209 protein-coding genes, 1 tRNA gene, 1 other RNA gene and 1 riboswitch (1 of these 212 cut by a window edge) are annotated in these 227,653 nt (G+C 55.9%); of the genes, 118 read left to right on the forward strand and 93 right to left on the reverse strand.

Annotated elements, in window-relative coordinates:
• The 11 genes from H151_RS15695 to H151_RS0106420 all read left to right on the forward strand — a co-directional run.
• The coding region (locus H151_RS15695; RefSeq protein ID WP_169336721.1) for an Ig-like domain-containing protein at positions 1–2,910 on the forward strand (2,910 nt) is incomplete at its 5' end.
• Between the two features lie 127 nt (positions 2,911–3,037).
• The gene (cobO, locus tag H151_RS0106375; protein ID WP_019960815.1) at positions 3,038–3,640 is read left to right on the forward strand and encodes a cob(I)yrinic acid a,c-diamide adenosyltransferase; all 603 of its coding nucleotides are present in this window, start codon (positions 3,038–3,040) and stop codon (positions 3,638–3,640) included.
• Between the two features lie 56 nt (positions 3,641–3,696).
• Positions 3,697–3,886: riboswitch (cobalamin riboswitch) on the forward strand.
• A gap of 167 nt (positions 3,887–4,053) precedes the next feature.
• A complete protein-coding gene (locus tag H151_RS0106380) occupies positions 4,054–5,889 on the forward strand; it encodes a TonB-dependent receptor plug domain-containing protein (RefSeq protein ID WP_019960816.1) in 1,836 nt (611 codons plus the stop codon).
• A 108-nt stretch (positions 5,890–5,997) separates the two neighbouring features.
• Positions 5,998–6,747, forward strand: a complete 750-nt coding sequence (locus H151_RS0106385) for an ABC transporter substrate-binding protein (protein ID WP_233354543.1) — start codon at positions 5,998–6,000, stop codon at positions 6,745–6,747.
• A complete protein-coding gene (locus H151_RS0106390) occupies positions 6,740–7,744 on the forward strand; it encodes a FecCD family ABC transporter permease (protein ID WP_026353868.1) in 1,005 nt (334 codons plus the stop codon). The genes H151_RS0106385 and H151_RS0106390 overlap by 8 nt, the downstream gene beginning before the upstream one ends.
• The gene (locus H151_RS0106395; RefSeq protein WP_019960819.1) at positions 7,737–8,510 is read left to right on the forward strand and encodes an ABC transporter ATP-binding protein; all 774 of its coding nucleotides are present in this window, start codon (positions 7,737–7,739) and stop codon (positions 8,508–8,510) included. Before H151_RS0106390 ends, H151_RS0106395 begins: the two co-directional genes overlap by 8 nt.
• Positions 8,511–8,539: 29 nt before the next feature.
• A complete protein-coding gene (locus H151_RS0106400; protein WP_040759031.1) occupies positions 8,540–10,000 on the forward strand; it encodes a cobyric acid synthase in 1,461 nt (486 codons plus the stop codon).
• A 2-nt stretch (positions 10,001–10,002) separates the two neighbouring features.
• A complete protein-coding gene (gene cbiB, locus H151_RS0106405) occupies positions 10,003–10,962 on the forward strand; it encodes an adenosylcobinamide-phosphate synthase CbiB (RefSeq protein WP_019960821.1) in 960 nt (319 codons plus the stop codon).
• Positions 10,959–11,957 carry a threonine-phosphate decarboxylase CobD gene (gene cobD / locus H151_RS0106410; RefSeq protein ID WP_019960822.1) on the forward strand — a complete coding sequence of 333 codons (999 nt, stop codon included), beginning with the start codon at positions 10,959–10,961 and terminating at the stop codon, positions 11,955–11,957. The genes cbiB and cobD overlap by 4 nt, the downstream gene beginning before the upstream one ends.
• A gap of 388 nt (positions 11,958–12,345) precedes the next feature.
• Positions 12,346–13,479 carry an efflux RND transporter periplasmic adaptor subunit gene (locus H151_RS0106415; protein ID WP_019960823.1) on the forward strand — a complete coding sequence of 378 codons (1,134 nt, stop codon included), beginning with the start codon at positions 12,346–12,348 and terminating at the stop codon, positions 13,477–13,479.
• On the forward strand, positions 13,476–16,601 hold the full coding sequence (locus H151_RS0106420; protein ID WP_019960824.1) for an efflux RND transporter permease subunit: 3,126 nt from the start codon (positions 13,476–13,478) through the stop codon (positions 16,599–16,601). The genes H151_RS0106415 and H151_RS0106420 overlap by 4 nt, the downstream gene beginning before the upstream one ends.
• Positions 16,602–16,651: 50 nt before the next feature.
• On the opposite strand, the gene H151_RS0106425 is transcribed toward H151_RS0106420, so the two are convergent.
• Entirely contained in the window at positions 16,652–16,951 is a 300-nt protein-coding gene (locus tag H151_RS0106425) for a GNAT family N-acetyltransferase (protein WP_019960825.1), read from the reverse strand.
• A gap of 190 nt (positions 16,952–17,141) precedes the next feature.
• On the opposite strand from H151_RS0106425, the gene H151_RS0106435 reads away from it, so the two are divergent.
• The 3 genes from H151_RS0106435 to H151_RS0106445 all read left to right on the forward strand — a co-directional run bounded on the left by H151_RS0106435 (position 17,142) and on the right by H151_RS0106445 (position 19,364).
• The gene (locus H151_RS0106435; protein WP_019960827.1) at positions 17,142–18,251 is read left to right on the forward strand and encodes an S-(hydroxymethyl)glutathione dehydrogenase/class III alcohol dehydrogenase; all 1,110 of its coding nucleotides are present in this window, start codon (positions 17,142–17,144) and stop codon (positions 18,249–18,251) included.
• Entirely contained in the window at positions 18,252–19,091 is an 840-nt protein-coding gene (fghA, locus tag H151_RS0106440; protein ID WP_019960828.1) for an S-formylglutathione hydrolase, read from the forward strand.
• A 75-nt stretch (positions 19,092–19,166) separates the two neighbouring features.
• Positions 19,167–19,364 (forward strand): CsbD family protein, encoded by a 198-nt coding sequence (locus tag H151_RS0106445; RefSeq protein WP_019960829.1) that lies wholly within the window; start codon positions 19,167–19,169, stop codon positions 19,362–19,364.
• Positions 19,365–19,413: 49 nt separating this feature from the next.
• On the opposite strand, the gene proB is transcribed toward H151_RS0106445, so the two are convergent.
• The 10 genes from proB to H151_RS0106495 all read right to left on the reverse strand — a co-directional run bounded on the left by proB (position 19,414) and on the right by H151_RS0106495 (position 26,264).
• Entirely contained in the window at positions 19,414–20,574 is a 1,161-nt protein-coding gene (gene proB / locus H151_RS0106450; protein ID WP_019960830.1) for a glutamate 5-kinase, read from the reverse strand.
• Between the two features lie 58 nt (positions 20,575–20,632).
• The gene (locus tag H151_RS0106455; RefSeq protein WP_026353871.1) at positions 20,633–21,889 is read right to left on the reverse strand and encodes a glutamate-5-semialdehyde dehydrogenase; all 1,257 of its coding nucleotides are present in this window, start codon (positions 21,887–21,889) and stop codon (positions 20,633–20,635) included.
• A gap of 44 nt (positions 21,890–21,933) precedes the next feature.
• The gene (gene proC / locus H151_RS0106460; RefSeq protein ID WP_019960832.1) at positions 21,934–22,722 is read right to left on the reverse strand and encodes a pyrroline-5-carboxylate reductase; all 789 of its coding nucleotides are present in this window, start codon (positions 22,720–22,722) and stop codon (positions 21,934–21,936) included.
• 338 nt (positions 22,723–23,060) lie between these two features.
• Positions 23,061–23,630 (reverse strand): type 1 glutamine amidotransferase domain-containing protein, encoded by a 570-nt coding sequence (locus H151_RS0106465; RefSeq protein ID WP_019960833.1) that lies wholly within the window; start codon positions 23,628–23,630, stop codon positions 23,061–23,063.
• A 236-nt stretch (positions 23,631–23,866) separates the two neighbouring features.
• On the reverse strand, positions 23,867–24,025 hold the full coding sequence (locus H151_RS17510) for a hypothetical protein (protein WP_019960834.1): 159 nt from the start codon (positions 24,023–24,025) through the stop codon (positions 23,867–23,869).
• A gap of 68 nt (positions 24,026–24,093) precedes the next feature.
• Positions 24,094–24,900, reverse strand: coding sequence for a formate/nitrite transporter family protein (locus H151_RS0106475; protein ID WP_019960835.1), 807 nt, complete (start codon positions 24,898–24,900; stop codon positions 24,094–24,096).
• 31 nt (positions 24,901–24,931) lie between these two features.
• Positions 24,932–25,315, reverse strand: coding sequence for a hypothetical protein (locus H151_RS0106480; RefSeq protein ID WP_019960836.1), 384 nt, complete (start codon positions 25,313–25,315; stop codon positions 24,932–24,934).
• Between the two features lie 10 nt (positions 25,316–25,325).
• Positions 25,326–25,610 carry a hypothetical protein gene (locus H151_RS0106485; protein ID WP_019960837.1) on the reverse strand — a complete coding sequence of 95 codons (285 nt, stop codon included), beginning with the start codon at positions 25,608–25,610 and terminating at the stop codon, positions 25,326–25,328.
• A gap of 109 nt (positions 25,611–25,719) precedes the next feature.
• The gene (locus H151_RS17325) at positions 25,720–25,896 is read right to left on the reverse strand and encodes a DUF1328 domain-containing protein (RefSeq protein WP_019960838.1); all 177 of its coding nucleotides are present in this window, start codon (positions 25,894–25,896) and stop codon (positions 25,720–25,722) included.
• A gap of 62 nt (positions 25,897–25,958) precedes the next feature.
• Entirely contained in the window at positions 25,959–26,264 is a 306-nt protein-coding gene (locus H151_RS0106495; protein ID WP_019960839.1) for a hypothetical protein, read from the reverse strand.
• Between the two features lie 258 nt (positions 26,265–26,522).
• Between H151_RS0106495 and H151_RS0106500 the strand changes: the two genes are divergently transcribed.
• On the forward strand, positions 26,523–28,970 hold the full coding sequence (locus tag H151_RS0106500) for a bifunctional diguanylate cyclase/phosphodiesterase (RefSeq protein ID WP_019960840.1): 2,448 nt from the start codon (positions 26,523–26,525) through the stop codon (positions 28,968–28,970).
• Here the strand turns inward: H151_RS0106500 and H151_RS0106505 are convergent.
• Positions 28,967–33,055: a translocation/assembly module TamB domain-containing protein gene (locus H151_RS0106505; RefSeq protein WP_019960841.1), complete on the reverse strand. Its 4,089-nt coding sequence runs from the start codon at positions 33,053–33,055 to the stop codon at positions 28,967–28,969. The genes H151_RS0106500 and H151_RS0106505 overlap by 4 nt on opposite strands.
• Positions 33,055–34,758 carry an autotransporter assembly complex protein TamA gene (locus H151_RS0106510; RefSeq protein ID WP_019960842.1) on the reverse strand — a complete coding sequence of 568 codons (1,704 nt, stop codon included), beginning with the start codon at positions 34,756–34,758 and terminating at the stop codon, positions 33,055–33,057. Before H151_RS0106510 ends, H151_RS0106505 begins: the two co-directional genes overlap by 1 nt.
• Positions 34,759–35,026: 268 nt before the next feature.
• Here H151_RS0106510 and H151_RS0106515 point away from each other — a divergent pair, with 268 nt between their 5' ends.
• On the forward strand, positions 35,027–35,320 hold the full coding sequence (locus H151_RS0106515) for an EF-hand domain-containing protein (RefSeq protein WP_019960843.1): 294 nt from the start codon (positions 35,027–35,029) through the stop codon (positions 35,318–35,320).
• 222 nt (positions 35,321–35,542) lie between these two features.
• Positions 35,543–35,833 carry an EF-hand domain-containing protein gene (locus H151_RS0106520; RefSeq protein ID WP_019960844.1) on the forward strand — a complete coding sequence of 97 codons (291 nt, stop codon included), beginning with the start codon at positions 35,543–35,545 and terminating at the stop codon, positions 35,831–35,833.
• A gap of 200 nt (positions 35,834–36,033) precedes the next feature.
• Here H151_RS0106520 and H151_RS0106525 read toward each other — a convergent pair whose 3' ends face one another.
• The 5 genes from H151_RS0106525 to H151_RS0106545 form a co-directional block, all read right to left on the reverse strand.
• The gene (locus H151_RS0106525; RefSeq protein ID WP_019960845.1) at positions 36,034–36,390 is read right to left on the reverse strand and encodes a YMGG-like glycine zipper-containing protein; all 357 of its coding nucleotides are present in this window, start codon (positions 36,388–36,390) and stop codon (positions 36,034–36,036) included.
• A 59-nt stretch (positions 36,391–36,449) separates the two neighbouring features.
• A complete protein-coding gene (locus H151_RS0106530; RefSeq protein ID WP_019960846.1) occupies positions 36,450–37,259 on the reverse strand; it encodes a metallophosphoesterase family protein in 810 nt (269 codons plus the stop codon).
• On the reverse strand, positions 37,256–38,152 hold the full coding sequence (locus H151_RS0106535) for a diacylglycerol/lipid kinase family protein (RefSeq protein ID WP_019960847.1): 897 nt from the start codon (positions 38,150–38,152) through the stop codon (positions 37,256–37,258). The genes H151_RS0106530 and H151_RS0106535 overlap by 4 nt, the downstream gene beginning before the upstream one ends.
• Before the next feature lie 15 nt (positions 38,153–38,167).
• On the reverse strand, positions 38,168–39,358 hold the full coding sequence (locus tag H151_RS0106540; protein ID WP_156823407.1) for a mechanosensitive ion channel family protein: 1,191 nt from the start codon (positions 39,356–39,358) through the stop codon (positions 38,168–38,170).
• Between the two features lie 77 nt (positions 39,359–39,435).
• A complete protein-coding gene (locus H151_RS0106545; protein WP_019960849.1) occupies positions 39,436–39,945 on the reverse strand; it encodes a Dps family protein in 510 nt (169 codons plus the stop codon).
• 205 nt (positions 39,946–40,150) lie between these two features.
• Between H151_RS0106545 and H151_RS17330 the strand changes: the two genes are divergently transcribed.
• Entirely contained in the window at positions 40,151–40,327 is a 177-nt protein-coding gene (locus H151_RS17330) for a DUF1328 domain-containing protein (protein ID WP_019960850.1), read from the forward strand.
• 29 nt (positions 40,328–40,356) lie between these two features.
• Positions 40,357–40,548 carry a hypothetical protein gene (locus tag H151_RS0106555; protein ID WP_019960851.1) on the forward strand — a complete coding sequence of 64 codons (192 nt, stop codon included), beginning with the start codon at positions 40,357–40,359 and terminating at the stop codon, positions 40,546–40,548.
• A 367-nt stretch (positions 40,549–40,915) separates the two neighbouring features.
• Here the strand turns inward: H151_RS0106555 and H151_RS0106560 are convergent, their stop codons facing one another.
• Positions 40,916–41,629 carry a PRC-barrel domain-containing protein gene (locus H151_RS0106560; RefSeq protein WP_156823408.1) on the reverse strand — a complete coding sequence of 238 codons (714 nt, stop codon included), beginning with the start codon at positions 41,627–41,629 and terminating at the stop codon, positions 40,916–40,918.
• 335 nt (positions 41,630–41,964) lie between these two features.
• On the reverse strand, positions 41,965–42,768 hold the full coding sequence (locus H151_RS0106565; RefSeq protein WP_019960853.1) for a response regulator: 804 nt from the start codon (positions 42,766–42,768) through the stop codon (positions 41,965–41,967).
• A gap of 176 nt (positions 42,769–42,944) precedes the next feature.
• Between H151_RS0106565 and H151_RS15700 the strand changes: the two genes are divergently transcribed.
• The 4 genes from H151_RS15700 to H151_RS17335 are packed head-to-tail and all read left to right on the forward strand — an operon-like array spanning position 42,945 to position 45,693.
• Positions 42,945–43,142 carry a NepR family anti-sigma factor gene (locus H151_RS15700; protein WP_019960854.1) on the forward strand — a complete coding sequence of 66 codons (198 nt, stop codon included), beginning with the start codon at positions 42,945–42,947 and terminating at the stop codon, positions 43,140–43,142.
• Between the two features lie 5 nt (positions 43,143–43,147).
• Positions 43,148–43,759, forward strand: coding sequence for a sigma-70 family RNA polymerase sigma factor (locus tag H151_RS0106575; protein ID WP_019960855.1), 612 nt, complete (start codon positions 43,148–43,150; stop codon positions 43,757–43,759).
• A gap of 47 nt (positions 43,760–43,806) precedes the next feature.
• A complete protein-coding gene (locus tag H151_RS0106580) occupies positions 43,807–45,516 on the forward strand; it encodes a sensor histidine kinase (RefSeq protein ID WP_019960856.1) in 1,710 nt (569 codons plus the stop codon).
• A gap of 39 nt (positions 45,517–45,555) precedes the next feature.
• Positions 45,556–45,693, forward strand: a complete 138-nt coding sequence (locus H151_RS17335) for an entericidin A/B family lipoprotein (RefSeq protein WP_083918466.1) — start codon at positions 45,556–45,558, stop codon at positions 45,691–45,693.
• 74 nt (positions 45,694–45,767) lie between these two features.
• Here the strand turns inward: H151_RS17335 and H151_RS0106590 are convergent, their stop codons facing one another.
• The 3 genes from H151_RS0106590 to H151_RS0106600 are packed head-to-tail and all read right to left on the reverse strand — an operon-like array spanning position 45,768 to position 50,465.
• On the reverse strand, positions 45,768–46,892 hold the full coding sequence (locus tag H151_RS0106590; protein ID WP_019960858.1) for an osmoprotectant NAGGN system M42 family peptidase: 1,125 nt from the start codon (positions 46,890–46,892) through the stop codon (positions 45,768–45,770).
• Positions 46,885–48,681 (reverse strand): N-acetylglutaminylglutamine synthetase, encoded by a 1,797-nt coding sequence (ngg, locus tag H151_RS0106595; RefSeq protein ID WP_019960859.1) that lies wholly within the window; start codon positions 48,679–48,681, stop codon positions 46,885–46,887. Before ngg ends, H151_RS0106590 begins: the two co-directional genes overlap by 8 nt.
• The gene (locus H151_RS0106600) at positions 48,678–50,465 is read right to left on the reverse strand and encodes an N-acetylglutaminylglutamine amidotransferase (RefSeq protein WP_019960860.1); all 1,788 of its coding nucleotides are present in this window, start codon (positions 50,463–50,465) and stop codon (positions 48,678–48,680) included. Before H151_RS0106600 ends, ngg begins: the two co-directional genes overlap by 4 nt.
• 255 nt (positions 50,466–50,720) lie before the next feature.
• Between H151_RS0106600 and H151_RS0106605 the strand changes: the two genes are divergently transcribed.
• Positions 50,721–51,203 carry a hypothetical protein gene (locus H151_RS0106605; protein WP_019960861.1) on the forward strand — a complete coding sequence of 161 codons (483 nt, stop codon included), beginning with the start codon at positions 50,721–50,723 and terminating at the stop codon, positions 51,201–51,203.
• Positions 51,204–51,242: 39 nt separating this feature from the next.
• Here the strand turns inward: H151_RS0106605 and H151_RS0106610 are convergent, their stop codons facing one another.
• Positions 51,243–52,013: a LytR/AlgR family response regulator transcription factor gene (locus tag H151_RS0106610; RefSeq protein WP_019960862.1), complete on the reverse strand. Its 771-nt coding sequence runs from the start codon at positions 52,011–52,013 to the stop codon at positions 51,243–51,245.
• Positions 52,013–53,146, reverse strand: coding sequence for a sensor histidine kinase (locus tag H151_RS16955; RefSeq protein WP_083918468.1), 1,134 nt, complete (start codon positions 53,144–53,146; stop codon positions 52,013–52,015). The genes H151_RS0106610 and H151_RS16955 overlap by 1 nt, the downstream gene beginning before the upstream one ends.
• A 159-nt stretch (positions 53,147–53,305) precedes the next feature.
• On the opposite strand from H151_RS16955, the gene H151_RS0106620 reads away from it, so the two are divergent.
• The 4 genes from H151_RS0106620 to H151_RS0106635 all read left to right on the forward strand — a co-directional run bounded on the left by H151_RS0106620 (position 53,306) and on the right by H151_RS0106635 (position 64,252).
• Positions 53,306–56,305: a TonB-dependent receptor gene (locus H151_RS0106620; protein WP_019960864.1), complete on the forward strand. Its 3,000-nt coding sequence runs from the start codon at positions 53,306–53,308 to the stop codon at positions 56,303–56,305.
• A 318-nt stretch (positions 56,306–56,623) separates the two neighbouring features.
• Complete coding sequence (locus tag H151_RS0106625) at positions 56,624–61,525, forward strand: alpha-2-macroglobulin family protein (protein WP_019960865.1); 4,902 nt, start codon at positions 56,624–56,626, stop codon at positions 61,523–61,525.
• Complete coding sequence (gene pbpC, locus H151_RS0106630) at positions 61,515–63,614, forward strand: penicillin-binding protein 1C (RefSeq protein WP_019960866.1); 2,100 nt, start codon at positions 61,515–61,517, stop codon at positions 63,612–63,614. The genes H151_RS0106625 and pbpC overlap by 11 nt, the downstream gene beginning before the upstream one ends.
• An 83-nt stretch (positions 63,615–63,697) precedes the next feature.
• Positions 63,698–64,252, forward strand: coding sequence for an SRPBCC family protein (locus tag H151_RS0106635; RefSeq protein ID WP_019960867.1), 555 nt, complete (start codon positions 63,698–63,700; stop codon positions 64,250–64,252).
• A gap of 9 nt (positions 64,253–64,261) precedes the next feature.
• Here H151_RS0106635 and cobU read toward each other — a convergent pair whose 3' ends face one another.
• The 4 genes from cobU to cobT are packed head-to-tail and all read right to left on the reverse strand — an operon-like array spanning position 64,262 to position 67,142.
• Positions 64,262–64,783: a bifunctional adenosylcobinamide kinase/adenosylcobinamide-phosphate guanylyltransferase gene (cobU, locus tag H151_RS0106640; protein ID WP_026353874.1), complete on the reverse strand. Its 522-nt coding sequence runs from the start codon at positions 64,781–64,783 to the stop codon at positions 64,262–64,264.
• Positions 64,780–65,298: a histidine phosphatase family protein gene (locus H151_RS16960; RefSeq protein WP_169336722.1), complete on the reverse strand. Its 519-nt coding sequence runs from the start codon at positions 65,296–65,298 to the stop codon at positions 64,780–64,782. The genes cobU and H151_RS16960 overlap by 4 nt, the downstream gene beginning before the upstream one ends.
• A gap of 12 nt (positions 65,299–65,310) precedes the next feature.
• Positions 65,311–66,063 (reverse strand): adenosylcobinamide-GDP ribazoletransferase, encoded by a 753-nt coding sequence (cobS, locus tag H151_RS0106650; RefSeq protein ID WP_019960870.1) that lies wholly within the window; start codon positions 66,061–66,063, stop codon positions 65,311–65,313.
• A 26-nt stretch (positions 66,064–66,089) separates the two neighbouring features.
• Complete coding sequence (cobT, locus tag H151_RS0106655; RefSeq protein WP_019960871.1) at positions 66,090–67,142, reverse strand: nicotinate-nucleotide--dimethylbenzimidazole phosphoribosyltransferase; 1,053 nt, start codon at positions 67,140–67,142, stop codon at positions 66,090–66,092.
• 293 nt (positions 67,143–67,435) lie between these two features.
• Here cobT and H151_RS15715 point away from each other — a divergent pair, with 293 nt between their 5' ends.
• The 3 genes from H151_RS15715 to H151_RS15720 are packed head-to-tail and all read left to right on the forward strand — an operon-like array spanning position 67,436 to position 71,709.
• A complete protein-coding gene (locus H151_RS15715) occupies positions 67,436–69,256 on the forward strand; it encodes a toll/interleukin-1 receptor domain-containing protein (protein WP_019960872.1) in 1,821 nt (606 codons plus the stop codon).
• Between the two features lie 3 nt (positions 69,257–69,259).
• Positions 69,260–69,901 (forward strand): hypothetical protein, encoded by a 642-nt coding sequence (locus tag H151_RS0106665; protein WP_019960873.1) that lies wholly within the window; start codon positions 69,260–69,262, stop codon positions 69,899–69,901.
• Between the two features lie 26 nt (positions 69,902–69,927).
• Entirely contained in the window at positions 69,928–71,709 is a 1,782-nt protein-coding gene (locus tag H151_RS15720; protein WP_083918472.1) for a tetratricopeptide repeat-containing protein, read from the forward strand.
• Here the strand turns inward: H151_RS15720 and H151_RS0106675 are convergent.
• On the reverse strand, positions 71,693–72,397 hold the full coding sequence (locus H151_RS0106675; RefSeq protein ID WP_019960875.1) for a Crp/Fnr family transcriptional regulator: 705 nt from the start codon (positions 72,395–72,397) through the stop codon (positions 71,693–71,695). The genes H151_RS15720 and H151_RS0106675 overlap by 17 nt on opposite strands.
• A 94-nt stretch (positions 72,398–72,491) precedes the next feature.
• Complete coding sequence (locus tag H151_RS0106680; RefSeq protein WP_019960876.1) at positions 72,492–72,863, reverse strand: hypothetical protein; 372 nt, start codon at positions 72,861–72,863, stop codon at positions 72,492–72,494.
• A gap of 159 nt (positions 72,864–73,022) precedes the next feature.
• Between H151_RS0106680 and H151_RS0106685 the strand changes: the two genes are divergently transcribed.
• A complete protein-coding gene (locus H151_RS0106685; RefSeq protein ID WP_156823409.1) occupies positions 73,023–74,627 on the forward strand; it encodes a peptide ABC transporter substrate-binding protein in 1,605 nt (534 codons plus the stop codon).
• On the opposite strand, the gene H151_RS0106690 is transcribed toward H151_RS0106685, so the two are convergent.
• Positions 74,624–74,806, reverse strand: coding sequence for a hypothetical protein (locus tag H151_RS0106690; protein ID WP_019960878.1), 183 nt, complete (start codon positions 74,804–74,806; stop codon positions 74,624–74,626). The genes H151_RS0106685 and H151_RS0106690 overlap by 4 nt on opposite strands.
• 71 nt (positions 74,807–74,877) lie before the next feature.
• Between H151_RS0106690 and H151_RS0106695 the strand changes: the two genes are divergently transcribed.
• The 10 genes from H151_RS0106695 (at position 74,878) to ccoS (ending at position 85,982) form a co-directional block, all read left to right on the forward strand.
• Entirely contained in the window at positions 74,878–75,795 is a 918-nt protein-coding gene (locus H151_RS0106695) for a peptidoglycan bridge formation glycyltransferase FemA/FemB family protein (RefSeq protein WP_019960879.1), read from the forward strand.
• 153 nt (positions 75,796–75,948) lie between these two features.
• Positions 75,949–77,862 carry a methyl-accepting chemotaxis protein gene (locus H151_RS0106700; RefSeq protein ID WP_019960880.1) on the forward strand — a complete coding sequence of 638 codons (1,914 nt, stop codon included), beginning with the start codon at positions 75,949–75,951 and terminating at the stop codon, positions 77,860–77,862.
• A gap of 352 nt (positions 77,863–78,214) precedes the next feature.
• Positions 78,215–79,702 carry a cytochrome-c oxidase, cbb3-type subunit I gene (gene ccoN, locus H151_RS0106705; RefSeq protein ID WP_324602830.1) on the forward strand — a complete coding sequence of 496 codons (1,488 nt, stop codon included), beginning with the start codon at positions 78,215–78,217 and terminating at the stop codon, positions 79,700–79,702.
• 9 nt (positions 79,703–79,711) lie between these two features.
• Positions 79,712–80,470: a cytochrome-c oxidase, cbb3-type subunit II gene (ccoO, locus tag H151_RS0106710; RefSeq protein ID WP_019960882.1), complete on the forward strand. Its 759-nt coding sequence runs from the start codon at positions 79,712–79,714 to the stop codon at positions 80,468–80,470.
• 5 nt (positions 80,471–80,475) lie between these two features.
• Entirely contained in the window at positions 80,476–80,685 is a 210-nt protein-coding gene (locus H151_RS15725) for a cbb3-type cytochrome c oxidase subunit 3 (protein WP_019960883.1), read from the forward strand.
• A complete protein-coding gene (gene ccoP / locus H151_RS0106720) occupies positions 80,678–81,613 on the forward strand; it encodes a cytochrome-c oxidase, cbb3-type subunit III (protein ID WP_019960884.1) in 936 nt (311 codons plus the stop codon). The genes H151_RS15725 and ccoP overlap by 8 nt, the downstream gene beginning before the upstream one ends.
• A gap of 64 nt (positions 81,614–81,677) precedes the next feature.
• On the forward strand, positions 81,678–83,156 hold the full coding sequence (gene ccoG / locus H151_RS0106725; protein WP_019960885.1) for a cytochrome c oxidase accessory protein CcoG: 1,479 nt from the start codon (positions 81,678–81,680) through the stop codon (positions 83,154–83,156).
• Positions 83,153–83,614, forward strand: a complete 462-nt coding sequence (locus H151_RS15730) for a FixH family protein (RefSeq protein WP_019960886.1) — start codon at positions 83,153–83,155, stop codon at positions 83,612–83,614. Before ccoG ends, H151_RS15730 begins: the two co-directional genes overlap by 4 nt.
• Entirely contained in the window at positions 83,602–85,797 is a 2,196-nt protein-coding gene (locus tag H151_RS0106735; protein ID WP_019960887.1) for a heavy metal translocating P-type ATPase, read from the forward strand. Before H151_RS15730 ends, H151_RS0106735 begins: the two co-directional genes overlap by 13 nt.
• Positions 85,794–85,982 (forward strand): cbb3-type cytochrome oxidase assembly protein CcoS, encoded by a 189-nt coding sequence (gene ccoS / locus H151_RS0106740; RefSeq protein WP_019960888.1) that lies wholly within the window; start codon positions 85,794–85,796, stop codon positions 85,980–85,982. The genes H151_RS0106735 and ccoS overlap by 4 nt, the downstream gene beginning before the upstream one ends.
• Here the strand turns inward: ccoS and H151_RS0106745 are convergent.
• The 4 genes from H151_RS0106745 to H151_RS0106760 all read right to left on the reverse strand — a co-directional run bounded on the left by H151_RS0106745 (position 85,979) and on the right by H151_RS0106760 (position 90,978).
• Positions 85,979–86,752, reverse strand: coding sequence for a DUF2189 domain-containing protein (locus H151_RS0106745; protein ID WP_019960889.1), 774 nt, complete (start codon positions 86,750–86,752; stop codon positions 85,979–85,981). The two genes, ccoS and H151_RS0106745, sit on opposite strands and share 4 nt — an antisense overlap.
• Before the next feature lie 127 nt (positions 86,753–86,879).
• A complete protein-coding gene (gene thrC / locus H151_RS0106750) occupies positions 86,880–88,169 on the reverse strand; it encodes a threonine synthase (protein ID WP_019960890.1) in 1,290 nt (429 codons plus the stop codon).
• A 13-nt stretch (positions 88,170–88,182) separates the two neighbouring features.
• A complete protein-coding gene (locus H151_RS0106755) occupies positions 88,183–89,127 on the reverse strand; it encodes a homoserine kinase (protein WP_019960891.1) in 945 nt (314 codons plus the stop codon).
• A gap of 24 nt (positions 89,128–89,151) precedes the next feature.
• Entirely contained in the window at positions 89,152–90,978 is a 1,827-nt protein-coding gene (locus H151_RS0106760) for a homoserine dehydrogenase (protein ID WP_019960892.1), read from the reverse strand.
• Positions 90,979–91,879: 901 nt separating this feature from the next.
• On the opposite strand from H151_RS0106760, the gene H151_RS0106775 reads away from it, so the two are divergent.
• Entirely contained in the window at positions 91,880–92,305 is a 426-nt protein-coding gene (locus H151_RS0106775) for a hypothetical protein (protein ID WP_019960895.1), read from the forward strand.
• Positions 92,302–93,171 carry a beta/alpha barrel domain-containing protein gene (locus tag H151_RS0106780; RefSeq protein WP_019960896.1) on the forward strand — a complete coding sequence of 290 codons (870 nt, stop codon included), beginning with the start codon at positions 92,302–92,304 and terminating at the stop codon, positions 93,169–93,171. The genes H151_RS0106775 and H151_RS0106780 overlap by 4 nt, the downstream gene beginning before the upstream one ends.
• Positions 93,172–93,905: 734 nt before the next feature.
• Here H151_RS0106780 and H151_RS0106785 read toward each other — a convergent pair.
• On the reverse strand, positions 93,906–94,727 hold the full coding sequence (locus H151_RS0106785; RefSeq protein WP_019960897.1) for a glutaminyl-peptide cyclotransferase: 822 nt from the start codon (positions 94,725–94,727) through the stop codon (positions 93,906–93,908).
• Positions 94,728–94,895: 168 nt separating this feature from the next.
• Here H151_RS0106785 and H151_RS15735 point away from each other — a divergent pair, with 168 nt between their 5' ends.
• The 5 genes from H151_RS15735 (at position 94,896) to H151_RS0106810 (ending at position 104,584) form a co-directional block, all read left to right on the forward strand.
• Positions 94,896–97,508: a valine--tRNA ligase gene (locus H151_RS15735; RefSeq protein WP_019960898.1), complete on the forward strand. Its 2,613-nt coding sequence runs from the start codon at positions 94,896–94,898 to the stop codon at positions 97,506–97,508.
• Between the two features lie 186 nt (positions 97,509–97,694).
• On the forward strand, positions 97,695–100,580 hold the full coding sequence (locus H151_RS0106795) for a M16 family metallopeptidase (protein WP_019960899.1): 2,886 nt from the start codon (positions 97,695–97,697) through the stop codon (positions 100,578–100,580).
• Positions 100,581–100,701: 121 nt separating this feature from the next.
• Positions 100,702–102,006: an FKBP-type peptidyl-prolyl cis-trans isomerase gene (locus H151_RS17690; protein ID WP_019960900.1), complete on the forward strand. Its 1,305-nt coding sequence runs from the start codon at positions 100,702–100,704 to the stop codon at positions 102,004–102,006.
• A gap of 3 nt (positions 102,007–102,009) precedes the next feature.
• Positions 102,010–103,161 carry an acetylornithine deacetylase gene (gene argE / locus H151_RS0106805; protein ID WP_026353877.1) on the forward strand — a complete coding sequence of 384 codons (1,152 nt, stop codon included), beginning with the start codon at positions 102,010–102,012 and terminating at the stop codon, positions 103,159–103,161.
• Between the two features lie 40 nt (positions 103,162–103,201).
• Complete coding sequence (locus tag H151_RS0106810; RefSeq protein ID WP_019960902.1) at positions 103,202–104,584, forward strand: Gfo/Idh/MocA family protein; 1,383 nt, start codon at positions 103,202–103,204, stop codon at positions 104,582–104,584.
• A 60-nt stretch (positions 104,585–104,644) separates the two neighbouring features.
• Here H151_RS0106810 and H151_RS0106815 read toward each other — a convergent pair whose 3' ends face one another.
• A complete protein-coding gene (locus H151_RS0106815; RefSeq protein WP_019960903.1) occupies positions 104,645–105,838 on the reverse strand; it encodes an NAD-dependent epimerase/dehydratase family protein in 1,194 nt (397 codons plus the stop codon).
• 251 nt (positions 105,839–106,089) lie between these two features.
• On the opposite strand from H151_RS0106815, the gene gap reads away from it, so the two are divergent.
• The 3 genes from gap to H151_RS0106835 all read left to right on the forward strand — a co-directional run bounded on the left by gap (position 106,090) and on the right by H151_RS0106835 (position 109,506).
• Positions 106,090–107,100, forward strand: a complete 1,011-nt coding sequence (gene gap / locus H151_RS0106825; protein WP_019960905.1) for a type I glyceraldehyde-3-phosphate dehydrogenase — start codon at positions 106,090–106,092, stop codon at positions 107,098–107,100.
• Between the two features lie 33 nt (positions 107,101–107,133).
• Complete coding sequence (locus H151_RS0106830; protein ID WP_019960906.1) at positions 107,134–108,321, forward strand: phosphoglycerate kinase; 1,188 nt, start codon at positions 107,134–107,136, stop codon at positions 108,319–108,321.
• Positions 108,322–108,465: 144 nt separating this feature from the next.
• The gene (locus H151_RS0106835) at positions 108,466–109,506 is read left to right on the forward strand and encodes a class I fructose-bisphosphate aldolase (protein WP_019960907.1); all 1,041 of its coding nucleotides are present in this window, start codon (positions 108,466–108,468) and stop codon (positions 109,504–109,506) included.
• Positions 109,507–109,565: 59 nt separating this feature from the next.
• Here H151_RS0106835 and H151_RS0106840 read toward each other — a convergent pair whose 3' ends face one another.
• From H151_RS0106840 to H151_RS17720, 4 genes are all read right to left on the reverse strand, one after another.
• On the reverse strand, positions 109,566–110,081 hold the full coding sequence (locus H151_RS0106840) for a hypothetical protein (protein WP_019960908.1): 516 nt from the start codon (positions 110,079–110,081) through the stop codon (positions 109,566–109,568).
• Positions 110,082–110,246: 165 nt separating this feature from the next.
• A complete protein-coding gene (locus tag H151_RS0106845; RefSeq protein WP_019960909.1) occupies positions 110,247–110,705 on the reverse strand; it encodes a hypothetical protein in 459 nt (152 codons plus the stop codon).
• A 423-nt stretch (positions 110,706–111,128) separates the two neighbouring features.
• Complete coding sequence (locus H151_RS0106855) at positions 111,129–111,581, reverse strand: hypothetical protein (protein WP_019960911.1); 453 nt, start codon at positions 111,579–111,581, stop codon at positions 111,129–111,131.
• 122 nt (positions 111,582–111,703) lie between these two features.
• The gene (locus tag H151_RS17720; protein WP_019960912.1) at positions 111,704–113,002 is read right to left on the reverse strand and encodes a hypothetical protein; all 1,299 of its coding nucleotides are present in this window, start codon (positions 113,000–113,002) and stop codon (positions 111,704–111,706) included.
• A 321-nt stretch (positions 113,003–113,323) separates the two neighbouring features.
• On the opposite strand from H151_RS17720, the gene thiE reads away from it, so the two are divergent.
• From thiE to rpmE, 8 genes are all read left to right on the forward strand, one after another.
• Positions 113,324–113,938: a thiamine phosphate synthase gene (gene thiE, locus H151_RS0106870; RefSeq protein ID WP_019960913.1), complete on the forward strand. Its 615-nt coding sequence runs from the start codon at positions 113,324–113,326 to the stop codon at positions 113,936–113,938.
• Complete coding sequence (locus H151_RS0106875) at positions 113,938–115,122, forward strand: tetratricopeptide repeat protein (protein WP_019960914.1); 1,185 nt, start codon at positions 113,938–113,940, stop codon at positions 115,120–115,122. The genes thiE and H151_RS0106875 overlap by 1 nt, the downstream gene beginning before the upstream one ends.
• 135 nt (positions 115,123–115,257) lie before the next feature.
• Positions 115,258–115,824 carry an elongation factor P gene (efp, locus tag H151_RS0106880; protein ID WP_019960915.1) on the forward strand — a complete coding sequence of 189 codons (567 nt, stop codon included), beginning with the start codon at positions 115,258–115,260 and terminating at the stop codon, positions 115,822–115,824.
• A gap of 32 nt (positions 115,825–115,856) precedes the next feature.
• Positions 115,857–116,624, forward strand: coding sequence for an inositol monophosphatase family protein (locus H151_RS0106885; RefSeq protein ID WP_019960916.1), 768 nt, complete (start codon positions 115,857–115,859; stop codon positions 116,622–116,624).
• A 272-nt stretch (positions 116,625–116,896) separates the two neighbouring features.
• Positions 116,897–117,667: an ORF6N domain-containing protein gene (locus H151_RS0106890; protein WP_026353879.1), complete on the forward strand. Its 771-nt coding sequence runs from the start codon at positions 116,897–116,899 to the stop codon at positions 117,665–117,667.
• A 119-nt stretch (positions 117,668–117,786) separates the two neighbouring features.
• On the forward strand, positions 117,787–118,833 hold the full coding sequence (locus H151_RS0106895) for a hypothetical protein (RefSeq protein WP_019960918.1): 1,047 nt from the start codon (positions 117,787–117,789) through the stop codon (positions 118,831–118,833).
• Complete coding sequence (locus H151_RS0106900; protein ID WP_019960919.1) at positions 118,830–119,846, forward strand: peptidoglycan -binding protein; 1,017 nt, start codon at positions 118,830–118,832, stop codon at positions 119,844–119,846. The genes H151_RS0106895 and H151_RS0106900 overlap by 4 nt, the downstream gene beginning before the upstream one ends.
• Positions 119,847–119,978: 132 nt before the next feature.
• Positions 119,979–120,200 carry a 50S ribosomal protein L31 gene (rpmE, locus tag H151_RS0106905; protein ID WP_019960920.1) on the forward strand — a complete coding sequence of 74 codons (222 nt, stop codon included), beginning with the start codon at positions 119,979–119,981 and terminating at the stop codon, positions 120,198–120,200.
• A gap of 204 nt (positions 120,201–120,404) precedes the next feature.
• Here rpmE and rcdA read toward each other — a convergent pair whose 3' ends face one another.
• On the reverse strand, positions 120,405–120,947 hold the full coding sequence (rcdA, locus tag H151_RS0106910; protein WP_019960921.1) for a protease adaptor protein RcdA: 543 nt from the start codon (positions 120,945–120,947) through the stop codon (positions 120,405–120,407).
• A gap of 126 nt (positions 120,948–121,073) precedes the next feature.
• Positions 121,074–121,292, reverse strand: coding sequence for a DUF1192 domain-containing protein (locus tag H151_RS15760; protein WP_083918476.1), 219 nt, complete (start codon positions 121,290–121,292; stop codon positions 121,074–121,076).
• A gap of 69 nt (positions 121,293–121,361) precedes the next feature.
• Here H151_RS15760 and H151_RS0106920 point away from each other — a divergent pair, with 69 nt between their 5' ends.
• Positions 121,362–122,348: an NAD(P)H-quinone oxidoreductase gene (locus H151_RS0106920; RefSeq protein WP_019960923.1), complete on the forward strand. Its 987-nt coding sequence runs from the start codon at positions 121,362–121,364 to the stop codon at positions 122,346–122,348.
• Positions 122,349–122,567: 219 nt separating this feature from the next.
• Entirely contained in the window at positions 122,568–123,266 is a 699-nt protein-coding gene (locus tag H151_RS0106925; RefSeq protein WP_019960924.1) for a DUF1013 domain-containing protein, read from the forward strand.
• 63 nt (positions 123,267–123,329) lie between these two features.
• On the opposite strand, the gene H151_RS0106930 is transcribed toward H151_RS0106925, so the two are convergent.
• The 3 genes from H151_RS0106930 to H151_RS15765 all read right to left on the reverse strand — a co-directional run bounded on the left by H151_RS0106930 (position 123,330) and on the right by H151_RS15765 (position 125,568).
• Complete coding sequence (locus H151_RS0106930) at positions 123,330–124,154, reverse strand: SDR family NAD(P)-dependent oxidoreductase (RefSeq protein WP_019960925.1); 825 nt, start codon at positions 124,152–124,154, stop codon at positions 123,330–123,332.
• 143 nt (positions 124,155–124,297) lie between these two features.
• Complete coding sequence (locus H151_RS0106935; protein ID WP_019960926.1) at positions 124,298–125,161, reverse strand: tetratricopeptide repeat protein; 864 nt, start codon at positions 125,159–125,161, stop codon at positions 124,298–124,300.
• Between the two features lie 236 nt (positions 125,162–125,397).
• Positions 125,398–125,568 carry a YdcH family protein gene (locus H151_RS15765; protein ID WP_019960927.1) on the reverse strand — a complete coding sequence of 57 codons (171 nt, stop codon included), beginning with the start codon at positions 125,566–125,568 and terminating at the stop codon, positions 125,398–125,400.
• A 93-nt stretch (positions 125,569–125,661) separates the two neighbouring features.
• Between H151_RS15765 and H151_RS0106945 the strand changes: the two genes are divergently transcribed.
• The 3 genes from H151_RS0106945 (at position 125,662) to H151_RS0106955 (ending at position 127,090) form a co-directional block, all read left to right on the forward strand.
• Positions 125,662–126,279, forward strand: coding sequence for a UbiX family flavin prenyltransferase (locus H151_RS0106945; RefSeq protein WP_040759076.1), 618 nt, complete (start codon positions 125,662–125,664; stop codon positions 126,277–126,279).
• Between the two features lie 11 nt (positions 126,280–126,290).
• Positions 126,291–126,779, forward strand: a complete 489-nt coding sequence (locus H151_RS15770; protein ID WP_083918478.1) for a TIGR02444 family protein — start codon at positions 126,291–126,293, stop codon at positions 126,777–126,779.
• Between the two features lie 101 nt (positions 126,780–126,880).
• A complete protein-coding gene (locus H151_RS0106955; protein WP_019960930.1) occupies positions 126,881–127,090 on the forward strand; it encodes a YdcH family protein in 210 nt (69 codons plus the stop codon).
• A 12-nt stretch (positions 127,091–127,102) separates the two neighbouring features.
• Here H151_RS0106955 and H151_RS0106960 read toward each other — a convergent pair whose 3' ends face one another.
• On the reverse strand, positions 127,103–127,834 hold the full coding sequence (locus tag H151_RS0106960) for a GGDEF domain-containing protein (protein WP_019960931.1): 732 nt from the start codon (positions 127,832–127,834) through the stop codon (positions 127,103–127,105).
• A gap of 209 nt (positions 127,835–128,043) precedes the next feature.
• Here H151_RS0106960 and purE point away from each other — a divergent pair, with 209 nt between their 5' ends.
• Together purE and H151_RS0106970 are read left to right on the forward strand one after the other, a co-directional pair.
• Positions 128,044–128,502, forward strand: coding sequence for a 5-(carboxyamino)imidazole ribonucleotide mutase (gene purE / locus H151_RS0106965; RefSeq protein WP_040759084.1), 459 nt, complete (start codon positions 128,044–128,046; stop codon positions 128,500–128,502).
• Between the two features lie 10 nt (positions 128,503–128,512).
• Complete coding sequence (locus tag H151_RS0106970; protein WP_019960933.1) at positions 128,513–129,613, forward strand: 5-(carboxyamino)imidazole ribonucleotide synthase; 1,101 nt, start codon at positions 128,513–128,515, stop codon at positions 129,611–129,613.
• Here H151_RS0106970 and H151_RS0106975 read toward each other — a convergent pair.
• Positions 129,610–130,086: a GNAT family N-acetyltransferase gene (locus H151_RS0106975; protein ID WP_019960934.1), complete on the reverse strand. Its 477-nt coding sequence runs from the start codon at positions 130,084–130,086 to the stop codon at positions 129,610–129,612. The two genes, H151_RS0106970 and H151_RS0106975, sit on opposite strands and share 4 nt — an antisense overlap.
• A gap of 3 nt (positions 130,087–130,089) precedes the next feature.
• A complete protein-coding gene (locus H151_RS0106980) occupies positions 130,090–130,758 on the reverse strand; it encodes a COQ9 family protein (RefSeq protein ID WP_019960935.1) in 669 nt (222 codons plus the stop codon).
• A 268-nt stretch (positions 130,759–131,026) separates the two neighbouring features.
• Here H151_RS0106980 and rpsU point away from each other — a divergent pair, with 268 nt between their 5' ends.
• On the forward strand, positions 131,027–131,263 hold the full coding sequence (gene rpsU, locus H151_RS0106985; protein WP_026353883.1) for a 30S ribosomal protein S21: 237 nt from the start codon (positions 131,027–131,029) through the stop codon (positions 131,261–131,263).
• Positions 131,264–131,383: 120 nt separating this feature from the next.
• On the opposite strand, the gene H151_RS0106990 is transcribed toward rpsU, so the two are convergent.
• Positions 131,384–131,920 (reverse strand): carboxymuconolactone decarboxylase family protein, encoded by a 537-nt coding sequence (locus H151_RS0106990; RefSeq protein WP_019960937.1) that lies wholly within the window; start codon positions 131,918–131,920, stop codon positions 131,384–131,386.
• Between the two features lie 137 nt (positions 131,921–132,057).
• Between H151_RS0106990 and H151_RS0106995 the strand changes: the two genes are divergently transcribed.
• Positions 132,058–132,639, forward strand: coding sequence for a TetR/AcrR family transcriptional regulator (locus tag H151_RS0106995; RefSeq protein ID WP_019960938.1), 582 nt, complete (start codon positions 132,058–132,060; stop codon positions 132,637–132,639).
• A 40-nt stretch (positions 132,640–132,679) separates the two neighbouring features.
• Here the strand turns inward: H151_RS0106995 and H151_RS0107000 are convergent, their stop codons facing one another.
• From H151_RS0107000 to H151_RS0107040, 9 genes are all read right to left on the reverse strand, one after another.
• The gene (locus H151_RS0107000) at positions 132,680–134,167 is read right to left on the reverse strand and encodes an ABC transporter permease (protein ID WP_019960939.1); all 1,488 of its coding nucleotides are present in this window, start codon (positions 134,165–134,167) and stop codon (positions 132,680–132,682) included.
• A gap of 2 nt (positions 134,168–134,169) precedes the next feature.
• A complete protein-coding gene (locus H151_RS0107005) occupies positions 134,170–135,126 on the reverse strand; it encodes an ABC transporter ATP-binding protein (RefSeq protein WP_019960940.1) in 957 nt (318 codons plus the stop codon).
• A gap of 77 nt (positions 135,127–135,203) precedes the next feature.
• Positions 135,204–135,701: a DinB family protein gene (locus H151_RS0107010; RefSeq protein WP_019960941.1), complete on the reverse strand. Its 498-nt coding sequence runs from the start codon at positions 135,699–135,701 to the stop codon at positions 135,204–135,206.
• Positions 135,702–135,801: 100 nt separating this feature from the next.
• Positions 135,802–136,782 (reverse strand): alpha/beta hydrolase, encoded by a 981-nt coding sequence (locus H151_RS15775; RefSeq protein ID WP_019960942.1) that lies wholly within the window; start codon positions 136,780–136,782, stop codon positions 135,802–135,804.
• A gap of 115 nt (positions 136,783–136,897) precedes the next feature.
• Positions 136,898–138,304, reverse strand: a complete 1,407-nt coding sequence (locus H151_RS0107020) for an NAD(P)(+) transhydrogenase (Re/Si-specific) subunit beta (protein ID WP_019960943.1) — start codon at positions 138,302–138,304, stop codon at positions 136,898–136,900.
• Positions 138,305–138,307: 3 nt separating this feature from the next.
• Positions 138,308–138,646, reverse strand: a complete 339-nt coding sequence (locus H151_RS0107025) for a proton-translocating transhydrogenase family protein (protein ID WP_019960944.1) — start codon at positions 138,644–138,646, stop codon at positions 138,308–138,310.
• A gap of 9 nt (positions 138,647–138,655) precedes the next feature.
• On the reverse strand, positions 138,656–139,780 hold the full coding sequence (locus H151_RS0107030; protein ID WP_019960945.1) for a Re/Si-specific NAD(P)(+) transhydrogenase subunit alpha: 1,125 nt from the start codon (positions 139,778–139,780) through the stop codon (positions 138,656–138,658).
• A gap of 129 nt (positions 139,781–139,909) precedes the next feature.
• Positions 139,910–140,203, reverse strand: coding sequence for an aa3-type cytochrome c oxidase subunit IV (locus H151_RS0107035; RefSeq protein ID WP_019960946.1), 294 nt, complete (start codon positions 140,201–140,203; stop codon positions 139,910–139,912).
• 97 nt (positions 140,204–140,300) lie between these two features.
• Complete coding sequence (locus tag H151_RS0107040; protein WP_019960947.1) at positions 140,301–141,236, reverse strand: alpha/beta fold hydrolase; 936 nt, start codon at positions 141,234–141,236, stop codon at positions 140,301–140,303.
• 270 nt (positions 141,237–141,506) lie between these two features.
• Here H151_RS0107040 and H151_RS0107045 point away from each other — a divergent pair, with 270 nt between their 5' ends.
• Entirely contained in the window at positions 141,507–142,976 is a 1,470-nt protein-coding gene (locus tag H151_RS0107045; protein WP_019960948.1) for a sigma-54-dependent transcriptional regulator, read from the forward strand.
• Positions 142,977–143,498: 522 nt separating this feature from the next.
• On the opposite strand, the gene H151_RS17725 is transcribed toward H151_RS0107045, so the two are convergent.
• The 7 genes from H151_RS17725 to ykgO form a co-directional block, all read right to left on the reverse strand.
• Complete coding sequence (locus H151_RS17725; RefSeq protein ID WP_019960949.1) at positions 143,499–144,110, reverse strand: hypothetical protein; 612 nt, start codon at positions 144,108–144,110, stop codon at positions 143,499–143,501.
• A gap of 25 nt (positions 144,111–144,135) precedes the next feature.
• Positions 144,136–144,420 (reverse strand): DUF2312 domain-containing protein, encoded by a 285-nt coding sequence (locus tag H151_RS0107055; RefSeq protein ID WP_019960950.1) that lies wholly within the window; start codon positions 144,418–144,420, stop codon positions 144,136–144,138.
• A 109-nt stretch (positions 144,421–144,529) separates the two neighbouring features.
• Positions 144,530–145,303 carry a hypothetical protein gene (locus tag H151_RS0107060; RefSeq protein ID WP_019960951.1) on the reverse strand — a complete coding sequence of 258 codons (774 nt, stop codon included), beginning with the start codon at positions 145,301–145,303 and terminating at the stop codon, positions 144,530–144,532.
• Between the two features lie 4 nt (positions 145,304–145,307).
• A complete protein-coding gene (locus tag H151_RS0107065) occupies positions 145,308–146,138 on the reverse strand; it encodes an alpha/beta fold hydrolase (protein ID WP_019960952.1) in 831 nt (276 codons plus the stop codon).
• 6 nt (positions 146,139–146,144) lie between these two features.
• Positions 146,145–146,735 carry a tetratricopeptide repeat protein gene (locus tag H151_RS0107070; RefSeq protein ID WP_019960953.1) on the reverse strand — a complete coding sequence of 197 codons (591 nt, stop codon included), beginning with the start codon at positions 146,733–146,735 and terminating at the stop codon, positions 146,145–146,147.
• A 78-nt stretch (positions 146,736–146,813) separates the two neighbouring features.
• Positions 146,814–147,443: an HAD family hydrolase gene (locus H151_RS0107075; protein ID WP_019960954.1), complete on the reverse strand. Its 630-nt coding sequence runs from the start codon at positions 147,441–147,443 to the stop codon at positions 146,814–146,816.
• Between the two features lie 5 nt (positions 147,444–147,448).
• Entirely contained in the window at positions 147,449–147,574 is a 126-nt protein-coding gene (ykgO, locus tag H151_RS0107080) for a type B 50S ribosomal protein L36 (RefSeq protein WP_019960955.1), read from the reverse strand.
• 304 nt (positions 147,575–147,878) lie between these two features.
• Here ykgO and H151_RS0107085 point away from each other — a divergent pair, with 304 nt between their 5' ends.
• On the forward strand, positions 147,879–149,105 hold the full coding sequence (locus H151_RS0107085; RefSeq protein WP_019960956.1) for a lytic murein transglycosylase: 1,227 nt from the start codon (positions 147,879–147,881) through the stop codon (positions 149,103–149,105).
• A gap of 5 nt (positions 149,106–149,110) precedes the next feature.
• Here H151_RS0107085 and H151_RS0107090 read toward each other — a convergent pair whose 3' ends face one another.
• On the reverse strand, positions 149,111–150,397 hold the full coding sequence (locus H151_RS0107090; RefSeq protein WP_019960957.1) for an MFS transporter: 1,287 nt from the start codon (positions 150,395–150,397) through the stop codon (positions 149,111–149,113).
• A gap of 159 nt (positions 150,398–150,556) precedes the next feature.
• Between H151_RS0107090 and motA the strand changes: the two genes are divergently transcribed.
• The 5 genes from motA (at position 150,557) to H151_RS0107120 (ending at position 155,553) form a co-directional block, all read left to right on the forward strand.
• Positions 150,557–151,426, forward strand: coding sequence for a flagellar motor stator protein MotA (motA, locus tag H151_RS0107095; RefSeq protein ID WP_019960958.1), 870 nt, complete (start codon positions 150,557–150,559; stop codon positions 151,424–151,426).
• A gap of 176 nt (positions 151,427–151,602) precedes the next feature.
• Positions 151,603–151,809: a PLDc N-terminal domain-containing protein gene (locus tag H151_RS0107100; protein ID WP_019960959.1), complete on the forward strand. Its 207-nt coding sequence runs from the start codon at positions 151,603–151,605 to the stop codon at positions 151,807–151,809.
• A 61-nt stretch (positions 151,810–151,870) separates the two neighbouring features.
• A complete protein-coding gene (locus H151_RS0107105; RefSeq protein ID WP_019960960.1) occupies positions 151,871–152,425 on the forward strand; it encodes an RBBP9/YdeN family alpha/beta hydrolase in 555 nt (184 codons plus the stop codon).
• Positions 152,426–152,428: 3 nt separating this feature from the next.
• Entirely contained in the window at positions 152,429–154,360 is a 1,932-nt protein-coding gene (gene mnmD / locus H151_RS15785; RefSeq protein ID WP_019960961.1) for a tRNA (5-methylaminomethyl-2-thiouridine)(34)-methyltransferase MnmD, read from the forward strand.
• A gap of 329 nt (positions 154,361–154,689) precedes the next feature.
• Positions 154,690–155,553, forward strand: a complete 864-nt coding sequence (locus H151_RS0107120; RefSeq protein WP_019960962.1) for a WecB/TagA/CpsF family glycosyltransferase — start codon at positions 154,690–154,692, stop codon at positions 155,551–155,553.
• A 42-nt stretch (positions 155,554–155,595) separates the two neighbouring features.
• Here H151_RS0107120 and H151_RS0107125 read toward each other — a convergent pair.
• A tRNA-Val gene (locus tag H151_RS0107125) sits at positions 155,596–155,672 on the reverse strand.
• A gap of 269 nt (positions 155,673–155,941) precedes the next feature.
• On the opposite strand from H151_RS0107125, the gene H151_RS0107130 reads away from it, so the two are divergent.
• The 3 genes from H151_RS0107130 (at position 155,942) to H151_RS0107140 (ending at position 164,538) form a co-directional block, all read left to right on the forward strand.
• Positions 155,942–159,223, forward strand: a complete 3,282-nt coding sequence (locus H151_RS0107130; RefSeq protein WP_019960963.1) for a TonB-dependent receptor domain-containing protein — start codon at positions 155,942–155,944, stop codon at positions 159,221–159,223.
• Positions 159,224–159,295: 72 nt separating this feature from the next.
• A complete protein-coding gene (locus H151_RS0107135) occupies positions 159,296–161,251 on the forward strand; it encodes an alpha/beta hydrolase family protein (protein WP_019960964.1) in 1,956 nt (651 codons plus the stop codon).
• Positions 161,252–161,559: 308 nt separating this feature from the next.
• A complete protein-coding gene (locus H151_RS0107140) occupies positions 161,560–164,538 on the forward strand; it encodes a TonB-dependent receptor domain-containing protein (protein ID WP_156823411.1) in 2,979 nt (992 codons plus the stop codon).
• A 156-nt stretch (positions 164,539–164,694) separates the two neighbouring features.
• Here H151_RS0107140 and cpdR read toward each other — a convergent pair whose 3' ends face one another.
• A complete protein-coding gene (gene cpdR / locus H151_RS0107145) occupies positions 164,695–165,063 on the reverse strand; it encodes a cell cycle two-component system response regulator CpdR (protein WP_019960966.1) in 369 nt (122 codons plus the stop codon).
• Between the two features lie 152 nt (positions 165,064–165,215).
• On the opposite strand from cpdR, the gene H151_RS15790 reads away from it, so the two are divergent.
• The 3 genes from H151_RS15790 (at position 165,216) to H151_RS0107160 (ending at position 167,499) form a co-directional block, all read left to right on the forward strand.
• Entirely contained in the window at positions 165,216–166,091 is an 876-nt protein-coding gene (locus tag H151_RS15790) for an N-formylglutamate amidohydrolase (RefSeq protein ID WP_019960967.1), read from the forward strand.
• 155 nt (positions 166,092–166,246) lie between these two features.
• A complete protein-coding gene (locus tag H151_RS0107155) occupies positions 166,247–166,651 on the forward strand; it encodes a helix-turn-helix domain-containing protein (RefSeq protein ID WP_019960968.1) in 405 nt (134 codons plus the stop codon).
• A gap of 50 nt (positions 166,652–166,701) precedes the next feature.
• Positions 166,702–167,499, forward strand: a complete 798-nt coding sequence (locus tag H151_RS0107160) for an inositol monophosphatase family protein (protein WP_019960969.1) — start codon at positions 166,702–166,704, stop codon at positions 167,497–167,499.
• Between the two features lie 46 nt (positions 167,500–167,545).
• Here H151_RS0107160 and H151_RS0107165 read toward each other — a convergent pair whose 3' ends face one another.
• On the reverse strand, positions 167,546–168,487 hold the full coding sequence (locus H151_RS0107165) for a class I SAM-dependent methyltransferase (protein WP_019960970.1): 942 nt from the start codon (positions 168,485–168,487) through the stop codon (positions 167,546–167,548).
• 277 nt (positions 168,488–168,764) lie between these two features.
• Between H151_RS0107165 and H151_RS0107170 the strand changes: the two genes are divergently transcribed.
• The gene (locus tag H151_RS0107170) at positions 168,765–169,238 is read left to right on the forward strand and encodes an Hsp20 family protein (protein ID WP_019960971.1); all 474 of its coding nucleotides are present in this window, start codon (positions 168,765–168,767) and stop codon (positions 169,236–169,238) included.
• A gap of 168 nt (positions 169,239–169,406) precedes the next feature.
• Here H151_RS0107170 and H151_RS0107175 read toward each other — a convergent pair whose 3' ends face one another.
• The 4 genes from H151_RS0107175 to gpmA form a co-directional block, all read right to left on the reverse strand.
• Positions 169,407–171,464, reverse strand: a complete 2,058-nt coding sequence (locus tag H151_RS0107175) for an NAD(+) synthase (protein ID WP_019960972.1) — start codon at positions 171,462–171,464, stop codon at positions 169,407–169,409.
• 90 nt (positions 171,465–171,554) lie between these two features.
• Complete coding sequence (locus tag H151_RS0107180) at positions 171,555–172,865, reverse strand: pentapeptide repeat-containing protein (protein ID WP_019960973.1); 1,311 nt, start codon at positions 172,863–172,865, stop codon at positions 171,555–171,557.
• 84 nt (positions 172,866–172,949) lie between these two features.
• Positions 172,950–173,537: a bifunctional diaminohydroxyphosphoribosylaminopyrimidine deaminase/5-amino-6-(5-phosphoribosylamino)uracil reductase RibD gene (ribD, locus tag H151_RS15795; protein WP_019960974.1), complete on the reverse strand. Its 588-nt coding sequence runs from the start codon at positions 173,535–173,537 to the stop codon at positions 172,950–172,952.
• Positions 173,538–173,563: 26 nt separating this feature from the next.
• Positions 173,564–174,292 (reverse strand): 2,3-diphosphoglycerate-dependent phosphoglycerate mutase, encoded by a 729-nt coding sequence (gpmA, locus tag H151_RS0107190; protein ID WP_019960975.1) that lies wholly within the window; start codon positions 174,290–174,292, stop codon positions 173,564–173,566.
• Between the two features lie 159 nt (positions 174,293–174,451).
• Between gpmA and H151_RS0107195 the strand changes: the two genes are divergently transcribed.
• From H151_RS0107195 to glmS, 4 genes are all read left to right on the forward strand, one after another.
• Positions 174,452–175,420, forward strand: coding sequence for a KpsF/GutQ family sugar-phosphate isomerase (locus H151_RS0107195; protein ID WP_019960976.1), 969 nt, complete (start codon positions 174,452–174,454; stop codon positions 175,418–175,420).
• A gap of 104 nt (positions 175,421–175,524) precedes the next feature.
• Positions 175,525–177,033, forward strand: coding sequence for a phosphomannomutase/phosphoglucomutase (locus tag H151_RS0107200; protein ID WP_019960977.1), 1,509 nt, complete (start codon positions 175,525–175,527; stop codon positions 177,031–177,033).
• 29 nt (positions 177,034–177,062) lie between these two features.
• Entirely contained in the window at positions 177,063–177,938 is an 876-nt protein-coding gene (galU, locus tag H151_RS0107205; protein ID WP_019960978.1) for a UTP--glucose-1-phosphate uridylyltransferase GalU, read from the forward strand.
• Between the two features lie 104 nt (positions 177,939–178,042).
• On the forward strand, positions 178,043–179,863 hold the full coding sequence (gene glmS / locus H151_RS0107210; protein ID WP_019960979.1) for a glutamine--fructose-6-phosphate transaminase (isomerizing): 1,821 nt from the start codon (positions 178,043–178,045) through the stop codon (positions 179,861–179,863).
• Positions 179,864–179,872: 9 nt separating this feature from the next.
• On the opposite strand, the gene H151_RS0107215 is transcribed toward glmS, so the two are convergent.
• Positions 179,873–180,640, reverse strand: a complete 768-nt coding sequence (locus tag H151_RS0107215; protein ID WP_026353888.1) for an alpha/beta fold hydrolase — start codon at positions 180,638–180,640, stop codon at positions 179,873–179,875.
• A 198-nt stretch (positions 180,641–180,838) separates the two neighbouring features.
• On the opposite strand from H151_RS0107215, the gene H151_RS0107220 reads away from it, so the two are divergent.
• From H151_RS0107220 to cysN, 4 genes are all read left to right on the forward strand, one after another.
• Entirely contained in the window at positions 180,839–181,966 is a 1,128-nt protein-coding gene (locus H151_RS0107220) for a DegT/DnrJ/EryC1/StrS family aminotransferase (RefSeq protein WP_019960981.1), read from the forward strand.
• A 2-nt stretch (positions 181,967–181,968) separates the two neighbouring features.
• On the forward strand, positions 181,969–182,994 hold the full coding sequence (locus H151_RS15800) for a glycosyltransferase family 2 protein (RefSeq protein ID WP_019960982.1): 1,026 nt from the start codon (positions 181,969–181,971) through the stop codon (positions 182,992–182,994).
• A gap of 227 nt (positions 182,995–183,221) precedes the next feature.
• A complete protein-coding gene (cysD, locus tag H151_RS0107230; RefSeq protein ID WP_051088967.1) occupies positions 183,222–184,073 on the forward strand; it encodes a sulfate adenylyltransferase subunit CysD in 852 nt (283 codons plus the stop codon).
• A 1-nt stretch (position 184,074) separates the two neighbouring features.
• Complete coding sequence (gene cysN / locus H151_RS0107235; protein WP_019960984.1) at positions 184,075–185,970, forward strand: sulfate adenylyltransferase subunit CysN; 1,896 nt, start codon at positions 184,075–184,077, stop codon at positions 185,968–185,970.
• Here the strand turns inward: cysN and H151_RS0107240 are convergent.
• The 4 genes from H151_RS0107240 to H151_RS0107255 form a co-directional block, all read right to left on the reverse strand.
• Positions 185,933–186,220 carry a hypothetical protein gene (locus H151_RS0107240; RefSeq protein ID WP_019960985.1) on the reverse strand — a complete coding sequence of 96 codons (288 nt, stop codon included), beginning with the start codon at positions 186,218–186,220 and terminating at the stop codon, positions 185,933–185,935. The two genes, cysN and H151_RS0107240, sit on opposite strands and share 38 nt — an antisense overlap.
• A 3-nt stretch (positions 186,221–186,223) precedes the next feature.
• Positions 186,224–186,562, reverse strand: coding sequence for a hypothetical protein (locus tag H151_RS0107245; protein ID WP_019960986.1), 339 nt, complete (start codon positions 186,560–186,562; stop codon positions 186,224–186,226).
• 65 nt (positions 186,563–186,627) lie between these two features.
• Entirely contained in the window at positions 186,628–187,671 is a 1,044-nt protein-coding gene (locus H151_RS16980) for a hypothetical protein (protein WP_019960987.1), read from the reverse strand.
• Positions 187,672–187,730: 59 nt separating this feature from the next.
• Positions 187,731–189,110, reverse strand: coding sequence for a hypothetical protein (locus H151_RS0107255; RefSeq protein WP_026353891.1), 1,380 nt, complete (start codon positions 189,108–189,110; stop codon positions 187,731–187,733).
• A gap of 188 nt (positions 189,111–189,298) precedes the next feature.
• On the opposite strand from H151_RS0107255, the gene H151_RS0107260 reads away from it, so the two are divergent.
• Complete coding sequence (locus H151_RS0107260; protein WP_169336723.1) at positions 189,299–189,994, forward strand: glycoside hydrolase family 25 protein; 696 nt, start codon at positions 189,299–189,301, stop codon at positions 189,992–189,994.
• Here the strand turns inward: H151_RS0107260 and H151_RS0107265 are convergent.
• Both H151_RS0107265 and cysQ read right to left on the reverse strand, forming a co-directional pair.
• Positions 189,989–190,429, reverse strand: coding sequence for a hypothetical protein (locus H151_RS0107265; RefSeq protein ID WP_019960990.1), 441 nt, complete (start codon positions 190,427–190,429; stop codon positions 189,989–189,991). The genes H151_RS0107260 and H151_RS0107265 overlap by 6 nt on opposite strands.
• A 125-nt stretch (positions 190,430–190,554) precedes the next feature.
• Positions 190,555–191,340: a 3'(2'),5'-bisphosphate nucleotidase CysQ gene (gene cysQ / locus H151_RS0107270; RefSeq protein WP_019960991.1), complete on the reverse strand. Its 786-nt coding sequence runs from the start codon at positions 191,338–191,340 to the stop codon at positions 190,555–190,557.
• Positions 191,341–191,477: 137 nt separating this feature from the next.
• Here cysQ and H151_RS0107275 point away from each other — a divergent pair, with 137 nt between their 5' ends.
• From H151_RS0107275 to H151_RS0107290, 5 genes are all read left to right on the forward strand, one after another.
• Entirely contained in the window at positions 191,478–191,819 is a 342-nt protein-coding gene (locus tag H151_RS0107275; protein WP_026353892.1) for a hypothetical protein, read from the forward strand.
• On the forward strand, positions 191,809–192,174 hold the full coding sequence (locus tag H151_RS0107280; RefSeq protein WP_019960993.1) for a cell division protein ZapA: 366 nt from the start codon (positions 191,809–191,811) through the stop codon (positions 192,172–192,174). The genes H151_RS0107275 and H151_RS0107280 overlap by 11 nt, the downstream gene beginning before the upstream one ends.
• A 33-nt stretch (positions 192,175–192,207) precedes the next feature.
• A non-coding RNA gene (gene ssrS / locus H151_RS17355) (6S RNA) lies at positions 192,208–192,367 on the forward strand.
• A gap of 5 nt (positions 192,368–192,372) precedes the next feature.
• Positions 192,373–192,984: a 5-formyltetrahydrofolate cyclo-ligase gene (locus tag H151_RS0107285; RefSeq protein ID WP_019960994.1), complete on the forward strand. Its 612-nt coding sequence runs from the start codon at positions 192,373–192,375 to the stop codon at positions 192,982–192,984.
• Between the two features lie 30 nt (positions 192,985–193,014).
• Positions 193,015–193,833: a TIGR00282 family metallophosphoesterase gene (locus H151_RS0107290; protein ID WP_019960995.1), complete on the forward strand. Its 819-nt coding sequence runs from the start codon at positions 193,015–193,017 to the stop codon at positions 193,831–193,833.
• Positions 193,834–193,850: 17 nt separating this feature from the next.
• Here H151_RS0107290 and glmM read toward each other — a convergent pair whose 3' ends face one another.
• The 6 genes from glmM to kdsB all read right to left on the reverse strand — a co-directional run bounded on the left by glmM (position 193,851) and on the right by kdsB (position 200,115).
• Positions 193,851–195,209, reverse strand: coding sequence for a phosphoglucosamine mutase (gene glmM / locus H151_RS0107295; RefSeq protein WP_019960996.1), 1,359 nt, complete (start codon positions 195,207–195,209; stop codon positions 193,851–193,853).
• 15 nt (positions 195,210–195,224) lie between these two features.
• The gene (gene fsa, locus H151_RS0107300) at positions 195,225–195,881 is read right to left on the reverse strand and encodes a fructose-6-phosphate aldolase (protein ID WP_019960997.1); all 657 of its coding nucleotides are present in this window, start codon (positions 195,879–195,881) and stop codon (positions 195,225–195,227) included.
• A gap of 86 nt (positions 195,882–195,967) precedes the next feature.
• Positions 195,968–197,371, reverse strand: coding sequence for an exopolysaccharide biosynthesis polyprenyl glycosylphosphotransferase (locus H151_RS16985; RefSeq protein ID WP_019960998.1), 1,404 nt, complete (start codon positions 197,369–197,371; stop codon positions 195,968–195,970).
• Between the two features lie 77 nt (positions 197,372–197,448).
• Positions 197,449–198,699 carry an O-antigen ligase family protein gene (locus H151_RS0107310; RefSeq protein WP_169336724.1) on the reverse strand — a complete coding sequence of 417 codons (1,251 nt, stop codon included), beginning with the start codon at positions 198,697–198,699 and terminating at the stop codon, positions 197,449–197,451.
• 4 nt (positions 198,700–198,703) lie between these two features.
• Positions 198,704–199,336, reverse strand: a complete 633-nt coding sequence (locus tag H151_RS0107320; RefSeq protein WP_019961001.1) for a histidine phosphatase family protein — start codon at positions 199,334–199,336, stop codon at positions 198,704–198,706.
• Positions 199,336–200,115, reverse strand: a complete 780-nt coding sequence (gene kdsB, locus H151_RS0107325) for a 3-deoxy-manno-octulosonate cytidylyltransferase (protein ID WP_019961002.1) — start codon at positions 200,113–200,115, stop codon at positions 199,336–199,338. Before kdsB ends, H151_RS0107320 begins: the two co-directional genes overlap by 1 nt.
• 186 nt (positions 200,116–200,301) lie before the next feature.
• Between kdsB and H151_RS0107330 the strand changes: the two genes are divergently transcribed.
• The 4 genes from H151_RS0107330 to tkt all read left to right on the forward strand — a co-directional run bounded on the left by H151_RS0107330 (position 200,302) and on the right by tkt (position 205,695).
• Positions 200,302–201,069, forward strand: coding sequence for a YebC/PmpR family DNA-binding transcriptional regulator (locus H151_RS0107330; RefSeq protein ID WP_019961003.1), 768 nt, complete (start codon positions 200,302–200,304; stop codon positions 201,067–201,069).
• 15 nt (positions 201,070–201,084) lie between these two features.
• The gene (locus H151_RS16990) at positions 201,085–201,918 is read left to right on the forward strand and encodes an aldo/keto reductase (RefSeq protein WP_019961004.1); all 834 of its coding nucleotides are present in this window, start codon (positions 201,085–201,087) and stop codon (positions 201,916–201,918) included.
• Between the two features lie 173 nt (positions 201,919–202,091).
• Positions 202,092–203,627: a glucose-6-phosphate isomerase gene (gene pgi, locus H151_RS0107340; protein WP_019961005.1), complete on the forward strand. Its 1,536-nt coding sequence runs from the start codon at positions 202,092–202,094 to the stop codon at positions 203,625–203,627.
• Between the two features lie 85 nt (positions 203,628–203,712).
• Positions 203,713–205,695 (forward strand): transketolase, encoded by a 1,983-nt coding sequence (gene tkt, locus H151_RS0107345; protein WP_026353893.1) that lies wholly within the window; start codon positions 203,713–203,715, stop codon positions 205,693–205,695.
• Positions 205,696–205,751: 56 nt separating this feature from the next.
• Here the strand turns inward: tkt and H151_RS16995 are convergent, their stop codons facing one another.
• Both H151_RS16995 and H151_RS0107355 read right to left on the reverse strand, forming a co-directional pair.
• A complete protein-coding gene (locus H151_RS16995) occupies positions 205,752–206,939 on the reverse strand; it encodes a cupin domain-containing protein (RefSeq protein ID WP_019961007.1) in 1,188 nt (395 codons plus the stop codon).
• A gap of 12 nt (positions 206,940–206,951) precedes the next feature.
• On the reverse strand, positions 206,952–207,686 hold the full coding sequence (locus tag H151_RS0107355; RefSeq protein WP_019961008.1) for a hypothetical protein: 735 nt from the start codon (positions 207,684–207,686) through the stop codon (positions 206,952–206,954).
• Positions 207,687–207,865: 179 nt separating this feature from the next.
• On the opposite strand from H151_RS0107355, the gene ruvC reads away from it, so the two are divergent.
• From ruvC to H151_RS0107440, 16 genes are all read left to right on the forward strand, one after another.
• Complete coding sequence (gene ruvC / locus H151_RS0107360; RefSeq protein WP_019961009.1) at positions 207,866–208,363, forward strand: crossover junction endodeoxyribonuclease RuvC; 498 nt, start codon at positions 207,866–207,868, stop codon at positions 208,361–208,363.
• Complete coding sequence (gene ruvA / locus H151_RS0107365) at positions 208,360–209,040, forward strand: Holliday junction branch migration protein RuvA (RefSeq protein WP_019961010.1); 681 nt, start codon at positions 208,360–208,362, stop codon at positions 209,038–209,040. Before ruvC ends, ruvA begins: the two co-directional genes overlap by 4 nt.
• Positions 209,041–209,078: 38 nt before the next feature.
• Entirely contained in the window at positions 209,079–210,116 is a 1,038-nt protein-coding gene (gene ruvB / locus H151_RS0107370) for a Holliday junction branch migration DNA helicase RuvB (RefSeq protein WP_019961011.1), read from the forward strand.
• Positions 210,116–210,574: a tol-pal system-associated acyl-CoA thioesterase gene (ybgC, locus tag H151_RS0107375; protein WP_019961012.1), complete on the forward strand. Its 459-nt coding sequence runs from the start codon at positions 210,116–210,118 to the stop codon at positions 210,572–210,574. Before ruvB ends, ybgC begins: the two co-directional genes overlap by 1 nt.
• A gap of 218 nt (positions 210,575–210,792) precedes the next feature.
• On the forward strand, positions 210,793–211,446 hold the full coding sequence (locus H151_RS0107380; protein ID WP_019961013.1) for a MotA/TolQ/ExbB proton channel family protein: 654 nt from the start codon (positions 210,793–210,795) through the stop codon (positions 211,444–211,446).
• Between the two features lie 2 nt (positions 211,447–211,448).
• Positions 211,449–211,883: an ExbD/TolR family protein gene (locus tag H151_RS0107385; protein ID WP_019961014.1), complete on the forward strand. Its 435-nt coding sequence runs from the start codon at positions 211,449–211,451 to the stop codon at positions 211,881–211,883.
• Positions 211,884–211,902: 19 nt separating this feature from the next.
• Positions 211,903–212,757 carry a cell envelope integrity protein TolA gene (locus H151_RS17000; protein ID WP_019961015.1) on the forward strand — a complete coding sequence of 285 codons (855 nt, stop codon included), beginning with the start codon at positions 211,903–211,905 and terminating at the stop codon, positions 212,755–212,757.
• 44 nt (positions 212,758–212,801) lie between these two features.
• Positions 212,802–214,142, forward strand: coding sequence for a Tol-Pal system beta propeller repeat protein TolB (gene tolB, locus H151_RS0107395; RefSeq protein WP_026353894.1), 1,341 nt, complete (start codon positions 212,802–212,804; stop codon positions 214,140–214,142).
• Between the two features lie 136 nt (positions 214,143–214,278).
• A complete protein-coding gene (gene pal / locus H151_RS0107400) occupies positions 214,279–214,794 on the forward strand; it encodes a peptidoglycan-associated lipoprotein Pal (protein WP_019961017.1) in 516 nt (171 codons plus the stop codon).
• 185 nt (positions 214,795–214,979) lie between these two features.
• Positions 214,980–215,906: a tol-pal system protein YbgF gene (gene ybgF / locus H151_RS0107410; RefSeq protein WP_019961018.1), complete on the forward strand. Its 927-nt coding sequence runs from the start codon at positions 214,980–214,982 to the stop codon at positions 215,904–215,906.
• 36 nt (positions 215,907–215,942) lie between these two features.
• Complete coding sequence (gene tilS / locus H151_RS17005) at positions 215,943–217,262, forward strand: tRNA lysidine(34) synthetase TilS (protein WP_019961019.1); 1,320 nt, start codon at positions 215,943–215,945, stop codon at positions 217,260–217,262.
• A 114-nt stretch (positions 217,263–217,376) separates the two neighbouring features.
• Positions 217,377–219,284, forward strand: a complete 1,908-nt coding sequence (ftsH, locus tag H151_RS0107420) for an ATP-dependent zinc metalloprotease FtsH (protein WP_019961020.1) — start codon at positions 217,377–217,379, stop codon at positions 219,282–219,284.
• A 140-nt stretch (positions 219,285–219,424) separates the two neighbouring features.
• On the forward strand, positions 219,425–220,762 hold the full coding sequence (locus tag H151_RS0107425; protein WP_019961021.1) for a DNA/RNA non-specific endonuclease: 1,338 nt from the start codon (positions 219,425–219,427) through the stop codon (positions 220,760–220,762).
• A 54-nt stretch (positions 220,763–220,816) separates the two neighbouring features.
• Positions 220,817–221,638 carry a dihydropteroate synthase gene (folP, locus tag H151_RS0107430; protein WP_019961022.1) on the forward strand — a complete coding sequence of 274 codons (822 nt, stop codon included), beginning with the start codon at positions 220,817–220,819 and terminating at the stop codon, positions 221,636–221,638.
• Between the two features lie 2 nt (positions 221,639–221,640).
• Positions 221,641–222,279 (forward strand): glutathione S-transferase family protein, encoded by a 639-nt coding sequence (locus H151_RS0107435; protein ID WP_040758928.1) that lies wholly within the window; start codon positions 221,641–221,643, stop codon positions 222,277–222,279.
• Positions 222,280–222,301: 22 nt separating this feature from the next.
• On the forward strand, positions 222,302–222,625 hold the full coding sequence (locus H151_RS0107440; protein ID WP_019961024.1) for a DMT family transporter: 324 nt from the start codon (positions 222,302–222,304) through the stop codon (positions 222,623–222,625).
• Positions 222,626–222,715: 90 nt separating this feature from the next.
• On the opposite strand, the gene H151_RS0107445 is transcribed toward H151_RS0107440, so the two are convergent.
• Complete coding sequence (locus H151_RS0107445) at positions 222,716–224,506, reverse strand: ABC transporter ATP-binding protein (RefSeq protein WP_019961025.1); 1,791 nt, start codon at positions 224,504–224,506, stop codon at positions 222,716–222,718.
• Positions 224,507–224,824: 318 nt separating this feature from the next.
• Between H151_RS0107445 and thiD the strand changes: the two genes are divergently transcribed.
• The gene (gene thiD, locus H151_RS15835) at positions 224,825–225,757 is read left to right on the forward strand and encodes a bifunctional hydroxymethylpyrimidine kinase/phosphomethylpyrimidine kinase (RefSeq protein ID WP_156823413.1); all 933 of its coding nucleotides are present in this window, start codon (positions 224,825–224,827) and stop codon (positions 225,755–225,757) included.
• Here thiD and H151_RS0107455 read toward each other — a convergent pair.
• Positions 225,754–226,653 carry a DMT family transporter gene (locus H151_RS0107455; RefSeq protein ID WP_019961027.1) on the reverse strand — a complete coding sequence of 300 codons (900 nt, stop codon included), beginning with the start codon at positions 226,651–226,653 and terminating at the stop codon, positions 225,754–225,756. The genes thiD and H151_RS0107455 overlap by 4 nt on opposite strands.
• Positions 226,650–227,653, reverse strand: partial view of an aminotransferase class V-fold PLP-dependent enzyme gene (locus H151_RS0107460; RefSeq protein WP_019961028.1) — the 3' portion only. 133 nt of this gene lie beyond the right edge of the window; only the last 1,004 of its 1,137 coding nucleotides appear in the window; the start codon falls outside the window, past its right edge; it ends in the stop codon at positions 226,650–226,652. Before H151_RS0107460 ends, H151_RS0107455 begins: the two co-directional genes overlap by 4 nt.

Genomic DNA, 227,653 nt, shown 5'->3' on the forward strand with positions numbered 1-227,653 from the left:
ACGGCAGCGACACAATTCTCGATTACATCGGATGGGACGGTGCCAAGCGTGGTGATCAGCTCCTCGGCGGCGGATCCGGTTAGTGGCACCTTTGATGTCACGATCACCTTCTCTGAAGCGGTGACGGGCTTTGATGTCACTGAGATCCTTGTAGGCAATGGCTCGGCCTCAGGCTTTGCCGGTTCAGGCGCGGCCTATACCGCCACGATCACGCCACAAGCGGATTATGAGGGCGATGTTGTTATCAGCGTGAGCGCCAATAGTGTTCAAGACGCGGCAGGCAATGGCAATGCGCCGTCCAATGAGCTACGCGTAGGCACAGATACCTTGTCCCCCGTTCTGACAATCACACGAGACGGTTCGGGTGTTCTCACCGGTGCCTTTGTGGCCAACTTCACTTTCTCTGAGCCTGTTGATGGCTTTGCCGTCTCTTCAATTAGTTCGACGAGTGCGATTAGCGTGAGTGATTTTACCGGCCCTGTCAGTGCGGGTGCGGGTGAGGTGTATAAAGCCACGATTACGCCTGAAGCCTCGGGCGCGGTCCATATAAGTGTGGGTGCGGATCAATTTAGCGATAAGGCGGGCAATCGTCCGGCTGCACCGAGTGAGCTTACCTTAAGCGCGGATCTTGATCCGCCGACTTTCACCTTCTCTCCTATTGAGGTGATCCAGACGCAAAATGACTTTACGGTTAACTTCACCGCGTCGGAAAATGTCAGTGGTTTGGAGCTTTCTGAGCTGGTCGCTGAAAACGCAACCCTGTCAGAGCTAAACATCAATGACACCGCCTATAGCGTTAAAGTCACGACCGCTGGAACGGGTGAGGTCAGCCTCTCTATTCCGGCTGGTGTGGCTGAGGATGCGGCAGGCAATACCAATGTGGCCTCGGACGCTTTGATCATCAAGGTGGATGTGGATGCGCCGACTTTAGAGATCACGACGGCTTCCAACCTGGTGACCGGTCCGTTTGTGGCGAGCTTTACCTTCTCTGAGGACGTCACTGGCTTTGAAGAGAGTGATATTGCTTTCACCAATGCCCGCTTGAGCAATTTTGCCGGTACAGGCGCAAGCTATAGCGCAACGATCACACCGGTTGAGCGTGGAGAGGTGAGCCTGAACGTCGCCGCTGGTGCTGCCAAAGATGCGGCCTTGCTCGACAGTGAAGCCGCCAGCCTTACCGTGGAAGCAGGGACTAAAGAGATCGAAGTCACCGTCGAGGTGGATGATAAGGTCGAAGACGTGACTGAAATCACCGCTCAGGCTGAGGTCTCTAACCCCGGTATTTCTGCGGTGCAGTTTGAAACGGCGACCAATATGAATTGGCTGTCGGTGACACCGGCCTTTGGTACGATCGAGCCGCAAAGCCAGGCCAATATCAATATCCAAGTCAATGAAAATGCCGAAGGTCTGGCCCCCGGCACCTATACCGGTGTGGTCACCGTGACCCAACGCAAGACTGGCCCGGTCAGCCTGTCCGCGCAATCGGTAAGCCAGGGCGTCAAGGCTCAGGCCTCCGGGGATGACACCCTTGTGGAAATCCCGATCACCTTCACGATTGCGGCGCGTCGCGGCACGATCACTCTGGTCACGACCACGCCCGGCGGTGAGCATGGCGATGTGGTGGCGAGCTTCACCTCGAGCGATAGCGATATCGACGGGTTGGAGCTGGTCACCGAGGGCGGTCAGGCCCGTTCTGAGGCTTATGATCGCCGCTTCGGCTCTTACACCGTGACCCAAAGCCTGCCGACGGGCTGGCGCTTGGATAGCTTGAGCTGTGTGGGCGATCTGGATGCGGGCTCGAGGATTGTTGAAAACGCTGGCCAGGTGGTGATTGATCTCGATCCGCAAGAAGCCATCGTGTGTACCTTTGCGGCGGTGCGCGATGAGGCATGGGTGCGTCAAATGACGATGACGGCGATCCGGTCCTTTATGGCCCAGCGCGCGGATCGGATTTTGGCGGCAAGCCCGGATCTCTCCGTGCGCTTGCGTCAAAGTGAAGGCGCGACGCCGGTTGGGTTCGCAGCCGATGTGCGCGGCGGCAATGCCAAGATCAATGGCAGTGTGAGCCTGTCGGCGCTGCGCGCAGCAGGGCGTGAGGGCGATCCCTTTGCGGGTGACAACACCAGCCCCTGGGATGTCTGGATGTCGGGTGATTATCAACGCGTCACGCTGGAGCGTGAAGGCCGCGATGAAAGCTCTGACTTCTCGCTGATCCAAATCGGTAGCGATTATCGGATGCGCGAAGATCTGTTGATCGGGGCCATGGTCCAGATCGACACTATGCGTACCGAAAACCTGGCTCAGGAAGATCGTCCGGCCAGCCTCGTCTCGGGGACCGGCTTCATGGTCGGGCCTTATGTGGCGGCACGCTTTGGCGAAGGGATCTATGTCGATGGCCGCGCGATGTGGGGTCGCTCTGACAATGATGTCAATCCGATCGGGCTCTATACCGATAGCTTTGAGACCACACGCTGGTTGATCGAAGGACATCTGCGCGGTGATCTCACTTGGGGCCGTTTGATGGTGACGCCGACCTTGGGCTGGCAGTATTTCCAGGAAACCCAAGAGGGTTACACCGACAGCTTGAATATCGCGATCCCAAGCCAGACTTTGACCATTGGTCGCGTCAGCTTTGGACCGAAACTGGCCTATCGCCTTATCGATACAGGCTGGGGCACGCTTGATCCCTATGCCGATCTGACGGCGGTGTGGGATTATAACGATGCGCAATTGCTCAATACGCGCGGTAGCTTGGTGGACTTTGGCCGTACCCGCGCCGATGCCCGCCTGGGCTTCACCTCGCGCTTCGTTAATGGCACCGAGCTCAATCTCGACTTCACCCTGTCTGGCCTGGGCCAATCCAACTTCCAAGCCACAGGTGGACAGCTGACTTTGAGAAAAGGCTTCTAAGTCCACACTGAAACCTCGAAGACAACACAACCCCATGCCCGCAAGGCATGGGGTTTTGTTTATGTCGCTCGAAGGTGACAGGCTTGGTCAGATCGCTTAGGGCTCGCCTTGAAAAGGGAGGCCCAAAATGAGCGAAGACCAAGATCATAAGGCGGCGATGAAGGCCTTACAGGCTGAGCAGAAAAAGAAAACCTCTGAGGCCAAGGATCCCGGTCGTGGCTTGGTTCTTGTGCATACGGGCGAGGGCAAGGGTAAATCCAGCTCGGCCTTTGGGGTGATTGCGCGGGCCTTGGGCTGGGGTCATAAAGTCTGTGTGGTGCAATTCATCAAAGGCAAATGGATCACCGGTGAGCGCCAATTCTTTGCCAAATTTCCTGATGATCTGACCTGGCACACCATGGGCGAGGGCTTTACCTGGGACACCCAGGATAAGGCGCGCGATATCGCTGCTGCCGAAGCCGCCTTCGCCAAGGCCTGTGAGGCAATGGCGAGCGGGGATTATGATCTGGTTGTCCTGGATGAGATCAATATCGCGCTACGCTATGATTATCTGGACATTGTGCGTGTGCTGGACGGGCTGGCGGCGCGTGATAGCCGCACCAGCGTCATTTTGACGGGCCGCGATGCCAAGCCTGAGCTGATGGATTATGCAGATCTGGTCAGTGAGATGCGTGAGGTCAAACACCCCTTCAAGGCCGGGATTAAAGCTCAGCGCGGTATAGATTTTTAGCCACACATGGGCGCGGACATACAGGTCACAGGCTTGACATCTATGCGCCTCTTCAGCCAAGAGTGCGCCCAGATGGTGCCTTCTTAGCCGAAGGGTAAAAGGGAAGCCGGTTTAAATCCGGCGCTGTGCCCGCAACTGTGCGTCGGGAGCTTTCAAATCACACGCCACTGGATCGCCAGATCTGGGAAGGCGATTTGAAAGCGCAGATCGACAAGCCAGGAAACCTGCCATCGCGTCGTTCGCCTGAAGGACCGGGGATAGTCCTATGCCGGCGGGAAATGCGTTTTCCTTTGAAACGACAGTGTCGACCCACCGTCACGCCCCTTGCGGGGCGGGGTCTTTGCTATGTCGTTAGGATCACTGGCCCTTAAAGCTTTAAGGGGGACGGCCAGGCGATCGGGGGATGTCGGGATATGACCCGGACCATGTTTCTTTTAGGGGCCGCTTTGGGCGCGCTCTCTACACCGGTTTTCGCTGCGCAAACCAATACCACCCATGAAGATGTTATCACGGTTGAAGGTCTGCGCATCGCGCAGACTTTGAGCGAGGTGGGCTCCAGCGTTTCTGTGATCACGGCTGAAGATTTAGAGCAATTGGGCTTTAGCTTTGCTGTGGATGCTTTGGCCCATGCACCGGGCGTCACCATCAACCAAAATGGCGGCTTTGGCGCCAGCGCCAGCGTGCGCATTCGCGGGGCGGCCAGCGAGCAGACCTTGGTGCTGATTGACGGTATTCCCGTCAATGACCCGACCGCGCCCGGGGGGGGGTATAATTTCGCCCGCGTCGATAGCGCCAATATCGAACGCATCGAAGTGCTGCGCGGGCCGCAATCGACCCTATGGGGCAGTGACGCCATTGGCGGTGTGGTTTCGATCACCACCAAGAAGCCGGATAATGGCCAGCAAATCAGTCTGTTTGGTGAATATGGCTCCTATAATACCGTGCGCGCCGGTGCTTCTGTCGGCGGCGGGTATGAGCGCGGCGATTTCCGCCTGGCCGCCATTCGCATGGACAGCGATGGCATCTCGAAGGCCGATGAAAATAACGGCAATACCGAGAAGGATGGCTATGAAGCCACGACCTTGAGCGCGCAGGCCGGTCTTAATTTCGATCATGATATTCGCTTGGATTGGGTGGCGAGCTATACCGATGCCTCTGCCGCGTTCGATAGCTATAGTGCCACCGCGCAAGGTAGCGTCGCCGATGGTGATGAGGTGAGCGATGTCAAAGAATTGTCCACCAATGTGAAATTGGTTGTGCCGACTTTTGACGGCCGTTTGACCCATACGCTGCAAGTGGGCTTGAGCGATATTGAGCGTGAAAATCTGACGAATGGGGCGCAGAGCTTCTTTGCAGAGGGCCAGCGCGAAACCTATCGCTATCAAGGCGCTTTCAGCTTCAATGACCAGAACGCGATTGTCTTTGGGGCCGAGCGCGAAGAGACCCAATCGGGCGGGGATAAAACGCAAATCGACAGCCTTTTCGGGCTGTATGAGTGGCAACCGCTTGAGGGCCTGACCCTGACCGGCGGGCTGCGTCTGGATGATCATGACGATTTTGGCTCTGAAACTACGGGCCGCGTGGCCGTGGCCTATAATCCAACGGCTCAATGGACATTGCGCGCCAGCTGGGGGGAAGGGTTTAAGGCCCCGACCTTGTTCCAGAAAACCTATGTGTGTTGCGGGGCGAGCGTACCTAATCCCAATCTGGCCCCAGAAACCTCCCAAGCCTTTGATGTGGGCGTTGAATGGCGCACTAAAGATGATCGCGCAGAGATCGGCCTGGTGTATTTTGATCAGGATACAGAAAATCTGATCAATTTCTCCTTCGCCGTGGGCGGGTATGAAAATATCGCCAAAGCCTCCAGCCAGGGCGTTGAGCTTTATGGCCGCTATCAGCTGAGCCCAGCCTGGGCCTTGCAAGCGAGCTATAGCTATATCAAGGCGGAAGATGGTGAGGGGAAAGCCTTGATCCGGGTTCCGGAGCATTCAGGCGACATCACTTTAAGCTATGATCCTGAAGGGCCTTTCCAGGGCGCGCTGCTTGTGCGCTATAATGGCGAAGAAACCGACCGGAGCGCCACTTTGGATGGCTGGACCCGTGTGGATCTGACCGGGTCTTATGAAGTGAATGCCAACTGGGACGTCTATGGCCGTATCGAGAATTTATTTGATGAGCACTATCAACAAATTCTGGGCTATGGCACGCCGGATCGGTCTGGAACAATCGGCCTGCGGGCGCGGTTTTAAATCCTGATGATGTCCAGGCTGATTCATAAAGGCTTGGGCCTTGCGATCGCGATGGGATTGGGGGGCTGTTTGCCCCCCAATCCTGCGCCCCTAGCCGAAGGCCGGGCGATGCGTATCGTTAGCCTGGATTATTGTTCAGATCAGTTCGTGTTGAAGCTGGTCGATCGGGAGCGGGTCTTGGCGATCTCGCCCGATGCGGTGAAAGACTTCTCCTATATGCGCGATGCGGCTGTGGGCTATCCCAGTGTGCGCCCGCGCGCGGAAGAGGTTTTGGCCCTGCATCCCGACTTGATCGTGCGCTCCTATGGCGGCGGACCCCAGGCAGTGGGCTTTTTTGAGCGCGCAGGGATCCCCGTTTTGCAAGTGGGCTATGCCCCTGACATTGAAACCATCAAATCTGTGATCACCAACATGGGGGAAGGGCTGGACGAGCCCGAACGCGCCGCAGCTGTCGTGGCCGAGATGGAGGCCCGCCTGGCCGCGATTGAGCCTCATCCGCCCGGCACCAGCGTGCTTTATATGACGCCTTCGGGTTTTACCTCGGGTGAGGGCTCTTTGGTGCATGAAATGATCCTCGCGGCGGGCCTTGAAAATTTCCAAGATCAACCCGGTTGGCGCAGCCTTCCGTTAGAGCGTCTGGCCTATGAGCATCCTGATCGGGTCGCGGCGGCCTTTTTCGGCAGTTTCACCAATCATCCCGATGCCTGGAGCCCGATGCGTCATCCCATCGCGCGCGCGCAATTGCGTGAACGCCCGAGCGTCGGCCTCGAAGGCGCTTGGACATCGTGTAGCGGCTGGTTCATTCTTGATGCGATTGAGGCCCTCAGCGCTCAGCCCGAAGGGGGCGACAATGAGTAAGGTAAGAGTTGTGCCGGGCTTGATCCCGGCCTTGGTCGCAGGATCCGTTCTCGTGATGGTGTTGGCGTGTTTCTTGGGGTCAACCGAATTATCGCCAAGCCGTATCATGATGGCCTTTATAGGCTTGGGCGATCGCGCCGACATGCTGGTGATCTGGCATATTCGGTTTCCGCGCACCCTTGCGGCCTTTCTGGTCGGGGCGGCGTTGGGCATCAGCGGCGCTGCGATGCAGGGCCTCTTGCGCAATCCTCTGGCAGAGCCGGGGGTCTTAGGCGTTTCTGCGACGGCGGCGCTGGGCGCGACCTTCGCGCTTTATTATGGCCTGGTGGGGCTTTGGCCCTTCATCTTGCCGATTTCAGCCATTTTAGGGGCCTTATTGGCGACGGGCGTCGTGGCGATGATGGCGTTTCGCACTCAATCGGTGGTGACGCTGATTTTAGTTGGGGTCGGCCTATCCAGTTTTGCCGCCGCGCTCATGTCACTGTTGATGAATCTGGCCCCGAACCCGTTTTCGCTGTCGGATATGATCAATTGGATGATGGGCTCGGTCGCCAATCGCAGCTTTGATGATATTGGTCTGGCCGCACCCTTCATTCTGGCGGGCTTAGCGCTTTTATTGTGGCAACGCAGGGGGTTGTCAGCCTTGACCCTGGGTGAAGAAGCCGCTGCAGGTTTGGGGCTTAATCTGAAACTTCAACGTCTCAGTGTCATTTTGGGCGCAGGGTTGGCCACCGGCGGGGCCGTTGCGCTCGCCGGGGCGATTGGCTTTGTCGGCATTGTCGCGCCGCATATTATTCGCCCTTGGGTGGGCCATGATCCGGCCCGGACCCTGATCCCTTCCGGCTTGATGGCGGGCATGATTTTAGTGCTGGCCGATATTGTCGTGCGCCTTCTCCCGACGGCGGCAGAGATGAAGCTGGGCGTCATTGCCGCGATCATTGGCGCACCGGCCTTTGCCTATATCGCGGCCCAGCGTAAGGGGGCGGTCCATGACTAAATTAAACTTACGCCGGGTCAGTGTACGCACCGAGGATCAAGCCTTGGTCAAGGGCGCGGATCTCGATTTTGGCCCCGGCGAATTGGTGGCGATTTTAGGGGCCAATGGTGCGGGGAAAACCACGCTGCTGCGCGCCGCCCTGGGCTTTATCCGGCCCGATAGTGGTGAAGCCCTGTTGGCGCAAAAGCCTAGCTATACTCTTAAACCTGCCGAGCGGGCGCAATGGGTGTCCTACCTGCCGCAGACCCGACCGTTAGCGTGGCCGCTGAGTGTGTTTGATGTGGTGGCTCTGGGGCGTTTCGCCCACGGGGCCAGCCTGGGGCGATTATTAGGCCCAGATCAACGCGCGGTGGATGCGGCCTTGGCGGCGTGTGATATTACGCATCTGGCCGATCGCTCTACCGCGACCCTTTCGGGCGGAGAGCTGGCGCGCACGCAATTGGCCCGCGCCTTCGCCGCGCAGACGCCCCTTCTGGTGGCGGATGAGCCGGTGGCCGCGCTTGATCCGCGCCAGCAAATCCGCGTGATGGAGCTGCTCCAAGGCTTTGTCGCTCAGGGCGGTGGGGCTTTGGTGGTCCTTCATGACATTGCCCTCGCTGCGCGTTATGCGGATCGCTTGGTGTGGATGGCAGAGGGCGAAATCATCGCCGACGGGCCGGTGCGCCAGACCCTGACGCCGGAGATTTTGCGCCGCGTTTATGGGGTCACAGCCGAGGTATTTGATCGCGCGGGTCATCTCAATATCCATATCGAAGGCGCGGCGTGAGCGCGCGCGCCATCAAAGCCAAAGCCTTGATGCTGCAGGGGACGGGCTCGGATGTGGGCAAATCCGTTCTGGTCGCGGGCCTGTGCCGGATTGCCCGGCGGCGCGGGCTAAGCGTGGCCCCTTTTAAGCCGCAAAACATGTCGAATAATGCTGCCGTGTGCCCTTCGGGCGGTGAAATCGGCCGGGCTCAAGCGCTACAGGCTCAGGCCTGTGGGCTCGCACCGCATGTGGATTTCAATCCGGTCCTGTTGAAGCCGCAAAGTGATCGCACCTCGCAAATTGTGGTCCATGGCCGGGTGCATAGCGCGCTGAACGCCGCCGATTATATGGCACGCCGCGAGAGTTTGATGGGCGCGGTGCGCGAGAGTTTTCATCGCCTCGCTGCGCGCTTTGATTTGATCATTGTTGAAGGCGCGGGCAGTCCTGCAGAGGTAAATTTGCGCGCCCGCGATATCGCTAATATGGGCTTTGCCCGCGCCCATGACGTGCCGGTCTGCTTGGTGGGCGATATTGATCGCGGCGGGGTCATTGCGGCCTTGGCGGGCACTAAGGCGGTGCTGGATGCGGGCGATCAGGCTCAGATTAAAGCCTTTCTCATCAATAAATTTCGCGGCGATCCAGCCTTGTTTGTCGATGGGCTAAAAGCCATTGAAGCGTACACGGGTTGGCCCTCTATGGGGGTGTTGCCCTGGCTCAGCGCGCCCTCGCGCCTTCCGGCCGAAGATGCGGTGATATTGGAGCGGGGCTCGCGCGCAGAAGCCTCGGGTAGAAAGATCAAAATCGCCGCGCCCATGCTCTCGCGCATGGCCAATTTCGATGATGGCGATCCCTTGCGTGCCGATCCGCGGGTGGAGTTTCACTTTATCCCGCCGGGCCAGCCCTTACCGCGCGATTGCGATGCCATTCTCCTCTTCGGGACGAAATCGACCGTGGGGGAGCTGGCCTTTATCAAGGCGCAAGGCTGGCACCATGATCTTCACGCCCATGCGCGCCAGGGCGGGGTGATTTTAGGGCTGTGCGGGGGCTATCAAATGCTGGGCCGCTGGGTTCATGACCCTGAGGGTTTGGACGGTGAAGCGGGAAGCGTTGAAGGTCTGGGCCTGTTGAATGTCGAAACTGTGATGCAGGGGCCAAAGACCGTGCGCCTTGCCCATGGCGTGGTGCGGGGGCTTAACCGAGTGGTTGAGGGCTATGAGATCCATTGCGGCAAAACCATAGGTTCGGATACGGCGCGGCCCTTTATTGATCTCGAACATGGCCCCGATGGCGCGCTGAGTGCTGATGGCAAGATTGGCGGAACCTATATGCACGGCTTGTTTTCTGCCAACGGTTTTCGCTCTGCCTGGTTGCAAAACTTAGGCGCATCCACAACGGGTGGGCTCGATTATCGCGCCGGGGTGGAGGCCGCCCTCGATAGCCTTGCCGATGAGATGGAAGCTTCCCTCAATATCGATGCGTTGCTGGGGCTCGCTCAGACGCCGCGGTTTTAATCATGGACTTCGCGGCGGGCTTTATCCTGATCGCCCTGGCCTGGCTGATCGAGGCCGTCTTGGGCTGGCCCGCATGGCTTTATGCCCGGATCAAACATCCGGTGGTTTGGATCGGGGCTTTGATCGCGCTCGCCGATAAAGCCTTTAATAAAGACCCTTTTTCTCACCAAACGCGCTATATCTTAGGGGCGTTGGCTTGCCTCATCCTCCTTGCGCTCACGACGGGGCTTGCCGTCCTTATCACCTGGGTTTTGCACCATTGGGCCTGGGGGGTGATGGTTGAGGCGGTGATCGCGTCGAGCCTGATGGCTTCGCGCAGTCTTTATGATCATGTGGATGCGGTCGCGCGGCCATTGCTGGCTGGAGATTTAGCGAAAGCACGCCAGGGCGTGGCGCAGATTGTTGGCCGCGATCCAGAGCGTTTGGACGCGGCGGGCATTGCGAGCGCCAGCCTGGAAAGCTTGGCGGAAAATGCATCAGATGGTGTGATCGCGCCAATGTTCTGGGGCGTCATATTCGGCCTGCCGGGCCTGGTTGCGTATAAGACGATCAATACGTTGGATTCCATGATTGGCCATACATCCGCACGCTATCACGCCTTTGGCGGCTTTGCCGCGCGTCTCGATGATGGGGTCAATCTGATCCCGGCGCGCTTGACGGGCGTGCTCTTTGCGCTTGCGGGATGGAGCGCTCAGGCCCTGCGTGTCATGATCCGCGATGCGCACCGTCATCGTAGCCCCAATGCCGGATGGCCAGAAAGCGCCCTCGCGGGCGTGTTAGGCATTCGCCTGTCTGGTCCAAGGGCTTATGGTGAGGGGGTGCGTGATGAGCCTTGGTTGAATGAAGACGCGCCGGATCCAGATGCTTCGCATGTGAAGCAAGGCTTGACGCTGTATGTGCGCGCCATGGTCTTGGGCTGGGGTATGGTGGCGGGCATGGCCGTTTTGGGTGGGGTGTTATGAGAATTGATCTTCGCCATGGTGGCCTTCTCGATGCCATGAAGCGCGATTTTGCCCATGCGCCGCAGCCTTGGCTCGATCTGTCTACGGGGATCAATCCTTGGCCCTATGCTCTTGGCCCCTTGCACCCGGATAGCCTCACCCATCTACCGACAGAGACAGCGAAGGCGCAATGCCTTGGCGCGATGGCACAGGCTTGGCAGGCAAAGGCCACCTCGATTACGCTGATTCCGGGCAGTGAGCTGATCATTCGCCTATTACCGAATCTGATCGCGCCCCGCCGCGTCGCCCTGACCCGGCCGATGTATAGCGATCATGAGCGGATCTGGAGGCGTGCCGGGGTTGAGATCGTGATCGCAGACGATCCCTTAGACGCCGTGGATGATGTGGATCTTGTCGTGATCTGTAACCCCAATAACCCCGATGGCCGGGCTTGGTCGCGTGAAGATTTGCGCGCGGCGCGGGTGCGCCTGGCCAAGCGGGGCGGCTTTTTGCTCCTTGATGAAGCCTATGGTGATCTGGATGAAGGGCGTTCGTTATGCCCGGAGGCGGGCGCGCAGGGGCTGCTCATTTTGCGCTCTACGGGGAAGTTTTATGGGCTGGCGGGCTTACGGCTAGGGGCGTTTCTGGCCCCGCCCGCGATCCAAGCCGCGCTAGAGGCTTATCTGGGCTTTTGGTCGGTCAGCGGTCCGGCGCTGGAGGCGGGCGCGCGCCTCTATCAAGACCTGGATTGGCAGGCACAAATGCGCCGGCGCTTGGCTGAGACGTGCAGCATGATGGATGCGGCGCTGGAGAGTGTTGGGATCAAAGCGGTCACAGGTAGCGACCTCTTTCGCTATCTGACCCTTGATAAAGCCCATGCGGTTTGGCAGCACTTGGCCGAAGCGGGGATTTATACCCGCCGGTTTAACGGCGATGATCACCATCTACGCTTAGGCCTGTGTGCAGGCGCGGACCTGGATCGCTTGGTCCAGGCGCTGGCAGATCGCCCCGCTTAATTGTCCGTACATGAATGACGCGCCTGTTTAAACCTATGTCATCTTCATCGGCGTAAAAGACGGATCAGCGAACATGCCTTCGTTTAACGATGTTGATGAGAGGCCAGCCCTCGGGCGAAGGGGCTCGGCGCAGTTTGGGTCATGCTTCAAGTTCATCTTCACGCTGAGGGTCTGATTTTAAAGTGTATTCTCTACCCCCTCCCCCCTTGGAGGATAAATGCACTATATCCCTATGTGTGCGAGACGGACGCGCTTCATAAGGTGTTGAAATGCCTAATCTAAACGAAAGTTAATGTTGCGATTATGAGTTCGCGAATTTGTGAACGGGCTTGGCATTTGCGTTTTGGCCGCAAGTGAACATAGTGCCGCCAAAGAGGAGATATGGGGTATGAAACGCGCTGGGTTTTTATGGGCTGTATTGGCCTTGTTTGTGGTGATGTCGGCGGTGGTGCTGGGCAAGATGGTTTTGACCCCTTCTGCGCCTCAGGGTGGGCCGCGCGGTGGGGCAATGCCGGTGGCGGCCTTTGAAGTGCCCAATTACCCCTTTGCCGATACGGTGGCGGCGCTGGGTACAGCGCGCGCGAATGAAACCGTGACGATTACGGCGCGGGTCTCCGATACGATTTCACGGATCAATTTTGAATCCGGCGACCAGGTTGCGCAAAACCAAATCCTGGTAGAGCTAACCGATACTGAAGAAGCTGCAGACCTTACCGAAGCGCGCACCACGGTGCGTGAAGCCAGCCGTGAGCTAGAGCGGATCCACGATCTGGTGAGCCGGGGTGTCGTCTCGCAATCGCGCCTGGATGAGGTTCAGGCCAGTGTAGATCGGGCGCGCGCGCGCGTTGCCTCGATCGAGGCGCGCTTGGCCGACCGGATTGTACGCGCGCCGTTTGCCGGCGTTGTCGGCCTTCGTGAAGTAAGCCTGGGTGAGCTGGTCGGGCCGGGCGATGCGATTGCCAATCTGGATGATACCGGGATCATCAAGCTGGATTTCACCCTGCCGGAGCGTTTTCTGGCGGTGGTGAGCGCGGGTATGGAGATCGCGGCCCAAACCTCAGCCTATCCTGATGAAGTGTTTGTGGGCCTGATCTCTCAGGTCGATACGCGCATTGACCCGGTCACCCGCACGGTGACGGTGCGTGCGCAAATCGATAATGCTGAGGGTCGTTTGTTGCCCGGTCAATTGATGACCGTCGAAGTGCGCCGCGATATGCGCAGCAATCCGGCTGTGCCCGGAGCGTCCTTGACCCGCTATCTGGATCAGACCTATGTCTTTGTGGTGATGCCGGGTGAGGGCGAGCGCCCCGCGAGCGTGCGCCGTCAAGATATTGAGATCGGCATGCGCGCCAATGGCCTGGTTGAAGTGACCCAAGGCTTGGAACCCGGCATGATGATTGTGGGCGAGGGCGTGCACCGCATTCGCGATGGCATGCCGGTTATGGTGACCCGCACTGATCATGTTGACGTGCCGCAAAGCCGTCAGGCGGCGGCCAGCCTTGGCACGGGGAGTGTACAATGACGCTCTCTGACATTTCTGTGCGTCGCCCGGTTCTGGCCGGGGTGTTCAGTGCGCTGATCTTAGTCTTCGGGATTTTGGGCCTGCAGAACTTGCCCCTGCGTGAGCTTCCCGATGTCGATCAGCCGGTCGTGTCGGTCTCGGCCAATTATCCCGGTGCCAATGCCGAGGTGGTTGAAAACCGCGTTACGCAAATCATCGAAGATCAGCTCTCAGGCATTGATGGCGTCGATACGATTTCCTCATCCTCGCGCGATGGCGGTTCACGCATTACCATCACGTTTAAGCTGAGCCGTGATATTGAAGCCGCCGCCAATGATGTGCGCGATGCGGTCTCACGCGTGCTCGATCGCCTGCCTGAAGACGTTGAAGAAGTGGAAGTGCGCAAACAAGATTCCGATGCGCGTCCTTTCATCTGGTATATGCTGCTCTCTGACCGTATGACCTCTGAAGAGCTGTCGGACTATGCCGACCGGGTCTTGCTTGATCAATTCACGGTGATTGATGGCGTGGCGCAGGTGCGCATTGGCGGCCAGCGCCGCTATGCGATGCGTATCTGGCTCGACCCGCAAGCGATGGCCGCACGCGGGGTCACTGTGGCTGATATTGATCGCGCATTGCGCACGCAAAATGTCGAAGTGCCTGGTGGTTCAGTGGAAACCAGCGACACCCAAATCGTGGTGCGCGTGCAGCGCCTGTTCTCTGATCCTGAGGCCTTCAGCCGTCTTCCGATTTCCAGCCGCTCTGAAGGTCATGTCGTGCGCCTGTCTGAGGTGGCTGATGTGGAGATTGCTGCCGAAGAACCGCGCACGCTATTTCGGGGCAATCGCCAGAATATGATCGGGTTGGGCTTTGTGCGGCAAAGTCAGGCCAATTCTGTTGAGGTTTCGAACGAGATTGAGAAGGCTGTTGATGTCATCAAGCGCGGCCTTCCTGAGGGGATGGAGCTGATCGTCGGATCAGACGATACCATCTTTATCGAACGCTCCATCAATGAGGTATGGCAAACCCTGGGCATTGCGGCGCTGTTGGTGATTGCCGTGATCTATCTCTTCTTGGGCAGTTTGCGCGCTGCTTTGATCCCGGCCGCCGTTGTGCCGGTCTGTCTGGTGGGCGTGTTCGCAGCCTTAGCGATTGCGGGCTTCTCCATCAATATTTTGACCTTGCTCGCCTTGGTGCTCGCCATTGGTTTGGTGGTGGACGATTCCATCGTGGTGTTGGAAAACATTCAACGCCGTATCGATCTGGGTGAAGCGCCTTTGATTGCGGCGCTACGCGGGGGTAATCAGGTCTTCTTTGCGGTGATCGCCACGACGGCCGTGCTGGTCGCGGTTTTCGTGCCGCTGGTCTTCCTGCCGGGCTTTATTGGGCGGATCTTTACCGAGCTTGCCTTGACCATTGCTGCGGCGGTGATCCTATCGAGCTTTATCGCTTTGACTTTGTCCCCGATGATGGCCTCCAAGCTTCTAAAGCCTGCCAGCGAAGCCAAGGGTATGGCGCGCCTGGTGGATAATTGGGTCAATGCCGGTCGGCGCAGCTATCAAAACAGTCTTGAAGTGGCATTGAAAGCGCCTTGGATGATGATCCCGGTCGTCATTGTAGCCCTTATTGGCTCTGGTTTTTTATTACAGCACATCCCCTCTGAGCTGACCCCGCCGGAAGATCGCGGATCCTTCTTCGGCATGTTCTCAGGGCCCGAAGGCGCAAGCTTTGATTATATGGCCGACCAAGCCGAACAGGTCGAAGATGTCGTGATGGACTTTGTCGAGGCCGGGGAGTTGCGCCGCGCTCTGGTCATTTCACCCGGTTGGGGCGGCAGCGGGTTTAACTCGGGCTTCGTGATCGGTTCGATGACGGATTGGAGCGAGCGCCGGGATGGCTTCCAAATTGTGGGCGAGCTGAATGGTCGTTTCGGTCAGCTGACCGGCGTGCGCGCCTTTGCCTCCATGCGCTCCTCGCTGGGCGGCGGCGGGGCTGGGGACGATATTCAATTCGTCCTGCGTGGTCCTGATTATGAGACGATTGACCAACAGGCAGAGCGCTTGTTGGCCGCGATTCAGGCCGAAAACCCTAATCTGTTACGTGCGCGCAAAAGCTATGAACCCAATAGCCCGCGCCTGCTCGTTGATATTGACCGTGAACGCGCGGCGGCGCTGGGCGTCAGCGTCGCTGAGATCGGTCAGACCTTGCAGACGCATTTGGGTTCACGCCGGATCGGGCAATATATGGACCGCGGTGAAGCCTATAATGTGATTATGGAAAACCGCCGCGAAGACCGCGAAAGCGTGGAAGATCTTGAAACGCTTTATGTCACAGGGCGCAACAATCAGCTAATTCCGCTGTCTAATCTGGTGAGCCTGCGCGAAGTGGGTGAAGCGTCTTCGCGTTCGCGCATTGACCGCCAGCGTGCCATCACCGTTTCTGCAACCCTGGCTGAAGGCTATACGCTGGGTGAAGCGGTCGATTGGCTGGATGGGTGGGCGTTTGATAATTTGCCCCAGGATGTGAACTCAACCTATCTGGGCGGGGCGAAAGAGTTTTTGGAGGCCAATACGGCCGTGCTCTTTGCCTTTGGTATGGCCTTATTGATCGTTTATCTGGTGCTGGCCGCCCAGTTTGAAAGCCTGATCCAGCCCTTGATCATTATGCTGACGGTGCCGCTGGCGGTGGCCGGGGGGCTTTTTGGCTTGGATCTGGTGGGATCCAGCCTCAATATCTATTCCCAGATTGGCTTGGTGATTTTGATTGGTTTGGCGGCGAAGAACGGCATTTTGATTGTTGAATTTGCCAATCAGCTGCGTGAAGAAGGGATGGAGGTTGTTCCGGCCACGATTGAGGCCGCGCAGACCCGCTTCCGCCCGATTTTGATGACGGGTCTTTCAACGGCGATTGGCGCATTTCCGCTCGTGATCGCCTCAGGGCCGGGCGCGGAAAGCCGGATTACGATCGGCGTGGTGATCTTTGCCGGGGTGACAGTGGCGACGCTCTTTACTCTGTTTGTGATCCCGGTCGCTTATGGGGTTTTGGGGCGCTTCACCAAGACGCCTAATTGGGTCTCGCGCCAGATTGCGGCCCAGTCCGGTACCGCGCTGAAGGGTGAAGACGCCCTTCACCCAGCGGAATAACAAAACGCCCGCATCTTTGGATGCGGGCGTCTTTTTTTAAGCCGTCGCGATTAGAGCTCAACCACGTCTTGCCATTCAGGATGCTTTTGCGCTTGCGCTTTGACAAAGGGGCAAAGCGGTACGATTTTCAGGCCCTGCGCGCGGGCTTCTGCCACGATATGCGCGGCCAAGGCCTTGGCGACGCCTTTGCCGCCCAGCACATCAGGCACGCCGGTATGATCGACGATGATGCGGGTGGATCCGGCGCGCGAAAAGGTGATCTCGCCCTCGGCCTCAAACCCCTCGACATGGGCGATATAGCGCCCTTTGGATTGTGAAATCTCTTCATAGCGGATTGTAATTTCGGGCATGTGGGCCTCCTTGCTTCATTCTAGATATAGGAAGGCACGCGGGGAAAGTTTAGCGCCATTTTGGAAAAAGTCTTACGCGAATTGCCGCAACTGTTGAATGGTGCGGAAAAGCCTTCCGCCTTGGTTTTCATCGCCCCTGACCTCGCCTAGAGTGCGCGCATCCATCTTTACGCGCCGAAGGGAGCTTTTCATGAAAACACGTGCCGCTATTGCCTTTGAGGCCAAAAAGCCGTTGGAAATTGTTGAGCTGGACCTGGAAGGCCCTAAAGACGGTGAAGTGCTGGTGGAGATTATGGCCACCGGGATTTGCCACACTGATGCCTATACGCTCGATGGCTTGGATTCTGAAGGCCTGTTCCCGTCTGTCCTGGGCCATGAAGGCGCAGGCATTGTGCGTGAAGTGGGTAAGGGCGTGACCAGCGTGAAGCCGGGCGATCATGTGATCCCGCTCTACACGCCGGAATGTCGCCAGTGTAAGACCTGCACCTCGCAGAAATCTAATCTGTGCACGTCCATTCGCGCGACCCAGGGTAAGGGCGTCATGCCCGATGGGACTAGCCGCTTCTCTTATAAAGGCCAGCCCGTCTATCATTATATGGGCTGTTCGACCTTCTCCAACTTCACCGTGTTGCCGGAAATCGCCGTCGCGAAAATCCGCGAAGACGCCCCCTTTGATAAGGCCTGCTATATCGGGTGCGGCGTGACCACAGGTGTGGGCGCGGTCATCAACACCGCCAAGATGGAGCCGGGCGCAAATATCATCGTCTTCGGATTGGGCGGCATTGGCCTGAACGTCATTCAGGGCGCAAAACTGGCCGGGGCCAATATGATTGTTGGCGTCGATGTCAATAATGACAAGAAATCCTGGGGCGAGCGCTTCGGCATGACTCATTTCGTCAATCCGCGCGAGATTGACGGCGATCTGGTCGCCCATCTGGTCGCACTGACCGAGGGTGGGGCCGATTATACCTTCGACTGTACCGGAAATACCGATGTGATGCGCCAAGCGCTGGAGGCCTGTCACCGCGGTTGGGGCGAAAGCATCATTATCGGCGTTGCCGAAGCGGGCAAGGAAATCTCCACGCGCCCCTTCCAGCTGGTCACGGGCCGGGTCTGGAAAGGCACCGCCTTTGGCGGCGCGCGCGGGCGCACCGATGTGCCCAAAATTGTCGACTGGTATATGGATGGCAAGATCGAGATTGATCCCATGATCACCCATGTCTTGAGCCTGGAGGAGATCAATAAGGGCTTTGATCTGATGCATGACGGTAAGTCCATCCGCTCAGTCGTGGTGTTTTAAATGAGCCTAGAAACCCTTTCTCGCGTGCGCAGTCATGGCGGCACGCAAGGCGTTTATCGCCATCCCAGCCAAGCCACAGGGACTGAGATGACTTTCTCGGTCTTTGTGCCCGAGCATAAGCCGGGTGAACGACTTCCAGTGGTGTGGTATCTCTCCGGTCTTACCTGTACCCAAGCCAATGTGACCGAGAAGGGCGAGTTTCGCCAAGCTTGCGCTGAATTGGGTGTCATCTTTATTGCGCCCGATACCTCGCCGCGCGGTGAAGGCGTGGCCGATGATGCGGGCTATGATCTGGGCCAGGGGGCGGGCTTTTATCTTGATGCCACCCAAGCGCCCTGGGCGGCGCACTTCCAAATGCGGGCCTATATCGAAGATGAGTTACCCGCGCTGATCTCGGCCCATTTCCCGGTGGATTTAGACCGTCAATCGATCATGGGCCATTCCATGGGCGGTCATGGGGCGCTGACGATTGGTCTTCGCCATCCTGATCGCTTTAAAGCCATTTCCGCCTTTGCGCCCATCGTCGCGCCCAGCCAGGTGCCCTGGGGGCAAAAGGCCTTCACCGCCTATTTGGGTGAGGATCAAAGCGCCTGGGCCGCTTATGATGCCTGCGCCATGATCACCGCGGGTGCGCGCGTTAAGGCGATTTTAATTGATCAGGGCTCGGACGATAATTTCCTGGCGCAGGAATTAAAGCCCGAGCTATTTGAGGCCGCCTGCCAGCGCGTGGGCCAGCCTTTGACCCTGCGTCATCAGGCCGGATATGATCATAGCTATTACTTCATCTCGACTTTCATGGCCGAACATCTGGCCTGGCATGCCGGTCATCTGAAGGCTTGAAAATAGTCATCATGGCGGGGAACGCTTCCGGGGGTCTGGGGATTGTATCTATGTCCCTAACCCATGGAGCTGAAAATGAATTCTGATGAATTAAAAGGCCGTTGGAAGCAAGTTACCGGTGAAGCCAAGCGTCAATGGGGTAAGCTGACCGATGATGATGCGGCTGTGATTGACGGTGATCGTGAGAAGTTGGTCGGTAAGATCCAGGAAAAATACGGCAAATCAAAAGAAGAAGCCGAGCAGGAAGTTCACGACTGGGTCGAAAAAATATAAAACTTGATATTAAAAAAGGCGGTCATTTCTGACCGCCTTTTTTAATATTTTATTGTGCCGCGACTTGAGGCTCCAACAAGGTCTCATCCCAGCTTAAGCGCGTCTGGGCAAGCTTAGCCATATTGTCCTTACGGATAATGATAGGCCGCGCGGTATAGCCTAAAATCTCCATCACCTCATCATGGGGATGGGCGATCAGGCGTTTCACCTCTTCAGCGGAGAAGGAACAGAGCCCGCGTGCGACCTCGACGCCATCTTCGCCATAGACATGCAGCACATCGCCTTTTTGAAACGTGCCGGTCAGGGACAGAATATCGCGCTGATCAATATGACGAGTGGGCCCGTCGATAATTTCATCGGCGACGGCCTGTTTCACAACTATACTGCCGGCCATGTGCAAGCGATTGGTCAACCAGCCATGCCAGGCCGATTCCGGTGTCCCAATCGCGGGGCAGCGCGTATGCCGGCGCGAGCCATCTAAAACGCCAGTGACGGGGCGCTCCAACACGCCTTTCGCCAGATAGGTCGTACACCCACTATGCTGGGCCATATTGGCCGCAATCAACTTGGTCAGCATCCCGCCAGAGCCTAAGGCGCTTTTGCTGGCGGCCCCTTCTAAATATTGTGAGACATCATGAAGCTCGCTGACAAATTGCGCGCCGGGTTCAGCGGGATCACGGTCATAAAGCCCATCCACGCTGGTCAGCATGATAAATTCATCAGCCTTGATCATATGGGCGATGGCCGAGGCGAGGCGGTCATTATCGCCAACGCGTAATTCCTCGGTCGTAATGGTGTCGTTTTCATTGACGATGGGCATGATGCCATTTTCGAACAAGCGCTCGATGGTGTTCTTGATATTGATGAAGCGCCTGCGCCCTTCCATATCGTCCAGGGTGATCAGGATCTGGGCAATATCGAAATTATGCTCGGCGGCGATGTTTTTATAAGCATTGATGAGCAGCGGCTGGCCAATGGCGGCGGCGGCTTGCTTGTCCAGCAAGCTACAAGCCCCCGGTTCACACTCCACCGCATTAAGGCCCAGCGCCACCGCGCCAGAAGACATCAACACGACATCGCGGCCCTGATCGCGTAGGACCCTAATGTCCTGCATCAGTGCGCTTAAAAAGGCATAGCGCAGCTGTAGGGTTTGTTCATTGGCCAGCAGGCTCGATCCGATTTTAATGACGGTACGTTTTCGATCACTCATGATTTTAAATCCTTGTTCTGAAGATGAGGCAGTCGGGGTCGGACGTCGCGGCTGCGCGTCACGGTCGGACTTGGCCCTGGCCCAGAACTTCGTATTTAAAGGTGGTGAGCTGTTCTAATCCCACCGGTCCGCGCGCGTGCAGGCGCCCGGTGGCAATTCCAATTTCTGCGCCCATACCGAACTCACCGCCATCGGCAAATTGGGTGGAGGCGTTATGCATCACGATGGCGCTGTCGACCTCGTTCAGGAAGCGGCGCGCGACATCACTGTTTTCTGTAATGATGGCATCGGTATGGTGCGAGGAATGCTGCGCGATGAAGGCCAACGCCTCATCAGGGCCATCGACCAGTTTCACCGCCAAGATACGATCAAGATATTCCGTATCCCAATCGTCTTCACTGGCCAGGACGACACGATCATCGATGACCCGCGCCTCTTCCTCGCCGCGCACTTCGCAGGTTTCCAACGCTGTGATGAGCTGAGGTAGAAGATCCTTGGCTATGGTGCGATCTATCACTACGGTTTCGGCGGCGCCGCAAATCCCGGTGCGACGCAGCTTGGCATTGACGATGACGGCGATGGCTTTGGCCTGATCAGCATCTTGATGAACATAAACATGATTATTGCCATCAAGATGGAGAAGGGTCGGCACCCGGCTTTCTTCCATCACCAAGCTGGTAAGCCCCTTGCCGCCGCGTGGAATGATCAGATCAATCAGACCCTGGGCGCGCAGCATTTGCGCCACCGCGGCCCGGTCCGTCGTGCCCAGCGTTTGAATGGCATCTTCAGGAAGACCGACCGATTTAAGCCCTTCGCGCAGGCAGGCGACAATGATTTCGGTGGAGTGCACACTGTCAGAGCCCCCGCGCAGGATCACGACATTGCCGGACTTCAGGCAGAGCGCGCCCGCATCGGCGGCCACATTGGGGCGCGATTCATAAATGATCCCGATCACACCCAGAGGGGTGGCGACCTGGCGGATCTCCAGACCATTGGGGCGCGTAGTGGTGTTGAGGATACGGCCCACCGGATCGGGCAGGCTCACCACCGTTTCCAGCCCGGCGGCCATGGCCTCAATCCGCTCTGGGGTCAGTAAGAGGCGATCAATGAAGGAAGCGGGCTTGTCGGCGGCTTTGGCCACATCGACATCTTGGGCATTGGCCGCGAGGATATCCTGCGAACGCCGACGCAGCGCCTGCGCCCCAGCCTGGATCGCCTCATTTTTCACCGGGCTCGGGGCCTGGGCGAGACGACGGGCTGCGGCGCGCGCGCGCGTGGCGACATCAGTGACATAATCGGGCATAGCGGTAGACATAAAAACTCCTAAAGTGACTTCATACAAAGGGCGAAGCGGCGGGTTTAACCGCCTTGGGACAGCTCACGCGCGCGGTGATAGGCGGCGTTGAGCGTGGCTTTAAACCGGGTTTTCAACTGATCCTCGGCCATCAATTGATCGAGACCGGCTTGGGTGGTGCCATTTTTACTGGTGACCGAGGCGCGAAGAGCGGCCGGGTTTTGATCGCTGGTTGCGGCCATCTCCACCGCGCCTTTCAAGGTGGCAAAGACTAGCGTGCGCGCGTCGTCGAGAGAGAAGCCCAGATCCTGAGCGGCTTCGAGATAGGCTTCGATAAGGTAGAAGACATAGCCTGGCCCGCTGCCCGACACGGCCGTCAGGCGGTCTAAATGGTCTTCGCTAGCCACCCACAGGGCGGCGCCCGTGGCGTCGGCAAGGCGATCGGCAAGGGCGCGCTGGGCCTCTTGAGTTTGGGCGTTGGCCACCAGCCCATTCATGCTCTGGGCAATTTTCGCGGGCAAATTGGGCATGATGCGCACGATGGCGCGCTCAGGGAAATAGCGTTCCAAAGTGGCGAGCGAAACCCCTGCCGCCATCGACATCACCAGGCCCTCGGTTTTGAGATAGGGCGCATAGGCAGGCGCGACCGCGGCCATCATCTGGGGCTTGATCGCCAGAATGACGCCATCAAAACTGGCCGCGTCCAGCCCGTCCAGGTTGGCGCGATAGGTGACATCTTGGGGCAATCCTTTGGGCGTGGGCTTAACGATGGTAAAGTCAAAACCGTCTAGCGCGCGCCAGCTTTCCAGCATGGCACCGCCCATATTCCCACACCCTGCCATCAAGATTTTCATGAATTACCCTTTAGATTTGACATAACAATGCGCCCCCAGACCCAGATGCGTGGGTGGGGCGTTAGATGGTCTCTTCGATTGTCTGCCAGCCGGTTGCGTGCTTAGTCAGCAACGCGCGCAAAATGAAGCAGCATAAAGCGAACCCACACCCACTTTTACAGTGGGCGGACCGGTCGCGGTTGGCGTGGCGTATAGAAAAGTGCGTGCTGCATTGCGGTGAAGACTAACAGTCTTCGCACCTGCGTCAACCCGGTTTTAGAAAAAATACCCGTGTTGATGGTGCGCCAACGGCCCCACCCAAGGGGTGAGGCCGCCAGTGTATCCGTCCGAGGGGAGGGTTAGACGGATTGGGCTTGGGCGGCATGTTGGCCTTCGCAAACTTCTTCAACCAGCTTGGCGCAGAACGCCTCTAAATCTTTGGGGGTGCGGCTGGTTACCAGGCCCTCATCGACCACAACCGCTTCATCCACGACTTTCGCGCCCGCATTTGCCAGGTCCGTGCGGATGGCTTCGACGGAGGTCAGGGTGCGACCCTTGACAACATCGGCATCAATCAGAATTTGTGGGCCGTGACAGATCGCGGCGACGGGCTTTTTTTGCGCGAAAAAGTCACGCACGAAGCTTTTGACATCATCATTGATGCGTAGGGCGTCTGGGGAAAACAAGCCGCCGGGAATGACCAGAGCATCAAAACGTTCGGCTTTGGCATTGCCCAATACATCATTGACGGGGATGGTTTTACCAGTTTCGCGATGGCGATTGGCTTCAATCTCACCAGTATTGAGCGAGATTACATGAACCTCAGCCCCCGCATCTTCCAAGGCAGATTTAGGCTCGAACAATTCGGATTCTTCAAACCCGTCTGCGGCCAGAATTGCGATACGACGTCCTTCAGCGCGAGCGGACATAGTCACCTCCTTGTTTTGATTTCACTTACATAAAATAAACGAGGACAAGGGGGGCTTCGTTCCAATATTCGCGCAATAAATCCCAGTTATGTCAGCGCCATAAAGGTAATAACCGCAATGGCCAGCAAGCCGACGGCCAGAATGGTTGAGGTTAAGAAAACGCGCTCTTGATCGCGGCGATTTTCACCCTGTCGAGCTTCGGTTTAGGTCAGTTTTTCGGCCATAATGGCCTCCTTTTATTCGGCTTTTAAAGAGATTGTGTCATCACTGAAGTGAATTTCAAGACTGTCCTCTTGCTCTTCTTGCCAAAGGGCAAAGGCTAAGCCGCCGATAACAATGCCAAGGCCCAGGGCAATCGCGATGATCAAAGATTTGCTTTTTTTATCTTGGGTCATGGTTCATCTCCCTTCGCGATTTTTAACGCGCGATCATGCCAAGCGGTTCCCCGCCCAATGGCCAGGGCTCACTCGACTTCCTTATGAACCTGACCATAGGCCAGCCCCGCAAACAGCGCCGCACCCCCGATGGTATTGCCCAATAAGACGGGCAGCCAGAACTGACCCACGGCCTGGACCAGGCTGGCATAGCCTTGATGGACCAGAACGGTCATTTCGACACTGCCCGCGATGATGTGCGGAAAATGCGCGGCCCCCACCAGGAAGGTGATCAGAAAGACACTTAAAAACCGGTCGGTTGATAGCGTGGGCAGTGACCAGGCCATCAGGCCGATCAAGAAACCAGCAGGCATGGCGCGCAGGAAGAGTGTAAAGGCAGAGGAGTCTAATAGATGATGCGTCGCCTCAGCCATGGCCTGGGTCAGCGCATCGCCAATGAGGATGGGCATGGCCAGGCCAATAACCACCGCGCCCAATACATTCCCGGCCAGCACGATGCCCCACACCCGTAATAACAGCTGGAATGAGCGCCGTGTGCGCAGGCGGGTCACGGGGATCATAGCGGTCAATGTGGTTTCGGTGAAGAGTTGCAGGCGCGCCAGCGCGATGAGCAAGAACCCGAAAGGATAGCCCAAGGCGGAGAGGAAGCCGGTCCAGCTGCGATCTGGCAGGGCATGGGAAATCGCCGCGATCATGATCGGACTGGCGCTGATGGCAAATCCCGCGGCCACGGCCGATAAAAAAAGCCCCGAGGCCGGGCGCGTTAATTCTTCGCGCCCGATCCCGGACACAACGGCATAGATGGTTTTTGAGGCGATGTCGTTCTTCTCACGAAGATCGTCCACCTTCTTTTCGTGCTGAGATTTTTCGCTCATAGACGCCTAGGGGTTAAGGGGAGGGCCGGGGTTAAGAGGAGGCGCGCGCCGCGCCGCTCAAGATTTGCTGGGCGGCCAGGGCCGCCAGCTGAGGCTTTTTCGCCAGCAGCATGCCAAAACCCACCAACAGCGCTGTGGTTTGCATAGGGCTGTGCTCCATAGCCTTGCCCACCGTTTTTAGCGGGCTGGGCAGACTGGAGCGGGTCTCAGGCTTGGCATCAGGCTTTTTCAAGTTGGCGCGGATCAACAGAACCAGCGCGCAGATTGAGCCCACACCGATATATGCGCCCGCGACCACCAGGCTGGCGATCGAGGCGGAATATTGGCTTTCCAGCCCTTGCCAGGCCCCATGGGTGCCAAAGATCAGGCCGATCAAAGGCCCCGCTAAGGCGATGCACCATAAGAGACTTTGCATGACCAAGCTCTTATTTGCGCATCAACAAGGCGCCGATAAATCCCGCGCCCACGGCCGCGCCGCACGCTGCGATCGGATTTTGGCGAATATAATCGCGAATTTGATCGTCGATATCGTGGGCTTTATCGCTGACATGCTCGACAGTGTCTTTAGTGGCTTCAACGCCATCGCGCACTTCTTGGTGCGCAATTTTGGACAGATCTGAAATCAAGCGGTCAACGTCTTTACGTAACGCGCTCAAATCGTCTTGAACGTCATTCATTTCGACCTCACTGTTTTTGCGAAGTTGGGGCATGACACACTCCTTATGGAAAAGGACTTCAGTTTTAGAACCTTAAAGGGCACTCGACCTCCACCTGCCGTGAAGGACAGGGGAGGGTCGGGTGGGCGTTTTATTCAATCGGTCATACCCGCGGGGTGCGGCCTTGGACCAGTCCAACCACCAAAGCGATGGCGAATAGAATAAGAAAGCCAAAGAACAGAATTTGTGCAATTGAAGCTGCGCCAGCTGCAATGCCGCCGAATCCAAACACTGCTGCAATGATTGCAACAATGAAGAATGCGAGAGCCAGTCTAAGCATCAGATTTACTCCCTTTGTTTCCGTACCACCCGGCGTGGTCACATTAAAGAAATGCGTGAGAATTAAATCTGTTCCATAATTTTACTTTTGCGCGGTGCTGTCATGGTTAAGATACGACCCATGCGTTCGGGCACGATCAAAGTCACACGGCCTAAAGCTTTATCCCATAGGGAAAAATGACGACGGCTTGCGCGAACGATCCGTCGTGCTTTGGCGCTAACGGGAATGACCGCTGCTGCCCCGGTGGCAATCATGATCAGACCCATGGGAAGGGGTGTCGCCGTTAACACGCACCCCGCTGTAATCAGCGTAAATCCGCCGATTTTATACAGTCCACGGGTCAAGTGTTTATGTTTAAAGCGTTTCATGGTCGCACCTGTTGGTAGGCCCCCTTTGCACATCGCTATGGGATGCTGTTCTTAATCAACGAGGCTCGACCAGGATATGTTCCGTGAAATGATCGTAAGGCGCACGCAGCGCGCGGGCGGCCACACCTGGGTCATCGGCGGGCCTTACTCGAGGAACACTGTAAAAAGTCATGAAAGTTATAACTCATCATACCAGAATTTAACGGCTGGCCCGCAATAGTGAACGCATAAGAAGGACGAAAAGTCTAAGGTGGGTCTATGTATCGCGTGCTGGGTTGCCTGACAGAGGCGCACGACTGGTTGTTGGTCGCGGTGGCGGCTTGCCTGGCCGTGCTCACAGGATTTTCCGTGTTTATGGCTTTGCGCCGGGCGCGTGATAGCCAAGGCTCGCGTGCGATTGCGTGGACGATTGCCGCCTCTTTCATCGCCGGTTTTGGCGTCTTCGCGACCCATTTTGTGGCCATGCTGGCTTATCGCCCAGGCTATCCGGTGGGCTATGATGGTGGGCTGACACTTTTGTCATTGGCGATTGGGGTAGTTGTGCCGGGCCTAGGCTTTGGTGTCTGGATCTTCTCCAAACGCGCGGTTACGCCTTGGATTCTTGGGTCTATTCTGATCGGTGGCGGGATTGCAACGCTGCATTATACCGGCATGCGGGGCTTAGAAATTGCCGCGCAACCGCAATGGGATGTGGATCTGGTCATCGCCTCTGTCGTGATGGCGATTGGGTTCAATTTATTGGCCGGGTTTTGCTCGCGCCGGCGTAGCGGCAGTCAGCAAGATAGTCGTTTAGGGCTCATTGCTGGGCCCTTAGCCTTTGTGCTGTCGGTGGTCAGCCTACACTTTACCGGCATGGGCGCGGTGACCTTTGTGCCCGACCCGCGCCTTATGGGGCCGTTGGAGCATACCCAAACCGCCTGGTTGGTTGTCGTCACGGTTTTAACCGGGGGTATCGCGATTGCGCTGGGCTTTGCGGCCGCCTTCGCCGATCGTTTATTCCATGAATATGATGGCCGGATGCGCCAGCGCCAAAGCGCTTTGGCCGATGCCGCGTTTGAGGCGCTGGTTATTCACCGCAAGGGCGTGATCTTGGATGTCAACGCCAAGATGGGCGAGCTGACGGGCTTACCGGTGGAGGAGCTGTCCGGGCGTCAACTTGGCAGCTTCCTTGAGGCCCAGGACGGCCCCCTGCCGCTGGATGATGGTAGCTTCGATCAAGTGCAATTCCTGGCCCATGATGTGGCCTTCCCGGTGGAGCTGTGTACCCGGCGCCTGTCGGGCCATAGTGATGAGGTTTTTGTCACGGCGATCCGCGACTTGCGCGAGCGTGAGGCCCATCGCCTCAAAATCGAAGAACTCTCCACGAAAGACCCCGTGACAGGCTTTAAACGGCGCGAATTATTTGTTGAGCGGGTCAATGCCTATCTGGGTGAGGTCAAGACCCGCGATGAGACCTGTGCCGTGGTGCGCATCTCCATTCAGCGTATTCGCGAAATGTATGAATGGGCAGGCTTTGAGGCGGGCGACCGCATGCTGGCGCAAATTGCTGAGCGTATCCGCACCATTCTGCCTGAAGATGCCATGGCCGCGCGTTTGTCGGGGGAAGATCTGGCGGTGATGTTGCCCGGGCAGGGTGAGGATGATGTCATCACCCGCACCTTGATGGATATGTTTGAGCGGGTGAACCGCCCATTGAGCCAAGGTAAGCGCGTGCTGGAGCCGGAATTGCTGTATGGGGTTTCGGTTTATCCCAGTGATGGTGAGGACGCCGAAACGCTGCTTAGTAATGCCGCGGCCGCGCTGGAAAGCGGCGGCGGGGATCGTATCCGCTTTCACCATCCCGCCTTGAATGAAAAGCGTAAAGCGCGCCTGGAAACGGAGCTGGGCCTGGCCCAGGCGATCCGCGAGGGTGAGTTGAGCCTGGTTTATCAACCGCAATCCTGCTTGAAAACGGGGCGGATCTTAGGGGTTGAAACTTTGGTGCGCTGGTCGCGCGAGGGCGCGCCGATCCCGCCGTCTGAATTTATTCCTGTGGCCGAAGAAACTGGGCTGATCCGGCCTTTGGGGCGCTTTGTCTTGAAGCAGGTCGCGCGCGAAACGGCGCATTGGCCTGAAAACTTAGTAATTTCGGTCAATCTGTCGCCCGCGCAATTTGCCGATCCAGAACTGATTTCCATGCTGGAAAGCATGATCGAAAGCGGTGAGATCAAGCCCTCGCGCTTTAAGCTGGAAATCACCGAAGGGGCGGTGATTGAGGATGCCGCGCGCTCTGCCGCTTTGATGAATACCTTGAAGGCAATGGGCTTTCAGTTGTCGCTGGATGATTTTGGCACGGGGTATTCTTCGCTGTCATACTTGCGCAATTATCCCTTTGATCAGGTCAAGATCGACCGCGCCTTCGTTCATGATGTGGACCGCGATGTCTCCAAAGCGCGCTTGTTGAAAGCCATTGTGGAACTGGGCCAGGCGCTGGATCTCGATACCTTGGCTGAGGGCGCAGAGACGTTAAGCGAGTTGGATCATTTGCGTCAGGCCGGATGTGGTTCGATCCAGGGCTATATCCTCTCCAAGCCCTTCCCGGTGGAAGAGATGGAGGGCTTTATGAGCCGCTATCTGGCCATGCTGGCGCGCGGCGGGCTGGGGGCTAAGCCCCAGCTGAATGTGGTCGCAGAGAGCGATGAGCGCAAATCAGGCCTTAAGACCTAATATTCCTTCTGCCATTGCAGGGCGATTGAGGCATTGGTATCGCCGGTCAGGCGTGACAATAAGGAGAGGTCCGGGCTCAACGTCCATTCTACTTTGGCCGCGCCAAAGGCGGTGCCATCCCCGCTTTCCAGTTCGATATAGACATCATCGCTGACCCGGTGCCCGCCGGTCACAACCACGCCGCCATTGGCCCCGGTGGAGATGTCTAGCCGGTCAAGGCCCGTCATATTGCGTAGGCTGCCAAGGGCGCCAAAAATGTTTTGGCCTGAGAGCTGGGCCGCGAGCTGGGCGGTTTCAAACGCCGTCAATTGTGCGGCAGAGCGGTCAAACAAAAGGCGCGACAGGATTTCATCCTGCGGCAGGCTTGGCGTGCTGGACAGGGTAATTTCAGGCTCGCGAATACGCCCATCGACGGTGATTTGCGCTTCAAATCCGGTACGTCGATGCTCGGCCACAATATGGACCCGGCCATTATTAGGCTGACCGGCAAAGCGCACTTCACCTTCTTTAAAGGCGAAGGGGCGATTGACCAGAAAGGCTTGGCCGCGGATCAGATTGACGCTGCCTTGGACATTCACCTTACGCGCCGTACCCCCGATATGCAGATCGCCGCGCCATTCAGAATTAAAGCTGCGCGCGCTCACAAAAAGATCCCCGGGGGCATGAATGCGATAATCGAGATTGATGGGCAGGCGCGTGCGCGTGCGCATCGTCAGGCCTTCAGGCGCATTGATTTCTTCCACATCCAGGCGGGTAATGCTGGGCCCGCTGGCCTCAGGCGGACGCGCTTCGAGGCGGTTGATCAGCGAGGAGCCCGAAATATTGAGACGCTGCGGATTGAGATCGAGATGAATATTGCCACTCAGGCGTGCTTCGCCATCGCGGCGCTTGAGGGCCTCAAGATGATCAAAGGTAAGGTTGACAATGCCCGATAGGCCTTCGGCATTGAGATCCAGGGTGGCCGATCCGCTGAGGCGGCCTTCACCGCCATCATGGGCCTCCAGGGTTTGGATCTGCATACTCGTGCCATCAAAATCGGCCGCAAAGGTGAGGCCTTGTAGATGGGTGCCGGTTGAGGCCATCTGAAACTCACCGTCATTGAGCGCAATGGACCCGGTCAGATGTGGATCGCTCGCCGGGCCGGTGAAGGTGGATTGGAAATCCAACTGGCCTTGCGCGCGCAGATTCTCAGGCAGTAATAGAAGCGCCAGCGCATCAATCTGGCCATTGATCCGGGCATGGCCCTCCAGGCGCGCCGTGTCATCACCGGCGAGTTTAAGCAGCGAGGGGCTAGGCCCTGTGCGGGTGAGATTAAGCGCGCCGGTCAGCTCTGCGCCATGCAAATCACCCGATACGACCAGATCCTCGCCCAGATTAGCCCCCAGGTGCAGCGTGATCGCGCTTTCACGCGGCATATCGGCCCCATAGACATCATTAAGCCCGATTTGAGCCTCACCCAGCCAGGCCGCGCCGGGATTTTGCAGGTCGATCTGGGCTTGCAAAGTCCCATGCAGCATGGGAAGCCCGCCCAGGCTGGAGAAGATTTGCGCCGGCAGAGCTTCGGCCTCAACGCGCAGGAATGACGGCGTTTGGGGATCGGCGAAGAAGGCGCTCTCAACAGTGACATGTCCGCCGCCCATCACCAGGCGGGTATTGAGACGGCGCCCCTCTGCGCTGCTTTGTAGCTGGATCGGCTCTTGCGCCTGCCATTTTAATCGCCCCCAGCGCCCTGATGCGCGAAGGGCCAGCGTGATGGGGCCATCTTCGGCCCAGACCAGATGCGCAGGCGCGGCGAGGGTAAAGGCTTTGCCCGCGCGCCCTTCCAGATTGAGGCCCAGGCTGAGCCCACTTAGCGGCCCGGATGCGGTGATATGGCCTTCATCAATGATGACGGATTTAAAGGCGGTACGGGTCAGATGAGCTTCACCCTCAATCTGGGCTTGGCGCAGGGCATGGATAGGGCCTGTGAGCGTGAAATCACCGTTCCATTGGGTGAGGCCGGTATTTTTGATAAGACCTAAGCGACTGGTCAGCTGGCCCTCGACCAGATCGGCGGATAGATCGACCAGGCTGACGCCAATCTGGCCATTATCCGTGGTCAGATGAAGACCGGTTTCATCTTTGATCAGGCTGCCAAAGATCGCGATGTCCTGGCGATCATGCCGGGCAAAGATCAGCCACAGCATATCGAGTTGGCCGGATTGCCATTGCGCTTCGATCTGCACATGGGGATTGGTGATCGCGACGGGGCCTAAACTCATCGCCTGCGTGGTGATGACGCTTTGCGCCGCAATGCCGGAGGCGGTTGAGCGCGCCTCAAAGGCGGCGACCAACGCACCATTCACATCAAAAGACGGAATGCCTGTCTGACCGGAAAAGGCGATATTGCCGCGGGTCTGCCAGGCCCCATCACGGCCCGCCTGACCGCTGGCTTCCACGCGCACTTGGCTGGATTGCAAGGTGATGGAGCGCGCTTCGAACCCGGCTTCGCCCCAATGGCCATCAATCTCGCCATTCAGCCCTGTGCCAAGTGCAGCCATGCGATCTGCAAAGCGAAGCTCATCACTGGCGATTTCCAGCCGAAGATCGAGCGTGTCCGGCGCTTGACCTGCGGCGCTCAGATGCGCGCGGACCGGCCCGGTGAGGCTTTCATGAAGGCTCTGGCTGCGGTGAAGCGTGATATCACTCTCAAGATCGAGGGTTTTCGTGGGGAGGCTATAGTGGCCAGAGGTGAGGATTTCCGCCTCACTGGAGGTGAGATGCATGGCCTGCCAACGCGCTTGCTTCTCAGCGCTGATCCAGTCGGCTTCGCCTTGAACGCGTGCTTGCTGGCCCAGCAGCGGATTGACCCGCTCTATCTCGGTGCGTGGGCGGGTTAATTGCCAATCGAGGACGACATGATAGCCACCGTCACGCCGTTCAATCTGGGTCGGCCCGCTCAGGCTGGCGAGCGTGAATTTTGGCCCCTCAACACCCTCAGCGCTGAGGACGCCGTCAAACAAAGGGGCGTCTTTTAAGGCAAACACGCCATCAAGATGCGCGCGCTCAACTGTCAGCGTGTCACCGATCAGGGCGCGCAGAGCCGGGCCGGTGACATCGACTTGGCCCTGCCAGGGCGTTGCGGCGTCTTCGCGGCTGATCGTGATGTCGGCGTGATCAAGATGCGCTTCCACGCCGGTGATATAGGGCTTCGCCATCGGGCCTTTGAGGCTCAGCGCCGCACGCTCACCAAAGGCTGACGCCGTATCGGGGATTTGTGGCCAAGGGGCGAGGGCGCTATCGGCGATGACCTCCCACTGCTTATCCTGCCAGGTGATGCGCGCTTGGCTGACGGCTTCGCCATCCAGGCGCGCGCTCAGATCACCGGTGCCCGCTTGTAAATCGCCTCTCAATGCGCCTTCGACGATCAGGGCGCGCTCTGGCATGCGTAGCAGATGGGCGAGCGGACCTTGGGCGGGCGCTTCTAAATGCAGATCTGCGGTAATATCGCCTTCTGGCGTACGTTGAGCATTGAGGCGTAAAAACTCATCGGCCTCGTCCAGGCGCTCGATGCGCAGGGTCGTGGTGCCGGGGCTTTGTAAAAAACCGGTGAGCGCGGCTTCGACGTGTAACTGCGCGCGTTGGCCCAGCACAGGCTCTTCCAGGACCAGGGTCTCAATCAGGGCGGCTTCTAAATGGATATGCGGCAGGGAAAGCGCCCCGCGCGGTTCGGACGGACTTTCTGCACCCTTTGGGCGGCGTAGGACGTGGATCGTTTGGACGTTGAAGCGATCAACATGGACCGCGTTGGAAAGTAGGTCGCGGGCGCGCCAGTTGAGACTGACATTTTCCGCGATCAACCAGACGCCGTCTTCATCCTCTAGGCTCACGCGCTCCAGGCTGAGATCGGAAAAGAGATCGCCCGTAAGGCCTTCGATATGTAAAGTTCCAAGGCTTCCCAGCTGACGGCCTTCAAGCTGAGACACGACGATGGAGCGCCCGAGAGAGCCGCCCAGGACTAACCGTGCGCCGATGACTAATCCCGCGAGGATGACGAGAAGGATGAGGAGGCCAAGGCCCAGCTTGGTCAGAAGAGATTTGCGCATCAAAAGGCCTGCCCCAAGCTGAAATAGACCTGGAAGGGGTCTTCGCCATCACGCTTATCGACCGGCATCGCAACATCAACGCGAATGGGCGCGAAGCTGAGATAATAGCGAAGGCCCATCCCGATACCATATCTTAATTCGCCCATATCCGGCGTGGTGTCATCCCCGGTGGTGGCGGCATCGACAAAGGCCACGACGCCCCATTTCTCGCGTAAGTGCCAGCGCAGCTCGGTATTGAACTCGACAACTGAACGTCCGCCAATGGGAACGCCCTCAGCATTTTTAGGGCTCAGCTCTTGATAGGCATAGCCGCGCGCCGACCCCCCGCCCCCGGCAAAGAAGCGATGGTCAGCGGGGATGGAAAAACTGCTGGTGCCTACAATCGTGCCAAAGCGCACCCGCGCTGCGGCCAGCACGCGATCTGACAGCGGCCAATAACTGGCCGCGCGCGTATCAAAGCGCACATAGCCACTGCCCGCCCCGCCCGTGGTGATCACGGGTGTGACCAACAGGCCAATATTCCAGCCATCATCGGGGTTTAAGGGATTGTCGCGGGTGTCATAAAGCGCTGAGAGGGGTAGCTCCAGGCTCAAGAAGTCACGCTCATCTTCGCTGTCTTTAAGATGCGAGCCATCCAGGCGCACACCGGCACCCAAGGTAAAAGGGCCAACATGGCGCCGGGTCACATGGGCGGCCAGGAACACCTCTTGTTGATCATAGGCGTCGGTATTTTCAGACTTGGCCCCGGCGCTTAGCTTCAGATCTTGATGGAGCCTTCGCCAATGGGGAAAAAGCAGCTCGCTTTCAACGCCTTGGATCAGAGTTGCCAATTGCAGGCGCGCGCTGAAGGTTTCATCTCCGCCATACACATTGCGCCGTGACCAGCGATTGTCGGTCCCGGCCCCTTCACTGGTTGAATAGCTCAGCGAAGCTTCCAGGGCATGGCGTTTGCGCGGCTCCAAGACGACTTCAATATCGCGCGCGGTTTGATCGTTCTCAGCCGGGGTTAGCAGAACTTCAGCGCTTTGCACGCTGGCGAGATTTTGTAAGGCGCGCTGATAGGCGCTCAGATCATCGCGGCTGGTCGGTGCCCCCGGCTCAAGCGGAGAGAGGCGGCGGATAAAGCTTTCGCGCCAGCCCGGTGCACTTAAATAGACCTCGCCATTGATGGAATATTCGCCTGGGCGATAATCATAGACGACTTCACTATCGCCGCGTGCATGATCGACAATAACCCGGCGAAATCCGGTATCGGCATCGGGCCAGCCGGAGGTTTGTAAGGCCGCAAGGCCCAAACCTTCGGCGTTCAAGATTGCCGTGGCCTCTAACGGATCGCCCGGTTCCACAGGGATGGCGGCGCTGGCCACCGCCTTGGCGCGCTCATCCTCCCGCGTGGAAATCTCTACAGTGCCGACGGTATAGACCGGACCAATTTCGATATCGATGACGACTTCTAAATCATCATCGACGCGCGGAATGACCCGCGCCCCATAATAGCCCTTAGAGCGCAGATAGAGCGTGACTTCATTGGCGCTATCTTGGCCCTGACGCCAGGCTTCAACGCCATTACTTGGCGTTTGAGTATAGGTTTCAAGAATTTGACTGATGTCGCGATGCAAGTCTGCATCCTCAACCCCTTCCAGGGTCGGACCGGCTAACGCCAGGGAGGTCAAGCTGAAAATGGCGCTCGCGAAGGCTGTCATCACTGTCCCTTTATCCCCCCACCTTGTATTCCAGAGCGCCTTGAAACGGTCAACTGGTCATCATTAAGGTCATTCGGTTTGCGCGCCAAGCCACGCTGGACCGAGGTGCTTTTTAAGCGAGGGCCTTGCCTCTTTTTGGTCAAAAACTTGCCGCGAAAAGACCATCACGGATTATGCAACGCATCAGGCGAGGGGGCGTTTCATACCTGTTCGTCGGCATCATGGAGCGAGGCTGGCGAAGGTACCTAGAAACAAAAGGACGAAGATCATGAAAACGACTGTTGTATTGTCTGCGATCGCTGCTTTGGGTTTTGCCGGTGCTGCCCTGGCCCAGGATGAAGTTCAGTTTTCCGACATCGACACCAATGGTGATGCTCAACTGAGCCTGGAAGAGGTTCACGCTGTTTCCCCAAATGTCAGCGAGATTGAGTTCACCGCCTATGACGCAGACGCGGATGGGTCTTTGAGCGAAGACGAATATCAGACTTGGTCTGAGTATAAGGCCGATCAAGAGCCTGAAACGACCCCTGAAGCTGAGATGGATGATCGCCAAGAGCGCTAATCCCTCCTCGCTTTAGAGCCCGGCCCCGCATGGATTACCCCTCCCCAGGTCCATGCGGGGTTTTTTATGCGCGCTATAAAACTTGCCCCAATTTGGCCGCAAATAAGCCGCGAAAAGACCACCACGCCCTCATGCAACCAAAGTTCTGTAGGGCCGTTTTATTAGTGTTCGTGGGCGTCATGGAGCGTTGCTCACGAGATCATAACTTTAAGGATGAAGATCATGAAAACCACTGTTGTATTGTCTGCTATCGCTGCCCTGGGTTTCGCGGGTGCGGCTGTTGCCAATGAAGAGATCACCTTTGCGGGTATCGACACGAATGCCGATGGCGTTTTGAGCCTGGAAGAAGTCCAAGTGGCGGCTCCAGAAGTCACCGAAGTTGAGTTCACCGCTTATGACGCTGATGCGGATGGGTCTTTGAGCGAAGACGAGTTCAATGTTTGGGCTGAGTATAAAGCTGACCAAGCTGAAGACTCTGCTGAGCACAGCTCTGAAGAGGCGTCTGAGCACTAAGCTTAGATCTTAAGTCCTGAGGCGAAAGCCTCAGGACTGAACATAAAGAACCCGCACGGATGCCCCTCCCCGGTCCGTGCGGGTTTTTTGTATGTATTGAGGGGGGGCTGGGAAACGATGGATGATCAAATGGGTCAAACAATAAAAGCCGCTTCATTCCGAAGCGGCCTTTATCATCAGGTCGATTTATCGAGGTGAGCTTAGCAGCTGCGATACTCACCATTGCGCCAATAAGTACAGCCATCACGCTGATTGACATAATATTCACGGCCCGTGCGGCGATCCGTATACAGCTGAGATTGGTAGCTATTATTACGGCTCCAAGGGCAACGGCCATCTTTCTCACAGCCAACAACCGCACCGCCAGCGGCACCGACAGCGGCACCAATAGCGGCCCCCGTGGTGGCATCGCCCGAACCGGTATTATTGCCGATCACGGCACCGGCAGCAGCACCCAGTAAGGCCCCGGTGGTGGCGTCACGGGTGGTGTTTTCATACCCAGCGCAGCCGGCTAAAACGGATGAACCGGACAAAAGGGCTATCATAGCGATACGCATTATGCTCTCCTTTAATTGACTATAAGGAGAACGGTTGGCCCCTATGAGGGTTCCTTATTTTATTGAAAATTTAAAGGGTGTGGCGCGCCTGCACTGCGGGCGAGTTTCACCGTTTTTACGGGCAGGAATTGGCCCTGGCCATCGCTGGCGAAATGAATCAGGCGATGGGCCTCTGGTCTGACATCAATTTGATTGAAACCGGGGGGTTCATCACGGGTGCGCGCGGAAAACGCCGTCGAGGCCCCGATAAACCAACAGGTCTGGCCTTTGGTTTTCAGCGGTAGGGCAAAACTTTCATGCAGATGACCCGTTAGGACAAGATCGCAAACCTGAGCCAGCTGATCGGCGGCCCATAAGCCATGGCGGGTGCGCGCGCGGCCTGTGGGCCCGCTGGGGGCCAGTAAGGGATGGTGACAGGTCAATATCCGTGTTTGCGCGCTCGATTTGCGAAACTCGCTTGTTAATTGCGTCAGGTCTGATTTTGAAATATCGCCTAAAGACCAGTCCAGGCGCATTTGGGCGCGGCGCGCAGAATTAAGGCTTTCAATCTGTACCCCGCCGATCACCAGGGCGTCTTGGGCCATAGCCTCGATCACCGTGCGAAAGCGTTTCCAGGGATGGATCAACCGTGCGAGCAGCGCCCGCGTTGGTGTGTCATGATTGCCGGGTGTGGCCACAATGGGGGCGGGCAAGCGCGCGAAGAAGGCCTTTGTGGCCTCGAACTCATGCTTTCGCCCATTTTGGGTGAAATCGCCCGCCGCGATGACGACATCGGGTTTGTGGCGATGGCAAAGCGCGATAAAGTTCTCAACTAAAGCCTTGTCTTCGGTGCCAAAATGCAAATCCGCGATATGAAAAATCCGGGTCATGTCACCTCTTCAGCCGGTGGGACGAGAACATGGATCGGGCGTTTTAACAAGGTGATGCGCGCCTGGTGTGAGACAAAACGCGGCTCCCCATCAACCATAACGGCTAAAGGCTTTTTTGAGCTGAGCGCCAAGCGCTCGGCTTCAAAGGGATGGGCGCGTTTGGAGTTTAGAAAGTTCATCGAAAGAGCATCAAAGCCCAATCCGGCCAGATCGCCTAAATCGCGGAATCGAAAGGCGAAGCCTTCTAAGATTTTAGGGCAGATCCATTGACCTTCAAAGGCTTGAGCGGGGGGTAGGGTGATATAAAGCCCGCTGACCTTTTTGCGCTGAAAATTTTGATCATTCAGTACCGAAAAGCGAATGCGCGCGGCGAACATTTGGCGCAGGGCCGCCCAGATGCGTTTAAAGCTATCGCGCCAGGGAGATGATCGCGCCCCGGGGCGCAAGGCTTCACGCGCCCAGCCCAACGTGGTGGGAAATCCCACACCAATGGCAATCATGAAGAGGTGATGATCCAAGCAGGCGACCCGCATGCCTTCTTCTTCATACAGATGAAGATTGCGCATAATGTCCTGCGGCGTGCGATCCTCATACAGGCGTTTAGGGAGAAGATTAGCCGTGCCTAAGGGAAGGGGGACCAAAGCCGCTTGGCTTTTATGGTGATAAAGCGCTTCGGCCATGCCGCGCGCTGTGCCATCGCCGCCGGCGACAACAATCGCGTCTGCGCCGCACTTTAGGGCCTCTTCAAGCGCGCTTTCGCCGCTTTCGCTTAAATCCCAAACGCCCTTGACCTCGCCTTGATACAGCGCGGTGAGCTCTTCGATTAAGGCCGCGCTATCCAATCCGGATAGGGTGCCGCTTTTCTTATTCGTCAGAAACGCAATGGTGCGCATGGAAGCTCTCATGGGCTAGCTCGAGGCGCTGGGCGCAGGCTCGCCCTCGGCTTCATAATCAAACACGCTGCCATCACTGCGCGCCATCATCAAAGTGCGCGTGGGATAGGCAAAGCTGACGCCTTCATCGGCAAAGCGTTTAAAGATCGCCAAATTGATCGCGTGGCGAATATCCATAAAGGCGTCATAATCTTGGCTGAGGATATGGCAGACAATCTCAAAGTCCAAGGAACTCGCGCCATAGTCAGCAAAATGGGCGCGCTCAAAGCGTACGCGCTCTTGGCCTTCAATAATCTCTTTGATCCAGTCCGGGATGGCGGCCAAAGCCTCTGGGGTGGTTTGATAAATCACGCCCAGACGAAACAACCAGCGCCGTTCGTGTAGACGTTGGAAATTCTGAATGGTTTCATCGAGCAGATTGGAATTGGTGATAATGATCTGCTCACCCGACAAGGCACGTACCCGCGTAGTTTTAAGGCCAATCTCTTCGATCTCGCCGAGATGATCGCCAAAAACAATGAAGTCCCCGCGCCGGAAAGGCTTATCAAAAACAATCGCCAGTCCCGCAAACAGATCGGTAAACATGCCCTGAGCGGCTAAACCGATAGCGATACCCCCGATCCCCAGACCTGCAATCAGCGCGGTGACATCGACATTGATATTATCCAGGATCAATAACAGCGCGATCGACCAGACAATAACGCCGATGGCGGCGCGCACCATCGCCATGCCGGTTTGGATGGATTTGGTGTTTTCACCGCGCCGTAGGGTGCGTCGATAGACTAAATCGACCAGCATCGAATTGAGGATGCCCGCCACTTCAAAGATCAGCACTACGGTGGTCAGGATATGAAGCGTGTTTCGCAATTGGCGCGGCGCTTCAGAAAATTCGACCCCGATTAACAGACCGACAATGAGAAAAGTGAACCAGCCGACGCGCTTAAAGGCCCCTAAAATGATGTTCAGAAAAGAATAATCCTCGGTCCGGGACTTGGCCAGGATGACGATCTGGCGCAGCACCAGGCCAGCGATCAAAAATCCCAGCGCAACGCCCATTGCCGTGGCGAAATCACCGCTATCCTGGCTGACCCAATCGACAAGTTTATCAAAGGACACACGTGTTTGTTCTGCCGCGCTTTCCAGCACGTGTTCAACGCCGTCTGCACTGTCTTCAAGATTGTCTTCGACCGATTGGGGTTGAGCCATGACGCCTTTGGGGGAAATAAAGAAAAAAGAAGGGCCGGTACGAGGGATCACCGGCCCAGGAGAGTAAGGTTTAAGCTTTAGTCTTCAGAAATGATCGAAGACAGCATCCAAATGGCTTCTTCGTGCCAGGCCATGCGCTCAATCATCATATCGGCCGTGACGAAGTCTTTTTTGTCTTCGCAATCTTCAATCGCGCCGCGCATGGTTTTAACGGCCGTGCGGTGATCCTCGATCAGCATTTCAACCAAGCCGCGCGCGCTTAAGGTTTCATCACGGTCTTTAATCGCCGACAGTTCACCATATTTGGTGTAGCTGGCCGGGGCTTTCAGGCCCAGGGCGCGGATACGCTCAGCGATTTCGTCAATCGCTTCATACAGGTTCTGATACTGACCTTCCGTCAGTTCATGCAGGGAATAGAAGCTGGGCCCGACGACATTCCAGTGAACCCCTTGGGTCTTGATGAACAGCATATAGCTGTCCGCGAGAACCACGCCCAAAACCTCTGCGATGGCTTTGCGATCTTCGCCAGCAATGCCAGTGCCTTGATTGAATTTGGGATCTTGCGGTTTCAACGGGTCTGCGACCATGTCCAGTCTCCATTTTTTACTGTCTAAACGCGGCGCCTTGTCAGGGCACCTTCGCTTAAAACAATGCGTGGACGGCCGGGGCGTTCCCAGTTTTCGCAGATGCAAAAAAATTATCAGGTAGAAGGAACTCAACATTCGTTCGGGCGTTTATTGACTTGGAAGCTCCGCAAAGTGCGGTCGGCTTTCTCGAGCTTTGGAGGCCCAAATGCTACGCATGGCGTTAGCGTTTTTTATTGTGGCGATTATTGCCGCGGTTTTTGGTTTTACCGGGATCGCAGCAAGTGCCGCAGTTATTGCAAAGTTCCTGTTCTTTCTCTTTGTGGTCCTTTTTGCAATTGCTCTGGTCGCAGGCCTCGCTCGAGGCCGTGCTCCGCGGGTCTAGTCTTTTTCCCTAGTCATGGAGAATTACCTATGCGTTTCGCGATTTTAGCGAGTTTAATCTCGAGTGCTGCTTTATTGACGGCGTGTTCTGATGGTCCTGCCGAAAATGCAGGTGAAGACATTGATGAAGCCGTTGAAGAAGTAACCGGTGAAGAACAAAGCACGTTCGAAGATGCCGGTGAAGAGGTGGATGAGGCCACTGACGAACCTCATCAGAAATAACCTCTTTTGGGGAACGCGGATGGCTCTCATCCGTTAGACAGTGAGCGGGTTCCAAGCGCCCGCTTCGCCGCGCAGCCGCCCCCCATGTCCCCCTGGCTGCGCGGCACCCCATCTTAAAAAACCGCCCTTCACGGGCGGTTTTTTTGTGCCTAAATTTCAAGAGGGGGCCCTACCATCTCGGGTGTTTGTGAATGCCAGGCTGATAGCCTTGCGTGCGGGCTCAACAAACGCGGCGCAAGGTCTGTCGTCTAAAAATGTGCGTGTCTCAAAGGGGCCGCTCATCGACATAGAGTAATAGTAAATGCAAAAAACCCGGTCCAAAAGACCGGGTTCTTCGCTTCAGGCGTCATGGAAGCCTTAAATCAGACTACTGACCGGCACTCTCGTCGAGGTCCGCTTCAAAGCCCAGATCGGCTTTGGTTTTTGTCGTCGTAAAGGACCAGCCTTCGTCTTGACCATAAGTCATGTTGATATCGCTAAACGCCATTTCGGCTTTTTCACCGGTCAAAGCGCTGAAACGGTTGCTGGCAACCTCAACACCGGTGATGGTGCCATCGGTGCTCAGATAAAGATCGGTAACAACAGCGACGGTTTCATCTGCAGCGTTTTTCACAGCGGCCCCTTCCAGGGTGCTGTAGTAAAGCGCATCGCCATCCTTGTCGTTATCAAGGTCTAAGCCGACGGGACGCCAGCCATCATTATCTGTGGCGGTTTCGAAATCGGCTTCGGTCAACATCTCAGCGCGTACAATGATGTCATCGCCTTGGGGCTCGATGCGGGCGGCGATGTTTTCAAGGGCAATTTCTTCACCGAACAAGCCAAAGAAACCGCCATAGCTGACGATCAAGGCGTCAACTTCACCATTTTGCTTCAAACGCAAATCGGTGATCGGCAAAGTGCCGTCTGAATAAGCGAGCTCAGCATCTAGCAGCTTGCTGGCTTTGACGTGTTGGGCCTGGGTCTCAGAGTGAGACTGGGTCATAACCTCATCCTGGATGCCAAGAGTGTTTGCAGCCAGGGCTGGGGCAGAAATCGCGCCCAGGGCAATCATAAGGCTAGACGCTAATAGAGACTTTTTCATAACTCTCTCCTTTTTCTAGCACCCGAAGTGGATACAGCTATACAACGAGAGAGACGCTAAGACGTTCCAAGAAATATATTCTCATTTCATATGGAACTAAAACACTTATAGTGACGTTTGTTATGTACTTTTTCTCATGGAAGGGTTGGGGAGGTCAACGCAAGAGAAGGAATAATAAGATGAAACAGAAAACTTCATCTATTCAGGTGGCTTTGTTTGGCCTGGTTTTCTCTGCCTCATTGGCCTTATTAATTGTATCAATTCTCCCGTCATGAGGCGGACATTAAAAAACCCTCTCGATCGAGAGGGTTTTTTATTATTATGAGAAGAGTGACTTAAGCCGGTTGCGCTTCTTGTGTCAGGCCTTCGGCAAAAAACAATGCCTGGGCCATGGTGGCCGAGACGGTTTCCGGCATGAAGGGTTTGGTGATGAGGTAAGTCGGTTCTGGGCGTTCCCCGGTCAATAAACGCTCTGGATAGGCGGTAATGAAGATGACGGGAACATTGTACTGCTCAAGGATTTCCTTGACGGCATCAATGCCAGAGCTGCCATCGGCCAGCTGGATATCAGCCAGGACCAGACCGGGCTTTTTGGCTTTGGCTTTTTCAACGGCTTCTGTGTGCGTGCGCGCAACGCCGACGACATTGTGACCATTGTTTTCGACAATAGCCTGGATATCGAGCGCGATAATAGGTTCATCTTCAATGATGAGCACATCGGTGGCGAGGGCATTGTCGATGGAGGATTGTGCTTTCATCAATAAGCCATCAACCTCTTCTTTGGTGGTGCGCAAAATAGTCGCCGCTTCTAGAGCGGAGAAGCCTTCCACGGCAGTCAAGAGCAGAGCTTGGCGCGCAACGGGCGTGACTTTGGCCAAGCGACTGGCATGGGCGCTGATGTCCATATCGTCTGGGGCATCTTCGCTCAAATGTGGACCGATATGGGCCCAGGTCGTGTGAAACAGTTGATAAAGCGCCACTTGCGGGGTCAAGTCACGATTAAGCTCGGCTTCCCCGGCAATGGCGGCCTCTAAGGCGGCGCGAACGAACGCATCCCCAGAGCGCTGAGAGCCGGTCAGGATCCGGGCATAACGACGCAAATAAGGGATGTGAGGTTTTAAGGATTCAGAAAAGGGCATTCGAAACTGTGACCTCGGATTTGAAGAACTCTAAATACTCTACGCCTAAGATAGGCAATCGGTTCCCAATGGACTGCATAAAAATGGAACCCGATCCAAAAACGTGCGTTTATGAGGGGTGTGCTTACCCATAAAGTAAGCGTGGTATTTCCTAAAAAGGCTCCAGAAATATCGATATGCCAAGATCTAAACAACAGCTCGACAGCCGCACCGAGGTAGAAGGCCAAGATCCTTCCCAGGTCAAGCAGCGTCAAGAAGTCATCGGACGTCGCATCCGTGACTTTTATAATGACGTTGTAGAGGAAGGCGTGCCTGACGCTTTTTCTCAGCTTCTTGATCAGCTTGATCAAGCCCAAAAACGTAATAACGGATAGATCCGATGTCGGACAAGACAGAAAAACAAAGTCTGCCTGACAATGAATTTCGCGATCTATTGTCAGAGGCGATTCCCTATATGCGTGCGTTTGCGCGCGGTTTGACGGGTGAAAAGGCCAGTGCCGATGATTTGGCCCAAGATGCCATGTTGCGCGCCTGGGATCGTCGTCAGCAATTTGCCTCGGGTTCGAATTTTAAAGCCTGGGTGTTCACGATTATCCGCAACCAATTCTATTCCGATCGCCGCCGGGCCTGGCGCCAGGTGCAATTGGATGAAGAAAAGGCCAAGCAGACGCTTTCTAGCGGGCTGGACCTGGATGGGGTGATGGACCTTGATGATGTGCGCCGCGCGATTAAAGAGCTAAGCGAGGATCAGCGCGAAGCCTTGATGCTGGTCGGTGCCGGGGGTTTTTCTTATGAAGAAGCCGCTGAGATCTGTGGCTGCGCCGTGGGTACGGTGAAAAGCCGGGTCAGCCGTGCACGCACCGCCTTGGCGGACATCTTACAGCGCCGGCCAAAGCACGCCGCGGGTGAAGATGGCATCACCGCTTTTGATGCGCTTGAAACTATGGTGCGTGATGTCGAGACCTTGTCGGGTAAGCGCGAGATTGCCTAAATTTCCAGCCCTTGGGCTGTGTTTATATCTTATGTAAGGGGTGGGGGATGGTGAGACGATCAAGCTTACGCCTCCGGCTGCAGCTGATCGCCGTTCTGGCCTTAAGTCTCAGCCCATTAGTCATTCTTTCGATCGCGCAAGGCGTGATAGAATTTCGTGAAGAACAGCGCGAGCAAACCGATCGTCTGTATGCGGTGGGGGCCACGGCCTCACGCAGTTTCGAAGCGGTTTTAGAGCAAAGCGTGGGTGCGATTAGCGCCCTCGCCGCGCAACCGGAAAAACATCTTTTTAATGCCGATTGGTGTGATGAAGCCTTGCTGGCGATTACGGCGGGGCAAAAAGTCTATTCCAATGCCGCGACCATTGATCATGCTGGACGGGTTTTGTGTTCGGCTTTGCCCGGTAATGATGCGGTCAATGTCGCGGACTCGCCCTGGTTTGCGCGCCTGAGAGGCGGCGAAGATGTGGTTTTCAGTGAAGTGTTCTTTGGCCGGATTTCCCATCGCCCAGTGATGATTGCGGCGCGCCGGATCGTTGATGAGGGTGAATTTGCTGGCGCCGTTGTCGTCGCGGTCGACATTCGCCAGGCCTTGAGTTTGCTGCGTACCGACTTTTTGCCTCGCGGCACTGAAATCGCGCTCAGCGATGGGGAAGCCAATCTCATTTTTCAGGCCAATAGCGAACGGGCCGGGAAAATTTCCGCGCTGCCAGCGGAAGCCTTACAGCGCGCAAATGATTTAGCGCGCCCGGTGGTGATTACCGATGATACGGTTATGTCGGGTGAGACCTTATTGATCGCACCTTTGGTGGATGGCGATATTCATCTTGTCTTATTTGCGCCGGGCCTGCTTGGTCCCAACTGGACGGGGTTTGACATCGTTGGCACAGTTTTAGTGCCGGTGATGATGTGGATTTTGGCCCTGATTTGCGTCGGTTTGGCGGTTGATTATTTCGTCCTGCGCTGGCTGACTTATCTGCGCCGGATCGCCAAACTCTATGGAGCCGGGCGCTTAGGTCTCTCGCCTTATCGCGCCCAGAAAGCGCCTGCTGAGGTGCAAGAGCTGGCCGACACCCTCTCCTCTATGGCGTCCTCCTTGGAGGAGTATACAAATGAGCTGCAAAATCTCGCCGAACAGCGCGGGGCTTTGCTGAAGGAAATTCACCACCGGGTGAAAAACAATCTTCAGGTCATCATCAGCCTGTTGAATGTGCAAATTGGCCGGTTGAAAGATTCTGAAGGGCGCACAGTTTTGATGGAGGCGCGCGGGCGGATCAATGCCTTGGCCTTAGTGCACCGTACGCTTTATGAATCCGATGATCTGCGCGTCGTTCATATGAAACCCTTCTTGGAGCAATTGGTGCGCCATATGAAGGAGGTGACCCGGGTTGTGGATCTTTCCGTGTCGGTGGAGGTGCGCAGCGAAGATGTTTGCTTTGAGCCGGATCAATCGGTGCCGACCGCGCTCTTCATTACTGAAGCCATGACCAATGCCTTCAAATATGCGTTTGAGGGCCGCGAACAGGGTCATATCCTGGTCAATCTGCGCCGCTTGGAGGGGGGTATGCTGGAAATCTGTATTCAAGACGATGGCGTGGGTCTGCCTGAAAGCATCAGTAATGGCACAGGGACGTCCTTGATGCGCGCCTTCTCGACCCAATTGGGTGGAGTGTTTGAACGCTATAACGGTGATGAGGGTGGTACAGTTGTGTCTTTAAAAATTCCTGATCCGTCTGTTATTGAGGGAACTGAATTCTAGGTTCGACGTTATTAAGAGGTCTTGTAATGGAGGACGACAATGAAATACGCTATTATGGCTGTGATTAGTGTTTTTGCTTTTGCTCTGACCGCTTGTAACACGATTGAAGGTGCAGGTCGTGATATTGAACATGCGGGTGATGCCATCGAAGATTCTGCGCGTGATGCAAAGAACTAAGTTCCTTACACTGTGATTATTAAAAAGGCCCTCTCAAATTTGAGAGGGCCTTTTTAGTGGTTAACTTATTTTGATTATTGCTTGGCGGGTTCTGTGGGTTGTTCGGTGAAGCCTTCTAAATCGCCGACCGGTTCTGCATCGCGAGTGATTTCCACAGGGCTTTGGGCATAGGCCATCAACAGCTTGGCGACGCTGATCAGGGCGTGTTCATGCACGCGCTCATATCCGTGCGAAGCATCAATGCCGAAGGTTACAAGGGCGGTGCGCACATCTGCGCCGCCTTCCACGGCCGAAGCATTGTCGGAGCGATAATAGCGAAACACATCGCGCTGAAACTGAATGTCATGGCGTTTGGCCAGATCAATCAGCTTATGGGTCAGGTGATAATCAAACGGCCCGGTCATGTCGGCCATGCCAATGGTGACCCCAGTTTCTTTGGAGTTTTGGCCCGGCGCGACAGCGCCATTATCCACGGCGATCAAAGACGCGACGTCATGGGTCAGGATGGAGGAGGCACCAACGCCAACTTCTTCAGAAATCGAGAACAGGAAAAGCGTATCAACGGGCAGCGCGGCGCGGCTGTCTTTTAAGGCTTTAAGCGCCGCCAGCATGGCCGCGACCCCGCCCTTGTCATCAAGATGACGCGAGACGATGAAGCCATTGTCCAAAAACTCCGTCATCGGATCAATGGAAATGAAATCGCCTACCGCAATACCCAGATTTTCGACCGCGTGGGCATTGTCGGCATCGGCATCGATGCGCAGCTCTACCTGGGTCCAGGCCACAGGCTGGGTGTCGATTTCCTTGTTATAGACATGGCCGGAGGCTTTAAGCGGCAGGATGGAGCCGCGATAACTGCCACGCTCGGTATAAAGCGTACATCTGGCACCTTCAGCAAAGCGTGCTGACCAATGGCCAATTGGGGCCAGGGCCAGGCGGCCATTGGCTTTGATGAAGGCGACTTGGGCCCCTAAGGTATCGAGGTGGGAGATGATGGCCCGCGCGGGCTGTTCTTTTGCGCCGGGCAGGCGAGAGCGGATCGCGCCGCGCCGGGTCAGCTCATAATCTATGCCCAAACGGCCTAATTCTTCACCGCACCAGCGCGCGATTTCATCGGTATACCCGCTAGGGCTGGGGATGGCCAAGATATGCGCCAAGGTGTCTTTTAAATAAGCGATGTCGAGCTTTAACTCAGGCATGGGCAAGGCCTCCTTGGTGGGGGTCTAGGCGCAGGGTTTGCGGGAAGAGAAGGTCTAGAAAACGCTCCACAACCGGTTGCGGCTCGTGATTGGCTAGGCCCGGGCGTTCATTGGCTTCAATGAAGATGAAGGCGTTATCCTCGGGCGCTTTGACGATGTAATCCAGGCCGACGACCGGCATGCCCAGGGCTTCGGCCGCGGCCAGGGATGCGGCGCGAATGTCCGCGTGCAGGATCTGGGTCACATCATGCAAGGTGCCGCCGGTGTGAAGATTGGCCGTGCGGCGCACCTCCAGGCTTTCCCCGGCAGGCAGAATGTCATCAAGGTGATAGCCGCCCGCTTTGACGCAGCGTTCGGTTTCTCCATCTAAGGGAATACGCGATTCCCCATCCGTGGCGGCGGCGCGCCGGCGGCTTAGCCCTTCGATCAAAGTGCGGATTGTATCCTCTCCATTGCCTTGAATGCGCGGACGTTTGCGCAGCGCCGCGGCGACGATCGCCCCGCCAATCACCAGAACGCGTAAATCCTCACCCGGCATGAAGGTTTCAACGATCACTTCCGGGCATAAGGTTTTGGCCGCATCAATCGCCTGGGTTAAATCCGCTTCGCTGCGAATATCCACGCAGACACCCCGGCCCTGCTCCCCGCGTGCGGGCTTGACCACCACGGATCCAGCCCGGTGGAGGAGGTCGAGCGCACCCGCTTCATCATCGCCCTTCACGCCTTCTGGCACAGGAAGGCCAATTTCGCGCATCAGGCGGCGGGTGACTTGCTTATCATCACAGCGGCTCATCGCGACGGCAGAGGTCAGCTCGGTCAGGGATTCCCGGCATACGATGGAACGCCCGCCATGGGAGAGGCGAAAAAATCCGCCCGGCGCGTCCAGCACATCGACCGAAATGCCGCGCCGTCGCGCTTCATCCACGATAATGCGCGCATAGGGATTAAGCCCGGTCTCGAGCGGCTTTCCAGTGAAGAGTTTTTCATTGATCGGATTTTTGCGCTTCACCGTAAAAAATGGGATGCGCTCAAAGCCTAAGCGCTCATACAGGCGTATGGCCGATTCATTGTCATGGATCACGGACAGGTCAACATAATTGCATCCGCGCGCCGCCATCTGTCCGGCGAGGTGGCGGGTCAAAGCCTCACCGATTTTGGCGTGACTGGCGCGCTGATCGACGGCCAAGCACCATAGTGATGAGCCATGTTCGGGGTCGCCAAAGGCGCGCGCATGGTCGATCCCGGTGACCGAGCCGATAATTTCGCCAGTTTTATTATCTTCCGCGACCAGATAGATCCGCGCACGATGATCGCGCTTTGACCAGAAAAACGCCGGATCGACGGACACCATACCACAGGCCGCATAGATGCGGTTGACCGCATGGGCATCAGCTTCGCTGCACAGCCTGCGCACAGTAAAAGTGCGCGGCGGATCAGCCACCGCGCGAAAGGTTGATAAATCCAAGCGATAGGTGTGGGAGGGATCTAAAAACACATCCTGCGGGGCCAGCGCCAAGAGGACATGGGGGTCACGCACATAAAAGGCGATATCGCGCCGATCCGGGGCTTCATTCAGCAGGATATCAATCAGGCTTTGTGGATCATCAAAGGTGGGCGCAAACAAAAGATGGCCCCAGCCGCAATCGAGATCCGCATTACGGCTGAACCCTTCCTGGGCGTTAAGGGGCGAGGCGCGTTCATCCTGTTTGGGCAACATGGATTGTTCGCGCTTACGCTTCAGGCGGTGTTGCAGAGCTTTCGTCACGGGGCGTTGTCCGACCTGGGTCATGGCAAGCTGCCTTCTTGATCATGGGCCTCCAGCCACAGCGAGAGCACCCCGATTTGCCAGAGCTTAGACCCACGCAGCGGCGTGATATGGGCTTCTGGATCATCTAGAAGTTTATCAATATACGCCGGTTTGACGAGTCCTCGATCACGGAAAGCCTGGCTGGTGACGCTGTCACGGACCATGTCCAGATACGGCCCTCGCAGATATTTCAAAGCGGGAACAGGGAAATAGCCCTTGGGCCGGTCGATGACCTCATGGGGTAAAATATCGCGGGCGATGGCCTTTAAGAGGCCCTTTCCGTCTTCGCGCAGATGGAAATCAGCCGGACATTGCGCGGCAAGCTCGATAACTTCATGGTCCAAGAAGGGGACGCGCGCTTCCAGGCCCCAAGCCATGGTCATATTATCGACGCGCTTAACCGGGTCATCGACCAGCATGATATGACTATCCAGGCGCAGCGCCTTATCAATGGGATCATCAGCGCCTTCATGGGCGAAATGTTGCTCTACAAAGGCGCGCGAATAATCCTCGCTGATCCAATCGGGATAGAGCACCTCATGCATTTGCGTGTGAGGGCGATCAAAGAAGGCCGCGTGATAGGCTTTTAGGGGATCGTTCGCCCCTTTCATCGGTGGATACCAGTGATAGCCGCCAAAGGCTTCGTCCGCGCCCTGACCGGATTGCACGACCTTGACATGTTTGGAGACTTCTTCTGAGAGCAGGTAAAAGCCCACGCAATCATGGCTGGTCATGGGCTCGGCCATGGATGCGATCACATGGGGCAGAGCGGGCAAAGCGCGCGTGCTGTCGACTTCGATCTTATGGTGCTGGGTGGCATAACGCTGGGCGATAATGTCCGAATACTGAAACTCATCGCCCTTTTCCTCGCCCACGGTTTCAAACCCGATAGAGAAGGTGTTGAGGTCTTTCGCCCCGGCCTCTGCCAACAGCGCCACGATGAGGGAGCTATCAAGCCCCCCTGAAAGCAAAACCCCCACGGGCACATCCGCGATCAAACGACGTTTGACCGACAGGCGCAGGGCCGCCTCAATGCGTTCGCGCCAATCATCGAAGGTCAGATGGCGATCGGCCTCGGGCGTATTATAGCTGGGCTGCCAATATTGCGCGCTGCGGGTTTGTCCATCGGGCTCGATCACCATGATGCTGGCCGGGGGCAGCTTGCGCACCCCCTTCATGATGGTCATCGGGGCCGGAACGACGGCATGGAAGCTGAAATAATGGTGCAGCGCGCGCGGGTCTAAGCCGCGATCCATATCCCCGCCCGCCAACAGCGCCGGCAAGGTCGAGGCAAAGCGCAAGCGCGTGTCAGTCTGTGAGAGATAAAGCGGCTTAATGCCTAAGCGGTCACGCGCCAGGGTCACACGCCCGCTTTCACGCTCCACAATCGCAAAGGCAAACATGCCATTGAGCTTTTTGACGACATCTAGGCCCCAGGCGTGAAAACCTTTCAAGATGACTTCGGTGTCACTGGTGGAAAAGAAATTATAGCCCTTGGCCTCTAGCTCGGCGCGTAGGTCCTTGTGATTATAAATACAGCCATTGAAAACCAGGCTAAGGCCCAGCGCGTTATCCACCATCGGCTGATGGCCACACTCGCTCAAATCAATGATTTTTAGGCGGCGATGGGCCAGGCCCACATGCTTGTGGGCGTGAACGCCAAATCCATCCGGGCCGCGCGGGGCTAAAGTCTGGGCCATGCGGGCCAAACTGGCCCCGTCGGCAAACTGTCCATCAAAACGTATTTCGCCCGCGATTCCGCACATATGTTGTTATTCCTGTATTGAGAGTGTAATTTTAGATCGAATCTGAAGGAGTGTGGCGCGCAAAACCACATTCACAAAATAGAAACTGAGCAAAATGGTTTCAAGAAAAATTCAGTTATTTGTAATTTTCTCTTATTCTCAGGGTGAGTTCAGGGGGGTTGGTTGAAAATTTTGAGAACGCGCTATATAATACTATAATATTTTTTATGTTTCACCCAAGGGGCTTTTACGGAGGTTCCTTTAAAAGGAGGTTTTATGGTTCGTCATATCTCTCGTCATGCCCGCAAAGGGCGTATTGCTGCGCTGACCGGTCCTGAGTTGAATGTCGCCGATATGGAGCTGGCGTCGCGCGTGCTGGCCGATCACGGTTTTCGCTTGGCGCTGGTTGCCCAGGATCGTGGAATTTTGCGCACGCATACCGGCAGCGGAGAGATTAATTTCGTCGTGTCTGATCTGGTCGAAGAGGTCGATCTCACCCAGTATGAGGGCCTGGTGCTGCTTGAAAGCGCGGCGCAGGTTGCGAAAAGCGCACGTGAACTGGCTGAGAAGTTTTTGGCGGCGGATAAGGCCGTTATGGCGCTGGCTCAAAGCGTTGAGGTGCTCGCCGATCTGACCAAGGTTGAGGTCAAAGACCACCCCGATGTGGCCATGGCCATACATGGTACGCTTTATGCCGCTTCGCCCAAAGAAGGGCGCGCCCATGCCGTCGAGGTGTTTGCCGAGCAGGTTGCCGCCTAGACAGGTAATGAAAGAGCGCCCCGCTGGGCGCTCTTTGTGTTATGATGCAGCGCCATTGTGAAGGCTATGATCGAGGCTTTCGCGATAGCTTTGACCCAGCGGTAATTGCGCCCCGTCACTCATAACCACTAAACGCCGCCGCCCATCGCTCTCCACCGCTTCGACTTGATCAATCTGTACGATGTGCGAGCGGTGGATGCGGATAAAGCCGTGATCTTTAAACTCATCTTCCAGATTGGCCATGGTTTCACGGACCATTAAGGATCGTGTGCCGGTATGCAAATAGGCGTAATCTTTACAAGCCTCTATGCGAATAACGGTGTCGACAGGGACGCGGATCTGACCCTTAGTCGTTTGCGCCCAATAGATATGGGCTTCGCTGGGTTGAGTTTGGAGGGGGGCGGTATGCCAGCCCGGCCCTGTATAATCGAGGGTGCGATCCAGCGCGCGCGCGATGAGGCGTTTTCGTGCCCGCTCCAGCGCAGTGATCAGGCGCTCTTTAGAGATGGGCTTGAGGACATAATCGGCACTTTCCAGATCAAAAGCGCTGACAGCATAGTGATCAAATGCGGTCACGAAAATAACCTCACTATGGAAGTTTGCCCGTAAATGCTCGGCCAGATTCATGCCATTCATCAGCGGCATTTCAATATCCAGGACCGCAATATCAATGGGCGTTTTTTGAATTTTAGCCAGAGCCTCTTCACCATTAGCGACGCTGGCAACAATGTTAATATGCGGCAGGTTTTGTAAGATCAGCTCGATTTTTCGACGTGAAAGCGGTTCATCTTCTGCGATCAGTACGCGCATTAAGTTACCCCCTGATGTGTTGGAAGACGCGCTGAGACGAGAAAACCGGAAATCCCTTCACGTAAATGTGGGCCTGCGTTGAAATGAACGGGGTCGCGAAAGACCAGGGCCAAGCGTTGGTTTACATTATCAAGCCCGGTGTGAATGCGAAGGTTATCTTGCTCGGGTGTGCGCTCTGGTAAGCTATTCCATAAGGATAGCGTAAAGTGAGATGGTAGATGGGGTTCCGCTTTGATGATGAGATGCACAGTTTTTGCACTGTGTCTTACGCTGTGTTTGAACACATTTTCGAGTAAGGGCTGGAGTGCGAATTTAGGAACTTTGTAGGCTAGGCAGGCGTCGTCAATATCCCATTGAATATTAACCCGATCGGCAAATCTAAGGCTTTCCATATCCAGATAAAGCTTGCTGATCTCAATTTCTTCTTTGAGCTCAATCATAGGCTCGTCATTTAAAGCAAGGCTTCGGCGTAATAAGTCGCCTAAAATAATCGTGGCCTCATCGGCCTTTTTATTCTCCTCCAAAACAATCAAGGCGCTGACTGTGTTCAGGGCATTAAATAAAAAGTGGGGATTGAGAGAGGCTTGTAAGTGATTGAGCTGACTTCTATGTAAGTCAGCTTCCAATTTCGCGGCGCGTGTTAGATCTGCACTATGCGCCTCAACCCTGCGAGTATAATATAGGCCGAGCGCGGTAAATGCGTGTACCCAGCCTACAGTTGCAATCGACATGAAGAATAACGATGTGAGGCTATAAGTCTCATTCATCGCATGGGCATCTCTTTTAAAATTAAAAAAGGCATAGATGAAGCTGTGTACAAGGATGGTTGCAAGGACTCCTAAGAGTGGGCCCCAGAATTTTTGCTTTCGTGCAATGGGGATTACATGGCCTAAAGCCAGGATTGCCCCAATAATGCCTTGCTCTACTTGATAGCTGATCCAGCCATCAGGCAGTGGCCCAACGCCTGATCGCCAGCCCAAATAACTCATGAAGAGTAAAATAATCCACATAAAGAAATATAGCCCCATGCCAATCAGGCAGAGGCGAAGAAAAGCTGTGTTTTGATATAGGCTTGATTTTGTAATCATTGGGGCAGTGTAGCGATTGTGCCCAAAAAGCGTAGGCCCTTTCATCGTAAATTCCGCAAATTTGTCGCAAAGCTGGACGCGCTCAACGCGCCACAAGCAGCGTGGTCGCAAGCGCGCGTTCTGAGTGAAAACAGACTGTTACCCCTGATGGTCTGCTGCAGATGACCTGCAGTCAAAAATCAAAAGTTAATAAGGGGAAATTCCATGAAATCGCTGAAGAAAGTTCTTCTGTCTACGACAGTGGGCTTGGCCTCGGTGTTGGCTGCGGGGGCCGTCACGCCAGTATTGTCTGCTACAGCCAGTGCACAAGATTATACCACAGGGGGCTTGGACGGTTCTGTCGTCTCACCCGATGGTCAGCCCATTGCCAATGCGTCTGTGAGCGTTATTTCCTTGCGCCAAGGGGCCGTTCGCACCGTCCGCTCGGATCAAAACGGTAGTTTTCGTCTGACCTTGCTGCCTGCGGGCCCTTATCGGGTTGCGATTGTGGCTGAAGGCTTTGAAAGCTCTGACACCGAAGCCACCGTCATCGTTGGGCGTTTGGCCAATTATACCGTGACGATGGCCCCTGTTGGCGCGACAGAAACGATTGTCGTGACGGGCCAAGCCTCACAATCTCTGTCCTTTGCCCAAACCACATCGGGTCTCAACATTGATGTCGCTGAGATCACACGTCAGTTACCGATTGGCCGCGATATTCAATCGCTTGCTGGTTTGGCACCGACAGTGGTTGAGGGCGATCCAAACTTTGAGCAACCCGCGATCGGTGGGTCCTCGGCCGCTGAAAATGCTTTTTATGTCAATGGCTTGAATATTACCAATTTTGACACTTATGTCGGTGGCGCGACTGTGCCGTTTGACTTTTATCAGACCGTTGAAGTGAAAAACGGTGGGTATCCGGCTGAGTTTGGCCGGGCTACGGGCGGTGTGATCAATGCCGTCACCAAGTCAGGTTCAAACGAGTTTACTTTTGGTGTGCATGGTAATTTCGAGTTGGATGCGCTGTCTGATACCTCGCCTGATACTTATCAGTATGCCAATACGCTTGATGAGCGCTCTTTGAGCGAGCTGACTTTGGAGGCGGGCGGTCCGATCATTAAAGACCGTTTGTTCTTCTATGGGCTTTATCAATTGCGTGATGAAGAAACGCGTGATTCCTCTTTCATCTTTGCCGACACGCGGGTTTCGAAGTCAGACGATCCGTTCTGGGGTGTGAAGCTGGATGGGTATATCACCGATGATCACCATCTGGAATTCACCTATTTTGATACCTCGCGTGAGAATAACATCGTCTCCTATACTTTTGATGGGGACACGCGCCAGACCGGTGGCGAAGCCGGGCGCGAGAATGAGTTATTTGGGGGTGAGAGCTATGTTGCCAAATATACGGGCAGCTTGACCGATTGGTTCACCCTGTCGGCGGCTTATGGTGTGATGAAAGATCGCTTCTCAGTTCTGCCCAGCGATCCTGATACGCCCTATATTCAAGATGCGCGCTCAGGCACCGCAATCCGTGTGGGCCCACAAACCAGCTCTGACAATGATAACAATTCAACAGAGCGTAAATTCTACCGTATTGACGGTGATGTCTTCTTTGATCTGTTAGGCGAACACCATGTTCGTTTTGGTTATGACAATGAAAAGACGACCCTTAATCACCTTCAGACCCGTACGGGGGGTGTGTCTTGGCGTGCCTTCCAGGTCACCAGTGCCAACACGGCGCGCTATGATCGCCCTGTTGGAACAGAGTTGATCCGTGCGAACATCTTTAATGCGGGTGGTACGGTTGAAGGTGAAAACAAGTCTTATTACATCCAAGATTCTTGGGATGTGAATGATCGTTTGAACCTGCAGCTAGGCCTTCGTAATGATCACTTCATTGTTGAAAACTTGGCCGGTGAAGTGCCGATCGACCTCAATAACAATTGGGGGCCTCGTTTTGGCTTCAACTATGATGTCTATGGCGATGGTATGACCCGCCTTTATGGTAGCTATGGGCGTTACTTCATTCCGCCTGCGTCAAACTTAAGCTTCCGCGGCGCGGATCTTTATACTTTCCAATTCTTTGAGCTGAACTCTTTTGACGCGAACACTGGGGCTTTCACCTATGGCGCGCCTTTGACGCTGTCGAACTCCAATATTGCCTCACTGGGCGCAGGGAATTGCCCGGCTGGCGTTATCGACAATGTGGCCGATGGGTGTATCGTTTATGGTATGGGTGAGGTTGAGCCTGCGATTTCGAAAACCTCGCTCGATCTGAAAGCCACTTATGAAGATGAATTTGTCATCGGTCTGGAAAGCCAGATCAATGATGATTGGACCATCGGCGCGCGCGGTGTTTATCGCTCGCTGGGCGATGTGTCTGAAGATGTCGCGATTGACCATGCCATCTTGAAGTATTGTGAGCGTGAAGGCATCGCGGATTGCGGCGACATTTGGTATGGCGATCACCAATATGTGGTGCTCAATCCTGGCCGGGATATTGAAGTCTATACGCGTGATCCCCTACCGGGTCAGACTGAGCGTAGCCTGATTTCATTGTCAGCGGGGGACATTGCTTTGCCTGAAGCTGAGCGTGAATATGTCGCGCTGGAGCTGACAGCAGATCGTGCTTTTGACGGCGTGTGGAGCATGAATGTCTCTTATGTATGGTCGGCCTCTACCGGCAATTATGAGGGCACTATTCTTTCCGACAATGGTCAAGATGATGCCGGTTCAACTGCATTGTATGACCATGTAGGCTTGGCGGATAACCAATATGGCTATCTTCCCAATCACCGTCGTCACCAGTTGAAGATCTGGGGCTCTTATCAGTTCACGGATGATCTGTTGCTGGGGGCGAATGCCTCGGTCATGTCACCGCGTAAATATGGCTGTTTAGGGGTTCACCCGACAGAGCCGGATGCGGCGGCTTATGGTGCCTTCTCGCGCTATTGTAACGCGATTGGTGTACGTCGCGGGACCGCGTTTGAAACCGATTGGGTCTATAATCTGGATCTGTCTGCACGTTATACCTTGCCCATCGAAACGCCTGGCGATGTGATTTTGCGCGCTGACGTTTTCAATGTGTTCAATGCGTCTGGTGTGACCACCGCACAGGAACGCGGCGAGAATGCTACCGCAGATCTCAGCCCGAATTATCGTAAGCCTTTAAGCTATCAAGCTCCGCGCTTGGTGCGTTTGGGCTTTGACTGGACGTTCTAAGCCTTAGGGCATGGGATTGGGGCAAAGGCTCGAACCTTGGGGTTCGGGCCTTTGTCTTTTGCGTGCAGAGCTTGTCGCAAAAATCGCACGTTAATCGCAATGCGCCTGCGCTCACGCTGTCAAGCGTTTAAGCCTAAAACTCCGATCGTTCCCCAATAACATCGGATATTCAATTTGGGCTTTAGGGTGGCACCGCATCCTAAAGCCTTTTTTTAGCGGGTCTTGAAATGAAAAGTCTTCGATTTTTCAAAATCTGAAGCTGTATTTGCCATGATTAACCGGTATAACCCTCGTCCATGGGATAGGGAGTCGCGTATCATGGCCGTTGGAAATTTCAAAGCATTAGCCCTTTTAAGTGCAGTGTTACTGTGGGGCTGTCAGCCGCAAGAAGACGGCACGCAGTCCAATGAGGGCTCATCGTCTTCGGCGCGAACCTCCCAAGAGGACACTGGTCCGCGCTTGATGGCCCGGCCCAGTAATGCCCCGCGCGCTGAAGCTGAAACGCCGCGTGATTTCGTCTTTGAACGCTATCAGGTCAATTTGACGAATGCCGACCCAGAGGTCTGTCTGATCTTCTCCCATGCGCTTGATCCAAATGCAGATTATTCGGCCTATGTCGCGACGAATACGAAAGATAGCCTGGCCTTTAGTGTGAACGGTCAGCACTTGTGCCTGGGCGGTTTTGGGTTCGGTGCCGAGCCGACCTTGGCCCTGCGCGAAGGCCTGCCCAGCAGCGATCATGGCGCTTTGGCGCGTGAAGAAACAGTCTCGCTTTTCTTTGGTACGCGCCCGGCCTATGTGGGCATTTCAGGCGATGGTGTGATCTTGCCGCGCCGGGATGCCGATGGCTTGGCCTTTGAAACCGTCAATGTCGATACGCTGTCCATCACCGTCTCGCGGGTCAATGATCGCGCGCTGGTGTTCCGCTCGGTCTCGCAAGGCCTTACGGCCGGTGAGCGCGAATGGGGTTGGCTCTATGGCGAGGAAAACCCTAATGATGTCAAAGAAGTCCTCTGGCAGGGCGAGATGGACATTACCGGCGCGCCCAACACCCCTGTGACCAGCGTCTTTCCCTTGGCAGAGACTTTAGGCACGCTACAACCTGGGGCTTATTTTATTGAGGCGCAGAATAAAGAAGCCTCACCGGATGAGTATGAACAGCCTGCACGCACTATGCGCTGGTTGATCATCACCGATCTGGCTTTCAGCGCCTATCGCGGGGAAGAAGGTCTCGACCTATCTGTGCGTTCGCTGCAAACCGCCCAGCCTGTGCGCAATGTGCGGGTGCAATTGGTGGCGTCCAATAATGAAATTCTCGGCGAAGGGCGCACCGATGGCGAAGGTCGCGCGCGCTTTGCTGCGCCGTTGATGCGCGGCACCGGTCCGATGCGTCCACGCCTGGTGATGGGCTATGGCGCGGATAATGATTTCGCGATTTTGGATCTGGAGCGTAATCCGGTCGATCTTAGCGAGCAGGGCATAGGCGGGCGTCAGCGCCCCGATGGCGCAGATGGGTTCATCTGGCTGGATCGCGGAATCTATCGTCCCGGTGAAAGTGTTCATGTCGGCACTTTGCTGCGTAATGCGGCGGCGCAGGCGATCTCGGATCGCGCCGGGTCTTTGATCCTTTATGCCCCCAATGGCTTGGAAATGGCGCGCAAGCGCTTTGAGCGTGCTGAAGCGGCCGGGGCGGTCTTTTGGGATGTGGCGCTGTCACGCACCGCAGCGCGCGGTGAATGGCGCATCGTGGCTGAGCTCGATGGTTTGGGCGTCGTGGCCTCCACCGCTTTGAGTGTTGAGGACTTTGTTCCGCAACGCATTTCACTTGATCTCGCGGTTGATGAAAGCCCCTTGCAGGCGCGCGAAGAGCGCGCCATCGAAAGCGATGTTCAATTCCTATATGGCGCGCCGGGCGCAGGTCTGAGCGTTGAGGGGCGGGTCCGCTTTGAGCCCGATCCTAATCCGTTCCCGGATTATCGGGGCTATCAGTTCGGTCGCCATGATGATGACGTTCAAGAGGTCAGCCGCAGTCTTGATCCTGCCACCACCGATGGCGCGGGTAAGGCTGTGCTCGCCCTGACCACCCAAGGTGAATTGACCGCTTCGTCCCATCCTTTGCGGGCGCGGGTCGTGATCAGCGCGCTGGAGCCGGGGGGGCGCGCCGTCAGTGATGATGTGCGCATCCCCTATCGTCCGCGCGACAGTTATCTGGGTTTAAAGCCTGGCTTTGAAGGTCGGGCCCCCCGCAATCAGGCAGCCCGCTTTGATGTGGTCAATATCACCCGCCTGGGTGAGGGCCAAGGCGCGCGGGTCAACTGGCAATTGGTGCGTTTGGATTGGGATTATGACTGGTACCGCGATGGGGACAGTCAGTGGCGCTGGCGGCGGTCTTTGAACCGCGTGCCGATTGAAACCGGTATTGTGAACCTTGCTGAGAACGGTGAAGGGGCGATTACCCTGCCGGAGCTCGATTGGGGTGATTATGAACTGGTCGCGCGTCTCAGCGACGGCGGCGCGGTAGCCAGCCAGACCTTCTGGGTTGGCTGGGGCGCGCGCGCCAATGGCGGGGTTGAGGCCCCGGACCGCGTGCGTGTTTCGGTGCCCGATGCCCCGACGCCCGTGGGCCAAAGCGTGACTTTGGGCTTGCAATCGCCCTATGCCGGTCTTGCCGAAGTGGTGATTGCCACCGACCGGGTTCTGGAAACCCGCTCCGTCGTGGTGCCTGAAGGCGGTACTGAGGTCAGCTTCGAGGTGGATGAGCGTTGGGGCGCTGGGGCCTATGCCATGGTCAGCGTCTTTACCCCGCGCGATCCGGTCGCTCAACCGCGTCCGCGCCGCGCCGTCGGGGTCAGCTATGTTCCGGTTGATACCGCACCGCGTAATCTGGACCTCGCTTTAGAGGTTGATGAGATTGTGCGCCCACGCCAATCGGTAAGCGTGAGTGTAGAGGCGCAAAACGCACCTTATGGTGAAGCCTGGATCGTTCTGGCCGCCGTCGATGAAGGAATTTTGGCTCTCACGCGCTTCCAAAGTCCTGATCCGGTGGCCTGGTATCTGGGTCAAACGGCGCTGGATGTGGCGCTTTATGATGATTATGGCCGCTTGCTGGATCCTAATCAGGGGGCAGCCGCACCGGTACGTACCGGGGGTGACCAGATCGGGGGCGCAGGGCTGAGTGTGGTGCCGACCAAGACCGTCGCGCTCTATTCCGGCCCAGTTCGCTTTAACGCGCAGGGTGAAGCGCAAATCGCGTTGGATATTCCTGATTTTAATGGTCAATTGCGCTTGATGGCCGTGGCCTGGTCGCGCACCCAAGTCGGGGCCGCCTCTCAGGCTTTGACCGTGCGTGATGCGGTGCCGTCTGAAGCTATCTTGCCGCGTTTCCTGGCACCGGGTGATGTCGCCCAAGCCACGATCAGCCTGGATAATGTCGAAGGGCCCGCCGGTGCGTATCAGGTCCAGTTCAACGCTGAAGGCGCGGCCCGCGCGGATCAGTCGGCAAATGTGAGCTTAGAGCCCGGTGAGCGTCAAGATACCCGTTTGGAGATTATCGGCCAGGAGATCGGGATCTCTGATGTCACTTTGGAGGTCACCGGACCAGAAGGTTATAGCGTCGCGCATAGCTATCCTATCGAAGTGCGCTCGGCCTATCTGCCGATCACAGAAGTGACCCGCACGCGGCTGGCGCCGGGCGAAAGCTGGCAGGGTGATCGCGCCTTGTTAACATCTTTTGAAGCGGGCAGTTCAGATTTGACCCTTACGGTCTCCTCCAGCATGCTCGACGGGCAAGCCTTGATGGCTTCGCTGTCGCGTTATCCCTATGGCTGTAGCGAGCAGACTTTAAGTAAAGCGATCCCGCTGCTCTATGCCTGGCAATTAGGCGCGTATGAAGATGATCCGCGCCGTTCGGGCGAGGTGCGCACCCAAATCCAAACCGCGATCAGCACCTTGTTGGCGCGCCAGGATGCCCAGGGCGTGTTCGGCCTATGGCGGGTCGGCGATGGGGCCGCCAGTCCGTGGGTAGGCGTTTATGCCACGGATTTTCTGGCCCGTGCCCAGGCCGCCGGCTTCAGCGTGCCCGAAGATGCGATGGAGCGGGCCTATACGGCGCTGGCTTTGATCGCGCGTGAACAGAGCGGGCGGCTCTATGGCTATCACTGGGATGTCTATCGCTGGCGCGGGTCTAACGACAGTTCAGACAAATTGCGCGAACGCAGCGCGGCCTATGCGCTGTATGTGTTGGCGCGTGAAGGCCGGGCTGATCGCTCGCGCCTGCGCTATCTGCATGATGAGCGTCTACGCCGTATTCAAAGCCCGCTGGCGCTGGCCCATATCGGGGCGGGTCTGGCCTTGATGGGCGATCAATCGCGCGCCCATAGCGCCTTTGCCTTGGCGGAAAGTCGTATCGGCTACAGCAATACGGGCGATTGGTATCAAACCGTGCGCCGTGATCTCGCCGGGGTGACGGCTTTGGCTGCGGAGGCTCATCAGAGCGAGCTTCTGGGCCGCTTGAGCGAGCGTGTGGGCCAGGATCTGCCCGAGTCTGCGCGCCTGACTACACAGGAAAAAGCCTATCTCGTCATGGCCTATTGGGCGATGAATGGCGGGCAAGCGGTGCCGAGCTATAGCCTTTCAGGGATTGAGGGTGTGCGTCCAGGTGAGCCGGTTGTTTTGAGCGCTGAGGTTGATCCAAGCGCGATCACACTTACCAATACCGGTGATCTGCCGATCTGGGTCTCAGCGCTGGGCCAGGGTACGCCCATCGACACACCGGCGGCGGCGGAACAAGGGCTCGCCTTGTCGAAAACTCTCTTCAGTCCTCAAGGTGAGGCGCTGAGCGGGGGTGAATTGCGTCAGGGTGAGCGGGTGATCATCCGCTTGGAATTGACCAGCCCTGAAGACCGTTTGGTACCGGCGATCATCGAAGATCTGCTGCCGGCCGGGTTTGAAATCGAGGCGATTTTGACCCCTGCGGATGGTGGCCCGAACGGGGTTTATGCCTGGTTGGGCGCGTTGGATCAGGCGCAGACGGTGGAAAAACGCGATGATCGTTTTGTCGCCGCGATGGAGCTGCGTAACAAGCAGACTATCCGCATGGCCTATGTCGTGCGTGCGGTCACGCCGGGGCGCTTCACCTTGCCAGCGGCCTATGCTGAGGATATGTATCGTCCAGATGTCTTTGCCCGCACAGAGGTGAGCGAGATTGCCATTGCCCCATAACGTTTGGGCCCCCGCCCTGGGGGTCTTTATCGGGGATTATAGAGCGCGCTGGGCTTTGGGGCTGAGCGTGCTCCTCCTCACCGTGATAGGGGGGCTATGGGCGCTGGATCGCCTGTTACCGCCCCCGCTCGATCAGGTGCGGCTGTCGGATGTGGTGCGTGATCGCCATGGCGAAGTCTTGCGCGCCTTCCCGGTGGAGGAGGGTCGTTGGCGTCTGCCCGCCCATCTTGATGATATTGATCCCGATTTTATCGAAGCCTTGCTGGCGTATGAGGATCAACGCTTTTACCGCCATCACGGCGTGGATGGTGTGGCCGTGCTGCGCGCCAGCCTGGATAGCGCCAAGGCCGGACGGATCGTCTCTGGGGCCTCGACCCTGACCATGCAGACCGCGCGCTTGTTAGAGCCGCGCCCGCGCCATCTGGGCTCGAAGCTGATTGAAATGCTGCGCGCGGTACAGCTGGAACATCGCCTGACCAAGGATGAAATTCTAGAGCTTTATCTGACCCTTGCCCCCTATGGCGGCAATCTGGAGGGGGTGCGCGCGGCCAGCTGGGCCTATTTCGGGCAGGAGCCTAATGATCTGCCCTTAGAAGACATTGCGCTGTTGATTGCCCTGCCGCAATCGCCTGAAGCGCGCCGTCCAGATTTGCGCCCCGCCAATGCGCAGCTGGCCCGCTCGCGCGTGCTTGAGCGCTTGGCGAGCGCGGGTCTGGCCTCGCCGTCTGCGGCGCTGGATGCGCGCGATGATCCTGCGCCCACGCGCCGGGTCTTCCCGGCCAAGGCCTGGCATGGGGCGGAGTTTGTGCGTGGATATCAATTGGACCAGCATCAGCGCGGGCAAGATCGCGTCTCCACCCTGGATGCGCGTCTGCAGGCGAGTGTTGAGAGCGTGATCGCGAACGCCCTGCCGCGTGGGGATCAGGATGTGCAGATCGCGGTGATGGTGGTGGAAACCCGCACACGTGCGGTGCGGGCTTTGATCGGGTCTGCAGGCCGGGATCGGCCGGGGGGCTGGATTGATCTCACCCATCGTCAACGCTCGCCCGGTTCGACATTGAAGCCCTTCATCTATGGTCTGGCCTTCGATGATGGCCTGGCGGCGGGCAATACAAGGATTGCCGATCTGCCACGCCGCTTTGCGGGCTATCGCCCGGATAATTTCGACCGACGCTTTCGCGGTGATGTCACCATCGCTGAGGCCTTGCAGCATTCGCTAAACGTGCCTGCGGTCAGCGTTTTAGAAGGCGTCGGCGCGCACCGCTTCAATACCGTGCTGAGCTTTGCGGGCGCGGGTGCGCAGCGCTTGACCGGGGCGGGTGAAGATTCCGGTCTGGCGGTGGCGCTGGGCGGGGCGGGGATGACGGCACGTGATCTAAGCGTGCTTTATGCGGCGCTGGGCGAGGGCGGTGAGGCCAAGCCCCTACGCTGGTTAGAGCATGAAGCCGGACCTGAACACGGCTATGCGGTATTAAGCGGCGAAAGTGCCGGTGAGATTTTGGATATCTTACGCGCCGCGCCGCATCCTGCGGGGCGCATGCCTGCGCATTTGGCGCAAAATGCGCCCGACATCGCCTTTAAAACCGGGACATCTTATGGCTATCGCGATGCCTGGGCCGCCGGTGTCGCGGGCGGCTATAGCGTTGTGGTCTGGGCGGGGCGCGCCGATGGCGCCCCAAGGCCCGGCATTACCGGGCGTGAAGGGGCATTGCCCATCCTGTTTGAGGTGTTTGACGCCGTCGCGCGCTTTGATCCGACGGGCTTCAGCCGGGCACAAAGTGCTAGCCCAGAGCAAGACTGGACACCGCGCAGCCTGCAACGCTTTCAGGCCGATCCCGCCCCGCATATCCTCTTCCCCCCCGATGGGGCCGAGGTGTGGCTGGACCGCGCCGATCGCAGTTACGTCCTCTCCGCTCAGGCCCAAGGCCGCGTGCGCTGGTATGTCGATGGCGCCCCGATTGCGGGCAATGGTTTGGGCGATGCGATCTGGCAGCCGGTGGGGCCGGGCTTCTATACCCTGGAAGTGGTGGATGAGGCCGGGCGCAGCGCGCGCTCGCGCATCCGTCTGAAAGGGCGCGGCGGGTCTTAAATCATCTTTGACCGGTCAATTTTATCTCGCCAAGCGCGCCCGATTTTTCTACAAACTGACTTGAAGATCTGTGGGAGGAAAAGATGGCTGTAACCATGATGCTGGCGCTAGGTTTAGCGATGTCTGGCCCCGATTATGCGCTGGAAAGCGTCCCGGTGGAGGGCTATCGCAGCGCATTTACTGTGGAGATCGCCGCGCCCATCGAAGAGGTGTTCGAGGCTGCTACCGGCGATGTCACCGCCTGGTGGGATCATAGCTTTGCCACTGATCCGGCCCAGATTGTCATTGAGGCCCATCCCGGCGGGCATTTCTATGAAGTGTTTGAAGCGGGTAAAACCGATGGGGCGATCCACGCCGATGTGATCTATGTCCAGCGCCCAACCTTGTTACGCCTTCATGGGCCGTTGGGGCTGTCGGGGCGGTCTTATGATCTGGTCAGCACTTGGCAGCTCGCGCCGGGGCAGAGCGATGGTGTCACGCAGTTCACCGTCAATCTGTCCATGCATGGCGAAATCAATGAAGACACCGCCGGTGTGGTGACCCAGGTCTGGCATCATTTCATCGCCGAGCGCTTGAAAGTTTATGTCGAGGCGGGGTGCCATTTAGACATGGATGCGCCCTGTATGGCTTTTGACTAAGCTTCAGGGCTAAGCTTTAGTTTTCAAAACCAAAGGCAAGCCTGCGGCGATAAATTCCACATGGTCGCAGGCCCCGGCCAGGGCTTGGTTGGCGCGTCCTTGATGATCACGGAAAGTGCGCCCCAAGGGTGTTTCGGGAACCAGGCCCAGCCCCACTTCATTGGAAATGAAGATGATCGCGCTTTGCCGGTGAGGAAGGCTTTGGCATAGGCGGGCCATCTCCGCCTCCACATCGTGGTCCTTGAACATCAAATTCGAGAGCCACAAGGTCACGCAATCCACCACAATGACCCGGCCCGGATGATCCAGTCCCGCCAGCGCGTCGGTTAAATCCAAAGGGCATTCCAGAAGATCCCAATCGAGCCCGCGTTCGGCTTGGTGGCGGGCAATGCGCTGGGCCATTTCTTCATCATGGGCTTCGGCGGTGGCGATGAAAATCTTGTCGCGATAGGCGGCGGCGAGGGTGAGCCCGCGCGCACTTTTGCCGGAACGTGCACCGCCTAAGATCAGCATATGATGGGGTGAGGTCATAAGGCGGCTCCGATCTTGATCCATTGGCCATAGGGCACCGGCCGGGCAAAGGCGTCCTCAAAGCTTAAACCCGAAAATGCCATCCACAGCGCCCTTACCGGGCCAGCATGGGTGACGATCAAGCTGGATTGCGGGGCGCACAGCTCTTGATAAGCCGCCAAGACGCGGGCTTGAAGGTCGCGAAATGTTTCTCCACCCGGGGGCGCCTGGGTCTGGGGACTATCTGCCCACGGATCGCTATCGCGCCGGTCGATATGGTCCCAGCGTTGACCTTCCCAGCGCCCAAAGGACAATTCTTGCCAGCGCGCATCACTCTGTAGGGGTAAGGCGAGCCGTTGAGACAAGGCATCAGCCATGACGTAGCAGCGCGTTAGAGGACTGGTGATGATCTGGCTGAGACCTTCAGGGGCTGTGTCACTGGCGCGTGCGCTCAGGCGTGGGGTCTCTGGCCCCGCGGGTAGATCCAGCTGGCCATAGCAGAGCCCCTTTACGCCGCTCAACGGGGCATGGCGCATCACCCACATCGCTTAGATCACCGCCGCCAAGGTGATCAGAGCCGCCATCTCGCCGACCTGCTCCACCGCGCCCAGCCCATCGCCGGTATAGCCGCCCAGCTTGCGTTGAAAAAGTCCGATCATGACCCATCCGGCCAGATGCGCCATCAGGCAGGCGAGAAGGCCATAGAGCCCCAGGAAGCTGGCGAAGGCGAGCCCGCTGATCACAGCAAAGATCCATATATGACGGGCAATATCATCGGCCACCGGCTTGGCGAGCCCCTCAGCGCGGGCATAGGTGAAAAAGCGGAGGATGCTGGGGATGATCATGCGTGCGCTGGCGTGGGTCACGATCAGCGCGACCCAGCCTAAGGCGGGCGGCAGGCTGGCCAGCGCACCAATACGGATAATCAGGCTGAGCCCCAGGGCCAGCGCGCCATAGGTGCCGACCCGGCTATCGCGCATAATCTCCAGCGCGCGCGCTTTAGTGACGCCGCCGCCCAGACCATCCCAACTATCGGCCAGACCATCTTCATGGAAACCACCGGTCAAGAGGATCGCGCAAGCGACAGCCAGGCTCGCCGCGACAAAACCGGGAAGGACCAGATGCGCCAGCCAAAACACCGCCCCGGCGATCAAACCGACACTGGCCCCGACCCAGGGGAAATACCGCACGCAGGCGTTTAAATCGCTCGCCTGATGCCCGACCCAGGACGGCACGGGAATGCGGGTTAAAAATTGCACCGCATAAAGATAAAGGCGAAGCTCGCTTCTCATCAGGCTCATTATGGGCACCTTTCTCTGTGTTGGCCTCAGGCCGTCGGCGCGCTGGCCCCATCGACGCTGGCCGCTTCAAACGTCGCCATATCTTTGAGCATAGCCACGCTGGCCCGCAAGAGCGGTAAGGCCAGTAATCCCCCCGTACCCTCGCCCAGGCGAAGGCCCAGATCCAGCAAGGGCTGGGCGTTGAGCGCGCTCAACATGGCGCGATGGCCTGGCTCCGCGGAGTGATGGGCGAAGACGCAAAATCTGTGCGCATCCGGGCGGGCTGTTAACGCGATCAAGGCCGCTGCACTGGCGATAAAGCCATCAATGATGACGATCATCCCGGCGCTGGCCCCGCCGATAATGGCCCCCGCCATCATGGCGATCTCAAACCCGCCAAAGGCTTGCAAAGCCTCTATCGGCGTTTGAACATCGGGACGGCGCGCGCGGCAGGCGATCAGAATTTCGCGCTTGGCTTTTAAACCATGATCATCCAGGCCGGCGCCGCGCCCGGTGAGCTGATCCAGGCTCTCACCGGTCAGGACATGCGCGATCAGGCTGGCGCTGGCGGTATTGCCAATACCCATTTCGCCGAGCAGCAAGGTTTTGACACCTTTGGCGGCGAGACCTTGTGCGAGCTGGGCTCCGGCTGTGAGGGCGCGCTGGGCTTCATCCGCGCTCATGGCGTCTTCATGAAGGCCATTGCGGGTGCCGGGTCTGATCTTGGCGTTGATCAAGTCTGGATGCGGATCAAAATCATGGGCGACCCCGGCATCGACAACGCTGAGGCCACACCCATGGGTGCGTGCAAAGACATTGGCCGCCGCTCCGCCCTTGAGGAAATTCATGACCATCTGCATCGTCACGCTTTGCGGCCAGGCCGAAACGCCGCTCTCGACCAGGCCATGATCACCGGCAAAAATCAACAGATGGGCCGGATCGACTTCAGGGCTTAAGCTCGCCTGAACCAGGCCGATTTGCCGGGCGAGGGCTTCAATCTGGCCTAGAGAGCCGGACGGCTTGGTCTTGATGGCCAAGGCATGATCCAGGCGCGCGGCAAGATCCGCGTTGGGGGGGGTGATCGGTAAACTATCCAGCATAAGTCCCTCATAAGTTAGAGAGGGTCATACAAGCAGGTGGAGGAAATGCCCAAGTCTATATTTGCAGCAAAAAAGACGCCGCCTGCGATGAGGGTGCAGGCGACGCGTCAAGATGAGGCGCTCAATGCCGGGTCGAGCGCCGGTGCAAACGCTCACACATGACACAGAATCAGGCTGTGCATATGTGAAGGCTTCTTTTAAGGGTTTGTGTCTTGCAAACCTGTGAGCCAGATCACAGTGCTTGTCTCAATAGCGCATGTTGTGAAACAGTATGCAGGGCCATGGGGGTGGACATGACACAATATCGCGCATTCATCAGCTACAACCACAAAGACCGCACATTTGTGCGATGGCTTTTGGAGCGCTTAGAGCGTTATCGCCTGCCAAAATCCTCGCGCGGTGAGGGGCAGAATGTGGACGAAGACGGGCGCATGGGCCGGATCTTTTGCGATCGCGAAGAATTTGTTGCATCCGGGAATTTAAGTGAGGCCGTGCAAGCTGCACTGGGTCAATCACAAGCCTTGATCGTTGTCTGCTCTAAGACATCGCGCCAATCAAAATGGGTCAATGCCGAGATTGCGATGTTTCGCAGCCTTCATCCTGACCGCCCCATTTTCTGCGCTATCGTGCCCGATGCCCGAGATGAAGACGACGTCTTTCCTTATACCCTTTTGCAGGAAGAAGGGCACGAACCTCTCGCCGCTGATTTCCGAAAGGGTAAAGATGGGAAACGCTTAGCCCTCCTCAAACTGGTCGCTGGCCTCGTTAGTGTCCCCCTAGATGGGCTGGTGCAACGTGAAGCCCAACGCCGACAGCGCCGCGTGACCTTCGTCACGCTCTTTTTTGCAGTGATCGCGTTTATGATGGCTGGATTGGCGGTTCAGGCGATCACGGCGCGCCAAACCGCAGAGCGCCAGCGTTTTGAAGCGGTTAAAGCGCGCCGGGATGCGGAGGATTTAGTGGGCTTTATGTTGGGGGAGCTGCGCGAGCAGTTGGAGCCTGTCGGGCGCTTGGATGCCTTAAGCGGTGTTGGGTATAAAGTCCTGGATTATTATGAAGGTATAAGTCAAAGCCATCTTGATGATGAGCAATTAGCGTTTTTCGCAAACGCGCTCAGGCTTTCTGGGGAAACAGCGTATCGGGCCAGCGATCTCACCTCCGCTCAGCGCCAATTCGAAGCGGCCAGCGAAGTGACGGCTGAACAATTGCGCCGTGCTCCCGGGGATGGAGCCAAAATCTATAATCACGCGCAAAGCGTGTTCTGGTTAACAATTATAGATCGCCAAGAAGGGCGGATGGCCGAAACTTTAGAGGGCTTCCAGCGCTATTATGATATGGCGGTTGAGTTGGTCGCGCTTGACCCAGAGCGCCTCGACTGGCGCATGGAGCTCGCTTATGGCGCATCTAATCTGGGCACAACTTATTATGACATGGGCGATTTTTCCCTGGCTAATTCGTATTTCGAAACAGGGGGTGAGGAATTCAGTCTGATCGCAGCAAGTTATTTGCGTCATAGTGAAAGCGAAGCCTTCGCCAGTGCTCTACGCGAGCTGGCAGATAATTATGCGTGGCAATCTGATGCACAAAAAGGGTTGGGCGATTATGATGTCGCCATTGAGATGCGCTGTCGTCAATTGTCTATCTATGAAGATCTCAATGAGAATACTGCGAATATTGATTGGCGCGTTAAGCGCAATCAGTTGAGCGCAACCTTGTCTTTGGCCGTGGCGCTTATTGAAACTGAACGTCACAGGCAGGCGCTTTCCCTGTTGCATCAGGCGCAAAGTCTTGTGGATCAGCTTTATGAGCATGAACCCGGGAACGCGCTATGGGGTATTTTGATTTATAGCCATCAATTGCGCATTTTAGAGAGTGAAGTTGCGCTGGGGCGTCGTGCACAGGCCCAGACGGCATTGGAGCGTTTGGACTTTTTAAAGCGGTCTTTGGTTCTACCCTCCGAAAGCTCTCCTGATATGATACGGCGCCTGGCTCAGGAAGGTCAGATCCGGCAAAATCTAACCCATCTTATGAGCCAAGTTAATGTTGAGCCTTTAGCTTCAGGAAACTATTTTGAGCAAGATATTGACGTGTGCCAAAGTGTTACACAGGAGTAAATTATGGCTCAGGACTTTCTTGATCACGCGAATGCCGAGTCTGATCTTTTAGATTCTAATCCTAATGTGACTTTAGAGAATACGCAGATCGTTTTGATTACGATGATTGAGGGTGAGTTTTCAGTTCACTCGATTGACAGTATTGATAATCCTGATGCTGCCCTCCCAAATGGTTTGTTCAGTTTGGAAACCATTAATGAAATCAACGCTGCCTTTGATGCCCTCGTGAATGTCTTTGTGCCTCAAACGATTGATCCGCTTGAGGAATTTTCAGAGTTTTTGGCTGCGGGGCTTCAAGACTTTAATATTGCCCCACCCGTTGAGATGGCGAGCCCGCTTGATCTCATCATCTATCGTCCGACTAAGATCGTGTTCCACTTACATTATGCGAGCTGGTATTTCGCTGAAGCTCGCGTTCGCTTGAAAGAGGGTACTCCGATTGGTGTGTTTTCTGACCTGGAATGGGTGGGGACAAGCCAGAAAACCTTCTCGGTAATTGATAGTTGCTCAGATGCCACCAAGCCGGGCGAAAGTGTTGAGCATCCCTATGCTATGTATGTGGTGGTTGCGCAGATGGGGGGGATTGAGCCCCAAGAAACCGTCATGATTATTGACCCAAAAGTAGAAAATAACGGGGGCGGTTAAACCTCTTCCCTTTAGGCTGATAGATAATGTTATCTTTGGAAGATATAGACTTACTTCTTCGACGAGGTGACATTTGTTCTGCCTATGATGCATGTCGTGACGCGTTAAATGAGATGAATGAAGACTGGCGATTTGCCCATCGCTCTATTCTTTGTCTCATTCGTTCAGGCGCGCTGGAGCGGGCCTTTTTAGAATTCTCAGCACTTAATGAGGATTTGAAGAACGCTCACGAAGATATGCTGGTTTTGAACGGGCGGTTGTTAAAGGCGGTGGCGTTAGAAAGCGCGCCGCCGCACCGCGCGCGTTTGGCTCGCTTGGCCAGTCACGCCTATGGCCGCGTTTTTCAACGCACGGGTGGACTTTATCCTGGCGTTAATCAGGCCAGCTTATTGGCGCTCGCAGGCGATTATGATCAGGCAAAAGGCCTCGCCGGTCATTTATTGGCTCATGGGTTTGAAGAGCCGGATTATAATCCAGAACGATATTATTACTGGGCGAGTTTAGCTGAATGCTATGGTCTGTTGGGCGATGAGCCGGCCTTTTGCCGCGCCTTGCATCGTTCGATTGATGTCGACCCGACCCATTATGGCGCGCGCGCGGTGACACTTAATCAGCTTGAGTGGGCGTTACAGGAGCATCCCCTGCTTTTACGCCATCTTGATGCCTGCCGGGGACCGGCTTGCCTTCATTTCGCAGGCTCAATTTTTCCTGATCTAGGTGTGGGTGCGCTCGATGAGCATGCGCGCGCAAAGATCTATGACGATGTTCGTGCATGGGTGCGCCAGTATAATATCGGCTTTGCCTATGGGGCGCTGGCGGCGGGCGCGGATATGTTGATCGTCGAAGCTTTGCTGGCTGAGGGCTGCGAAGTATCGCTGGTTTTGCCTGCTCCCACAGGGGTGTTTTACGATTATTCCGTTGCCCCTTATGGCGAATATTGGGTCAAACGCTTTGAAGCCCTGATCCGTCAGGTCGAATCGATCCGTTGGATGCATGAAGGCCGTGAAGGTTTGAGCGCTGCAGGCATTGCCTATGCCAATGAAGTCGCAATGGGATTGACGCATTTGCGAGCCCAGGCCTTAGGCGTTAAGGCTCGACAATTGATTTTGAGCCGTGATCGCTCTGATGAGCAGTCCTTCTCTTATTTGTGTCATGCGCGCTGGACGCAAACCGCTATGGCGAGCCAGGTTTGGCCTTTGAAGATTGATCCCGCGTCAACGCCAGCGCTTCCCCCCGCGCCGCTTCCGCGCCCGCACTCCGCATTACGCGCTATGATTTTTGGCGATGTACGCGGCTATAGCCAGCTCAGTGATGATCAAATCCCGTTATTTGTTGAGGGGATATGGCAGGCGTTGGTGATGTGTTATCGCGATTTGACCCATCCGCCGCGTTTTGAAAATAGCTGGGGCGATGGATTGTTTTTAGTCTTTGAGGACGTCGAAGATGCTGCGCAAGCGGCAATGGCCCTTCAGGCCTGTTTTCGCGATCTCGATTTAGCTCAGCTTGGTTTGCCAGAACATTTAGCTTTGCGTTTAGGGGTGCATTATGGGCCTGTGCATGAGTTGGAAGACCCCGTTTTGGGACGTAAAAATGTGTTTGGCGCTCAAGTGGTTACCGCGGCACGCATTGAACCTTTAACCCCGCCGGGGGCCATTTATGTCAGTGAAGCCTTCGCTGCGACCTTAACGCTTTTAGGTCAAGGCCAGTATCGTTGTGCTTATATTGGGCGCAATATTCTTCAAGGGCACGGTGATATGGGGCTTTATACCCTTCGCCCGGCGTTCAATAGCGTCAGTCGATTGAATTAGGATTGGTTTGCCCGGCCCATAAAGCATCGGGCGAGATTAAGATCATTCTCTTACCCTCGCGCCTAATCAGGCCATGGCGCTCTAGCGCATTGACGGTTCGTGACACGGTCTCACGCGTGGAGTGTACGCGTTTGGCAAGGTCCGTCATAGAGGGGCTGGATGTGATCACGAGGTGGTTATTGTCTTGATTAGGTGAATAATTGGCTTCACGAAGAAGTTCTGCAAAGACACGTCCCGTCGCGGATAATGCAGATAATTCATACATCCGGGTTGTGGTGCGCGCCACCCGACGTGCCAAAAGTCGGTTGAGCCATAAAGCAAAATGACCTTCAGTTTCAACATAGTGTAAAAAAACGGCTGAAGGCAGGCGTAGGACTTTTAATTGTGTTTGGGCCTTTACATAATTTGCCCGGGGTTGATCATTCAGGGCCGCCATTTCACCAAAAATGTCCCCCGCTTTTAGATCATCGATCCAGATTTCATCTCCCCCGCGTGAGTAAATAATTGCGCGGGCTTTGCCAGATAAAATGAAGAAGACGCCATCATTTTTATCGTCTTGCTGTAAGGCCAATTCGCCAGGTTTTATCTTCTGAAGGCTGGATGCATTTACTAAAGCGTTCAAAAAAAGAGGGCTAGAGGCAAGGTCAGGAAAGGCCTGACTTAGCTCATTGGACAAGGGTGCATTCATTTTTTCCCCCGGCGCGAACCTTGCTCACGCATAACATGGTTAAGAATCAAATATATCGAAGTTAAACGCGCAGGGGAATGTGTTTGGCTTTAGATTAGTGTTGTTCGGCCGCGTCAGAAAACCAGTTGAGGGCCTCGACGAGGGTCTCGAACCGCTCACAGCTATGTCCGCTGCGGCGAAAGCCTATGCAAACCAGACTAGCCGGAGCGCGCTGGGTTTTGCGATAGACGATGGCGATTTGAAAGGCAGGTAGGTTTTCACCGACTTCGATATATTTTTCCATAATCGCGTCAGGCGCTTCGAGATATTCACACAGGCTGATGTCTAACAACAAACGGCGTAAATCGCTGGCTTCAAGGCGCGGCTTAATCGCACGCACGGCCGCTTCAACTTCGTCCATGGATTTTTGTCCGCGCGCGGTGATGTAGATCGCGTTGTGATCGTCAAGCTTGTCGAGATGAAGCATGCCTGTCCCTTTAGGCGGACACGAAAATTGTAGCCCACTACGCTAGGCCAACAGGCTTAAGAAGCGGTTGTACATCACGACATCCGCTTTTTTGCGTTGATTTACGAGTTTAAAATTTAATGCGCATACACTGAATGCATACCTATCTAGGAGGGTGCGTTGGCTATACTGCGATGTTTGATGATGGGGGGGATTGTACTGGTGCTTGGGGCGTGTTCACCATCTTTGGCGGAACGCCAGAATGATCCAGAAACCCTATCGCGCGGTGAGTTAGAGCCGCTCAGCCTTGATCCGCTGAAAATGGCGACACAGTGGGAGTTTGAACTGGGCCATGATCTGTATTCGGGCCTGTTCGCCTTTGATGCGCGTGCCGAAGTTGTTCCGGACCTCGTCAAAAGTTGGAGCGTCAGTGATGATGGTTTGACCTGGCGGTTTGAATTGGAAGAGAGCTTTTGGTCTGATGGTACGCCGGTGACGGCGGATGATTATGTCTATGCGTTTCACCGCGCGTTTCGCGATACCGGCTCGAGTGCGTTAAGCCCGGTGTTTCCTTCCTTGATGAATGTCGGTGAGGTGGCGAGCGGTATTTTGGAACCTGAAGCCCTGGGTGTCGAAGCTGAAAGCCCTTCAGTGCTAATCCTGCGATTGAGCGAGCCCACGCCATTTGTGCCCAGTATTTTGGCTCAGCCAGCGTTCTTTCCCATTCCGCGCCATGTGGTTGAGCAATATGGCGATGGATGGTTACGCAGCGGTATCCATCAAAGCAGTGGGGCCTATCGTTTGGTCGAATGGCGCCACGGGGACCGCATCGTTCTGGAAAAAAATCCCGGCTATGTTCACAGTCAGGATGTGTGTATGGCGCATCTGATTTATCGCTTTACTCCTGAGGGGCAGAATCCCTCGCATTTAGCGCTTTCAGGCGAGGTCGATCTTATTACGCATTTGCCTCATGTCGCTTTAGAGCCCCTGTTGGAGCGCCATCCTAACACGGTACGTCAAAGCCCCTCTTTCAACATGTTATATGTGGTGTTGAACACCCGTATGGCCCCCTTTGATAATCGCACGGTCCGCCAAGCCTTATCTATGGCGCTGGATCGTGATGCCTTTATGGATGTCGGCGGCGAGGCCGGGGATCAACCCGCCTATAGCTTGGTGCCCCGAGATCTGGAGAATTATGATCCCCCGCAATTGCCCGCCTGGACGGGGCAGTCTTTAAGCTATCGCCGCGCCCAGGCGCGCGAATTGCTCGAAGCGGCAGGCTATGGGCGTGATAACCCTTTGCGTTTCACCTTTGCGCGTCCTGAAGCCAATAGTGAATTAGATGACGAAACTGACCTTTTAAAGCAATGGCAAGCCATCGCGCCTTGGATTGAGGTTGAAGATATCCGTCTACCTTTGACCGTTTTTTATGAAGAGATTTTCCAGGGGCGCTATCATGCTCAGACGATTGATTGGGGTGCAGGCGGCGCAGATCCGGGTAACTATCTCTATATGCTCTATCATGCGGACGGTGAGCCGGATTTGTCAGGGTGGAATAATCTGGAGTTCCAAGCCTTGGCGGATCGCGCAATCCAAACCCAAAGCGTTGAGCAATATATGGATCTGGCCGCGCAAAGTGAAGCTGTTGTTTTAAGGGAAGTCCCCGTTATTCCGGTTTTGCGCATCAGTAATGCCAGCTTTGTGCGCCCTGAAATTACAGGCTGGGTCGATAATACCTTTAACTTTCACCCCAGCCGCTATCTGTGCGTGGGTGAACGCCCCTAGATCCAGCACCACCAGCCGGTGCACACATGAAAGACGAGCTGCATCACCAGATCGGCCAGCCCGGTGAGAATCAATACCGGGATTGCCAACGGCAGGGTCGCCAAAAGAATGCCGGTCAAAGTCGGGCGCGGTGGGGCGATATCATGGCCCATGACGGTATGTTTTGACGCTGCGCGCATCGGTGATTGTCCTGTAGTGTATAATGACGCTCTAACACCGTGTTAACGCAAATTCCCTTAACGCTCAGTTCATGGATGTGATCTGGACCCCACAGCGTTCCCTTTGGGATAAAGCTTTCGCCTCAGCGCCTTACCCGGTTCAACAAGACTGGGCCTATGGCGATGCTATGATGGCATTGGGCGGTAATGTTTTGCGTGCCCAGGTCAAGAAAGATCGTAAAACTCTGGCTCTGGCGCAGTTTACTGTGCGCCGGTTTGGTGGGGTGGTTTCCAGTGCGGTCTGTTCATTGGGACCGGTTTTTCTCGGTGAGTTTTCTCAAGATGAAAAGCGCGAAATTTATCAAGCCTTGCGTCAGGCCCTGCCTTTGGCGCGTCCGCGTGCTTTGATTTTTACGCCCGCCTGTGGCCAGCCCGGTGAGGGTGCCTTAAAGGGTATGAAGCGGGTGATGACCGGCTATTCCAGCGTCATCATGGATGTGTCCCCCATGATGGAGGAGATCCGTAAGGCTGCTCACGTCAAATGGCGCAACCGTTTGAAAGTCGCTGAGAAATCAGATCTGATTGTGGAGCCTATGGGTTCTAAGCCTTCCCAGTATACTTGGTTGTTGACCAAGGAAGAAGGCCAGCGCAAAGCCAAGGGTTATAAAGCCACGCCGTCTGAGTTGGTGGTTGAGTATCAAAAATCCAAGGGCGCACGCGAAGGTGTGATCAGCTTTCAGGCGCGGGAAGGCGCGGATGTGATTGCGGGCATGCTGTTTCTGCTTCATGGTCAAGGTGCGACCTATCATGTCGGATGGGGTAATGATCGCGCGCGCCGCTTAAGTGCGCATAATTATATTCTGTTTCGCGCGATTGAGGCTTTGAAGGCCAAGGGCGTTACGGCACTGGACCTGGGCGGGGTGGAAACTCATAAGGCACCGGGACTTGCGCGCTTTAAAATCGGCACCGGCGGGCGGGTTGTGACCTATCCTGGAACGTATTTGTCATAAAGTCATTGCCATTGAATTGATTCAGTTAGAGTTTTGGAAAGTCGCCATTAACCGTTTTTCCCTTAAGCCTTGTATGAAATGTCCAAGGGGAGAGGGACTGTGGCGCGCTCACGCTTAACCATAAGGGCTCGGTTCACGAGCCTAATAGCTGCTGTGGCAGTCTCGTTGCTGGCGTTTGGCGCGGTGGCGTGGTTTGCCCAGAACCATCTCGATCAGGCCTGGCAGGCGCGCAGTGAAGCCTTGGCGAGCGCGTCCAGTGTGGAGCGTTTGCGCGCGGCTGATCTGGAGCTGGGTCAAATCCTGGAACGCTTTATCCTGCAGGGTGATTTGAACCTGATTGTGCAAAGTGATGAGGTCGTCTCACGTGCTGAGCGTTATGTCCTGGATGCACCGAACGCCGTGCGGGTCGATCTGGATGAAGTTTTTGCCCAGGTGCGCCGCCTTCAGCGTCGTCTGAATGACATTGCCACGCGGGCCTCGCGCAATGGGTTAAGCGAAGATGCCGGCCTAAAAGGGGAATTGCGCGCGGCCGTCCATGAGGTTGAGGCCAGCTTAGAGCGCTTGGGTGAGCGTAGCGGCGATGGTCGTGAGATCGCACCTTTGCAGGTTCAGCTTCTACTGCTACGCCGCCATGAGAAAGATTATATGCTGCGCGGGCGCGAACAATATTTGACACGCTTTAATGATCAAGTCACTCAATTTGAAGCGCAATTGAATGCCAGCGGTTTGACGCGTGAAGAGACCAGCCCGATTTTGACCAGTCTTCATGTCTATCAGGATCGGTTTTCAACCTGGGCGCAAAGCGATCAGATTTTACGGGTCTGGACAGGCGATTATCGCACGCAATCGGCGGCGATTAATACCCGCCTGGATGAGTTGAGCGTAAGTGTATCTGAAGCCGCTGATCAGGCTTTGGCGCGTTTTCGTGCCGATAAAGCCAAAGTCCAATGGCTGCAAGGCGTGTTATTGCTGGCGATTTTGGCGATGGCCTTTGTTGGGGCCTGGATCATGGCGCGCGGAATTCGCAAACCCATCGCCGCTTTGGCGGCTGCGATGACTGAGATTTCAAAAGACAATCTCGATATCACCGTGCCTGATATCCAAGCCAGGGATGAGCTGGGTGCGATGGCCAAAACCGCGCGGGCCTTTTTAGAGGCGCGCCGGGAACGCAAAATGGCGCGTGATCGCGAGCGCGAGGAAAGTGAGTTCCAATCCCTACGTCAGAACAAAATTGAAAGTCTGGTGGGGGAGTTCCGCGCTCAGGTCAATGCTGCTATCGACGGCGTGGTGGCGGATATTGAGACGCTACGCCGCGATTCTGGGGCGCTCAATCATTTGGCCACGGGCGCGGCCGCGCAATCGCAGCAGGTGGGCACAGCGGCCAGGCAGGCTTCGGACAGTGTGCGCCAAGTGGCCGGGGCCTCTGAAGCGTTAAGTCAGTCTATTGACCAAATTGGCGATCAATCGCGCAAAGCCCTGGACGCTTCGCGTCAAGCCCGTATCCATTCAGATGCTGCCGCGCCCAAGATGGACGCGATGCGCGAAGCTGCGCGCCTGATCGGGCATGTCGTTGAGCTGATCAATGATATTTCAGAGCAAACCAATCTGTTGGCGTTGAACGCGACGATTGAGGCGGCGCGCGCGGGGGACGCCGGTAAAGGCTTTGCCGTGGTTGCCAGTGAGGTCAAAGCGCTGGCCGATCAAACCGCGTCCGCGATCAATGACATTCAGGCCCAGGTTGTGACCATCCGCCAGTCGACCCAAGACGTTGATGAGGTGGTAAGAGAGATCTCAGGGCTGGCCGAACGCTCGGACCAATTCTCCCTTGCTATTGTGGGCGCGGTTGATAAACAGACCTCCGCCACCAATGAAATCAGTTCCAGCGCCGCCAATGCAGCAGAGCATGCCGAGCAGGTCTTTACGACAATTTCAGGACTGGCTGATGTGATCCGTCAGACCCAAGGCATGGCCGAAGGTACGGACCAGACGGCAAATCGCTTACAAAGTGCGGCTCAAGAGCTGGAACGCGCGATTGATCACTTCCTGGAAGGCGTTGCTGCGGCATAACCGCACAAGTTTTAAGGCCAAATGCCACTTATTCGCCTTATTTCATGCACGAAAAAACAATAAGATAACTGTGGACATCTGGCGATAAGTGCTGATCGCGTCAAATCGCCATAGTGCTTTTAGGGATATTCCTCTTTAAGCCTGTTGCCATCACGCTTGGCTAATCCGGGGATATAGGATGGCAGCTTTTATGCAATCAAAACGCACGGGCTTTGATGCCAGTGCTCTGGCCGTGGGCGCAATCTGCGTCTTAGGTCTTCTTTGGTCCATTGTGACCGCTGCGCATGGGGCTGATGCTCTTATGCGCGGTCAAGCCTGGCTCATCGCAGCGGGCTTTATCGTAGGTCTTATCATGCTTGTCGGCCATTATGGCGATGGCGGGCTTAAAGAAAATCCACGTGAATATAGTGAAACGATCGTCAAATACGGTACGATCGCCTCGATGTTCTGGGCTGTGGCTGGGCTTCTGGTCGGGGTGATTATCGCCGCGCAGATTTCCTTCCCGAATTTCTTGTATTTCCCAGACTTTCCTTTCACCAATTTTGGTCGCTTGCGCCCGTTACACACCTCGGCGGTGATTTTCGCCTTCGGGGGTAACGTCCTGCTGGCCACCTCCTTCTATGTGGTACAGCGCACCTGCCGCACCCGTCTGGTGGGCGGTGTCTGGAGCTGGTTTGTCTTTTGGGGCTATCAATTCTTTATCGTGATCGCCGCAACGGGCTATCTGATCGGGATTACCCAATCGAAAGAATATGCCGAGCCTGAATGGTATGCCGATATCTGGTTGACCCTGGTGTGGGTGGTATATTTGCTGGTGTTCTTGGCGACGCTCGCCAAACGTAAAGAGCCCCATATCTATGTCGCGAACTGGTTCTATCTGGCCTTCATCGTGACGATTGCACTCTTACACGTGGTCAACAATCTGGCCGTGCCGGTCAGCTTCTTTGGTTCTCGCAGTTATTCGGCCTTTGCCGGTGTGCAAGATGCGCTGACCCAGTGGTGGTATGGCCACAATGCGGTGGGCTTCTTCCTGACCGCGGGCTTCCTGGCCATCATGTACTACTTCATTCCCAAACGTGCAGAGCGCCCGGTTTTCTCTTACCGTCTCTCCATCGTGCACTTTTGGTCTTTGATCTTCATCTATATCTGGGCCGGTCCGCACCACCTGCACTATACGGCTCTGCCGGAATGGGCGCAGACCCTGGGCATGACCTTCTCTATTATGTTGTGGATGCCGTCCTGGGGCGGGATGATCAATGGTCTGATGACCCTGTCTGGGGCCTGGGACAAGCTGCGCACCGATCCTGTGATCCGGATGCTGGTGGTCTCTGTGGCTTTCTACGGCATGTCCACCTTTGAAGGTCCGGTGATGAGTATTCGCGCCGTGAACTCTCTCTCGCACTATACCGACTGGACGATTGGTCACGTGCACTCTGGTGCGCTCGGCTGGGTGGGGTTCATTTCTTTCGGGGCGATTTACTGCCTGGTGCCTTGGTTGTGGAAGCGCAAGGGCATGTTCTCACGCGCTTTGATCGAGTGGCACTTCTGGCTCGCGACCTTGGGGATCCTCTTCTACATCTGCGCGATGTGGGTCTCTGGTATCCTGCAAGGCCTGTGGTGGAAAACCTATAATGATCTCGGTTTCCTCGAATACTCTTTCGTCGATACCGTCGAGGCTATGCATCCTTTCTATATCATCCGGATGCTGGGTGGGGTGCTCTACCTCGCTGGGGCTCTGATCATGGTCTACAATGTCTACAAAACCATTCGTGGTGAGGTGAAGGCGAGCGAAGATGTCGCTCATCATCAACCTGCCGCGATCGATCAACCCGCAGAATAGGGGGGAGAGATGAGCTTCAAGAGCTTTATTGATAATTTCCACTCCAAGGTTATCGAGAAAAATTCCATGGTGTTGACGGCGGGCATTCTGGCCGTCGTCTCCATCGGGGGGATTATCGAGATTGCACCTTTGTTTTATCTCGATTCCACCATTGAAGAGGTTGAGGGCGTGCGTCCTTACTCTCCGCTCGAATTGATGGGCCGTGACATCTACATCCGTGAGGGATGCTATAATTGTCACTCTCAGATGATCCGTCCGCTTCGCGATGAGGTGGAGCGCTATGGTCATTATTCTCTGGCGGCAGAGAGCATGTATGACCACCCCTTCCAGTGGGGCTCTAAGCGTACCGGGCCAGACCTGGCGCGTCTGGGCGGCAAGTATTCAGATGAATGGCACCGTGACCATATGCGTGATCCACGCTCGGTCGTGCCTGAATCCGTTATGCCGCCCTATGCCCGCTTGGAACACAATCCTTTGGAGTTCGAAGGCGTTGTTGGTCCACGCATGGCGGCGCTTCGGGTTGTGGGTGTGCCCTATAGCGATGAGATGATTGCAGAGGCTGAGGCCGATTTGCGCGGTCAGCTCGATCCATATTCTGATCGTTATGAGGTTCTGGGCGAGCGTTATCACGGGGCACCGCTTCGCGATTTCGACGGTAATCCAGACGTGATCTCAGAGCTCGACGCCTTGATCGCTTATATGCAGATCCTGGGCACGATGGTGGATTTCTCCACCTATGAGCCTGAAGCGGCAGAAAACTTGAGGTAAGCGCGATGTATCAGATCTTATCCAGTTTTGCCCAAACCTGGGGCTTATTGTCCTTTATCTTCATGTTCGCTGCGGTGCTGGCTTATGCCTTGTGGCCGAAGAATAAAGGCAAGTTTGCTCAAGCTGCGGCCATGCCGTTGCATGATGAGGGTCCTTTAACCGAGGACGCGCAATTGGAGACCCAAGGTCTCCGTCAGGAGCCAAGCCATGGCTGATAATCACGACGAAAGCCGCGAACGCGATGACCACTCTGGTGTTGAAACCACCGGTCATGAGTGGGATGGCATTAAAGAGCTGGATAATCCTTTGCCGCGCTGGTGGTTGTGGATTCTCTATGCCTCTGTAGTCTGGGCCGTAGTCTATATGGTCTTTATGCCGGCCATTCCGGGGCTTCCTGGCTTGGGCGACCATACCCGCGGTATCACAGACAACTCCGAACGGCGCAATGTGGCTGAGGCCGTAGCCGAACTGGAAGCCTCACGCGCGGGCTATTTTGAGCAATTGCAACAGGCCGGTTCCATCGACGCTATTGAAAGTGATCCAGATCTTCTGGGCTTTGCCATGGCGGCGGGGCGTTCAGCCTTTGGCGATAATTGTGCCACCTGTCACGGGGCCGGGGCGCAAGGCTTTGTCGGCTACCCCAACCTCAATGACGATGTCTGGCTGTGGGGCGGGACGTTTGAGGATATTCAGCACACTTTGCGGGTGGGTATTCGTTCCGAACACCGTGATACGCGCTATTCGCAAATGCCCGCCTTTGGCCGTGATGAATTATTGAGCCGTGAAGAGATCAACCAGGTCACCGATTACGTCCTGACCCTGTCTGGGCGTGAGCCTGAGACCCTGGCCTCTGCTGAGGCGGGTGCTGAGATCTTTGTCAATCAATGTTCAGCCTGCCACATGGAAGACGGTACAGGTGACCGTTTTCAAGGCGCGCCCAACCTTACCGATGCTGACTGGCTGTATGGGGGTGAGCGTGCGCAAATCATCAATACCATCTGGCGTGGCCCCTATGGGGTGATGCCAAGCTGGGAAGGGCGCCTGGATGATCAAACGATCACAGCCCTTGCCGCTTATGTGTACTTCCTGGGCGGGGGTGAAAGCGATGCGTTCATCGAAGCCGCACAATTGAACCAGGACTAAAGGGTGAAGGCTCTGAGCGGGCTTGCGTTCAGAGCCAACCTTTCAAGGCTAAGGCCCAAAAACCATGACACCATCAACATCTCCTCAGGCGGCAACGGATCAACACCAATCCGATGCGGTCGCGGTCAATGACGCCTCAACGCGTGAGCTTTATGCCAAGCGCCAGCAAATCTATCCCAAGCGCGCAAAGGGTAAATTTCGCCTTATCAAATGGGTGTTTATGGCCTTTGCGCTGGCTGCGTATTACCTTTTGCCTTTCATTCGCTGGGATCGTGGCCCGGATGCCTCTAACCAGGCCGTTCTGGTCGATTTCGCCCATCAGCGCTTTTATTTCTTCTTTATCGAGCTGTGGCCGCAGGAATTATATTTCGTCACTGGCCTATTGATCATCGCCGCGCTGGCCTTGTTTCTGGCGACGGCCCTCTTTGGGCGGGTCTGGTGCGGCTATGCCTGCCCACAGACCGTCTGGACGGATTTATTTATTGCTGTGGAGCGCTTCTTTGAAGGCGATCGCAATAAACGCATGATGCGCGATAAAGCCCCGTGGAGCTTTGATAAGGCCTGGCGCAAAATCTCCAAACATATCGTATGGATCTTTATCGCCATGGCGACGGGCGGGGCTTGGATCTTATACTTCCACGATGCCTTTGATGTGGTTCATAATTTCTTTACCGGCCAGGCGGCGCTGACCTCCTATATCTTCTTCGCCATGCTGACCTTCACCACCTATACCCTGGCCGGCACGATGAGGGAGCAGGTCTGCACCTATATGTGCCCCTGGCCGCGCATTCAGGCCGCGATGACGGACCGCGAAGCCTTGAACGTCACCTATCGGGTGGACCGGGGTGAACCGCGCGGGCCGCATAAAAAAGGCGAAAGCTGGGATGATCGCGGCGATTGTATTGATTGTAAGCAATGCGTCGCCGTCTGCCCCATGGGCATTGATATCCGCAATGGTTCGCAGCTGGAATGCATCCATTGTGCGCTATGTATTGATGCGTGTGATGATATTATGGACAAGGTGGGCCGCCCGCGTGGGCTGATCACCTATGAAACCGATGATAATGTGGACCGGTTCCAGCGCGGTGAAAAACCCCGCTATCGTTTCATCCGCAGCCGGACGGTGTTTTATGCCAGCGTGCTAACGGTGATCTGCGCTATTATGGCCTATGGTCTGATGACCCGCACAACGCTAGAGTTGAATGCTTCACGCGATCGCAATCCCAATTACGTCCGTTTGTCAGATGGCTCGGTGCGCAATGGCTATACGCTTAAAGTGATCAATAAAAGCGCGCGCTATGTAAACCTAGACATCCATGTCGAGGGTGACCCGGCGATTGAAATGCGCATTATCGGTCATGAGGGTGAGGGGCTGAGCCTGCCGGTTGAGCCTGATCGTACGCGTAACTTCAAGGTCTTCCTGGCCTTGCCGCCTGAGGCCATTGATGGGCCGTCTGAGAGTTTCACCTTTGTTGTGAGCGATCCGGAAACCGGCGAAACCGCAACAACGCGCAGTGTCTTACTAACTGGAGCGCCCCGATGATTAAGGAAGTCAAAGGCTATCATGTTCTGATTGTGATCATGTGCTTTTTTGGGGTGACGATTGCGGTCAATGCGACCTTCGTCACCTTGGCGCTAAAGACGTTCAGTGGTGAAGATGTTGAGCGCTCTTACCTGCAAGGGGTAGATTATAACGATGTGCTGGCGCGTCGGCGCGCCCAGGCAGAACTGGGGTGGCGCGCGGAATTTGAAGTTTCGGGCAGTGAGATCCTAATCGCGGTGCAAGATCGCGAGGGCCATCCCGTTGAAGGGCTGATGTTGCAAGGGCGTTTGCGTCATCCCACGAATAGCCATCATGATCAGGCACTGAGCTTTCAACCTGCGGGCCAGGGGCTCTACAGCGCCGCATTCGATCCCAGCCTGGTGGGCAGTTGGCGGCTCGTGGCTCATAGCGCAGATGAGGCCCCCTTCGAACTGGAGCATGCCCTTTGGCTGAACTAGCCCTCCATCACGATTGGGATCTCGATCAGGATCCTACGGCCTTTGTGCGCGCGAGCGGTCAATTAAAGGCTTTAGATCTGGCGGTGGAAGGCGCGCATTGTGCGCGCTGTATCGCCAAGATCGAAAATGGCTTGAAGGATCAGCCGGGCTTGAAATCAGCCCGGCTTAATCTGTCGACGGGCCGCCTGGCGATCCTGTTTAGCGGGGACGATGTGCGCGCGCGCGATTATGTGCGCGCCTTGCGCACTTTGGGCTATCCGGCCAGCCCCTATGCGCCGGAAACTGAAACCAGCGCGGTCAGTCAAGAAGAAAAGCGCCTGTTGCGCGCCATGGCGGTGGCGGGCTTTGCCACGGCCAATGTCATGCTGCTCTCGGTCTCGGTCTGGTCGGGCGCGGGCGAGATGGGCGAGGCCACGCAAACCCTTTTCCATTGGATTTCGGCGCTGATTGTGCTGCCGACGGTGGCCTATTCGGGACGGCCTTTCTTTGGCTCGGCGATCCGCGCTTTAAAGGCCAAGCATGTCAATATGGATGTCCCGATCAGCCTGGCGGTATTCCTGGCGTGCGGGCTATCGCTTTATGAAACCGTGATCGGCAAGGGTCATACCTATTTTGATGCCGCCGCGATGTTGTTGTTTTTTCTGCTGATCGGGCGCTATCTCGATAGCCGCCTGCGCGCACGTGCTGGGCAGTCGGCGCGCCATCTCGCCGCGATGCAGGCCGCTGTGGCGCATCGGGTGGAAAGCGATGGAGTAATCTCTGCCATTGCGGCGCGCGATGTTATTCCCGGTGATGTCTTGCTGGTGGCCTCAGGCGATAAAGTGCCTGTGGACGGCCAATTGCTGGATCCGGGCGCAGAGCTGGATACCAGCCTCGTGACAGGCGAAACCGTGCCGCGCCAAGCCCAAACGGGTGAGGCGCTTTATTCGGGCATGGTCAATCTCTCCCATCCGTTCAAGATGACCGCGACGGCCGCGCGCGAAGATTCGCTATTGGCCGAGATTACGCGTCTGGTTGAGGCGGGCGAGCAGAGCCGTTCGCGCTATGTGCGTTTGGCCGATCGTGCGGCCAATCTGTATGTGCCGATCGTGCATACTCTGGCCGCCCTTACTCTGGTCGGTTGGCTGGTCCTCACCCAAGATCCGCGCGCCGCAATCCTCAACGCCATTGCCGTGTTATTGATCACCTGTCCGTGTGCGCTGGCGCTGGCGGTGCCTGCGGTTCAGGTGGTGGCCAGTGGGCGCTTGTTTAAATCCGGCATCCTCATCAAGTCGGGTGATGCGTTGGAGCGTTTGGCCAAGGCCGATTACGCGGTGTTTGATAAAACCGGCACGCTGACACGCGGCAAGCCGCGTCTCATCAATACCGAAGCTCTGCCGCCCGATGCGCTGGAGCTGGCGGCCAAGCTGGCGCGCACCTCACGCCATCCTTTGTCTCGCGCCATCGCCGATGCCGCTGGGATGGGCGATACGGCTGACCATCTTGAAGAGATTGCGGGCGGGGGCCTGAAAGGTCAGATCAAGGGCGTGGCCGTGGCCTTCGGCTCCGCGAGTTGGATGGGGGTTGAAGAGGCCTCTTCAAAAGACAATGAAGGCTTCACCCAGGAAGCTTGGCTACGCTATGGCCATGAAGCGCCTGTACGGTTTCAGTTTAGCGATGCTCTGCGCGATGATGCCCAAACCGCCCTGGAGGGCCTACGCCAACGCGATTTCACCTTGGAATTACTCTCTGGTGATCGTCCCCATGCCGCAGAAGCCATTGCCGATCATTTGGGCTTGGAGCGCTGGAAAGGCGGGCTGAAACCGCAAGATAAAATCGCGCGTATCGAGGCCCTGATCAATGAAGGCTATAAGCCGGTCATGGTCGGGGATGGCATCAATGATGCCCCGGCCCTGGCGGCGGCCTATGTTTCAATTTCCATGGGCTCCGCTTCGGAGGTTAGCCGCTCTGCCGCCGATCTGGTGATCCAGGGTGATCATCTCGCCCGCATTCCAGAAGCGGTGGACATTGCACGCGCGTCACAATCACGCATTCTGGAAAACTTCGCGCTGGCCGCGCTGTATAATATGATTGCGATCCCATTGGCCGTGTTCGGCTTTGTGACGCCCTTGGTAGCGGCGATCGCGATGTCGGCCTCGTCCATTTTGGTGACGCTTAACGCCTTACGATTGGCACGCAAATGACGGCTTTATTATGGTTGATGCCTGCGGCTCTGGCCTTGGGCGTAGCAGGTCTGATCGGGTTTTTCTGGTCGGTGAAATCGGGCCAGTTTGACGATCTTGAAGGGGCCGCTCAGCGCATCCTCATCGAAGAGGACGCGCCGATTGTTGAAGAGCCGCTCGACGAGGGCTCAAGGCAGTCTTCTTAAGCTTTAATTGCGCTGGCGCTGGGTTCCGGGCGGGGCGCGAAGTCTTTATAGGCGCGCCAGCTGGCATGGGCGATCCAGGGGAAGGTTACGGCCAAACCCACCAGAAAAAACGCAATTCCCACAATCGTCATGAAGGCGATCAACCAAGCCCAGGTCAGCATCACAAACGGATTTTTGATCACCGCTTTGACACTGGCGACTAAGGCCGTGATGGCATCGACATCCTGATCGACCAGCATGGGGAAGGAAATCGCCGATACGCTGAACGCCACTACGGCCAAGCCAAAGCCAATCAGTGTGCCAAACCCCATTAACGCTAAGCCCTTGGGCGAGTTGATGGCGAAAGCGAAAAAATCACTCAGCGACATGATTTCAGCCGGGGCGAGCGCGACATAAAGAAATTGCGCCATACGCGCCCAGGTCAGGAAGAAGATTAATAGCAAAACGCTCAGAAGCGCCAATTGGCTGAGGCGTGAGCCAGAAATGCGCCAAAAATCAAGAAGGCGCGGTGTTTCCCCGGCATCAATCATCTCGCTGATGCGATAGACGCCAATGGCAAAGACCGGCGCGATCAGGGCAAAGCCCGCTAAAGCCACCGGCGCAGCGCTCGCCATGTGGATCGCGGCCAGGCCTGCCACGATCATAGTTCCAATCAGCGCAAAAACCAGCCCATAGCCAATGCTGACCAACGGCGCGCGCTTTAAATCCTGCCATCCCGCTTTCAACCATGCCCAGGGGGCATCGCGCCGGATGGGTGATAATTCAACCATACTCATCTCCTCGCGTCCTGGCGTTGGGCTTTGCCCTATCCGCCACGATCATAACGGTATTGGAGCACGGTTTTATAAAAACCCCAAATATTTTATGGCCAAACTTTGAGCGGGAAGGCGTCGAGATTTAAACAAACTCGCCTTCCAGCGCGTCGAGTAACGCTTCCAAGCGGGGCTCTAAGGCGGCGGCATGGGCCGAACGCTCTAACACAGCGGCGAGCGCCGGGCTGGGGTCGATGCGGGTTTTCAAGATCGGCTCAACCACATCAGAAAATTTATAGGGGTGCGCCGTGGCGGCAATGATCCAGACGCCGTCCCTTTCGTTCGCGCTGAGCTGGCGATAGGTCTCTATTCCCGTGGCTCCATGGGGGCACCAGATATAGCCGGTGTCCTGATACTCACGCGCCAGGGCCGCTTTGATGGTCTCATCATCAACGCGGGTGACGGGTGCGCGCGCTTCGCCTTCTAAAGCCTGCAAGCGCGGGAAATTATTCGGTGCGCCGACATCCATGGCATTGGCCAAGGTGGCGATCGAAGCGCGCGGCGTGAAGGGGGCCCCCTCACTCCAGTCTTTCAAGGTCGCATTGGCATTGGTGGCGATATGGATCTCGCCGATGGGAAAGCCCATGGCGCGTGCATAATGGGCGGCGACGCTATTACCCAGATTGCCGGTTGGGATGATGAAGCCCGGCTTGACGCCATGGCGATGGTAAGCCTCCAACGCGGCGCGCGCCCAATAAACGGTTTGCGGCAGTAAGCGCGCGATATTGATCGAATTGGCCGAGGTGAGATGAAAGCGCGCCTTGGCTTCGGGGTCGTTAAACGCAGCTTTGACAAGCGCTTGGCAGGCGTCGAAATCGCCATGCACCCGATAGGTGCGCGCCGGGGTGCGCCAGCATGACAGCTGACGGGCCTGGAAATCAGACACCCGGCCATCGGGATAAAGAATGACGGTTTGCACATGGGGCTGGCCTTCACCGGCACAGCCCACCGCCCCGCCGGTATCGCCCGATGTCGCCGCCAGTACAGTGAGGATTTCACCGGTGCTCGCTAAGGCATTGAGACAGCCCATCAAGAAGCGCGCGCCATAATCCTTGAACGCGCCGGTCGGACCATGAAACAGCTCCAGCGCGTAAAGGCTCTGTTGGCCCTCATCGGGCCGGGTCAGGGGGGCGGGAAAATTGAAAGCCGTTTCGCAAATCGTGTTGAGATGAGGCTCCAGCGCGTCTCCCGCAAAGAAGGGCGCTAAAAGGGTCTTGGCGAGGCTTACCAGATCAATATCAGGCGGGAAATCATCCCGATTGAACTTCGGCAGGTGCGCCGGGCGGTATAAGGCCCCTTTCGCCGAAAGGCCGGTGCGAATGGCCGCGCTGGCGCTGATCGCGCCTTCATCGGTATTGATGGGAAGAAAGTCCATGATCCGTCTCGCCCTAATCTTTAATCTCGACGCTAACGCCGGGGGAATTTATGGGCGCATCATAGCGGGTCGCGTCAAGTCCATTTTGGGCAAAAGCCTCGGCCATCGCGGCGGCGACCGCGTCTTTTTGGTCCTCAAGACACCAGGCAAACATGGACGGCCCAGCACCGGAGAAGGATGCGCCCAGGGCCCCGGCGTCCAGGGCGGCGGCTTTGATGGCATTAAATCCGGGCAGAAGGGGTGCGCGTTGCGGCTCTACGAAAATATCTTCCAGGCCCGCCTCGATCAGCTCCAGATCATTCAGCGCCAGTCCAGCCGTGAAGGCGGCAATCCGGCGGGCATGCTCGACCACGATTTTATGGGGCCGTTTGGGGGCCAGTAAGGCGCGCGCGGCTTGGGTTTCGATTTTATGATCGGGATGGAAGAGGATGCAGGAAATCCCCGACGGGGTGGGCAAAGGCTTGACGATGGCGGGCTCTAATTGGGCGGCCATCACGATACCGCCATGAAGGCTTGCCATCACATTATCCCAAGGCGGGGGATTGGCCGAGACGGCCTCGCCGATCAGCGCAAAGGGTAACAACGCCTCCAGGGGGAGGGGCTCATCCAACAGAGCATTGGTGGCGGCCACACCCGCCACGGCGCTGGCCGCCGATCCACCCATGCCCGCACTCATCGGCACGCCCTTATCAATGTCCAGGCGGACTGAGAATTTGGCCCCCACATGATCAAGGAGGGCGCCCGCCGCGGCGAGGGCAGTATTTTTCTCGCGCGCTTTAGGCAGGATCGAGACCCGTCCGCTGACCGCGCCCAGCTCTACCGGCGTGCCTGTGGTCTCGGTCAGCCGGGTGGCGGTGACGGTATCGAAACAGGCGGCGAAGGCTTGGCCGAGGACATCATAGCCCACACCAATATTGCCTAAACTTGCGGGGGCTTTTGCGATTGCGATGCGGGCCATGATCTTATGTCCTCTGTTTATGCGTTACTCAGCCGGTCGGGCCAAAGCCTGGGGGTGCGCGTTTTGGTGAGCCTCGTGAAACGCGTCTGACAGCATGGGGCGTTTGGGGGCTTCGGTATGAATGCCCGATTGTTGGCGCACGATTGTGCGGTAAATATCCATGATGTCGGCAAAAACCGAAGCCGCGGTCGGCCAGCGCCCGGCCCCTTTGCCAAAGACGGTGTGAACTTGACCGGTGCGTTCGGTAACCAGGAAGGCATTTTGCTCATTTTTCGCGGCGGCCAGGGGATGGTCCTGCGGCAGAGACAGGATTTCCACTTTCGCGGTGATCGAACCATCAGGGTTTAAGGCCGCCGTGCCGACCTGCTTTAAGACTTCACCGCGCGCCAGGGCAGCTTGGGCCAGCTCCGGCGTAATATCGGCCAAGGATTGCTTGGGGATACGGTTGGGGGCGACATCACGGCCAAAGGCCCGGCGAATGATCAGAGACAGCTTATCCGCCGCGTCATGGCCATCGACATCGGTACTAGGGTCGGCTTCGGCAAAGCCCAGCTCTTGCGCTTTTTTCAAGGCCGCATCAAAACTCCACCCTTCACTCAGGCGGGCCAAGAGATAATTGCCGGTGCCATTCATCACGCCTTCGACCTGACGCACACCGCTTTCCACGGCCAGACGGTCCAGCGCCTCGATAATCGGTGTGCCCCCGCCTACAGCGGCGGAGAAATGTAGGGCCAGGCCTTTATCATAGGCTTTGGGGATCAGGCGGTCATAATGCTTGGCCAAGGCGGCTTTATTCGCCGTTACGATGTGGGCGTTTTCATGAAGGCCGCGCTCAATAATATCGGCAGGCCAGTCCGCGCCGCCGACCAGCTCCACGATGATATCCGGCTGATTAGCAAGTGCGGTATCGAGATCCTTGGTAAAAACAATGCCTTCAGGGGCGGTTGCTTGATGGGCCTCAACATTACGCACCAGAACAGGGCCGAGCTTGAACAGGTCCGGGCGATCGAGCAAGTGTTGCAGCGTGCCTTCACCCACCGCGCCGCGGCCCAATAGGGCGACTTTCAATTGCGGATCTTTGGCGCGCGGGCCTTCTTCGATCGCGGTATCGGCAACACGGGTTGCATAGCATTTACCCGGTGAGGCCACTTCGATGACAACGCCTTTGGCTTTGGCTTCCAGAATGGCTTTTTCCTGGATCAAACCGGCAGAGACTTTGACCGCTTCGTCATAATCGAGCGCATCAAAGCGGGCCGCATCGGCATATTTGTTCGGATCGCGCGCATAGACGCCGTCAACATCCTTGATCAAGCGCACCCGGTCTGCGCCAATTTCATGGGCAAAGAAGACCGCGGTCAGATCTGTGCCGCCCCGACCCAGGGTGACAACGCCATTTTGACCCTCGGCAATAAAGCCAGGGGCCACCAAAACCTCATTGGTGGTCAGACGGGCCGCCACCGCGTCTGCATCAATGCCGGTCAGATTGGCGTCCAGGGCATCGCCCTCAGCGGTCAAACCGATTTCATGGGGGTCTAAAACACTGGTGCGAATACCTACATTCGCTAGAGCCAACGCCATCAGGGCCGAGGATTTCAGCTCACCCACACGCACCAGACGTGCGCTCAGATCCGCGGGCGGGGTGACGCCCACCTGATCGGCCAGGCCAAATAAAGCATCTGTCTCACCGGCCAGAGCCGAAACCACGGCGACGACTTTTTCGCCATTGCGCACATGGCGATAAATCTCATGCGCGGCTGCGTCATAATCTTCGATCTTGGTGAGGACAGAGCTTCCGAATTTGAGAACGCATATCGGGGCGCGGCAGGGGATCTTGTTATTGGGCTTGGCCATGGCGGTGGCTCCTTTTGGGGTTTGGGTCGGTTTTGAACATGAAAAAACCCGCTGCGCGGTGTGCGGAGCGGGGTGAGAGAACTTTGGGGTTTTACTTCGTGTTAGCCCAAGTCACGCCGCTCCATGGGTAAGGGGGTACCCATAGTCGAGGGGGTGGTGGAGGTGGTAATGACTGTCTGGCGCATAGGCGTCAACGCCCACCCAAGACCGGTGGGGAGACTTGCCAGGACCGGATTGTATCGGTTCATGCCAGTGCCACTCCAAACGTCGAGGCGGAAAGTTTCAGATTTCGCGCCCGATGCGAAACTATCCGCATGAGGGCCAAATCCAACGCCGTCCACCGCGTTGCTGCTGTCGCTAACATCGCGGTACTTCGCCCTTTGGTCAAACGAAAAATCTAGGGCTTGGGGGCAAAAAACGGATATAAGCATATGTTTATATGATTAAGCCGTTGATTTAAATCGCTTAAAAAAATGCAGCTGGCAAGTAAGAATTTTTGACTTGCCAAGCGCAATCTTTTGCCTTTAGCCTAGCGCCAAAGCTGGGATTGCACGCTTTGTGCGCAAGGATCAGCTATGAAAGAGTAAAAAAAACGGCGATAGTCGCCAAAGACGATAGTCGCCAAAGACGATAACTGATGATCCGGGAAACATAACGGATCGTTTTGATTGGAAACCGCGTTCTCTATGACCACACTGACCCAAAAGTTCTACGCCATTGAGATTGCGAAACGCGCCGTGCGTTTCGTCACTCTCGCCTGCGCGTGGCTCAATATGGTCATTCGTGGACACAAGGGAGCGGTAGCCGGATAAAGCCTCGATCATCAGATCACAGCTAGACCCCAGACCCCCGCTCCCAAACCGGAAGCGGGGGTTTTCTTTTGCGCCAAAGGAGACCTGACATGACTTGCATTGTAAATCCGGCCAATTTGCCAGCGATTGCCCTTAATGCCGCCGTCATTAAGGTCCAAGGCATGGGCTATTATCCGCCCAAGATGAGCGCCAAACCGGTGCCGGGCGAAACACCTTTCAGCTTTGAGAGCGGGTTCGTGGAAATTGAATTTATCCCAGATGAGGGCACAGCCAGCGCCTTGATCGAACGGGTCGAAGCCGCCGGTTATGTGGTTCACGATGTGGAATGGCCCTCTTTAGGGGAACAAAACCAAGCCTCTTTGGGTTTATTCGTCACACAGACACCTTCCCCTGCGATCGCGAGAGAGATGAACCTCCACACCCAAGACTTGGCCGAGTTGATCCGTGCGCATAGCGCGGTGATATCGGTGCGCCTGATGCGTGAAACCCGTCATCGAGAAGGCTCGAGGCTATGACGCGCACGATTGATATTCTAGACCTGACCTTGGGCCAGCGTTTGACGCAAGGCCAGGATGAAAGCCGTGATTTGATCGCGCTGGCCCGCCAGATCGTGGGGCTGGGCGTGGATGGAGTGGATCTGGGCCATATCAGTGCGGCTTCGCACAGCTATGATCAGGCGCGTGAGGTATTGCCCTATCTCAGTGCCCTTACGCTGAGTGTTCAAGCGCCCTGTCGGCGCAGTGAAATCGCGCTGGGCGCGGAAATGCTGCGCCGGCATAGCGGACAAAAACGCCTGCATATCTATGCGGATATGAGCCCGCAATCGCCTGCGCGTCAGGCCGGGCGGGCTTTGACCCATTTGCTCGATGATCTCTATCAAGGCGTCACTGAGGCGCGTGATCAGGGTGTTGAGGTTCACTTTACCGCGCGCAATGCTCTGCGTACGGAGCGCGGTGTCTTGATTGAAGCCTTCACCGTTGCGGTTCAGGGCGGGGCAAGTATTTTAAGCGCAGCCGATACCAGCGGTTATGGTACGCCGGATGAAACCTTAGGGCTTTTCCGTCAGTTAAAAGCCAAGGTGGTGCGCAACCGCGCGATCACTTTGGGCGCGCAATCGCATAATATGCTGGGCCTTGCCGTCGCCAACAGCCTGGCTGCGGTTCAAGGCGGGGCCACACAGATTGCCACCAGCTGGGGCCCTCAGCCCGGCCGCCATAGCGTGTGTAGTCTGGATGATTTGATGATGGCTTTAAGTGTGCGTCATGACGCATTGAACATCCGCACACGCCTGGACCGTGCGCGGGTGTTGGCGATGCCTTTGGCGTCTGATTGTGAGGATGTGGCTTTGCGTCCCCCACAGGCCTGGGCCGTGGGGGAATAGGGGGCTATAAAAACGCACGCGCCGTATAGTGAGAATTGGAATAATAACCTGTCATCCCGGCCTTGAGCCGGGATCTATGGGCCTAGGGGGCAACCACGATAGATCCCGGCTCGCGACTTTGAGTGCGCTACCGCCTTTCGGCTACTTGAGCGCTAACGCTACTCCGCGATGACACTATGAGGATGCTTTGAGTGTAAGCGTCTGTGTCGTCATGCCCCCTCAGTCAGCTTCGCTGACAGCTCCCCCGTAAACAGGGGAGCACACCCCTCTGTCATGCCAGACGTGATCTGGCATCCATGCCGTAAGCAAGCAGTATATTCGGATCGACCAGAACCAAGCTCACTCCGTCCGGCATGGACCCCAAATCAAGTTTGGGGTGACAGTTTTTCAAGACATCCTTGCTTCGTGTGCGCTTGCGCTCTCTTATGGAGCGATGGACCCCGGATCACGTCCGGGGCCGCGTTGTGCCTAGAACGCGTGCTGGGTTTTCGGACAAGCGGCGTGCTCATGTTGGCGAAAGCCGATGGTTTTGAATAGCAAGCTGTGATCCCGGACGAACGATAGCGCTCAAGTAGCCGATAGGCGGTAGCGCACTAAAATGTGAGATCCGGGATCTATAAACCTTGCCAGCAATCTCAACAGGTCCCGGCTCAAGGCCGGGATGACAATGGGAGTATGCAAGGAGTGTGACCTGTTTGGGGGCGGGCTTTTAACCCTCGCCTGCGTGAATTGACCTAGTCCTCTAAAATCTGGATCTCGAACAGGCGGGCCCAGTTTTTACCCGTGACAAACAGGCGGTTTTGCGCCGCGTCATAGGCAATGCCGTTTAGCACCGCATCCCCATCATCCCCAGCCCCGGCATAGGCTTTAAGGCCGCGAAGGCTGATCAGCCCCTTTACGACGCCAGTTTCCGGATCAATGCGGGCAATAAATTCGGTCTGCCAGATATTGGCCAGGATCTCGCCATTGACCCATTCTAATTCATTGAGATAACCCAAAGGGTCACCCGCATATGTGACCGGGATGCGGCGGATCTCCTCAAAAGTTTCGGGGTTTAAAACCCGGATCTCGGGTGTGCCATCACTCATATAGAGGTGCGTGTCATCGCGGGTGATGCCCCAGCCTTCGCCGGGGTAGTCAAACTCCCCCAAGGGTGAAAAATTATCCTGATCGAGCACAAAGGCCTTTTGCGAGCGCCAGGTAAGGGCGATCAACTTACCTTGCCAATCGACCAGGCCTTCCCCGAAAAATTCGTCGGCGATGGCGTGGCGGCGCATGACTTCCCCCGTTTCTAACTGGGTTTTGCGCACGCTCGATTGGCCATGCATGCCGGTGCTTTCATAAAGAAAACCGTCATGAAAAAGAAGGCCTTGGGTAAAGGCACCGGGGTCATGGGGATAGGCGGCGATAACATTGATGCCATAGACGGGGGGCTGTGGGATATCGCTTGTCTGGGCCGTTTGTGCGCCGTCGCCGGTCTCTTGCGCCCATGCGCCTGCAAATCCACAACTGCAAAGAATTGCAGCCAAACTGAAGGCTTTCAGCAGAGCACGCATTGTCACCACCCCTTGGCTATCGCAGGCTAGCGCTATTATGTGGTGTAAGCGATGGCCTTGCAACGCGGCTAAACTTGTAACGGCTGTCTTTTTCCCATCCGCAAAATGGTCTAGAGAGCGTTAGACCTCCGACCTTTATTCTTATCTCACCGGCTTGATGATCACACAATGAAACCGTTTCCAAAGAAATACAAACATACCGACGCAGAAACCCAATGGCAGGCCCGCTGGGCCGAAGATGATGCGTTTAAATGGTCGCCTGATGCGCCGGCTGAAACGGATTATGTGATTGATACCCCGCCGCCGACCGTGTCCGGAACCTTGCATGTGGGCCATGTCTATTCCTATACCCAGGCCGATATCATGGCGCGTTATATGCGCATGAGCGGGCGCAATGTGCTCTATCCCATCGGTTGGGACGATAATGGTCTGCCGACGGAACGCTTAGTGGAAAAGGTCAAAAAGGTCCGCGGCGGAAATATGTCGCGCGAGGAATTCGTGGCCCTGTGTAAAGAGGTCATCCCCCCTTACGAGGATGAGTTCCGCAATCTGTTCTCTCGCTTGGCCTTGAGTGTGGATTGGAGCCGGGAATATCAAACGATTTCCGATGAAAGCCGTAAGGTCTCGCAGCTCTCCTTCCTTGATCTCTATCGTAAAGGCCTGTTGGAGCGCCGTTTGGAGCCCACCTTGTGGGATCCGGCCGACCGCACAGCCATCGCCCAGGCCGAGGTTGAAGAGATTGAACGCGAAGGCAAGCTCAATCAGATCCCGTTTGAGATCGAGGGCGGCGAGCTGGAGCCTGCGATCATTGCAACCTCGCGCCCTGAGCTGATCGGGGCCTGTGGCGGTTTGATGATCCACCCTGAGCATCCGCGCGCCAAAGAACTGGTCGGCAAAAATGCGATCTCGCCCCTCTATGGTGTGCCGATCCCGATCTATGCCGAAGATACGGTCGACCCTGAAAAAGGCACCGGCATTGTGATGTGCTGTACCTTTGGCGATGTCACCGACATTCAATGGTATCGCAAGCACAAATTGCCCCTGCGCGTGGTGATCGATGAAGCTGGTAAGATGAAATCCGATCTGGCGATTGGCTCAGAGGGATGGCCTTCTAAGGATGTTGAAGCGGCTCAAGCCATCATCACCCAGCTGGCGGGCTTGAAAGCGGAAAAAGCCAAAGAGGCGATTTTAGAGATCTTGAAAGAGCGCGGCCTGATCCTGAAGCAAGATGTCACACACCAAGTGGTGCCGGTGGCCGAACGCTCTGGCGCGCCACTGGAAATCATTGTGACCCCGCAATGGTTTATCAAAACGCTCGATTATAAAGACCAGATCCTGGAAAAAGCGCGCGAGATCACCTGGCGCCCTGAGTATATGCGCCAGCGCCTGGAAAGCTGGGTTGAAGGCCTGAAATGGGATTGGGGCATTTCGCGCCAACGCCATTTTGGTGTGTCCATTCCGGTGTGGTATTCAAAACGCCCGGGCGAAGAAGGCAAGATCATTGTTCCGAGCCCGGATCAATTGCCGGTCGACCCCACTTCTGATCTTCCTGAAGGCTATAGCGCCGATGACGTCATTGGGGAAAAGGATGTGTTGGACACCTGGGCGACCAGCTCGGTTTCCCCGCAATTGGTGACCCGCACGGTGAGTGAAGATCTGGGTAAGGATTATGAGACGCACAAACGCCTGTTCCCGATGGCGATGCGTCCGCAAGCTCATGAAATCATTCGCACATGGGCCTTCTATACCATTGTGAAGGCCCTCCATCATGGCCAAAGCGTGCCGTGGAATAATATCTCCATCTCGGGCTGGTGTTTGGCGTCAGACGGCTCGAAAATGTCCAAATCCAAGGGCAATGTGATCGACCCGATCAAATTGCTGGATGAATATGGCTCTGACGTGGTGCGCTATTGGACCGGGACCTCGCGTCTGGGCCATGATACCGCCTTGTCGCCCAATACCTTGGCTCAGGGTAAGCGCCTGGTGACCAAGCTGTGGAATGCTATCAAGCTGGCCCATATGGCTTGGGAGCAGGTACCAGAAGGCGCTTTGGCTCAACCGAGCACGGTGAAGGCTGATTTTGCGGCTGGCCTGATCTCCCATCCGATGGATCAGTGGATGCTAGGCCATTTGTCAGAGACGGTTGCCAAAGCCACTGAGGCCTTTGAGAAATATGAATATGCGCAGGCCCTGCGCCATGTTGAAGATTTCTTCTGGCGTATCCATTGCGACAATTATCTGGAGATTGTGAAACGCCGGACCCGGTTTGAAGGGGTACCCGATGCGGAGCAAACTTCGGCGCTTTATGCGCTCTTCCATGCCAGCGCGACGATCACGAAATTGTTTGCGCCCTTCATGCCCTTTGTCACCGAAACCTTGCATGATGTGCTGTGGGGTGAGGGCGATAATGCCATCGCGACCATTCATGCGCGCGGCAGCTGGCCTAAGGCTGAGGACTTTATCGCACCTGACACGTTCCGACGCGAGGGCGATAATTTCGTCTCCATCCTGGCGGCAGGGCGCAAGGTGAAGTCAGAGCTTCAAGTCTCGATGAAGGCTCCGGTCGAGGTCATGGAGGTCGCCGGCCTTCGCGATTCTGACCCGAATGAAAGCTTGGCGCGGGTCATGGGCGATACTGCGCTTGATATGGAAGCGGTGATGAGTACGCAGACCATCGTTTGGGCGCATCCCTTAAGTGAGGGCCTGCCCCGCGCGGCCTCGCCGGACAATGACTTTGAAGTGGCGCTGAAAATGGCTCCTCAAGAGCCAAAAAGCGAATAAACGCTTTTAAAACCCCGTCTTATTTTTAAGGCGGGGTTTTATTTGTCAAAATCACACTCTAGTATTCATGCATGAGGTGGGGGTCTTAAACGCTGAACGCGGCTAATCTTACAGCAGCTTCATTTGTTATTGTATCACCTCTCCCCTAGGGTGCTGGGAATATCGTTGAACGTGAAGGTCTTACTCATGCAGGTAAAGTCGGCTAAGCTTTTATCATCTTTGTTGATTTTGGTTCTTGTCTCGGCATGTAATCCAAAAACCGTCAATAATGGCCGTGATGGCGCGCAGGATGATTTGCACGCGCGTGCGGCGGCGGCTGATTTTGCCCACGAATATAGCGATATTCCTGTTGATGAGGCCGTGCGCTATGGCAAGCTGGAAAACGGTCTTCGCTATGCCATTCTGTATAACGATACGCCCAGTGCCACCGCTGCGGTGCGTATGAGCTTTAATATGGGCTCTCTGGCGGAGCGTGAAGATCAGCGCGGTATCGCGCATTTTATCGAGCATATGGCCTTTAATGGCTCGACCCATATTGCGGAAGGCGAGCTTATTCCCTTGTTGGAGCGCTATGGCCTGGCCTTTGGGGCGGATTCGAACGCCTACACCTCGTTTGATGCGGTCGGCTATCAGCTTGACCTGCCGCGCGTCGATGATGAGGTTGTCGATACCAGTTTGATGATCATGCGCGAAACGGCATCCGAGTTGAATTTGGACGCTGAAGCGATTGAGCGTGAGCGCGGCGTGATTTTAAGTGAAGAGCGTGCGCGTAATACGCCGATCCAGCGCTTCTTCAAACATTATACCCGTTTTATAATGCCCGATACAATTGTGGCGGATCGTTTCCCGATTGGTGAAACCGAGATTATTCGCACGGCACCGCGCGACGCCTTTGTGGATTATTACACCGATTACTATACCCCTGAGCGCGCCTTCCTGGTCGTTGTGGGTGAGATTGATGTCGATGCGGTTGAAGCCAAGATCCGCGAGCATTTTGCAAGCTGGCAACAACCAGACAATGCGCCCGGCGATCCTGATATTGGCAGCTACACCGCACCCAATGTTGCACAATTTGACTATGTCTATGATCCTGACGTCTTCACAATCGTAACGGTTGATATTCCAACCGAAGGTCAAAAAGAGCTGGATACTTTGGCCTATGCCCGTAAGGACACGCTACGGTATTTGGGCAATGCGATGCTGCAACGTCGCTTGCAGTCGCATATCAATGCCGGTCAGTCGGCTTTGGTTCAGGTCCAGATTGAGCGTGATAATCACTACAATCTGATGACGTCAACGGGGCTTTTGGCCGTAACCTCACCGGATCGCTGGCGTGAAGGACTGGGCGAAGTTGAGCAAGAGATCCGGCGCGCGGTGGAATATGGCTTCACCCAAGCCGAGCTTGATGAGCAATGGGCGAATTTACTGCAAGGCTGGCGCAATGCAGCGGCCCAGGCCGGAACGCGCCCCACACCGGGATTAGCAGATCAGATTACCGATGATTGGCTCAATGATGAAGTCTTCGTCCATCCCCAATATGTCTATGATCGTTTAAGCCAAGACCGTGTAAGCTTGGCAGAGGTTCAAACCTTCTTCCAAGCCATGTGGAAGGCCGGCCCGCCACAAGTCATGCTGGCAACGCCCTTGGAAGAAAGCGATGGGGCCAATGCGGTGCGTGATGCCTGGCTGGCCTCAAACGCGCAAAAGGTTGAGCCTTTGAGCGATAATGGGCCGTTGGAATTTGCCTATACAGATTTCGGAACCCCGGGTGATGTCGTCGCTGAGGCACATATCGAGGATTTAGGCTTTGAAACCCTGCGCTTTGCCAATGGGGTGAAGCTGAATATCAAAACCACCGATTTTGAAGACAATATTGTGCGCGTACGGGTTAATTTCGGGGCCGGTGTGCTGACCCCGCAACCTGTACCGGCTGCAAGCCGTATTTTGGGTTCTGTCTTTACCTCTGGCGGCTTGAAGCAGCATTCCAGCGATGAATTACAACGCATTTTGGCCGGTAAGGCGGTGAATGTGGATTTGGGTGTGGCCACCGACACCTTCTTCCTACAAGGCGTTGCCTCGCCAGAAGATTTCAATTTGCAAATGCAATTGATGGCGGCCTATCTGAGCGAGCCGGGCTGGCGGGTTGAGGCGCTGAGCCAATTCCGCGCGGTCGCCGATGAAGTGCGTCGCGGCCAAAGTGCCCAGGCGGTTCAGGTCGCCATCAATAAAGTCAGCCGTATGCTGCGTGAAGGTGATACGCGCTGGGGCTTCCCGACCGCAGAGGAAGTGTCTAATTATTCCATGGATCATGGCCGTGAGATGCTCGAGCCCGCCTTGATGTCGGCTCCGATTGAGATCACGATTGTCGGCGATATCACCCGCGATCAGGCGGTTGAGGCGGTACGTGCCACCTTCGGCGCGCTGGATGCGCGCGATGAGACCTGGCCCAGCGATGATGAAAATCGCGTGTTGAACTTCCCTGAACCTACCGCTGAGCCCATCGTGGTGCCTTTCAATGGTCAGGCCTATCAGGGCATGGTCAATGCCTATTGGAAAACCACCGATAGCAGGGATGCGCGCACGGGCCGGGTTCTGGATATGCTGCGTGCGGTTTTGGATCAAAAATCGGTTGAGGTTCTGCGCGAGGAGCTGGGTAAGACCTATTCGGCCATCGTCTCGAATTCAGAATCCCAAGTCTTCCCAGACTATGGATATTTTTGGATCGGGGTGGATGTCTCAGTTGAGGATGTCGAGGCGACCTATGGTGCCATTGATGCCATGGTTGAGGCGGTACGCGAGGGCGATGTCAGCGAGGATGACTTCCTGCGCGCACGCACACCCATCTTGGAAGAGCTGGAGGAATTGCGCGAAGACAACCGCTATTGGCTGGCCGGGCTGAACCAGGCCCAGATGATGCCGGAGACTTTGGACCGCTTGCGCTCCTTAGAGGCCGATTACAGATCGATTACCCGCGAAGAGGTGATTGCGGCGGCGCGTCAATATCTCGCGCCTGAAAACGCGTATCGCGTGTCGATCTTACCGCAAAGTGTCGTGGACGCGGACGTGCAATAGCAACCGTTTGACAGGCTGGCCCGTTAGGGCTTTACGATGCGCCCAAATAAGCGTTCATAGTCGCGCGCGCGTGTGAGGGTTCGCACGCGCGCTAAATTGTCAGACCCATGAGGGGGAAAGTATGCGCGGATTATCCTATCTGGCCCTGTGCACCACGGCCTTGGCCGGCCTCGCCTTGCAGGCGTGTTCATCTGAAACCGGATCTAGTGTCGGCCCTGTATCATCCTTGGACGCGGCCCGTCAGTGTCAAAGCGATACGCATTTGGCCTATCTTCAGCCCTTGGCGATGCAAGAGGGTGAAGACGAGGCCGCCTATTTCGCGCGGGTTCAAGAGGCTGCCGGTCAGTATAGTGAAAATCTGGGTGCAGATTTTGCTGCTAGTTTTGATGCGCCAGAGCGCACTGATGGCCAAAGCGATGCTGACTATAATGCTGCGTTGAGCGAAGCCTTCCTGGCGGCGAATGCCGAGGCCGATTGTATCTACACCACGCCGTCGGGTCTGCAGATCCGCGTGGATGAAAACGGTCCTGAAGATGCGCCTTCCCCCAATGAGGACGATCTGGTGACCGTCTACTATCAAGGCGTCACCTTGGATGGTGAGATCTTTGATTCGGCTTACCTGCGTGAAGCGACCGAAACCTTCCCCTCAAACCGCGTCATCGAAGGCTGGGTCGAAGCCCTGGGTGACATGCGCAAGGGCGATAAGTGGACGCTGTATGTCCCGCCGCATCTGGCCTATGGCGAAAATGGTGCCGGTGATGTTATCGCGCCAAATGAAGCTTTGATTTTCAACGTCGAAATGGTTGATGTTGCGGCACCGCCACCGCCACCGCCACCACCCGCGAAGATCGACCTTTCGCCCATCGTTGAAGAGGCACGCACCTGCGGCGCCTCTGAAGCTGAAACGCTGGAGTTTACCTCTATTCCCCGCGAAGAGGGCCAGACCATTTCTGACTATAACCTGGCCAATGGTGAAGCCTATATGGCCGCCGTCGGGTCTTTGGCGTGTGTGTTCGAACTGCCCTCAGGTCTGCGTTTCCGTATCCTAAATGCGGTGACAGAGGGCGATGAGCGCCCTGCGGTCGGTGAAGTGATCGCGGCCCATTATGAAGGCCGTTTGGTGGATGGCACGGTGTTTGATTCCTCCTATGAGGCTGGTCAGCCGATCGTATATCCCTCTAACGGTTTCATCCCAGGCTGGAATGAAGCGTTGAGCCATATGCGTGTAGGTGAGACGTGGGAGATTTATGTCCCGACCACTCTGGCTTATGGCAATTCTCAACGCGGTGAGTTCATCACCCCGAACTCGACCTTGGTGTTCAAGATGGAGCTGGTGGGCCTGCCGCGCCGTCAGCCGGTGGAAGAACCGCAAGCCGAAGTTGAAACGGAAAATCTGGAAGAGCCAGCCGGGGAGGGTGAGCACTAATCCATGACAATGACGGCAGTGGAGATGCTGGCGCGTTTGGTGGGCTTTGATACCACCTCACGCGTCTCTAACCTGGCTTTGATTGACTGGGTCGAGGCCTATTTGGCCGATCTCGGGGCGATGACCCAAAGGGTGGTTAGCCCCGATGGGCAAAAAGCCAATCTCCACGCCATGATCGGTCCTCAAGTCGATGGCGGTGTGGTCCTGTCGGGCCACACCGATGTCGTGCCCGTCGATGGCCAGGCCTGGGATAGTGATCCCTTTGTGGTCACGCAAAAAGACGGCCGTCTTTATGGGCGTGGCACGTGCGATATGAAGGGCTTTATCGCCTGTGGGTTGGCGGCCGCGCCGGATTTTGCCAAAGCCAATCTCAAACGCCCCGTCCATTTTGCTCTATCCTATGATGAGGAAGTCGGCTGTATCGGGGCCCCGGCCTTGATCGAAGCGATCACGCAGGGCGGTCCACGCCCTTCGGCGGTGATTGTGGGCGAACCGACGATGATGCAAGTCGTTTCGGGGCATAAAGGGCTTTATTCGTTCAAAGTGACGGTGCGCGGCTTTGAGGCCCATTCCAGCTTGGTCGAAAGCGGGGCCTGTGCGGTGACCTATGCGGCCGAGTTGATGCATTGGATTGTGCAAGAAGCCAAAGCCATGAAGGCCAAAGCCCCCGCTGACAGTGCCTTTTCTCCGCCTTATGGCACGGTGACCATCGGTCAGGTTCATGGCGGATCGGCGATCAATATTTTGGCCAAAGAGGCCTGGTTTGAAAGCTTGATGCGCCCTGCACCCTGGGATGATGGTCCGGACATGGGCGCGCGTTTTCGCGCCTTCGCGGCGGAGATTGAAGCCGAGATGCGCCGCTATGCCCCTTCGGCCTCGATCACGATTGAGCAAATCTCTGATGTGCCGCCTTTGCGTCCTGAAGCCGATGGCGTGGCGGAGGCTCTGGCGCGTGCCCTGACAGGCGATAACAGTCCGCGCGTTGTGCCCTATGGCACTGAAGGCGGCCAGTTTCAGCAAGGTGGGCTTTCTACGGTGATCTGTGGGCCAGGCTCCATTGACCAGGCGCACCAGCCCAATGAATTTGTGGCTTTATCACAGATTGAAGCCTGCGTTGGTTTTATGAAAAAACTGGAAAATCGTCTGTCACAGTGAAGGATGTCCTCTAAAGTCTAAAAGACGAGGGAGGATCTTCATGTCAGATATAAATCTACCCCAGCCCCACGCCACCCGGCGCGGTGTGCTGCAAGCGGGCTTAATGGGCAGCGCCGCCATAGGGCTGAGCACGGGCGCACGCGCCCAGGGCAATAATCCAAATACCCAAGGCCGGATGATCGACTATGCCGCGCCGCGCCTGGATAAGGTCCGCGTCGGGGTGATTGGCACCGGGCGCCGGGGCGCGACCCATTTGCGCCTGTTGGCCAATATTGATGGGGTCGAGATCAAGGCGATCTGTGATGTGGTACCGGCCGCGATTGCCAGCGCGCAAACCATCCTGCGCGACAATGGCGCGCCTGAAGCGGCCGTTCATACCGGCTCGGATGAGGCGTATCGCGAGCTGTTGGCTCGTGATGATATTGATGCGGTCTTTGTGATCACGCCCTGGCGCTGGCACCATCCCATGGCCAAGGCCGCTATGGTGGCCGGTAAGCACGCCTTCGTTGAAGTGCCGGTGGCTTTGAGTGTTGAGGAGTGCTGGGACCTGGTTGAGACCTCGGAAGCCACGGGCCAGCATTGTATGATGCTGGAAAATGTCTGCTATGGCCGTGATGAGCTGATGGCGCTCAACATGGTGCGCCAGAATGTGCTGGGTGAGCTTCTCCATGGCGAGGCCGCCTATATCCACGAGCTGCGCTGGCAGATGAAGGACACTGAAGAGGGCACGGGCCTGTGGCGTACCGGCTGGCATGCGCGGCGCAATGCCAATCTTTATCCGACCCATGGCCTAGGCCCGGTCTCACAATATATGGGCATCAATCGCGGTGATCGTTTTGATTATATGACCTCTATGGCCTCACCGGCCTTGGGGCGTCAGCTTTATGCGCAACGTGAATTCCCTGCCGATCATGAGCGCAATCAGATGCGCTATATCTGCGGGGATATGAATACCTCGTTGATCAAAACCGTGCGCGGCCGCACGATCATGGTTCAGCATGATACCACGACGCCGCGCCCCTATAGCCGTCACAATCTGATCCAGGGCACGGGCGGGGTGTTTGCGGGCTTCCCCAATCGGATCGCCTTGGAAGCCTCTGGCGATTTCCACCATTGGGACCAGGATATGGAGCCCTATTATGCTCAATATGATCACCCGCTATGGACGCAAGTCTCTGGCCTGGCCGCGCAGCATGGCGGCCATGGCGGCATGGATTATGTGATGCTGTGGCGTTTGGTTTATTGCCTGCGCAATGGCTTACCTCTTGATCAAAACGTCTATGACGCAGCGGCCTGGTCGGTGATCAATCCGCTGTCAGAAGCCTCACTGGAAGATCGCTCCAACTCGAAAGATATTCCAGACTTCACCCGTGGGGCCTGGCAGTCCGCCGGGGAAATGATGGCGGATGTCTATGCCGGATAAGGCATTAATAAAAAGCCCCGCTCAGCTGAGCGGGGCTTTTTTGGAAGCATGGCGAAGGCCTTAGGCCTGCGCACCCTCTTGGGCGGCGGCGCGGTCCTTATTCCAGTAAGAGACGGACTTGACTTTAGAGCGGTCACAGCGATCGGCATATTTCTTGGCAATCTCGGTGACTTCTTCCATCAGGCCTTTTTCAAGGGTGATGGGCTTTAGGCCCAGCGACAAGAAGGTCTCATTTTCCACATGAAGATCGTTCTCATCGGCTTCATTGCGCGGATTAGGCAGCAAGGCCACCTCAACACCGGTGATGTCGGCAATCATTTTCGCTAGATCGCGCACCCGGTGGGTTTCGGTCATCTGGTTGAGAATGCGGACTTTTTCACCGGTTTGTGGTGGGTTCTCGATGGCGAGCTGAATGCAGCGCACCGTGTCTTGAATATGGATGAAGGCGCGGGTCTGACCGCCGGTGCCATGCACGGTCAGTGGGAAGTCCACGGCGGCCTGCATCAAGAAGCGGTTGAGAACCGTGCCGTAATCGCCATCATAATCAAAGCGATTGATCAGACGCTCATCTTTACGGGTTTCGGCCGTCTGGGTGCCCCAAACAATACCCTGGTGCAGATCGGTGATCTTAACCTTGTCATTCTTATTATAGAAATGGAAGAACAGCTGATCCTGGGTCTTCGTCATGTGATAGATCGAGCCTGGATTGGCCGGATACAAGATCTCTTGATCCTTTAACCCATCAGAGGTTTCGACCTTTACTTTGAGATAGCCTTCAGGGATTTTCATCCCGGCAGTGCCATAGCCATAAACGCCCATCGTACCCAGGTGAACCAGGTGAATGTCGAGGCCCGTTTCGACAATCGCGGCCAGCACATCATTGGTGGCGTTGAGGTTATTATCGACCGTATAGCGTTTGTGGCGCGCGCTTTTCATCGAATAGGGCGCGGCGCGCTGTTCGGCAAAATGGACGATGGTGTCGGGCTTTTCCGCCAGCAACAGATCGACTAATTCCTGATAATCTTTACCAATATTCATATTGATAAAGCGGATCGTCTTGCCTGTGATCTCATGCCAGGCGGCCAAGCGCTCGCCGATGGGCCGGATCGGCGTCAGGCTGTCGACTTCCAATTCGACATCAATTTTGCGGCGCGACAGATTGTCGACCACCAAAACTTCATGATCGAGATTGGAGAGATGCAGCGCCGTGGGCCAACCGCAAAAACCATCACCGCCGAGTACTATAACTTTCATGGAAGCGTCCCCAGTTTGTCACGCTTTGTGTAAAGAATTCTTCGCGTTCTGACAGGACACGATAACAGATGCAAGTCTGTCAAAGAAAGAATACTGCTGAAGAACACCTGATAATTGGCGTAAGGGCTGGATCTTGCGCCTAGACCTGGCGATCAAGGCGCGCTAAACCGCGCGAGAGATAATACCAATTTTGGGCTTTGTCCTTATATTCCAAGGGATGAGGCAAGGCATTACAAGACAGGAGCGCTTTCATGGCCCTACGCGTTGCGATTAATGGTTTTGGTCGGATTGGACGTTTGGCTCTGCGCGCGGTGCTCGAGCACAAGCGCTGGGACGAAGTCGAAATTGTTGCGATCAACGATTCTGCGACGCCGGAAACGAATGCGCACCTTTTGACCTATGATTCTGTCCATGGGCGTTACCCGGGCACCATCGAAACCGGTGATGACTGGATTGATGCGGGCTTTGGTAAGATCCAGAAAGTCTCTAACCGCGATCCCAAGCAATTGCCATGGAAAGATCTCGGCATTGATATCGTGATGGAATGCACCGGCGCGTTCAATTCCAAAGAGCAATCTATGGCCCATATCGAGGCCGGTGCAAAACGCGTTCTGGTCTCTGCGCCTGCGAAAAATGCCGATAAAACCATCGTCTATGGCGTCAATCATGACCAATTGAGCGCTGAGGACATTATCGTGTCGAACGCATCATGCACCACCAATGGCTTGGCCCCGGTGGCCAAGGTCCTCCATGATCTGGTGGGGATTGAGCGCGGTCACATGACCACCGTGCATGCCTATACCGGTGATCAGCCGACTTTGGACCGCAACCATAAAGACCTGCACCGTGCGCGCGGCGCGGCGATCTCGATCATTCCGACCACGACGGGGGCCGCGAAGGCCGTGGGTGAGGTTCTGCCCGCCTTGAAGGGTAAGCTGGATGGGGCGTCTTTGCGCGTTCCGACCCCGAATGTCTCGGTGATTGATCTTGTCTTCACCCCGGGCCGTGAAACCACCGCCGATGAGGTCAATGCCGCCTTGAAGGCCGCTTCAGAAGGCCCAATGAAGGGCGTTTTGGGCTGTGACACCCTGCCGCTGGTCTCGATTGATTATAATCACGATCCGCGCTCGTCGATTGTCGCTTTGGATAAAACCAATGTCATCGAAGGCAAGCTGGTGCGCGTCATGACCTGGTATGACAATGAGTGGGGCTTCTCTTGCCGTATGGTCGATACCGCCAAGGAAATGGGCAAGTTTCTGTAAGTTTTAAAACCTGACCGGGGAGGGAAGCCTGTCATGATCCGTCGTATGGAAGATCTGAATGTTGCCGGGCAACGCGTCCTGGTTCGGGTTGATTTTAATGTGCCGATGAAAGACGGGGTCGTCAGTGACGATACCCGTCTGCGCGCGGCCTTGCCCACGATTGAGGCCTTGCGCGCGCAAAAAGCCAAAGTTATTCTGTGTGCGCACTTTGATCGTCCCAAGGGCGAGCGCGTGCCTGAGATGTCTTTGCGCCCCGTCGTTGCGCCTTTGGCCGATCTTTTGGGCGTGCGCGTGGGCTTTGCCGAAGATTGCATCGGCGATGTCGCGCAAAAGGCCATTGCGGGCATGAGCCCTGGCGATGTGCTGTTGCTGGAAAATACCCGCTTTCATAAGGGCGAAGAGAAAAACGACCCCGAGTTTGCCGCTGAATTGGCCAAGCTCGCCGATATTTACATCAATGATGCCTTCTCGGCGGCGCACCGCGCCCATGCCTCCACCGAAGGCGTTGCGCGCCTTCTGCCCTCTGGGGCGGGGATCGCCTTACAGCGCGAGATTGATCATGTCACAGCGGCGCTGGAAAGCCCGAACCATCCGGTTCTGGCCATTGTGGGCGGGGCGAAGGTTTCCACCAAGCTCGATTTGTTGAAAAACCTGGTCAAAAAAGTTGATCGCCTGTTCGTGGGCGGTGGCATGGCCAATACCTTCCTGGCGGCCAAAGGCACAGAGATTGGGGCCAGCCTGTGCGAAAAAGATCTTCTGGGCACGGCGCGCGAGATTTTGGACATTGCGGGCGCAGAGCGTTGCGAAATTTTGCTGCCTGTGGATGGCGTCGTTGCGCGCGAGTTCAAAGCCCATGCCGCCCATCGCACCAGTGATCTTACCGATATCAAAGCCGATGAGATGATCCTTGATTGTGGCAATGCCACCGTGGACATGCTGGCCGATGCAATGTCAACGGCACGCACTTTGGTGTGGAATGGGCCTTTGGGCGCGTTTGAAATCGCCCCCTTTGATACCGCGACGGTTGAGGCGGCGCGTTTCGCCGCTGAGCGCTGCTCTAATCACGGTTTGGTCGCCGTGGCCGGCGGCGGGGATACGGTGGCTGCGCTTAATCACGCCAAGGCCGCCGACGATTTTACCTTCATTTCAACGGCCGGCGGGGCCTTCCTGGAATGGTTGGAGGGTAAGCCTCTGCCAGGAATTGAAGCTTTGAAAGCTTAATTTTCGATCAGGGCTAGACTTCTGGCCCTGTTCTCGTCAAATCTGTCGCCCCAAGGGGTGACCCTTTCGCATGGGCAGCATATAACGCCCGCACTTTTGCATACTTCTTGATACGCTCGACACCTAAGGGATAGGGGACAAGTCATGGATATTGATGAGCTTTACGAAACCGCAGTGCGCATGGTGGCACCGGGCCAAGGTATTTTGGCCGCCGATGAATCAACGCGCACCATCACCAAGCGGTTTGAGACCATTGGCTTGGAATCAACCGCTGACAGTCGCCGCGATTGGCGCGAAATGTTGTTCCGTACCGAGCATGCGATGAACAACCGGATCTCTGGCGTCATCTTGTATGATGAAACCCTGCGCCAGAACGCCGCTGATGGCACGCCTTTGGTGGATCTGATCAAAGCTTCTGGCGCGGTGCCCGGCATTAAGGTTGATCTGGGCGCAAAGTCTTTGGCCGGGACCGATGGCCAAGAAACCATCACCGAAGGCCTGGATGGTCTGCGCGATCGTTTGGCGGAATATTATCAGCTGGGCGCACGCTTTGCCAAATGGCGCGCCGTGATCGAAGTGGGTCGCAATGGCGATGAGTCTGTGCCCTCACAATACTGCATCAACACCAATGTTCACGCCTTGGCGCGCTATGCGATGTTGTGCCAGGAAAACAATATCGTGCCGATCGTTGAGCCTGAAGTTTTGATGGATGGCGATCATGATATTGATCGCTGCTATGAAGTGACGGAGTTCACTTTGAAGCGCCTGTATCAAGAGCTGTTCGAGCAAGGCGTCGTTCTGGAAGGCACGATCTTGAAGCCGAACATGGTCATCGCGGGCAAGCTGTGCCAAGAGCAAGCCACCCGCGAAGAAGTCGCTGAGCTGACCGTTCAATGCTTGATGAGCACCGTTCCAGCCGCCGTTCCTGGGATTGCCTTCTTGTCAGGCGGCCAGTCAGACGAAGATGCGACTGCGCACCTTAATATCATCAATGAAGGTTTCGACCTGCCATGGCCGGTGACCTTCTCTTACGGGCGCGCTTTGCAAGCCGCTCCGTTGAAGGCTTGGGGCGGCAAGGCAGAAAATGTCGCTGCCGGTCAGGCCGCCTTCAATCACCGCGCTGAGATGAACGGTCTTGCCGCACTGGGTGAGTGGAAAGCCGATCTGGAAGACAAAGCCGCGTAAGCGCTTTTTTCCGGATTAAAACAAAAGCCCCGCATCCAGTCTGGATGCGGGGCTTTTTATTAGCGCGCCGTCTCACTAATAGCTAAGCGTGCGGTGATGTCAGAGATCGCATCATTCTCGTGAATGCCGACCCAGATTTTATAAAGGCCATTGTCCGGGGCGGCGATACTGGCTTGAGGGTCAAGCAGGAAGTAATCATCATTACACACGAATTGACCGCCCGGCGTTTCGACCATGAGGGTCATATCCGCATCGCCATCAAAAGCGCGGAAAATCAGGACCGCGGCTTTGGTTTTGTTATAGGCCAAGGTGAGGGTGGGTTTGTGGGGGCCAAGCCCCAGGCAATCGGCATTATGGGAAATCTCGGCCAAAGCGGTGTCGGCTTTCACCTGGATATTGAGCGTATGGGGTGTGGGTTCAAACCCGCCGTCTAAATAGAGATCGGCCTTTTCACCGCAGGCGCTCAGGCAGAGGCCAAGCGTTGGAATAAGGGCCCAGCTAAACTGTTTCATGGAAGTCTCCCAGCGTTGAACATCATTATCCATAGGGCGGTATTCGATTGCGACCTGCCCCATGTCCCACTCCGAGTGCAAAAAAGACCTTATTGATTGAAGGGGCAATGGATAAGTGTTGCGGGTGCGAAGTGACTTGAGCGCTTAACGAGTAAGAGGCTCAAATAATAAATAAAATTAAAAGGGAGGCGTATAATACGCCCCCCTTTGTCCGCATCAATTTACGGTTTATTCCTCGATCGGGGTCTCGGTTTCGGTGAAGTAAAGGCTCGCCTGATATTGGCTATCTTCTTCATACGTCCCAACCCAGATGACATAGCGACCTGCGCCCATAGGTTCGTGCAGGAACGGATTGAGACCGTCAAAGTCATCTACGCACACCCATTCACCATTAGGGCCGTGTACGACCAAGGTGGTGTCTTCTTCAGAGTGAACACCAATGCGCAGGGCATCACCGTCGTAATCCACACGGTAATCGGGGGTGCTGGAAATGGTGCCAACGCAATCATCGTGGACTTCAGACGCGTCGATATTGCCGCCTGCAACGACATTGATCGTATGCGGAGCAGAAAAGCCAGCGCTGAGATTTGCTTCGCCATTGCGCGGGGTGGCATTGGTGTTTTGTGCGAAGCTGACTGAGGTTAAAGTGGCAAAAGCAACGCCAAGAGCAAGAATTGATTTCAACATTGTAATTTCCATTTTTTTTGCGCGACGCTGGTGTCGCAAAGGTCCTGCGAGACGCAGGGCGAAATTGGGATCCCCTGAGCATGGCAGGCTCAGGGGATGATCAAGCTTGACCGCGGGGAGGTGAAAAGGTCCTGCGCTTGATGCAAGGGGATTTAGGGGTTGCGCTGGGTAAGTTCAATTTTAAAATTCAGGTAAATATTTTTTATCTAAATGAAAATATTGTAAAAATTACTTATAATTTGATATAAAATATTGAATCATCAACATAAATTGAAGGGCGTATTAAATAACTTCACTTTGTCCAGGCATAAGACTTTTATAAACCGCGCAATAAAGTTCGGACAAAGGTGGCGTCATAAAAAGAGATAATAAAAAAGGCGGGTCATTGACCCGCCTTTTTCAAATGATCAGTGGGCTGATCGCTTACTGAGGTGTAGAATACTCAGTGATGTAAAGGGTCGCGTCAGAGGTGCCACCGCCATAGGTGCCAACCCAGATGTCATATTGACCTGCGCCATAGCTGCCACCCAGGAAAGGGTTCAGGCCATCAACGTCATCAACGCAATGCCAGTTGCCGTCTGGGCCGTTGACGACCAAGGTGGTGTCATCGCTAGAGCGTACACCGATATAGATGGTGTCGCCTTCAAAATGCAGACGGAAATCGGGGGCGTTGGCGATTGAGCCAGAGCAAGATGAGTTGATAGACGAGGCATCCAGAGAGCCGCCGGCTACCAGGTGAACTTCGTGCGGATCAGGCAGGAAGCCAGAGCTCAGGTGAGCTTCACCGAAAGCCGGAGCGGCGGTGAAGTCTTGAGCGATAGCACCAGAGGCAAAAGCAACGGCGCTAACGCCAGCGATCAAAGCAAATTTCAACATGGTCATTGTCCTTTAGTCTATACGGCCCCCCAGCGGAACCGCTCGCGCATAGACCCATCCGTTATCGTCCCAAGGGGGATGGGTAGGGTTTGCCCTTGCCGTATGACAAGGGCAATCTTGGTTTAGTCAAGCTCAGTAAAGACGACAGTTGCAGGGATACCGCTGCCCCCGCCATAGGTGCCGACCCAGATATCATATTGGCCAGAGCCATTCAGGCGCAGCAGGGGATTAAGCCCATTGCCGCTGTCATCATCACAATGCCAATTACCGTTGGGATCATTGACAATCAAGGTGATGTCATCGCGCGCTTCGGCTTTGATGGTGATATCACCGCCATCCCATTGCAGACGCACATCAGGGGCGTTGGCAATATTGCCGCGGCAATTGGACCCGACACCGCTGGCCGAATGCGTACCGCCTGCGGTCACACGCACTTCACGCGGATCGGGTGTGAAGCCTGCACGCAGACGCGTCGTGCCAAAGGCAGGGCCTTCGGTGAAATCCGGCGTCCAACCGGTTGGCGTGGATGAGCTATTGCTTGACGACAGCTCAGAGATTTCCAAAGTCGCAGAGGCCGTATCATCTCCATAAGTGCCAACCCAGATGTCATAGGTGCCGCTGGAAGGAGAGCTGAGATGGATTTGCGGATCCAGGCTGCCCGCACTGTCATCATCACAATGCCATGTGCCATTGGGGTCATTTACAACCAAGGTCGTGTCAGACGAAGAGCGCGAGCGAATATAAAGTGGCAAAGAGCCTGCATCATAGTCCAGGCGTAGATCAGGATTGCGTGCGATTTTACCGCGGCAAGAGCTTTCAACCTGGTTCGCATCAATCGTTCCACCGGCGGTCAGGCTGGTGGTGTGCGGATCGGGTGAGAAGCCAGAATTGAGACTGATCGTGCCATAGGTCGGATTGCCGAACAGATCGACCACGTCACCGCCAGTGCTGTTATCGCCATAGCCAGAACTCGACAGCTCAGAAACCGCCAGAGTGGCTTCGCTATACCCGCCGCCATAGGTGCCGACCCAGATCGCATATTCGCCAGAGCGTGGATTGTCGAACACCACTTCAGGGTTCAGGCCATCACTGTCATCATTACACGACCACCGCCCATCGGGGCCATGAACCACCAAGGTGATGTCATCATTGGAGCGTGCGCGGATATAGAGATCGCTGCTGCCTGAGCGATAATCGACCACATAATCCGGGGCGTCTGAGATTTCACCACGGCAGCTGGCACCCATTTTAGAGTTTGGCGTGATCGAACCACCGGCCGTGATAGAGATGGAATGCGGATCCGGCACAAAGCCCGCGCGCAAGTTCGTTGAGCCATAATTTGGGCTCGCATTGGGGTCTTGCGCCATCGCGCCCCCCGCAATCACTAAACCCAAGGCTGAAGAAAGCAGAAATCGTGTCATAATAGCCCCCCATAGGCTGAATTGGTCGTCTTCAGGCGATGTTCAAAGCGAAGCCTCGCTTCTTGAATTTGATCTTTAACGCATAGCGATGAATGGACTGTGAACTTTCGAGTTAGCCTGTGTTTAAGTTGGCTTGAGCATTGAGCTTTTGGTTGGCGCACTCGATGTTAATGGGTCTGCATCTCCACGCCATACAAACGCGCTGGTCTCCTTTGGTCGAAGGCGAATGTCGATAACTATAGTTAACATACCCATTCGCTTAATTGATGGCCAGTGGATTAAGGGCTAGGCGGGCAAAAAAAAACGCGCTAGGGCGAAGGGATGAAGACACAGCTTTATCTTTTGACACCGCCAAAAATCACCCCTGATTTTGTTGAGACCTTGGATAAGGTATTGGCAAGCGGGGATGTCTCTGCTTTGCAGATCCGCTTGAAGGATCATAGCGCAGATGAGTTCGATCCGCTCATCCCGCCTTTGGTCGGCGCAGCGCGCCGTCATCAGGTGAGTGTGATCATCAATGATGACCCACACTTGGCATTGAAATATAAGGCTGATGGGGTCCATATCGGCCAGGAAGACGCCTCCTATGCACAGGCGCGCCGGATTTTAGGCCCGAAAGCCATTATTGGCGTGACCTGCCATGATAGCCGCCATCTGGCGATGCTGGCGGGTGAACAAGGGGCCGATTATGTTGCTTTCGGGGCCTTTTATCCGACGGCCACAAAAACGCCCAAGGCTAAGGCCAGTCTGGATCTCTTATCGTGGTGGACGGATTTGTTTGAGGTGCCATGCGTAGCCATTGGTGGAATAACCAGCGAGAATGTGGGGCCTCTTGTGGAGGCCGGGGCGGATTTGGTCGCGGTATCATCTGGGGTCTGGGATCATCCAGATGGACCTTTGGCCGCCGTGGCGGCCTTTCGCGCGCAGCTCTCATAATGATCATTTTTCCCTTTATGGCGGCTTTAAGCCTGGCTCAACCTGTTGAGGGCCCTGTCACTGTGCGTCAAGCCGAGGCGCAAAGCCCGCCAGCGGCTGAAATTCGCGGCCAGATTGCCTTGCCCCAAGGGGTTGAAGACGCACCGGCCTTGCCGCGCGGTCTGGCCCGTGAGGCGCAAGAGGATCGTTCTGGTGTCCCGATGGAAGGTCAGGTCTTGTCGGCTGAAGCCATGATGCTGGCGGTGCGGGCTTATCAAAATGGTGATTTTACCGGGGCCTTACTGCATGCGGAACGTGCGGCGGCGGCCGGTGATGCGCGCGGCGCGACGTTAGCCGGGCATATTTATCTGCATGGTTTAGGCCGAGACGCGTCAGATGACGAAGCCGCAGTGCGCTGGTTGACCCGTGCCGGTCAAGCCGGTGAGGGCGATGCGCTTGTGATTTTGGCGCGGATGGCTGAGGCTGAACGTGGGGGCCTAAGTGTCTGGCAGGCGCGCGACTTTCTTTCTCAAGCCGCAGAAAGCGGTGATGCCCAGGCCGCCTTTGATTATGGTGTCTACTTGAAAGATCAAGGCGATCCGGCCCGCGCAGGCGAAGTGTTGGACTGGTTGCGAATGGCCGCTGAAGCTGGGGTTGAGCCGGCCTATGGCGAGCTTGCCTATACCCTGGATCAATGGCCTCATGGCCCGCAGGATCCCGCGCAAGCTTTGATCTGGTATCAGCGCGCGGGCGATGCGGGCGATGGCTTTGGGGCTTTGCAAGCGGGCTTGATGCTGCTTGAAGCGGATCCGCAATCCTCAGAGGGGATCCGCTATATGCGCCTGGGCGCAGAATTGGGTCTGCCTGCGGCGATGGGCCAATATGGCTTGTTGCTTTATCAAGGGCGCGCCGGTCAGGCTGGCGATCCGCGTGGGGCGGCCTATTGGTTCGAGCAAGGGGCCAAGGGCGGCGATAGCGAAAGCCAGTTCCTCTACGCCTATGCTCTGGCCTCTGGCGATGGGGTCGTGCGCGATATGCGCGAGGCGTATTTGTGGGTCGTGCGCGCCGGTCTGCCGCGCGATGATGTGATCAGCGATGATCCTCAGCGTGACCGGTTGGAAGCGATGATCGAAGCGGCGCTTCCACCGAATATTCTTCCCGATTTGGAAGCCGAAGCGATCGCAGGCGCGCCGCGTCTTCAATAGGGGTATTGCTCCTACGCGGTTAATACAGGCTCCCAAGCTTGCCTAGTCTAGGTGAGACTGTTAAAGACGCGCGACCTTGTGCCCGCCGATTGTGCGGGCCGTTTCTTCATAGTCTTCGTATTGGAAGTCGTTCACATGAAAATCAACGGCAATGAAATTAAACCTGGTAACGTGATCAAGCACCAAGACATGTTATGGGTTGCTGTGAAAACCGAAGCGGTAAAGCCTGGTAAAGGCGGTGCTTTTGCTCAGGTTGAATTGAAAAACGTCCTCGATGGGCGCAAGCTCAATGAACGTTTCCGCGCCGCCGATAAGGTTGAACGCGTGCGTCTTGAGCAAAAAGACTTCCAATATCTTTACCCCGAAGGCGAGATGCTGGTGTTCATGGACACTGAAAACTACGAGCAGATCTCGCTGCAGACCGATTTCGTCGGTGAAGAGCGTGCCGCTTTCTTGAAGGATGGCATGACCGTGACTTTGGAAATCTACGAAGACAAACCCATTGGCATCGAATTGCCCAACCATGTTGAGGTTGAGATCTTGGAGACCGAGCCGGTCGTCAAAGGTCAAACCGCTGCCAATTCCTATAAACCTGCCATCGTCGAAGGCAATATCCGCACCAGCGTTCCGCCTTTCGTAGGCGTGGGCGAGCGGATCATTATCGCCACCGAAGATGCCACTTACGTACGCCGGGCGGACTAAGACGCGTGTCACAAACAGCATTAATGACGGTTATGATCGCTGCAGCCCGCAAGGCGGGCCGCAGCCTGACGCGTGATTTCGGCGAGATTGAACATCTCCAGGTCTCGAAAAAAGGCCCGGCTGATTTCGTCTCCAATGCCGATCACAAGGCTGAACAGATCGTGTTCGATGAATTGTCCAAGGCCCGTCCGGGCTATGGCTTTTTGATGGAAGAACGCGGTGTGGTCGAAGGCAGCGATAAATCCCACCGCTGGATCGTTGATCCTTTGGACGGCACGCTGAACTTCTTACATGGTCAGCCGCATTTTGCCGTGTCCATCGGTTTGGAGCGCGAGGGCGAGATGGTCGCCGGTGTGGTCTATGATGTCGGTAAGGATGAGCTGTTCCACGCTGAAAAGGGCCGAGGCTGCTTCGTCAATGATCGACGTCTGCGCGTCTCTGGGCGTCGCCATTTCCACGATATGGTCATTGGCACAGGTACGCCTTTCTTTGGCAAATCCGGCCATGCGCAATTCTTGAAAGAACTGCACCAGGTGATGCCCCATTGCGCAGGCATCCGGCGCAATGGCTCGGCCGCTTTGGATCTGGCCTGGGTCGCTGCAGGGCGCTTTGACGGCTTCTGGGAGCGTAATCTCAAGCCTTGGGATATTGCTGCGGGCATCGTTTTGGTGCGTGAAGCGGGCGGTCATATCACCGCGATTGAAGAAGACACCAATGTGCTGGAAACCGGCAATATTATCGCGGGCAATGAATATGCGCGTGATGAATTGATCGAGCGCATTCCCTCATTGCAAGCTTAATGCAACCTCTGGGGGCGCATAAATGCGCCCCTTCTTGGTCTGGTCAAAGAACCTAGATCTAAAATTTTCCACACGTGGCTGTGGGAAACCAAAAGAACTTTATGTAAAATAAGGTTTTAATTTCTCGCTGAACGTGTATACTCAAAATTAAGGATTGCGTGACGTGTTCGCGCATGCCGCGAGTTTTGGGTGCGGGTCCGAGAACAATCGCAAAAAAGATAGCAAGCGCGCCTCGGTAACCCTTTGAAATCCCGTAGTTGAAGGGCGCCGCTGTGGCGTTGGGCAAAGCCTCTCGTGATCAAATGCCGCCGATCCGCATTTTATCTCTCCGGGGAGAATATGTGGCGTTGGATGGCGATTTAAGCGCTGTTTTGATGGCAAGCCCGCGTATTTTACGTGTGCCTATTCGTCATACGCCGCGAAAAAGCGCCTATCGCTATGCGTTTGAGCTGACCCCGCATGAGCTTGATGCTTTGCGTGGCCATCCCGATTTTTCCGATTATCGCGCGCTGGCGCGTGCGCCCTGGGCGTTTACCGAGCGCGGGGTGATCCTGACGGCGTCCGCTTTGGGGACCGATCAGGCGCGCTATGGGATTGAGCATGCGGTCGAGGCGTTCATCCGGGCTCAAAAAGCGCGTGAAGGCGGGGATGTTTTGCCCGCGCCCAAGGTCGGGCCCTATGAGGGCCCGGTGCGCACACCGCATCTGCAAAACGCCATTGAACGCGTGCTCTCCAGCCTGATGGAGCCGGAGGTGTCGCAAGCTGTAAAGCAGGAGACCGAGGCGTTGCTTTTGTCCGCGACCGCGCATTTAAAAGCGCGCCTGGCCCAAGCCGGGCTGGAAAATGAAAAGACGGCGGCAGAAATCTCTAAAATCCTGGCCCAGGTTGAAACCGAAAAAGCCGCCTCCGCCAAGGCTCATGCCGAAGCCGAACGCGAGCGTTTGGGCGTCTTGAAAGAGAAGCTTGCCCTGATCGGCATGCTGTCGCGTTATCTTGATCATGGCGATGAGACTTTTATGACCCAGCTCTTGCAAGATCATTGAAGACACCCCCTTATGCACTGATATCGCCTAAAAACGGACATGAAGCTTGCGTTCCTTTGTCATCCAAGGGATTTAATGTGAGTAAGATGCTTCGTTTTGAGCGTTAGGGAGGGGAGAGCATGGCACGCGCGGATGACCAATCGCTTCATATGGGGGCGCGGGGCCCAGCCCGTCAGGCTCGCTTTACCGGTCCTGGACAATATCTCCTGTGGATGATGGTCTTTTTAAGTGTGGTGATCGCGGTCGCTGCGCTGCTACATCGCCCCTTGCAAGAGGCCTTTATGGCCAATCCCGCGATCAACGGCTTGATCCTGGGCGTATTGCTGGTGGGTATCCTTTATACCTTCCAGCAGGCGAGCGCGATTGGCCCTTCGGCCAAATGGCTCAAAAAACTCCATAGCGCGCAAGATCCTGGCCAGCTGCCCACCCCGCCCGCTTTGATCGCGCCCATGGCGGCGCTGATCGGTGATGTGGCCGAGGGCCGTGCGCGGATTTCTGCGTCTTCGGGCCGGGTGGTGCTCGATTCGGTAGCGGCGCGGATGGCAGAGTCTGGGGCCTTCACGCGCTATTTTGGTCGCCTTCTGATCTTTCTGGGCTTGCTGGGCACGTTTTATGGCCTGTTAAGCGTGGTTTCTGATGTTGGGGCGGCGGTTAGCGCGGTCAGCCAGACCGCGTCTGGCGATGGCGATGCAATGCAGCTCATGGCCGCCATCGAAGGACCAATCGAGGGCATGGGTACGGCCTTTGCTTCCTCGCTCTTTGGTCTGGCGGGCTCACTGGTGATTGGCTTTTTGGAATTGCAGGCCAGCCGCGCCCAGAACCGCTTCTATAATGAAATCGAAGAATGGCTCTCGTCCATCTCACGCCTGTCGGCGGCGGGGCCCCGTCAAGGCGGCGGGGATGATGAGGATGGCGGGGCCATCAATGGCGCATATCTCGGCGCGCTGCTCGAGCAAAATGCCGAAACCGTTGATAAGCTGTCGCATACTTTAGAGCGTCATGCCCGTCAGATGGAAAGCATGCTGGGCCGGGTGGCGGATGATGCCGCCGAAGGCCAGCGTGAAGCCGCGCGTATGCTGCGTGATGAGATCAAGGTGCTGATCCGGGCTCTGGAAGCCCAAGCGCGCATCAATCGTGAACGCCGCGACGGGGAGGGCGATCGGTGAGCCTTCCTGCGCACTTACGTATCCGTGATGGGGAAGGCGGCGAGCATTGGCCGGGCTTTGTCGATGCGCTGGCCACCTTATTGCTGGTCATCATCTTTCTGCTCGCCGTCTTTGTCGTCGGGCAATATTCGCTCTCAAAGGCTTTGACGGGCCGGGATGAGCAATTGGCCGATTTGAATGCGCGCTTAAGCGAGTTGGCTGAGCAACTCAATATCGCCGAGAGTGAGAACGCTTCACTGACCTTGCGCATTGGCTCTTTGACCGAGCAGAATGAAAACCTGAGCGCGGCGAATGCGCAATTGACCCAGACACTTGATGCCGCGCAATCGCGACTGGCTGAAGTCTCTGAAGAGCTGGCGGATGAGCGTGAGCTCTCACGTGAAGCCCAGATCTCCATGGCGCTTTTGAACCAGCAAATGCTGGGTCTGCGTCAAGAGCTTGCCACGCTCAATGCCGCGCTGGAGGCCTCAGAAGCGCGTGAGGCGGAGCTGGAGAGCCAGATTGTCAATCTGGGCCAGCGCCTTAATGCCGCCTTGGCCAGTCAGGTGGCGCGCCTGGCGCAATATCGTTCAGAGTTTTTTGGCCGCCTGGTTGAAATCCTGGGTAATCGCTCTGGCGTGCGCGTGGTGGGGGACCGTTTTGTCTTCGAAACCGATGTGTTGTTCGATTCGGGCTCGGCTGAATTGTCGGAGGCCGGTAAGGAAAGCCTGCGCCCGATTGCAGCGGCCATTGTGCAATTGACCGATGAAATTCCAGACGATCTTGATTGGATTTTACGCGTTGATGGTCATACCGATCCGACACCGATCGGGCCGACGGCGCGCTATGCTTCGAACTGGGAATTATCCACGGCGCGCGCCTTATCGGTGATTAACTGGTTCGAAGCGTTGGGGGTTCCTTCTGATCGCTTGATGGCGGCGGGTCTGGGCTCCAACCATCCGATTGCCGAAGGGCGTACGGCCCTGGCCAATGCGCGTAATCGCCGGATCGAGTTGAAATTAACCTCGCGGTAAATGTTTTGCGTATCAAAGCGCAGTCGAGCCCTTGCAAGACTGTCATGAAACGTATATAAGCCGCGCTCCTGTTCATTGCGGGAGGGGCAAATGCCCTATCCTGCCTAGCTTGTAGACGCCGGAGCGGCCACTATGAAAAACGATATCCACCCGGATTATCACTTCATCGAAGTTGTGATGACCGACGGTAGCAAATTCAAAACCCGCTCTACCTACGGCAAAGAGGGTGATGTTTTGAACTTGGACATTGATCCCAAGTCTCACCCAGCATGGACTGGCGGGAACCAGACCCTGAGTGATCGTGGTGGTCGTGTATCTCGCTTTAAAGACAAATTCAAAGGCTTTGGCGTTTAACGCGTCTTCCCCTCAAGGCGCTGCCCGACCCGCACCGCTGAAGTCTTTAAGAAGACGCCCGCAGTTCCCCTCAACTGCGGGCGTTCTCTATTCTGGGCATGTTTGATCATGGCCCATAAAAAACCCCCGGTCCTTTGGACCGGGGGTTTTTTAGATGTTAAAGGGCGGTGTGCTGAAACGCCCTTAAATCACTTGGTCTGGCGTTTAAGCGTGGCCTGGGCGCGTGAAGGCGCTCTCCAGGGCTGACCATTGGCTCGCCAGCGGGTTTTCTTCCTGGGCTGGCGCATCGGGCGCGATTTTGAACAGGCTGTCATCCATGCGGCTCAAGCGCTCATAGAGGGTGCGTGAACGCTCCACCAGATCATTGAGGCGTGGAGGGCAGGGATCATCCCCGGCTGGCCAATTAATCGGCGTCGCCTTCAATACCGGCAGGCGGTATTTCTCATGAGAGACCTCTTCGGGGTTCATCTCATCCTCGCCGACGGCGCGCTGGGTTAAAAGCCAAGAGGCGGCCTGCATCAAGCGCGTGGTCAGCGCCATAGATTCGGCGGCATAGCCCAAAGCACCCGTGCGCCCCAAGCGTTTGGCATCATCGCGCCCCGGACCATCGAGATAGGCTGCGGTTTCTTCCACCAGATCCATGCCTTCGCGAAACAGTTTGCGAAACATCTCTGAGGTCGCAAATTCACTGACGCGAGCATGGCGCGTCTTGGGCGAAGCGACAAGCGAGGTTGGAAATTGGGTCATAGCAGCACACTCATTCTATAGGCGTTGGTTGTTGTCTCATCTGGCGCACCTCATCGGGGAACCGGTTTGGTCCCAGAGGTAAGCAAGCGGGGGGCCAACTCCACGTCATTGATGCCAGCGGGGTGTTTACGCCCTCTTAAACACGGCTTCCGCCGCGCTTTGACTGGCCTTCTTCTTCAAGATCATAGCCTGCGTGCGTTCAATTTCAGCGTTCAGTAAGTCGAGCCGCTCTTCCAGGGCCGCGACCGACCATTGCGAGAGGTCCGCGTGTGCCGAAAGCGCATCCATCTTGGGTTTGGGCGCATCATCATGAAACACCATGCATTCACCTCCTTGTACCAGCATAGGGTAAATCCCAAATAGGTTAGCATACACCGCCCCTCCTTACCTTTTCTAGCGCAAAGGGCCGCATTGATGAAGACAGAACGCTATACCCGGATCGTCACGGCGCGTGAACCCGGTGGGATTGAAGTCATTGAACTTGAGGACCGTATTTTACCCGAACCCGAGGCCGATGAGGTTTTGATCCGGGTTGAGGCCGCCGGCGTTAATCGCCCAGACCTGATGGAGCGTCAGGGCCTTTATCCGCCGCCCCCTGGGGCACCGGAGGGCTTTGGCTTGGAGGTTTCTGGGCGTATCGCCTATTTGGGCTCTAACGTTCAAGGGCTTGAGCTTGGGGATGAGGTCGTCGCGCTGGTCGCGGGCGGGGGCTATGCCGATTTGGCACGCGCGCATAAATCTTGTGTTCTTCGCGCACCTAAGGGGATCAGCCTTCGTGATGCGGCGGGTCTTCCAGAAACCACCTTCACCGTGTGGGCCAATGTCTTTATGCGCGGGGGCTTAAAGCCCGGTGAGACTTTCCTCATTCATGGCGGCACCAGCGGCATTGGCACGACGGCGATACAGATGGCCAAGGCCTGGGGCGCGAAAGTTTATGCGACCGCTGGTGATGACATCAAAGTCGCGCGCTGTAAGGATCTGGGCGCGGACGAAGCGTTTAATTATCGCGATCAGCCCTGGGATCAGTTGATCCGCGAGCTGGGCGGTGTTGATGTGATCCTGGATATGGTCGGCGGTGATTATGTGGCGCGTAATCTGTCTATTCTGCGCGATGAAGGCCGCTTGGTGCATATCGCCTTCCAGAAGGGCTCCCGGGTGGAGCTGGATCTGATGCGCGTGATGATGAAGCGCTTGACGATCACGGGGTCAACCTTGCGCGCGCGCTCGCCGGTCGAAAAAGGCGCGATTGCCCAAGGCGTGTATGACCATGTCTGGCCCTGGGTGGAAAATGGCCAGGTGCGTCCGCTGATCAGCCAGACCTTTGACTTGGAAGATGCAGAACTGGCCCATGGGGAGATGGAGCGCGACAGTCATTATGGCAAAGTGCTGTTAATCCCTTAGGGCTTTTGATGCGCGGTCCCCAAACCAGACACCGGTTTGGGCACACGCGTGGGGTTCTGGGCGTCTATGCGTGTGGGCTTTTACATTGGTGCAAAGCAGCGATATAATGGCCCTACCAAAACCTGATCAGAATCGGTTCTTAATACCCTCTGATCCGGTCGGACGCCCAGCCTGGCAGCCGTGCCAGGCTTTTTTTATATGTGTTGAGGAGCATAGGCCATGGCCGATATTTTGATGCCGAAGGCAACAGCTGTCTGGCTGGTGGACAATACCGCCCTGTCATTCGACCAGATTGCCGAATTCTGCGGGCTTCACCCGTTGGAAGTCAAAGGGATTGCGGACGGAGATGTGGCTGGCGGTGTACGCGGCGCGGACCCGATTTCTAACGGCCAGCTGAGCCGGGATGAGATTGCGCGCGCCGAAGCAAGCTCGACCTATCGTATGAAGGCCGTCAAGCCAAAATACGCAGAATTGCAAGAAACTCAAAAGCGTAAAGGCCCGCGCTATACGCCTTTGTCGCGCCGTCAGAACCGCCCAGATGCCATAGCCTGGCTGGTGCGTAATCACCCTGAATTGTCTGAAGGCCAGATTTCCAAGCTGATCGGGACCACTAAGTCCACAATCGAAGCGGTGCGCGATCGTACCCACTGGAACTCGCCCAATATCAAGCCGACCGATCCGGTCTCTTTGGGGCTGTGCTCTCAGATCGAACTGGATGAGCAGGTCAAGAAAGCCTCTGCGCGCCGGGCGCAGATGGAAAAAGACGGTCAGGTTGAGAAGGCCGAAGACATGCTCAAGCCGGTTGAGGAGACCGTCGTGTCGAGCCCAACCACTTTGGATGAGCTGTTCGGTCAGCCCAGCGGGCAAAAAACTGCCAAGCCCAGCTATGATGATGACGATGAGGATGACCGCTATTAAGCGATGTCAACGCCTTATAGGTATTGAAAGTAAAAAGCCCGGATCAAGGATCCGGGCTTTTGTTTAATTGGTGCCCGGTTCATCCGGGCTGGGTGTGGTGTAATTGAGGGCCATACGCCCGCCATCGGCATAGATGCATTCGCCGGTGATATAGCTGGCTTCGCGTCCGGCCAGGAACCAGGCGATGGAGGCGATTTCATCGGGATCGCCTAAACGGCCCAGCGGCGTGCGCGACATGATCTTGGCCATCGCCGATTTATCATCCAGCACGGCGCGTAAGATATCGGTATTGATCGAGCCTGGCCCGATGGCATTCACCCGCACCCCATAGGGAGCCATGGACAGCGCCATGGCCTTGGTCATCTGATTGAGCGCGCCTTTGGAGGCCGAATAGGCGAGCTGATTAGGGATCGACATCACGGCATTGACCGAAGACATATTGATGATGGCATAGCGTTTGCGCGCATCATCGGGGCGTTCTTCATCGGCCTCGATCTGCTCGACCATTTGCTTGGCGACCGCGCGGGCGACCAGGAAAGCCCCGCGCAAGTTTACGCCCATCACCTTGTCAAAATCCGCGATGTCCAAGTTCAAGATATCGCCCGAGGCAATGACGGCGGCATTATTGATCAAGATATCGACCCGGCCAAAGGCTGAGCGCGTTTCGGCCATCAGATTATTGACCGCCAGCTTGTCAGAGACATCGCAATCGACAAACAAGGCCCGCTCGCGGCTGCCGCCCAGATCGTGGGCCAGGGTTTCACCCGCCTCGCTATCAATATCAGCAATGACGACTTTCAGGCCCTCTTCGATGAAGCGCCGTGCGCAGGCCGCACCAATGCCTTTGGCTCCACCGGTAACGATAGCGACGCGATCAGAAGCTGCCATGGAGTATGATCCTTTAACGCGAGGGGAGGAGGTGCCCAGGGGTCTCACAGACCCGAAGCGGCGAGGATGAGCGTTTTATCCGTCAAAAACAAGGGCTCGTCGAAGCGAGCCCTTGTATAGATATCCCTTGTCCGCCGTCAAGCTTAGAGGCCTTGGATCCGGCGATAGTCTTGCGAGATTTGAAGATCCTCTGGATCGGCTTCATAAGCCCGCGCATAGAGTTGGTGGGCTTCTTCGGTGCGCCCGATTTGTTCTAAGGCCGCCGCTTTGGAGTGAATAATAGCCGCTGACTGCGGATCGGCATCCAGCGCCGCATCGCAGATGGACAGCCCCTCAGAGGCGCGTTGATCCTTCACTAGGGCCCAGCACAGCGCATTCAGGCTGTCGGCGGCATCGGGCTCAATCGCGACGGCTTCTTGGGCGTCAGTGACGGCGCGCCCGGTCAGGCCCGCCTCAATCAGGGCGGCGGAGCGACCAATCCAGCCGGGCGCGTAATTCGGCTCCAAGCGCACAGCCTGATCAAAGGCGGCCACGGCTTCAGGGCCCTCTTCCAGCTCCAGATGGGCAGAGCCCAGCATCAAATACAGGAAGGCATCATGGGGCACTTGGCGCGCGGCGATTTGCAAATCGCCCAGCGCATCTTCATAGCGGCCCAATTGCATATAGGCCGCGCCGCGATTGCGCCGCACCAGCACATTCTCGCTATTGCCATCATGATCGGCGATCAAGGCCAGAACCTGATTATAAGCCATAAGCGCGTCTTGGGCATCACCCTTGACCAGATAGGCCGCGCCCAGGCGCGCGCGCAGCTCGGCTTCCTGCGTCCATTCATATTGGCGCTGGGTCAAGCAGGCGCGAAAAGCGGCAATCGCACCTTCGGCCTCTTCTTGCGACAAAGCCTCATAGCCTTGCGGGCACAGCTGGGCGCGGGTCTCAGCATTTTGCGCCCAGCCGGGGGCGGTTATCACAGCGCAGGCGAGGCCGAGCGCCGCTAAAAAACGTAACATAAGCACCCCCTCCTTCGAGGGTTTAAAGTTATTCAGGCATAAGGTGGTATGAGATGGCGAAAAACTCAATGGGGATTTGATAAAAGGGTGTCAAAACTGTCATCAAACCTTTGTGTGGAGGGCGTGCCACTCGCAAAACCGTCTTATATGCCCCTCTATAACGCATGAGGCATTAAAAAAGGGGCCATCTGATGACAGCCCCTCGTTGATTTTATGATGCTTGGTGGGAAGGATCGTCAGGCGCGATGTCGCAGAGCCTCGATCTCTTCCTTAATTCGCAATTTCTGTTTTTTGAGCTTCGAGAGTTGAAGGGTATCGGCAGCGGGGTGTTTGAGTTCTTCTGAGATCGCGGTTTCCAGACGGGCGTGCTTGGCATCGAGTTCACGAATACGCGCTTCAGCAGGCATGTAATTCTCCCTTACTGCTATAACGACTACCTCATTGAACCATCCTATATAGGAATGGATCAACTCACTTTTAATGGCAAAGGTGTCCGAATTATGAAAGAAGCGCAGCGTTTGATCATTGGGGTGTCCGGGGCGTCGGGGGTGGTCTATGGCCTACGCGCATTCGAGGCGCTGCGCGAAATTGGTGTGGAAACTCATGGGGTTGTTTCAAAGGCGGCGGAGATGACCCTGCGCTATGAGACCGGTCATTCACCCAGTGAATTTAGCAAGTATGCGGATTATTTATATAAAATGCCCGATGTGGGGGCGCCTATCGCATCGGGCTCATTTAAAACCCTCGGTATGCTGATTGCTCCATGTTCCGTACGCACCATGTCCGAGATCGCCAGCGGTGTGACGTCCTCCCTGCTGACGCGTGCAGCAGATGTGGTGCTGAAGGAACGTCGCCGCCTGGTGTTGATGGTGCGCGAAACCCCGTTTCATCTGGGTCATTTACGCACCATGGTGCAGTTGACGCAAATGGGCGCGATTATTATGCCGCCTTTGCCCGCATTTTATGCGCACCCCCAGACGATTGAGGATATTGTTGACCAAAGCGTGGGCCGGGCTTTGGATATGTTCGGGCTGGATTGGGACCAAACCCGGCGCTGGGGTGAGGATTTGACTCAAGGTAAAAGGCCTGCTGCTCGCACCCAGCCTGATAAATCGTGAAATAAAACGTGATGACGATGACACCCCCGACCGGCCTCTGGGACTATGCGCTGGCGCTTTATGGCCGTGAGGGCGTTGCCGAAGCGGCCCTGGCTCTGCAAGACGCCCATGGTTTGGATGTCAATTGTTTGATCTGGCTGGTTTGGTGTGTCGATCAAGGGCGTGATCCGCGCTCTAAGCTGGATCAAGTCGATGATGTGTCGAGATTCTGGCAAGGTGAGATTGTGGAGCCCTTACGCGCGGTTCGTCGGCGGCTAAAGGTGTTGGTCGCGCCCTTCGCGGGTGAGGATAGTCAGGCGCTGCGCCAAAATATCAGCGAGATTGAGCTTCAGGCCGAACAGATCGAGCTGATGCGGCTAGAGGCGTTCAGCGCGGATTTGCCCGCGATCTGGGATGAAGATGATCGCCAAGCGCTTTTACGGCAAGTGCTTTTATCCTATGGGGCACGCTATGGGGCCAGCGTCGGGATTGAAGATTTTCTACAAACGGTTTCCTTATAGTGTGAAATCATGTAGTGTGCGCGCTTACCTCAAGGGAATTGAGCTCCTTGAGGGCGATTTGGACATCCCAAAAGAAAACTAAAAAAGGCAGGTAGGCGCGGATGTTTGGCGACCAAGGTCTAGATGAATTAAAGAAAAAGCTCGACATCTTGAAAAAGGAACACCGTGCCCTGGATTGTGAGGTTGAGGCCTTGCATGCCAATGGTGTGATGGACCAGCTCAAAGTCGTGCGCCTGAAAAAGCGCAAGCTCTATTTAAAAGACGAAATTATGCGTCTGGAAGACCAGCTCAACCCGGATATTATCGCCTAAAAAATCTTGAGATTACGCGGCGGCTTGTTTGCGCGCATACATGGCCGCATCGGCCTGGGCCAGTGCGGCTTCTACCGTTGCGCCCTTTGTCAGGGCATGAACGCCCCACGCGGTTTTGAGGCTGAACTCAATCCCGTCGTGAGAAATCGTGGTGTTAGCGATGATATTGGCCAGCTCTTGGGCTTTGCGTTCGGCAGCGTTTTGAGGCGTCAGGGTCAGAACGACGGCAAACTCATCCCCGCCCAAACGCCCAACGGCGTCAGTTTCACGCAAATGCGCGGTTAGAACATCTGACACGGCATGCAGCGCCGCATCCCCGGCCGCATGGCCATGGGTGTCATTGATCGCTTTAAAGCCGTTTAAATCAAAATAGATGAGCGCTGAGGGCGCATCATGACGCTCTGCCAGGGACAAAGCCTTGGAGACTTCGCGGATGAAGGCGCGCCGGTTCAACACGGGCAGCAGCACATCATGATCAGCCAGAGTTTCCAGATCGCGGATCCGTTGGCGCAAAGCCTCCGTTTCGCGGCGCATCTGGTCAACTTCCCCCATTAAGGAGAGAAGGGCGCGCTGGACATTGGGGGTCAATTCATGCTCGGGCACGCCCATAATGCTGGCGGCATCCTGGCTAGAGGCGCTGGAAGACGCGGACGAGCTTCGCCCTTGGTCTTTGATCTTGCGCTCTTTTTGCGTTGAGGACACCGATTGGGTTCCCGCATAGGGATGACCTGAGCCGACCCGCATGACACCATCCTTTATAAAGCGTAGCCAATTGACCCTAGCATGCCTTTACCCGGTTAAGAAAGCGTCAAGCTTAATGAGATCTTAGCCTCATATTCGATTTGACTTGACCTTATAGCGTTGATGAGTAATCTCCCGCGCTTCCTTTTCTAGCGGAGTGAGCGGTTTTGACCTTTGATCTGACGCAAAAATCGGCCCCGATAGCCATTGTTATGGGCTCTCGTTCGGATTGGCCGACCCTGCAAGAGGCCGCAAAGGTGCTCGACCAGCTGGGTGCGGACTATGAGGCTATGGTCGTCTCCGCCCACCGTACGCCCAAGCGCATGTATGATTTCGCTGAAACCGCCAGGGCGCGCGGTGTGAAAGTGATTATCGCCGGTGCTGGCGGCGCGGCGCACTTGCCCGGCATGATCGCTGCGCTGACCGTGTTACCGGTTTTGGGTGTGCCGGTGCAGTCCAAGACCCTGTCTGGACTTGATAGCCTGTTGTCGATTGCCCAAATGCCAGGCGGCGTGCCGGTGGGCACGTTGGCGATTGGCAATGCGGGCGCGAAGAATGCTGGCCTGATGGCGGCGTCTATCGTGGGCTTGTCTGATGAGGCCTTGATGGCGCGTCTGGAGGCCTATCGCGCGGCACAAACCGAGAGCGTTCAGCTCTCTGTAGAGGATTAGAACACAAACGATGAGCACATCTTCAAACGGGGCGCAATCGGTGCTGGCCCCGGGCGCATGTATTGGCATTTTGGGCGGTGGGCAATTGGGCCGCATGCTGGCCATAGCTGGCGCGCGTTTAGGGTTTGATGTGCACATCTATACGCCTGAGGATCACGCGCCCGCCTCGCGTGTAGCCGCGCATACCGTGAAGGGGGCTTATGATGATCTCGACGCAGTACGCGCTTTTGCGCGCGGCGTTGATGTCGTGACGTATGAGTTTGAAAATGTGCCGGTGGAAACTGCGGCGGCGGCGGCGGAATGCGCGCCCGTACGCCCCGGCGCACGCGCCCTGGAAGTCGCCCAAGATCGCCTGGTCGAGAAAAGCTTCTTAAACGAGGCTGGCATTGCCACCGTCCCGTTTCGCGCCGTGGAGTGTGTCAGCGATCTGGAGCGCGCGATGGCGGCGCTGGGTGTGCCCTCAATCCTTAAAACCCGCCGCTTTGGCTATGATGGTAAAGGTCAGGCCCGTCTGAAGGCGGGATCCAGCGCTGAGGCGGCCTTTGCGGAGATTGGCGCGCAGAGCGCGATCTTGGAAGGCTTCGCGGCCTTTGAACGCGAAGTGTCCATCGTGGCCGCGCGCGGCCTGGATGGCGCGGTTAAAGCCTATACCCTGGCGGAAAACGAGCATGAGGGCGGGATTTTGCGCCGCTCCATCGCGCCGACCCCGGCCCAAGCGCGTTTGGGCGCGAAAGCCGAAGCGATTGCCACCACTATTCTCACCCAGCTTGATTATGTCGGTGTGCTGGCCGTTGAGTTCTTCGTGCTGGCGGGCGATCAATTGCTGGTCAATGAAATTGCCCCGCGTGTGCATAATACCGGCCATTGGACGATGGATGCCTGCGCGTGCGATCAGTTTGAACAGCATATGCGCGCGGTCGCGGGCTGGCCGCTGGGCGATACCAGTGCGCATTCAGCCGCTGAGATGGTCAATCTGATCGGGGAAGACGCCGCCGATTGGCTCACCTTGGCGCAGGAGCCCCAAGCCGTCCTCCACCTTTATGGCAAGACTGAAATCCGTGCGGGCCGCAAAATGGGGCATTTAAACCGCTTAAAGCCGCTTCGCGATTAAGCCGCGGTTTCGGTCTTGGGTTTGCGAATGAAGACCAGGCGGTCTTCATTCTCGCGGTAATAGCCCTTTTCCAGGCGATCTTCGTGAAAGCCAAAGCGCGCGATCAGATTATGCATCGGCATATTATTGGTGTCGGTTGTCAATTCGACCGTGATCGCCTTTTTATCAAACAGCATGCATACCGGCTCTAATAATGCCCCGCCTACGCCCTTGCCGCGACAGCCCTCAGCTAGCAGCAGTTTATGCAGGTAATAATAGCGCGGCTTGATGGTGGGAAACGTGATCACAAAGCCCAAAAGCGCCCCGCCGGGTGCGCGTGCCACAAAAGTCAGGGCATAATCAACCCAATGGCGCCAGACATGTTCGCCATCGGCGACATAATCGGCATTGCGGTTTTTCGCCCAACCGGTCCGGTCAAGCGCTGCAATCTCCAGAAAATCGCTGCGTTCGGCGCGAGTGACGACAACATCCATGATTTACGCCCGCCGTCCAAAACCATAGCGCAGCTTGGCCGCGAACGCAGGTAGGTCTGGAAGGCTCGCCTGAACCTTACGGATCTGGGCCTTGGTCTTTTCGATCTGCATGACGTTTTCGATGCGTCGATCGAGATAGGCGCGGGTCTTGGGCTTGGCCGGGTCGCTTTCATTGAGCCATTGCGTCAAGGTAGAGAGATAGACCCCAGCCAAGGTCGCACGCTTGGAATAGAAATTCCCATCGGTGGAGGTATCGCCAATGGCCCGCCAAATCATGTCACAGGTCGCCCATGTCATGACGCTGGCCCGGCTGAGCCCATCAGGCAGAAGCAGGCGCGCACGCGCACGCTCGGCGGCTTCCTCCTCACCGGCCAGCTGATCCAGGCGGATCATGACCGCTGCAGCGATTTTATCGCGGATGCGGTTGGGAATCGGTCCGTCTTCGATCATCACGCGCGCGTCTTCGTCGGCAATGCGCGACCAGGTGTGGATCAGATCCAAAACGCCGTCAGGGCAATAAAGCTCGACTTCACCGTCGCTTAGCCCGGCTTCACGCGCCGCATGGGTCAGGGTTTTCGCGCTCCAGCCTTCGAAGGCGGCTTCGGGCAAAGCGGCTTCTAACAGGGATCTGCGAGCTTTTTCAGCGTGGGGGAAGCAATTTTCATTTTTCATGGTATACTCCCTATAGGCGCTTTATCGTGAAACGTCATCTTTTGTGGGCGCGTCTGTGCGGTTGGGTCACACCCGAACGCCACAAGACGAGCCTAAAACACGTTTCGACTCCGTTACGATATAGACAAGTGTGTGACGGTCTGGTAAAGCGCGCGCCTTACTTAAGCGATCTCAAGCGCGGACCTCGGGAGCGAGTGGCTTCCAGTGACCGCACTGAAGTCTTTAACTCGCACCTCTTGGTGCATTGCAGAACTAGGGAGAGAGTACCATCGTTCAGATCGTCGTGCGCGATAACAACGTTGAGCAAGCGCTCAAAGCGTTGAAAAAGAAAATGCAGCGTGAAGGCACCTTCCGCGAGATGAAGCGCCGTAACCACTTCGAAAAGCCCTCTGAAAAACGCGCACGCCAAAAAGCTGAAGCGATCCGCCGTGCTCGCAAATTGGCCCGTAAGCGCGCTCAGCGCGAAGGCTTGATTCCCAAGCGTGCCAAGACTGGCCGCCGTTAAGTCTAGCCGCGCTCTATAGCGGTCGCTTATGCTGGAACTAAAAATACCGCGCTGAGAGAGCTCAGTGCGGTATTTTTCGTATCTGTATGTCGCTAACGCGCTGGGCGCAGAACGATCCGATTACGCCGCGCTGACGCGCGGGAAGTCGATCTCAGTGTCTGCGACATGATTGAGATAATTGGTGAAGATATTGGCCACGACCTGGCCGATCACTTCAACGATCACGCCTTCATCTAATCCCCCTTCGCGCGCGGCTTGAAGATCGCTATCACTGACCAGGCCGCGTTTTTGTGTGACGGCGCTGGCAAAGGCGAGAATTGCGCTCAAACGCGCATCGCTGGATCGGCCTTTGAGATGGGATTCGATCTCCGCCTCATCGATTTTCAACGACTTTGAAATCGCGCTATGGGCTGAGGCGCAATAATCACAGCCGTTAACGCCCGCAACGGTGAGCGCGATAGCCTCGCGGGTGGGCGCATCCAAGCTGCCTTGGCCCAAATTCTCGCCCAGGGTCAGTAACGCCTTCAAGACGGCCGGCTGATTGGCCGTAACCCGGTAAAGGTTGGGCACCATGCCCACTTTGGATTTGATAGCTGAAAACAGCTCAGCGGCGGCCGGGTTTGCATTCTGGTCGGTTATGGCAGTAAGACGGGACATAAGGGATCTCCTGATCGAAGAGGGATGAAAGCCGTTTTCGTCGGGGTCATTGGACTTGCGCCCCGTCGATAAGGGTCATATGTGTGTTACGGACCGGTCCGTCAAGTATGGCGGCGTGAATTTTTCGGAGATGATTTATGGCCCGACCTTTGACCTTTGATCGCGATGCGGCGTTAGACGCGATCAAGCAGACCTTTTGGGCGCGCGGTTATGAGGCAACCTCGATGCAGGATATTGAGGGCGCGACCGGCCTGAAGAAGCAGAGCCTTTATCGGCTCTATGGCGATAAGCAGGGCATGTATCGCGCTGCCCTGATGCATTATGAATCTCACGAGGTCGCAGCGGCTGAAGCCTTTCTGCGCCAAGGGGCTGGAACGGGGGCGGGGCGGATCACTCAGGTGTTCACCAGTGTCGTGGATACGGCTCTCACTACGCAAGATCGCCGGGGCTGCTTTTTGTGCAATGCCTCGGTGGATGTGGCTTTGCTGGATCAAGATTCCCGGACCCAAGTGCGAATGATGATGGAGCGTGTACGCCAAGCTTTCCTGGGCGCGCTGATTGCGGACCAGGGTGGGGCGAGCGAGGCCCTAGAAGGGGCTGCAGACGGCCTGCTGGCGCTTTATAATGGCCTCAGGGTGCTGATTAAAGCTGAGAGCGCAGAGACTGTCTTGCGCCATGTGGTGCAACAGGCTGGCATCCTGGTCGCGCGGGCGCGCTGATCAGCCCTTTGAGGGGGAGATCAACGCGCCGCATAAGGCGTTAGGATTTTGACCGCGAGACCAGCGATTTGAAGAATAGCTTCACGCTTTCTGCATTCGCTTGGCCCAGCGTGCCCTGACGGAAGACGGCGCTTGCCCCCCACATCACCAGCACCAAAGTCACAAGCATTACCGCTGTCGTGCCAATGATCTCCCATAAAGGGGGCTCATGGGGTAGGCGGCTCATCATGATGAAGGGCGTCCAGAACGGCACCCAAGAAGCGACGGAATAGACCATGCTGTCTGAAGCCGTAATGCTCATCGACATCAACAACATCGGAGCCATCAAGAAGAAAATGATCGGGGTCATCAAAGACTGGGCATCGTGCAAGGTTTCACACAGCGAGCCCAGGGCCAGGAAGGTTGCGCCGAACATCAAATAGCCGACCAGGAAATAGCCCGCCGCCGGTAAAAGCAAGTTCACCGTGAAGATTTCAGAGAACAAACCGGCAAGGTCGGGATCAAGCTGCATCAGGGCTTGATGCCCCAGTACCGAGGCCCCCAGGGCCAACACCATCCATGAGCCCATAAGGGTGAAGGAGGTGGCGGCCACGCCTAACAGCTTGCCGATGAGAATATCGCTATAGCGTGAGGTGGCAAGCATCAGCTCGATGACTTTGCCGCCCTTTTCCTCAATCATGCTGGTCAGCAGCATATTGGCGACCGAGAAAATGGCCATCCACAAGATAAAGGCCATGAAAATGGCGACCACGAAGGGTAGGCGATCTGCAGTGGTCACTTCTTCATCGGCGCTTGTGACCTCAGCGGGGTTATAGCTGCGGATCTCTGGACGTAAGTTATTGAGCGTATTTATGTCATTGGCGCTGAGGCCCGCATTGCGCAACATCTCATCTTCCAGATCATCTTCCAGGATAGAGCGGATTTTGCGTGATAAATCCACATCCGTAAGATTGGTCGAGTGATAATCAAGAATAATTGGCGAGGGGTTTTCGTCCGTTCGCTCAAGATTGTCGCGAATGATGATCGCGGCGAACAAGGGTTTTTGCCCTTCAGGCGTTGCCAGCGTCGCTTCCCCGACCAGATAGGGCCGTAGCCCTGCCAGATCACGTGCCGGTGGGTCGACTTGAACTTCCTGGCTTTTGGGCAGGCTCAGCCCGGCTTGGCCGTCTTGAAGGTTCAGCGCGTCAAGTGCGCCCTGGCGGGCCGCCTCGAGATCGTCTTCGCGATCAAAGGCGGTTAAAGCCTCGGCCACACGCTCTTCACCATAGAGGGCTTCAAGCGCTTTAAGCGTTTCGCGCACGCTTTCCCGGCTGGATTCTTCATAATCGCGCGCGATCATGTGATCATAGCCGCGCCCGGTTTCATCAATCACGGTGAAATAGCGCACGGGCTTGGAGTTTTCGATCAGGATCGGAACGCTGGCGCCGATGACCATGAAAACCGGTAGGGCCAGAAGCGAGATCCAGAAGCCCCAGGTCGCCACATAAGACAGATATTCACGCCGGGCAATCAGATAGATAGCGCGCATGATTACACCTCCTCACGCTCGACGGGCTCAGCTGCGCTATTGGGCACAGGGCTGGCTTTGACCAATTGAACAAAGGCATCATGAAGATGGGGGCGGATCGGTTCAAACCGGATGAGATCGACCCCGGCACTGACGCAAGCCTTTAAAACGTCTTGAACCTGGCTGGTGGCATTCAGCGTCACCCGCCACGCGTGATGGCCTTCTTGGGCGCAGTCCTGGGATTCTACCGTACCAAAGGGGCTTAAAAGCTGAGAGAGGTCATGGGCGCTGGCGCTTTCCAAAAGGATCTGGCGCGGTACCGTGCCCAAAGCTTCATCGACGCTGCCGTCGAAAACCTTCTGGCCGCGGGCTAACAAGACGATACGATCGCATAACCGCTCAGCATGTTCCATGACATGGGTCGAGAATAACAGCGTGCGCCCGCCCTGGGCCTCTTCGCGGATAATGCTTTCCAACAAGGATTGATTGACCGGATCTAGGCCCGAAAACGGCTCATCCAGGATGATGAATTCCGGCTCATGGATCAGGGCGGCGATGATTTGGATTTTTTGCGCCATGCCTTTGGAGAGGGTTTTGACCTTTTTATAGGCGGCGTCAGAGAGTTCAAAGCGTTCAAGGTATTCAAGGGCTTTGGTCTTTGCCGCCTTGGCCTTCATGCCTTTTAGCCGGCCAAAGAAGACCAGCGCATCGAGCGCCGTCATTTTGCGATAAAGCCCGCGTTCCTCAGGTAGGAAACCCACCCGGTCGAGGGTTTTCATGGATAAGGGCTTGCCAAATAACAGGCTCTGGCCGCTATCAGGTTGGATAATCCCCAGTGCCATACGCAAGGTTGTGGTTTTTCCGGCTCCATTGGGGCCTAAAAAACCTGTGATTTGTCCACGCGGCGCTGTGAAGCTGACATCGCGCACCGCCGCCTTGCCTTTAAAGCTTTTGGTCAGATGACTGACCTCTAAGGCCATTTCACTCACGGATCGAACCTCCCCATAATTTTTATGAGGAGGATAGACAAGTTTCCTTGACTTGGCTAGAGCGATGCTCAGGCCGCGGGTAGAGCGAAATACAGAAGATCAAGGGCCGGGGGTTCAGCCACACCCAGCTGACGCAGAATATGGGTGGCCTGGCCGCGGTGATGGGTTTGATGATTGAAAAAATGGGTCAAAATGACATTCAAGGGCAGGCTATGGGGGTCGCCGCGGGTGTTTTTATACTGGAGCCCATCTTCAAGCTGATCCTCGCTCAAGCTGGCGATATATTCGATGATCCGGCGATCTTCGGCTTCGCGCGCTTCGCGTAGGGCCATGAAATCCTCGAACAAAGTCATGTCGAGACGCTCGGGCAGCATGCCTTCTTGGGTCATGCGAAACATCCAGATCCGGTCGGCGACCAGGATATGGTTCAGCGTGCCATGCAGGCTTTTGAAATAGGCTTTGACATCGCGTTTGCGCTCAAAATCGCGCAAAGCCGTAGCGGCGTCATACAGGCGAGCATTCGCCCAAGCATTATAGGCGGCGAGGCGTTTGAAATGATCCAGCATCAAGGCGAATAGTCCCACTCAAGCAAAATAAATCATAGCGTTAGACGGCACTTCTGCGAAGGGTCGTCACCCGAATACGACTATGATGTTCATGTCCCTCTTAGGTGTTAGGCGCTTGAGCGCGAAGACGCAAGGGGCCTTTTTCGCGCGGGCAGGCAGGATCGAGATAGCTCATTGGCCCGCTAAACCCGCTCGCGGCTTGGGCTTTGACGATGCCTTCTACAAAGAAGCGGATATGGTGGTTAAAGACCGCTTGGGTGTAAATACCAAAATGGTTTGCGCCTTTGACGAGGCCGGCATATTTCGGTCCGCTGGCACCATCATAGAGCCGTCGGCCCCGGCTGAGGGGCACAATGCGGTCTTTATCGCCATGGAGCCAGAGCAGCGGTACGCTGACTTGCGCGATATAGGCGATGGAGTGCCAGCGCTCACGCAGAAACAGGCGCGGAAGGATGAAGGGCACGCGAATACGTGCCATATCCAGCACCGAATCATAGGGCGCATGCAGAATAAGTCCGCCGATCGGATGGCTGGCGGCGGCCTGCACAGCGGTGCCAGAGCCCATGGATTCGCCATAGAGCACAAAGCGCTGGGGATCGAACCCCTCGGCGGTTAAATAGTCTAAGAGTGTAATCGCATCGCGCACATTGCGTTTTTCGTTGGGCCAGCCGGTCGAGCCGCCAAAGCCGCGATGAGAGAGCGCCACAAAGCCCCAGCCCGCATTCAAAAACATACGGAAAAACCGGGCGCGATGGGCGAGATGGCGTTGATTGCCATGGAGATAGATCAGAAGGGGGCCGTCTTTTTGACGCGGCTTGGCGCGCCAGAGCAGCAGACGCTCCCCATCTGGGGTTTCCATCCAGTCTTCTTCGATCTGATCGAGGCCAACGCTTTTGGGATCAATACGCTTGCGATAGGGGTGATAAAGCAGATGGGCCTGAAAAGCGATGGCCAGAAGGCTCAACCCCACCCAGATCACCATGACCCACAGCGCGATCGGCCAAGCCCATAGCATAAAGGCCCAGATACGCTGCAGGATGGGTAAGGCCTCTGCCCAGATCTGTAATATCCCCTCGACCATTATACGTCCCCTCATGGTCTATGTCCGGTGACATAAGCCCAAGCGAGGGGCGAGAGTCCAGAAAAAACCCCCACAGGGCGGAGCCTGCGGGGGTGTTTTTCAAAGCGGTGAAGGCTTAGTGCATGGCTTTGACGATGCTTTCGGCCATTTTCTTCGCATCGCCCAGCAACATCATGGTGTTGTCGCGATAGAAGACGGGGTTTTCCACCCCAGCATAGCCAGAGCCCAGCGAGCGCTTGACGAACATTACCGTGCCCGCCTTCCAGACCTGAAGGACCGGCATGCCGTAAATCGGCGAAGAGGGATCATCCTCGGCGGCGGGATTGGTGACGTCATTGGCCCCGATGACGAAGGCGACATCGGCATTGGAGAAATCAGAATTGATGTCTTCCAACTCAAAGACTTCATCATAAGGCACTTGGGCTTCGGCCAGCAGTACATTCATATGACCCGGCATCCGGCCCGCCACGGGGTGAATGGCATAGGCGACATCAACGCCTTCGGCTTTGAGAGCGTCCGCCATTTCCTTCAAGGCATGTTGAGCCTGGGCCACCGCCATGCCATAGCCGGGCACGATGATGACTTTACCGGCATTTTTCATGATGAAGGCGGCATCTTCGGCAGAGCCTTGCTTGACGGAGCGATCAAGGTCTGCGCCCGCCGCGGCCACTGAGGTATCAGCACCAAAGCCCCCTAAAAGCACCGAGATGAAGGACCGGTTCATCCCCTTACACATGATGTAGGAGAGGATGGCCCCTGAGGAGCCCACAAGGGCACCGGTGACCAAAAGGGCGGTATTTTCCAAGGTGAAGCCCAAGGCCGCAGCAGCCCAGCCCGAATAGGAATTGAGCATGGAGACCACAACCGGCATATCCGCGCCCCCAATGGGGATGATGAGGAGGACGCCGAGGAAAAGCGCAATCAAGGTGATCAGCCAGAAGGCGGTTTTGTTTTCTCCCCCTGAAGCCGTCAGGAAGACGATAAAGACAAAGACCGCAATGCCCAGACCCAAATTCAGCCAATGCTGACCCTTAAAGATGATCGGCGCGCCGCTCATCAGGCCTTGTAGCTTCATAAAGGCGATGACCGAGCCCGAGAAGGTGATCGCCCCGATGGCGACGCCCAAGGAAAGCTCAATCAAAGACAAGGATTTAATCTTGTCGACGCCGATAGTGATGTGGAAGGCTTCAGGCTGGTACAGCGCCGCAATGGCGACCAAAACCGCTGACATCCCAACCAGGGAGTGGAAGGCGGCCACCAGCTGAGGCATGGCGGTCATGGGGATACGCTTGGCGATATAGGCCCCGACGCCGCCGCCGATGACGATGCCGCCCACGATCAGGGCAAAGCCCAGACCATCGGCCTTGACCAAGAGCAGCGAGGTGATGATGGCCACGGCCATCCCGGCCATGCCGAAATAATTACCCTGGCGGGCGGTTTCCGGGCTGGATAGCCCGCGCAAAGCCAGAATGAACAAGATACCTGAGCCCAGATAGAGAAGGGCCGCGAGATTGACGCTCATGGATCAGCCCTCCGTCTTTGGGGTGTCCGCCTTGGCGGGTTTATCTTTTTTCTTATACATGGCGAGCATGCGCTGGGTGACCATAAAGCCGCCAAAGATATTCACACTGGCGAGAATAATGGCGAGCGCGCCTGCCCCTTTGGCAAATTGCCCGCCGGCATTGGTCGCCGCCGCAGCGGTCGCGAGCAGCGCGCCCACGATAATGACCGATGAAATGGCGTTGGTGACACTCATCAAGGGCGTATGCAGCGCTGGGGTCACTGACCACACCACATAATAGCCCACAAAGATGGCCAGCACGAAGATGGCCAGGCGGAAGATAAAGGGATCTACGACTTCCATGGGGGGCTCCTATGCGCGAAGGCTGTCATGAACGATCTGACCATCACGGGTCAGGGTCATGGCTTTGATGACATCATCGTCCCAATGGGGCGCGAAGGCCCCGCTCTGATCTTTCAAGAGCGCGGAAAGATTGACGAAGTTCTTGGCTAAAAGCTGCGAGGCATCTGCGCCCAGGCGCGCGGGCAGATTGGTGTAACCGGCAATGGTCACACCATTATGCTCAACAAGAGTATCGGGCTGGGTCAGCTCACAATTGCCGCCCATGGCCGCGGCCAGGTCGATGATGACACTGCCGGGCTTCATGGTGTCGACCATCGCGGTCGAGATAAGGCGCGGGGCCGGGCGTCCGGGGATCAGCGCGGTGGTGACGACCACATCCTGCTTGGCGATATGGCTGGCGACCAGCGCGGCCTGCTTGGCCTGATATTCGGGGCTCATCGCTTTGGCATAGCCCGCCGAGGTCTCTGCGGCTTTGAATTCTTCATCCTCAACGGCGATGAATTTCGCGCCCAGCGAGGCGACTTGCTCTTTGGCGGCGGGGCGCACATCGGTGGCGGTGACAACCGCGCCCAGACGGCGTGCGGTGGCGATGGCCTGAAGGCCGGCAACGCCTGCGCCCATGATGAAGGCCTTTGCCGGGGCAATCGTACCGGCCGCCGTCATCATCATCGGGAAGGCGCGCCCATAGATGTGCGCGGCTTCGATAATCGCGCGATAGCCTGAAAGGTTGGACTGAGACGACAGCGCATCCATGGATTGGGCGCGGGTGATGCGCGGGGTCAATTCCATGGCCAACACCGTCAGGCCTTTATCGGCGCAGGTTTTGGCAAAATCTTGCGCGCTATGGGGCTCCATCAGGCCGATAATCATCGCGCCTTTGGGGATGGCGTCCAGATGAGCGTCATCCGGTCGGCGCACACATAGAACCAATTGAGTGTCGCCGGGAAGGGCGTTTAAGGCCCCGGTTTGGGCCCCTTCGCCTTCATACATCGCATCAGAGAAGCTCGCTTGTGCGCCCGCCCCTGATTCGACAAAGACCGTAGCCCCGGCCTTGATAAAGGTTTTGACGGTATCTGGCGTAGCCCCCACACGGGTTTCACCAGGCCATGTCTCTTTTAGAACTGCAATTTTCATACGGGCATTCCCCTCTTGCGGCGCGTGCCGTTGATCTCAAGATGGGGAAATATGCCGCAGGTGCAACCAAAAAAATAACCTCTGCCACTTTTGTGTGCAGAGGTTATTTTATACAATTGGTATTAAAGCTTACGCGCCGAACAGCGCCATGCCCCCGCCGATCACCAGGCCGATGAAGCCCGTGATGATGATCGTCGCCCAATAAGCAACGCCGCGTTTGAACATTAATCCACCAACCAGCGCCAAAGCTGCGCAGATGAAAAGATCGGTGAACCAAGCGACATGAGCACCAAAGTGCAGGACCGCGAACAAGATCACGACGCCTGTCACCAGGGTAGAATAGATGGAAACATCAATAAAACCTTGGAAGGTTTTGCTGTGCTCGGAGATGTCCATCTCACCGTGATGGTAATCCGCTGCCATGGGGGACTCCTTAACTTCAAAAAGACACGATTATGACGCGAGGTATCACGCCGGATAGATTTGGCCAAGTCTCATTCACCCTTTAAAGGCGCTTTCTTCAGTCTTTTCTTGGCGTTTTCCACCCTTCGATAAGGGCGTTGAGTGCCGCGATGACCGCTAAAGGCTGATCCAGGATCAAGTGATGACGGGCCTCGGGCACATCTATAAAGGGGCTATCTTTAAAAACCCCTTGCATATAGGTCCACAGTGGGTCGGGGACTAAATCAGATTGTGCCCCGCGTATAAAGGCCAAGGGCGCGCGTAAGGCCTTGGCGAGATCTTCCGGGGCCTGACGGGTCCAGGAGAGTTTCTGCCACAGCTGCGGGTCGAAATGCCACGTATAGCCGCCCTCGACAGGGTGCAGGGATCCGCGCGCGATATAATCGACCAGCCAGGTGTTCTCACACGCTTGTTCGGGCAGCAGGCGGAAGCGGGCCAAGGCCTCGTCGATGGTGGCATAAACGCGCCCCCCGCGCCGGGGCGGGCTTTCACTGCGTTGTTCGGATAAGGGCCGAAAGGGACTGTCCAAGATAATCGCGCGTGATAGGCGTTTGCCGTGCTCAATCGCGGCCATCATCGTGACAAAGCCGCCAAAGGAATGACCGACCAAAACCGGGCGCTCTTCGCCAGCAAAGGCTCCGCCCGCTTCGGCTGCGATCAGCGCGTCTTCGCCGTGTTGAGAGAGGTCATAGCCCTCGCGCCAGCCCGAATGCCCCATCCCGGCGAGGTCGATGGCGACCACCCTGCGTTCATTTTGCGCCAAAAAAGGACCCATCGCATCCCACCATCCCTTATGGGCTGTGCCGCCATGGATCAAAATAATGCAGTTTTTTTGTTTTTTTCCCCACGCCTTCCAGGCCAGATCAATGCCTTTATGGGTGACATGACCCGTTTCAAAGGGCGTTTTGAGCGCCTTTGTAAACCATTCAGGGGCCGCCATCCCTGAAGGTGATTCGTTAACGAGGGGCGGGTTTTGATCCTCTGGGACAGCCATTTTCTGGCTCCTTCCTTAACGCGTTTAGCTTTTGTAAAAGTCTGCGCCTGCTTTACGTTCACGTCAATCCTTACCAATGTAAGCAATGCTAAGGCTTTGTTTACCCTAATAATTTCCTACCGGCGCATAAACGTCAATTTTACGACTCCTGTCCCATAACGGCTCACACAACAAGCGGATGTCGGGGGCGCTCACGTGGAAAACCATGGGGCAAGCTCTTCTTCTCAATACTGAGACCGATACCCGTTAGCGACCGAAAAGGCGTGGGTGATGGCTAAAACAGTTCTGGTTGTCGATGACGACCCGACTCAACGCCGCTTAATGCAAGCGGTACTGGAAAAACAGGGACACCATCCCGAGACGGCTGACAGTGGGGAAGCCGCCTTGGATCGGGTCAAACGCGGTGGAGTGGACGTGGTTCTGCTCGATCTGGTTATGCCCGGCATGGATGGTATGGAGACGTTAGAGGCGCTCAATGCCCGCGAACCGGGCTTGCCGGTGATCGTTTTGACCGCCCATGGCGGTATTGAAACGGTGGTCAAGGCGATGCGTGCAGGCGCGGTGGATTTCTTCATCAAGCCCGCTAGCCCCGAACGCATTGCGGTCTCGATCCGCAACGCCTTTAAGGTGCGCGAGCTGACGGGGGAGGTCTCCCGGCTTAAGCGCATGCAAAGCGGCAAGTCGGACTTCAAAGACATGGTGGCAGGTGCTGCCGGGATGCGCCAGGTGGTGCGTTTGGGCGAACGCGCGGCAAAATCCAATATTCCGATTTTAATCACCGGGGAATCCGGGGTTGGTAAGGAATTGGTCGCACGCTCCATTCAGGCCGCGTCTGATCGGGCGGGAAAACCCTTCATCACGGTGAACTGCGGCGCTATTCCAGAAAATCTGGTGGAATCAACCTTGTTTGGTCACGAAAAAGGCGCGTTCACTGGCGCTGTGGCCAAGCATATGGGTAAATTCCAAGAGGCTGATGGCGGCACGCTCTTCCTGGATGAAATCGGTGAACTGCCCCTGGACATGCAGGTCAAACTGCTGCGCGCCCTGCAAGAAGGTGAAGTGGACCCGGTGGGCTCGAAAAAGCCCGTCAAGGTCGATGTGCGCATCATTTCGGCCACCAATCGCGATCTGGCCGAACAGGTCCGCGCCGGTCAATTCCGCGAAGATCTCTTCTACCGCTTGAACGTATTCCCGATTGAAGTGCCGGCCTTGCGTGAACGCAAGGATGATATGACCGCCCTGGTGCGTCACTTCATTGCGCGCTTCAACACGCAGGAAAACAAACAGATCATGGATGCCGACGCGGCCGCTATGGATCTGATGATGGCCTATGACTGGCCGGGCAATGTGCGCCAGCTGGAAAATATGGTCTTCCGCGCGGTGGTCTTATGCGATGGCGACTACCTGACCCCGCAGGACTTTCCGCAAATCTCGGGCATGACGCCCAGCTTTGCCGACGAGCCTGCGCCCGCACCGGTGCATCATGAAGCCCTGCCGGTCTTGCATGAAGCCCTGGAGGATGAGGCCGGGGATGATTTGGCCAAGGTCGACATTGTGGATGCGGGGGGCCATTTACGCCCGCTGGAATCCATCGAGCGTGACCTGATCCAGTTTGCGATTGAAACCTATTCTGGGCGAATGGCCGAAGTGGCCCGGCGTCTGGGCGTAGGGCGCTCCACGCTTTATCGCAAAGTGCGCGAATACGAATTAGACGTCGATAATTTCCGCGAGGCGGGTTAACCCCCCCCTGATCTGCCTTTCGAACTATCGGTCGATAAAAACGCGCTGGTCCCCCGCCAGCGCGTTTTTTGTTGGGGGGTGGCTAATTCCTGTCACCCCAAACTTGATTTGGGGTCCATGCCGTAAGAGTTGAGCTTGATTCTGATTGGTCAGAATAATCGTCAAAGTCACGGCCTGGATGCCAGATTAAATCTGGCATGACAGTTCTTTTTAATTCCTCGCTTAGCTTCGGGCGCGCGTTCGCGCTTGCGCCCCTTCGGGTCGACCTGTCATCCCCGACTTGATCGGGGATCTATGCGCGTTATCGGCATACTCAATAGATCCCGGATGTGCGCTTCGCTTCTCCGGGATGACAGTTCTTTTTTTTGCTGTCGTTGCGATGCGGGGATAGTTCACAAAAAGTCGCCCCCTCCGGTCCTATCGGACCACCTCCCCCGCTTCGCAGGGGAGGACAGGTCTCACACTTCGTCACCCCAGGGTCCATCAGCAAAGACGGCCCATCAGAGGCTTGCCCGAGCAGGCTTAAGACGCCTTGGCGTCTAAGCCGCCCGCAATGATTTGGAAGCGCGCCCGCGGATCTGGCGTCGCTTGAGGCGCAGGGGAGGGGGGAGCCATGGGTTCAGGGGCCGCTGGCGGCGTTGGCGCATGGGGTGCGCTATCGCCGACCACCAAGCGCGGGGTGAAGCCCTTTTTGACGGCCTTCTTGGCACCTTGGGGCAGGGCGCTTTGTGCCTCGCTCAGAACTGGCGTCTCAACCGCTTCGATCACATCGTCATGGATGTCGCGGCCATAGCTGCGGCGTGGTTGCGATTTCGATGTAAAGCTGGAGGTTTTGGACTTGAACGAGGAATAGCGTGGGCGATCTATGCCTTTGGCTTTACCTTTGGCCTTCTTCTCGATCTCTTTGAGCTTCAACGCTTGGCGAGCAGACAATGGCTCATCCAAAGCGCCTTTCTCGGGGTCATTAAACGCCGAGCCAAAGGTTTCCAGGCGATCTTCTAAGGAGGTGACAAAGTCCTCCTCCCACTCGCTGAAGGCGCGCGTGGGATCGTCCCCGCTGGTTATCAGCGCTTTGGCCCGGCGCAATTTCGCCAGGGCCTTACGCTTTTTCTTATCGTCTATATCGCGCGCCATGCGAACGAATATAGAACAAAATATCTTACTCGCCAAGAGCCCCGAGATATAATTCCAAGAGCGCTTCCATCTCCTGGCGCTCATGACGGTCTTGCTTGCGCAGGCGAATGACCTGGCGCAGGACCTTGACATCAAAGCCCATAGATTTGGCTTCGGCATAGACCTCTTTCATATCGGCCATGACGGCGGCTTTGTCTTCTTCCAGGCGCTCGATGCGGGCGACAAAGGCGCGGATCTGATCGCGCGCGCTGGCACCGATGGCATCAGAGACATCGCCTTCAGGGGCATAGGGGTCGGTTTCGGTCACCATGGGCGTTCTCCAGTCTTGCGCGCCCAAGGGCTTGGTCGCGTGGGGATGGGGTGGGCGTGCGTCATACGCGCCCCGGCCCCCCTTTGGCAAGGCGCCTCTTCGCCCCGGATCAGGAAAAGGGAAGGTCGCTGGCGGTTTTTAACGCCAGGCTGCGCGCTTCGCGGATCTGACTATCACTCAGATTTTCCGCGATAAATTCACGCTCATCACCGGGATGATCCACTAAAGACAGCGCCAGGCCCTGGGCCTGTCTTTGATCCAAAGATGTGTAAAGCGTATCTTGGCGCACCATGGAAAGGGCGACCGGCGCCCCTGACAGGCTCAACGCCCCATGGCGACTGACATAGGCCATCAAGGTTTCGGCCTGGCTGGGTAGGCCTTTGGCCGCATCGCGATCAAAGATCGGGCGGTCATAGGCCACGCCCAAAGTCTCCGTCACATCCATGATCGCCAATTGATCCTCATCGAGGAGATTCACAAAGACCTGGGCCTTTCCCATCGGATCGGGATGCAAGGTCGCGGGGATGGAGCCATAGGCCGCGATTTTCGCCGAATGGACCACGCTATAGCCCGATAGCGTGATGGCGAGCGTTGGTACGATCTGATCATCGCCAAATTTTTCGCGCAGGCGCCGGGGCGATGCATTCGATCCACAGGCGATCACCGCATGGCGCGGACGATGAAGGGCCTCAATTTCGGCCTGGGTCAGAAGGGTGCGCGCCTTGGCCTCGCCTTCAAAGACGCTGTCCTCTACATGGCTGGCATTCCAATGGAGTAGCGCCAGGGCCTGGCCGCGGATAAAGACAAAGCTCTCGCGCGGGGGCTCAAAGGGATAGGCCAAAGCATGATCAATGCGTGCCTCCAGCGCGGCGTGCTCGCTCATCTCATTACCCCTTTAGTCGGTTGAGGGCCTCGACAATCAGGCCTTGATGGCTGAAATGGAGGTTATGGCCCGCGCCGTCAATAAGGGTGAGGTGTACCTGATCACTCACCGCATCGAGCGCGCCCGAATGGCGCGCCGTCCACAGGACTTGATCGTGCGGCGCGGCCAGGATCACCGTGGGCACACTCAATTCAGGGTAACGGGTTTCCTGGGCCGCCAGATGGGCATTGACATCGGCCATGTCGCGGGCATTGGCGCGAAAGCGACGCGGATGCAGGATCAGGGCGAGATCAGAGTCTTCAATATAGCTCGCGGGTACGGGCTCGGGGTGGAAGGCATGGGCCACGCCCTTACCCAGCATCAAGGGACCGAGCAGGGGCGCGACCACATGGCTGATCAGCCAGCCGATCAGGGGCCAGTGGGTGGCTTTGTTATACCAGGCCGCTTCGCCTACGCCCGCGCGCAGGGCCGGAGCAATCAGGAGCTGACCTTTGAAGAGGTGAGGGTGATCGAGCGCACAGCGCATGGCAATCGCCCCGCCCCAGGAATGCCCCACGATCAGCACATCCTTTAGGCCCTTGGCCGCCATAAAGTCTGTGATCAATTGGGCCTCACGCTGGGGCGTCCAAGGCCCAGGGGGTCGTGTGGAATGGCCAAGGCCCGGGCGATCGAGATAGATGGCATGGAAATCATTTAAGTGACCGTTCAGTGCCAGATAAGGATCGCGCAGATTACTGATCGCGCCATGCAGGATCACAACGCTTTGCTGTTGGGGATCGCCTGTCTCGATATAATGAAGGCGTGCCTCCTGAAGTTCTAAGACGCGAGCTTCCATATCCGCTTATAAGGCCCGCCCGGCGGCGGCGGACTCCAGACGCTCCACGCCGTTACGCGCCCGCGGATGGAGGGGGAAGATTTTTAAGGCCTCTTTATAGGCCTCCAGCGCGCCTTCCGGGCTCTCGGCGCGTTCCAGGACATTGCCTAGCATGACATAGGCATCAAATCGGTTGGGTTCTAACACCAGGGCGCGTTCCAAGGCTTCCATGGCGAAGGTCCAATCGGCGCGCGCGGCGGCGGTTTCAGCGGTGCGGATCCAGCCTTCAGACAGCTCTGGTTCCAATTGGCGCACATAATGATATTGGCGCTCGGCCAGCGTCCATTCGCCGGCCTGGGCGGCCATGCGGCCGCGATCAAGCATATACTGCGCGGTATCGCCGCCTTGTTGTTCCCACAGCGAGATGACCTCTGCGGCCAGCGCGTTGGCTTCATCTTCGTTGGTGCTGGCTTTGAGGGCCGCCAAGCGCTCGGCTAAACGCGCTTGCGGGCTAAGGCTCGATGTGCCTTGAGGGGGGCTCAGATCAATAGAGCGCTCCTGCCCCGGCGCTGCGGGGGCGGGCTGAACCATCAACAGAAGGGCACTGAACCAGATCATCGCCCCAGCTTACGGGGACATTTTAAAGAAACCAATGGGCAAAGGCGGTCGCGGATGAATTTTCACGCGCGTTTGGGTCTAAACCGGCAGGCCGCGCTCTTGCATATCTTTGCGCAAGGTTTCGGCATCGACAAAGCGTACCGCCTGGAAGCCACAGCGGATGGCCGCATCGACATTATCTTGGCGATCATCGACGAACAGGGTCTCGCCGGGTTTGGAGGCGATTCGCTTCTTGGTCAGCTCATAGATTTTGGGATCGGGCTTAACCAAGCCTTCTTCGCCGGAGACCACCGTATGGAGGAGCTTTTGCGTGAAGGGATAGATCCCCATCACGGCGGGCCATTTTTCCGCCGGCATATTGGTCAGGGCATATTGCGGCACGCCGGCTGCGTCCAGGGTTTCGAAAAGCTCCAAAACCCCAGGCATCGTTCCGTCAAACATCTCTAACCAGCGCACATCCCAGGCGCGGATCAAAGCTTCTTTATCCGGATGGCGTACAACCAAAGCGGCACGATTGTCGGCCATGGTGACACCGCGATCATGATAGGTGTGCCAGTCCATGGTACAAACGCCGTTGAGAAAGTCCTCAACGGCGTTTGGGTCTTCAATCAGCGTTTTGTAAAGCCGTTTAGGATCCCAGCGCACAAGGGTGTTGCCGATATCCCAAAGCAGGGCTGTTGCACGCGGCAAGCTACGCGCCGCGCTCATCACACCTAACCAGCGCGCGCTTTAAAGCGTGGGTCGGTTTTGTTGATCACGTATACGCGGCCACGGCGACGCACCACCTGGCAATCGCGGTGGCGGTTTTTCAAAGAACGAATAGAGCTGCGGACTTTCATGGTTTCGCGCCTGTCTTGAGTAAATGTCTTCTTTGGCCTAGTGCCGTCTTTGGGTCGGGCCCAAATTTGAAGCGCGGTGATTACGCGATGGTGGGCGCAGAGTCAACACACCAGCACTGCAAACAAGGCAAATTTCATACGCGCAAAGGCGCGCGCGTCTAGGCGCTGTCGCTTTTTTGCATCGCGCGTGAAGCTTTATCGCGCCTGATGCGTTTTGCCCAGGGTCCACAACATTCTCAGCTTGGGTTCATATCGCCATGGCTTATACTTGGCCCAACGTCTTTAAACTTCGGGGAGATCGCCTATGACGGCCAAACACCAAACTTTGCGTGCGCTTATGGTGGCTTTGGCCCTAGGCAGTGCCCTGACGGCCCCGGTCATGGCGCAGGATCAGCCCTTTGAAACCTGGTCGCGTGACTTTCAGGCGCGTCTGATTGATCGCGGGGTCGATCGCGCCATTGTCGCGTCTATGTTTGATGGGATCGAGCCTGATCCGCGCATTATTGAACGTGATCGCAGCCAGCCCGAATTCGTGCGCCCGATTTGGGAATATATCGCCGGGGCGGCCTCTGAAGATCGCGCCGCCAAGGGACGGCTCGCGCAAATCCGCGAGATTGAAGCGCTGAATGCCATTGAAGCGCGCTATGAGGTGGATCGCCATATCCTAACGGCGATTTGGGGCCTGGAAAGCGCCTATGGTGAGATCCAGGGCACCAATGACATTGTACGTGCATTGGCGACCTTGGCCTGGGAAGGGCGTCGTCGCCAATGGGCCGAAGATCAGCTCTATGCCGTGACGCGCATGCTGGATCGCGGCTGGGCCACGCGCGATCAGTTAAAAGGCTCATGGGCTGGGGCGATGGGCCAGACCCAATTTATCCCGACGACGTATCTAGAGCGCGCGCAAGATCTCGATAATGATGGCGACCGTGATATCTGGGGGGATGCGGGCGATGCCCTGGCCTCGGCGGCGGCCTTGTTAAACCGGGGCGGTTGGCAGGCGAATGCGCCGGTGGTGATCGAAGTCACGCTGGGTGAGGATTTCAACTGGTCAGTGTGGAATGAAACCGGATGGAAGCCTGTTTCAGAGTGGGCCGCTTTAGGCGTTGCTCGCCAGGGAAGCTTGCCCTGGGATGAGTATTTGCTCAATCGCCGCGCCAAATTGAACGCCCCTGCGGGCGCGCGCGGTCCGGCCTTCTTGACCTTTGATAATTTTGAAGCGATCAAGCATTATAATAATTCCACCGCCTATGCGCTGGGTGTGGCGTATCTCGCCAGCAAGCTGGGCTCTGGCCCGGACATAGTTGGTGAATGGCCGCTGGATAACCCCCCGCTCAACCGCGCGCAATCGCAAGCCATGCAAGAAGCGCTGGTTGATCTGGGCTATGATCCGGGCGGCGTGGACGGCATTGTCGGGCCGAATACTCGCCGGGCTATCCGCGCCTTTCAGGCCGCTGAGGGCATGACGCCGGATGGCTATGCGGGCGCAGAGGTACATGGGCGAATTTTGCGCAAGGCCGGACGTACTTAAAGCGTTTAGGCGCGGGTGCGGCGCACCGCCGGGTGAAGGAAGGCCAGCGCCAAGGCCCCCAGGGCTAAAGCCATGTTCAGCTCAAACGGGGTGGAGGGGCCAAAGCTTTGATAGAGCCAAAGCCCGAAGATCGGCGCCAGCATAAAGCCGAGCCCGGCTGTGGCGGTGGTGATCCCGGCCGCGCGCCCCTGCTCTTCAGGGTTCACCGCCAATGAAGCCCCGCCGGTAAAGCCAGACCGCGCCAGACCAAAGCCCAAGCTTAAAATCATATAGCCGACAATGATCAAAGGATAATGGTTGGCCAGCGCGATGACGCCATTGCCGATCAGGGTGAAGGCTGCGCCCGCGCTCATCAAAATTCGCGGCGACAGATTAAGCGTTGGGATCAGCACCAATTGCGCAAAGATCAAGGCCGCCGCGCCGCTGGTCAACGCAATCCCGCCCATGCGTAGTCCCTCGGCGGTGTCAAACTGCAGCCGGTCCATAATGTAGAAGGTGAGGGTCTGTAGACTGCTCGCCTGGGTCAGCCACAACGCACAGCCATAGATGACAAAGGCTGTCAGGCGCGGATCCAGCGCGAATTTAAACTGCTCAATCGGATTGATCGGGCGGCTTTGAACTTTGGGCGGTGATTTTTCGGGCAAAAAGGTATGAACGGCAAAGGCCCCGCCCGCCACGATGATCGCAGCCGCCAACATAAAGGGGGCAATGCCGATCCTTTCCGCTAAGGCAGCGGCCAGGGCTGGGCCGATAACGCCGCCCAAACCAAAAGCCGCCGTCAGGCTGGCCAGCTCTTTGGTGCGTTCCTGGGCGCTGGTACGATCAGCAACATAGGCCTGGGCCGAAGGATTTGTGGCCGATCCCATACCCCCAAAGATCGAGCGCGCCAGAGCCATAATGGCAATGGCCCCTAAGGGCGCGACCAGATGGGCTTGGCCCAAATAGGCCCCCAGCGCGAAGACTAAAGTGGATCCAGAAAATGAGGTCAGGCCCAGCACGATAAGGGGGCGACGCCCATAGCGGTCAGAGAGTGCGCCCCAAATCGGGCTCATCAATAAAAAAAGTAACGCAGAGATTGTGTAGATCGCCCCGACGAAAACTTTCGCCACGCCCAGCTCATTGGCCAGGGGCGGCAGAATGGCGAACAACATGGAATTGCCGATGCCGGTAATCATCAAGCAGATGAAAAGCAAACGGAATGCACGTTTTCTGATGTGTGGGGCCGAGGGGTTGGCCGGGTCATAAACGGGGGTCATGGCGAGGATGTAAGGGGTGCGCGTGCCTTTGTCCATCACCGGAAAAACCCCTGAAGTGTAAATGCTTTGTGAAGGGGCGATCAACCTCACCTTAAGCATCCTGGGCTATGGTGCGTCTCGAAACGGGACGTGTGGGTGATAAGAGCCAGAAGGCCAGCCTGTTGTGGTGCGTCCAAGAAGTGGAGTGGTGGTTCGATGTTTCAGATCATCGGCATCGTCGTGGTGTTCGTTATGGTCTTCGGGGGGTATGTGCTCGCCGGGGGTAAGTTCGGTGTGATCCTCAAGGCGTTGCCCTTTGAGTTGATGATGATCGGCGGCTCCGCTGTGGGTGCGTTCTTGATTGGTAATCCGCCCTCTACGATTGGCGCGACGGCTGGGGGCTTTGGTAAGATCTTTGCCGGGGCCAAGTGGAAGAAGAAGGATTATGAAGACCTTCTCTGCCTTTTATTCCAGCTGACCAAAACCATGAAGACCAAGGGTGTGATCGCGCTGGAAGCGCATATCGAAAATCCGCATGAAAGCTCGATCTTTTCCAAATATCCCAAGATTGAGAAGGATCACTTCGCAATTGATCTGATCTGCGACACCTTGCGCATGATGACGATGAATTTGGAAGATCCCCATCAGGTTGAAGATCACATCGAAAAACAGATTGAAAAACACCACCATGAAGCCGGTGCTGGGGCCCATGCCATTCAGCAGATGGCCGATGGTTTGCCTGCGCTGGGGATTGTGGCGGCGGTGTTGGGCGTTGTGAAAACCATGTCGGCGATCTCTGAACCGCCCACCGTTTTGGGGGGTATGATCGGGGGTGCCCTGGTGGGAACTTTCCTGGGCGTGTTCTTAGCCTATGGTTTTGTGGGTCCGTTCTCGGCCGTTTTGACGGCCATCGTCGATGAAGAAGGTGAATATTATAAAGTGATCAAGGCGGTCTTGGTCGCACACCTTCATGGCAACGCACCGCAGATCTCTGTTGAGATTGGCCGCGGTCTGGTGCCCAGCAAGATGCAGCCTAGCTTTGCGACACTTGAAGAAACGCTCAATAATCTCACCATGGAAGCCTAAGATAAAAGATTCGGGGAGACGGGAGAGAGAGGTGAAGACACCCTTCTCGTCATCGCAAAAACAACGCCTCATGCACAGCCTGCATGAGGCGTTGTTTTTTTAGACGTATCGCGTTGCTGTTACCAAGGATTCACCCTAGTCTTGCTTTATTGCACCAATCGGTAGAGCTGTGAGACATGACGATGGGTCTGGACTTTTTTTTGGGGCCGATTGGCCTGATGGCTCTGATCTTTGATGTGTGGGCTATCCTTAGTATCGGTGAGAGCCGCGCACCGCGCGGTTTAAAAGCCTTCTGGATTACCATTATTCTGATTTTCCCTATTATAGGCTTTCTCGCCTGGCTGATTTTAGGCCCGCGCGCGGCCGATCGCCCGATTTTTTAGCTCTGCGCAGAGATGCCTCTATGCTCTTGTCGGATCGACAGAGCAAAACTAGGTAAGACGCATGAAAATCGCAGACGTAGATATCTTCTTTTTACCGGGTCTTGGCGGATCAAGCCAAGACCATTGGCAAAGCCGCTGGGCGGCCAAAATGGCCAATGGCCAGATCATCGCCCAAGATGATTGGCATAAACCCCAAAAGGACCGTTGGGTCGACACGGTTGTGCGTGCCGTCGAAGAGGCTCAACGCCCTGTGGTCCTGGTGGGGCATTCTGTGGGTGTGCTGACAGCGGTCCATGCCGCACCACATTTTAGGCCCGGTCAGGTCGTGGGTGCCTTTCTGGTGGGGGTTTCCGATTGGGAGCGTCCCAAACTGGCAGAGATTGCCGGCGATCATGGCTTTGCGCCCATTCCGCGCACGCGCCTACCTTTCCCTTCTCATCTGATGGCCAGCCGTAATGACCCGACCTGTGACTTTGACAAGTCTGAAGACCTAGCAGCCGCCTGGGGGGCGAGCCTGGGTGATGCCCAAGACGCTGGGCATTTCGAGGTGGAAAGCGGCCATGGCCCTTGGCCGGAAGGCTTGATGTCCTTTGCCAGCTTTATGCGTTCGCTTTAAGCGATGGGCGCGCCCAATGAGCCCCTTTCCGGTGAGACCCTTTATTGTCCGGCCCCGGATCTAGATTGGTCTCAGCCCGGCGGGCCGCGCGCGCGCGATTATGGCGACATTTATTTCTCGGTTGACAATGGCCTAGAAGAAACCCAACAGGTGTTCTTGAAGGGCTGTGGCCTGCCCGAGCGCTGGCATGATCGCGATCAGTTCACCGTTGCGGAGCTGGGCTTTGGCACGGGGCTCAACTTTCTTTCGCTCTGGGATCTCTGGCGTAAAACCCGTAAACCTCATCAGCGCCTGCATTTTGTCAGCCTGGAGGGCCGCCCGCTTACAAAGGCGCAGATTGAACGCGCCTGGCAGGATTGGCCGCAGATCGCCCCTCTGGCTGACAGCCTCCTCCCGCTCTGGCCCAGTGCCCATAAAGGCCCGCACCGCATCCGTTTGGATGAAGATAATTTGACGCTCACCGTGTTTCATGACGAAGCCAGCGAAGCGCTGAGGGATATGAATTTCAAAGCGGATGCTTGGTTCCTCGATGGTTTCGCACCGGCGAAAAATCCTGCGATGTGGAATGAGACGGTCTTGGGTCATATGGCGCGCTTAAGCGCGCCAGGGGCGATGGTCGCAACCTTTACCGTTGCGGGCAGTGTGCGCCGGGGCCTCAGCGATGTGGGCTTTAACGTCTCCAAACAGCCCGGCTTTGGGCGCAAGCGCGAACGCTTGGAAGCGATTTATGAAGGCGAGGCGCGTGTTCGCCCACAAACGCCCTTTCCTGTCATCGCGCCGCGATCTGGCCGCGTTACGATTATCGGCGGCGGCATTGCCGCGGCCAGCCTGGTTCATGCGGCCCGCACGCGCGGGCGAGAGCTGAGTGTGATCGCCGAAGGCGGCTGGGCGGCCGGGGCCTCAGGCGCGCCCTTGGGGCTTTTCACCCCGCGCTTAGAGGCCGGGGATCGCCCTCATCAACGCTTTGCACTCTCCGCGTTTTATTTTGCCCGTCGGCTCTATCAATCCTTTCCTGAGGCCTTTTTCGCCACGGGCGTGGCGCGCATGGCCAAGGATGATGCGGGTTTTAAGCGCTTGGCCCGCCTGGCCGAACTGATGGGGCCGGGCTATGAAGCCCTGTCGGCGCAAGATCTCAGCGCCAAGACCGGGCTCGCTTGTGAGTATCCTGGCCTGTGGATGGCCGATTCGGGATATTTCAAACCGCGAGCGCTGGTGCAGGCTGTGGCCGGAGATGTGGCACCTATAGATGCACGCGCAGCGCGTGTAGAGCGCAAGGGCGATCTTTGGCAGGTTTTTGACCCCCAGGGCACGATGTTGAGTGAAGCTGAAACGGTGATTCTCGCCGGCGGTGGCTATCTGCAAGACCTTGCCGAGCCCCATGTGGAGCCCTCGCGCGGTCAGGCCTTTGTCTATCGCACATCTCAGCGTGATCGTGCGCCCGTGACCTGGGGCGGATATGGCATCGGTCATGATGGGGCGCTGCTATTGGGCTCCACCCATGAAAAGGGCGAAGACTTTTTATCTCTTGAAGAGGCTCGCCATTCAATTGAAGCTGATATTGAAGCGCATTGTCCGGCATTGATGGCTTTGACGTCGGGCCAAGCCCCCGATCAGGCTTGGCGCGCGATTCGGGCTGCGACGCCTGATCATCTACCCCTTTTGGGGCCGGTCGTCGGCGAGGGGTATAACGAGGCTTGGCGCGCGTTCGCGCAAGGCCAAGCTATCCATAAGGCTCAAAGCTCCCATGACGAGGGTATGTGTCAGGGCCTGATCCAGCTGGGGGCTTTAGGCTCGCGCGGCTTTGCCCATGCGCCTTTGATGGCCGAAGCGATTCTCGCCTATCTTTGTGATGAACCCGATGTGCTCTCGCCCTCATCCGCGATCAGCATCCATACCGCACGGTTTTCCTGGCGCGCCCTCAAGCGCGGGGCTTGATCAAAATTCAGTCTCAGAACGGGACAACGATCCAAACCGCAATCAATATGAGTCTCAAGGCGGGGCGCATCATAGAGGCTGATATGAAGCTCTAGGGGGCCCATTTGCACGCCAATGCTGTGCGCGGGCCAGCTTAAATGTATCGCAAGTGCGCTGATTATACATACACATAAAAGGCTTAGCGAGAGTGTGGTTCTATAGTGTGCCATCAAAGAGCCCCTGCTTGACCGCGGACATCCATAAGATGCGCGAAGCTTCGGCTTTAGATGCAGCTTGGCGTTAATTTTGCAGCGTGTGGCCTAAACCAAAAAAGATAGGTGGACCACGTTATGACTCTTCGCGTTAACCTCACGGCTGAACTTCAAGCGCTTTCGCAAGAGGTGGATTTGCCGCGTGACGGTGATCGCCGCCAGCAGCGCCGTCATATCTGGTTTCTCAATTCGGCCTTTGATCGCATTGACTTGACGACGGCCCTGACCCGCATTGGTGAGCGCGCGCCCGATGCCCCCTTTGCCTTTGTGAACACGCCCAATGTCGATCATCTGGTGCGTCTGCGCAAAGATCCCTCTTACGCGCCTTTATATGCCCAGGCGTGGCTGACGATTTGTGACAGCCGGGTTTTGGAACTGATTGCGAAATTATCTGATGAGCCTGTGGATGTGGCACCGGGTTCGGATTTGACCGAGCGCTTGTTTGAGAGCGTTATTGATCCAAACGAAGCCTTGACGGTCATCGGCGGAGATGAGGCGACCATAGAAGCCTTGCGCCTACGCTATGGCTTGACCCAAATTCAATGGCATCAGCCGCCGATGGGGCTTCGTCATAACCCAGAAGCCATCGCACAGTGTGCGCAATTTGTGGCCGATCACCCTGCGCGCTTTGTCTTTATCTGTGTGGGATCACCACAACAGGAAATGGTCGCGGCAGCGTGTTTGGAGCGCGGCGATTGTAGCGGGATCGGATTATGTGTCGGCGCGTCCTTAGATTTTCTTGCCGGAAAAGTCGTTCGTGCGCCAAAATGGATGCAAAAAGCGCGTTTGGAATGGGTCCATCGCTTGCTGAGTGAGCCCAAGCGGATGTGGAAACGCTATCTCGTCGATGGGCCTAAAGTCATCTTCTTATATATGGAATGGCGCAGAGCGCGGGGCAAGTTGCGTGCATTTGAGCGCCAATTGGCTAAGAAGTTTGCATAGATATAAAAAAACGCGCCTTAGGGCGCGTTTTTTTTTGCGTAATGGTGGGCGTAACAAGATTCGAACTTGTGACCTCTACGATGTCAACGTAACGCTCTAACCAACTGAGCTATACGCCCCTGCCAAAACGAGAGCGGTGATATAACGGCTCCCATCTGTGATGGCAAGCTTTGGGCTGCAGATACTTAGGCTGGTTTCGCATCCAGAGGAAACTTGGGCAATCTTGCGCTTAAATTATGACTTTTTTGCCACATATTACCGTCTTTTCATGTTCCTATGATTTCTTGGGGTGGACGTGACAAAACTATTACATTTTTATTACTTATAAGCGGAATACGCTTAATAAGAGAAGCTGTAAAAATACAGTCTCATTCAAAAGGGGAATTCAATGAGTTATTTGGGCAAAGGGCGCTATTTGCGCTCTACGGTTTTGGCTGGCTTAGCGCTGACAGGCCTGGCTGCTCTACCTGCATGGGCTCAAGAGCCTATTCAAACTGAAAACCAACAAACCGAAGACGAAGCCTCTCAAGAAACCATCGTCATTACGGGGTCACGTATTCGTCGGAATGAATTCACGAGTGTGCGTCCTGTACAAATTCTTTCAGGCGAAGTGTCTCGCGATATTGGTTTGTTTGATGCGGGCTCAATCCTTCAAGAAAGCACGGTGTCAACGGGGCTTCAGTTTGACACAACATTCAACGGTTTTGTTCTGGATAACGGTCCTGGCTCAACTACCGCTGACCTTCGCGGTTTGGGTGCGTCTCGTACCCTGGTTTTGCTAAACGGCCGCCGTATGGGCGCTGCCGGTGTTGAAGGTGCGCCGGGGGTGGCTGATCTAAGCTTGATCCCAAATACCTTGATTGAGCGTTATGATGTCCTGTTGGACGGTGCATCCTCTATTTACGGCTCTGACGCTGTTGCGGGTGTTGTTAACGGTATCTTGCGTAAGAACTTTGATGGGTTTGAGGTCGAGGCTGGATATACTGTACCTGAGCATGGTGCAGGTCAGGCTATGACGCTGTCAGCACGTTGGGGCGTGAACGCAGACCGTGGGTTCATGGGCTTTGGTGCTGAATGGAGCCGCCAAACGAATATTCGTTTGCGTGACCGTGAAGACATCTTCTTAGGTTGTAATCGCAACGTTGAATATACGTCAGACGGTAAAGTGCGTTATGGCAATGCAGAGATTCTGCGGACCTTGCCTGCAAACTCAACCGCAACAAATTGTACGACGGCTTATGGTATCAACCGCCTTTTTGCTGATCCTCTTGGCGCAGATGCCAATGCTGGTCGCGCACGTGATGAAACCTTTTTCTTCGGAAGCCTTTATTATACCCCAGGCAAGTCGAACGTTGGGATTCCAAACTTCTCAGAACTGAATTTTGGCTTCTTGAGCTATGACTTTGTCACGAATGGTCAGCCAGATGTAGATGCATCTTCGCAATTCTATCAGGCAACAGGCTATCCGCAGCAGCGTGAAGCTGATGTTTTGGCTCAGACTGAAACGTTCAAAAGCTATACATATGGTGAGTACAATATCGGTGGCGATTTCAACATCGATGTGTTCTTCGAAGCTGGCCTTGCTAACCGCCAAACCGTTGCCCATGGTAATGGATCGCAAGCTTTGCAAGCAATCTTACCTGCGGCCAACCCCTTCAACGTTTGTAATCCAAATGCCACGGGTGTTGCTGGTGTAGATTGTGGTGCTGCTTTTAATGCTGAAATGGTTCGTCTTTTAGGTGTTCCTGTTTCGGCTTATGGCTATCAGGATGCTTATCTTGGTGCGCGCCAAATTCAGATGCAGGTTCGCTTTAACCTAGCTGAAGAAGACAAGACTCTAGAAACTGAAATCACGCAGATGCGCTTTGTCGGTGGTCTTCGCGGCGATGTTCCCGTTTCTGCCGATTTCCCGATCAAAAACATTTCTTGGGAAGTGTCTGCTAGCTATGATCGTTCAATCGGTCAATCAACGCGCACTGTGATCGATGACAATGCTTTGGCGCTCTCTCTGGCGACGACCATTGAGAATCCAAATGCACCAGGTGAGTTCATCTGTGGTTTGGACCCAGATGGCGATGGTATCCCGAATCCAGATCAACCTTTCTACGGTAATGGCGTTAACCAGTCACCGCCTTGTGTTGCTGTGAATCTGGGCGCACCTAGCTTGTTTGCGATTGGTGGTGGTAGCTTTGCCACTCAAGAAGAATATGACTTCCTGATCACACGCCGTACATTTGATACGGTTGTTGAGCAAAGCGTCCTGACTGGGTTTGTAAACGCGGACCTTTTCCAACTGCCGGCTGGTACTGTTGCAGGCGTTATTGGTTTCGAATACCGCCAGGATAGCATTGCGTCTGACCCAGATGCTGTTGCGCGTAATGGTCAAGGTTATGGTTTCTTCTCCGATGTCGGGGCCAATGGTACTCGCGATCTTTATGAGGGCTTTGCAGAGATCGAGGTCCCACTCGTCGCGAATAAGCCTTTGATCGAAGAATTAACTTTGAATGCGTCTGCACGCTTCACAAGTGAATCAAACTTTGGTTCGGCCTGGACATATGGTCTGAGCGGTATTTACCGTCCAACCAACTACCTGACTTTCCGTGGTGGTTACGGGACATCTTTCCGTGCACCAAACTTACGTGAGCAGTTCTTGTTAGGTCAGTCTGGGTTTAACTCTTACGTTGACCCTTGTATTGTTCCTGAGAGTGCTGTTGGTGATTTTAACGCTTATGATCCAAGTGGTGAAACGCGTGACCAAATCACCCTCGATAACTGTGTCGCAGCTGGTTTGGATCCAACGACCTTGAATGCGGGTTCGCCAAACTCTGTCAGCGTTGAGGTCTTTAAAGTTCAAGGTGCTGACCTGAAAGAAGAGACATCGCGTTCTTGGAATGCGGGGTTTGTGGTCGAACAACCGTGGTTTGATGCTTTTGAGCTAAGCTTTGCGGCGACCTACTATGACATCCGTGTTGAGGACACTCTGGTTGAAACGGGTGCTTCGCAAATCATTGATGATTGCTACAATGTTCAGCCTAATCTCGGCAGTGCATATTGCGGTCTGATCACGCGGGACTCACGCGGCTTAATTAGCGAAATCCGTACGCCATTTGTGAACCAAGACGAAGAAACAGCAAAAGGCATCGATTTCAATATTCTCTTTGGTTCTGATTTCGTTCTGTTCGAACGCAATGTGGACTGGGGTATTGATCTGCGTTTGAACAATACTATCGAGCGTGACTCGATTGTTCGCGCACCGGGTGCTGATCCTGTGACCTTTGAAACTGCGGGTGAGCCATATAATCAACACTGGAATGGTCGCTCTCGGATCTTTGCTGATTACGGTGACTTCCGTGTGACTTGGAACACGCGTTGGATCGGAAGCAGCAAAACTGACTTCCCTGATGCATTGGGGATCGAAGATACCTGTGATGGTGCCGCGAATGGTGATGTGGATTGTGCAGACATCGATTGGATCGATGATTACTACACCCACGATGCCTCACTTCGTTGGAGCCGTGATACTTGGAGTCTCCTCGTTGGCGTCCAAAACGTCTTTGATGAGAAGCCTCAGCTGGTCGATGAAATCTTCACTGTTAATGGGACCAATGTGCCATTCAACCAAGACTTCATCGGGCGTCGTTTCTTCGTCAACATTCAAAAATCCTTCTAATATAGACGGTTGACTGTTGAAAGGGCGGTGCGTGAGGAAACTCGCCGCCGCCCTTTTTCTAAGGGGACGATCATGAAAAGCTTAAAGATATGGGCGTCGGCAATTGCTGTCGCGCTTGCAGGGACTGCAAGTGCGATGGGGCAGGGCGACCTAATTCCACTGGACTATTTTGCTGTGCGAGAAGCAATGCAGCAGGCGCAGGTCTCGCCTGACGGTAAGTACCTTGCCTTAATGCGAATTGCCTCAAAAGAGGGTGATCCGTATATAGAAATCTATGAAACCAATAATCTACAAAGTGACCCAATCCGTTTGAATGCGGATCCAATGGAATACACCAGCCTTGCTTGGGTTAGTGATGACCGGTTGTTGATTTCTGCTCGCCAACGAATGGGCCGTAGAATTGAAGGGTTTAATCGCGGTGTATTTCGTTCGCGTATTACCGGCTATGACATCTCAGAAGGTGAGTTTGTTGAGTTTGGTGATAATGTAGGCATCGCGAATATTTTGCCGCATGAGCCCGATACAATTCTTATATCTGTGCCTTTGACAACTGGATCGGCGACTGAAGATGATCCTTTTGCGGCGTTTCGCCCGCGCGCTTATTATCGGTTGAATCTTGAAACAGGCCAGCGTCGTTTGGTTTTACGTGGAAATGAGCGCATTGCCACGGCGAGCTTTGATGACGAGGGTAATCCACGTGCCGCGCGTGGATATGATGCTGCAACCCGTGAGTCTGTATATTATTATCGCAAGCCTGGTGACGAGCAATGGCAAGAAGCCCATCGCCAAGATACGTTTGACTATCGGACATTCGATTTCGCAGCCTTTGATACTCAAGACGAGAATCTGGCTTATGTGATTGCCAATAATAGTGCCGATCTAGCGGGCTTGTGGGAGTTTGATTTACAAAGCGGTGAGATTGGTGAGCTCATTTTCCGTCCACAGCGTAGTGATGTTTCGAGACTTTTATTTCACCATAATCAGTGGGCTGGTCTGGGCGATGAGATCGCCGGGGTGCAATATTTTGGCCGTAAGGACCTAACGGCTTGGATTGATCCGAATGAGCAGGCTTTATATCAGGCGTTAGAACAAGCCATCCCGAATAGCCATGATTTGAGAATTACCTCAGCATCGCGCGATGATACGAAGCTGGTCGTTTTCAATCAGGGACCGCGTGATCCAGGGTCTTTCTATTTATTCTTCGACGGGCAGCTTCAATATCTCGGTGGGCATTATCCTCAGTTGCAACCGGAAAGCCTGGCTGATGTAGAGTATATTAGTTGGCCATCACGCGATGGTACGCGAACAATTCCTGGATATTTGACAGTTCCCCATGGTGAAGGCCCTTTCCCTTTGATCGTCTTGCCGCATGGTGGACCGTTTGTTTCAGAGGTTGTGACCTATGACGAATGGGCGCAAATGCTGGCCAGTCGGGGTTATATGGTATTGCAGCCGCAATACCGTGGGTCCTTAGGGTATGGATATGAGCATTATATCTCTGCCTTGGGTCAAGCTGGCCTAGCCATGCAGGATGATAAGGATGATGGTGCGCTCTATTTGGTTGAGCAGGGGCGTGTTGATCGCGACCGTATTGCAATGTTTGGCTGGTCTTATGGGGGATATGCGGCATTGGTAGCTGCATCCCGTACGCCTAATATTTATCAGTGTGTCATCGCGGGCGCTGCGGTTGCAGATCCGAATCTCCAACTCAATTATTATCGCGACCAACTGATTCCAGCTCAAGAGGCGTTTGAACTGAGTCGTCGAGAGGGAATCCAACCTATTGACGAGGTTTCAAATATTAATGTGCCTATGTTGATTGTTCATGGCAGCGTTGACCAGCGTGTTCCAATAGAGCATATGCGTCATTATATTCCTGAGCTTGACAGGAATGGTGTTAATTACCAGTATTTAGAGCTGGAGGGTGCTGATCATTTCTACAATACATTGTTCTATGAACATCAAATTGCTTTGTATGAAAAAATGACCGCCTATATAGAAAGTGAATGTGGACCAGGCGGTTTGTAAATCAGCTTAGAGTTTGAAAATTTGAGGGGGGTGTTTATGGCCTTCCTCAATTTTCTTCCAACTCATTGTATGTATATATTTTATTTGAATCTATATTTAACAATATCGATGGACTGTGGGACTCATTCAGCCCGCAAATGACAGGGTGTTTGCTTTTTTGCAACATTTTTGCGGGAAAACACCGATCGCAGCATCACACTCTAGACGGCACTGTGACAAAAAATTCATATTAGATCATAGAGGGGGCAAACTCCTCATAATAAGGCCCGCCAAAGGGCCAATAACGATCAAAACAAAGGGGAACGATCGTGAGCAATTGGGATAAAGGGCGCTTTATGCGTTCGACAATGCTGGCTGGCTTTGCTGTGGCTGCTGTATCTTCTGGTGCGGCTTTGGCACAACAAAGTGGCGATGACGTGATTACCGTTACGGGTTCTCGCATCCAGCAGCCAAACATGATATCGCCAACCAACGTCAACGTTTACAACTCTGAGCAAATTCAGCTCTCAGGGGCCGTGAACGTTTCAGAAATTCTGCGTACGCTTCCAGCTGCCGGTGTGTCTGGTTTGACGTCTTCAAACTCAAACTTCACCACAACCGCCTCAGGTATCAACACCGTCGAGCTTCGTGAATTAGGTGAAGACCGTACCTTGGTTCTGGTAAATGGCCGTCGCTTTGTTTCCGGTGTTCCAGGCAGCCAAAACGTTGACTTCAACTCTATTCCTACCGACATCATCGAGCGCGTTGACGTTGTGACGGGTGGTGCGTCAGCTGTTTATGGTTCTGATGCCTTGGCCGGTGTTATTAACATCATCTTGCAAGACGACTTCGAAGGCGTGAAAACAGCCTTCCAAGCCGGGATTACTGAAGCAGGTGATGATGAAACCTATAAGGCGACTGTAACCATCGGTTCGAACTTTGCTGATGGCCGTGGTAACGCTGTTTTCTCAACCACTTGGGAACGCGAAAACGGTGTATATGCACGTGACCGTGATGGTCTGGAATATGATGGTTTCTACTCATTACCGGGTCGGAATTTCTTCTCAAGCTATTCTGAGAAGGGTAACATCAAAGTTCCACGTCCAGGCCAGTCTTCGCTGAGCTATGTTGTCGATGGTGGGACTGTTCGTCCATTCCAGAGCGCGAACGCAGATGGCACACCACTTGATGGTTTCAACCGTCAAGCTTACCGTGCTTTGTCTGTTCCTACTGAGCGTACTCAAGTTTCTTCAATCATTAAATATGATTTGAACGCAAACCATCGCCTGTTTGCTGAAGCGATCTATGCGTCAACTGAAACACGTTCGTCTCTTGAGCCATTCGCTATGGCTAGTGATAACGTCTATGGCGAAAATGCTGCTCAGTTCGTTGATGATGACAATGATGGGGTTGTTGACCGCTCTACTTATGGTGTTTCGATCCTGAATCCATTCGTTCCAGAAGCCTTGCGCAATATCGTGCGCACAAACGCAGATCTGGATAACGATGGTATTCAAGATATTGCTGACGAGAATCTTGTTGTTGGCTTTACGCGCCGTATGACGGAGCTCGATCAACGTGCCGCTGATAACCTGCGTCAAACATTCCGTATCGTTGGTGGTTTGGAAGGCACATTGAAAGATCGCTTCAATTATGAAGTGAGCTTGAACTATGGCCGCACGACCCAGGCCCAGCAATACTCAGGTCAGGTCAATGTTCTGAACTTCCGTAAGTCTTTGGAAGTTGAAGAAATTACGGGCTCTCCTGGTCAGTATCAGTGTGTGGACGAAATCGCACGCGCTCAGGGTTGTTTGCCAGTGGACATTTTTGGCCAAGGCTCTATCGGCGCTGGCTTGGATGAAACCACACGCAATAATTTGCTGACATGGTTGAAAGCGCCGTCTTCAACGAATGCGAAACTGGAACAGCTCGTTGTTTCTGGTTATATTTCTGGCCCTGCGTTCAACTTGCCTGCTGGTCCTGCAATGTTTGTGGTCGGTGGCGAATATCGTGATGAAAATTCTGAATCTATTCCTGATGCCTTGACGCAATCTGGTCAAAATGCCAGTAACAAAACTCCAATTTCTCGTGGTCAATTTGACGTAACTGAAGGTTTCTTCGAATTAGATCTGCCTTTGATCTCTGATGTAGCTTTTGCTGAAGCCATCGATCTGAAATTGGCGGGGCGTTTCTCTGACTACTCAACTATTGGCAGCACCCAAGCTTACTCTGTTGACTTAAGCTGGATCTTTAATGACAATTTCCGCGCTCGTGGTCAGTATTCTCGCGCTGTTCGTGCTCCAAACATTGGTGAACAATTTGGGCCTCTGTCTCAAACCTTCCCAAGGGTTGATGATCCTTGTGAAGGCGTAACTGCGGCATCTACGGGTCAAACGGCAACGAACTGCTTGGCTGATCCAGCCGTTGCAGCGCGTGTGGCGCGTGATGGGGTTTACACGCCAACTCAACCTGAGCGTCAGGGTGTTTCTGGGTTCACTGGTGGTGCACAATCTGGCGGCTTTAGCTTGAAAGAAGAAACTGCAAATACCGTTTCATTCGGTGTGGTCTTCTCACCTGCTTTCACGTCTTGGTTGGAGCCTCTAAATATTTCAATCGATTACTTCGACATTGAAATTCAAGATGCGATTACAACGATTGCTCGTACCGATTCTTTGGACGGCTGCTACAAGCTGGCTAATGGGTATGATTCAAGTTCTGATTTCTGTAAGAACATCATTCGTTTCGGCTCTGGTCCAAACGTGGGTGCTCTGCGCTACTTGAATGCTTACCAGCAAAACGTTGCATCTATTGAAACTTCAGGGATTGATGTTCAAGCAAGCTATCTGTTTGACTTCAATAATATTTTCTCTGGCTCAAGTGCTGACCTGGGGACATTGAATGCATCTGTCATTTATGGTCACCTGATTAAATTTGATCAAACTGCTTATGCTGGTGCTGACGTAACTGACTATAAGAATACCTATGGTCTGTCAGAGCATGAAGCCCAGATCTCCTTTGTTTATAATCGTGGTCCAATCACATTCGCTTGGGACACCAATTATATGAGCAAAGCGGTCTTCTCTCAGGTTGGCCAAGAAGGTCCAGTTGGGGCGAAGGCTTTTCACGATCTGCAAGTGCGTTATTCTTTAGACCAAACCGAGCTTTTCTTTGGTGTTGATAACATCTTCAACACTCATGTTACGCTTGGTCAAGGCGCACCTGGTACTTACCCTGGTTGGGATACCCCGTCTGATGTGTACGAGCCTCTGGGTCGTGCCTTCTACGGCGGTGTTCGTCACACATTCTAAGATTGAGAAGACCTTCGGGTTTTCAAAGTCTGAACTTAAGAACAGGCGGCCCTTGGGCCGCCTGTTTCTTTATGGCAGATCTAAACATTGAGCATAAAAAAAACCGCGTCTAAGACGCGGTTTTTTTTGATTTGATTTGAAGTGGAAGCGCTAAGTTTACGCGGCTTCCATCACTCGCGCGACTTCATCAACGAGATCGCGAAGATGGAAAGGTTTAGACAAGACTTTGGCGTCTTTTGGTGCGCTATTGCCGGAGTTTAGTGCGACCGCAGCAAAGCCCGTGATGAACATGATTTTTAGGCGTGGATCAATTTCCGCGGCGCGGCGCGCCAGCTCAATCCCGTCAATGCCGGGCATGACAATATCGGTCAGCAACAGATCGTAGAGCCCGGCATCTTCGCCCAGCTGATCCATGCCCTCTTCACCGTCGGCAACGACATCAACCTCATGACCTGCGCGTTTGAGAGCTTTCGCCAAAAAGTCGCGCATAGAATCATCATCTTCAGCCAATAAAATTCTGGCCATGGACTTCTCCCACAAATGACACCCAGTAGGCACTATAGGATAATCGGGTAAAGGGGGGCTGAACGCGCTGCGATCATTGCACCCTTTTGACACAAAGCTCAGCACGGCCCACAATGGATGTAAACTGATTTCAGATCATAGGGTCAATCTTTGTGGGTCATACGCGTGTTTATGAATGTCCGCAGCAGGTCTATCGCCTGACGCCCCCGAAAGAGCGAACGAATAATTTTGTTTTTGCATCACCCCATTCGGGCGCGCAGTATTCGCAGGCTTTTCTTAAGCTTAGTCAGGTGCCGCGTCAGATGCTACGCCGCAGTGAAGATGCCTTTGTACAAGATCTTTTTGGTGATGCGCCGGATTTAGGCGCTAGCCTTCTGCAAGCGTTATTCGCGCGGGCCTATGTGGATGTGAACCGGTCCGAAGGCGAATGGGATCCACATCTGTTTCAAAATATGCCTGGGCCAGACACGGGAATAGAGCTGGATTTGACAACGCGCACCCAACAGGGCCTTGGGGTTATGGCTCGCCTGGGCGCAGAAGGGCGCAGTTTATATGCGCGCAGACTGAGTATGAGTGAGGGATTGTTCCGGATAACTCACTTTTATCGCCCTTATCACAAAGCTTTGATGAGCGAGCTTGAGCGGGTGCGCCAGGACTGGGGCAGAGTGGTTCTAGTGGATTGTCATTCCATGCCCAATTCCAGCTCAGGTGGGTATGATATTATTCTCGGCGATCGCTTTGGAACTTCATGCAGGCCTGAATTAATGTCTCTGGTCGAGAACAAATTTCGCACTTTAGGCTTTACAACGAAGCGTAATTCCCCGTATGCAGGCGGCTTCACGACTGCGCATTATGGGTGCCCTGAGGCTGGTATTGACGCGCTTCAAATTGAGATAAACCGTGGGTTGTACATGAGCGAAGTGTCGGTGACGCCAAGTTCACGATTTGAAAACGTTAAAAAGAGCTTGCGCGTATTTATGGAAGATCTGACTCTCGCGTCAGACGCGTGCAATAAAGCCGCCGAGTAATGAAGTTTTCGCGCTTGTTAACACTATAACTGCGAAATTATATTACTTGTACGAGCATTAGGGATTATACTTTCACCAAGTGCGTTCAGTCAGAGATTCGGGTCTTGGTTGAACTGGCGCGCGCCGGGGATACATACGATTAAAGGAAAATACCGGTGACAAACGAAATTGATCATCATGTGGGTAAGCGCTTGCGTCGTCGTCGGCGTTTACTTGGACTGACACAGCAACAATTGGCCGAAGCTGTTGGAATTCGCTTCCAGCAAGTTCAAAAATATGAATGCGGCGCGAACCGCGTCAGCGCGAGCCGTTTGTTTGAACTGGCTGAGGCTTTGGACGTGCCTGTACAGTATTTCTACGAAGGTCTAACGACCCGTGGCGATTCTGTATTGTCTGAAGAAAACCAGATTGCACCAGACATTCTGTCTCAGAAAGAAACCGTGGATTTAATCCGGGCTTACTACAAGCTGGGCGAGCGTCCACGTAAACGCCTTCTGGAACTGGCCAAATCACTTGATCCTTCTGAGCGAGGGTCTACAGAAGCCTCTGACGCTGCATAAGAGTGTGCAGCGCTTAGGTGCTGCACACTGACACGCGAAAGAGGGTAGAGATGTCACTGATTAATCCAGACGATGATCTCGCCCTCTTGCGTCGGCTTGGCGATCGTGCGCGTGAAGTGGCTTTGCCGTTTTTTCGCGCTGCGCCCGACGTTCTCAACAAAGATGCTGAAGGCTTTGACCCTGTTACGGAAGCTGACAAGCTGACCGAGCAGTGCCTGCGCGCCCTGATTGGTGAGCATTGCCCGGATGATAGTATTCTGGGTGAAGAGCAGGCACCAAAAGTGGGCACGTCTGGGCGGACCTGGATTTTAGATCCTATTGACGGCACGCGCGCCTTTATTGCCGGTTTGCCCAGCTGGTGTGTGCTGATCGCGCTGTGTGATGAAACCGGCCCGATCCTTTCCTTGATTGATCAACCTTTCACGGCAGAGCGGTTTATCGGCATTGCGGGCTATGGCCAGCAGGCGTGCTGGTATGAAAGACAGGGTGTGGAACGTCAGATCCGTGTGCGCGGTGTTGATACGCTGTCTCAAGCGATTGGAACCACCACTGATCCTTACTTGTTTCGCGGGGCGGAATATGCGCAATTTGAAGCTATTCGCGCCGCTGCGCGCCTGATCCGTTATGGTTTGGATGCCTATGGCTATGCGGCCATGGCTTTGGGCGGGATTGATTTTGTGGTTGAAACCGGGCTCAGCCCTTGGGATCATGCCGCACTGGCTCCGATTGTGCGCGGTGCGGGCGGGGTATTTACCGATTGGCAGGGCCGCGATCTGGTTCAAGATGGCCGGGTGATCGCGGCGGCGAGCCCTGCGCTCCATCGCGCTTTGATGGCTCATCTGCAATAAAAAAAGCCGGCTCAGTCAGCCGGCTTTTCTCTTGATGGCCTAGGGATTATTCCGCGATGGCTTCACTGATGGGCTTTACAAAGCGCAAGGTCATGCGATCAGACTCGCCGATGGCGTCATAGGCCTCACGATCAAAGTCAGCGGCTTGTTCTTCACCGCGTGCAGCGCTGCGGCGAACCGGTGCCAAGGTCCAAACACCAAAGGGGTGATCGGCGGTATCGGCCGGATTGGCGTTCACTTCGCTGGCTTCAACGAATTCAAACCCGGCTTCTTGGGCGAGGGCGATGATATAATCCTGCTGGACATAGCCGCTGGCCGCGGTGGGGTCTTGCTCACGCGTGGCGGGTAAGCGGTGATCGACAACGCCTAAAATGCCGCCCGGCTTCAAGGCCGCATAGAAATCGGCAAAGGCTTTTTCAGCATAGCCATCGCCCATCCAGTTGTGCGCATTGCGAAAGGTCAAAATCGCATCCACGCTACCGGCTTCAGCCAGCGCGCCGCTTTCAGCGCCCAGCGTGGTGTAGGCAACCTCGCCATAGTGTGGGGCGGAGAAGCGTTCTTTGAAGCCGTTCAAAAATTCAACGTGACGCTCATTATTCATGTCGAAGGGATAAAGCGCAGCGACATAATGTCCGCCATTGGCGTGCACCCAAGGGGCCAGGATATGGGTGTACCAGCCGCTGCCCGGCCAGATTTCAATCACCGTGCCGGACGGGTCAATGTCAAAGAAATCTAGGGTTTGTTGAGGGTGGCGCCACACATCGCGTTCGCGATCTTCATTGCGCCAATCCGCGGCGATGACGGCGTCCAGCTGGCCATAATCAACGCCGTCCTGCATGGCGACAGGTGCGTTTTCTGGAGAGGCTTCGGTGCTCATACCGACTTCACCCATATCGCCGTCTGGGGCAGGGGTGGCCGGATCTTCTGGATTATTGCCACAGGCAGCCAGCACAAGGCTCAAAGCAGACATTGCGATCAGACGGTTCATAATTCCCCCACGGGTTTGGTACTTTAAAAAACAAGTGCGTGTTCGCACACGGCGCTAAGCTAGCAAATTTTATCACGATATCGAAACACATCTTGATCAGAAAAAATTGATCACACCCCCTTGCAAGCTCGGATTGCGCTTCCCAAGTAAAACTCACGAGGCCGCCAAATGGGGTCTCATCGCCGACGGGGCGCTGTGAATGCAGGCCTCGTCATGTTAAACATAGGCATTGGTGTTGCCCAATGCTGTTTGATCGCTTCTAGGAAGGATTAGACGAATGCGTACTGTAGACTTTACCCCGCTCTATCGCACCATTGTAGGCTTTGACCGTTTAGCCGATATGATGGACAGCGCCGCTAAGCAGGAAGCGGGATCAGGTTATCCCCCCTATAATATCGAGCAACTTGGTGAGCATGAATACCAGATCGAACTGGCGGTAGCCGGTTTCGGTGAGGACGATCTCGTCGTTGAGGTTCAGGCCAATGTGCTCAGCGTCACTGGCAAAAAAGGCGGTGAAGAGCGCACTGAAGGGCGCAATTTCATTCATCGCGGTATTGCCGAGCGTTCGTTTGAGCGCCGCTATCACTTGGCTGACCATGTCCAGGTGCGTGAGGCATCCTTGAAAAACGGGCTTTTGCAGATCCGTTTGCAGCGCGAAATCCCTGAAGCCAAGAAGCCGCGCCAGATCACGATTAATTCCACTAAAGCCAAAGCCACTTTGATTGAGGGTGGAAAAGCCAGTGCAGCCTAATCTTTAGCTCCCCCCTTAGAGATCTTGTAAGAGCTCTTGCGAGCGCATGTGCGGGTCTGCCCTATTCCCTCCCCTTGTAGGGTTTGACCGGCACGTGACGACAATTTCCCTCGATCGAACGTCAAATGCGATGAGTTTCCCCGGCTCATCGTATTTGGTGTTTTGCGATTATAGCCCCAGCTCCGCTTTGAGGGCTTTCAATTCCTCCATCCAGATCCGAGAGGAGCTGTCGGAGGGCGCGCGCCAATCCCCGCGCGGGCTGAGGGCACCTGCCGCGCTGACCTTTGGGCCATTGGGCACGCAGGTCCGTTTAAACTGGCTGGTCTGATAGAAGCGCCAGATGAAAACCTCTAACCATTTCAATAGCGTTTCAAGATCATAGGCGATCTTGTCGGCGTCCTTCATATGGGGAGGCCAGTGGCCGCGCTGGCGTTCGCCCCAGGCCTGATGGGCCAGGAAGGCGATCTTCTGCGGCCCAAACCCGGTGCGCACGGCATAGTGCAGATTGAAATCCTGCAAAGGATAAGGCCCGATTTTATCCTGAGTGCTTTGTAAAGGCGCGCCCTCTTCGACGGGCACTAGCTCGGGCGAGATTTCCGTCTCTAAAATCGCGAGCAAGGTCTGGGAGACCGCTTCGCCATAGAGGTTTTTATGGGCGCACCAGCGGATTAGATGCTGGATCAAAGTTTTCGCCACCCCGCTATTGACCGTGTAATGGGACATGTGATCGCCCACGCCATAGGTGCACCAGCCCAGCGCCAGTTCGGATAAATCCCCCGTGCCAATGACCAGACCATTGAGGTGATTAGCGAGGCGGAAGAGATAATCGGTGCGTAGGCCCGCCTGCACATTCTCAAAGGTGATGTCATACTGCGCATGCCCCTCACTATAGGGATGGTCCAAATCGTCGAGCATTTGGCGTGCGGCGGGGCGGATATCAATCTCTTTAAAAGTAACGCCCAGACCTTCGATCAGGGCGATGGCTTGGGCCTTGGTTTGCGCGGATGTCGCAAAGCCAGGCAGGGTGACGGCGATAATGTCTTTACGCTCAAGGCCCAGCCGATCAAAGGCTTGGGTCGTCACCAACAGCGCTTGGGTGGAATCAAGCCCGCCCGATACGCCGATGACGGCGCGTTTGATGCCGCTCATCTTCAGGCGCTGAGCCAGGGCCTGAACCTGAATATTATAAGCCTCATAGCAATCACTATCGAGCTTGGTGAGGTCATTGGGCACGAAGGGGAAGCGATCAATATCGCGCTTTAAAGGGATCTCAATCTCGCGCGGCGGGTTCAGCGTGAAGTTGATCCGGCGGAAACCTTTGAGGCGGTCATGCTCGCGCGCCGCATTATCTTTGAAGGAAGATAGGCGCAGGCGCTCCTGCGTGATGCGTTCAAGATCGATATCAACGACGACATGGGTCGGCTCGATCTGAAAGCGTTCGCTTTCGCCCAGCTTGGTGCCGATTTCATAGGCGCACAGCTGACCATCCCAGGCGACATCATTACTGCTCTCACCAAAGCCAGAGGCCGAATAGAGATAGGCGGCCATGGCTTTGCGCGATTGGGCATCAACCAGCAAATGCCGCTCATCCGACTTGCCGATGATAATGTTCGAGGCTGAAGGATTGGCAATGATGCTGGCCCCGGCGAGCGCGCCATAGAGGCTGGGTGAAATCGGGCTCCACAAATCTTCGCAAATCTCCACGAACAGGCGCAAATCTGGAATATCCTCGGCCTGGAAGATCAGATCGGCCCCGATCGCTACGGTTTGGCCCGCAAAGCGGATCTCGCGCGCGCGCAAATGGCTGATATCGCTGAACCAGCGCTTTTCATAATATTCGCGGTAATTGGGCAGATAGGATTTGACGCACAGGCCCAGCAAAGTGCCGCGATGAATGACGGCCGCACAATTGAAGACCTGATCTTCGACCCGTACCGGCAGGCCGACGATTATGACGGGCAGGCGCGTGCGGCTATCCTCAATCAGGATTTTTAACTCAGCCTCGGCCCGATCAAGCAGGGTGCGTTGATGATGAAGATCATCCAGCGCATAGCCGGTGAGGGAAAGCTCGGGAAAGAGCGCCAGCGCGCAATGGTTATTATGAGCCTGATCGAGGAGGGCGAGGATCGCCTCACGATTGGCTTTGGGATCTGCGCTAGTCAGCACGGGCGCGTAAATGCCTGCGCGCGCAAAGCCATGGCGATAGAGATTGGAAAAGGCTGGCATGGCGGTGCTCCCGCAAAACTGTCTTATGCTCAAGAGGAGTATATATAGGGCCTGCAGGTCAGATGCAATTGGGCAGAGCTGAAGGCGCGTTTAGCCGACGCGTGCCAAGGGGACATCCACCGCGCCGGCCAGGCTGGCGACTTGCAGGCTGAAACCTTCAGGCAGTGTCGCACCGGTAAAGCACGAGCCATTGAAATTGGCGCGCCGCACATCGGCCTTTTCTAGATTGATGTAGGAAAGATCCGCGCCCGAGGCGACGACATCGCGCAAATCGGCTTCGCTTAAATCGGCATAGCGTAGGCTTGCCGCGGCAAGGCTGACCGCCAGGCGCCGGTCATTGGGTAGGATCAGCGCGCTGAGTTTTGCCCCGCGTAGATCGGCATTGTTGAGCTTGGCCCCAGACAGATCCGCGCCGCGTAGATCCGCCCCGCGCAGGCACGCCATGCGAAGATCGGCGCGCGCCAGCTTGGCCGCTTGCAAATGCGCGCCTTCCAAATCCAGGCCATAAAGCGTTGCGCCATTGGCGCTGAGCCCGGTGAGGTTGCGATTGGCCAGCGAGGAGAGGGCGCGTAGATCGCGGCGATCAAAATTCGCCAGCGCGCCGTTCTGGCCATGGGTTTCGCAAAAAGCGGCATGATCGGAAATCATTGACCAGGCTTTGGCGATATTGGTGCCCCAGGGCTCGCCCACGGGCGCATCGGTCAGTGCGCCTTCGGTAATGACCCCTTGCAGGCGCGCGCGCTCCATCTTCACGCCCACCAGAACGGCATCGCTCATATCGGCATCAGAAAGATCGGCATCGCATAAATCCGCCCCTTCCAGATTGGCACCAGAAAAGCGCGAGCCGCGCAAATTGGCCCGCGTCAGGCGCGCCCCGATCAGAATGGCATCGGAGAAATCAGCTTGTTGGGCCATGACGCCCGCCATTTTGGTCTGGGTCAGGTTCGCGCCTTTAAAAGTGGTTTCGCCCAAATCCCCGGCGCGGTCTTCATGCTTGATCATGGCCAGGCCGCGATCACGATCGACTTGGGCAATGGCCCCTTCGCGCAGATCCGCCTGGGTGAGGTCAGCCCCTGTAAGGTTTGAGCCGCGTAAGAGGCAGCCGCGCATATCCGCGCGCCGCAAATCCGCGCCCGAGAGCTGAACCCGGCGCATATCGCAGGCGAACATGATGGCATTGGTTAAGATGGCCATCGCGAAATTGGCCCCGCCTAAAGACGCGCCTGAAAAGTTCGCATCGGCGAGATTGCGGTTGGATAGGCTGAGCCCATCGAGAATTTTATAGGAAAAATTGGCGCGTCCACCGCCGGGCCGACCGGTTAAAAAGCGCTCATGGCGATCACAGATATGATCGACCTCAGCCTGGTTCAAGCGCTCATAAACTACTGTGCCGCCAATCATTAAACGCTCAAACCTTCCACCCTCAACCGCGTATCGGGCCCCATAAGCGCTTTACGGTAAGGAAAGGGGCTTAACAGGGCGTTTCTAGGGCTGTTTTTCCCGTTTAGACCCTACGGTTCCTTGGGGATGGACCTGAAGGCGTGAAATGCCCTTCTGGCCCAGCTGCACGAGATGCGCGTCGAGATCCTCATGACTATGGGGCTTTAGGCACGCTTCGTAAAGATGGGCGCGTTCGTCTTCATAGACAAGCGGTTTGCCGGTTCTGACCCGATGAAAAAAACCTGCATTCAAGTCTAAAGCGTCACGTTCTCGCACGCCTGTGGTGAGCGCGATCCCAGCGGCTTGCAGCTTGGCGAGGCCGCGTCCATCCACTTGGGGGAAGGGGTCCAGGCAGGCAATGACCACGCGCGCCACTTTGGCACGGATCAGATGATCGGCGCAGGGCGGGGTTTTACCATGATGGGCACAAGGTTCTAGGCTGACATAGGCCGTTGCGCCCTGCGCCGCGTCTCCGGCCGCGTCTAGTGCGCGCGCTTCGCCATGGGGGCGCCCGCCAGGGCCGGTGACCCCAGTAGCGATGATCACCCCGTCTTTGACGAGCACACAGCCGACCGCCGGGTTAGGGGCGGTGGAGCCCAGCGCCTGATAGGCCAGCGCCAGGCTTAGATCCATAAATCGCTTATCGCTAAGCGCTTGCGTCATACGGCAGCGGGAATGGGCGGAAGACCGGTGGCGCGGTCTTCATCCAGATACCGCACATCCACGGGGCGCAGCCCCTCCATCTCGATCAGCAAGGGATTGCCGGTTGGGGCCTCAATCTCCATGATCTGGTTTTGATCCAGCTGGAACAGCATTTTCACCAGGGCGCGCAGCGAATTGCCGTGGGCCGCAATGATCACGTCTTCACCGGCCAGAATTTTCGGCGCAATGGCGTTTTCCCAATAAGGCGCTACACGCTCCAGGGTGGTTTTCAGGCTCTCGCTTAGCGGCAGATCTTTGACATCAACATGACTATAGCGCGGATCAAAGCGCGCATGACGCTCATCATCCAGCGGCAGGGCGGGCGGAGGCGTGTCATAAGAACGACGCCAGATATGAACCATATCCTCGCCATGTTGCTGGGCCGTCTCAGATTTATTGAGCCCGGTCAGAAGTCCGTAATGACGCTCATTCAAACGCCAATGCTTTTCAACCGGGATCCAGACGCGATCCAGCTCTTCCAAAGACAGCCAGCAGGTGCGAATGGCGCGTTTAAGATAGCTGGCAAACGCATAGGTCGGGGCAAAGCCCGCATCCTTCATCAACTGGCCCGATTGGCGGGCCTGAGCTTCGCCTTCGGCGGTCAGATTAACATCGACCCAGCCGGTAAAGCGATTTTCCAGATTCCATTCACTTTGGCCGTGGCGCAATAAAACAAGACGGGTCATGATCCAGCCTCTTATGATCAAATCTTCAAGGTTTACCTGCGTCCATACTCGGTTTTGGGCCTCAGCGCGAGCCCCGGACTGCGCGAATGTGGCTTTTGCTAGAAAGCCTGGCCCTCACCTGCTAGAGCCTAATAAGATACAGACTTAAGGGAGGCCTATATGGATCAGGACCGCTTATTGAGCGCCATGCGCCGGACTTTGGCCATTGAAGCTGAAGGCTTGAAGGTTCTTGAAGACAGCCTCAATGGCGATGCGGTTAAGGTCGTCGAGTTGATTGCGGGCCTGAAGGGGCGCCTTATCTGTGCCGGGGTCGGCAAATCCGGCCATGTCGCGCGCAAGATCGCGGCCACCTTGGCCTCGACCGGCACGCCTGCACAATATGTCCACCCTTCTGAAGCTTCCCATGGCGATATGGGGATGATCACCCAGCATGATGGCGTGCTGGCCCTCTCCAAGTCTGGTGAAACCAAGGAATTGGGCGATATGATCGCCTATTGTCGGCGCTTTGGCGTGCCTTTGATCGCGATGACGACGGGGGCGCAATCGAGCCTCGCCAAGGGCGCTGATCACCTCTTGCTTTTACCCAATGTTCCCGAAGCGTGTGGGGAGACCCGCGCACCGACCACCTCAACCACTTTGCAGATCGCGCTGGGGGATGCTTTGGCGGTGGCTTTGATTGAAGCCAAAGGCTTTACCGCGCAAGACTTTGGCGTTTTCCATCCGGGTGGTGCTTTGGGCGCGGCCTTGCTGAGCGTGGAAAACTTGATGCATCGCGGTGATGTCTTACCTCTGGTGTCCGAAGACGCCTTGATGAGTGAAGTGTTGTTGGTGATGAGCCAAAAGGGCTTTGGCTGCGTGGGTGTGCTGCATGCGGATAAAACCCTCGGTGGGATTATCACCGATGGGGATTTGCGCCGGCATATGGGGAGCGATCTTTTAGGCTTACCGGCTAAGGCCGTGATGACGGCCAATCCCACGACGGTGCATCCCGATATTCTCGCTGCATCTGCGCTTCGCTTGATGACAGCCGGGACGCGCAAAATTTTACAGATCTTTGTTGTCGATGACGCAAACCGTCCGCAGGGTCTGATCCATATTCACGATCTGTTGCGGGCTGGAATTTCGTAAGGTGCAGGCGGGTTTTTTGGAGCTTTGAAGAAAGTCTTGACCCGCGAAGCGGTAAATGCTGATTGCCATCTCACAGTTAACTTCACTACCTAAGGGGGGTCTCCATGCATCACGATCTAAAACCCAATACGTGGGAGTTTGAAACCTCCGCCTTAGTGAAGCCAACGGGGTTTCGTGAATATGATGCGCGCTGGTGGGTGGGTCATCCGGGCTCTGATAAAGCGCCGGAGCTGAACCTTTATGGCGTGCAGGCTTTAGGCATGGGGCTCGGCACGCTCATTCATGAGTTGGGCCGCCCGGCCAAGATCGTCACAGGTCATGATTTCCGCAGTTATTCGCTGTCGATCAAGCAGGCCCTAGAAGTGGGCTTGATGGCCGCGGGGATTGAGGTTCATGACATTGGCCTGGCCGTCTCGCCCATGGCCTATTTTGCCCAATTTGATCTGGATATTGCTTGCGTTGCGATGTGTACGGCCAGCCATAATGAAAATGGGTGGACCGGGGTCAAGATGGGGGTTGAGCCGCCTTTGACCTTTGGTCCCGAAGAGATGGAACGCTTAAAAGACATCGTCTTGAACGAAGCGTTCAAAACCAAGGCGGGCGGGGGGTATGTGCGCCAAACTAGTGTTGCACAAAATTATCTCGATGATTTGTCTGACGGTGTTTCGATCAAGCGCAAGCTGAAAGTTGTGGCGGCGTGTGGCAATGGCACGGCCGGGGCTTTCGCGCCGAAGGCTTTGGCTGCGATGGGCGTTGAGGTTATTCCGCTCGATTGCGAGCTCGATCACACCTTCCCGCGCTATAATCCGAACCCGGAAGATATGGACATGCTGCATGCGCTGCGCGATGCGGTTTTGGAGCATAAAGCCGATGTCGGCCTGGCCTTTGATGGCGATGGCGACCGTTGCGGTGTTGTGGACAATGAAGGCGACGAGATCTTTGCCGATAAGGTCGGCTTGATGATTGCGCGCGACCTTTCTGCCCAGTATGCCAATGCCAAATTTGTGGTCGATGTGAAGTCCACGGGCCTGTTCGCGATCGACCCGGTGTTAAAAGCCAATGGGGCGACCACGGATTATTGGAAGACCGGTCACTCCTATATCAAGCGTTATGCGAGCCAGAATAAGTGCTTGGCGGGTTTTGAAAAATCGGGTCACTATTTCATGCAGCCTCCAGTGGGGCGTGGTTATGATGACGGCTTGGTGGCCGCGCGGTGTATCCTGGAGATGCTGGACCGCGCACCAGATAAGACCATGGCCGATTTGAAGCGTGATTTGCCGGTCAGCTATGGTTCTCCGACCATGTCGCCCTATTGCGCGGACGAAATTAAGTATGATGTCGTAGACCGGATCGTCGCGCAGATTGAAAGCTTGAAGGTCGAAGCGCGCGCCTTTGCGGGGCGTAAAATCATTGACGTCAATACCGTCAATGGCATCCGCTTCACGTTGGAGGATGGGGCCTGGGGCTTGGTACGAGCCTCGTCCAATAAGCCCAACCTGGTTGTGGTCGTGGAAAGCCCCAATTCCCATGACGATGTTAAGGCTGTATTCCTAGCGATCAAAGACATCCTCAATCAATATTCCGAGGTCGGAGCATTCGACCAAGAAGTCTAAGCTAAAAGACGTCAGTATTAAGGTGCGTAATGAAGAAAATTCGTAAAGCGGTGCTTCCTGTTGCCGGACTTGGCACGCGTGTTCTGCCCGCTACGAAGTGCCTGCCGAAGGAAATGTTGCCGGTATTTGACCGCCCTGCGATCCAATATGTGGTGGATGAAGCGCGTGCGGCGGGGATTGAGCATTTTATCTTTGTCACGGGGCGCAACAAAACCGCGATTGAAGACTATTTCGATAGTGCGTATGAGCTTGAAAAAACTCTAGAGTATAAAAATAAAATTGGAGTTCTTGATCAGTTGCGTGATCTGTTGCCAGATCCGGGCGCGTGTAGTTTTGTACGCCAGCAATTGCCCAAAGGTTTGGGTCATGCCGTTTGGTGCGCGCGCGATGTGGTGGGTGATGAGCCGTTTGCCGTTCTGTTGCCCGACATGATTATGCGTGATGACGTGCCTTGCCTTGCGCAAATGGTTGAGGCGTATGAGCGTGTCGGAGGTAATGTTATTTCCGTTGAAGAAGTGCCCCAAGAAGACGTTTCTAAATACGGCATTGTCGATCCGGATGGTGAGCAGCACGGTCTGATCAAGATGAAGGGCATGGTGGAGAAACCCGCCCGCGAAGACGCGCCGTCGAATTACATGATTTCTGGGCGTTATATTCTTCAGCCTGAGATTTTTGACCTTTTGGAGAATCAAACTCCCGGTGCTGGCGGTGAGATTCAGCTGACCGATTCTATGTTGAGCTTAATGGGTAACAGCTCGTTTTTTGCGATGCCGTTTAAAGGCAAGACTTATGATACGGGCTCGAAGCTGGGTTATTTAGAAGCGTTTGTCGCTTTAGCGCTTGCGCATTCTGAACATGGCGATGAAAGCCGAGATCTTCTAAAAAAGATGATGAAAGACCTTTAGTTTGAAGAGGGTGCTCAGACACACTCTGAAATAAAAGATGTGATTGACCCCGCTCTGATCAATGCTATGGGCGGGGTTAATCATGAAACATAGGGCCAGAGAAAATGTGCGGAATTGTTGCTGTAGTTGGGTGTGAAAATGCGGCAGAGGACCTGTTAGAGGGGCTGCGCCGGTTGGAGTATCGTGGTTATGATTCTGCTGGCCTCGCGCTTGTCAGCGCGCAAGGGGTTCAGCGCTGGCGGGCCAAGGGCAAGGTGGCAGACCTTGAGGCCGTCATGGCCTCAGGTGATGTGCAGGGCGTGACGGGGATTGCCCATACCCGTTGGGCGACCCATGGCGTGCCGAATGAGGCCAATGCCCACCCCCATCAAGCCGGTCAGGTTTCGATCGTTCATAATGGGATTATCGAGAATTTTAAGGCGCTTCGCCAAGAGGTTACCGCCAAAGGTCGCGTCTTAACCAGTGATACGGATACCGAGGTCATCGCGCATTTGCTGGATCTGGCCTTAGAGGCCGGTGCAGCCCCTCAAGACGCCTTTATGGATGTGGTGGCGCGTCTACACGGTGCGTTTGCGCTGGCGGTTTTGATGCAAAGCGCCCCTGAAGCCATCTTTGGTGCGCGCAAAGGCGCGCCCTTGGTCGTGGGACTGTCAGAGGCGGGCCATATTCTGGCCTCGGATACGTTGGCCTTTGCGGGCAAAGCTCATTCGGTCATTTATCTGGATGAAGGTGATCGGGTGCGGGTTGAGGCCGATCAAGTCACAATCCTGGATGCGGCGGGAAGACCTGTGAACCGGGCGGTGCATGGCGCGGTCTTCTCAGCGGCATTGGCGGAAAAAGGGCCCTATCGCCATTTTATGGAGAAGGAAATTCACGAGCAACCCGAAGTGGTGGGCCGCACGCTTACGCATTATCTTGATGCGGTGGAAAGTGAAGTGCGCGCCTTTGAGGGGCTGGACTTCAAAGGCGTGTCCCGCTTGCTGATCGTGGGATGCGGTACAGCCTCTTATGCTGGACGTGTGGCTGAGTACTGGTTTGAAAAACTTGCAAATTTGCCTGTCGAGGTGGATATCGCCTCGGAGTTTCGCTATCGCGCCCCGGCCTTTTTGAAAGATGATGTTGCTCTTTTCATCTCTCAATCGGGTGAGACGGCGGACACTTTAGAGGCGATGCGCTTGTGCCAAGCCAAAGGGGTCAAGACGATCGTTCTGGTCAACGCGCCGCATTCAACCATGGCCCGTGAAGCCGATTTGGTCGTTCCTATTTTGGCGGGACCAGAGATTGGTGTGGCTTCCACGAAAGCTTTCACGTGTCAGATTTCAGCATTGGCGGCGCTTGCTGTCATGGCTGCAACCCAGCGTGGAACCATGGCGAAGGCCGATGAGCGCGCCCATGTGAGCCACTTGATTGGCTCACCCGGTTTGATGGCCACAGCGCTGGAGTTGGAAGATCAGATTATTGCCCTGGCTCATGAGATCGCGCAAACCCGCACCGTGCTCTATCTGGGGCGTGATCAGTTCTATCCGATGGCTCTTGAAGGGGCGCTGAAGCTGAAAGAAATCAGCTACATCCATGCTGAAGGCTATGCGGCGGGTGAGCTGAAACATGGTCCCATCGCACTGATTGAAGAGGGGGTCGATGTCATCGTCATTGCCCCTCACGATGAGCTCTTTGATAAAACACGTTCGTCCATCGAACAGGTGAAGAGCCGGGGTGCGCGCGTCATCGTTTTAACGGACCAGGAAGGCAGCGCAGCCCTGGCCGATGATAGTCTGATCAAGATCGTCTTGCCGGAAGCCTCATATCTCACATCGTCACTCGTGATGTCGGTGGGGATTCAATTGCTGGCTTATCACGTGGCCGTCCATAAAGGGACCGATGTGGATCAACCGCGTAATCTCGCGAAATCTGTGACTGTGGAGTAGGGGCCGGTGTTAATTATGCGCTTGGGTTAGAAATTCAGCGATTACCGGACCAGCATGCGAAGGGCGCTCCTCGTGGGCAGCATGTTCGGCAAACGCAATATTAGAAAATTCAAAGTTGAGCATGCTCTTAAGCGCCAAGACTTCCTCGAGAGAAAGTAGGAAGTCATGATCGCCTCGTATTATTAATGTTGGACATTGTATGTCTGCCATGCGTGATGCTGGATAGCCAGCTTCGGATTGGTCAAGCCAGCAAGCCCTTACCTGGTCGACAAGTTTTGAAAAATCAGCTTCTGGGTTTAACGCATTATAATATTCAACATTTTCAGGGAATAACGAACGCCACAAGTCGGGGGTCACACTGTTGAGTATGTCACGCGCTGGATCGACGGAGGTTAAGCGCCATTGAGCCCCAATTGTCACCAAGCATTTCACTGAATCAGGGTGATGTGCAGCCAAGCGGTAGCCTACAATACCGCCATCGCTAAATCCTAGCAGCGCGTAGCGCGTAATGCCCAAATGTCTTAAGACGTGTTCTACATCGCTTTGGTGTTGTGCATAGCTGAGAGAGGAGCTGCCTAGGGTTGATGCCCCATGGCCGCGAAAATCAATAAGAATTAATTTAAACCTTTCTGAGACATAGTCTAAAATGGCATCAAAATCGTGGTGGTTTCCCAAGCCGCCATGTAACAAAACAAGGGGTGGTCCTTCTTGGGCTCCTTCAATTTTATAATTTATATAAGCGCCATCGATAGTGAGGAGATTAGCGATATTTTCCACGGTAGACTCATTTTTAATAAGAAGCTCAATCGCAGAGGACGACGATAGGTTAGTCTTAATGATCCATTCATCTCTTGAAAAAAGAAGCTTGTAAACGGATTTTCTATATAAAGTTTCGAAACCTTTCGTGACTTCCCATACCGCGCTAAGCTCGCTATGCGTTGGCTCCATTCATTTGACAAGAATAGAGAAAATTCAATGTCCTCTATGATCCCTTTCATCGATCTTGATACCCAACGCCAACACCTTCAACCCGGCCTTGATCAGGCGATTGCCAAGGTGATTGCTGAAGGGCGTTATATTCTGGGGCCAGAGGTTCAAGAGCTGGAAAAGCAATTGTGTAGCTTTGGTGAGGCGCCGCAGGCTTTGGCCTGCGCCAATGGTACGGACGCCTTGGTTCTGCCTTTAGAGGCATGGGGCATAAAGGCCGGTGATGCGGTCTTCGTGCCCAGCTTCACCTTTGCCTCGACGGCGGAGGTTCTGCCTTGGGTGGGCGCGAGTGCGGTTTTTGTCGATATCGATCCAGAAACCTATTGCATGGATCCGCAAAAACTCGCCGAAGCGGTCAAAGCCATCAAAGACCAAGGTGAGCTGACCCCCAAATGCGTGATTGCGGTCGATTTGTTTGGTCAGCCTGCCGATTATCCCGCGATCAAGGCGATCTGTGATGAATATGGCCTGAAGCTCATTTCAGACTCAGCGCAAGGTTTTGGCTGCACGCTCAACGGTCATCATCCGATCCATTGGGCCGATGCGACCACGATCAGTTTCTATCCAGCCAAGCCTTTGGGCTGTTATGGGGATGGCGGCGCGGTTTTGTGCCGCGATGCTGAAACGCGCGCGCTGATGCGTTCTTATGCCATTCATGGTGAGGGCACAGAGCGTTATGAATATGCGCGTATCGGGCGCAATTCACGCTTGGATACGATCCAGGCTGCTGTTCTGTTGGAAAAGCTTAAAATCTTTGCCAAGGAAATCGACGGCCGCAATCAAGCCGCGCAGCGGTATGCTGAGGGCTTTGGCGATCTGGTTCGCCCGCATAAAGTCATTGAAGGCGGTGTTTCGGTCTGGGCACAATATACCATCGAGGTTGATGACCGCGATGGTTTCCGCGCCAAGTTGGCTGAGGCGGGTGTGCCGAGCGCGGTATATTATCCAATTCCATTGCATAAACAGGCCCCTTATGCTGTTTATCCGCAAGGTGCGGGCGGCCTGCCAGTAACTGAAGCGGCTGCGGAACGTGTTGTGTCGTTACCAATGGATGGCTATCTGGGTGGGGAACGTCAGGCCCGTGTGATTGACGCGGTCCGCGCCGCGTTGAGCTAGGCGTGGTAAATCCTGCGCGCTCAGATGTGCACGCCGATGTCGCGATCTTAATCGTCGCGTTTAACTCTGCCCATACTTTACCTCGGGTTAGTGAGGCTTTGCGTCAGCAAAGCCTTACACCTAAAGAGGTCTGGGTGCTGGAAAATGGTTCCCCGAATGCCCCTGTAACTCAGGATTTGTGCCCGGATGGCGCGCATTTGATTGTCAGTGAGACCAATTTAGGCTTTGCCGGTGGCAATAATCTCCTTGCCGCCAAAGTCTCCGCTAAGTGGCTTATTCTACTCAATCCCGATGCGTTTCCCGAGCCCGATTGGCTGGAGGCGATGATGGCCGGCGTGGCGCGCTATCCCGATTGCCCACTGTTTGGCTGTACCCAGAAAGTGGCTGATGATGATCAACGGCGTCTCGATGGTATCGGGGATGTCTATCACTTCACCGGTCTTCCCTACCGTGCGGGTTATGGCAAGGTCCTTGAGCCGCCCCAGGAGGGGTATGTTTTTGGGCCGTGCGGGGCCATGACGATGGTTGATCGCGCGTTGTTTTTAGCGCTGGGCGGGTTTGACGAAGATTTATTTTGTTATTGTGAAGACGTCGATCTGGCTTATCGGATCAATTTATTAGGTTTTCGCGCGATTCAAACAAACCATGCGGCTGTCCATCACTTGGGGTATGCCTCATCGGGGCGGCGCTCGGCCTTTGCGACCTATTATGGCGCGCGCAATAGGTTCTGGGTCTTCTTCAAGAACACGCCGGGCTGGTTGTTATGGGTTCTGAGTCCAATCCATATCGCGGTGACGCTTTTATTGTGGGTGTCTGCGGCGCGTTTTGGCCAATTCACCCTGTTTGCTAAGGCCTTAAGCGATGCGCTTAAAGGCTGGCCGCATGTGATGGCCAAGCGCCGTGACATTCAAAAAGCGCGTAAAATCTCCACTTGGGACATGGCCAAGCGGATTAATTGGAATCCGCTCAACCTCTTGACGCGCGGGGGCGATGTGCGACCCATAGGGCCGGATCGGACCAAGCGTTAGAAATTCTCTTCCTTCGGGGCAGGAATTCTGGTTTGCGCCATTCTTTTCTAAAGTATAGACCGGTATGCAATCCTCAACGCTTATAAATCCCTCGGGGGGATAGATGAATGCCTGATATTGCCCACCATCTTGCTGCGTATGCAGAGCGTTTCAAAGCTGAGCGTCCCCAGCGCACACGCCGTTTATCGGCGCATTTGCGCGCGCTTGAAGCCGAAGCGATCCATATCATGCGCGAAGTGGCGGCTGAGTTTGAGCGCCCTGTGATGTTGTATTCGATCGGCAAGGATTCCTCGGTCATGCTGCATCTGGCGATGAAGGCGTTTTATCCTTCACGCCCGCCTTTCCCGTTCCTCCACGTGGATACGACGTGGAAATTCCGCGAGATGATCACCTTCCGCGATACCATGGCGCGCGAATTGGGCCTGGATCTTCATGTTCATATCAACGCCGAAGGTGTTGAGCGTGGGATTAATCCCTTTGATCATGGCTCCTCTGTGCACACTCAGGTGATGAAGACCGAAAGCTTGCGCCAGGCGCTCAATGAAGGTCGTTTTGATGCGGCCTTTGGCGGGGCGCGCCGCGATGAAGAGAAATCGCGCGCGAAAGAGCGCATCTTCTCTTTCCGTGATGGTCATCATGGCTGGGATCCGCGCAATCAACGCCCGGAGCTATGGCGCAATTATAATACCAAGATCCGTCAAGGCGAATCGATCCGCGTCTTTCCGCTGTCCAACTGGACCGAGCTGGATATTTGGCAATATATCTTGGAAGAGGATATTCCGATTGTCCCGCTGTATTTCGCCGCAGAACGCCCCAGCGTAGAGCGTGATGGCCAGCTGTTGATGGTCGATGATGAGCGGTTCAAGTTTAACGACGGTGAGGTGGCGCAAAACCGCTCGATCCGGTTTAGGACTTTGGGCTGTTATCCGCTGACGGCCGCGATTGAATCGCGCGCGGACACTTTAGAAGACATTGTGATGGAGATGCTGGTCGCACGCACGTCAGAGCGCTCAGGGCGTTTGATTGACCATGATGAAAGCGGCTCCATGGAGAAGAAAAAGCGCGAGGGGTATTTCTAAGATGACCACACTCTCAACACGCGCCGAAGTGATTGAACGTCTATCGCGCTCTGGCCAGCGCGGGGTTTTGCGCTGCTTGACCTGTGGGTCGGTGGATGATGGCAAATCGACCTTGATCGGGCGCTTGCTGTATGATTCTAAACTGTTGTTTGAAGATCAGATCTACAGCCTGCAACGCGATTCCAGAAAACATGGCACGACCGGCGAAGAAATGGATTTCGCCCTGTTGCTCGATGGGTTGGAAGCCGAGCGGGAGCAAGGCATCACCATTGATGTGGCTTATCGCTTCTTCAACACCGAAAAGCGTAAATTCGTCATCGCCGATACGCCGGGCCATGAACAATATACCCGCAATATGGCGACGGGGGCTTCAACGGCTGATCTCGCGATCATTTTGATTGATGCGCGTAAAGGCGTTTTGGTTCAGACGCTTCGCCATACTTATATCGCCAAAATGATGGGCATTCGTCACATCGTGCTGGCCGTCAACAAGATGGATCTGGTGGAGTATTCGCGCGCGCGTTTCCATGAGATTGTCTGCGAGTATCTCAAAACCGCTGAAGGCTTGGGCTTTGAGAGCATCACCCCGATCCCGATGTCGGCGCGCTATGGCCACAATGTCTCTGAGACTTCAGCTGAGATGCCTTGGCACAAAGGCCCCACCTTGTTGGAGCATTTGGAGAGCATTGATATCGAAGGCGAAAATGCTCAAGACGCGTTTCGTTTTCCGGTGCAATGGGTCAACCGGCCCAATCTGGATTTCCGTGGCTTTTCCGGGACGATTGCGGGCGGTCAGGTCAGTGTCGGTGATGACATCACCGTCGCGCAAAGTGGTAAAACCGCCAAGATTGCCCGGATTGTGACCGCCGATGGCGATTGGGCGACGGCGGCCAAGGGTGATGCGGTGACTTTGGTGTTAGATCGTGAGATCGACATTGCGCGCGGCGATGTCATCACCTCCAGCGCGCAGCGCAGCGAGGTCTCCGATCAATTTGCGGCTGAAGTGCTGTGGATGCATGAAGATGCGCTGCTGCCCGGTCGCTCTTATCTTTTGAAAATTGGCGGCCAAGTTGTGCCCGCCAGCGTGACTGCGCTGAAACACCGCGTGGATGTGAACACCTATGATCAATTGCCCGCACGCAAGCTGGGCCTGAATGAGATCGGGGTGTGTAATGTCTCCACAGCGCGCGCCATTGCTTTTGATCCTTATAAGGATAACCGCGAAACTGGCTCTTTCATTCTGATCGACCGCTTCACCCATCAAACGGTGGGGGCGGGCATGATCGAATTTGGTCTGCGCCGGGCCAGTAATATTCACACCCATGCCATGGATGTGACCAAGGATCGCCGCGCCGCTATGAAGGGTCAAAAGCCGGTCCTGTTGTGGTTCACAGGTCTATCGGGCGCGGGTAAGTCCACGATTGCTAATCTGGTGGAGCGTAAGCTGGCCGATGCGGGCGCGCATACCTACAGCCTGGATGGCGACAATGTACGCCATGGCCTCAATAAAGATCTGGGCTTTACCGATGTCGACCGGGTGGAAAATATCCGCCGGATTGGGGAAGTGGCCAAATTGATGCTGGATGCTGGTCTGATCGTGACCTCGTCCTTCATCTCCCCCTTCCGCTCAGAACGCTCCATGGTGCGTGATCTGATGGGCGATCAGGAATTTGTTGAGATCTTCATCGACGCCCCGATCAGCGTGTGTGAACAACGTGATCCCAAGGGGCTTTATAAAAAGGCCAAGGCGGGCGAGATCAAAAACTTCACCGGTTTTGATAGCCCTTATGAAAGCCCTGAAGCGCCGGAAGTGCACATTGATACCTCGCTGGTCAGTGCCGAAGATGGCGCCAATCAGATCATTGCGTATCTGAATGCGACAGGTCGCTTTGGTTAGTCGCGTTTAAGGTGTTAGGGCCAGGACGGGCCTGAAGAAGGCGCAAAAATTCAGTGCGTTCTTCGCATACGGACAGCTTCTTCTCGGCGAGGAGAAGCTGTTCTTTTGTCGTGAACAGGATATCGCGTAAATCCTTGATATATTGAGTGTGATCGTCAATTTCCTTGGCCTTGCGCCCGCCAATCCATAATAGTCCCCCTAAGGTGGACAAGATCCCAAACCATTGAAGCATATCGCTGATCCAGTGCATGGCCTATTCCTTATGAGGTGCGGCCTGGGTCATCGCCCCCTGGGCGGTGATGGTGATGGAAAACCCGCCCAGGCTCGCCGGGATCAAAAGCTGATGGTGGCGATCATACTCCCACTCACCAATATGAAGGCAGAGGCCAGCTTTGCCCTCAGGTGTTTCGATGATGCCCAAACCTTGTGCGATCGCACTCATCCCCAATTGGGCATTGGTCTCGGTTGAAAAGCGCAGCTGGGGGAGAAGGACCAGAACATGAAGCGCCTCATGTGCGGTAACCAGGCGGGCAAAGGCGCGCTCATCATCCAGCAAATGATCTAGCTGCGCATAGTCGAGATCGGGGGCCATGGCGGTTCCTTTAGACGTAAAGGCTGGCCCAGAGAGGTAAGGCTCTGGGCCAAAGGCAATGTGATTTAGATTTCAATCGTGACGGCGTGACCGGCCGCGGTGGTCAGCTCGGTCAACACTGTGGTGATTGGATTGGCAAAGGATACCCCAGCCGCCGCATTGTCAGCAAAATAAAGTCCGACAGGTTGGTTTTTAACCTGATCGGTGACGAGTGAACCGGAATCGCCTGCCGCACCGAAGGCCCCGCTCGTGCCGGTGATCTCAATCTGGTTGATGAAATGGGCGATGCGCGGCGCGGCCGCTGTGCCGTAATTGACGTTTTGCACAACCGCTGCGGCAGAGATGGATCCGCGTGTGGTGCCGGTGGTGCGCCCGGATTTTTGTACGCTTTGTTTCAGGCGCGGGGCCAGATTGGGCGTGCCGATTTTCTTGGGATCTTTACCGCCGCGGGTGACACCAGGAATGGCATTGGCGGCATTGCCTAAATTGCCGATGGCGGCGTCAACCTGGTTATTGGCCCCGGCTCCGAAATTGATGGCAACAACGGGGCCGACAGTGGCGATATTGTCGGCGGGCACTGCCCCGCCATCCAAACGTCCCGGCTGGCAGATATTCACATTGACGCCGGCGGGATCGACGAAGACGTGATTATTGCTGAGAAGCGCGCGATTGCCGTTATATTTGATGGTGCAAGCCAAAGTTCCTGCTGCGTTGGCTCCGCTATTATGGATGGAAAATCCGCCCGGCACGGGCCGTTGACGGGTGCGATAGCCCGCCCCGGCACGCACATCGCCAATCACGCGGATATGAACCGGGATGCTGCTGATTTCGCTGGGAAAGCTAGGCCGCCCCGTGATTTCATTGGTGTATTCGCGCACGCGCAGGCTGAGGGCTGGGCGATTAACTTCGCTGCCATTGATATTATGGTGGGTGATGGCCAGGCCCGTGACATTTTGCGGGTGGGTGATGTCATCAAAGGCATCATAATCATGAACTTGATCGAGGAAATACATCTCGTAAAGCTCATGATAGGCGGCCATCAGCGTGTCGAACTCTGTATCATCTTGCAGCAGGTGATGGATTTGATCGATCTCTAGATCGGGGCGCATATCGCTCTCCTATATCCGAAAAAAAGGGCTGATGACGTGCATCAGCCCCGAAGTGTGATTTAGTCGGCGACAGTGCCGGAGCCGTCGAAGACCATTTTCTCGCTGATAACGCCTAAGAGCAGCGGCAGCGTGCTCTTAACAGGGCCGATGACGATCGTGTTGCTATCGTCATGGAACTGAACATCGGTTTTATTGGCGTAGTAAGAATGGTGGGCGCTGCCAATGGAGAAGGGACCAATATTGATGGAGGTCGTGGTCTCTGACTTGAAGACCGAATTCATATACTGATAGTCAGAATGGCTGAGCGTCAGGGTGATCTTTGGTTCAAAGCCAATAATGGCCTGGGTTGGGATCCGACCCAGAGAGCCATTAGGGCCAAAGAAATCAGGCGCGTTTTTCAAAAGCTTATTGTGGTAGTTCTGAATGAGGCCGCGTTGGAACCACTTGCCTGGGGTCAGCATGAAAGCGCCAAGCCCGGTGAAGGCCGCTTCGAACGAGAAAGCTTGGTTTTTATAATCAAAGGTGTGGGTGTCGCTGGAAGAGGAATGTTGAACCTCTACATCGACGAACCAGTCATCAAAGCCGCCACTGCCGCTGGCGCTCCAGCCAAAATGGTTCCAGGATTCAGCCGTAGACGAACTATCGAATTTGATGACTTGGCCGGTTTGGCCGCTGGCGCTGGCGGTTTGCCATTCTTGATATTTCTGGGTGAAGCCATCGATGGAGAAGGCGGGCGCAAAGCTGGAAATCAGGCTGGAGGCCGGGGTGGCAGGGGTCGCGCCGGGCAGAACAGGCGTGCTGCCCGCAGGGGCTATGGTGCCCGTTTTTACGCCCATATTATACGGCGTCTGCAGGGTGATGTCATTGGCACCGGACGAAACGCTCAGCATATCGCGGGCTTGGGCAATCACTTCGTATCCCGCACCGTATTTTTGCGTCATCAATTGCTGCCACTTGCTGGTCGAGGCAGAAAGCGCATTGCGGGCCTGAATATAGGTGGGGTATTGGCTCTGCACATAGGCGGGGAAGGTGATATTCGGCGCGATTTGCTTGTATTGGGTCCAGCCCGTGATCGCCTTTCCCTGCACATCGGCATAATTGGTCTGCGCCGTATTCATGGAACTGGCCGCGATATTGATCTGGCTGTCGAGGTTTGGGTTGGTATCGCCGCCCAGGTCGATATTATCGAGGAAAACCTGATAGCTGGACACCAGATCGCTTTGCGGGGTGTAAGACGGGCTGGCGGCGGGGATCGCATTGCCGATCTGGTAGATATATTCATTGACCACATCCGGGTCGCTATTACCCAAATCGACGGAAAGATTGGCAGAGGCGAAATTCATCCCCTGCTTGCTGGGGTCAAATTGACCTGTCGTTACAGTTTGAAGAAGTTGGGATGCATATTGCCCCCATACATCACCAGTAGATGCATTCGCCATTTTTTATTTCTCCTCGATTTTTTATATTGAAAAACCCGGACGAAAAATCGGGTCGTGAATGGCGTAAACCAACAATCAGAGGGCGAAACTGGGGAAGTCTTCCCTATATCTTTAAAAAAGAAAATCGCGTTCAATGAGTGCGCGACTCTAAAAATTTTCCATTGAAAACAATGCATAAGGGTGATTCTGTGCAGAAATTGAACCGGCGCGATGTGCTGGGGGCGGGGCTTGGCTTTTCCCTTTTAGGGTGTAAGGCGCCAGGCGCTCCCGATGCGTTCCATTTGGGCGTAGATGTCAGCAATAATAATGGTGAAGTAAACTGGGCGCAGGTTAAGCGTGCTGGGGTGGGCTTTGCTTATATAAAGGCCTCGCAAGGCGAGGTCACAAAAGACCCCCTCTATGATCACAATCTTGCAGGTGCACGTGCGGCGGGACTGATCATCGGCAGCTATCATCTCTTTGCACCGGGTGAGCATGGCGTGCCCCAAGCGCAAAACTTTCTGCGTTCCGCGCAGTTTCAGGCGTGTGATTTACCCCCGATGTTGGATCTGGAAACCGAAGCCGAGCCCGCTCAGAGCGATCAATACCGAAGCCGGGTCGAAGATTGGCTCAGCACGGTGGGCACCGGGCTCAGTCAGCAAGGCTATCGCGATCATGCAGCGGGGCTATATCTGCGCCGTGATATTTGGCAAAGCCTGGGCGAGCCGGACTGGTCTGTATATCCCTTATGGATCGCCGAATGGGATGTGGCGAGCCCAAGCTTACCCCAAGTATGGCAGGACTATTGTGTATGGCAGTATACAGACCAAGGCCGGATTGCGGGGATTTCAACCCCTATTGACCTGTCACGCGGCGGACCGGCGCTTCAGGCTCATCGGTTATGATTTCTGCTGAAAGGCTCTTAGGGCTTTTTGCGTAATCCCGAAGTCTTTCAAGATGTCATCCTTGTCGATGTGATGCTTGATGGCGATCTGAATGGCGGCACGCCGGATCGCGGTGAAAATACCCCAACTAGAAGGCAGATCCACCACATAGGTGGGCGCGGAGCCTTTGAGTAAGGCTTCCAGGGTTGAGTGGGCGAGATCAACGCCTAGGCGGGTTTGTAGCTTGTCCTTATTCTGAGGAACATAGAGCCGCCGACCGCCGGTTCGCCGTTGCATGCGAAACAATGTGTCGAAACCTTCGCGCCCGGCAATTTCCGCTGCGATCCACGGCAGAGCCGCCAAGACTGTGGTGTGATGAGCATTGCAGAAGGCGACGAGCTCGCGATAATCTGCGGACGCTTCGCTGGGAATCCCCTTGAAGTATTCTGGAAACATGATGCTTCCCCCTTTGGGTGTTTGAAACTGCGCGCCGCGATGGCGTGCAGTTTCAAAGCTTTGGGGGAGATAGCGGAGTTTGTAAGTACTTATTACTGAGGCTTTAGCGAATGAAATTTCGCGCTTTAACCGCGTGCGATGAAGGCTGCGTTGAGATAGCCCGCATCCGTTTTGCCATAGAGGAAGGGCGTGCCATCAGGGTTCGTCACGCTGCCGCCCGCGGCGTTTAAAACGCCATGACCTGCGGCGGTATCCCATTCCATGGTTGGGCCGAAACGCGGATAAAGATGGGCTTTGCCTTCTGCCAGCAGGCAGAATTTCAGCGAAGACCCGGCGCTGACCGTATCGCTGACCCCGGCTTGCTTGGCGAAGTTCAAGGTTTCTTCATCCGCATGCGAACGGCTCATCACCGCGATCATCGCACCGGCTTTGCCCTTTTGTGTATGAAGGCGTTCGGCATTTCCGAGAGAAAAGCTTTCACCAGGGGCAATGTCTAAGGCATAGGCGGCCTCACCGCCCCAATAAAGCCGGGCTTTGGCCGGGGCATAGACGGCTCCGGCGAGGGGGTGGCGATCGCGGATATAGGCGATGTTGATCGTAAACTCATCGCGCTTATTGATGAATTCCTTGGTGCCATCGACGGGATCGACCAGGATGAAATCGCCATCAATATCGGGGCGTAACCCGGCGGCAAAGCTTTCTTCAGCCAGAACCGGAATATCGGGCAGGCCCGCTTGAAGGGCGTCGAGGATAATCGCCTCCGCGCGTTGATCGGCCAGGGTGACGGGCGATTTATCGGCTTTTTGTTCCGGGGTGAAATCGCTGTGATAGACCTCCATGACCGCAGGGCCAGCCGATAAACAGATGCGCGCAAACAATTCGCTTAAGGCCTGGGCAGAAAAATCGGTCATATTTCTCTCATTTATTGGGAACATCACAAAGCTTTAGGCGTTCATAGCCATTGGTGTAAAAGAGCTGAAGTAAAAATGTCGGCTTTTTGCGACCAAAGCCCTTGCTTCTTGCGGGGCAGCATTGGATTCTAGGCCTCATGACGCAGGACACCCCACCTTTTTCTTCCCATGAAGATCCACTGATGATCGCCGAAGCGCGGCTGAATCAGGCGATTGATCGCGTGGCCATGCGCATGCGTGCGTTAGAGATCAAAGCCGCTGCAGCGGGGGATGTCGCGAGCGATGAGGGGCATCAAGAATTAGTCGCAGCCCTGGAAGCGGCCCATGGGCGCGAAGATCAGTTAAGCCAAGTCGCTCAAGAAGCCTCACAGGCCTTGGGCATCGCGATCCAAGAGCTGCAAAATCTCAAAGCTCAAGAGTCTGCGCCAAACCTTGAGCTAGACGCGGCCCCGCACGAGGAGGCCCTCGATGAGCGCTAAGATCACCGTTACTATCAATGGGCGCGCCTTTCCCATCGGCTGTCAGGATGGCGAGCAACGCTATCTGCGCGAACTGGCCCACCATGTCGATAATCATGTGCGCAATCTGGCGGGCCAAGTCGGCCAGATCGGGGATTTGCGCCTGCTCTTGATGGCCGCTTTAGTCATCACCGATGAGCAAAAAGAGCTAAAGCGCCAGATTGCGGCATTGGAAGAGGACAATCAGGCCTTGCGCGATCAGCAGAACCAGGGCGAGGCGGTTGAGTTTGAGGCGCGGGCTATCGCGGCGGATGTTTTACTGCGCGCGGCCAAGCGGTTAGAAGAATTGGCACCTGAAACTGGACAAGAGGCTTGAGCCGAGGATCGCCAAAGCCCACATTGACCTTGGTGACTGCTGGAGCGTACGTCAGACAATAAACACCCGGCGACCTTACATCTCTGAATGGGAGCTGCCTCTGACTTAGGCCGTGGCCTTTGACACGCGGTGCCCACCTGGTACTCCGGGTCATCAGGGTTGTTAGAAACGTCAACGGCGCATTTGGGGTCACCACCTATGCTCGCACAGTTAAAACGCACCGGCATGACCTTGTTTGAAGGGCGAAAGTCCAAGGTCCGCCGCAAAGCCCTTCAAGCGCGTAAAACCGCCTTCGCCGATGATCCCAGGGCCGGTGAAGCGTTGATTTCGCATTTTCCCGATGAGATTTGGCCGCCTTTGAACTCCAGCGTTGCGGGCTATTGGCCGCTGCGTGATGAGATGGATCCGCGCCCTTTGATGGAAGTGTTTTATTGCGAGCAGGTGCGTATGGCCTTGCCCTGCGTGGAAGCCCGCGATCATCCTTTGGTCTTTCGTGCCTGGCAGCCGGGGGCAGAGCTGAACGCGGCCCGCTTTGGCGTGCAAGAACCCGATCCGTCTCTACCTGAAGTGCGCCCCAGCCTGGTTCTGGTCCCGCTCGTCGCCTTTGATGACAAGGGCGGGCGGTTGGGCTATGGCGGGGGCTATTATGATCGTACGCTCGCGGCGTTAAGCGCCCTGGGTCCGGTAACAACGGTGGGGCTCGCCTATGAGGCCCAAAGGGTCAAAGCTGTACCCAAGGCGCGTTTTGATGTCGCCTTGGATTGGATTGTCACCGAAAAGCGCGCATATCAGGGCGCGCCACGAGCGTAAGTTTAGTTTTTAGGTGTGTCAGGATCAGCCATGCGGATCGCTTTTTTCGGAGATGTTGTCGGGAAATCAGGGCGTAAAGCCGTTGCAGATCATCTGCCGGGCCTGCGCGAGCGTTTGAAACTCGATTTCGTCATCATCAATGCGGAAAACGCGGCGGCCGGATTTGGCATTACGGAACGCACCGCGAATGAGCTTTATGATGCGGGCGCGGATGTTTTGACCCTGGGTAATCACGCCTGGGATCAGTCCGAAACCTTAAGCTATATCGAGCGCGAGCCGCGCTTGCTGCGCCCGGTCAACTACCCCGAAGGTACCGCGCCAGGTAAAGGCGCTTTCCTTTATGATCTTCCTGATGGGCGCCGGATTTTGGTGATGAATGTGCTGTTGCGCCTTTTCATGCAGACCCTTGATGATCCCTTCGCCAGCATTGACCGCCAGCTGGAAGCCTGTCCGCTGGGCATGGCCTGTGATGCGATTGTGGTCGATATGCATGGCGAAGCGACCAGCGAAAAACACGCCATGGGCCATTTTTGTGATGGACGTGCCAGCCTGGTGGTGGGAACCCACACCCATATTCCCACGGCCGATCATCAAATCCTGCCTCAGGGTACGGCCTATCAAACCGATGCTGGCATGAGCGGTGATTATGATTCCGTCATTGGCATGCAAAAGGAAGAACCCATAGCGCGCTTCGTCACCCATATGCGCTCAGGCCGGTTCCAACCTGCAACAGGTGAAGGCACACTGAGCGGGGTCTTTATTGAGACGGATGACGCCACGGGTCTGGCCATACGCTGTGAGGCGATCCGCCTGGGCGGTCGCCTGTCACAGATTGAACCAACACTTTAAAGCGTTGTGGTCTGGTTCTAGGTCTTCGGAGCTTTTACCGATTTGATGACGTCGCAGACTTCATTGACGACTTTTTTGACCCGCTCGGCTTCACCTTCTGCCATCACACGGATCACCGGTTCAGTGCCGGATTTACGCACGAACAGGCGGCCATTGGCACCCAGGGCTTCTTCGCCAACTTTGAGCGCGTCTTTGACCGCTTGGGTGGCCAAGGGGTCAGTGCCCTGTTGATAACGGACATTCTTTAGCAGCTGCGGTGAAGGCGTGAAAACGCGTAAGACTTCACTGGCCGGTTTTTTGGCTTTGATCAGGACCGATAACAGCTGTAGCGCCGCGATCAGGCCATCACCGGTAGGGCCATAATCAGGCAGTACGATATGGCCAGATTGTTCGCCGCCAACATTGGCCCCGGTTTTACGCATATTCTCAACGACATAGCGATCGCCGACCTTGGTGCGCACCATCTCCAGATCTTGGGTCTTTAAAAATTGCTCAAGGGCGATATTGGACATCTGAGTGGTGATGACTTGATTGGTTTTTAACCGGCCTTCACGCTTCCAGACCGAGGCAATAACGCCGATCAGCTGATCACCATCAATGATCTGGCCTTTTTCATCGCAGACAATCAGACGGTCCGCATCGCCATCGAGGGCCAGACCAATATCCGCGCGATATTTCACGACTTCCTGGGCCAAACCTTCAGGCGAGACCGCGCCGCAATCCTCGTTAATGTTGAAGCCATTGGGCTCATCATTGAGCGGGACCACTTCTGCGCCCAATTCCCATAGAACCGCCGGTGCCACATGATAGGCTGCACCATTGGCGCAATCAATGACAATACGTAGACCTGAAAGGCGCATTTGGCGTGGGAAGGTCGCCTTGACAATTTCCATATAGCGCGCGCTGGCATCATCAATGCGCTTGGCCCGCCCCACTTGGGTGGGTTCTGCTAAGGACAGGGCGTGATCGCCATCCATTAAAGCTTCGATTTCCAGCTCCGCCTTGTCATCCAGCTTTTGACCATCGGGGCCAAACAGTTTGATGCCATTGTCCTGGAAGGGGTTATGCGAAGCGGTAATCATCACTCCCATATCAGCGCGCAGTGAGCGGGTCAAAATCGCCACCGCTGGGGTCGGTAATGGCCCGAACAGCGAAACATCCATTCCCGCAGAGGTGAAGCCGGCCATCAGGGCGGATTCCAGCATATAACCAGAAAGCCGGGTGTCTTTGCCGATCACGACAGAATGGCGACGTGTATCGTCTTTTCTAAAATATGTGGCCGCGGCCATGCCTAAACGCATGGCCATTTCAGCGGTCATAGGAAATTTATTGGTGGTACCGCGAATACCATCCGTACCAAAATAACGTTTAACCATGGAAATGCCCCTAGATTATTTTAAACCGTTACGCCCGGTCTTAGCCCAATCGTTTAAAAAAGCCTCTAACCCTTTATCCGTTAAAGGGTGTTTCACAAGCCCATCAAAAATTTGCGGCGGGATAGTGGCCGCATCGCATCCGACCATGGCCGCGGCTTCAACATGGGCCATCGAGCGCAAGGATGCCGCCAGGATTTGGGTCATATAGCCATAGTGATCATAAACGCGGCGAATGTCTTCGAGAAGGCCAATGCCGTCCCCGCCCATATCTTCAATTCGGCCCACGAAGGGAGACACGAAAGTCGCCCCGGCCTTGGCGGCCAGCAAGGCTTGATTGACCGAGAAACACAAAGTCACATTGGTCGGAATGCCTTCATCGCTTAGCGCGCGGCACGCGATCAGACCCTGCGCGGTCAAGGGGAGTTTAACCACGACATTATCGGCGATGGCGCGCAGTTTTTTGCCTTCTTCGATCATGCCTTCAGCTTGGGTGGCAACCACCTCAGCTGAGATCGGGCCGTCGACCAGAGCGCAAATCTGTGTGATGGCCTCAAAAATATCCGCGCCCGCTTTGACGATCAGCGAAGGGTTGGTGGTTACACCATCCACGAGGCCAGCCTCTAAACGCGAGGAAATTTCAGAAACATCGGCGGTATCGAGAAAGATCTGCATTGGGCCTCTCCATCAGCTTGAGCGTGGGCTTTTGTTAAGCGTTTGTGCGCTGCGGGGAAAGTCCTAATTATGGGAAACTTATTGATCTAGCCACCCTTGGCGAGCAGAACTTCCTTCACAGTGCGTATCAAGATGACACAATCGCGCCAGAGCGACCAATTATGGGCATACCAGGTATCAAGCCGGGCCCGCTCCGCAAAGGTGGTGGTGTGACGGCCATTGACTTGCCATAGGCCAGTCAGGCCAGGGCGCATGCGTTTATAGGCCTCAAATTCGCGGCCATAGTCGGCAATCTGGTTGGTCATCATGGGGCGCGGACCGATCAGGCTCATCTCACCGCGCAAGATATTAATCAGCTGAGGCAATTCATCCAGGCTCAGCTTGCGGATCCAGCGCCCGACGGGTGTGATGCGTGGATCATGACGGAGTTTTTTATATATCTCCCATTCGCGCGCCGCATCTTCATCGCTTTCCAAAAGGGTTTTGAGGCGCGCTTCCGCATCGATAGCCATGGAGCGGAATTTCAGGCATGAAAAGACTTTACCGTCTTTGCCAACGCGCGGTTGAGCAAAGAAAGCTGGCCCGCCATCGCGGCGAATAAGGACAATAAGCGCAGCAAAAACTGGTGATAGTGCGATAAGCCCTAATCCCGTGACGATAATATCGAAACCGCGTTTGATCGCTTGGGCCAGCGGCCGATCAAGACTGTCTTTGATGGCAAAGACAATGCCTTCACTGGGCGGAATGTCCAACAGATCAAAGTTTTGCGTCGGTAAAGTTCCAATCGCAGGCTGATAGTAAAAAGATACGCCTTTGAGGGTCAAAGCGCTGGCTAGGCGGCTGGCTAGAGCCTGCGTGACACTATCAGGGGCCAGATAAAGCGTGGCGTTGGCATGGGCGTTTAGACGCTCACCAATCTCTTCGTCGTTTAAAGCCAGCATAGCGTCAAGCGCGAGCGTATGTGCGAGCTCAAAGCCGTATTCAGTTTTATCTTGAAAGCGTTGCAGCAGGTCAGAGGTCACGCTTGATCCCGATAAAACAATGATAGATTGGGCCCATTCTCGCGTGGCTTTAAGGGCTTCGCGGGTCAACCAGCGCAGAAGCGGTATCGCGCCGGCCAGCGCGCTCCAATACAAGATCATCGTCAGTTTCAATTGCGTATGATCAGCTAGGAAGGCGAGGGTCGCGCTACATACAAATCCTAAGGCGCAAAATGCCAGAATGGGGCGGAGTTGGTCAGCAAGCGCTTTACGGATATGATAATGGCCGCGATTGCGCAAACCGAGCAGCACCCCAACACTAAACAGGCCCGATAAGATCACATGAGCCAACAGCTCCGGCGTGTTCGCCATACCTGCCAGGGAAATATAGAAGCTAAGCGCGCAGGCTAAGGCATCAGACCAGAAAAAGGCCCGCAAAATATTTTTGCGTCCCGCTTTGACAGGCGCGTTGAGGAGATGAACCGTGGAGAATGTGTTGGTCTGGTCCAAATTAGATCACCTTCACGAGATAACAGGGCGCATAGGCGTCCTTTATCCGGTCCGGAGCAAAAACAGGGCCAACAGGGTTAAGCGCGTGAAGAGCGTAAGCTGAAACAGGCCAGAATGCCCATCGCCAAAGCGCCGTGATGCCATTCTTGCCAAACGCCATAACCCAAGACAATGCAGACAAGCCATAAGCCGATTACCCAAGATAAGCTGGCGCTTAAGTCGACGCTGAGCTTGGCTTTGAACAGGGTGTAGGCGCTAGCCCATAAGGCCAGTGTGAATAAAGCTGCGCCGACAAACCCCGTTTCCATCCAGATATGAAGCGCTGCATTATGGGCATGCAGGGGCATCAGCTCCGCGGTGAAGTCTTGGACTTGGCCCACATCATGAAAGGTGCGTGCCGCATCCAAGCCTTGGCCGATCCAGGGGCTTTGCGCGATTTTATCAAGGGTGAATTGCCAGATTTCAAGCCGCCAGGCCCATGATGGCGGTAAGGCCTCGCGCACAGAGGTATCAAAGCCTTGCAGCGCGATGTGCATGATCAAGGGCGATAAAATCAGATAGAGGCCAAAGCTGGCTAGAAACAGGGCCAAGGCCCAACGTGGTTTCCAATAGCCCAACCCTGACAAAGTCAGCGCGACAAACAGGGCGACAATATTGGCCTCATTATCGAAACTGCCGGCTGTAATGACGCAGGCCCCGATCACGAGCGCGACGTATAGCGCCCATTGGCGCGTGGTGCGAATCAAAATCAGGCATGCCGGGCCAGCCAAGATGAGCGCAATGGTGGCTCCGCGGCTGAGCGTGCGATAGGTCAAATTGCGCAGGTGATGGGGGTCAAGAACTTGGCCTTGCGCTTCGAGACGTTCAAAGCTTTCTGTAATCACGCCGTGGGTTAAGCCCTCAAGCGTGAAAAAGCTGAGCATGGCCAGGCTGGCGAATATGACCGCAGTGCTTAGATACGTACTGCGCCGCGAGAGGGTCTGCCAACTGCTGGCTACGAAACTCAAGAAAACAGGAGGCAGTAGGACAAGCTTCCAGGCCTGATCCAGTTTCGAATAGGGCGACCAGGTGAGGCTAAGCACGCACCAGAGTAAAGCGGCCGCCCATATCCAATAGACCGGGGGTAGGCTTGGCAGCATGCGCATGAGCCAGCGGGGGCGCAGCGTGATCACCCCCCCTAAAGCCGCTGTTGCGGCTAATCCCAAGCCACCCGATGAGGCAAAGACAGCGGTAAGTCCGAAGCATATAGCCAGGGCGATCCGTGTGCGCCAATCTTCTCTGTCAGGCGCAAGACCTAAGGGCTTAGGATCAGCGAGAGGCGAGTTCATGAATTTAGAAGACCTCGGCGCTGGGCTTGTCATTCCAACATAACAGGCGGGTAGATTGCGTGGTGATTTCAGCCACACACCAATGCCCGGTTTTAACCTTGGGGTCTACGTGACCCCCAAGGCCTGTGGTGAGCAAAGGGTGAAAATAGCGCAAAATCCCGTTGGATGTCAGAACCAGCACCAGGTGATCATCGCTTAGATCCGATGTGGCATCTTCGAAAACGGCCTTGGCATTTGCGGCTAGTTCATCTGGGCTGGGGCTCCAGCCAGCATCATTGGGCGCAATGTTCTTCTCGCGCCAATTATCAATGGCCTGCTGGCCCCATTGAGCGGCGATGTCTTCATCGCTTTTCCCGCCCCACTGGCCGTAATCAATTTCTTTCAGGCGTTCATCAATTTCGATCTCGCCGGTAAAGCCGCAGGCCTCACCGGCCAGTTCGGCACCAATGCGCGTGCGCTTTAGGGGCCCGGCGATAATACGATCAGGGTGATGATGGGCACTTAATAGCGCCGCGCCAATCTGGCGCGATTGGGCAAGCCCGCGCTCTGTCAGGGGCAGGTCTTCTTTCGCCCCGACCCAAACGGGTGTGTCTTCGCTGGTAAAAGTATTGCCATGACGGGCTAAGACCAGAAGCATTACAAAATCTCGCCTTCGCGGCTTAAAATCTCTTCAACGCGAACTGCATCTTCCGGGCTGTCTACTGACCAGGGTGTGCGACCGCGATAATTGGTTAAAACGATACGGATAGGGATAGCATTCTCTAACGCGCGCAATTGTTCAAGGCTTTCTGCGCGCTCCAAGGGGGTGGGGTCAAGCGCAACCAGCGTGCGAAGGGTAGAGAAGCGATAGGCGTATAAGCCGATATGCTTGAAAACCGGAATGTTTTCCTCAGGATGACGTTGGAAAGGCAGAACGGCTTTTGAAAAATATAACGCATTCATATTCTTATCAAACACTACGCTGGTGCCGCCAACCTCACCGGCGGCCTTCGCCGCGCGGGTCTTCGCTTCGGTCTCCGGGTCCAGCTGAACCGCAGGCGTGGCCATTTTAAGGCTGGCATCTTTGACCATCGCGTTGGCCGCCGCATCGACCACCCAGGGCGGGGTCAGGGGTGCGTCGCCCTGCAAATTCAAGATGATGTCGTCCTCTTTCGCGAAGTCTTTCACCGCCTCATAGGCGCGCTCGGTACCATTGCGACAGCTTAAAGGCGTCATCACCGCTTCACCGCCATGGCCTTCCACGCAGGCGATAATCCGCTCATCATCAGTAGCAACCAGGGCTTTATCGACGCTGGGTGCGGCCGCGGCCAAGCGGCGCACCCGCTCGACCATTTCCAGGCCCGCGATTTTGTGCAGAGGCTTGCCAGGAAAGCGTGATGATCCATAACGCGCTGGAATGATGGCAATAACGCTCATGGCAAACTCCGTAAGTGAAAGGGCAGGCGGGTGTAGGTGACATGGGTGAGCGCATCGGGCAAGACCTTATGACGCCTGCCTTTGCCTAAAGTCTAAGATTGCGCTAAACAGCGCCCTTCATTCCATCCATGCACCTATGTCTTGGAAAAAGATCATAGGCTGACCTGATTTTACCGGAGGTTCCCCATGGCCGGGCACTCGAAATGGGCCAATATTCAGCACCGTAAAGGACGCCAGGATAAGGCGCGCTCTAAAGTTTTCTCTAAACTTTCTAAAGAGATCACGATTGCAGCTAAACTCGGTGGCCCTGACCCGGATGCCAATCCGCGCCTGCGTCTGGCGGTTCAAAACGCCAAGGGCCAATCCATGCCCAAAGACAATATTGAGCGCGCGATCAATAAAGGCCAAGGCGGGGACGGTGAAGATTACGAAGAAATCCGCTATGAAGGCTTTGGTCCGGGCGGTATTGGTGTGATCGTTGAGGTTTCGACCGATAACCGTAACCGCGCCGCAGCTGAAGTGCGCACCGCCTTTTCCAAAAATGGCGGCAATATGGGTGAGACCGGTTCGGTCGCTTTCATGTTCGATAATGTCGGCGAGATCCGGTATGACGAATCCGTCGCCGATGAAGAAGCCATGCTGGAAGCCGCGATTGAAGCGGGCGCAGAGGACGTCATTCAAGAATCCAGCCTTAATGATGATGACGAAGAAGTCGGCGAGCACGTGATTTATTGCGCGCGTGAAGACCTCAATGAAGTCATGACCGCTCTCCAGGCCGTTTATGGCGAAGCCAAATCGGCCAAAATCATCTGGAAGCCCCAGACCCTGACCCCGGTTGAGGGGGATAAAGTGCCAACTGTCATGAAGTTGATGGATGTGCTGGATGATTTGGACGATGTCCAAAACGTTTATGCCAATTTCGACATTTCTGACGAGGATATGGCAAACGCCTAAGGGGAGTGGGGCCCGATGGGGACTTTGGTCCACCGCTCGGGCCCGTTGGCCCATCTGGGGTTTGGCGTCTCCGGTGCCTTGGGGACACCTTTGGTGTCCGCGCGCCAAACGCAGGCTTTGATCCATCACGCCTATGCGTGCGGTATCCGCCATTTTGATACGGCCCCGGCCTATGGCGGGGGGCAAGCGGAGCGTCGACTAGGTTTGGCATTGCGCGATTTACCGCGTGATCAGATTTTTATCTCCACCAAAGTTGGTGTGCATTCTACAGGGATTTTTGGAAAGAAACGTGATTTAACAGCCGAGGCCGTTGAAACCTCGCTTGTTCAGAGTTTAGAACGATTGCAAATATGTGGGGTTGATGCACTTATCCTGCATGGGCCAGCTGCTGCTGAGCTCACTAAAGAATTTATACAAAAGCTAAGAGACCTGAAATCTAGCGGGGCATTTAAATATTTAGGCATAGCCGTACGAGGTGCCGGTATTAACTATGCCCTTAGGGACGACATATTTAACATTATTATGACGCCGATACATCTGGGTCTTACTCAATCTCATATTTCGCGTTTGGAGGTTGCTAGAGCAAAGGGACGAGCGCTGTGGGCGATTGAGACGCGCGGTGAAGGTCCGCCCTCTGTAAAAATTCCGCGCCAAATGTCTGATCTTTACCCTCTAGCGAAGGCTTTCAAGGCGCGTTTGAACGGTCCTCAGATTAAGGCCAATGCCGACTTTAGCGGAGTTAGCCTAAAGGCTAGCCTTGTCAATCCTTTAGCCGATATTGTGATGATGACGAGTGCGCGCGCGCACCATATTCGCGCCAATGCGCGCATTGCCGGGCTCTGCGACTAAGGTCTATAAGACCAATTGTTTAAAGTTGCTGAAAGATGTCCGCTTTTATCTTCGCAGGCGCAAAAAAGGACTATTCAGCGGCCTACAAAGATCTAAGATCGCGCTCAAGATCACAAACGTGGTTAAAGCTCCATCAGAGGGTAACCACGTTTATACGTTAGGGGAATCCAACCATGGCCGACTTATCTGCACTTAAATCTCATGCTGCCCGCCTTGAAAATGTATCTTTGAGTGAGCTTGTTGCTCAAGGGGGATCGCGCGATGCGGCATTGCAGTTTGAAGCCGCAGGGGTCAGCCTGGATGCGCGTAAACAGCGCTTGGACGAAGCCGCACTCGGTGCCTTTCATGCCCTGTTAGAGGCGGCAGATTTTGAGGCCAAGCGTGAGGCGCTCTATAAGGGCGCCATCGTCAATACGACTGAGAAACGCCCTGCCATTCATGCCGCGATCCGCAATCCAGATCTGTTGACCGATCAAGAATTTGGCGAAGAAGTGCGTATGGCGCGGATCTCCACGCGCGCTTTCGCGGCCACGATGAAGCAAATGCCCATTCTGGACGGTCATCCGGTCAAGCGCGTGGTTAATATCGGCATTGGCGGGTCGGATCTAGGTCCGCGCTTTCTCTATGATGCGCTTCATAAATTTGGCCGAAAAGATGTGGAGTTGAAATTCGTCTCCAATCTGGATCCAGCCGATTTAGAAGACGCGATTGAGGGCGCAGATCCTTTGACAACGCTGTTCTGCGTGATCTCAAAATCCTTTACCACGCAAGAAACCTTGATGAATGCGCGTGCTGCCCATGCCTGGCTGACCTCGCATTTGGGCAAGGCCGGCGCGGATGCGCGCTTTGCTGCGGCAACGGCTGCACCACAAAAAGCCATTGCCTTTGGCCTTGATCCATCAAAAGTTTTTGCCTTCGCCGAAGGTGTTGGCGGGCGCTATTCGGTTTGGTCGGCGGCTGGATTATGCCTCGATCTGGTACTCGGTCCCGACATTATGGATCGCCTGCTCGATGGCGCGCGCGCGATGGATGAGCATTTTGCCTCTGCGCCTTTGGCGCAAAACATGCCGGTCGCCAAAGCCATTATTGATGTGTGGAACCGCGCGCTGTTGGGGCAAAATTCGCGCTGCGTTGGAGCCTATGCGTCGCGCCTGCAAATGCTGCCGAATTATCTCCAGCAATTGGAAATGGAGAGCCTGGGTAAATCCGTTACCCATGCCGGTCAGCCTTTGGGCGAACATCAGGGCGGCCAGATTGTCTGGGGCGGGCGCGGCTCAGATGTTCAACACTCTTTCTTCCAGTGGCTTCATCAGTCTACGGACCGTGTGCCGGTCGACTTCATTGGATTGCGCTCCATGACGTTCAGTGATGATGAGCGCGCCAAGGCTTTGATTGCCAATATGGTCGCGCAATCGGCCGCCTTGATGCAGGGCCGCGAAGGTGATGATGAGCAAGGCCAGCACCGCCATATGCCGGGGGGGCGTGCATCGAGCATTGTGATGCTCGATGAGTTGAGCCCAGAGACCGTGGGGGCTTTGGTTGCGCTTCACGAACACAAGGTTTTCACCGAAGCTGTGTTATACGATCTCAACCCCTTCGATCAATGGGGGGTTGAACTGGGCAAAGAGCTTGCGAATTCGATCCTCTCGGGCGATCAGAGCCGCTTTGACCCAGTGACCCAGGATCTCTTGCGCCAGTTTAACTTCTAAGCGTTAAGTTTGGCGTGAAGAGGTGGCCCCTGTTGGATGCGAATCTGATAGGGGTAATCGCGGATTGTTGCGAAAGGCCCTCATCATGACCGCTCTTGACCCTTCTAAGCTAAAGTCCATGGCCAATGCCATTCGGGCCTTGTCCATGGACGCCGTACAGGCGGCCAATTCCGGCCATCCCGGCATGCCGATGGGTATGGCCGATGTGGCGAGTGTATTATGGTCACGTCATCTGAAATTTGATGCCAAGGATGTCAATTGGGCCGATCGCGACCGCTTCGTGTTGTCGGCGGGCCATGGCTCGATGCTGATCTACGCGCTTCTCCATCTCAGCGGTGTTGAGGATGTGAGCCTGGATGACCTTAAAAACTTCCGCCAGCTGGGCGCGAAAACCGCCGGTCACCCCGAATTTGGGCATATCGCAGGCGTTGAGACAACCACCGGGCCTTTGGGCCAAGGCATCTCCACCGCGGTGGGTATGGCCCTGGCTGAGCGGATCTTGAACGCAGATTATGGCGATGATCTGGTCGATCACCGCACCTGGGTCATTGCTTCAGATGGCGATCTGCAAGAAGGCATCAGCCAGGAAGCGATCTCGCTCGCTGGGCATTTGAAGCTCAACCGCCTGATTGTGTTGTGGGATGACAATAATATCTCCATCGATGGCGATACCGAGCTGTCGGACACCGTGGATCATTGCGCACGCTTTGACAGCGCAGGCTGGACCACGATGCGTGTGGATGGTCATGATTATGCGGCGATTGATCAGGCCCTTGAGGCGGCAAAATCCAGCGATAAGCCTGTTTTGATCGCCTGCCGTACCGTGATCGGTTTTGGGGCCCCGACGAAGGCGGGTAAAGCCTCCAGCCATGGTGCGCCTTTGGGGGCTGAGGAAATCGCCGGTGCGCGCGCCGCCTTGGGCTGGGCGCATGGCGCGTTTGAAATCCCCGCCGATGTTCAACAAGACTGGCATGCGGCCGGGACCCGCGGCGCAGCCGAGCATAAAGCCTGGGCCGAGCGTGTGTCGGCTTCTGCGAAAGCCGAGGCCTTCAAAGCGCAATTGGATGCGGGCTTGCCTGTATCGGCGCTGAAAGCCATTACCGACCATGCGCACAAAATGGCCGCTGAGAAGCCGGTCGTCGCCAGCCGTAAAGCCTCTTACATGGCGATCGAAGCCATCGCTGAGGCCTATCCCGGTCTGGTGGGCGGCTCTGCCGACCTAACCGGATCAAACCTCACCAAAGCGCCGAGCCAGAACGCTATTCAGGCTCCGGATTATAAAGGCGCTTATATCCATTATGGTGTGCGTGAGCATGGCATGGCCGCCGCCATGAACGGGATGAGCCTTCATGGTGGTATCCGCCCCTATGGCGGGACTTTCTTGGTCTTTGCCGATTATTGTCGTCCGTCCATCCGTCTGGCGGCGTTGATGAACCAGTCCGCGATCTATGTGTTCACCCATGATTCCATTGGTCTGGGTGAGGATGGTCCGACCCACCAGCCGATTGAGCATCTGGCTTCACTGCGCGCGATGCCGAATGTGGATGTCTACCGTCCGTGCGATGCGTTGGAAACGGCAGAAGCCTGGTCGTGTGCGCTGCAAGCGCCAAGCACGCCAAGCGTTTTGGCCCTGTCGCGTCAGAATTTGCCGCATTTGCGTGAAGACGATGGTTCTGAAAACCTCACCGCAAAGGGCGCTTATGTGCTTCGTGAGGCCGAAGGTGAGGCCCAGGTGATCCTGATCGCGACGGGTTCTGAAGTGAGCCTCGCCGTTGAGGCTCAAGGCGAGCTGAAAGCCAAAGGCATTCACGCGCGTGTCGTCTCCGCGCCGTGTGTGGATCGTTTTATCGCACAGGACAAAGCCTATCGCGATAGCGTTCTGATCCCCGGCGTGCCGCGCGTCGCGGTCGAGGCCGCCTGCCGCTATGGCTGGGATGCTTTGATCGGCATGGAAGGCGGATTTGTGGGCATGGAGGGCTTTGGGGCCTCTGGACCTGCCGAAGCGCTGTATGAGCATTTCAACATTACGACCGCAGCTGTGGTCAAAGCCGCTGAGGCTTTGGTCTAAGCCGCGCTTAGTCCTTTAAAACAAAGAAGCCCGGATCTTGGATCCGGGCTTTTTTGTTAGGGGCTGAGGGTTTCGATAACGCCATAGGCCATGAGGCGTTTGAGGCTGTTTTTGGCCCGCTCTGGGCTGAGGGCCTCAAAGGCGTCCAGGCTAAAACGCGCTCCGCTCAGCATGAGGTCGAGCCCCGCTTCAGCCTCACGGTCAAAGCGGATATCCCCGCCCGGTGCGACCAAAATCCAGTGATCACCGCCATCGGCCAGGCGGATTTGGGCCAGAGGGCGTTTTTGAAACACCATCTTGGCCGTGATCGGGGCATGACTGGCCAAAAGGGCGCCTTTGGTGTCGGCCTGACGGGTGCGCAGGAAGAGATCAATGAAGATGTCGGTGACTGCCTCCACATCCATATGCGCTTTTAAACCGTCAAAGGCGGCGCTGGCGGCTTGGCTCATCTGGGCGCGATCAAAATCCTCGCGCGCAAAGCCTGGCGGTAAGGATCGACGCAGCGCCGGCACATTCAGCGCCGCATTTGACACCGCCTCCAGCATAAAATCCGCCCAGGTCTTGACCAAGATGCCCGTGGTGATGTGCAACGAGGCTTCCCCCTCCAGACTGATCGCATCATGCATCAGGCCGCGCGGGATATAGAGGACATCGCCGGGCTCAAGCACAAAATCATCGCTGGGCTCACCGGGCTCAAACTGGCCGGGGACGAATTTCTCACCGCGATAGGGGGTCGGGATCGGGCTATCATAAAGCCGCCAGCGTTTTCGGCCTTCGACTTGCAGGATAAAGACATCATGGCCGTCATAATGGGTTTTAAACCCTTGTGCGTTGGCCGGTGTCAGATAGATATTGGTTTGCACATGGGCGGAGAAGTCCTGTTCCAGGGCGCGGACAAACTCGCCCAGAATCCGCTCGCGCAGATGTAATTGCGGCAGGATGATCGTCGCGCCTTCTTGAAAGTGCCGCGCCACGGCGCCGCGATCAATAATCCCCTGGTCCGATGTGAAATCCTCAGACCTCAAAGGGGGATGGGCGCGCGCCATGTCCAGCTCGCCCTGATGCAGCGTATGGCTGGCCAAAATATCATCAATGCGCGCGAGCGAGAGCAGAGGGCCAAAGCGCTCGCCATCCCCAACACCGCACAGGCGCAGGGGTTTTTGCTCATAATATTGCGCAAAGAAGTCAGGCGGGGTAATCGGGGCCAGAAGATTGTCCAGCCCCGTGGGAAAGGTATGGTTCATGATCGGGCGGTCTTAGCAGCGACGCCCATTGCCACCAGAATCGGCATGGCGTCCGCTATCGCTGTCACTACAGCTGCGTGACCCACGCCCATTTCCCGCCTCATCGCTGTTGCGGCCTGTGTCACTGTCGGTGGTCCCAGTACCGCGCCCATTACCCGCGCTGTCACCATAGCGTCCGCTGTCACTATCGGTCACGCCCGAATTGCGTCCCTGACCAACGCTGTCGGCATGACGGCCCGTATCACTGTCGGTCGTGCCTGATCCGCGGCCATTTCCGGCACTATCGGCATAACGACCGGTGTCGCTATCTGTGGTGCCAGAGCCACGCCCATTTCCGGCGCTGTCGGCATAACGCCCCGTATCACTGTCGGTCGTACCTGATCCACGGCCATTTCCCGCAGTGTCCGCATAGCTGCCGCTATCGCTGTCGGTGACGCCAGACTGGCCCTGACCATTGCCGACGCTATCGGCGTATCGCCCCGTATCACTATCGGTGGTTCCGGTGCCGCGCCCATTGCCGGCGCTATCGGCATAGGTGCCGGTATCGCTGTCGGTGATGCCGGTTTCGCAGCGCCGTCCGCGCCCAACGCCATCGGAATGGCGGCCCGTATCGCTGTCGGTACATCCGCTTTGGGCGCGGTGGGTGTTGGCTCCCGCCGTGCCGCCCATGGCCGCCCCCGTTAATACCGCAGCCCCGCCGGCAACCGTCGATAAGAAGGAACGCCGTGAAAGTGGTCTTTTGCTCATTGTCCTGCCCTTATGCCCCAAGTCTTGAACGCTCAGCCTATCAGGCCAGAGGGTCCTGACCAGACCTTTCGCCTGAAACTTTAATAAAAAACTATGCCTCGTATTTTATTGCGTCTTTCAACATGAACGCAGGCTGAAATCGGGCTCGCGAATGAGAACAAAAGTGGTATATGTGGTCTATGGCGGGTTTGATTCGTATATTGGGCATTGATCCGGGCCTAAATAAAACCGGATGGGGCCTGATCGCCCAGGATGGTACGCGCCTGGCGTTTTTGGCCTGTGGGGTGATCAAGCCCGATGCTAAGGCCGAAATGCCGCAAAGACTGCGCTTTATCTATGATGCGGTTGAGGACTTGATCGAAACCCATCAGCCCCATGAGGTTGGCGTGGAAGATCAGTTTGTCCATGCCAGCGGTGTCTCTGCCTTGAAGTTGGGCCAGGCGCGTGCGGCCGCCGTGATCGCGCCTGCGCGTGCGGGTCTCATGGTGGGTGAATATGCGCCCAAGCTGGTGAAAAAGGCGGTGGTCGGCACCGGCAATGCAGAAAAACATCAGGTCGAAGCCATGGTCGCCATGCTGTTACCCGGATCCAAGGCCAAAGCCGATGCGGCGGATGCTTTGGCGATTGCAATCTGTCACGCCCATCATCGTGGGATGAAAACAAGGATGGCTTCATGATTGGATTTTTACGCGGTGTGGTCGAAGCCCTGGGCGAGGAGGAGTTGATCCTGGACGTCAATGGCGTGGGCTATCTGGTCGCCGTGGGCGCGCGCACCCTCTCGCAAGTGGCACCGGGGGCAAAGATCAGCCTCTTCATAGAGACCCATGTCCGCGAAGACGCGATCAAGCTGTATGGCTTCAGCTTAGAGTCTGAACGCGCTTGGTTTGCCCGCCTGCTAAGCGTGCAAGGGGTGGGGGCCAAGGCCGCCTTGGCGATTTTGGACGTGCTCAAACCCTCTGAGGTCGAAAGCGCGAGCGTGCTGGGCGATGCCAGCGCCTTTGAGCGTGCCAAGGGTGTCGGCAAAAAACTCGCTCAACGCATGGTGACGGAGTTGAAAGACAAGGCCCCGCCCATTGGGCGACGTCTGGCCACCCGTTCGGGCTCTAGCCTGGCAGGCTTAATGGGGGATGAGCGGGTTGAAACACCCCAGATTGAAGATGGCGTTGAGGAAGCGCCCAGCCTTGCGCCCTTGCCCGCGTCCAGCGCGCGTGAAGATGCCATCTCGGCCCTGATGAATTTGGGCTATAGCGAGGGCGAGGCGCGCCGCGCCGCCGCCGAGGCGTTGCGGGCCTTGGGCGAGGAGGCGAGCGAAAGCGCGCTGATCCGCACGGCCTTGAAAGATTTGGCGCGATAGCCTTTAACTGTGATCATGACCTTCGCTAGGACGCCTCTATGACCCAAGCCCCCGATGCCCGCCTGATTTCAGGCGAAGCCCAGTCTGAGGATGGCCGGGATAAGGCGCTGCGCCCGTTATCCTTTTCTGATTTCGTCGGGCAACCGGCGGCGATTTCCAATCTTAAAGTCTTTGTGGCGGCTGCAAAAAAGCGCGGTGAGGCGCTTGATCATGTTCTGCTTTCTGGCCCGCCGGGCTTGGGTAAAACCACGCTGTCGCAGATTGTGGCGCGTGAACTGGGCGTCAATTTTAAAGCCACCTCCGGGCCTGTCATCGCCAAGGCCGGGGATTTGGCAGCGATCTTGACCAATCTGGAAGAGCGCGATGTCCTTTTCATTGACGAGATCCATCGCCTGATGCCCGCGGTGGAAGAAATTCTCTATCCCGCGATGGAGGATTTCTGCCTGGATCTGGTGATTGGGGAAGGGCCGAGCGCACGCACGGTGCGTATTGATCTGCCGCAATTTACCCTTGTTGGCGCGACGACCCGCGCGGGCTTGTTGGCGACGCCTTTGCGTGATCGCTTTGGCGTGCCGGTACGCTTGGAATTTTATGATGTCGATGATCTGTGCAAGATCGTGGCGCGCGGTGCCCGAAAGCTGGGCGCGCCGATGGATGAGGGCGGGGCGCGTGAAATTGCCAAGCGCTCACGCGGCACCCCGCGCGTTGCCGGGCGGTTATTACGCCGGGTGCGCGATTTCGCCGATGCCGATGGCGATCCGGTGATAACCGCTATGGTCGCGGATAAGGCCTTGAAGCGCTTGGATGTGGATGAGGTGGGCCTGGACGCGCTCGACCGGCGCTATCTTAAAATCCTCATCGAGGGCTTTGGTGGTGGGCCTGCCGGGGTGGAGACTTTGGCCGCGGCCTGCGCTGAGGCGCGAGACGCGCTGGAAGATGTCGTGGAGCCCTTCTTGATCCAGCAAGGTTTTATCCAGCGCACGCCGCGTGGGCGCATGGCGGCGGGGCGGGCCTATGATCATTTGGGATATACCCGGCCGGAGCATTTAAGCGGCGATCTCTTTGGGGGGAAATGATGCAAGCCACACCGCATCAGGGCTATTGGTCCAGCGATAATACCCACCGCCTGCCAGTGCGGGTCTATTATGAGGACACTGATTTTACCGGCGTTGTTTATTATGCCAATTATCTGAAATTCTTTGAACGCGGGCGCACGGATGCTTTGCGCTGTCTGGGTGTTCACCATGCGGCCCTGTTAGAGGCCGAGACGCCCTTGGGCTTTGCCGTGCGTAAAATCACCGTTGAATATGAACGCCCGGCGCGCATTGATGATGCGTTGCTGGTCGCAACCCAATTTAAGGCCGCCAAGGGCGCACGTTTTGAAATCTTACAACAAATTCATAAAGGCGAACAGTTGATCGCAAAGGCTGGGGTGGAGGCCGTCTGCATTGATTTATCGGGCCGTCCCAAGCGTTTACCGGTTGATTTGGTGGAACGATTAGGCGATTTTAGCGTTGATGACCTCAAAGCCTGAACGCAAAATTGCCGTAATCGGGCGTCACAAGCTGGCATAATATTCGCTTATCCTTCGGGAGTCGCCTGACTTCTTGTGGAAGATGTCTTGTTGTCGCAACAAAGGCCCGCTACACAAGGTGTTGGAGTGTCTGACCGATAAGGGAAGCAAGACGGAGCGGGGGCGTTCTTTGTCACGCTGTAGGCCAGCGGGACAACGATCGCCGATAAGGGATTTTTATGGAAACTATTGGCGTTGAAGTGGCGCAAGCCGGTCACGATCTGAGTGTTATGGGCCTGTTTTTGCGCGCCGATATTGTGGTCAAAAGCGTAATGGCCATTTTGGCTTTCTTGTCGGTTTGGACCTGGGCCATCGCGATTGAAAAATCGTTGATGCTGAAAAGTCTGCAGGGCAAAGCCAAGGTTTTTGAACAAGAATTCTGGTCTGGCACCTCTTTAGAGGCGTTGAACCAGCGCTATGGTCATAACCCCAATGATCCCTTTGGGCGGGTTCTGGCCGCGGCGATGCGCGATTTTTCGGGCTATGCGGCCGCCAAATCGGCAGGCGCGGAAGCCAATCGCGAGCTGACCAAGTTGGAAGGCGGCCTGGGCATTCTCGCCATTATCGGCTCGTCCGCGCCCTTTATCGGTCTGCTCGGCACGGTGTGGGGGATTATGAACTCCTTCCGCTCGATCGCGGCCACTCAAGACACCAGTCTTGCCGTTGTGGCCCCGGGTATCGCTGAGGCATTGTTCGCGACGGCTTTGGGCCTGGTTGCCGCTATTCCTGCGGTGATCTTTTTCAACGCCCTGTCGTCTAATCTTGGAAAATACGCGGTGAAGCTGGAAGGCTTTGTCGATGATCTCTCTGCCCTGGCGGCGCGGGGGAATTAAGGATGGGTGCCAGTTTAGACACCGCCAGTTCGGGCCGTTCGCGGCGCAAATGGGGCCCGAAGGCCGAGATTAACGTCACGCCTTTTGTCGATGTGATGCTAGTTTTGTTGATCGTCTTCATGGTTACCGCGCCGTTATTGAGTGTGGGGGTCGAGGTGGATCTGCCCGACACCGAAGCTCAGGCGATGACGACCTCAGAGGAGCCTTTGACCCTGACCATTCAGGCCGATGGCAAGATCTATCTGCAGGAAACCGAGATTGTGTTTGACGAGCTGGTTCCGCGCCTGCGCGCGATTGCCGGCACGGGCTCTGAGGCCCGGATCTATATTCGCGCCGATGATGGTGCAGAATATGGCGATGTCATGCGTGTGATGGCGCGGGTGTCCTCTGCCGGCTACGGCAATTTGGGCCTCGTCACTGATCCGATCCGTAACTAGGTGCACGGGATAGACCTTCATGCGTAAGGTTTTAGGCATAGTTTTGTCGTTGGCGCTGCACGCTTTGGTGCTGGGCGCGGGCTATGTCTATTTACCCTCTTTCCTCAAGGATCTCGAAAGTGCGCATATCGTCCCGATCGAGCTGGTCACCTTGAGCTCGCACTCGAATGTGCGCGCCAGTGCCCAAACCCCTGAGCCCGAGCCAGAGGACGAACCCGATATCGATCAGCCGATCGCGCCCGAGCCTCAGCCCGTTGAAGAACCGCAGCCGCAACCTGAGCCCGAGCCCGAGCCCGAGCCCATTCCTTTGCCGCCTGAGCAACAAGAGGAGCGCGCGCCCGAGCCTGAGCCTGAGCCCGAGCCGGTTCAGTCTGAACCCGAGCCGGAGCCTCAGCCTCAACCGCGCCAGCCCGATCCTCAGCCTGAGCCAGAGCCTGAACGGCGCGAGCCCCAGCGCCCGCGTGAGCCGTCCTTGTCGGATCTGTTGAACCTCGCCCAAGATACCGCGCAAGTCGCGCGCAGTAATAATCAAGGCGAAACCCAGCGTCAGGTCGGGGCGGGCACGGCCAATACGGCGTCCGCGCGCGATTTGATGTTCTCGCAAGTGCGTCGCTGCTGGCGTGAACCCGCGGACATGCCCAATCCGGAACAATTGGGCGTCACGGTCAATATTCGCCTGGAGCGGAATGGAACGCTTGCCGATGCCCCGCGTCTACAAGATGAAAACCGGGTGATGAATTCATCAAACCGGTATCTGCGCATTGCCGGTGAACGCGCTGTGCGTGCGGTTTTGGACTGCCAGCCCTATCATTTGCCGCCTGAGCAATACAGCGAATGGCGCTCTGTCACTTTAAATTTCCAATTGTCATTGTGATGACCCAATCGCCTGCTAAACTGACCCAAAATGGAGCCAATGTGATGCGATTACTAAGACTAAGCTTGTCTGCCCTCCTCGCCTGCCTTGCCTTTGTCAGCGCGGCGCAGGCCCAGCTGGTCGTCGATGTCACCGAGGGCCATTTGGAGCCTTTGCCGATTGCGGTTCCAGATTTTGTCGGTGAGCCTGGTTTGGCCAGTGAGCGCGGCGCGGATATCGCGCGTGTCGTGGCCGCAGACTTAGCCAGCTCCGGGCTTTTCGCACCGATTGATGATGAAGCATTTATTGAGCGCATCGAAGATATCAATCTGCGCCCGCGCTTTGGCGATTGGCGGGTTATCAATGCCGATGCCCTGGTCGTGGGCAGTGTTGAGGTGATGGACGATGGCCGACTGTTGGTGGCTTTCCGTCTATGGGATACGGCGTCTGAACAGCAATTGACCGGTCTGCGTTTGACGTCCGTGCCGGAAAATTGGCGCCGGGTCGCGCACAAGCTGGCCGATGCGGTGTATGAGCGTTTGACCGGCGAAAAAGGCTATTTCGATACGCGCATCGTTTATGTCGCGGAATCGCCGGGCGATAACGGCATTCCGGTACGCCGCTTGGCGATTATGGATCAGGACGGGGCCAATCCCTCCTTCCTGACCAGCCGCAATTATATGGCGTTATTGCCGAACTATTCGCCTGTCAGCCAGGAAATCACCTATGTGTCTTTCCGCGACGGCCATGCAACCAGCTTCCTTTATGATCTGGAAAGTGGGCGCCAAGAAGCCCTGTTTGATAGTGGGCCAAGCCTGGCGTCTGAGGGTCAAAGCCTGTCTGCGCGCTATCACCCGCAAGGCCATGTGCTGGCCGTGTCGGCCGAGCGTCAGGGTAATCACGATATTTTCCGCTTTGATCTGCGTACGCGTCAATTGCGCCAGCTGACCAACAGCCCGGCCAATGATGTGGAGCCGTCTTATTCCCCCGATGGGGAGCGCTTGGTCTTTTCCTCAACGCGCGGCGGGTCGTCTCAACTTTATGTTATGAGCGCGGATGGCGGTGAAGCCCAGCGCATCACCTTTGGTGAAGGGCGCTATACGACGCCGGTTTGGTCACCGCGCGGCGATTTGATCGCCTTTACCAAACAACACCAAGGCATGTTCTCTTTAGGCGTTGTGCGCGCCGATGGCTCTGGGGACGAACGCATTCTTTATGAAGGCTTTTTCGTTGACACCCCGGCCTGGTCGCCCAATGGCCGCGTCATTCTCTTTACCCGCGGTGAGCGTCGTTCGGACGGCACGCGCTACGAGATTTGGAGTGTAGATTTGGCAGGTTTCAACCTCCGTCGCCTGCCGACACAAGGTCAAGCATCCGACCCCGCATGGTCGCCCTTGATTGAGTGATGATTTACGGAGTAATATGCATGCGAGCGTGTGACAGAGGGGTGTTGTACGCGAGCTTGTAGGACGTCACACATATCACTTTCGTAAGGGGGGAAGCCTCCCACCTTCGAGGCTTTGATGAGGGTTTTTTCGCGCCATGAAATATGTATCTGTACTCTCAGCCGCTGTGCTGGGCCTGTCCCTCGCAGCTTGCGCCAGCAAGCCTGCACCTGTTGAGCCAACTCCGGCTCCTGTTGAGCGTCCTGCTCCACAGCCGCGCCCTGAGCCACAAGGCCCAGTTGCCGGTTCAGTCCAAGACTTTGAAGTGAACGCTGGCGACCGCGTTTTCTACGGCTATGATCGTTACGATCTGACCGGTGAAGCCCGCGAAACCTTGCGCCGTCAGGCGTCTTGGTTGAACGCTTATCCGCAAACTCGCATCCTGATTGCTGGCAATTGCGATGAGCGCGGCACGCGCGAATACAACTTGGCTCTGGGCAATCGCCGTGCACAATCTGCACGCGACTTCCTGATCAGCCAAGGTGTAGACCCATCTCGCATCTCTGTTGTTTCTTACGGTAAAGAGCGCCCAACTTGCACCGAGAACTCTGAGCGCTGCCATGCGGTCAACCGTAACGCCATCACCGTGATCACGGACGGCGCTGCGTCTTAATCTGACGCTTTCGGTTATAGAGTGAATGAAGAGACCCGCCTTGCCATTGGCTTGGCGGGTCTTTTTAATGATCGCCATAAAATGGGCCAGCTTGAACTTTAAAAGCGAAGCTTCGTTATGGATCTAGGGCGCGAGCGATCGCGTCCCCCTATCAGGGTCGAGGCGGGGGATAAGAGGGTATGCAAATGTTGCGGATTTTTGGATGTGTTCTTGTTGTGCTGGCGATGGCCGCTCCGGCTCAGGCGCAATCGCGCCGGGAATTAGCTGAGCGCTTGGACCGGGTTGAAGCGCGCTTGGCCGATTTAGAAACACAATTTCTCGCCGGTGATCCGGTGGCGGAACGTTTGATCACCCGCGTTGATGCGCTGGAGCGTGAGCAGCGCCAAACCACGGGCGAGCTGGAACGCATGAGCTTTGAAAATCGCCGTATGCGTCAGGAATTGGAAGCCTTAGGCGTTAATATTGAGCGCTTGTTGCGCGGTAATGTCATGACCCAAGAGGGTGAAGGCGGTCCGGCAAGCCTGGAGCCTCAAGTCGGCCAAGGCGCAAGTGTTGATCCTAGCGTGGTCCCGCAAGACCCGAATGATCCGTTTCGGGATGCGCGCGCGGCCAGCGTACAGCCTTTGGGCCAAACCCGTTTGCCAGAACCCTCTCAGCGCGTTGAAGACGAGGACTTCCAATCTGGTCCTGCGGCTCTGGCCGGAACGGCCAGCGTAGAAACCCAGGCTCTGCCTGAAGATCTGTTCCGCGAAGGACGTTCGCGCTTGCTGGATGGTGATTTTGCCGGCGCTCAGGAAAGTTTTGCTAACTTTGTTCAAATTTATCCCCAGAATGATTTGGCAGGGGATGCCTGGTATTGGTTGGGGGAGACCCATTTCGTGCAAGGTGAATTCCCTGATGCAACAGAGGCTTACATTTCATCCTTGCGCGCCAATGAGCGCGGGGAGAAAGCGCCCGATGCTTTAATTCGTCTGGGTGCGTCCTTGGCAGCCCTTGATCGACTTGACCAGGCGTGCGCTACTTTAAATAATTTCTCTCGCCAATTTCCCAATGCAGGCGAAGATGCGCGCAGGAAAGCACGCCGTGAAGCCGCGCGGGCAGGATGTAACTAGATCGCTCGTGCGTCCTTGATGAAAGGTCGTAATGCGATGACACCTGATCACTTCGCCCGACGCATGGATCGCCTGAGTGCCGAGGCGGGGGTGGCCAGTGGGCCGGTCGCGATCGGTTTGTCAGGGGGCGGGGATTCGCTTGCCCTTTTGCTCCACATGTCACAATGGGCCAAGACCCGTGATCGCGCCTTGCACGCCATTATCGTGGACCATGCCCTGCGCGATGAAAGTGCGCTTGAAGCGCTGGACGCGGCCCAACATGCCGCACGGATGGGCGCGTCAGCGCATATTCTGCGCTGGGGGCACGCGCGTCCGGGCCAAAAGCTCGCGCGTGAAGCGCGCCATGATTTATTTGCCAAGGCCTGCACGCGTCTTGGGATAAAGCTGTTATGCCTGGGCCATACTTTGGATGATCAGGCCGAAACGCTCTGGATGCGCATTATCCGCGGCGTTGAGGGTAAGGGGCTCACGGGCATGACGGCGCTTTCACCCTCGCCCAGCTGGCCTTTAGGGCGCGATCTTTGGATTGCCCGGCCCTTGCTTGATCAAGCGCGTGAGGATTTGCGCGATGTTTTGCGCCAGAATAAACTCAAATGGGTCGATGATCCTTCCAATGATAACGCCTTTTATGAGCGGGTTCGTGCGCGTCGCAGTCTAAAAGGCTTTCAAGATCAGGGGTTAGAGCTCACCCCCCTGGGTGAATTTGCCGATCAAAACCGTGAACCGGATAATGCTGCGCGTTTGGAGGCCATAAATTTTACCCACCGTTCAGTCACGCTGTATAGGTGGGGCGGTTTTAGTGTGGACCGCGAGGCCTTTGCGCGTTTATCAGAAAATGCGCAAACCCTTCTGCTCGAAGGGGTGCTTTTGGGCATTTCGGGACAAAGAGGTCCTGTGCCGGCACCGACTATCCGCGCATTTCGCAATTGGATTTTGCAAGGTGAAGCGGGTACTGGTTTTGGTGTGCATATCACCGAAAAGGGTGTCATGGGGCGCGATCCGGGCGCGGTCAGTGGTCGGCGCGATGGCATGGCAGGGCTTATTCCCTTCGCTTTGAGTGAGGGGGCCTGCGGCATTTGGGATGGACGCTTCTTTATTCGCGCAAAAACAACCCTTTTGGTGCGCCCCTGTAAACGCCAGGATGACCGTGATCCGGACAATCCCCTTTGGGGGGCTGAGGCGAAAATACCGCCCGCTCTACGCCAAAGCCTGGGCGTATGTGTCGCAGAGGGCGAAAATCTGCAAGGCGTGATGGGCGCAGAAGGCCCGGTGGCTGATATTGAGTGGCTGGGATGGGAAAGATTGCAGCGCAGCCTGCTTTGCGTTCACCCTTTAGCGTGGTTTGATGTTGTATAACTGTATTTGAATCTCAAAGATGACTGGCAGAACCCTTAGGGGCTACCAATATCATCTTGAACCGATAAAACTCGTACGCCCTGTGATAGAGGGGCGCACCACAAGGACGAACGTATGAATTTGCGCAATATCTTGGTCTGGGGGATTTTGCTGGTCTTATTGTTGGCCCTGTTCAACATGGTTCAAGGCCATTCCAATACGCCAAGCGGAACCGAAATTTCCTATAGCCAGTTCATGACCCAGGTTGAGCGCGGCGAAGTTCAATCGGTCGTCATTGAAGGCCAGAATATTCGCGGCCAGACCAATAGCGGTGAGTTTCGCACCTTTGTCCCTGCGGATGCCCCGGTATCCCAGGCCTTGCGTGAGAATGGGGTTGATATCAAAGCGCAAGAACCCACTGAGGGTGGGCTTAATATCATCAGCATCCTGATCAGCTGGTTCCCGATGCTGTTGCTGATCGGTGTGTGGATTTTCTTCATGCGTCAGATGCAGGGCGGCGGTCGCGGGGCCATGGGCTTTGGTAAATCAAAGGCCAAGCTGTTGACCGAGAAAACGGGCCGGGTCACCTTTGACGATGTGGCCGGTGTTGATGAAGCCAAAGAAGAGCTCCAAGAGATTGTCGAGTTCTTGAAAGATCCTTCAAAGTTTCAGCGCCTGGGCGGTAAAATTCCAAAAGGTGCGCTGCTGGTGGGCCCTCCAGGGACCGGTAAAACCTTGATTGCGCGCGCCGTGGCCGGTGAAGCCAATGTGCCCTTCTTTACGATTTCAGGCTCTGATTTCGTGGAAATGTTCGTCGGTGTCGGTGCCAGCCGGGTGCGGGACATGTTCGAGCAGGCCAAGAAAAACGCGCCTTGCATCATCTTCATTGATGAGATTGACGCCGTTGGTCGCCATCGCGGGGCCGGTATGGGCGGCGGCAATGATGAGCGCGAACAGACCTTGAACCAACTCCTCGTTGAGATGGATGGATTTGAAGCCAATGAAGGCATTATCCTGATCGCGGCCACCAACCGGCCGGATGTGTTGGATGCCGCTCTCTTGCGTCCTGGTCGTTTCGACCGTCAGGTCGAAGTGCCAAACCCTGATATTATCGGGCGTGAAAAGGTCTTGAAAGTGCATATGCGTAATGTGCCCTTGGCTGATGATGTTGATCCTAAAGTTATCGCGCGCGGTACACCGGGCTTTTCAGGCGCGGATCTGATGAATTTGGTCAATGAAGCGGCCCTTCTGGCGGCACGGCGCAATAAGCGCGTGGTCGCCATGAAAGAGTTCGAAGACGCTAAGGATAAGGTTCTGATGGGGCCAGAGCGTCGCTCTATGGTCATGTCAGAAAAAGAAAAAATTCTGACCGCCTATCACGAAGCCGGTCACGCCATCGTCGGCTTGAATGTACCGGCCGCTGATCCGGTGCATAAGGCGACGATTATCCCGCGTGGGCGCGCTTTGGGCATGGTGATGCAATTGCCAGAAGCGGATAAGCTGAGCCAATCGCGCGAAGAAATGATCTCTCGCCTGGCGATCTTGATGGGCGGGCGCGCCGCGGAAGAGCTGAAATTCGGTAAAGACAAAGTCACCTCCGGGGCGTCTTCGGATATTGAGCAGGCAACGCGCATCGCGCGCGCCATGGTCACCGAATATGGCTTGGTCGATGAGATCGGTCCAATTGCCTATAGCCATCGCGGCGATAGCTATCAGCCTGATATCGGGCGCGGCACAGCCTTGTCCGCGGAAACCGCGCGTATGATTGAAGATCACATTCGTAAACTGGTTGTCGAGGGCCATGAAACGGCACGTCGCATCTTGACGGAGAAGGGCGAGGACTGGGAAATACTTGCTCAAGGTCTTTTGGAGTATGAAACTCTGACCGGGGAAGAGATTACCAATCTGATCAAAGGCATCCCGCCAAAACGCCCGGATATGCCCTCCAGCCCGCCTAAGGGCGGTAGCGGTGCGGTGCCGGTGATTGAGGATGAAGGTGATGCGCCTTTATCGGGCGATCTGGAGCCTAAACCCGGCGTCTAAGGCGTTTGACGACTTACAAAAAGCCCGGTCCTCTTTGAGGGCCGGGTTTTTTCTTGAAAATGTCATATATCTAAAATTGTAAAACGCAGCGCCTAAGCGTTTACTGGGGCCTTCCAATCTCGCGATGGAGGGCCCAGGCCATGGCCGGTTATGATCCTAATTTCCTCGATGTCTCTGTGCCTTTACCGGATTATTCGGCGCGCATTGCAGGCCGGGTGTTACGTAGCCCGACGCTGGTTGAAGAGATCAATGCCACCTATGTCAATTACACGGTGGTGATGGACCGCGACATGCGCGCCCCCTTCTTTGCGGCGTTAAACGTAGACCAGGGGCAATTTAAAACGGTTCCCCGCTCGGATAAGTGGCGCATTGATAGCCGGGTCGGACCCGATTATCAGCTGAATAATGACTATTATCGCGACAACCCCTGGGATCGCGGGCATTTGGCCCGTAAAGCCACCGCGGCCTGGGGCCGCACGGCGCGCGAAGCCAAGATGGCCTCTGATGATACCTTCTTCTTCACCAATGCCTGTTTACAACACGCCCGCTTCAACCAAGATGAGTGGCTGGCGCTGGAAGAATGGGTCTATGCGTGTGATCTCGACCGCGATGGCCGGTTGAGCGTGATCTCCGGGCCGATTTTTGGAGACTTCTCGCGTACAATCACGCCTGAGGGGCGTCCCCCGGCCATGATCCCGTCAGCCTTTTTCAAGGTCGTGATGTTTATGAATAAAAGCGATGCGCTGGAAACGCGCGCCTTTATCATGATGCAAGATGCGGAGGCGATGGCCGATCGCTCGGGCCGTAAACTGTTTGATTATCAAAACTATCAAGTCTCAGTGACGGAGATTGAAGAGCGCACGGGCCTGGTCTTTCCCGATGTGGTGCCTGCCTCTAATCCGCTCTACTTCTCTGACAGTACCGCGACCCGTGACGCGCGTGAGCGTTTGAATGTGCGCAGCCTGCCTGAGCGGATTGAGACCAATGTGCCCGAAGAATTGGTTGGGGCCAGAGAGGTGCGCGAAACCGTGCGTGATGAGGAGATTGATGTCTTCATCTCTGCGGCGATGGTCAATCCGCTGGGCGATGAGCGCGAGGGCGAATGGGTTTCAATCCTCAATCTTTCAAACGAGACGATTGATCTTTCAGGCTGGACGATCAGTGATGCCAAACGCACCCCCAAACCACTGGACGGGCTTTTAGGGCCGGGTGAGGGAAAGCGCATTCAGCCGGTCTCGCCCCTGATGCTCTCCAATAAAGGCGGGGTCATCCGCCTGATGAATGGCGCAGGTGAGCGGGTCGACCGCGTGCAATACGCCGAAGAACAGGGCCGCAAGGACGGCGAGACGATTACCTTCATTCACCGCTCGCTCGGCTGGGTGGATCCGGCGAAAACCGCCGGCATGCCCCCGCAAAAAGCTCCGATCCGCATTCTTAATCCGGATGAGGATAACCCAGCCCTTGATGACGATCTCTAAGCGTGAAGGGCGCGTGGCCATTGCGCCGCGCGCGCGCTGGTGTATCTAAGGGGTATGAGCGCTAATCTTTCCCGCGCCCATCCGGTCGTGATGGGCATTGTCAATGTCACGCCCGACAGTTTCTCCGATGGCGGACAATTTTCCACCCCTGAAGCGGGTGTAGCCCATGGCTTGTCCTTGATCGAGGAGGGGGCCGACTGGCTCGATATTGGCGGGGAATCAACCCGGCCCGGCGCGGATCCGGTAAGTGTGCGCGATGAGATGGCCCGCGTGGTTCCGGTGATCGAAGCCTTGACCCGTCTGCGCCCGGATATCCCGCTCTCGATTGACACTATGAAGCCTGAAGTCGCAGAAGCCGCCATCGCGTCCGGTGCGCGTTTGTGGAATGATGTCAATGGGTTGCGTGCGCCGGGGGCGCCGCGCATGGCAGCAAAGCTGGGCTGTGGTGTGTGCCTGATGCACATGTTGGGTGAGCCCAAAACCATGCAAAGCGCGCCGGTCTACACCGATGTGGTACGCGAGGTGAGCGGATTTCTAACCGAGCGGATACGAATTGCCGTTGAAGCCGGGGTGAAGCCTTGCGATATTTGGCTGGATCCGGGGATCGGATTTGGCAAGACGCTCGCGCATAATCTGAAGCTGTTGCGCCATATTGAAGCATTGAAATGGTTGGGCTTTCCGATCCTTATTGGGGCCTCTCGCAAGCGTTTCATTGGTGAATTGGATGCGGGCGCTGAGGCTGATCACCGTCTGGGCGGGTCTTTGGCGGTGGCGCTTTATGCCGCGCGCCAAGGCGCTGCGGTGGTGCGGGTGCATGATGTGCGCGCCACGGTGCAGGCCTTAAAAGTGCAAAGCGCGTTATTATTTGGGGAGTAGTCATGGGGTTTACTCTGTTTGGCGCTAAGGGCTGCGGGTCCATGGCCGTTGAGGCCCTGTTGAGCGTCTTGAACCTGGACTATGAGCTGATCGAGCACTCCCCCTTTGAAGAGGGGCAGTTGGAACAACTGCTTCACATCAATCCGGTGGGGCAGGTGCCTGCGCTGGTCCTGCCCGATGGGCAGGTGATGTGCGAAAGCGCGGCGATTTTGATGTATCTGGCCGAGCGCTATGGCGCAGATGCCGGTTGGATGCCTGCGATCACCGCGCGCGAACGTCCTGTTTTGATGCGCTGGATGGTCTTCTTGGCCGCGAATATCTATTCGACCTATGTGTTAAGCGATAAGCCGTCGCGTTTTCATCCCGATCCTGATCAACATGGCGTGATGAAAGACCTCGCCACCGAACGGCGAAAGAGCCTGTGGCTCATTATGGAACAGGCCTTCAAGGCGCATGAAAGTCCTTATTTATTGGGAGATAGGCCAACCATCCTTGATCTTTATACCGCGATGATCAGCCTGTGGACCCCCAGCCGCGTATGGTTTGATGATCACTGCCCGCGCTTGGCGCGCGCGGCCCATCTGCTAGAAACAGATCTACGCATTCGCGAGATCTGGATGCGCCATGAGGCCCCGATTTAATCGGCGCGTGTGAGGATAAGTCATGCATTTAGGACCTTGGACCCTTTTGGTCATCGGCGGAATATTGGAAATGGTCTGGGCCTTGGGTTTTAAATACGTCAAGGACGATGGCCCTTGGATCTATCAGGGCGGTATTTTGGTGGCGCTGGTCGGATCGCTGTGGTTTTTGTCCAGTGCAATGAAGCATTTACCCGCCGGAACCGCCTATGCGGTCTGGACCGGTATCGGCGCGGTAGGCGTGGCTGTGGTCGGCATCTTATTCTTTAAAGAGCCCGCAACCCTGGCCCGGCTGATCTGCCTGGGCCTGATTGTCTCGGGCATTATCGGGTTGAAGCTGACGGCTTGAGATTGATACTCAAAAATTGACGCTCTGGGCGAGATTAGAGCGTCAATCTCAAGGGTGACTAGGCTCAAGGGTGACTAGGCTCAAGGGTGACTAGGAATTGGCCAGCGCGGCGAGGCGGGCATAAAGGCCATCCTCACGACCGGTTAGCTCATCATGAGTGCCCTGTTCAACGATCCGCCCCTGATCGAAAACGAGGATCCGATCTGCATCCCGAATGGTCGACAGGCGGTGGGCGATAATGATCGCGGTCTTGCCCTGGGTCACCTCGGCCATCGCCTCCTGCACCTGACGTTCGGTCTCGTTATCGAGCGAGGAGGTCGCCTCGTCAAAGATCAAGATCGGCGCGTTTGAGAGGATGGCGCGCGCAATCGCCACCCGTTGACGTTCCCCGCCTGACAGCTTGACGCCGCGCTCGCCCACCAGGGTTTTATACCCTTTAGGCAGGTTCATGATGAAGTCATGGGCGCGCGCACGCTCGGCCGCTTCGACAATCGCTTTGTGATCGGCTTTGGGCCGGCCATAGGCGATGTTTTCCTCGATCGAGCGGTGGAAGAGCACCGGATCTTGCGGCACCAGGGCGATATGACGGCGTAGGCTGGCCTGGGTGACATCACGCACATCCTGGCCATCAATCTCAACATGGCCGTTATTGATGTCATAAAGGCGCTGGACCAGCTTGACGAAGGTTGACTTGCCTGAGCCCGTCGGGCCAACGAGGGCCACCTTCTCACCCGGTTCAATGCTCAGGTTAAAGCCCTCATAGAGGAGGGTTTCCTGACCCTCATAGCCGAAATCGACATTTTTAAACTCAATCCGTCCAGAGACGGGTTTGAATTTGGGCGCTTTGGGCTTGTCTTTGATCTGCTCCGGGGTTTGGTTATAGGCGGCGATGTCCTGGATCTCATCCAGGCTGCGCTGGACATTTTGCACCTCTTCCCCGAAGCGGCGCATATAGCCCGACATCAACATGAAGGCGGTAATGGCAAACACCACATCGCCCGCACTGGCATTGCCCTTCTGCCATAACAGGATCAAGAACCCGACCAGACCGGCTTGCAGTGCGACCACGCAGGCATTTTGTAACAGCCAGGTGTTGACGAAGCGCGTCCAGTTCTTCTTCGCCTCTGCGCGCCAATCCCAGGCCAGATTGTAAAACCGGGTATGCTCGCGCGCTTCTGAGCCAAAGCTTTTCACTGTGGCAATGCCGGTCATGGCATCGGCCAGGGCCCCGCCCAGTTCAGAATCCTTGGCATTCGCGCGTAGATTCTGGGGACGGATATAATATTGCGCCAGCACCAGATTAGCGACCATGAAGAAAGCAATGACGCTGAGCCCATAAACGCCGACCCACACCCAATTGAGCGCCATGTAAATGCCTAAACCAAACATCACCAGGATGGAGGGCAGCAGGCTGAACCAAAAGGTCGCGGTAATGGTATCATAGGCCCACATGCCGCGCGTAATCTTACGCACGACCGAACCAGCAAAGGTATTGGCATGCCAGTCAAGGGAGAATTTTTGCACCTTGGCGAAGGCTTCACTGGTCATATCGGCCATATTGGCGCTGGAAAACGGGATCTCATTCCTGACCATGGCTTGGCGCGAGGCATGCAGCGCAATCGCTAGCCCAATGAACACAGCATAGGCGGGCCAGGGCGATTCGCTGGCTTCACCTTTATTGAGCACATCAATCAAATGCCCGGCGGCAATCGGAATGGTGATATCAATAAAGGTGGTCAACAGCGAAAACACAACAATCGCACCAAACATGATGGGGCGACGCATCCACTGCGCAAACAGAAAGCTCAAGACTTCGAGATTTTTAAGGGGTTTCTGGCTGGGCACGTCCTCGTGCTCATCCTCGAACAGATCATCATCCATTGCAGGCTCCTACCGCGAGAAAGCGGGGCTTCGTCTGTGTTTAAATTTGTGATGGGTGTGCAGCTGGTCAGTGACCGGATCTCGAACGTCAAACGCGCGCTCGCTCTATCAGGACTGAGGCGCGCGCTGACATGCGCCTCACAAATTTAGGACTTGGACATGGAGCTGGCCGCGGCCTCCCAAAAGAAAGCTGGATGATGGTCTTGATCGTGTGGGAAACAAGATTTACGCCCATAGTTCCGATCATACCAGAGTAAAGTCTGCGAAAAAGTCGCACGACCGCTCTGTGTGATATATTTATCGCGCTGGAGGCACATGATGAGCACATCCCCTGAGGCTATGGACAGCACAGATTTCGAGATCCCAGAGCCCAAGGGGCGGGTCTTGGTGATTGCCGGATCGGACAGTTCGGGCGGGGCGGGCATTCAGGCCGACATCAAGGCCATCTCCATGATGGGCGGGTATGCGATGACGGCGATCACGGCCTTGACGGTGCAAAACACCACCGGGGTCAGTGCGGTGCATCTGCCCCCGGTGGAGATCATTACTGGCCAGGCCGAAGCCTGTCTCAATGATATTGGCGCGGACGTCATCAAGACCGGCATGCTGGCCAATAAAGCGATTGTTTCGGCCGTGGCGGCATTGATCGCGGCGCACGATGACATCCCCGCAATTGTCGATCCGGTGATGGTGGCGACCTCGGGATCGCGCCTGTTGGATGAAGATGCGATTGAGGCGGTGAAAACCGAACTGATACCCCACGCCTTCCTGGTGACGCCCAATATTCCTGAAGCCGAGGTTCTGACCGGGATTAAGATCGAAGATCTTGATGATCAGCGCGCCGCCGGTGAAGCGCTTTTAAAAATGGGGGCTTGGGCGGCTTTGATCAAAGGCGCGCATCTGGATACGGAACAAGTCTTTGATGTGTTGGTGACCCGTAATGGCATGCGGCTGTTCACGCGCAGCCGCATTAAAACGAAACACACCCATGGCACGGGCTGTACCTTGGCCAGTGCGATTGCGGGCCTGATGGCACAGGGCCTGCCGCTGGATCAGGCCGTAGAAGATGCGGGCGATTATGTTCATGAAGCCATTCTGCATGCCCCAGACCTGGGTCAGGGTAATGGCCCGATTGATGCCTTCTGGCCCCTGCGCGGTGAGGGTGAGGAGGGCGCAGCCCCCAGTGCCAACGCGTCCCCCGAAGGCATGCATAACCCCTTCGCCGGTTTGGGCGATATGATGAAGTCTTAAGGTGTTGTGGCTTTGGCGGGGCGTTTGGCGATCCAAACCCCTGCCAAAATCACGCCGAGCGCGATGAAGGCGCTCCAGCCCAAAGGTTCGCCCATGGCGACGCCAATGAGGGCCGCCATCACCGGCACGAAGTAATTGACCTGAGAGAAGAAACTGGGCCCTGCCGTACGGATAAGTTGCATATAGATCACAGAGGCAATTCCGGTCGGGACCAATCCCAGCCACAGAATGCACAAGCTGGCATCAAGATGAGCCAGCGCGTCCATCTGTGAGATTTGCCAGATACCCAGCGGCAGAGCCCATATCACCGCGCCGATCAGCATGCCCGCCCCAGCGACGCTGGGCGGGGTTTCTGGTGCCAGGCGGGCAATGATGACATTGCTGGCATAGGCGAGGGCCGCGCCGAAAATCATCAATTGAGACAGGAAATGCTCCCCGCCTAGATCGCGCAGCGCCGAAGGCCCGATCACCATGATCACACCGGCAAAGCCAATTAAAAACCCGATCAGCTTCTGCCCCGTCATGCCTTCACCGGGTACGAAAAAATGGGCAAGAGCAACGGTGGCGATGGGCATCGCCCCGATCAAAATCCCCGCAAGGCCTGAACTGACATGGGTTTGACCGGTCGTGATCAGGAAGAAGGGCAGGGTATAGCCCATAAAGCCCAGGACCAAGAACCATAACCAACGCTTATCTTTGAGCGGAGGAAAGCGCCGCCCGCGATAGAGCGCCCAGCCGGTCAGGACGATGGCCCCAATGATCAAACGGATCAGCACTACCCCCCAGATGGGGGTGGAGGTTAGGGCGATTTTGATCGCGGCAAAGGATGTGCCCCACATCAGGATAATGGCGGCGAGACCCAGATAGGCCTCTTTTGCGGGTGTGGAGGATGTCATGACAGGTGTCGGGCCAAGCTGTCGACCAGGTGCTGGCGGTCCTGATCGGTATTGTAAAGATGGGCACTGATGCGAAGGCGCGGGCCGCGCTGGGACACGAAAACCTGATCGGCTTTTAACCGCTCGACGAGATTTTTCGGCGCGCGCTCCGGCAGGCTAAGGGCGAGATAATGCGGCGCGCGATCAGGAACATCACTGACAAGGCCTAAAGCCGTCACGTCTTCGATCAGGTGGCGATTATACGCGCCCAGCTGGTCGCTAATCGCTTGAATGCTAATATCATTCAGGGCTTTTAGGGCAGTGATCGCTGCAGGAACCAGCTGAAGATGGGAGCGTTCACCCACATCATAGCGGCGCGCGCCAGGCTCATATCCCGGTTTATAATCGATGAGGCCCGCCAGATTTTGCGCGCCTTCACGCGCGATCCAGTTTTCTTCCAGGGCTTCGCCCTCTAGATGCGCGTGCCCGCCATAGAGATAGCCCAGACCATAAGGGCCCAGCATCCATTTATAGCCCACCGCCACGGCGAAATCAGCCTGACAGGCATGAATATCAATCGGAAGAACGCCCAGAGATTGGGTCAAGTCCAACACAAAGGCTGCGCCGTGGGCTTTGAGGGCCTTACCGATGGCGTAGACATCAACCTGGCCACCATCGAGCCAATGGACCTGCGCACAGGATAACAGCCCGGTCTGGGGGCCAATATGAGGCAGTAGGGCCTCGCTCCAGCTTTGCCCCTTTGCGCGCTCAACAGTGACAATGCGCGCGCCGGTTTTGGCTGCAAGCTTTTGCCAGATATAGACATTAGACGGAAATTGCTCGCCCAGCAGGAGGATGTCTTGCCCAGCGCGAAGGGGGATATTGTTCGCCGCGACCGCAAGACCATAGGAGGCCGCGGGTACCAGGGCGATATGGTCTGCGCTGGATTGAAAGAGCTTGGCGGCCTCTGCGCGCAAAGCCTCTGGGCGATCAAAGAAATAGGTTGAGGCGGGCAGGGCCC

The organism is Woodsholea maritima DSM 17123 (assembly GCF_000382325.1).
In the GTDB taxonomy this organism is placed as follows: domain Bacteria; phylum Pseudomonadota; class Alphaproteobacteria; order Caulobacterales; family Maricaulaceae; genus Woodsholea; species Woodsholea maritima.

What these genes read in the sequence shown, in the direction of transcription:
- H151_RS0107060 (WP_019960951.1), bottom strand. Translation starts at nt 145,303, where the DNA reads ATGAGCGAGCACGCCGCGCTGGAGGCACGCATTGATCATGCTTTGGCC.
- thrC (WP_019960890.1), bottom strand. Translation starts at nt 88,169, where the DNA reads ATGGACTTTCTTCCCATCAATACCGATGAAGGCGCGATCAGCGCCAGC.
- pal (WP_019961017.1), top strand. Translation starts at nt 214,279, where the DNA reads ATGAAATATGTATCTGTACTCTCAGCCGCTGTGCTGGGCCTGTCCCTC.
- H151_RS0106380 (WP_019960816.1), top strand. Translation starts at nt 4,054, where the DNA reads ATGACCCGGACCATGTTTCTTTTAGGGGCCGCTTTGGGCGCGCTCTCT.
- argE (WP_026353877.1), top strand. Translation starts at nt 102,010, where the DNA reads ATGACAATGACGGCAGTGGAGATGCTGGCGCGTTTGGTGGGCTTTGAT.
- H151_RS17330 (WP_019960850.1), top strand. Translation starts at nt 40,151, where the DNA reads ATGCTACGCATGGCGTTAGCGTTTTTTATTGTGGCGATTATTGCCGCG.
- H151_RS0106925 (WP_019960924.1), top strand. Translation starts at nt 122,568, where the DNA reads ATGGCCGATATTTTGATGCCGAAGGCAACAGCTGTCTGGCTGGTGGAC.
- H151_RS0106555 (WP_019960851.1), top strand. Translation starts at nt 40,357, where the DNA reads ATGCGTTTCGCGATTTTAGCGAGTTTAATCTCGAGTGCTGCTTTATTG.
- gpmA (WP_019960975.1), bottom strand. Translation starts at nt 174,292, where the DNA reads ATGACCCGTCTTGTTTTATTGCGCCACGGCCAAAGTGAATGGAATCTG.
- H151_RS0107170 (WP_019960971.1), top strand. Translation starts at nt 168,765, where the DNA reads ATGCGTACTGTAGACTTTACCCCGCTCTATCGCACCATTGTAGGCTTT.
- H151_RS0106785 (WP_019960897.1), bottom strand. Translation starts at nt 94,727, where the DNA reads ATGCGTGCTCTGCTGAAAGCCTTCAGTTTGGCTGCAATTCTTTGCAGT.
- H151_RS0106540 (WP_156823407.1), bottom strand. Translation starts at nt 39,358, where the DNA reads ATGGCTCAACCCCAATCGGTCGAAGACAATCTTGAAGACAGTGCAGAC.
- H151_RS0106500 (WP_019960840.1), top strand. Translation starts at nt 26,523, where the DNA reads ATGTATCGCGTGCTGGGTTGCCTGACAGAGGCGCACGACTGGTTGTTG.
- H151_RS0106400 (WP_040759031.1), top strand. Translation starts at nt 8,540, where the DNA reads ATGCTGCAGGGGACGGGCTCGGATGTGGGCAAATCCGTTCTGGTCGCG.
- H151_RS0107240 (WP_019960985.1), bottom strand. Translation starts at nt 186,220, where the DNA reads ATGCACTGGATCAGCGATATGCTTCAATGGTTTGGGATCTTGTCCACC.
- H151_RS0107220 (WP_019960981.1), top strand. Translation starts at nt 180,839, where the DNA reads ATGTCCTCTATGATCCCTTTCATCGATCTTGATACCCAACGCCAACAC.
- H151_RS0106665 (WP_019960873.1), top strand. Translation starts at nt 69,260, where the DNA reads ATGGCTCAGGACTTTCTTGATCACGCGAATGCCGAGTCTGATCTTTTA.
- H151_RS0106845 (WP_019960909.1), bottom strand. Translation starts at nt 110,705, where the DNA reads ATGTTGAAATCAATTCTTGCTCTTGGCGTTGCTTTTGCCACTTTAACC.
- H151_RS0107280 (WP_019960993.1), top strand. Translation starts at nt 191,809, where the DNA reads ATGAGCGCTAAGATCACCGTTACTATCAATGGGCGCGCCTTTCCCATC.
- H151_RS0106425 (WP_019960825.1), bottom strand. Translation starts at nt 16,951, where the DNA reads ATGCCCGAAATTACAATCCGCTATGAAGAGATTTCACAATCCAAAGGG.
- ybgF (WP_019961018.1), top strand. Translation starts at nt 214,980, where the DNA reads ATGTTGCGGATTTTTGGATGTGTTCTTGTTGTGCTGGCGATGGCCGCT.
- cobO (WP_019960815.1), top strand. Translation starts at nt 3,038, where the DNA reads ATGAGCGAAGACCAAGATCATAAGGCGGCGATGAAGGCCTTACAGGCT.
- mnmD (WP_019960961.1), top strand. Translation starts at nt 152,429, where the DNA reads ATGGGCGCGCCCAATGAGCCCCTTTCCGGTGAGACCCTTTATTGTCCG.
- H151_RS17690 (WP_019960900.1), top strand. Translation starts at nt 100,702, where the DNA reads ATGCGCGGATTATCCTATCTGGCCCTGTGCACCACGGCCTTGGCCGGC.
- H151_RS15735 (WP_019960898.1), top strand. Translation starts at nt 94,896, where the DNA reads ATGAAACCGTTTCCAAAGAAATACAAACATACCGACGCAGAAACCCAA.
- glmM (WP_019960996.1), bottom strand. Translation starts at nt 195,209, where the DNA reads ATGGTTAAACGTTATTTTGGTACGGATGGTATTCGCGGTACCACCAAT.
- H151_RS0107435 (WP_040758928.1), top strand. Translation starts at nt 221,641, where the DNA reads ATGGGGTTTACTCTGTTTGGCGCTAAGGGCTGCGGGTCCATGGCCGTT.
- H151_RS0106875 (WP_019960914.1), top strand. Translation starts at nt 113,938, where the DNA reads ATGATCATTTTTCCCTTTATGGCGGCTTTAAGCCTGGCTCAACCTGTT.
- cobD (WP_019960822.1), top strand. Translation starts at nt 10,959, where the DNA reads ATGAGAATTGATCTTCGCCATGGTGGCCTTCTCGATGCCATGAAGCGC.
- H151_RS0107275 (WP_026353892.1), top strand. Translation starts at nt 191,478, where the DNA reads ATGACGCAGGACACCCCACCTTTTTCTTCCCATGAAGATCCACTGATG.
- H151_RS15715 (WP_019960872.1), top strand. Translation starts at nt 67,436, where the DNA reads ATGACACAATATCGCGCATTCATCAGCTACAACCACAAAGACCGCACA.
- H151_RS0107100 (WP_019960959.1), top strand. Translation starts at nt 151,603, where the DNA reads ATGACGATGGGTCTGGACTTTTTTTTGGGGCCGATTGGCCTGATGGCT.
- H151_RS17510 (WP_019960834.1), bottom strand. Translation starts at nt 24,025, where the DNA reads ATGACCCAAGATAAAAAAAGCAAATCTTTGATCATCGCGATTGCCCTG.
- ccoO (WP_019960882.1), top strand. Translation starts at nt 79,712, where the DNA reads ATGAGCTTCAAGAGCTTTATTGATAATTTCCACTCCAAGGTTATCGAG.
- H151_RS0106485 (WP_019960837.1), bottom strand. Translation starts at nt 25,610, where the DNA reads ATGCCCCAACTTCGCAAAAACAGTGAGGTCGAAATGAATGACGTTCAA.
- ccoG (WP_019960885.1), top strand. Translation starts at nt 81,678, where the DNA reads ATGACACCATCAACATCTCCTCAGGCGGCAACGGATCAACACCAATCC.
- H151_RS0106635 (WP_019960867.1), top strand. Translation starts at nt 63,698, where the DNA reads ATGGCTGTAACCATGATGCTGGCGCTAGGTTTAGCGATGTCTGGCCCC.
- H151_RS0107010 (WP_019960941.1), bottom strand. Translation starts at nt 135,701, where the DNA reads ATGCTGGATCATTTCAAACGCCTCGCCGCCTATAATGCTTGGGCGAAT.
- ccoN (WP_324602830.1), top strand. Translation starts at nt 78,215, where the DNA reads ATGCTTGTCGGCCATTATGGCGATGGCGGGCTTAAAGAAAATCCACGT.
- thiE (WP_019960913.1), top strand. Translation starts at nt 113,324, where the DNA reads ATGAAGACACAGCTTTATCTTTTGACACCGCCAAAAATCACCCCTGAT.
- H151_RS0106445 (WP_019960829.1), top strand. Translation starts at nt 19,167, where the DNA reads ATGAATTCTGATGAATTAAAAGGCCGTTGGAAGCAAGTTACCGGTGAA.
- H151_RS0106855 (WP_019960911.1), bottom strand. Translation starts at nt 111,581, where the DNA reads ATGTTGAAATTTGCTTTGATCGCTGGCGTTAGCGCCGTTGCTTTTGCC.
- H151_RS0107040 (WP_019960947.1), bottom strand. Translation starts at nt 141,236, where the DNA reads ATGGCTGTCCCAGAGGATCAAAACCCGCCCCTCGTTAACGAATCACCT.
- folP (WP_019961022.1), top strand. Translation starts at nt 220,817, where the DNA reads ATGAGCGCTAATCTTTCCCGCGCCCATCCGGTCGTGATGGGCATTGTC.
- H151_RS15730 (WP_019960886.1), top strand. Translation starts at nt 83,153, where the DNA reads ATGATTAAGGAAGTCAAAGGCTATCATGTTCTGATTGTGATCATGTGC.
- H151_RS0106830 (WP_019960906.1), top strand. Translation starts at nt 107,134, where the DNA reads ATGATCCGTCGTATGGAAGATCTGAATGTTGCCGGGCAACGCGTCCTG.
- ribD (WP_019960974.1), bottom strand. Translation starts at nt 173,537, where the DNA reads ATGGATCTAAGCCTGGCGCTGGCCTATCAGGCGCTGGGCTCCACCGCC.
- H151_RS0107310 (WP_169336724.1), bottom strand. Translation starts at nt 198,699, where the DNA reads ATGAACTCGCCTCTCGCTGATCCTAAGCCCTTAGGTCTTGCGCCTGAC.
- H151_RS0106815 (WP_019960903.1), bottom strand. Translation starts at nt 105,838, where the DNA reads ATGAAAGTTATAGTACTCGGCGGTGATGGTTTTTGCGGTTGGCCCACG.
- H151_RS0106530 (WP_019960846.1), bottom strand. Translation starts at nt 37,259, where the DNA reads ATGACCCGGATTTTTCATATCGCGGATTTGCATTTTGGCACCGAAGAC.
- cpdR (WP_019960966.1), bottom strand. Translation starts at nt 165,063, where the DNA reads ATGGCCAGAATTTTATTGGCTGAAGATGATGATTCTATGCGCGACTTT.
- H151_RS0107020 (WP_019960943.1), bottom strand. Translation starts at nt 138,304, where the DNA reads ATGAGCGTCAATCTCGCGGCCCTTCTCTATCTGGGCTCAGGTATCTTG.
- H151_RS0107090 (WP_019960957.1), bottom strand. Translation starts at nt 150,397, where the DNA reads ATGGACAAAGGCACGCGCACCCCTTACATCCTCGCCATGACCCCCGTT.
- H151_RS15720 (WP_083918472.1), top strand. Translation starts at nt 69,928, where the DNA reads ATGTTATCTTTGGAAGATATAGACTTACTTCTTCGACGAGGTGACATT.
- ccoS (WP_019960888.1), top strand. Translation starts at nt 85,794, where the DNA reads ATGACGGCTTTATTATGGTTGATGCCTGCGGCTCTGGCCTTGGGCGTA.
- cysD (WP_051088967.1), top strand. Translation starts at nt 183,222, where the DNA reads ATGCGCGAAGTGGCGGCTGAGTTTGAGCGCCCTGTGATGTTGTATTCG.
- H151_RS0106755 (WP_019960891.1), bottom strand. Translation starts at nt 89,127, where the DNA reads ATGGCCCGCATCGCAATCGCAAAAGCCCCCGCAAGTTTAGGCAATATT.
- fghA (WP_019960828.1), top strand. Translation starts at nt 18,252, where the DNA reads ATGAGCCTAGAAACCCTTTCTCGCGTGCGCAGTCATGGCGGCACGCAA.
- tolB (WP_026353894.1), top strand. Translation starts at nt 212,802, where the DNA reads ATGCGATTACTAAGACTAAGCTTGTCTGCCCTCCTCGCCTGCCTTGCC.
- motA (WP_019960958.1), top strand. Translation starts at nt 150,557, where the DNA reads ATGTTTCAGATCATCGGCATCGTCGTGGTGTTCGTTATGGTCTTCGGG.
- H151_RS0106605 (WP_019960861.1), top strand. Translation starts at nt 50,721, where the DNA reads ATGGTTCGTCATATCTCTCGTCATGCCCGCAAAGGGCGTATTGCTGCG.
- cobT (WP_019960871.1), bottom strand. Translation starts at nt 67,142, where the DNA reads ATGCTGGATAGTTTACCGATCACCCCCCCCAACGCGGATCTTGCCGCG.
- H151_RS0106970 (WP_019960933.1), top strand. Translation starts at nt 128,513, where the DNA reads ATGAGCACATCTTCAAACGGGGCGCAATCGGTGCTGGCCCCGGGCGCA.
- gap (WP_019960905.1), top strand. Translation starts at nt 106,090, where the DNA reads ATGGCCCTACGCGTTGCGATTAATGGTTTTGGTCGGATTGGACGTTTG.
- H151_RS0107160 (WP_019960969.1), top strand. Translation starts at nt 166,702, where the DNA reads ATGTCACTGATTAATCCAGACGATGATCTCGCCCTCTTGCGTCGGCTT.
- H151_RS0106610 (WP_019960862.1), bottom strand. Translation starts at nt 52,013, where the DNA reads ATGCGCGTACTGATCGCAGAAGATGAACCGCTTTCACGTCGAAAAATC.
- H151_RS0106590 (WP_019960858.1), bottom strand. Translation starts at nt 46,892, where the DNA reads ATGCCTGAGTTAAAGCTCGACATCGCTTATTTAAAAGACACCTTGGCG.
- H151_RS0106545 (WP_019960849.1), bottom strand. Translation starts at nt 39,945, where the DNA reads ATGGTCGCAGACCCGTTGAAACCGCAAGATCCCAAATTCAATCAAGGC.
- kdsB (WP_019961002.1), bottom strand. Translation starts at nt 200,115, where the DNA reads ATGAGCGTTATTGCCATCATTCCAGCGCGTTATGGATCATCACGCTTT.
- galU (WP_019960978.1), top strand. Translation starts at nt 177,063, where the DNA reads ATGAAGAAAATTCGTAAAGCGGTGCTTCCTGTTGCCGGACTTGGCACG.
- H151_RS0107265 (WP_019960990.1), bottom strand. Translation starts at nt 190,429, where the DNA reads ATGTTTCCAGAATACTTCAAGGGGATTCCCAGCGAAGCGTCCGCAGAT.
- H151_RS0107445 (WP_019961025.1), bottom strand. Translation starts at nt 224,506, where the DNA reads ATGGATGATGATCTGTTCGAGGATGAGCACGAGGACGTGCCCAGCCAG.
- efp (WP_019960915.1), top strand. Translation starts at nt 115,258, where the DNA reads ATGAAAATCAACGGCAATGAAATTAAACCTGGTAACGTGATCAAGCAC.
- H151_RS0106495 (WP_019960839.1), bottom strand. Translation starts at nt 26,264, where the DNA reads ATGAAACGCTTTAAACATAAACACTTGACCCGTGGACTGTATAAAATC.
- H151_RS0106385 (WP_233354543.1), top strand. Translation starts at nt 5,998, where the DNA reads ATGCGTATCGTTAGCCTGGATTATTGTTCAGATCAGTTCGTGTTGAAG.
- H151_RS0107455 (WP_019961027.1), bottom strand. Translation starts at nt 226,653, where the DNA reads ATGACATCCTCCACACCCGCAAAAGAGGCCTATCTGGGTCTCGCCGCC.
- H151_RS0107175 (WP_019960972.1), bottom strand. Translation starts at nt 171,464, where the DNA reads ATGCCAGCCTTTTCCAATCTCTATCGCCATGGCTTTGCGCGCGCAGGC.
- ruvB (WP_019961011.1), top strand. Translation starts at nt 209,079, where the DNA reads ATGACCCAAGCCCCCGATGCCCGCCTGATTTCAGGCGAAGCCCAGTCT.
- H151_RS0106695 (WP_019960879.1), top strand. Translation starts at nt 74,878, where the DNA reads ATGGATGTGATCTGGACCCCACAGCGTTCCCTTTGGGATAAAGCTTTC.
- H151_RS0106480 (WP_019960836.1), bottom strand. Translation starts at nt 25,315, where the DNA reads ATGCAAAGTCTCTTATGGTGCATCGCCTTAGCGGGGCCTTTGATCGGC.
- H151_RS0106600 (WP_019960860.1), bottom strand. Translation starts at nt 50,465, where the DNA reads ATGTGCGGAATCGCGGGCGAAATACGTTTTGATGGACAGTTTGCCGAC.
- H151_RS0106435 (WP_019960827.1), top strand. Translation starts at nt 17,142, where the DNA reads ATGAAAACACGTGCCGCTATTGCCTTTGAGGCCAAAAAGCCGTTGGAA.
- H151_RS17725 (WP_019960949.1), bottom strand. Translation starts at nt 144,110, where the DNA reads ATGGCGCGCGATATAGACGATAAGAAAAAGCGTAAGGCCCTGGCGAAA.
- H151_RS0106675 (WP_019960875.1), bottom strand. Translation starts at nt 72,397, where the DNA reads ATGAATGCACCCTTGTCCAATGAGCTAAGTCAGGCCTTTCCTGACCTT.
- H151_RS0107165 (WP_019960970.1), bottom strand. Translation starts at nt 168,487, where the DNA reads ATGAACCGTCTGATCGCAATGTCTGCTTTGAGCCTTGTGCTGGCTGCC.
- H151_RS0106780 (WP_019960896.1), top strand. Translation starts at nt 92,302, where the DNA reads ATGACGCGCACGATTGATATTCTAGACCTGACCTTGGGCCAGCGTTTG.
- H151_RS0106930 (WP_019960925.1), bottom strand. Translation starts at nt 124,154, where the DNA reads ATGGCAGCTTCTGATCGCGTCGCTATCGTTACCGGTGGAGCCAAAGGC.
- H151_RS0106515 (WP_019960843.1), top strand. Translation starts at nt 35,027, where the DNA reads ATGAAAACGACTGTTGTATTGTCTGCGATCGCTGCTTTGGGTTTTGCC.
- H151_RS0107440 (WP_019961024.1), top strand. Translation starts at nt 222,302, where the DNA reads ATGCATTTAGGACCTTGGACCCTTTTGGTCATCGGCGGAATATTGGAA.
- H151_RS0107085 (WP_019960956.1), top strand. Translation starts at nt 147,879, where the DNA reads ATGACGGCCAAACACCAAACTTTGCGTGCGCTTATGGTGGCTTTGGCC.
- H151_RS0106455 (WP_026353871.1), bottom strand. Translation starts at nt 21,889, where the DNA reads ATGTCTACCGCTATGCCCGATTATGTCACTGATGTCGCCACGCGCGCG.
- H151_RS0106885 (WP_019960916.1), top strand. Translation starts at nt 115,857, where the DNA reads ATGATCGCTGCAGCCCGCAAGGCGGGCCGCAGCCTGACGCGTGATTTC.
- H151_RS0107355 (WP_019961008.1), bottom strand. Translation starts at nt 207,686, where the DNA reads ATGAGCAAAAGACCACTTTCACGGCGTTCCTTCTTATCGACGGTTGCC.
- H151_RS0107180 (WP_019960973.1), bottom strand. Translation starts at nt 172,865, where the DNA reads ATGATTGGCGGCACAGTAGTTTATGAGCGCTTGAACCAGGCTGAGGTC.
- H151_RS0107055 (WP_019960950.1), bottom strand. Translation starts at nt 144,420, where the DNA reads ATGGTGACCGAAACCGACCCCTATGCCCCTGAAGGCGATGTCTCTGAT.
- H151_RS0106620 (WP_019960864.1), top strand. Translation starts at nt 53,306, where the DNA reads ATGAAATCGCTGAAGAAAGTTCTTCTGTCTACGACAGTGGGCTTGGCC.
- proC (WP_019960832.1), bottom strand. Translation starts at nt 22,722, where the DNA reads ATGAAAATCTTGATGGCAGGGTGTGGGAATATGGGCGGTGCCATGCTG.
- cysN (WP_019960984.1), top strand. Translation starts at nt 184,075, where the DNA reads ATGACCACACTCTCAACACGCGCCGAAGTGATTGAACGTCTATCGCGC.
- H151_RS0106955 (WP_019960930.1), top strand. Translation starts at nt 126,881, where the DNA reads ATGTTTGGCGACCAAGGTCTAGATGAATTAAAGAAAAAGCTCGACATC.
- H151_RS0106990 (WP_019960937.1), bottom strand. Translation starts at nt 131,920, where the DNA reads ATGTCCCGTCTTACTGCCATAACCGACCAGAATGCAAACCCGGCCGCC.
- pgi (WP_019961005.1), top strand. Translation starts at nt 202,092, where the DNA reads ATGGCCGACTTATCTGCACTTAAATCTCATGCTGCCCGCCTTGAAAAT.
- H151_RS15725 (WP_019960883.1), top strand. Translation starts at nt 80,476, where the DNA reads ATGTATCAGATCTTATCCAGTTTTGCCCAAACCTGGGGCTTATTGTCC.
- H151_RS17325 (WP_019960838.1), bottom strand. Translation starts at nt 25,896, where the DNA reads ATGCTTAGACTGGCTCTCGCATTCTTCATTGTTGCAATCATTGCAGCA.
- glmS (WP_019960979.1), top strand. Translation starts at nt 178,043, where the DNA reads ATGTGCGGAATTGTTGCTGTAGTTGGGTGTGAAAATGCGGCAGAGGAC.
- H151_RS17000 (WP_019961015.1), top strand. Translation starts at nt 211,903, where the DNA reads ATGCGTAAGGTTTTAGGCATAGTTTTGTCGTTGGCGCTGCACGCTTTG.
- H151_RS0106920 (WP_019960923.1), top strand. Translation starts at nt 121,362, where the DNA reads ATGAAGACAGAACGCTATACCCGGATCGTCACGGCGCGTGAACCCGGT.
- H151_RS0106395 (WP_019960819.1), top strand. Translation starts at nt 7,737, where the DNA reads ATGACTAAATTAAACTTACGCCGGGTCAGTGTACGCACCGAGGATCAA.
- ngg (WP_019960859.1), bottom strand. Translation starts at nt 48,681, where the DNA reads ATGACCCAGGTCGGACAACGCCCCGTGACGAAAGCTCTGCAACACCGC.
- H151_RS0107320 (WP_019961001.1), bottom strand. Translation starts at nt 199,336, where the DNA reads ATGCTTCTGGTCTTAGCCCGTCATGGCAATACTTTTACCAGCGAAGAC.
- H151_RS0107385 (WP_019961014.1), top strand. Translation starts at nt 211,449, where the DNA reads ATGGGTGCCAGTTTAGACACCGCCAGTTCGGGCCGTTCGCGGCGCAAA.
- H151_RS0106475 (WP_019960835.1), bottom strand. Translation starts at nt 24,900, where the DNA reads ATGAGCGAAAAATCTCAGCACGAAAAGAAGGTGGACGATCTTCGTGAG.
- H151_RS0106775 (WP_019960895.1), top strand. Translation starts at nt 91,880, where the DNA reads ATGACTTGCATTGTAAATCCGGCCAATTTGCCAGCGATTGCCCTTAAT.
- H151_RS0106575 (WP_019960855.1), top strand. Translation starts at nt 43,148, where the DNA reads ATGTCGGACAAGACAGAAAAACAAAGTCTGCCTGACAATGAATTTCGC.
- H151_RS0106580 (WP_019960856.1), top strand. Translation starts at nt 43,807, where the DNA reads ATGGTGAGACGATCAAGCTTACGCCTCCGGCTGCAGCTGATCGCCGTT.
- ccoP (WP_019960884.1), top strand. Translation starts at nt 80,678, where the DNA reads ATGGCTGATAATCACGACGAAAGCCGCGAACGCGATGACCACTCTGGT.
- H151_RS0106935 (WP_019960926.1), bottom strand. Translation starts at nt 125,161, where the DNA reads ATGTTACGTTTTTTAGCGGCGCTCGGCCTCGCCTGCGCTGTGATAACC.
- H151_RS15760 (WP_083918476.1), bottom strand. Translation starts at nt 121,292, where the DNA reads ATGCTGGTACAAGGAGGTGAATGCATGGTGTTTCATGATGATGCGCCC.
- H151_RS0107030 (WP_019960945.1), bottom strand. Translation starts at nt 139,780, where the DNA reads ATGAAAATTGCAGTTCTAAAAGAGACATGGCCTGGTGAAACCCGTGTG.
- ruvA (WP_019961010.1), top strand. Translation starts at nt 208,360, where the DNA reads ATGATTGGATTTTTACGCGGTGTGGTCGAAGCCCTGGGCGAGGAGGAG.
- H151_RS16980 (WP_019960987.1), bottom strand. Translation starts at nt 187,671, where the DNA reads ATGCGCCCCGATCTAGAGATCGATCAAATCCATCACCTGCTGCAAGAT.
- H151_RS16955 (WP_083918468.1), bottom strand. Translation starts at nt 53,146, where the DNA reads ATGAAAGGGCCTACGCTTTTTGGGCACAATCGCTACACTGCCCCAATG.
- H151_RS0107005 (WP_019960940.1), bottom strand. Translation starts at nt 135,126, where the DNA reads ATGGCCTTAGAGGTCAGTCATCTGACCAAAAGCTTTAAAGGCAAGGCG.
- H151_RS0106520 (WP_019960844.1), top strand. Translation starts at nt 35,543, where the DNA reads ATGAAAACCACTGTTGTATTGTCTGCTATCGCTGCCCTGGGTTTCGCG.
- H151_RS0106690 (WP_019960878.1), bottom strand. Translation starts at nt 74,806, where the DNA reads ATGCGCGCAGCGTCAAAACATACCGTCATGGGCCATGATATCGCCCCA.
- cysQ (WP_019960991.1), bottom strand. Translation starts at nt 191,340, where the DNA reads ATGACCGATTTTTCTGCCCAGGCCTTAAGCGAATTGTTTGCGCGCATC.
- fsa (WP_019960997.1), bottom strand. Translation starts at nt 195,881, where the DNA reads ATGCAGATCTTTCTCGATACCGCCGATGTTTCTGAAATTTCCTCGCGT.
- H151_RS0107045 (WP_019960948.1), top strand. Translation starts at nt 141,507, where the DNA reads ATGGCTAAAACAGTTCTGGTTGTCGATGACGACCCGACTCAACGCCGC.
- H151_RS0107135 (WP_019960964.1), top strand. Translation starts at nt 159,296, where the DNA reads ATGAAAAGCTTAAAGATATGGGCGTCGGCAATTGCTGTCGCGCTTGCA.
- H151_RS17720 (WP_019960912.1), bottom strand. Translation starts at nt 113,002, where the DNA reads ATGACACGATTTCTGCTTTCTTCAGCCTTGGGTTTAGTGATTGCGGGG.
- thiD (WP_156823413.1), top strand. Translation starts at nt 224,825, where the DNA reads ATGAGCACATCCCCTGAGGCTATGGACAGCACAGATTTCGAGATCCCA.
- H151_RS0106945 (WP_040759076.1), top strand. Translation starts at nt 125,662, where the DNA reads ATGAAAGAAGCGCAGCGTTTGATCATTGGGGTGTCCGGGGCGTCGGGG.
- rpmE (WP_019960920.1), top strand. Translation starts at nt 119,979, where the DNA reads ATGAAAAACGATATCCACCCGGATTATCACTTCATCGAAGTTGTGATG.
- H151_RS0107065 (WP_019960952.1), bottom strand. Translation starts at nt 146,138, where the DNA reads ATGGAAGCTCGCGTCTTAGAACTTCAGGAGGCACGCCTTCATTATATC.
- H151_RS0106565 (WP_019960853.1), bottom strand. Translation starts at nt 42,768, where the DNA reads ATGCCCTTTTCTGAATCCTTAAAACCTCACATCCCTTATTTGCGTCGT.
- purE (WP_040759084.1), top strand. Translation starts at nt 128,044, where the DNA reads ATGGGCTCTCGTTCGGATTGGCCGACCCTGCAAGAGGCCGCAAAGGTG.
- H151_RS0106835 (WP_019960907.1), top strand. Translation starts at nt 108,466, where the DNA reads ATGGATATTGATGAGCTTTACGAAACCGCAGTGCGCATGGTGGCACCG.
- H151_RS0106465 (WP_019960833.1), bottom strand. Translation starts at nt 23,630, where the DNA reads ATGTCCGCTCGCGCTGAAGGACGTCGTATCGCAATTCTGGCCGCAGAC.
- H151_RS0106420 (WP_019960824.1), top strand. Translation starts at nt 13,476, where the DNA reads ATGACGCTCTCTGACATTTCTGTGCGTCGCCCGGTTCTGGCCGGGGTG.
- ruvC (WP_019961009.1), top strand. Translation starts at nt 207,866, where the DNA reads ATGGCGGGTTTGATTCGTATATTGGGCATTGATCCGGGCCTAAATAAA.
- H151_RS16995 (WP_019961007.1), bottom strand. Translation starts at nt 206,939, where the DNA reads ATGAACCATACCTTTCCCACGGGGCTGGACAATCTTCTGGCCCCGATT.
- H151_RS0106745 (WP_019960889.1), bottom strand. Translation starts at nt 86,752, where the DNA reads ATGGTTGAATTATCACCCATCCGGCGCGATGCCCCCTGGGCATGGTTG.
- H151_RS0107035 (WP_019960946.1), bottom strand. Translation starts at nt 140,203, where the DNA reads ATGGCAGCGGATTACCATCACGGTGAGATGGACATCTCCGAGCACAGC.
- H151_RS15765 (WP_019960927.1), bottom strand. Translation starts at nt 125,568, where the DNA reads ATGCCTGCTGAAGCGCGTATTCGTGAACTCGATGCCAAGCACGCCCGT.
- H151_RS0107245 (WP_019960986.1), bottom strand. Translation starts at nt 186,562, where the DNA reads ATGGCCCCCGATCTCGACTATGCGCAGCTAGATCATTTGCTGGATGAT.
- tilS (WP_019961019.1), top strand. Translation starts at nt 215,943, where the DNA reads ATGACACCTGATCACTTCGCCCGACGCATGGATCGCCTGAGTGCCGAG.
- H151_RS0106510 (WP_019960842.1), bottom strand. Translation starts at nt 34,758, where the DNA reads ATGACAGCCTTCGCGAGCGCCATTTTCAGCTTGACCTCCCTGGCGTTA.
- H151_RS0106810 (WP_019960902.1), top strand. Translation starts at nt 103,202, where the DNA reads ATGTCAGATATAAATCTACCCCAGCCCCACGCCACCCGGCGCGGTGTG.
- H151_RS0106505 (WP_019960841.1), bottom strand. Translation starts at nt 33,055, where the DNA reads ATGCGCAAATCTCTTCTGACCAAGCTGGGCCTTGGCCTCCTCATCCTT.
- H151_RS0107200 (WP_019960977.1), top strand. Translation starts at nt 175,525, where the DNA reads ATGCATCACGATCTAAAACCCAATACGTGGGAGTTTGAAACCTCCGCC.
- H151_RS15700 (WP_019960854.1), top strand. Translation starts at nt 42,945, where the DNA reads ATGCCAAGATCTAAACAACAGCTCGACAGCCGCACCGAGGTAGAAGGC.
- H151_RS0107025 (WP_019960944.1), bottom strand. Translation starts at nt 138,646, where the DNA reads ATGGAAGTCGTAGATCCCTTTATCTTCCGCCTGGCCATCTTCGTGCTG.
- H151_RS0106625 (WP_019960865.1), top strand. Translation starts at nt 56,624, where the DNA reads ATGGCCGTTGGAAATTTCAAAGCATTAGCCCTTTTAAGTGCAGTGTTA.
- H151_RS0106975 (WP_019960934.1), bottom strand. Translation starts at nt 130,086, where the DNA reads ATGGATGTTGTCGTCACTCGCGCCGAACGCAGCGATTTTCTGGAGATT.
- H151_RS16990 (WP_019961004.1), top strand. Translation starts at nt 201,085, where the DNA reads ATGGGGACTTTGGTCCACCGCTCGGGCCCGTTGGCCCATCTGGGGTTT.
- H151_RS0106680 (WP_019960876.1), bottom strand. Translation starts at nt 72,863, where the DNA reads ATGCTTCATCTCGACAAGCTTGACGATCACAACGCGATCTACATCACC.
- H151_RS0107120 (WP_019960962.1), top strand. Translation starts at nt 154,690, where the DNA reads ATGACTCTTCGCGTTAACCTCACGGCTGAACTTCAAGCGCTTTCGCAA.
- H151_RS0107255 (WP_026353891.1), bottom strand. Translation starts at nt 189,110, where the DNA reads ATGGCGAATGCATCTACTGGTGATGTATGGGGGCAATATGCATCCCAA.
- H151_RS15775 (WP_019960942.1), bottom strand. Translation starts at nt 136,782, where the DNA reads ATGGTCGAGGGGATATTACAGATCTGGGCAGAGGCCTTACCCATCCTG.
- H151_RS0106415 (WP_019960823.1), top strand. Translation starts at nt 12,346, where the DNA reads ATGAAACGCGCTGGGTTTTTATGGGCTGTATTGGCCTTGTTTGTGGTG.
- cobU (WP_026353874.1), bottom strand. Translation starts at nt 64,783, where the DNA reads ATGACCTCACCCCATCATATGCTGATCTTAGGCGGTGCACGTTCCGGC.
- H151_RS0106995 (WP_019960938.1), top strand. Translation starts at nt 132,058, where the DNA reads ATGGCCCGACCTTTGACCTTTGATCGCGATGCGGCGTTAGACGCGATC.
- H151_RS0107000 (WP_019960939.1), bottom strand. Translation starts at nt 134,167, where the DNA reads ATGCGCGCTATCTATCTGATTGCCCGGCGTGAATATCTGTCTTATGTG.
- ftsH (WP_019961020.1), top strand. Translation starts at nt 217,377, where the DNA reads ATGAATTTGCGCAATATCTTGGTCTGGGGGATTTTGCTGGTCTTATTG.
- H151_RS17335 (WP_083918466.1), top strand. Translation starts at nt 45,556, where the DNA reads ATGAAATACGCTATTATGGCTGTGATTAGTGTTTTTGCTTTTGCTCTG.
- H151_RS0107130 (WP_019960963.1), top strand. Translation starts at nt 155,942, where the DNA reads ATGAGTTATTTGGGCAAAGGGCGCTATTTGCGCTCTACGGTTTTGGCT.
- H151_RS0107425 (WP_019961021.1), top strand. Translation starts at nt 219,425, where the DNA reads ATGGCCGGTTATGATCCTAATTTCCTCGATGTCTCTGTGCCTTTACCG.
- cobS (WP_019960870.1), bottom strand. Translation starts at nt 66,063, where the DNA reads ATGAGCCTGATGAGAAGCGAGCTTCGCCTTTATCTTTATGCGGTGCAA.
- H151_RS0107075 (WP_019960954.1), bottom strand. Translation starts at nt 147,443, where the DNA reads ATGAGCGCGGCGCGTAGCTTGCCGCGTGCAACAGCCCTGCTTTGGGAT.
- H151_RS0106795 (WP_019960899.1), top strand. Translation starts at nt 97,695, where the DNA reads ATGCAGGTAAAGTCGGCTAAGCTTTTATCATCTTTGTTGATTTTGGTT.
- H151_RS15770 (WP_083918478.1), top strand. Translation starts at nt 126,291, where the DNA reads ATGACGATGACACCCCCGACCGGCCTCTGGGACTATGCGCTGGCGCTT.
- H151_RS0106525 (WP_019960845.1), bottom strand. Translation starts at nt 36,390, where the DNA reads ATGCGTATCGCTATGATAGCCCTTTTGTCCGGTTCATCCGTTTTAGCC.
- H151_RS0107330 (WP_019961003.1), top strand. Translation starts at nt 200,302, where the DNA reads ATGGCCGGGCACTCGAAATGGGCCAATATTCAGCACCGTAAAGGACGC.
- ykgO (WP_019960955.1), bottom strand. Translation starts at nt 147,574, where the DNA reads ATGAAAGTCCGCAGCTCTATTCGTTCTTTGAAAAACCGCCACCGCGAT.
- H151_RS16960 (WP_169336722.1), bottom strand. Translation starts at nt 65,298, where the DNA reads ATGCGCCATGCCCCGTTGAGCGGCGTAAAGGGGCTCTGCTATGGCCAG.
- H151_RS0106760 (WP_019960892.1), bottom strand. Translation starts at nt 90,978, where the DNA reads ATGGCCAAGCCCAATAACAAGATCCCCTGCCGCGCCCCGATATGCGTT.
- proB (WP_019960830.1), bottom strand. Translation starts at nt 20,574, where the DNA reads ATGAGTGATCGAAAACGTACCGTCATTAAAATCGGATCGAGCCTGCTG.
- H151_RS0107070 (WP_019960953.1), bottom strand. Translation starts at nt 146,735, where the DNA reads ATGATCTGGTTCAGTGCCCTTCTGTTGATGGTTCAGCCCGCCCCCGCA.
- H151_RS0106560 (WP_156823408.1), bottom strand. Translation starts at nt 41,629, where the DNA reads ATGAAAAAGTCTCTATTAGCGTCTAGCCTTATGATTGCCCTGGGCGCG.
- tkt (WP_026353893.1), top strand. Translation starts at nt 203,713, where the DNA reads ATGACCGCTCTTGACCCTTCTAAGCTAAAGTCCATGGCCAATGCCATT.
- cbiB (WP_019960821.1), top strand. Translation starts at nt 10,003, where the DNA reads ATGGACTTCGCGGCGGGCTTTATCCTGATCGCCCTGGCCTGGCTGATC.
- H151_RS0106840 (WP_019960908.1), bottom strand. Translation starts at nt 110,081, where the DNA reads ATGGGGCAGGTCGCAATCGAATACCGCCCTATGGATAATGATGTTCAA.
- H151_RS0106390 (WP_026353868.1), top strand. Translation starts at nt 6,740, where the DNA reads ATGAGTAAGGTAAGAGTTGTGCCGGGCTTGATCCCGGCCTTGGTCGCA.
- ybgC (WP_019961012.1), top strand. Translation starts at nt 210,116, where the DNA reads ATGCAAGCCACACCGCATCAGGGCTATTGGTCCAGCGATAATACCCAC.
- rcdA (WP_019960921.1), bottom strand. Translation starts at nt 120,947, where the DNA reads ATGACCCAATTTCCAACCTCGCTTGTCGCTTCGCCCAAGACGCGCCAT.
- H151_RS0106535 (WP_019960847.1), bottom strand. Translation starts at nt 38,152, where the DNA reads ATGCGCACCATTGCGTTTCTGACGAATAAGAAAAGCGGCACCCTATCC.
- H151_RS0107105 (WP_019960960.1), top strand. Translation starts at nt 151,871, where the DNA reads ATGAAAATCGCAGACGTAGATATCTTCTTTTTACCGGGTCTTGGCGGA.
- H151_RS0106980 (WP_019960935.1), bottom strand. Translation starts at nt 130,758, where the DNA reads ATGAAAAATGAAAATTGCTTCCCCCACGCTGAAAAAGCTCGCAGATCC.
- H151_RS0106895 (WP_019960918.1), top strand. Translation starts at nt 117,787, where the DNA reads ATGGCACGCGCGGATGACCAATCGCTTCATATGGGGGCGCGGGGCCCA.
- H151_RS0107290 (WP_019960995.1), top strand. Translation starts at nt 193,015, where the DNA reads ATGCGGATCGCTTTTTTCGGAGATGTTGTCGGGAAATCAGGGCGTAAA.
- H151_RS0106960 (WP_019960931.1), bottom strand. Translation starts at nt 127,834, where the DNA reads ATGCGGGTCGGCTCAGGTCATCCCTATGCGGGAACCCAATCGGTGTCC.
- H151_RS0107195 (WP_019960976.1), top strand. Translation starts at nt 174,452, where the DNA reads ATGGATCAGGACCGCTTATTGAGCGCCATGCGCCGGACTTTGGCCATT.
- H151_RS0107285 (WP_019960994.1), top strand. Translation starts at nt 192,373, where the DNA reads ATGCTCGCACAGTTAAAACGCACCGGCATGACCTTGTTTGAAGGGCGA.
- H151_RS0107380 (WP_019961013.1), top strand. Translation starts at nt 210,793, where the DNA reads ATGGAAACTATTGGCGTTGAAGTGGCGCAAGCCGGTCACGATCTGAGT.